Source organism: Alistipes sp. UBA1686, from assembly GCF_002320215.1.
Taxonomy (GTDB): Bacteria; Bacteroidota; Bacteroidia; order Bacteroidales; family Rikenellaceae; genus Alistipes; species Alistipes onderdonkii.
Map to the genome: position 1 here is coordinate 171,655 of NZ_DCKA01000021.1, position 230,686 is coordinate 402,340.

193 protein-coding genes, 3 tRNA genes and 2 pseudogenes (2 of these 198 running past the window's edge) are annotated in these 230,686 nt (G+C 59.7%); 101 read left to right on the forward strand and 97 right to left on the reverse strand.

The features are described 5' to 3' along the window. Window positions 1-1,591, reverse strand: partial view of a DNA polymerase III subunit alpha gene (gene dnaE / locus B3C38_RS10780; RefSeq protein ID WP_286727066.1) — the beginning only. It extends 2,066 nt beyond the left edge of the window; 1,591 of the gene's 3,657 nt are visible here — the first part of the coding sequence; it begins with the start codon at window positions 1,589-1,591; its stop codon lies beyond the left edge, outside the window. Window positions 1,592-1,716: 125 nt separating this feature from the next. On the opposite strand from dnaE, the gene B3C38_RS10785 reads away from it, so the two are divergent. Then, the gene (locus B3C38_RS10785; RefSeq protein ID WP_055201900.1) at window positions 1,717-1,926 is read left to right on the forward strand and encodes a DUF2007 domain-containing protein; all 210 of its coding nucleotides are present in this window, start codon (window positions 1,717-1,719) and stop codon (window positions 1,924-1,926) included. Window positions 1,927-2,100: 174 nt separating this feature from the next. On the opposite strand, the gene B3C38_RS10790 is transcribed toward B3C38_RS10785, so the two are convergent. From B3C38_RS10790 to B3C38_RS10845, 12 genes are all read right to left on the reverse strand, one after another. Beyond that, a complete protein-coding gene (locus tag B3C38_RS10790) occupies window positions 2,101-2,826 on the reverse strand; it encodes an energy transducer TonB (RefSeq protein WP_286727067.1) in 726 nt (241 codons plus the stop codon). 19 nt (window positions 2,827-2,845) lie between these two features. After that, window positions 2,846-3,583: a shikimate dehydrogenase family protein gene (locus tag B3C38_RS10795; protein ID WP_286727068.1), complete on the reverse strand. Its 738-nt coding sequence runs from the start codon at window positions 3,581-3,583 to the stop codon at window positions 2,846-2,848. Window positions 3,584-3,585: 2 nt separating this feature from the next. Continuing rightward, window positions 3,586-4,527 carry a DUF368 domain-containing protein gene (locus tag B3C38_RS10800; RefSeq protein WP_286727069.1) on the reverse strand — a complete coding sequence of 314 codons (942 nt, stop codon included), beginning with the start codon at window positions 4,525-4,527 and terminating at the stop codon, window positions 3,586-3,588. A gap of 123 nt (window positions 4,528-4,650) precedes the next feature. Further along, window positions 4,651-4,965: a DUF3276 family protein gene (locus B3C38_RS10805; protein WP_276655254.1), complete on the reverse strand. Its 315-nt coding sequence runs from the start codon at window positions 4,963-4,965 to the stop codon at window positions 4,651-4,653. 75 nt (window positions 4,966-5,040) lie between these two features. Beyond that, window positions 5,041-6,618: a S41 family peptidase gene (locus tag B3C38_RS10810; RefSeq protein ID WP_055201906.1), complete on the reverse strand. Its 1,578-nt coding sequence runs from the start codon at window positions 6,616-6,618 to the stop codon at window positions 5,041-5,043. Window positions 6,619-6,645: 27 nt separating this feature from the next. After that, window positions 6,646-7,992: a histidine--tRNA ligase gene (hisS, locus tag B3C38_RS10815; RefSeq protein ID WP_278498990.1), complete on the reverse strand. Its 1,347-nt coding sequence runs from the start codon at window positions 7,990-7,992 to the stop codon at window positions 6,646-6,648. A gap of 1 nt (window position 7,993) precedes the next feature. Further along, the gene (locus B3C38_RS10820; protein ID WP_276655248.1) at window positions 7,994-8,536 is read right to left on the reverse strand and encodes a hypothetical protein; all 543 of its coding nucleotides are present in this window, start codon (window positions 8,534-8,536) and stop codon (window positions 7,994-7,996) included. Further along, the gene (gene ettA / locus B3C38_RS10825; protein ID WP_055201912.1) at window positions 8,533-10,206 is read right to left on the reverse strand and encodes an energy-dependent translational throttle protein EttA; all 1,674 of its coding nucleotides are present in this window, start codon (window positions 10,204-10,206) and stop codon (window positions 8,533-8,535) included. The genes B3C38_RS10820 and ettA overlap by 4 nt, the downstream gene beginning before the upstream one ends. Window positions 10,207-10,364: 158 nt before the next feature. Next, window positions 10,365-10,943, reverse strand: a complete 579-nt coding sequence (gene rbr, locus B3C38_RS10830) for a rubrerythrin (protein WP_055201914.1) — start codon at window positions 10,941-10,943, stop codon at window positions 10,365-10,367. 107 nt (window positions 10,944-11,050) lie between these two features. Further along, window positions 11,051-12,109: a CapA family protein gene (locus B3C38_RS10835; protein WP_082430695.1), complete on the reverse strand. Its 1,059-nt coding sequence runs from the start codon at window positions 12,107-12,109 to the stop codon at window positions 11,051-11,053. Window positions 12,110-12,117: 8 nt separating this feature from the next. Beyond that, window positions 12,118-12,426 (reverse strand): DUF4491 family protein, encoded by a 309-nt coding sequence (locus B3C38_RS10840; protein WP_022333611.1) that lies wholly within the window; start codon window positions 12,424-12,426, stop codon window positions 12,118-12,120. A gap of 89 nt (window positions 12,427-12,515) precedes the next feature. Beyond that, window positions 12,516-13,871 carry a DcaP family trimeric outer membrane transporter gene (locus B3C38_RS10845; RefSeq protein ID WP_286727071.1) on the reverse strand — a complete coding sequence of 452 codons (1,356 nt, stop codon included), beginning with the start codon at window positions 13,869-13,871 and terminating at the stop codon, window positions 12,516-12,518. Window positions 13,872-14,260: 389 nt separating this feature from the next. Between B3C38_RS10845 and B3C38_RS10850 the strand changes: the two genes are divergently transcribed. The 7 genes from B3C38_RS10850 to B3C38_RS10880 all read left to right on the forward strand — a co-directional run bounded on the left by B3C38_RS10850 (window position 14,261) and on the right by B3C38_RS10880 (window position 21,909). After that, window positions 14,261-15,427 carry a metallophosphoesterase gene (locus tag B3C38_RS10850; RefSeq protein ID WP_022333613.1) on the forward strand — a complete coding sequence of 389 codons (1,167 nt, stop codon included), beginning with the start codon at window positions 14,261-14,263 and terminating at the stop codon, window positions 15,425-15,427. Further along, window positions 15,418-16,494: a dihydrofolate reductase family protein gene (locus B3C38_RS10855; protein ID WP_286727072.1), complete on the forward strand. Its 1,077-nt coding sequence runs from the start codon at window positions 15,418-15,420 to the stop codon at window positions 16,492-16,494. The genes B3C38_RS10850 and B3C38_RS10855 overlap by 10 nt, the downstream gene beginning before the upstream one ends. A gap of 110 nt (window positions 16,495-16,604) precedes the next feature. Then, window positions 16,605-18,059 (forward strand): TolC family protein, encoded by a 1,455-nt coding sequence (locus B3C38_RS10860; protein WP_286727073.1) that lies wholly within the window; start codon window positions 16,605-16,607, stop codon window positions 18,057-18,059. Between the two features lie 15 nt (window positions 18,060-18,074). After that, window positions 18,075-19,064 (forward strand): HlyD family secretion protein, encoded by a 990-nt coding sequence (locus tag B3C38_RS10865; protein ID WP_286727075.1) that lies wholly within the window; start codon window positions 18,075-18,077, stop codon window positions 19,062-19,064. A 9-nt stretch (window positions 19,065-19,073) separates the two neighbouring features. After that, complete coding sequence (locus B3C38_RS10870; RefSeq protein ID WP_278808838.1) at window positions 19,074-20,252, forward strand: ABC transporter permease; 1,179 nt, start codon at window positions 19,074-19,076, stop codon at window positions 20,250-20,252. A 1-nt stretch (window position 20,253) separates the two neighbouring features. Next, window positions 20,254-21,489: an ABC transporter permease gene (locus tag B3C38_RS10875; protein WP_286727076.1), complete on the forward strand. Its 1,236-nt coding sequence runs from the start codon at window positions 20,254-20,256 to the stop codon at window positions 21,487-21,489. Window positions 21,490-21,633: 144 nt separating this feature from the next. Next, a complete protein-coding gene (locus B3C38_RS10880; protein ID WP_022333619.1) occupies window positions 21,634-21,909 on the forward strand; it encodes a hypothetical protein in 276 nt (91 codons plus the stop codon). A gap of 1 nt (window position 21,910) precedes the next feature. Here the strand turns inward: B3C38_RS10880 and B3C38_RS10885 are convergent, their stop codons facing one another. From B3C38_RS10885 to mazG, 6 genes are all read right to left on the reverse strand, one after another. Next, a complete protein-coding gene (locus B3C38_RS10885; protein ID WP_286727078.1) occupies window positions 21,911-24,865 on the reverse strand; it encodes an outer membrane beta-barrel protein in 2,955 nt (984 codons plus the stop codon). Between the two features lie 152 nt (window positions 24,866-25,017). Then, window positions 25,018-25,446 carry a Spy/CpxP family protein refolding chaperone gene (locus tag B3C38_RS10890; RefSeq protein WP_022333621.1) on the reverse strand — a complete coding sequence of 143 codons (429 nt, stop codon included), beginning with the start codon at window positions 25,444-25,446 and terminating at the stop codon, window positions 25,018-25,020. Between the two features lie 128 nt (window positions 25,447-25,574). Continuing rightward, window positions 25,575-26,336, reverse strand: coding sequence for a LytR/AlgR family response regulator transcription factor (locus tag B3C38_RS10895; protein ID WP_022333622.1), 762 nt, complete (start codon window positions 26,334-26,336; stop codon window positions 25,575-25,577). Next, complete coding sequence (locus B3C38_RS10900) at window positions 26,333-27,640, reverse strand: histidine kinase (RefSeq protein WP_018695960.1); 1,308 nt, start codon at window positions 27,638-27,640, stop codon at window positions 26,333-26,335. The genes B3C38_RS10895 and B3C38_RS10900 overlap by 4 nt, the downstream gene beginning before the upstream one ends. A 25-nt stretch (window positions 27,641-27,665) precedes the next feature. Further along, window positions 27,666-28,199, reverse strand: a complete 534-nt coding sequence (locus B3C38_RS10905; protein WP_055210309.1) for a gamma carbonic anhydrase family protein — start codon at window positions 28,197-28,199, stop codon at window positions 27,666-27,668. 105 nt (window positions 28,200-28,304) lie between these two features. Continuing rightward, on the reverse strand, window positions 28,305-29,081 hold the full coding sequence (gene mazG, locus B3C38_RS10910) for a nucleoside triphosphate pyrophosphohydrolase (protein WP_286727080.1): 777 nt from the start codon (window positions 29,079-29,081) through the stop codon (window positions 28,305-28,307). Between the two features lie 166 nt (window positions 29,082-29,247). Between mazG and B3C38_RS10915 the strand changes: the two genes are divergently transcribed. Further along, entirely contained in the window at window positions 29,248-31,407 is a 2,160-nt protein-coding gene (locus B3C38_RS10915; protein ID WP_286727081.1) for a beta-N-acetylhexosaminidase, read from the forward strand. Window positions 31,408-31,535: 128 nt separating this feature from the next. On the opposite strand, the gene B3C38_RS10920 is transcribed toward B3C38_RS10915, so the two are convergent. Next, on the reverse strand, window positions 31,536-32,186 hold the full coding sequence (locus B3C38_RS10920) for a lysoplasmalogenase (RefSeq protein ID WP_286727082.1): 651 nt from the start codon (window positions 32,184-32,186) through the stop codon (window positions 31,536-31,538). Between the two features lie 83 nt (window positions 32,187-32,269). After that, window positions 32,270-34,735: a phenylalanine--tRNA ligase subunit beta gene (gene pheT, locus B3C38_RS10925; RefSeq protein ID WP_286727084.1), complete on the reverse strand. Its 2,466-nt coding sequence runs from the start codon at window positions 34,733-34,735 to the stop codon at window positions 32,270-32,272. Between the two features lie 571 nt (window positions 34,736-35,306). On the opposite strand from pheT, the gene B3C38_RS10930 reads away from it, so the two are divergent. Continuing rightward, window positions 35,307-36,668 carry a TrpB-like pyridoxal phosphate-dependent enzyme gene (locus B3C38_RS10930; RefSeq protein ID WP_022333630.1) on the forward strand — a complete coding sequence of 454 codons (1,362 nt, stop codon included), beginning with the start codon at window positions 35,307-35,309 and terminating at the stop codon, window positions 36,666-36,668. 148 nt (window positions 36,669-36,816) lie between these two features. On the opposite strand, the gene B3C38_RS10935 is transcribed toward B3C38_RS10930, so the two are convergent. The 3 genes from B3C38_RS10935 to B3C38_RS10945 all read right to left on the reverse strand — a co-directional run bounded on the left by B3C38_RS10935 (window position 36,817) and on the right by B3C38_RS10945 (window position 39,993). Beyond that, window positions 36,817-37,716: a DMT family transporter gene (locus B3C38_RS10935; protein ID WP_022333631.1), complete on the reverse strand. Its 900-nt coding sequence runs from the start codon at window positions 37,714-37,716 to the stop codon at window positions 36,817-36,819. A gap of 183 nt (window positions 37,717-37,899) precedes the next feature. Further along, entirely contained in the window at window positions 37,900-39,060 is a 1,161-nt protein-coding gene (gene lysA / locus B3C38_RS10940) for a diaminopimelate decarboxylase (RefSeq protein ID WP_022333632.1), read from the reverse strand. A gap of 48 nt (window positions 39,061-39,108) precedes the next feature. Continuing rightward, window positions 39,109-39,993 (reverse strand): UbiA-like polyprenyltransferase, encoded by an 885-nt coding sequence (locus B3C38_RS10945; protein WP_022333633.1) that lies wholly within the window; start codon window positions 39,991-39,993, stop codon window positions 39,109-39,111. Between the two features lie 130 nt (window positions 39,994-40,123). Here B3C38_RS10945 and lepA point away from each other — a divergent pair, with 130 nt between their 5' ends. From lepA to B3C38_RS10960, 3 genes are all read left to right on the forward strand, one after another. Next, window positions 40,124-41,914: a translation elongation factor 4 gene (lepA, locus tag B3C38_RS10950; protein ID WP_022333634.1), complete on the forward strand. Its 1,791-nt coding sequence runs from the start codon at window positions 40,124-40,126 to the stop codon at window positions 41,912-41,914. A 13-nt stretch (window positions 41,915-41,927) separates the two neighbouring features. After that, window positions 41,928-43,835, forward strand: a complete 1,908-nt coding sequence (locus B3C38_RS10955; RefSeq protein WP_237956855.1) for an AMP-dependent synthetase/ligase — start codon at window positions 41,928-41,930, stop codon at window positions 43,833-43,835. Window positions 43,836-43,900: 65 nt separating this feature from the next. Then, window positions 43,901-43,972 (forward strand) — tRNA-Gly (locus tag B3C38_RS10960). Between the two features lie 181 nt (window positions 43,973-44,153). Here B3C38_RS10960 and B3C38_RS10965 read toward each other — a convergent pair. Next, window positions 44,154-44,720: a DUF4251 domain-containing protein gene (locus tag B3C38_RS10965; RefSeq protein ID WP_055210324.1), complete on the reverse strand. Its 567-nt coding sequence runs from the start codon at window positions 44,718-44,720 to the stop codon at window positions 44,154-44,156. 332 nt (window positions 44,721-45,052) lie between these two features. On the opposite strand from B3C38_RS10965, the gene B3C38_RS10970 reads away from it, so the two are divergent. The 15 genes and pseudogenes from B3C38_RS10970 (at window position 45,053) to B3C38_RS11040 (ending at window position 63,946) form a co-directional block, all read left to right on the forward strand. Then, window positions 45,053-46,180: an acyltransferase family protein gene (locus tag B3C38_RS10970; RefSeq protein ID WP_286727088.1), complete on the forward strand. Its 1,128-nt coding sequence runs from the start codon at window positions 45,053-45,055 to the stop codon at window positions 46,178-46,180. Window positions 46,181-46,519: 339 nt separating this feature from the next. Further along, a complete protein-coding gene (gene glpK / locus B3C38_RS10975) occupies window positions 46,520-48,013 on the forward strand; it encodes a glycerol kinase GlpK (RefSeq protein WP_286727089.1) in 1,494 nt (497 codons plus the stop codon). Window positions 48,014-48,025: 12 nt separating this feature from the next. After that, window positions 48,026-48,769 (forward strand): MIP/aquaporin family protein, encoded by a 744-nt coding sequence (locus B3C38_RS10980; protein ID WP_022333639.1) that lies wholly within the window; start codon window positions 48,026-48,028, stop codon window positions 48,767-48,769. Window positions 48,770-49,224: 455 nt separating this feature from the next. Continuing rightward, complete coding sequence (locus B3C38_RS10985; RefSeq protein ID WP_153919236.1) at window positions 49,225-50,133, forward strand: tyrosine-type recombinase/integrase; 909 nt, start codon at window positions 49,225-49,227, stop codon at window positions 50,131-50,133. A 421-nt stretch (window positions 50,134-50,554) separates the two neighbouring features. Beyond that, window positions 50,555-51,046, forward strand: coding sequence for a hypothetical protein (locus B3C38_RS10990; RefSeq protein ID WP_153919233.1), 492 nt, complete (start codon window positions 50,555-50,557; stop codon window positions 51,044-51,046). 208 nt (window positions 51,047-51,254) lie between these two features. Then, window positions 51,255-52,423, forward strand: a pseudogene (locus B3C38_RS10995) (OmpA family protein). A gap of 43 nt (window positions 52,424-52,466) precedes the next feature. Beyond that, on the forward strand, window positions 52,467-52,748 hold the full coding sequence (locus B3C38_RS11000) for a hypothetical protein (protein ID WP_286727091.1): 282 nt from the start codon (window positions 52,467-52,469) through the stop codon (window positions 52,746-52,748). A 54-nt stretch (window positions 52,749-52,802) separates the two neighbouring features. Then, window positions 52,803-52,958 (forward strand): hypothetical protein, encoded by a 156-nt coding sequence (locus tag B3C38_RS11005; RefSeq protein ID WP_153919227.1) that lies wholly within the window; start codon window positions 52,803-52,805, stop codon window positions 52,956-52,958. Window positions 52,959-53,002: 44 nt separating this feature from the next. Continuing rightward, complete coding sequence (locus tag B3C38_RS11010) at window positions 53,003-54,355, forward strand: fimbrillin family protein (protein WP_286727092.1); 1,353 nt, start codon at window positions 53,003-53,005, stop codon at window positions 54,353-54,355. A 71-nt stretch (window positions 54,356-54,426) separates the two neighbouring features. Continuing rightward, the gene (locus B3C38_RS11015) at window positions 54,427-54,558 is read left to right on the forward strand and encodes a hypothetical protein (RefSeq protein WP_259295422.1); all 132 of its coding nucleotides are present in this window, start codon (window positions 54,427-54,429) and stop codon (window positions 54,556-54,558) included. 30 nt (window positions 54,559-54,588) lie between these two features. Then, the gene (locus B3C38_RS11020) at window positions 54,589-56,652 is read left to right on the forward strand and encodes a fimbrillin family protein (RefSeq protein WP_286727093.1); all 2,064 of its coding nucleotides are present in this window, start codon (window positions 54,589-54,591) and stop codon (window positions 56,650-56,652) included. Window positions 56,653-57,013: 361 nt separating this feature from the next. Then, window positions 57,014-58,774, forward strand: coding sequence for a transcription termination factor Rho (rho, locus tag B3C38_RS11025; RefSeq protein WP_286727094.1), 1,761 nt, complete (start codon window positions 57,014-57,016; stop codon window positions 58,772-58,774). A 24-nt stretch (window positions 58,775-58,798) separates the two neighbouring features. Next, window positions 58,799-59,569, forward strand: coding sequence for a S1/P1 nuclease (locus B3C38_RS11030; protein ID WP_286727095.1), 771 nt, complete (start codon window positions 58,799-58,801; stop codon window positions 59,567-59,569). Window positions 59,570-59,818: 249 nt separating this feature from the next. Then, window positions 59,819-61,510, forward strand: a complete 1,692-nt coding sequence (locus B3C38_RS11035; protein ID WP_286727096.1) for a hypothetical protein — start codon at window positions 59,819-59,821, stop codon at window positions 61,508-61,510. A 153-nt stretch (window positions 61,511-61,663) separates the two neighbouring features. Then, entirely contained in the window at window positions 61,664-63,946 is a 2,283-nt protein-coding gene (locus B3C38_RS11040) for an outer membrane beta-barrel family protein (RefSeq protein ID WP_286727097.1), read from the forward strand. 48 nt (window positions 63,947-63,994) lie between these two features. Here B3C38_RS11040 and B3C38_RS11045 read toward each other — a convergent pair. The 5 genes from B3C38_RS11045 to B3C38_RS11065 form a co-directional block, all read right to left on the reverse strand. Continuing rightward, window positions 63,995-64,080, reverse strand: a tRNA-Leu gene (locus B3C38_RS11045). Window positions 64,081-64,122: 42 nt separating this feature from the next. Next, window positions 64,123-65,034: a tRNA (adenosine(37)-N6)-dimethylallyltransferase MiaA gene (gene miaA / locus B3C38_RS11050; RefSeq protein WP_286727098.1), complete on the reverse strand. Its 912-nt coding sequence runs from the start codon at window positions 65,032-65,034 to the stop codon at window positions 64,123-64,125. Further along, on the reverse strand, window positions 65,018-65,530 hold the full coding sequence (locus tag B3C38_RS11055) for an IS1096 element passenger TnpR family protein (protein WP_026318377.1): 513 nt from the start codon (window positions 65,528-65,530) through the stop codon (window positions 65,018-65,020). Before B3C38_RS11055 ends, miaA begins: the two co-directional genes overlap by 17 nt. A gap of 70 nt (window positions 65,531-65,600) precedes the next feature. Then, complete coding sequence (locus B3C38_RS11060; protein WP_286727101.1) at window positions 65,601-66,725, reverse strand: glycoside hydrolase family 18 protein; 1,125 nt, start codon at window positions 66,723-66,725, stop codon at window positions 65,601-65,603. A 106-nt stretch (window positions 66,726-66,831) separates the two neighbouring features. Further along, on the reverse strand, window positions 66,832-67,818 hold the full coding sequence (locus tag B3C38_RS11065; RefSeq protein WP_286727102.1) for an acyl-CoA reductase: 987 nt from the start codon (window positions 67,816-67,818) through the stop codon (window positions 66,832-66,834). Window positions 67,819-67,909: 91 nt separating this feature from the next. On the opposite strand from B3C38_RS11065, the gene B3C38_RS11070 reads away from it, so the two are divergent. The 4 genes from B3C38_RS11070 to B3C38_RS11085 all read left to right on the forward strand — a co-directional run bounded on the left by B3C38_RS11070 (window position 67,910) and on the right by B3C38_RS11085 (window position 71,295). Next, the gene (locus tag B3C38_RS11070) at window positions 67,910-68,512 is read left to right on the forward strand and encodes a nitroreductase family protein (RefSeq protein ID WP_022333658.1); all 603 of its coding nucleotides are present in this window, start codon (window positions 67,910-67,912) and stop codon (window positions 68,510-68,512) included. A gap of 109 nt (window positions 68,513-68,621) precedes the next feature. Beyond that, window positions 68,622-68,694: transfer RNA gene (locus B3C38_RS11075), tRNA-Gly, on the forward strand. 570 nt (window positions 68,695-69,264) lie between these two features. Beyond that, window positions 69,265-70,530 carry a DNA cytosine methyltransferase gene (locus B3C38_RS11080; protein ID WP_286727104.1) on the forward strand — a complete coding sequence of 422 codons (1,266 nt, stop codon included), beginning with the start codon at window positions 69,265-69,267 and terminating at the stop codon, window positions 70,528-70,530. 24 nt (window positions 70,531-70,554) lie between these two features. Continuing rightward, complete coding sequence (locus B3C38_RS11085) at window positions 70,555-71,295, forward strand: SinI family restriction endonuclease (protein WP_022333660.1); 741 nt, start codon at window positions 70,555-70,557, stop codon at window positions 71,293-71,295. 83 nt (window positions 71,296-71,378) lie between these two features. Here B3C38_RS11085 and B3C38_RS11090 read toward each other — a convergent pair whose 3' ends face one another. Next, window positions 71,379-72,293 carry a helix-turn-helix domain-containing protein gene (locus tag B3C38_RS11090; protein ID WP_286727110.1) on the reverse strand — a complete coding sequence of 305 codons (915 nt, stop codon included), beginning with the start codon at window positions 72,291-72,293 and terminating at the stop codon, window positions 71,379-71,381. 152 nt (window positions 72,294-72,445) lie between these two features. On the opposite strand from B3C38_RS11090, the gene B3C38_RS11095 reads away from it, so the two are divergent. From B3C38_RS11095 to B3C38_RS11105, 3 genes are read left to right on the forward strand one after another with little or no spacing between them, the layout of a single operon-like run. Beyond that, complete coding sequence (locus B3C38_RS11095) at window positions 72,446-73,459, forward strand: efflux RND transporter periplasmic adaptor subunit (RefSeq protein WP_286727111.1); 1,014 nt, start codon at window positions 72,446-72,448, stop codon at window positions 73,457-73,459. Next, on the forward strand, window positions 73,456-76,497 hold the full coding sequence (locus B3C38_RS11100) for an efflux RND transporter permease subunit (protein WP_286727112.1): 3,042 nt from the start codon (window positions 73,456-73,458) through the stop codon (window positions 76,495-76,497). Before B3C38_RS11095 ends, B3C38_RS11100 begins: the two co-directional genes overlap by 4 nt. Next, a complete protein-coding gene (locus B3C38_RS11105; RefSeq protein ID WP_286727113.1) occupies window positions 76,497-77,774 on the forward strand; it encodes a TolC family protein in 1,278 nt (425 codons plus the stop codon). Before B3C38_RS11100 ends, B3C38_RS11105 begins: the two co-directional genes overlap by 1 nt. On the opposite strand, the gene B3C38_RS11110 is transcribed toward B3C38_RS11105, so the two are convergent. Beyond that, window positions 77,761-78,012 carry a hypothetical protein gene (locus B3C38_RS11110; protein ID WP_276655187.1) on the reverse strand — a complete coding sequence of 84 codons (252 nt, stop codon included), beginning with the start codon at window positions 78,010-78,012 and terminating at the stop codon, window positions 77,761-77,763. The two genes, B3C38_RS11105 and B3C38_RS11110, sit on opposite strands and share 14 nt — an antisense overlap. A gap of 206 nt (window positions 78,013-78,218) precedes the next feature. Between B3C38_RS11110 and B3C38_RS11115 the strand changes: the two genes are divergently transcribed. The 5 genes from B3C38_RS11115 (at window position 78,219) to B3C38_RS11135 (ending at window position 83,787) form a co-directional block, all read left to right on the forward strand. Beyond that, window positions 78,219-79,859 (forward strand): tetratricopeptide repeat protein, encoded by a 1,641-nt coding sequence (locus B3C38_RS11115; protein ID WP_286727114.1) that lies wholly within the window; start codon window positions 78,219-78,221, stop codon window positions 79,857-79,859. Between the two features lie 210 nt (window positions 79,860-80,069). Continuing rightward, window positions 80,070-80,522 (forward strand): hypothetical protein, encoded by a 453-nt coding sequence (locus B3C38_RS11120; RefSeq protein ID WP_055210364.1) that lies wholly within the window; start codon window positions 80,070-80,072, stop codon window positions 80,520-80,522. A 94-nt stretch (window positions 80,523-80,616) separates the two neighbouring features. Further along, complete coding sequence (locus B3C38_RS11125) at window positions 80,617-81,258, forward strand: hypothetical protein (RefSeq protein WP_055201977.1); 642 nt, start codon at window positions 80,617-80,619, stop codon at window positions 81,256-81,258. A 92-nt stretch (window positions 81,259-81,350) separates the two neighbouring features. Continuing rightward, a complete protein-coding gene (locus B3C38_RS11130; RefSeq protein WP_141405642.1) occupies window positions 81,351-82,679 on the forward strand; it encodes a T3SS (YopN, CesT) and YbjN peptide-binding chaperone 1 in 1,329 nt (442 codons plus the stop codon). Window positions 82,680-82,701: 22 nt separating this feature from the next. After that, window positions 82,702-83,787, forward strand: coding sequence for a serine protease (locus tag B3C38_RS11135; protein ID WP_286727116.1), 1,086 nt, complete (start codon window positions 82,702-82,704; stop codon window positions 83,785-83,787). Between the two features lie 266 nt (window positions 83,788-84,053). Here the strand turns inward: B3C38_RS11135 and B3C38_RS11140 are convergent, their stop codons facing one another. The 7 genes and pseudogenes from B3C38_RS11140 to B3C38_RS11170 form a co-directional block, all read right to left on the reverse strand. After that, complete coding sequence (locus B3C38_RS11140) at window positions 84,054-85,355, reverse strand: hypothetical protein (protein WP_286727117.1); 1,302 nt, start codon at window positions 85,353-85,355, stop codon at window positions 84,054-84,056. A 261-nt stretch (window positions 85,356-85,616) separates the two neighbouring features. Next, window positions 85,617-87,014 carry an aldo/keto reductase gene (locus B3C38_RS11145; protein WP_286727118.1) on the reverse strand — a complete coding sequence of 466 codons (1,398 nt, stop codon included), beginning with the start codon at window positions 87,012-87,014 and terminating at the stop codon, window positions 85,617-85,619. 12 nt (window positions 87,015-87,026) lie between these two features. Beyond that, the gene (locus B3C38_RS11150) at window positions 87,027-88,541 is read right to left on the reverse strand and encodes a 4Fe-4S binding protein (RefSeq protein ID WP_286727119.1); all 1,515 of its coding nucleotides are present in this window, start codon (window positions 88,539-88,541) and stop codon (window positions 87,027-87,029) included. Window positions 88,542-88,551: 10 nt separating this feature from the next. Continuing rightward, a complete protein-coding gene (locus B3C38_RS11155) occupies window positions 88,552-89,109 on the reverse strand; it encodes a flavodoxin (protein WP_286727120.1) in 558 nt (185 codons plus the stop codon). A 21-nt stretch (window positions 89,110-89,130) separates the two neighbouring features. Continuing rightward, window positions 89,131-89,670: a flavodoxin family protein gene (locus tag B3C38_RS11160; protein WP_026318371.1), complete on the reverse strand. Its 540-nt coding sequence runs from the start codon at window positions 89,668-89,670 to the stop codon at window positions 89,131-89,133. A 15-nt stretch (window positions 89,671-89,685) separates the two neighbouring features. Next, window positions 89,686-90,969, reverse strand: coding sequence for a cupin domain-containing carboxymuconolactone decarboxylase family protein (locus B3C38_RS11165; RefSeq protein WP_286727122.1), 1,284 nt, complete (start codon window positions 90,967-90,969; stop codon window positions 89,686-89,688). 134 nt (window positions 90,970-91,103) lie between these two features. Further along, window positions 91,104-91,295, reverse strand: a pseudogene (locus tag B3C38_RS11170) (aldo/keto reductase); the annotation flags it as partial. Window positions 91,296-91,461: 166 nt separating this feature from the next. Here B3C38_RS11170 and B3C38_RS11175 point away from each other — a divergent pair. Then, the gene (locus tag B3C38_RS11175) at window positions 91,462-92,358 is read left to right on the forward strand and encodes a helix-turn-helix domain-containing protein (protein ID WP_117506734.1); all 897 of its coding nucleotides are present in this window, start codon (window positions 91,462-91,464) and stop codon (window positions 92,356-92,358) included. 348 nt (window positions 92,359-92,706) lie between these two features. On the opposite strand, the gene gpmA is transcribed toward B3C38_RS11175, so the two are convergent. The 4 genes from gpmA to B3C38_RS11195 form a co-directional block, all read right to left on the reverse strand. Next, the gene (gene gpmA / locus B3C38_RS11180) at window positions 92,707-93,453 is read right to left on the reverse strand and encodes a 2,3-diphosphoglycerate-dependent phosphoglycerate mutase (protein ID WP_237956877.1); all 747 of its coding nucleotides are present in this window, start codon (window positions 93,451-93,453) and stop codon (window positions 92,707-92,709) included. Further along, the gene (locus tag B3C38_RS11185) at window positions 93,450-94,466 is read right to left on the reverse strand and encodes a 2-hydroxyacid dehydrogenase (RefSeq protein ID WP_286727124.1); all 1,017 of its coding nucleotides are present in this window, start codon (window positions 94,464-94,466) and stop codon (window positions 93,450-93,452) included. The genes gpmA and B3C38_RS11185 overlap by 4 nt, the downstream gene beginning before the upstream one ends. Window positions 94,467-94,522: 56 nt before the next feature. Next, window positions 94,523-95,572, reverse strand: a complete 1,050-nt coding sequence (locus B3C38_RS11190; protein ID WP_286727125.1) for a class I fructose-bisphosphate aldolase — start codon at window positions 95,570-95,572, stop codon at window positions 94,523-94,525. Window positions 95,573-95,671: 99 nt separating this feature from the next. Further along, window positions 95,672-96,526 carry a helix-turn-helix domain-containing protein gene (locus B3C38_RS11195; protein ID WP_055201993.1) on the reverse strand — a complete coding sequence of 285 codons (855 nt, stop codon included), beginning with the start codon at window positions 96,524-96,526 and terminating at the stop codon, window positions 95,672-95,674. Window positions 96,527-96,688: 162 nt separating this feature from the next. Here B3C38_RS11195 and B3C38_RS11200 point away from each other — a divergent pair, with 162 nt between their 5' ends. Genes B3C38_RS11200 through B3C38_RS11215 form a run of 4 tightly spaced genes read left to right on the forward strand, consistent with a single transcriptional unit; the run spans window position 96,689 to window position 102,997 of the window. Next, on the forward strand, window positions 96,689-97,852 hold the full coding sequence (locus B3C38_RS11200; RefSeq protein WP_286727126.1) for an efflux RND transporter periplasmic adaptor subunit: 1,164 nt from the start codon (window positions 96,689-96,691) through the stop codon (window positions 97,850-97,852). Window positions 97,853-97,855: 3 nt separating this feature from the next. Then, window positions 97,856-101,038, forward strand: a complete 3,183-nt coding sequence (locus B3C38_RS11205; RefSeq protein WP_286727127.1) for an efflux RND transporter permease subunit — start codon at window positions 97,856-97,858, stop codon at window positions 101,036-101,038. Window positions 101,039-101,042: 4 nt separating this feature from the next. Then, a complete protein-coding gene (locus B3C38_RS11210; protein WP_055201999.1) occupies window positions 101,043-102,416 on the forward strand; it encodes an efflux transporter outer membrane subunit in 1,374 nt (457 codons plus the stop codon). Continuing rightward, window positions 102,416-102,997, forward strand: coding sequence for a TetR/AcrR family transcriptional regulator (locus B3C38_RS11215; protein ID WP_022333685.1), 582 nt, complete (start codon window positions 102,416-102,418; stop codon window positions 102,995-102,997). The genes B3C38_RS11210 and B3C38_RS11215 overlap by 1 nt, the downstream gene beginning before the upstream one ends. A gap of 213 nt (window positions 102,998-103,210) precedes the next feature. Here the strand turns inward: B3C38_RS11215 and B3C38_RS11220 are convergent, their stop codons facing one another. After that, window positions 103,211-105,637 carry an LruC domain-containing protein gene (locus B3C38_RS11220; protein WP_286727128.1) on the reverse strand — a complete coding sequence of 809 codons (2,427 nt, stop codon included), beginning with the start codon at window positions 105,635-105,637 and terminating at the stop codon, window positions 103,211-103,213. Window positions 105,638-106,054: 417 nt separating this feature from the next. On the opposite strand from B3C38_RS11220, the gene B3C38_RS11225 reads away from it, so the two are divergent. The 3 genes from B3C38_RS11225 to B3C38_RS11235 are packed head-to-tail and all read left to right on the forward strand — an operon-like array spanning window position 106,055 to window position 109,580. Beyond that, the gene (locus tag B3C38_RS11225; protein WP_286727129.1) at window positions 106,055-107,341 is read left to right on the forward strand and encodes an O-acetylhomoserine aminocarboxypropyltransferase/cysteine synthase family protein; all 1,287 of its coding nucleotides are present in this window, start codon (window positions 106,055-106,057) and stop codon (window positions 107,339-107,341) included. Beyond that, window positions 107,341-108,357 (forward strand): homoserine O-acetyltransferase family protein, encoded by a 1,017-nt coding sequence (locus B3C38_RS11230; protein ID WP_286727130.1) that lies wholly within the window; start codon window positions 107,341-107,343, stop codon window positions 108,355-108,357. Before B3C38_RS11225 ends, B3C38_RS11230 begins: the two co-directional genes overlap by 1 nt. Before the next feature lie 11 nt (window positions 108,358-108,368). Continuing rightward, complete coding sequence (locus tag B3C38_RS11235) at window positions 108,369-109,580, forward strand: homoserine dehydrogenase (RefSeq protein ID WP_117506728.1); 1,212 nt, start codon at window positions 108,369-108,371, stop codon at window positions 109,578-109,580. 203 nt (window positions 109,581-109,783) lie between these two features. Here B3C38_RS11235 and B3C38_RS11240 read toward each other — a convergent pair whose 3' ends face one another. The 3 genes from B3C38_RS11240 to B3C38_RS11250 all read right to left on the reverse strand — a co-directional run bounded on the left by B3C38_RS11240 (window position 109,784) and on the right by B3C38_RS11250 (window position 113,995). Beyond that, window positions 109,784-111,157, reverse strand: coding sequence for a fimbrillin family protein (locus tag B3C38_RS11240; RefSeq protein ID WP_286727131.1), 1,374 nt, complete (start codon window positions 111,155-111,157; stop codon window positions 109,784-109,786). A gap of 88 nt (window positions 111,158-111,245) precedes the next feature. Further along, window positions 111,246-112,448, reverse strand: a complete 1,203-nt coding sequence (locus tag B3C38_RS11245; protein WP_286727132.1) for an MFS transporter — start codon at window positions 112,446-112,448, stop codon at window positions 111,246-111,248. Between the two features lie 92 nt (window positions 112,449-112,540). Continuing rightward, on the reverse strand, window positions 112,541-113,995 hold the full coding sequence (locus B3C38_RS11250; RefSeq protein WP_141405656.1) for a hypothetical protein: 1,455 nt from the start codon (window positions 113,993-113,995) through the stop codon (window positions 112,541-112,543). Window positions 113,996-114,140: 145 nt separating this feature from the next. Between B3C38_RS11250 and B3C38_RS11255 the strand changes: the two genes are divergently transcribed. Further along, window positions 114,141-114,908 carry a CDGSH iron-sulfur domain-containing protein gene (locus B3C38_RS11255; protein WP_286727134.1) on the forward strand — a complete coding sequence of 256 codons (768 nt, stop codon included), beginning with the start codon at window positions 114,141-114,143 and terminating at the stop codon, window positions 114,906-114,908. 148 nt (window positions 114,909-115,056) lie between these two features. Here the strand turns inward: B3C38_RS11255 and B3C38_RS11260 are convergent, their stop codons facing one another. The 10 genes from B3C38_RS11260 to B3C38_RS11305 form a co-directional block, all read right to left on the reverse strand. Continuing rightward, window positions 115,057-116,334, reverse strand: coding sequence for a M64 family metallopeptidase (locus tag B3C38_RS11260; RefSeq protein ID WP_286727135.1), 1,278 nt, complete (start codon window positions 116,332-116,334; stop codon window positions 115,057-115,059). Between the two features lie 141 nt (window positions 116,335-116,475). Further along, the gene (gene floA, locus B3C38_RS11265; protein WP_018695856.1) at window positions 116,476-117,447 is read right to left on the reverse strand and encodes a flotillin-like protein FloA; all 972 of its coding nucleotides are present in this window, start codon (window positions 117,445-117,447) and stop codon (window positions 116,476-116,478) included. A gap of 56 nt (window positions 117,448-117,503) precedes the next feature. Next, the gene (locus B3C38_RS11270) at window positions 117,504-119,483 is read right to left on the reverse strand and encodes an NPCBM/NEW2 domain-containing protein (protein WP_414630911.1); all 1,980 of its coding nucleotides are present in this window, start codon (window positions 119,481-119,483) and stop codon (window positions 117,504-117,506) included. 18 nt (window positions 119,484-119,501) lie between these two features. Further along, a complete protein-coding gene (locus tag B3C38_RS11275) occupies window positions 119,502-119,984 on the reverse strand; it encodes an NfeD family protein (protein ID WP_286727136.1) in 483 nt (160 codons plus the stop codon). 44 nt (window positions 119,985-120,028) lie between these two features. Beyond that, window positions 120,029-121,594: an SPOR domain-containing protein gene (locus B3C38_RS11280; protein ID WP_286727137.1), complete on the reverse strand. Its 1,566-nt coding sequence runs from the start codon at window positions 121,592-121,594 to the stop codon at window positions 120,029-120,031. Further along, the gene (locus B3C38_RS11285; protein ID WP_286727138.1) at window positions 121,582-123,027 is read right to left on the reverse strand and encodes a TrkH family potassium uptake protein; all 1,446 of its coding nucleotides are present in this window, start codon (window positions 123,025-123,027) and stop codon (window positions 121,582-121,584) included. The genes B3C38_RS11280 and B3C38_RS11285 overlap by 13 nt, the downstream gene beginning before the upstream one ends. A gap of 4 nt (window positions 123,028-123,031) precedes the next feature. Further along, window positions 123,032-123,817, reverse strand: coding sequence for a hypothetical protein (locus tag B3C38_RS11290; RefSeq protein WP_286727139.1), 786 nt, complete (start codon window positions 123,815-123,817; stop codon window positions 123,032-123,034). 36 nt (window positions 123,818-123,853) lie between these two features. Continuing rightward, window positions 123,854-125,152 carry a tRNA (N(6)-L-threonylcarbamoyladenosine(37)-C(2))-methylthiotransferase MtaB gene (mtaB, locus tag B3C38_RS11295; RefSeq protein ID WP_286727140.1) on the reverse strand — a complete coding sequence of 433 codons (1,299 nt, stop codon included), beginning with the start codon at window positions 125,150-125,152 and terminating at the stop codon, window positions 123,854-123,856. A 138-nt stretch (window positions 125,153-125,290) separates the two neighbouring features. Then, window positions 125,291-127,066, reverse strand: a complete 1,776-nt coding sequence (locus tag B3C38_RS11300; RefSeq protein ID WP_022333067.1) for a S41 family peptidase — start codon at window positions 127,064-127,066, stop codon at window positions 125,291-125,293. 22 nt (window positions 127,067-127,088) lie between these two features. Beyond that, window positions 127,089-129,257, reverse strand: coding sequence for a hypothetical protein (locus B3C38_RS11305; RefSeq protein WP_286727141.1), 2,169 nt, complete (start codon window positions 129,255-129,257; stop codon window positions 127,089-127,091). 172 nt (window positions 129,258-129,429) lie between these two features. On the opposite strand from B3C38_RS11305, the gene B3C38_RS11310 reads away from it, so the two are divergent. The 4 genes from B3C38_RS11310 (at window position 129,430) to fmt (ending at window position 133,996) form a co-directional block, all read left to right on the forward strand. Further along, window positions 129,430-130,263, forward strand: coding sequence for a metal ABC transporter permease (locus B3C38_RS11310; RefSeq protein WP_286727142.1), 834 nt, complete (start codon window positions 129,430-129,432; stop codon window positions 130,261-130,263). Further along, the gene (locus tag B3C38_RS11315; RefSeq protein WP_286727143.1) at window positions 130,260-131,762 is read left to right on the forward strand and encodes an LptF/LptG family permease; all 1,503 of its coding nucleotides are present in this window, start codon (window positions 130,260-130,262) and stop codon (window positions 131,760-131,762) included. The genes B3C38_RS11310 and B3C38_RS11315 overlap by 4 nt, the downstream gene beginning before the upstream one ends. Continuing rightward, window positions 131,737-132,960: a bifunctional 3,4-dihydroxy-2-butanone-4-phosphate synthase/GTP cyclohydrolase II gene (locus tag B3C38_RS11320; protein ID WP_018695847.1), complete on the forward strand. Its 1,224-nt coding sequence runs from the start codon at window positions 131,737-131,739 to the stop codon at window positions 132,958-132,960. The genes B3C38_RS11315 and B3C38_RS11320 overlap by 26 nt, the downstream gene beginning before the upstream one ends. A gap of 64 nt (window positions 132,961-133,024) precedes the next feature. Continuing rightward, window positions 133,025-133,996 (forward strand): methionyl-tRNA formyltransferase, encoded by a 972-nt coding sequence (fmt, locus tag B3C38_RS11325; protein WP_286727144.1) that lies wholly within the window; start codon window positions 133,025-133,027, stop codon window positions 133,994-133,996. Between the two features lie 306 nt (window positions 133,997-134,302). Here the strand turns inward: fmt and B3C38_RS11330 are convergent, their stop codons facing one another. Next, window positions 134,303-135,190, reverse strand: coding sequence for an endonuclease/exonuclease/phosphatase family protein (locus B3C38_RS11330; RefSeq protein ID WP_286727145.1), 888 nt, complete (start codon window positions 135,188-135,190; stop codon window positions 134,303-134,305). A 228-nt stretch (window positions 135,191-135,418) separates the two neighbouring features. On the opposite strand from B3C38_RS11330, the gene B3C38_RS11335 reads away from it, so the two are divergent. The 4 genes from B3C38_RS11335 (at window position 135,419) to B3C38_RS11350 (ending at window position 141,127) form a co-directional block, all read left to right on the forward strand. Next, window positions 135,419-137,077, forward strand: a complete 1,659-nt coding sequence (locus B3C38_RS11335; RefSeq protein ID WP_286727146.1) for a ribulokinase — start codon at window positions 135,419-135,421, stop codon at window positions 137,075-137,077. Window positions 137,078-137,110: 33 nt separating this feature from the next. Next, window positions 137,111-138,295: an MFS transporter gene (locus B3C38_RS11340; RefSeq protein WP_286727147.1), complete on the forward strand. Its 1,185-nt coding sequence runs from the start codon at window positions 137,111-137,113 to the stop codon at window positions 138,293-138,295. Between the two features lie 100 nt (window positions 138,296-138,395). Next, a complete protein-coding gene (locus B3C38_RS11345) occupies window positions 138,396-139,769 on the forward strand; it encodes an FAD-dependent oxidoreductase (RefSeq protein WP_286727148.1) in 1,374 nt (457 codons plus the stop codon). Then, window positions 139,766-141,127, forward strand: a complete 1,362-nt coding sequence (locus B3C38_RS11350; protein ID WP_286727149.1) for a histidine-type phosphatase — start codon at window positions 139,766-139,768, stop codon at window positions 141,125-141,127. Before B3C38_RS11345 ends, B3C38_RS11350 begins: the two co-directional genes overlap by 4 nt. 97 nt (window positions 141,128-141,224) lie before the next feature. On the opposite strand, the gene B3C38_RS11355 is transcribed toward B3C38_RS11350, so the two are convergent. From B3C38_RS11355 to serC, 9 genes are all read right to left on the reverse strand, one after another. Then, the gene (locus B3C38_RS11355) at window positions 141,225-141,875 is read right to left on the reverse strand and encodes a hypothetical protein (protein WP_286727150.1); all 651 of its coding nucleotides are present in this window, start codon (window positions 141,873-141,875) and stop codon (window positions 141,225-141,227) included. Between the two features lie 303 nt (window positions 141,876-142,178). After that, window positions 142,179-142,883 (reverse strand): peroxiredoxin, encoded by a 705-nt coding sequence (locus tag B3C38_RS11360; protein WP_286727151.1) that lies wholly within the window; start codon window positions 142,881-142,883, stop codon window positions 142,179-142,181. Between the two features lie 509 nt (window positions 142,884-143,392). Continuing rightward, window positions 143,393-143,938 carry a 2-oxoacid:acceptor oxidoreductase family protein gene (locus B3C38_RS11365; RefSeq protein ID WP_018695839.1) on the reverse strand — a complete coding sequence of 182 codons (546 nt, stop codon included), beginning with the start codon at window positions 143,936-143,938 and terminating at the stop codon, window positions 143,393-143,395. 8 nt (window positions 143,939-143,946) lie between these two features. After that, window positions 143,947-144,708, reverse strand: a complete 762-nt coding sequence (locus tag B3C38_RS11370; RefSeq protein ID WP_018695838.1) for a thiamine pyrophosphate-dependent enzyme — start codon at window positions 144,706-144,708, stop codon at window positions 143,947-143,949. Between the two features lie 5 nt (window positions 144,709-144,713). Then, the gene (locus B3C38_RS11375) at window positions 144,714-145,808 is read right to left on the reverse strand and encodes a 3-methyl-2-oxobutanoate dehydrogenase subunit VorB (protein WP_018695837.1); all 1,095 of its coding nucleotides are present in this window, start codon (window positions 145,806-145,808) and stop codon (window positions 144,714-144,716) included. 2 nt (window positions 145,809-145,810) lie between these two features. Further along, complete coding sequence (locus tag B3C38_RS11380; RefSeq protein WP_022333079.1) at window positions 145,811-146,038, reverse strand: 4Fe-4S binding protein; 228 nt, start codon at window positions 146,036-146,038, stop codon at window positions 145,811-145,813. Between the two features lie 250 nt (window positions 146,039-146,288). Then, complete coding sequence (locus B3C38_RS11385; protein ID WP_026318363.1) at window positions 146,289-147,533, reverse strand: DUF1015 domain-containing protein; 1,245 nt, start codon at window positions 147,531-147,533, stop codon at window positions 146,289-146,291. 70 nt (window positions 147,534-147,603) lie between these two features. Beyond that, on the reverse strand, window positions 147,604-148,527 hold the full coding sequence (locus B3C38_RS11390; RefSeq protein WP_032135858.1) for a 3-phosphoglycerate dehydrogenase: 924 nt from the start codon (window positions 148,525-148,527) through the stop codon (window positions 147,604-147,606). 90 nt (window positions 148,528-148,617) lie between these two features. Then, window positions 148,618-149,691, reverse strand: a complete 1,074-nt coding sequence (gene serC, locus B3C38_RS11395) for a 3-phosphoserine/phosphohydroxythreonine transaminase (protein ID WP_286727152.1) — start codon at window positions 149,689-149,691, stop codon at window positions 148,618-148,620. 201 nt (window positions 149,692-149,892) lie between these two features. On the opposite strand from serC, the gene B3C38_RS11400 reads away from it, so the two are divergent. Genes B3C38_RS11400 through B3C38_RS11425 form a run of 6 tightly spaced genes read left to right on the forward strand, consistent with a single transcriptional unit; the run spans window position 149,893 to window position 154,776 of the window. Next, the gene (locus B3C38_RS11400) at window positions 149,893-150,765 is read left to right on the forward strand and encodes a YicC/YloC family endoribonuclease (protein ID WP_276793044.1); all 873 of its coding nucleotides are present in this window, start codon (window positions 149,893-149,895) and stop codon (window positions 150,763-150,765) included. Next, window positions 150,765-151,334, forward strand: a complete 570-nt coding sequence (gene gmk, locus B3C38_RS11405) for a guanylate kinase (protein ID WP_018695831.1) — start codon at window positions 150,765-150,767, stop codon at window positions 151,332-151,334. Before B3C38_RS11400 ends, gmk begins: the two co-directional genes overlap by 1 nt. Continuing rightward, window positions 151,331-152,140: a nicotinate (nicotinamide) nucleotide adenylyltransferase gene (gene nadD / locus B3C38_RS11410; protein WP_276792577.1), complete on the forward strand. Its 810-nt coding sequence runs from the start codon at window positions 151,331-151,333 to the stop codon at window positions 152,138-152,140. Before gmk ends, nadD begins: the two co-directional genes overlap by 4 nt. Window positions 152,141-152,142: 2 nt before the next feature. Then, entirely contained in the window at window positions 152,143-153,129 is a 987-nt protein-coding gene (locus tag B3C38_RS11415) for a D-alanine--D-alanine ligase (RefSeq protein WP_022333085.1), read from the forward strand. Continuing rightward, window positions 153,126-153,698: a DUF3109 family protein gene (locus tag B3C38_RS11420; RefSeq protein ID WP_286727153.1), complete on the forward strand. Its 573-nt coding sequence runs from the start codon at window positions 153,126-153,128 to the stop codon at window positions 153,696-153,698. The genes B3C38_RS11415 and B3C38_RS11420 overlap by 4 nt, the downstream gene beginning before the upstream one ends. A gap of 31 nt (window positions 153,699-153,729) precedes the next feature. Next, window positions 153,730-154,776, forward strand: a complete 1,047-nt coding sequence (locus tag B3C38_RS11425) for a M23 family metallopeptidase (RefSeq protein ID WP_117506859.1) — start codon at window positions 153,730-153,732, stop codon at window positions 154,774-154,776. Between the two features lie 220 nt (window positions 154,777-154,996). Here B3C38_RS11425 and proC read toward each other — a convergent pair whose 3' ends face one another. The 3 genes from proC to B3C38_RS11440 form a co-directional block, all read right to left on the reverse strand. Continuing rightward, on the reverse strand, window positions 154,997-155,788 hold the full coding sequence (proC, locus tag B3C38_RS11430; protein WP_286727154.1) for a pyrroline-5-carboxylate reductase: 792 nt from the start codon (window positions 155,786-155,788) through the stop codon (window positions 154,997-154,999). A gap of 4 nt (window positions 155,789-155,792) precedes the next feature. Beyond that, window positions 155,793-156,461, reverse strand: a complete 669-nt coding sequence (locus B3C38_RS11435; protein ID WP_286727155.1) for a YggS family pyridoxal phosphate-dependent enzyme — start codon at window positions 156,459-156,461, stop codon at window positions 155,793-155,795. Between the two features lie 112 nt (window positions 156,462-156,573). Continuing rightward, window positions 156,574-157,827 (reverse strand): WD40-like domain containing protein, encoded by a 1,254-nt coding sequence (locus tag B3C38_RS11440; protein ID WP_055210432.1) that lies wholly within the window; start codon window positions 157,825-157,827, stop codon window positions 156,574-156,576. 191 nt (window positions 157,828-158,018) lie between these two features. On the opposite strand from B3C38_RS11440, the gene B3C38_RS11445 reads away from it, so the two are divergent. From B3C38_RS11445 to lpdA, 3 genes are all read left to right on the forward strand, one after another. Beyond that, on the forward strand, window positions 158,019-159,713 hold the full coding sequence (locus B3C38_RS11445) for a C69 family dipeptidase (protein ID WP_022333092.1): 1,695 nt from the start codon (window positions 158,019-158,021) through the stop codon (window positions 159,711-159,713). 15 nt (window positions 159,714-159,728) lie between these two features. After that, complete coding sequence (locus tag B3C38_RS11450) at window positions 159,729-160,583, forward strand: hypothetical protein (RefSeq protein ID WP_022333093.1); 855 nt, start codon at window positions 159,729-159,731, stop codon at window positions 160,581-160,583. A gap of 141 nt (window positions 160,584-160,724) precedes the next feature. Then, window positions 160,725-162,101 carry a dihydrolipoyl dehydrogenase gene (lpdA, locus tag B3C38_RS11455; RefSeq protein ID WP_286727156.1) on the forward strand — a complete coding sequence of 459 codons (1,377 nt, stop codon included), beginning with the start codon at window positions 160,725-160,727 and terminating at the stop codon, window positions 162,099-162,101. Between the two features lie 138 nt (window positions 162,102-162,239). Here lpdA and B3C38_RS11460 read toward each other — a convergent pair whose 3' ends face one another. The 4 genes from B3C38_RS11460 to B3C38_RS11475 form a co-directional block, all read right to left on the reverse strand. Continuing rightward, window positions 162,240-164,276: a sensor histidine kinase gene (locus tag B3C38_RS11460; protein ID WP_286727157.1), complete on the reverse strand. Its 2,037-nt coding sequence runs from the start codon at window positions 164,274-164,276 to the stop codon at window positions 162,240-162,242. A 103-nt stretch (window positions 164,277-164,379) separates the two neighbouring features. Further along, window positions 164,380-164,568, reverse strand: a complete 189-nt coding sequence (locus B3C38_RS11465; RefSeq protein WP_026318354.1) for a hypothetical protein — start codon at window positions 164,566-164,568, stop codon at window positions 164,380-164,382. A gap of 25 nt (window positions 164,569-164,593) precedes the next feature. After that, window positions 164,594-165,358: a tRNA pseudouridine(38-40) synthase TruA gene (gene truA / locus B3C38_RS11470; RefSeq protein WP_286727158.1), complete on the reverse strand. Its 765-nt coding sequence runs from the start codon at window positions 165,356-165,358 to the stop codon at window positions 164,594-164,596. A 40-nt stretch (window positions 165,359-165,398) separates the two neighbouring features. Then, complete coding sequence (locus tag B3C38_RS11475; RefSeq protein WP_055203399.1) at window positions 165,399-166,829, reverse strand: aspartate ammonia-lyase; 1,431 nt, start codon at window positions 166,827-166,829, stop codon at window positions 165,399-165,401. Window positions 166,830-167,194: 365 nt separating this feature from the next. Here B3C38_RS11475 and dapB point away from each other — a divergent pair, with 365 nt between their 5' ends. From dapB to B3C38_RS11515, 8 genes are read left to right on the forward strand one after another with little or no spacing between them, the layout of a single operon-like run. Next, a complete protein-coding gene (gene dapB / locus B3C38_RS11480; RefSeq protein WP_055210444.1) occupies window positions 167,195-167,950 on the forward strand; it encodes a 4-hydroxy-tetrahydrodipicolinate reductase in 756 nt (251 codons plus the stop codon). 14 nt (window positions 167,951-167,964) lie between these two features. Continuing rightward, a complete protein-coding gene (lepB, locus tag B3C38_RS11485) occupies window positions 167,965-169,317 on the forward strand; it encodes a signal peptidase I (protein WP_286727159.1) in 1,353 nt (450 codons plus the stop codon). Window positions 169,318-169,320: 3 nt separating this feature from the next. After that, a complete protein-coding gene (locus B3C38_RS11490) occupies window positions 169,321-169,926 on the forward strand; it encodes an IMPACT family protein (RefSeq protein WP_286727160.1) in 606 nt (201 codons plus the stop codon). Beyond that, on the forward strand, window positions 169,927-172,716 hold the full coding sequence (uvrA, locus tag B3C38_RS11495; protein ID WP_286727161.1) for an excinuclease ABC subunit UvrA: 2,790 nt from the start codon (window positions 169,927-169,929) through the stop codon (window positions 172,714-172,716). It abuts the gene before it with no gap. A gap of 47 nt (window positions 172,717-172,763) precedes the next feature. Beyond that, complete coding sequence (locus tag B3C38_RS11500; RefSeq protein ID WP_022333101.1) at window positions 172,764-173,978, forward strand: M16 family metallopeptidase; 1,215 nt, start codon at window positions 172,764-172,766, stop codon at window positions 173,976-173,978. A 7-nt stretch (window positions 173,979-173,985) separates the two neighbouring features. Then, window positions 173,986-174,582 (forward strand): DJ-1/PfpI family protein, encoded by a 597-nt coding sequence (locus B3C38_RS11505; RefSeq protein WP_022333102.1) that lies wholly within the window; start codon window positions 173,986-173,988, stop codon window positions 174,580-174,582. Then, entirely contained in the window at window positions 174,582-175,229 is a 648-nt protein-coding gene (locus B3C38_RS11510) for an O-methyltransferase (protein WP_117506687.1), read from the forward strand. Before B3C38_RS11505 ends, B3C38_RS11510 begins: the two co-directional genes overlap by 1 nt. Window positions 175,230-175,286: 57 nt before the next feature. Then, entirely contained in the window at window positions 175,287-175,607 is a 321-nt protein-coding gene (locus B3C38_RS11515) for a nucleotide pyrophosphohydrolase (RefSeq protein WP_022333104.1), read from the forward strand. Between the two features lie 267 nt (window positions 175,608-175,874). Here B3C38_RS11515 and B3C38_RS11520 read toward each other — a convergent pair whose 3' ends face one another. From B3C38_RS11520 to B3C38_RS11535, 4 genes are all read right to left on the reverse strand, one after another. After that, on the reverse strand, window positions 175,875-178,112 hold the full coding sequence (locus tag B3C38_RS11520) for a M56 family metallopeptidase (RefSeq protein ID WP_286727162.1): 2,238 nt from the start codon (window positions 178,110-178,112) through the stop codon (window positions 175,875-175,877). Further along, window positions 178,112-178,495: a BlaI/MecI/CopY family transcriptional regulator gene (locus B3C38_RS11525; protein WP_141418020.1), complete on the reverse strand. Its 384-nt coding sequence runs from the start codon at window positions 178,493-178,495 to the stop codon at window positions 178,112-178,114. The genes B3C38_RS11520 and B3C38_RS11525 overlap by 1 nt, the downstream gene beginning before the upstream one ends. Window positions 178,496-178,642: 147 nt before the next feature. After that, window positions 178,643-179,554, reverse strand: a complete 912-nt coding sequence (locus B3C38_RS11530) for a hypothetical protein (RefSeq protein ID WP_286727163.1) — start codon at window positions 179,552-179,554, stop codon at window positions 178,643-178,645. Window positions 179,555-179,712: 158 nt separating this feature from the next. Beyond that, window positions 179,713-181,455, reverse strand: coding sequence for a phospho-sugar mutase (locus tag B3C38_RS11535; protein WP_217729004.1), 1,743 nt, complete (start codon window positions 181,453-181,455; stop codon window positions 179,713-179,715). Window positions 181,456-181,682: 227 nt separating this feature from the next. On the opposite strand from B3C38_RS11535, the gene dnaA reads away from it, so the two are divergent. From dnaA to B3C38_RS11610, 15 genes are all read left to right on the forward strand, one after another. Beyond that, window positions 181,683-183,095 carry a chromosomal replication initiator protein DnaA gene (gene dnaA, locus B3C38_RS11540; RefSeq protein ID WP_055203390.1) on the forward strand — a complete coding sequence of 471 codons (1,413 nt, stop codon included), beginning with the start codon at window positions 181,683-181,685 and terminating at the stop codon, window positions 183,093-183,095. A gap of 255 nt (window positions 183,096-183,350) precedes the next feature. Continuing rightward, window positions 183,351-184,250: a helix-turn-helix transcriptional regulator gene (locus B3C38_RS11545; RefSeq protein ID WP_022333109.1), complete on the forward strand. Its 900-nt coding sequence runs from the start codon at window positions 183,351-183,353 to the stop codon at window positions 184,248-184,250. 43 nt (window positions 184,251-184,293) lie between these two features. Continuing rightward, window positions 184,294-184,821, forward strand: coding sequence for a cupin domain-containing protein (locus B3C38_RS11550; protein ID WP_022333110.1), 528 nt, complete (start codon window positions 184,294-184,296; stop codon window positions 184,819-184,821). Window positions 184,822-184,947: 126 nt separating this feature from the next. Further along, window positions 184,948-185,160, forward strand: coding sequence for a hypothetical protein (locus B3C38_RS11555; RefSeq protein WP_022333111.1), 213 nt, complete (start codon window positions 184,948-184,950; stop codon window positions 185,158-185,160). Between the two features lie 174 nt (window positions 185,161-185,334). Next, window positions 185,335-185,796, forward strand: a complete 462-nt coding sequence (gene bcp, locus B3C38_RS11560; RefSeq protein ID WP_022333112.1) for a thioredoxin-dependent thiol peroxidase — start codon at window positions 185,335-185,337, stop codon at window positions 185,794-185,796. A gap of 23 nt (window positions 185,797-185,819) precedes the next feature. After that, window positions 185,820-186,395, forward strand: a complete 576-nt coding sequence (locus B3C38_RS11565; protein WP_022333113.1) for a hypothetical protein — start codon at window positions 185,820-185,822, stop codon at window positions 186,393-186,395. Between the two features lie 32 nt (window positions 186,396-186,427). Next, a complete protein-coding gene (gene recA, locus B3C38_RS11570; protein ID WP_018697188.1) occupies window positions 186,428-187,441 on the forward strand; it encodes a recombinase RecA in 1,014 nt (337 codons plus the stop codon). A gap of 3 nt (window positions 187,442-187,444) precedes the next feature. Then, window positions 187,445-189,661 carry a RelA/SpoT family protein gene (locus B3C38_RS11575; RefSeq protein ID WP_276655086.1) on the forward strand — a complete coding sequence of 739 codons (2,217 nt, stop codon included), beginning with the start codon at window positions 187,445-187,447 and terminating at the stop codon, window positions 189,659-189,661. Between the two features lies 1 nt (window position 189,662). After that, window positions 189,663-190,133, forward strand: coding sequence for a hypothetical protein (locus tag B3C38_RS11580; protein ID WP_055210466.1), 471 nt, complete (start codon window positions 189,663-189,665; stop codon window positions 190,131-190,133). Between the two features lie 19 nt (window positions 190,134-190,152). Continuing rightward, window positions 190,153-190,401, forward strand: coding sequence for a hypothetical protein (locus tag B3C38_RS11585; RefSeq protein WP_286727164.1), 249 nt, complete (start codon window positions 190,153-190,155; stop codon window positions 190,399-190,401). A gap of 72 nt (window positions 190,402-190,473) precedes the next feature. Continuing rightward, window positions 190,474-190,860 carry an HIT family protein gene (locus B3C38_RS11590; RefSeq protein ID WP_055203383.1) on the forward strand — a complete coding sequence of 129 codons (387 nt, stop codon included), beginning with the start codon at window positions 190,474-190,476 and terminating at the stop codon, window positions 190,858-190,860. A 661-nt stretch (window positions 190,861-191,521) separates the two neighbouring features. Then, a complete protein-coding gene (locus B3C38_RS11595; protein WP_022333118.1) occupies window positions 191,522-191,998 on the forward strand; it encodes a helix-turn-helix domain-containing protein in 477 nt (158 codons plus the stop codon). Window positions 191,999-192,569: 571 nt separating this feature from the next. Continuing rightward, on the forward strand, window positions 192,570-193,367 hold the full coding sequence (locus tag B3C38_RS11600) for a CPBP family intramembrane glutamic endopeptidase (RefSeq protein ID WP_286727165.1): 798 nt from the start codon (window positions 192,570-192,572) through the stop codon (window positions 193,365-193,367). Next, window positions 193,360-194,211: a metal ABC transporter solute-binding protein, Zn/Mn family gene (locus B3C38_RS11605; protein ID WP_286727167.1), complete on the forward strand. Its 852-nt coding sequence runs from the start codon at window positions 193,360-193,362 to the stop codon at window positions 194,209-194,211. The genes B3C38_RS11600 and B3C38_RS11605 overlap by 8 nt, the downstream gene beginning before the upstream one ends. Further along, complete coding sequence (locus B3C38_RS11610; protein ID WP_286727168.1) at window positions 194,208-194,978, forward strand: metal ABC transporter ATP-binding protein; 771 nt, start codon at window positions 194,208-194,210, stop codon at window positions 194,976-194,978. Before B3C38_RS11605 ends, B3C38_RS11610 begins: the two co-directional genes overlap by 4 nt. A 100-nt stretch (window positions 194,979-195,078) precedes the next feature. Here the strand turns inward: B3C38_RS11610 and B3C38_RS11615 are convergent, their stop codons facing one another. The 3 genes from B3C38_RS11615 to B3C38_RS11625 form a co-directional block, all read right to left on the reverse strand. Then, window positions 195,079-196,311, reverse strand: a complete 1,233-nt coding sequence (locus tag B3C38_RS11615; protein WP_286727169.1) for an MFS transporter — start codon at window positions 196,309-196,311, stop codon at window positions 195,079-195,081. Between the two features lie 592 nt (window positions 196,312-196,903). Beyond that, the gene (locus tag B3C38_RS11620) at window positions 196,904-197,194 is read right to left on the reverse strand and encodes a hypothetical protein (protein WP_022333124.1); all 291 of its coding nucleotides are present in this window, start codon (window positions 197,192-197,194) and stop codon (window positions 196,904-196,906) included. 293 nt (window positions 197,195-197,487) lie between these two features. Beyond that, entirely contained in the window at window positions 197,488-198,498 is a 1,011-nt protein-coding gene (locus tag B3C38_RS11625) for a hypothetical protein (protein WP_232044639.1), read from the reverse strand. 133 nt (window positions 198,499-198,631) lie between these two features. On the opposite strand from B3C38_RS11625, the gene B3C38_RS11630 reads away from it, so the two are divergent. Next, a complete protein-coding gene (locus B3C38_RS11630) occupies window positions 198,632-199,501 on the forward strand; it encodes a prohibitin family protein (protein WP_022333126.1) in 870 nt (289 codons plus the stop codon). Between the two features lie 571 nt (window positions 199,502-200,072). Continuing rightward, window positions 200,073-202,919, forward strand: coding sequence for a hypothetical protein (locus B3C38_RS11635; protein ID WP_286727170.1), 2,847 nt, complete (start codon window positions 200,073-200,075; stop codon window positions 202,917-202,919). A gap of 130 nt (window positions 202,920-203,049) precedes the next feature. On the opposite strand, the gene argS is transcribed toward B3C38_RS11635, so the two are convergent. Then, window positions 203,050-204,831, reverse strand: a complete 1,782-nt coding sequence (gene argS / locus B3C38_RS11640; RefSeq protein ID WP_022331743.1) for an arginine--tRNA ligase — start codon at window positions 204,829-204,831, stop codon at window positions 203,050-203,052. 175 nt (window positions 204,832-205,006) lie between these two features. Between argS and B3C38_RS11645 the strand changes: the two genes are divergently transcribed. Next, a complete protein-coding gene (locus tag B3C38_RS11645; RefSeq protein ID WP_022331742.1) occupies window positions 205,007-206,284 on the forward strand; it encodes a hemolysin family protein in 1,278 nt (425 codons plus the stop codon). After that, entirely contained in the window at window positions 206,281-207,303 is a 1,023-nt protein-coding gene (gene dusB / locus B3C38_RS11650) for a tRNA dihydrouridine synthase DusB (protein WP_018697161.1), read from the forward strand. The genes B3C38_RS11645 and dusB overlap by 4 nt, the downstream gene beginning before the upstream one ends. 143 nt (window positions 207,304-207,446) lie before the next feature. On the opposite strand, the gene B3C38_RS11655 is transcribed toward dusB, so the two are convergent. From B3C38_RS11655 to B3C38_RS11670, 4 genes are all read right to left on the reverse strand, one after another. Continuing rightward, window positions 207,447-207,941: a methylglyoxal synthase gene (locus B3C38_RS11655; protein WP_055210489.1), complete on the reverse strand. Its 495-nt coding sequence runs from the start codon at window positions 207,939-207,941 to the stop codon at window positions 207,447-207,449. Window positions 207,942-208,060: 119 nt separating this feature from the next. Beyond that, a complete protein-coding gene (locus B3C38_RS11660; protein WP_286727171.1) occupies window positions 208,061-208,465 on the reverse strand; it encodes a DUF5606 domain-containing protein in 405 nt (134 codons plus the stop codon). Window positions 208,466-208,486: 21 nt separating this feature from the next. Further along, window positions 208,487-208,927, reverse strand: a complete 441-nt coding sequence (locus B3C38_RS11665; RefSeq protein ID WP_286727172.1) for a hypothetical protein — start codon at window positions 208,925-208,927, stop codon at window positions 208,487-208,489. Between the two features lie 12 nt (window positions 208,928-208,939). Continuing rightward, on the reverse strand, window positions 208,940-209,854 hold the full coding sequence (locus B3C38_RS11670) for a mechanosensitive ion channel family protein (protein WP_286727173.1): 915 nt from the start codon (window positions 209,852-209,854) through the stop codon (window positions 208,940-208,942). 103 nt (window positions 209,855-209,957) lie between these two features. On the opposite strand from B3C38_RS11670, the gene serB reads away from it, so the two are divergent. From serB to B3C38_RS11685, 3 genes are read left to right on the forward strand one after another with little or no spacing between them, the layout of a single operon-like run. Continuing rightward, complete coding sequence (gene serB / locus B3C38_RS11675; protein WP_055203356.1) at window positions 209,958-211,181, forward strand: phosphoserine phosphatase SerB; 1,224 nt, start codon at window positions 209,958-209,960, stop codon at window positions 211,179-211,181. Between the two features lie 4 nt (window positions 211,182-211,185). Next, entirely contained in the window at window positions 211,186-211,947 is a 762-nt protein-coding gene (locus B3C38_RS11680; RefSeq protein ID WP_286727175.1) for a DUF5689 domain-containing protein, read from the forward strand. Next, entirely contained in the window at window positions 211,925-212,806 is an 882-nt protein-coding gene (locus B3C38_RS11685; protein WP_276792501.1) for a DUF5689 domain-containing protein, read from the forward strand. Before B3C38_RS11680 ends, B3C38_RS11685 begins: the two co-directional genes overlap by 23 nt. On the opposite strand, the gene obgE is transcribed toward B3C38_RS11685, so the two are convergent. The 3 genes from obgE to B3C38_RS11700 all read right to left on the reverse strand — a co-directional run bounded on the left by obgE (window position 212,736) and on the right by B3C38_RS11700 (window position 216,265). Continuing rightward, entirely contained in the window at window positions 212,736-213,749 is a 1,014-nt protein-coding gene (gene obgE / locus B3C38_RS11690) for a GTPase ObgE (protein WP_276792499.1), read from the reverse strand. The two genes, B3C38_RS11685 and obgE, sit on opposite strands and share 71 nt — an antisense overlap. 198 nt (window positions 213,750-213,947) lie before the next feature. Next, on the reverse strand, window positions 213,948-214,928 hold the full coding sequence (locus B3C38_RS11695; RefSeq protein WP_117506667.1) for a fibronectin type III domain-containing protein: 981 nt from the start codon (window positions 214,926-214,928) through the stop codon (window positions 213,948-213,950). A 41-nt stretch (window positions 214,929-214,969) separates the two neighbouring features. Continuing rightward, entirely contained in the window at window positions 214,970-216,265 is a 1,296-nt protein-coding gene (locus tag B3C38_RS11700; protein ID WP_286727176.1) for a hypothetical protein, read from the reverse strand. A gap of 281 nt (window positions 216,266-216,546) precedes the next feature. Between B3C38_RS11700 and B3C38_RS11705 the strand changes: the two genes are divergently transcribed. Together B3C38_RS11705 and B3C38_RS11710 are read left to right on the forward strand one after the other, a co-directional pair. Then, window positions 216,547-217,569 (forward strand): sensor histidine kinase, encoded by a 1,023-nt coding sequence (locus tag B3C38_RS11705; protein ID WP_286727177.1) that lies wholly within the window; start codon window positions 216,547-216,549, stop codon window positions 217,567-217,569. Continuing rightward, complete coding sequence (locus B3C38_RS11710) at window positions 217,566-218,321, forward strand: LytR/AlgR family response regulator transcription factor (protein WP_117506664.1); 756 nt, start codon at window positions 217,566-217,568, stop codon at window positions 218,319-218,321. The genes B3C38_RS11705 and B3C38_RS11710 overlap by 4 nt, the downstream gene beginning before the upstream one ends. Before the next feature lie 21 nt (window positions 218,322-218,342). On the opposite strand, the gene B3C38_RS11715 is transcribed toward B3C38_RS11710, so the two are convergent. The 4 genes from B3C38_RS11715 to B3C38_RS11730 form a co-directional block, all read right to left on the reverse strand. Beyond that, entirely contained in the window at window positions 218,343-219,008 is a 666-nt protein-coding gene (locus B3C38_RS11715) for an ATP-binding cassette domain-containing protein (protein ID WP_022332692.1), read from the reverse strand. After that, window positions 218,995-219,315 carry a hypothetical protein gene (locus B3C38_RS11720; RefSeq protein ID WP_022332691.1) on the reverse strand — a complete coding sequence of 107 codons (321 nt, stop codon included), beginning with the start codon at window positions 219,313-219,315 and terminating at the stop codon, window positions 218,995-218,997. The genes B3C38_RS11715 and B3C38_RS11720 overlap by 14 nt, the downstream gene beginning before the upstream one ends. Window positions 219,316-219,434: 119 nt before the next feature. Further along, complete coding sequence (gene ald / locus B3C38_RS11725) at window positions 219,435-220,541, reverse strand: alanine dehydrogenase (protein ID WP_286727179.1); 1,107 nt, start codon at window positions 220,539-220,541, stop codon at window positions 219,435-219,437. 89 nt (window positions 220,542-220,630) lie between these two features. After that, window positions 220,631-223,057: a TonB-dependent receptor gene (locus tag B3C38_RS11730; protein WP_286727180.1), complete on the reverse strand. Its 2,427-nt coding sequence runs from the start codon at window positions 223,055-223,057 to the stop codon at window positions 220,631-220,633. A gap of 262 nt (window positions 223,058-223,319) precedes the next feature. On the opposite strand from B3C38_RS11730, the gene B3C38_RS11735 reads away from it, so the two are divergent. Both B3C38_RS11735 and B3C38_RS11740 read left to right on the forward strand, forming a co-directional pair. After that, window positions 223,320-225,791, forward strand: a complete 2,472-nt coding sequence (locus B3C38_RS11735) for an outer membrane beta-barrel protein (RefSeq protein WP_286727181.1) — start codon at window positions 223,320-223,322, stop codon at window positions 225,789-225,791. A 514-nt stretch (window positions 225,792-226,305) separates the two neighbouring features. Then, a complete protein-coding gene (locus tag B3C38_RS11740; RefSeq protein ID WP_286727182.1) occupies window positions 226,306-226,851 on the forward strand; it encodes a DUF4251 domain-containing protein in 546 nt (181 codons plus the stop codon). A gap of 111 nt (window positions 226,852-226,962) precedes the next feature. Here the strand turns inward: B3C38_RS11740 and B3C38_RS11745 are convergent, their stop codons facing one another. Beyond that, window positions 226,963-228,414: an aminoacyl-histidine dipeptidase gene (locus tag B3C38_RS11745; RefSeq protein ID WP_022332686.1), complete on the reverse strand. Its 1,452-nt coding sequence runs from the start codon at window positions 228,412-228,414 to the stop codon at window positions 226,963-226,965. Window positions 228,415-228,712: 298 nt separating this feature from the next. Between B3C38_RS11745 and ispF the strand changes: the two genes are divergently transcribed. Continuing rightward, window positions 228,713-229,225, forward strand: coding sequence for a 2-C-methyl-D-erythritol 2,4-cyclodiphosphate synthase (ispF, locus tag B3C38_RS11750; RefSeq protein WP_022332685.1), 513 nt, complete (start codon window positions 228,713-228,715; stop codon window positions 229,223-229,225). A gap of 46 nt (window positions 229,226-229,271) precedes the next feature. Here the strand turns inward: ispF and B3C38_RS11755 are convergent, their stop codons facing one another. From B3C38_RS11755 to uvrA (B3C38_RS11765), 3 genes are all read right to left on the reverse strand, one after another. Beyond that, window positions 229,272-229,877, reverse strand: coding sequence for a hypothetical protein (locus B3C38_RS11755; RefSeq protein WP_232045596.1), 606 nt, complete (start codon window positions 229,875-229,877; stop codon window positions 229,272-229,274). Between the two features lie 197 nt (window positions 229,878-230,074). Continuing rightward, entirely contained in the window at window positions 230,075-230,617 is a 543-nt protein-coding gene (locus B3C38_RS11760) for a DUF4251 domain-containing protein (protein ID WP_022332683.1), read from the reverse strand. A gap of 66 nt (window positions 230,618-230,683) precedes the next feature. Next, window positions 230,684-230,686: the 3' portion of an excinuclease ABC subunit UvrA gene (gene uvrA, locus B3C38_RS11765; protein ID WP_286727184.1), read on the reverse strand. It continues 2,820 nt past the right edge of the window; only the last 3 of its 2,823 coding nucleotides appear in the window; its start codon lies off the right edge, out of view — the gene reads right to left on this strand; the stop codon is at window positions 230,684-230,686.

The following is a 230,686-nucleotide window of genomic DNA, read 5'->3' on the forward strand; positions in this document are numbered from 1 at the left end:
ACGGCGTCTCGCCGTGTTTCTTGTCGGGCGTAACCTTGTCGGGCACCAGTTTCGACAGGCGGTCGCTCTCCGAGAGGGCGAGCTTCTGCACGCGGGCAACGTCCTTGATGGCCATCTTGGGCGCCATGGTGCCGAACGTCACGATCTGGGCGACGCGCTTCTGGCCGTATTTCTGCACGCAGTAGCGCAGCACGTCGGCGCGGCCGTCCTCATCGAAGTCGACGTCGACATCGGGCAGCGAGATACGCTCGGGGTTGAGGAAACGCTCGAACAGCAGGTCGTATTTCAGCGGGTCGATATTGGTGATTTTCAGACAGTAGGCAACCACCGAGCCGGCGGCCGAACCACGGCCGGGGCCCACCGAGACCCCCATTTCGCGGGCGGCGCGGATGTAGTCCCACACGATCAGGAAGTAGCCCGGGAAACCCATCCACTCGATCGTATCCAGCTCGTATTTGAGCCGTTGCTCGACCTTCTCGTCCAGCACCTCGCCGTAACGACGGTGCGCGCCCTTGTAGGTGAGGTCTACGAGGTAGCAATATTGCTTGGCGACCATCAGCCTGTCCGACAGCTCCTTGTCATGGGCGACGAGCCGCTCCAGCTCTTCGACCGACGCACAGGCGCCGATCCTGGCCAGCAACTCCGCGTCCTCGATCTTCTTGACGAAGGATTCGCGGAGCTCCGCGAGGTCGATCTTGAAATCCTCCGGCGGCGGGAAGTTCGGCATCAGAGGGGCGTGCGTGAGCTTGTAATCCTCGCATTTGGCAGCGATCTCGAGCGTCGTGGCCAGTGCCTCGGGGTGGTCGGGGAACAGCGCGGCCATCTCCTCGGGTGATTTGAGGTACTCCTGGAACGTGTAACGCATACGGTTCGGGTCGTCCAGGTCGCGCCCCGTATTGAGGCATATCAGGTGGTCGTGCGCCACGGCATCCTCCGCGAGGATGAAGTGCACGTCGTTGGAGCAGATGTACTTCACGCCGAACTTGGCGGCCAGCTCCAGCAGCGCCTTGTTCACCCGCAACTGGTTCTCGTAGACATCCGCATCCTTCTGCGGGTCGCCCGAGGGATGCAGCTGCAATTCGAGGTAATAGTCGTCGCCGAAGACCCCCTTGAACCACTGCACCACGCGCTCGGCCTCCTTCATGTCGTTGTGCATGATGGCCTGGGGCACCTCGCCGCCCAGACATGCCGAGCAGCAGATCAGCCCTTCGTGGTACTGTTCGAGCAGTTGCTTGTCGATGCGCGGTTTGTAATAGAACCCCTCGGTAAACGAGTAGGAGACCATCTTGCAGAGGTTGTGGTAGCCTTCGAGGTTCTTGGCCAGCAGGATCAGGTGGTCGCCGGCCTTCTCGTCCTTGTCCTTCTCGAAACGGTTTTTCACCACGTAGACCTCACAGCCGAGGATCGGCTTCACCCCGGCGTCCGTAGCGGTGTCGTGGAAATTCTTGACACCGTACATGTTGCCGTGATCGGTGATGGCGATGGCATTCATCCCCAATGCTTTGGCGCGTTTGATGAGCGGCTTGATGGCCGCGGCGCCGTCGAGGATCGAATATTGGGTATGTACGTGCAGATGGACGAATTCAGGCATGGTCGTAACTCTTCAAATTTATCGCACAACAAAGATAGGGATATTTCCGCAGAATTCGTGGCAGGGCTCTTGCATTTTATCAACAAAATTCCTAACTTTAGATATCCAACAAAAACCGAGAGATTATGCAAGACGAAACCATGGTTGTATTGGCGGAATACAACACCATCACAGAAGCCGAGATCGCTAAATCCATGCTCGACAGCGCAGGGATCTGGTCGATGATCCGCAACGAATATATGTCGGCCATTTACCCCATAGGCACCATGCCCGCACAGGTCGTCGTGCGTCCCGAGGACGTCGAGAAGGCCAGGGCGATGCTGCAACACAGATAAAAACGGCGCCGCCCGTCCTGCGCCAGGCAGGCTGCCGGCGGCAGCGGAGGGCTGTTCGGAACGGCGCGTACCGGCATCGCGTCCGGGAAGGCCATGCATCGAAAAGGGTGTACGTGCAGGTTGCACGTACACCCTTTTCGATTTTACGCGGCACGCAGTCCGGTGCCGCACGGGTCAGGTGAAGTTGATCCGGTATTCGTAGGCCGTCCGCTGCGGCACGCCGCGCACGCGGCGGGGCACCCAATGGCCTTTGCTGGCCCGGATGACGCGGATAACCTCCCTGGCGAGTTTCTCGTCGGGCGACGAGAGCACCTCGCCGATCGTGACCTTCCCGTCCGGTTCGATGTAGAAACGCACATGCACCAGCCCGGCCACGCCACGCGCGGCGAACCGCTCGTCGTAACGCAGCCGCACCCGCGCCCACGCATGGAAGGTCTCGTCGGGGTCGCCGCCCATGAACAGCAACGGGTCGGCCTCCTGCCGCTTGGCGATCTTCTCCACAGGAAGGCGCATCGTCAGCCGCCAGGTATAACTTACGGGCAGCCCGTCTTTCCGGGCCGGCGTCCACGCTTCGAGGTGCCCCAGCGCTTCGGTCACGAGCTGCTTCGTACGCTCCGTCGCGGGCTCGGCATCGCATTTGTCGCGCCCCTGGCAGGTGTTGTCCAGGAAACGCCATCCGGCCACCCGTCCCGCCGTGTCGACCGTAAAGGCGACCACGACCTGCGGCGAAAGCTCCGACGCCGGGATTTGCTTCTCTATCGCCAATTTCTCCGCTTCGCCCATCAGCCTTGCCATGAAGCGTTTGGCATCGGCGCCCTGGAAACGGGGCGGCTGGGTCTGCTGCGCCGCGGCACCGCACCACAGGGCCAGTGCCGCCAATAAGATCGCTGTACGTTTCATATGCCCTTCGTTTTAAGGTTTATTCGTTCCATATCCGCCACGAAGCCTCGGCCTGCCGGCGGAACATCACCTCGCCGTTGAGTATGCGCGCCCCGCGCTGGCGCCCCAGGTCGAGGAACCGGGTCAGGGGCGGGTTGTATACCAGGTCGAGCAGGTAGTGCCCGGGCGTAAGATAGCCGTAGGGGATTCGCGGCGCGGCATCGACGGCGGGGTAGGTTCCCACGGGCGATGCGTTGACTATGAGGCGGCTCTGCTCCACGGCCTCGCACGGCAGGTTGTCGTAGGTATAGTTGCCCTTTGCGGCGTCGCGCGACACGAGGTCGAACGGGATGCCCCGCTCGGCGAGCACATATTGCACAGCCTGCGATGCCCCGCCCGTACCCAGTACGAGGGCATGCGAGGGCTGTTCGCCCCCGAGCAGGCAGTCGAAGGCGGCCCGCAGGCCGATGACATCGGTATTGTGTCCCACGAGGCGTCCGCCCGCCGTACGGCGCACGCAGTTCACGGCGCCGACCAGCCGCGCATCGTGCGACAGGTCGTCGAGCAGCGCCATGACCTCGCGTTTGTAGGGGATCGTGACGTTGAAGCCGCACAGGTCGGGAGTCTCCGCCAGCAGACGCTCCAGCACCCCGATTTCGGGCAGTTCGTAGAGGGAATAGGTGCAGTCGGCAATCCCCTCGCGTTCGAATTTCGCCGCGAAATAGGCTGCCGAGGCGGAGTGCCCCAGCGGCCGGCCGATAAGTCCGAAACGCCGCATGGCTATTCCTCCCGTTTTTTTACGACGATGCGCGCCGCGAGTTCGATGCAGTAAATCGCCAGGAATCCCACGATGCAGAGTACGATGGCCTCCGCGAGCAGTGCATCCTGCTGCGTGAGGGCCTCGAAACGGCCGGGCGCGACGTTGCTTTCGACGAGCGGCATGATCTTGCCGTGGCTGTCGGTGTAGGTTTCGACGACCTCTTTCCACGGCCACACCTTGTTGAGCGAGCCGACCATGAAACCCATCAGCACCGCCACCGTCACGTCATGCCAGTGCTTGAGCAGCCACGACAGCAGGTGCGAAAAGCTGATGATGCCCGCCACGGCGCCCACGACGAAGATCACGATGACCGGGATATTCAGGTCGCCCACGGCCTGCATGATGAACTGGTACTTGCCCAGCAAGAGCAGGATGAAGGCGCCCGAAATGCCGGGCAGGATCATGGCGCAGATAGCGATGGCGCCCGACAGCATGATGAACCACCACGTGTCGGGGGTCTCGGTCGGCGTGGCGATGGTGATCCACCATGCGGCGGCCGCGCCGACCAGGCATGCGGCGACAGTCCGGACGTTCCAGTGCCCGATCTGCCTGGCCACGAGCAGCGCCGAGGCGACGATCAGCCCGAAGAAGAACGACCAGATGGCGATCGGATGGTGCGTGAGCAGGTAGGTCATCAGCCGCGCCAGCGAGAAGATGGCGATCCCGATCCCGATCAGCACGGGCAAAAGGAAACGGCCGTTGACGTGGCGCCAGAACTCCTTCAGACGCAATGTGCCGAGCAGCCGCACGGCGGTGCCGTTCACGCTCTTGATCGACTCGATCAGCTCCTCGTAGATACCCGAAATAAAGGCGATCGTTCCTCCCGAGACCCCGGGAACCACATCGGCCATGCCCATGGCGCAGCCCTTCGCTGCAAGCAGCAGGTATTGTGTAAATTTCATAGCATCGGTATTTAGCCCACAAATATAGCGAAATTGCGGGAATCTGCTAAACGAAGGTGCACGATTAGGGGAAATTCCATAATCGTGCACCTGTTTTCTGCCGGGGGATTCCGCCGTCGGCCGTCATCCTTCCGCGGGTTCGGGCTTGCGCTCGAAAAATTCGGGCTTGCTGCGGCGGATGAAATCGACGGCCTCGGACAGCCCTTCGGAGAATTTGGCGAAATCCTCCTTGTAGAGGAAGATCTTGTGCCGGTCGTACGAGAAACTCCCGTCGGGGTTCTGCATCTTGCGGCTCTCGGTGATCGTCAGGAAATAGTCGTTGCCGCGCGTGGCACGCACATCGAAGAAATAAGTGCGGCGGCCGGCTTTCACGGCTTTGGAAAGAATCTGGTCTCCATATTCTTCCGCATCCCGGCGGGATGGTTGGTGAGGGGTCATGGGGCAGTAGGTTTGGGTTATTTTCGGTTGAACGAATATAAGCAAAATAAACGTGCAATCCAAAAAAATCCCCTCCTAATCTTCCGGCGCCAGCAGGGATTCCCCCTTGTGCTCCCAATCGGCGAGTATCTCCACGGCGCGGCGGTAGGCCTCGTTCTGCGCCGGGTTCATCACCCGGTAGAATGCTGCCGTATCGAAAAGCCGCTGTGCCACGAGCGCCTTGAGCTGTATGCGCATCAGCGGCGCCGAGGCTGCGAAGCCCCCTTCGTCGAACGCCACGCCGCGCTGTCCGCCCAGCCCGGTAAGCCCTTCGAGCATCGCGTCGCCGGCCTCGAACCCCTTGTCGAACGCCTCGAACGCGGGGTAGGCCTTCTCCAGTGCGGCACGCTCCCGATCCATATAGGAAATGACGTATTCGTTGACCACGCCGCGGCGGATCAGGTTGGCATAGTAGGCCGAGAACCCGGCCGTATCGGCTCCGACCAGGACGTCGGGGCGGATGCCGCCCCCGCCGTAGACCGTGCGCCCCGTACGCAGGGTGCGGTACTCCGGCGCCCCGGCATCGAGCGAATCGCGCATCGGGTCGTCATAGCGGCGCAGGTGGTCGAGGTAGTATTCGCGGCGCTTGCCCTTCTCGTAGGGCCGCTGGATGACGCGCCCCGAAGGGGTGTGGTAACGGGCTACGGTGATGCGCACGGCCGAGCCGTCCCCCAGCCCGATCTGGCGCTGCACCAGCCCCTTGCCGAAACTCGGGCGGCCGACGACGATGCCCCGATCCCAATCCTGCACGGCACCGGCGACGATCTCGCTCGCCGAAGCCGAATTTTCGTCGATCAGCACCACCAGCCTTCCCTCGAGGTCGTCGCCGTTGACCGGCGCGCTGAACGACATGGGCGGCACGGCACGCCCCTCGGTCGAGACGATCAGGGCACCGCGCGGCAGGAAGAAACCGGCCATCTCGACCGCCTGGTCGAGCAGCCCGCCGCCGTTCCCGCGCAGGTCGAGGATCAGCGCCCCGGGTTTCCCGAGCTTGCGGTACGCCTCGCGGAACTCGGGCATCGTCGTGCGGCCGAAGCGGTTGACCTTGATGTATCCCACGCCGTCGGCAGCCATGTAGGCGGCATCCACGGTGTTGAGCGGAATCTTGTCCCGCACGATCACGAAGTGGAGCGGTTCCGGTTCACCCTGGCGCACGACGTCGATCTCGACCTTCGTGCCGGTCTTGCCGCGCAGGTACTTGGGGACGTCCGTCTGCTTGAAACCCACGGCATCCAGCGTGTCTATGCGCACGATACGGTCGTTGGGCTGCACCCCGACGCGCTCGGCCGGGCCCCCGACGATCGTATTGACCACGATGACCGTGTCGCGCAGGATGTTGAATTCGACGCCGATGCCGCTGAACTCCCCTTCGAAGCTCTCCTGCACGCCTTTCATCTCGTCGGCCCCGATATAGGCCGAATGGGGGTCGAGCTCTTCGAGCATCCCGCTAATGGCACTCTCGACCAGCGGCTGCATGTCCACCTCGTCGACGTACAACCCGTCCAGGTAACGGTAAACCTGCGTCAGCTTCTGCAACTGCCGCACAGCCCCGGCATCCTGCGCCGCAAGAGGCAGGACGAAGAGAGCCGATATAAATGCAAAAAGCTTTCGCATAGTTTGTTCTGTCGTTTATTTAAATCCTTATTTAAAATACGCCGTCAGCTCGCCGAACGGCACCTGCCGCTGCTCGCCCGAGCGCATGTCCTTCACCGTGGCGGCCTTCGCCTCCAGCTCCTGCGAGCCGACGATCACCACGTAGGGGATACCCCGGCGGTTGGCATACTCCATCTGCTTCTTCATCTTGCCGCAGTCGGGGTAAATCTCGGCGGCGACGCCCGCATCGCGCAGCTCACGGAGCAACCCGAGCGCCGCGGCCTGCTCCTCCTGCCCGAGGTTGGTGAAGAACACCCGCGTCGAGAAGTTGACCTCCTCGGGGAAGAGCCCCAGCCCCGCCATTACGTCGTAGATCCGGTCTGCGCCGAACGAAATGCCCACGCCCGACATGTCGGGCATGCCGAAGATGCCGGTCAGGTCGTCATAGCGTCCGCCGCCGCAGATCGAGCCGATGGCGAAGTCGAGCGCCTTGACCTCGAAGATCGCCCCCGTATAGTAGTTCAATCCGCGTGCCAGCGAGAGGTCGAGCTCCACGTCGAGCCCGATCCCCAGACGCTCCACATAGCCCAAGACGGTTTCCATCTCCTCGATGCCTTTCAGTCCGGTTTCGGAAACAGCCAGCACCTCACGCAATTTCATGAGTTTTTGCGCATTGTCGCCGCTCAGTTCGAGTATCGGTTGCAGTTTGTCGACCGCCTCCCGGCTCAATCCGCGCTCCAGCAGCTCGGCCTTCACGTTGTCCAGCCCGATCTTTTCGAGCTTGTCGATGGCGATGGTGATGTCCATCATCATGTCGGCATGGCCGATCGCCTCGGCGATGCCGAACAGGATTTTGCGGTTGTTCATCTTCAGCGCCACGCGGATGCCCAGCGCCCGGAACACGCGCTCGACGATTTCGACCAGTTCGACCTCGCACAGCAGCGAGCGGGTGCCGATCACGTCGACGTCGCACTGGTAGAATTCGCGGTAACGGCCTTTCTGCGGCCGGTCGGCGCGCCATACGGGCTGGATCTGGTAGCGCTTGAAGGGAAACGTCAGTTCGCCCTGGTGCTGTACGACATAGCGCGCGAACGGCACCGTGAGGTCGTAACGGAGCCCCTTCTCGCAGATTTTCGACGCCTGCCGCACCTCATCGCCGGACAGGCCGGCGGCGTAGTCGCCCGAATTGAGTATCTTGAAGAGGAGCTTGTCGCCCTCGTCGCCGTATTTGCCCAGCAGGGTCGAAAGGTTCTCCATCGAGGGGGTTTCGAGCGGCGCGAAGCCGTAGGTGCGGAACACGCCCCGGATCGTATCGAAAATATACTGGCGGCGCATCATCTCCGCCGGGGAGAAGTCGCGCGTACCCTTGGGTATGGACGGTTTTTGTTGAGCCATATTACATAAATTTTTGTTTTATTTCCAAGTATTTCTTCCACCCCGCGTTATCCCGCGCATCCATGTATTTCCGCTGTTTCCCGAGCAGACGGTTCAATGCGCCCTCGTCCCGGCGGAAGAAAAGGACAACCATCTCACGAAGCGCCTCCATTTGGTCGACCTCATACATATTCACATAGCGCGGGGCGCGCACTCCCTCCTCTCCGGGATAGATATATCCGATGAAATAGCCCAATTCGTCCTTTTCGTCCACAGCGGACGAAATAAAAAAAGAACGGTCGGTTTTCAAATCCGTCACGGAGAGCGTCGGAGAGTTTTTCTTGTATCTCAAAGCTTCACGCGCTTGCTCATGCCAGGGGAAACGGTCTATCTCGGACAGGAACCCGTCAAGATCGCACGTCCCGGCCGGTTCTACTTTGTCCGGGTCTTCGTGCGCCCGGAGTTCGTCCCAAATAAATACATCGACCGGACGGTTCGCCTGCATACCGCAGGAGAAAAGCCCCAGCAAGAGCGAAAAAAAGGTCACAACACGCATCTTTGTCAAGCCATCAGTTTTTTGTACCTCACGCGGTGGGGCTGGGTGTCGCCGCCCTGCGCCTTCTTCCACTCCTCGTATTCGCTGTACGAACCCTCGTAGAAGACTACCTTCGAGTCACCCTCGAACGAGAGGATGTGCGTGGCGATGCGGTCAAGGAACCAGCGGTCGTGCGAGATCACCACGGCACAGCCCGCGAAGTTCTCGAGGCCCTCCTCCAACGCACGCAGCGTATTGACGTCGATGTCGTTGGTCGGCTCGTCCAGCAGCAGCACGTTGCCCTCCTCCTTGAGCGCCAGCGCCAGGTGCAGACGGTTGCGTTCACCGCCCGAGAGCATGCCGCACTTCTTCTCCTGGTCGGCGCCCGAGAAGTTGAAGCGCGCCACGTAGGCCCGGGCGTTCACCTGCCGGTTGCCGAGCATGATGAGGTCGGCGCCGCCCGAGATCACCTCATAGACGGTCTTTTCGGGGTCGATCGACTTGTGCTGCTGATCCACATAGGCCAGCTTGACGGTCGGGCCCACGCGGAACGACCCGCCCGTAGGCTCTTCCAGCCCCATGATCATGCGGAAGAGGGTGGTCTTACCCGTGCCGTTGGGCCCGATGACGCCCACGATGCCGGCCGGCGGCAGCGAGAATTCGAGGTGCTCGTACAGCACGCGGTCACCATAAGCCTTCGACACGTCGTGCGCCTCGATCACCACGTCGCCCAGGCGCGGGCCGTTGGGGATGAATATTTCGAGCTTCTCCTCCTTCTGCTTCGTGTCCTCGTTCATCATCTTGTCGTAGGCCGACAGACGCGCCTTGGACTTGGCATGACGGCCCGAGGGGGACATGCGCACCCACTCCAGCTCGCGCTCGAGGGTCTTGCGGCGCTTCGACTCCTGTTTCTCCTCCATGGCCATGCGGGTGGTCTTCTGGTCGAGCCAGCCCGAGTAGTTGCCCTTCCAGGGGATGCCCTCGCCGCGATCCAGCTCCAGGATCCAGCCCGCCACGTTGTCGAGGAAATAGCGGTCGTGGGTGACGGCGATCACCGTGCCCTTGTACTGCTGCAGATGTTGTTCGAGCCAGTCGATCGACTCGGCGTCGAGGTGGTTCGTGGGCTCGTCGAGCAGCAGCACGTCGGGCTGCTGCAACAGCAGGCGGCACAGCGCCACGCGGCGGCGCTCACCGCCCGAGAGCACCTTCACCGACTGGTCGGGGTCGGGGCAGCGCAGGGCGTCCATGGCGCGTTCCAGCACGCTGTCCAGCTCCCAGCCGTTGACCTGGTCGATCTGTTCGTACAACTCGCCCTGGCGCTCGATTAACCGGGCCATCTGCTCGTCGTCCATCGGCTCGCATAGCTTCATGTTGATCTCTTCGTACTCCTTGAGCAGCGCCACGGTCGCGGCGCAGCCCTCTTCGACCACCTCGCGGACGGTCTTCGAGTCGTCGAGCCGGGGTTCCTGTTCGAGGTAACCCACCGTGTAACCGGGCGAGAAAACCACTTCGCCCTGGAAATTCTTGTCCAGCCCGGCGATGATCTTCATGAGCGTCGACTTACCCGAGCCGTTCAGGCCGATGATGCCGATCTTGGCGCCGTAGAAGAATGAGAGGTAGATGTTGTTGAGAACCTTTTTCTGGTTGGTAAACGTCTTCGAAACGCCCACCATCGAAAAGATGATTTTTTCGTCTGCCATATCGTATTCGTTATTCGGATTTTCCTATCCGGCAAAGATAGTAAAGATTCCGCAATCTACCGCCATACGCGAAGATTTTTGGGCAGGCGCCCGTAAATAAAAAAACGCAGGGACACGGCCTGAGCCGCGTCCCTGCGCCGTGTTTGTCCCGGCAGAAATTAATAGTTCTCCTTCTTGGGTTCGAAGTAAGCCTGCGGATGCTTGCAGGCGGGGCAGAGCTTGGGAGCCTCCTCGGCCTCGATGACGAAACCGCAGTTGCGGCACTGCCACCAGATCTTGCCGTCGCGCTTGAAGAAATTACCGTCCGTGAGGCGGCTCAGCAGCTTCAGGTAGCGGCGCTCGTGCTCGGCCTCGACGGTGGAGATCATCTTGAAGGCCGTGGCGATCTCGATGAAGCCCTCCTCCTCGGCGACTTTGGCGAATTCGCGGTAGAGGACGTCCCACTCCTCCTTCTCGCCCTTGGCTGCGGCCAGCAGGTTCTCGGCCGTGGTGCCGATCGGGCCGGTGGGGTAGCTGGCCGTGATCTCCACGTCACCGCCCTCGAGGAACTTGAAGAAACGCTCGGCGTGCTCCTTCTCCTGCTCGGCAGTCTCGGCGAAGACACCCGCGATCTGCTCGTAACCCTCCTTCTTCGCCTTGCTCGAGAAGAAGACGTAACGGCTGCGCGCCTGGCTCTCACCGGCAAACGCCTTCAGCAGATTCTGTTCAGTCCGTGTTCCTTTAATGCTCTTTTCCATAATCCTGTATGTTTAATGTGTGTGTTTATTTTCCGATAGCAAAGATAATAAAATCCCGGACATAAAGCCAAAAATCGGCATTGTTTGTTTTTATAGGGCTATTCGGATTACTTATAGGCCCCGCCGAGCACCTCCGCCACGTCTTCCCGGAACAGCGCATAGGCTTCCGGAAGCGCCATCGTGTCCCCGACTTCGGACGGGACGACGCGGTAGCCCGGCATCGCCACCCAGACGGGCACCGCCTCAAGCGAATAGGACATGCGCCCGTCGGGATGCCGCACGGCCTCGATTTCGGCCACCAACCCGCCGTCGCAGTAGCGCCGCCGCTGGTTGGACACGAAGTTCCCCAGCGAATAGAGCACCACGTGCGACGAATCGGCGTCGAAGGGCTGCACCACGTGCGGGTGGCTGCCCACGACAAGGTCGGCGCCGTGCCGGCGCAGGAATTGTGCCAGGTGCCGCTGCACGGCATTCTCCCTCCGCTCGTATTCGTTGCCCCAGTGGATGCAGACCGCCACGCAGTCGGGCGCCCCGCGCCGTGCCGCAGCCAGGTCGGCCGCCATGCGCGCCGTGTCGATCAGGTTGACCTCCACTCCGGCGGGAACCGGAATGCCGTTGGTGCCGTAGGTGTAGTTGAGCAGCGCGAACCGCACGCCGTAGCGCTCCACCCACAGCGGGTTGTTGGCCGCGCGGTCGAGGCTGTCGGTAAAGACGCCGGTATGCAGGATGCCGCAGCGCCCCAGTTCCGCGACGGTCGTATGCACCCCGGCGGTGCCGCCGTCGCAGCAGTGGTTGTTGGCCAGCACGGCCACGTCGACCCCCGCATCGCGCAGGGCGTCGGCCAGCGCCACGGGCGAGCGGAAACAGGGGTATCCCGTATAGCGATCCGTGCGGGTGAGCGTCGTTTCGAGGTTCACGACCACCAGGTCGGCGGCATGAAACCGGCGGCGCAGGTAAGCGAATACCCCGCGGTAATCGAACCCGTCCCCGCACCGCGCCGCCGTGACCTGCGGAAGGTGCTGCATGACATCGCCCGCGAACAGCAGCCGGACACGCACCGGGGCGGGTTCGGACACGGGGCGCTCCACGCCGGCGCGTTGGGCCGGGACGCAGCACGCCGCCGCCAGCACCAGCCACGGGAGGATATGTCTCAGGCCCGGCTTCATCGTGCGGGTTATTTCCCCTGCCGCTTGGGGTTGGCTGGGAACCAGCCTTTGGCCACGCGCTGACGCTGTTCGAACAGTTCGCCGATCGACCAGAGCGACGAGGCGCCCCACACGGCCAGCAGGGTGGACCACAGGATATGGCGCACGGCGACCGACGCGGCGATCGCCACGATCCCCATCACGAGGAAAACCCACCAGCAACGTACGCCCAGGTAGTATTCGCCCTTGACCACGAGCGGGTGGAACAGTCCGATGATAAGGAACGTCGCAATGCCGATCACCAGCCCCGTGAGGTTGTATTCCGTAAGAAATTCCATAGTTCACGATTTTAACAGTGAGGCAAATATACGAAAAATGGGCGGTTCCCGACACGGGCCGCCCATAATAAATACCGATACCGGGATCATCAGAAATTATACTGTACCATCACGTTCACGCGGTTGGCATGGTTCTTCATGCTGTTCATGTCCTTGCGCGAACCGTAAAGGTACTCGGCGGCCACCTTGCAGCGCGGGGTGAGCGAGTAGAAGATGTTGCCGAAGATATACTGCCCCTGTTTGTACTGGTCGGCCGTATAGTAGCCCTCGCTGCGCTGCACGCGCACCGTCGAGTAGCCGCCCGACACGAACAGGCGCGGCGTGAAGTTGATCTGCCCGGCGGCCTGCACGCCCCACATGGGCATCATGCGCACGAGCGTGGGATCCGCGGGGTTGGGCGTGAAGTCGAGTCCCGAACCGGTCAGATCCTGGATATAGGGGGTGATGCCCTTACCGTAGACGCCGTTCATGAACATGCGGAACCAGTCGCAGCACTTGATCGTGCCGCTCAACTGCACGCCCCACCCGAAGAGCGACGTGGTGGCATCCTTCGATACTTTATACATGTAAGGGTTGCGGAGCACGGCCGAAGCGCGGAGGTGGCTGCTGCGGTCGGCGCCCCAGGCATATTGCAGGTACATCGGGAAGTCGGGTACGCGCTGGTGGATCGGCTTGAAGTTCTCACCGTAGGTGGCGCTCACGCTCGGCAGCTCGGCGGCGACGCCGAAGGTCATGTGCCTACGGGCGAACGACACCTCGTAGCGGATCAGTGTCGCGAAGTTGAAATTATAGGCGTTCGGCCCCTGGAAGTCGATGGTCGTGGGGGCGGCGGACAGGTCGCAGAAGGTCGTCACGTCGCGTCCGAGGGTCAGCCCCTTGAACGACACGTAGGCCGAACGCAGGCGGGGCGTATAGCTTCCCTCGGCACCGCCGCGGAAGTCGGCGTCCATGTAGATCACCACGCGCCCCAGCGCCCGGGTGTTGGTAATGGCCTTCAGGAAGAGGCGCGAGGTCGAGGCGTCCATCATCAGCTTCTGCTTCGAATTGTAATTGCCCGGAACCGGGATGTCGTAGGGCACGAAGTCGATGTTGTCGACGATGCCGTCGAAATCATAGCCCGCGCGCAGGCTCACGAAGCCGCCTATCGAGAACGAGAAACGGTTGTTCTTCGAGGCGAACACGAACTGGGGCTTCTCGGTCTGCTGGAAGCCGGGGCGGTGCGTGTCGATGTAGTCCTGCGTGGCGTTGCCGACGGCCATGCGGTTGCGTGCCGCAGCCTGCTGTGCCGCACAGCCGCCGCAGTTGTAGATGGTATCCACCTCGTGTACGGAGATGAGGTAGACCGTCGGCGAATAGTCGCCGCCACGGCGTTCGCCCCGGTGGTGCTGGGCGGAAGCGGAAGTCGCAAGGAGCAGGGAGACAATCAGAAGTCGAAATGTTTTCATAAGCCGAATAAAATTTGGTTTTTTGGTTAAACTTGCTTGGTTCGGTATGTTTTGTTTTTGGGACACAGGCAGTTAATATTCACCCCGGGAATTAGCAAGATATATGCCAAAAAAACCTGCACGGAATTTGATTCCGCCCGCCAGCACCCGATTCCCGTGACCTCCGCGGAGGAGAAGGCGCATCCCTGAAAATCGGGGAAGGGCACGGTTTACGTACGAATCCCGCTATCTTTCCGGCAAATAGGATGCCCCCGGGAAGTTGAAAAATAAATTTTAGAATCCCCTCGGCTTTCACTATCTTTGCCCGAGCCGGATAAACGGCGCCCGGCAGGACACGGGGACGTGCACAACCTGCCCGCTCCCCATACATTACATAAAAAAAGAAGTATATGCTGCTCTGGATAATCTCCCTGCTGACGCTTGCGGCCGCGGCCGCCGACGTCATTCATTACCGCCGCATGCGGCGGCGTGCCCCGGGCGTACGCCACCGGGTATTCATCGTCGCGGCGGCCGCGACCGATGCCCTGCCGGCGGTGATCGCCGTCGCCGGGGTTGTTGCACACGACAACACCACGGCGTTCATGACATTCGCCATGTGGGCGTTCTGGGCCTGGATGGTGACCGTCCTGCCACGCATGGCCTGCTATTTTTTCCGCTGGATCGGCCTGCCGCGGGTCGGTATCGCAGCAGGGGCAGGTGTGGCGGCACTTTTCGTCTGGGGCGCTACGGCCGGGCGTACTACGATCCGCGTAAACCGCACGGAGGTTTGCTCCGAACGCCTCCCGGCCGGGCTGGACGGGTTCCGCATCGCCCAGATCACCGACACGCACCTGGGCACCGTCGTGCGTCCCGAAGCGGAGCTGCGGCGCCTGGTGGACAGCGTCAACAGCCTTCGCCCCGACCTGATCGTCTTCTGCGGCGACCTGGTGAACATCCGCAGTTCGGAGCTCGACGCCCGCGCCCGGCAACTGCTGGGAGGCCTGCGTGCCCCGTACGGCGTCGTTTCGGTCACGGGGAACCACGATGCCGGGCTCTATATCAAGGACACCGTTGCGCAAAGCCCGGCGGCGAGCCTTGCAGAAGTGATCGCCCGCCAGCGGGCAATGGGGTGGAACGTACTGGAGGACACCACGGTTTACCTGCGCCGGGGCGGCGACAGCATCTCGCTCACGGGGCTTTCGTTCGACCCCGCGCTGCGGCACATGCGCCACGACCCCGACCTGCCGCCCGCCGACCTGAGCGGGGCCTACCGCGGCGTCCCCGATTCGCTCTACAACATCACCGCGGTGCATATCCCGCAGCTTTGGGGGCAGATCGCCGACGCGGGCTACGGCGACCTGACGCTCGCCGGGCACGTACACAGCATGCAGATGAAACTGCGCCTCTTCGGCCGGGCATTTTCCCCGGCGCAACTGCTCTACACGCGCTGGAGCGGACGCTACGACGTAGGCGGGCGTACGCTCTATATCAACGACGGCACGGGATACGTGGTTTTCCCGATGCGCCTGGGAGCCTATCCCGAAATCACCCTGATAACCCTGCGAAGATGCGAGTAACCCTCTCCGCCGCGGTCACGGCCGACGGCTACATGGACGACGACAGCCCCCGGCGGCTGATTATCTCGACCCCGGGCGACTGGGAGGAGGTGTACCGCCTGCGGGCGGCCCACGATGCGATCCTCGCCGGCGCCGAGACCCTGCGGCGCGACGACCCGTCGCTGCTCGTCCGCGACCAGGTGGCACGCGCACGGCGCGTGCAGGCCGGGCTGAAGCCCGACATCGCCAAGGTCACACTCACCCGGTCGGGCGGCCTTTCACCCCGCCTGCGGTTCTTCACCGCTGGCGATGCCGACCGCTATGTGTTTTCGCCGGGAGAAATAACTGGTTTGCAAAATATTGCGACAGTCATCTCAACCAGCGAAGCAATTACCGCCAAATACATCGTCACCGAACTCGAAAAGCGCGGCATCGAACACCTGATGGTCGAGGGCGGGGCGGGGGTGTTGCGCATGTTCCTCGACGAAGGGATGGCCGACACACTGCGGCTGGCCGTCAACCCGCGGCTGCGGCTCGGTCGCCGGGGCGGGGCAAGGTTCGGCGCAGCGCCGCCCCAGAGCGTCCCGCACACCTGCGAGGAGGTCGACGGCATGGAGGTGACGACCTACACGCTGCATCCCGACACGACGGAAGAAGACCTGCGCCACCTGCGGATGGCGGTCGACGAAGGCCGCAAATGTACCCCCGGCCCGACGTCCTACTGCGTCGGTGCGGTCGTAGCCACGGCCGACGGCCGGATATTTGCAGGTTACACGCACGAGACTTCGGCAACACACCACGCCGAGCAGGAGGCCATCGCCAAGGCGCTGGCGGCAGGCGCCGAGCTCCGCGGCGCCGCGATGTACTCCTCGATGGAGCCGTGCTCGCGTCGGGCGAGCGAGCCCGAAAGCTGCACACAGCTCATTATCAGGCATGGTTTCGCCCGGGCGGCCTTCGCACTCTACGAGCCCGACTGTTTCGTCTGCTGCCGCGGAGCGCTGACCCTGCGCGAAGCGGGCCTCGACGTCAGGGCATACCCGGCGCTGGCCAACGGCGTATGGGAAGCCAACGCGCACCTGAAGCGATGAATCGGGCGTAAATTGTGTCCATAAGGGCCTAAAATTGGCCTCTTTTTCCGGAAAATCGCGCAACATATCGGGATAACTTATATATTTGCCTCATAAACGCATTGATTAATATGAAAATAGCAGTCAGAACCCTCCTTGCGGCGGCGGCACTTGCGACCATCGTCCGGCTGCCTGCGCAGGAGGCCAAGCGTACGCTCTCGCTCGACGAGGCGATCGCCGTGGCGCTCACGGAAAACCCCGCGATGAAAGCAGCCGAGTTCGAGGAGAAGGCCGCCACCCAGGAACGCCGTGCGGCCATCGGCCTGCGTATGCCCAAGATCAGCGTCATGGGCGCCTACGCCTACATGTCCAAGGATATAGGATTCGATTTCAACGAGATGAAAGGCCCGGCCAAAGAGCTCGCCGGGCAGATACTCGGCAGCGGGCTCATACCGCCCGAAATGATCCCCTCGATCAACGGGCTGCTCAATCCGCTGATGAACGCCGACTGGTTCCTCAAGGTGCAGGATCAGAGCCTGGGGTTCGTGGGCGGGCAGGTTTCGGTGCCCATCTGGCTGGGCGGCAAGATCAACGCCGCCAACCGCGCCGCCAGGATCAACGAACGCACGGCGGCGGAGCAGGGCAACCAGACCCGCAATGCGCTGATTTCGGAGCTCGTGGAGCGCTACTTCGGGCTGGCACTCGCCATGCAGGTCGTCGAGGTGCGCCGGCAGGTGGTCGACGGCGTACGCCGCCACCTCGAAGATGCCGTCGCGCTCGAAAAGAACGGCATGATCGCCCAGAGCGAACGCCTCTACGTCGAATTCAAGATGGCGGAGGCCGAGCGCGAGCTGGCCAATGCCGAACTGCAGGCCCAAACCATCGCCAGCGCCCTGAACAGCACGCTGGGGCAGGACAACGCGTGGCAACCCGTGACGTCGATGTTCATTGTCGACCGGGTCGAGGAGGTGGCCTATTACCAGGATCTGGCACAAGACCGCAACCCGCTGCTCAACCAGGTTTCGCTCAAGCGCCAGCTGGCCGAAGAGGGCGTGCGCGCCCAGCGCGCCGACTTCCTGCCGCAGGTGGCGGCCATCGGCGGCGGTTCGTTCTACAACTACCAGGTCGCAGGGCTCGTACCCCGCTGGGCGGTGGGCGTGGGGGTCAACATCAAGATCTTCGACGGCCTGAACCGCGAGTATAAATATTCGGCGGCCAAGCAGACCGTACGCCGGGTCGGCGCCTTGCAGAACAAGGCCGGCAAGGACATCTCGGTTCTGGTGGAGAAACTCTACAACCAGATGATGAACTACCGCAACCAGATGACCTCGATCGACGCCTCGCTCGCCTTCGCCGAGGAGTACCTCCGCATGAAGAACGCTGCCTTCCTCGAAGGCATGAGCTCGTCGACCGACCTGATCGATGCCGAACTGAACCTCGCGGGCGTGCGCACCGAACGCCTCCAGGCGGCTTACAATTTCGACCTGCTGCTGGCGCAACTGCTCGAAGCCGCGGGCATCAGCGACGAATTTTCGGCGTATGCCCGCCGCGCCGACGCCCGGCCGATCCTGTTCGATAAAAAGTAAAAAATATAGAATCCTATGAAGCGAAGCAACATTATCGGAATCATCGCGGCCGCAGTGGTCATCATCGTCTCGGTCGTACTGATCAGTTGGTACCTCCGGAAAACGACCCCGATGCTGATACAGGGCACGGTGGAGTGCACGACCTACAAAGCCTCGTCGAAAGTCCCGGGGCGCATCGACGACATGAAGGTCGAACAGGGCGACCGCGTGGAAAAGGGGCAGCTGCTCTACACGCTCTCGACCCCCGAGCTGGAGGCCAAACTCCAGCAGGCCGAGGCCGTGAAGAGCGCCGCCTCGGCACTCGACCAGGCAGCCTTGGCAGGCGCACGCATCCAGCAGATCGAAGCCGCCCTGAACATGTGGGAGAAGGCGCAGGCCGGGCTGGAACTGGCGCGCAAGACCTACGACCGCGTGAAGAACCTCTACGACCAGGGGGTAGTCCCCGAACAGAAGCTGGACGAGGCGTCGGCCAACTACAAGGCGATGGAAGCCACGGCACTGGCCGCCAAGGCGCAGTACGACCTGGCGTCGGACGGAGCCCGTAAGGAGGACAAGGAGGCCGCTGCGGCACGTGTCCGCCAGGCCGAAGGAGCCGTGAGCGAGGTCGAATCCTACATCGGCGACGCGATGGTCTATGCGCCCGTGACGGGCGAGGTTTCGACCATCATCGCCGAGCAGGGCGAACTGGTGGGCAGCGGCTATCCCGTGGTGGCCATCCTCGACCTGACCGACCTGTGGGTGACCTTCAACATCAAGGAGACCCTGCTCCCGGGGATCGGCATCGGCACTCGCATGAGCGGCTATGTCCCGGCGCTGGACTACGACGTCGAGTTCGAGGTGACCTACATCTCCGCACAGGCCGACTTCGCGACATGGGCGGCGACGCGTACGCAGGGCGGTTTCGACATCCGCACCTTCGCCGTCAAGGCCAGGCCTGTGTCGCATGTGGAGAATATGCGCCCGGGCATGAGCGTAATCGTGGACTGGGACGAAATCCGGAAATAGGAGGGGACGATGCCGGGATTCCTGCATAATACCTACGCCGTCCTGCGGCGCGAGCTTGTGCGGCTGACGCACCAGCCGATGTATTTCGTGCTGATGCTCGTGCTGCCCGTGGTGTCGTTCGCGTTCTTCGCGCTGCTGTTCAACAAGGGCGTGGCCCGCGACATCCCGATAGCCGTGCTGGACGAAGACCACACGTCGCTCTCGCGCAAGGTCACGCAGATGATCGACGCAACCCCGACGGCCCTGGTCGCCTACGAAATCCAGGACATGGACGAAGGCGAGCGGCTGATGCGCGAAGGGAAGGTCATGGCCATCGTGCAGATCCCGTCGTTCTTCGAGAAGAATATCCTGAGCAACAGCCAGACGCACATCGAGAATTACGTTTCGGGGACGAACATCACGGTCAACGGACTGCTGTCGAAAGACATCCAGACCGCCGTGACGACCTTCACGGCCGGCATCCAGCTGCAACTGCTCACCAAACAGGGGCTCAGCGAGAAGCAGGCCATGGCGCAGCTGATGCCCGTGCGGTTCAGCCGGCACGTATTGTTCAATCCCTATATCAATTACGGCTATTACCTCTCGCCGAGCTTCATGCCCATGATGCTGCTCATCTTCGTGGTCATGGTGACCGTCTTCACCATCGGCACCGAACTCAAGCACGCCACCGCGCGCGAGTGGCTCGGCACGGCCAACGGCTCGGTCGGCGCGGCGCTCACCGGCAAGATACTGCCCGTGACGGTCATCATGTTCCTCATGTCGCTGGTGATGTTCCTGATTATCTTCAAGGTCGTGGGCGTACCGCTCAACGGCAGCCTGACGGTCATCCTCGTGAGTACGCTGCTCTTTATTTTGAGCTACCAGGCCATCGCGGTGTTCATCGTGTCGCTGCTCTCGAACCTGCGCCTGTCGCTCTCGATCGGCGGCGGGTACTCGGTGCTGGCCTTCACCTTCTCGGGCCTCACGTTCCCGATCATGGCCATGTGGCCCGCCATGCGGTACCTGAGCAGGTTGTTCCCGTTCACCTACTACACCGACATCTTCGTCGACCAGATGCTGCGGGGCGCCCCGGTAGCCTGTTCGCTGCCCGACATGGGCTACATGTCGTTATTCATCGTCTTACCGCTCCTGTGCCTGCCGCGCCTGCGGACGATCTGCACGGAGGAAAAATACTGGGGGAGGTTATAACATGGGTAGGTTCACACATCAGATGGCATCCTACCGGCAGCAAATGCTGTCGGTCATGCGCAACGAATTCCGCTCGATATTCACCGATGCGGGCGTCGTCCTCATCCTGGTACTCGCGCTGATCATCTACGCCACGGTCTACTCGATGGCCTACGGCGCACAGGTACTGCGCAACGTGCCGATCGGCGTGGTGGACGAGTGCCGCACCCCGACCAGCCGCAGCCTCGCGGCAACGTTCAACGCCGGGCCGAATACGTACGTGGCCTACAACCCGACGAACATGGAGGAGGCCAAGGAGCTCTTCTTCAACCGCAAAATATACGGCGTGGTCTATATACCGTCGGACTACGAGGAAAAAATGCTCGGGGGCTCGCAGGCCAACGTGGCGATCTACGTCGACGCCAGCTACTTCCTGATGTACCGCCAGGCGTTCCAGGAACTGGTGACCTCGATCGGCAGCACGGGCGCGATGGTGGAGTTCCAGCGCCTGATCGCCAAGGGGGCGGACATCCCGCAGGCACAGGCCACGACGCAGCCCGTAATCTACCAGTCGCACAACCTGTTCAACCCCTACCTGGGATACGGTACCTTCGTCATGCCGGCAATCATCATGGTCATCATCCAGCAGACGCTGCTCATCGGCATCGGCATGATCGGCGGCACGTGGCGCGAATTCGGGCTTTACCGCAAACTCTGCCCGCCCGACCGCAAACGCATGTCCACGCTGCCCATCGTGCTGGGCAAGGCGACGGTCTACGGGCTGATCTACGGCGTGACGACCTTCTATATCCTGGGCTTGCACTACCGGCTGTTCCATTACCCGATGAACGGCGCCACGGGCACCGTCGTGGTCTTCATGCTGGCATACCTGGCCGCCTGCATCTTCCTCGGCATCGCCATCTCGACGCTGTTCCGCTACCGCGAGAATTCGCTGCTGCTGTTGTTGTGGACGTCGATCCCGCTGCTGATGCTCAGCGGCGTGTCGTACCCCCGCGAGGGTATTCCCGACTGGCTGTTCAACTTCGGGCAGCTGTTCCCCAGCAGCCACGGTGTCGACGGCTTCATCCGCATCCAGAGCATGGGCGCATCGCTCGGCGAGGTACTGCCCGAAATCCGGATGCTCTGCATCCTTACGCTCATCTACGGCGGGCTGGCCTGCATCGGCATTCACCAGGTGATCGGCCGCGAACAGCGCGAACGCCCCGCGCAGAGGATGAACGACAAAGAAGAGTACTGATTTTTCGCCGCAACCGAAAAGTCGGGACAGACATGAAAAACCGGGGTGAATACCCCGGTTTTTCATATTTTTTTATACCCGCCATTGCTTGCGAACGACGGAATTTATATTACCTTTGGACTGAAACCCCAAATATCTTGCAAAATGATTCCGAAGTGGCTTTATTATCTGCTCAACGTTACGGCCTATCCGTTAGCGATCTATCTTGCAATCTGGCTGTCCAACAACGTTCGTTACGACCCACAAGGCATGGCCGGCGGATACCAAATGTTGTATTATGCAATGGTGGCTGTCGTCATCTGTTTTATCGTCAGCCTATTCGCATCGTACAAACTGGTCGGCAGCTGCTGGCCTGCAGTGATCGTTCTCATCGGATTTATCGTCATGCTTTTTCTGTGGTACAGCATCATGACGAGCTGATTTACCGAGGGCCGTGGAACATTCCCGGAGGAGGGCCGCCCGGGCCGCCGGGCCCCATGCGGCGCGATCCCGAAGGTTGTGCCACGCCGTCGTAATCCTTGATGTTTTTCGACCCCTTCTTGCCGAACCGGCGCAGGTTATAGGTGAACTGCACCATATAGTAGCGGCCGATCACACTGTTGGTCGAATTCTGCGTCCACCCCGAGCCCGTCGAACGGGCGAAGGCCTTGTTCTGGTTGAAGATGTCGTTCACGCCGACCATGATCTCGCCGCGCTTGTTCTTGAAGACCTTTTTGCCGATCCAGGCGTTGCACAGCAGGTAGGAATCGTCGTAATCGTTCGTAAAACCGATGTACTGCGTATAGGCTACGCTGCCCGTGAAGGTAAAGCCCAGCGGGAAGACGAACTTCATGTTGCCCTGCGCCGTATGGTTGAAATAACGGTTCTTGGAGCCCGATTCGCCCAGCGAGTTGGTCGCCTCGTTATAGGTGCCGGCCCACGAAAGGGTAAAGTCCACGTTCTCCGAAATGTTGCTGCCCAGTACCGTGCGGAAGTCGTAGCCGATATTCTTGGTGTCGTTGCGCTCGCCGCCCGTGATGAACCCGTCGCTGTCGACTGTGCCGCCCAGCATGCTCGGGGTCTTGGTGAAATTGACGCCCGCCATCACGTTGAAGTTACTCTTCAGGAACCCGATGGGGAACCCGTAGCTCAGGTGCGTGCGCAGGTTCCAGTAACCGTCGAGGTTGACGGGAGTGGAGTAGTAGTTGGGGGTGTACTGCTCGCCGCCGAGGGTGATCGTACCGGGGTTCGACACCAGGTGGTTGGCGTTGTAATCCGACGTATTCTGCATCGAGAACATCCACATGAACGTCCGTCCCTTCTCCACGTTGGAGTTCGTATAGTGGAAATTGACCCGGTGGCTGTACGACGGGTTCAGGTTGGGGTTACCCTTGGTGATGTTCTGCGCGTCCGACACGTCGACCACGTTCTGGAGGTCGGTGATCGAGGGGTTGTCGGTATAGGACGAGACGAACAGGCGCAGCGAATTCTCGCGATTGATGTTCAGCTGCCCCATCATGAAATAGGTCACGTCGTTATACGAATGCTTGATCTTGTCGGCGGCATCGCGTACGATCTGCCCGTCGAGCGTGGCATGCTGGTAATAGACGTTCGCCACGAACGTGTTGCGCTCCTTCGAATAACGGAAGCCGGGACCGGCGCTCTGCGTCAGGTAACCGCTCTTGTAAGAGTTGGAAAGCGCCCCGTCGGGGAGAAGCCCTGCGACCGAATAGTCCGGCCCGGTTATGAACGACCTCTTGTCGCGCTCCTGATAATCGTAGCGGATGCGGTACTGCACGCTCACCTGGGCATATTTGGCCACAGGTTCCGTATAGGTGAACTGCCCGCGCAGGCCGTAGCTGTTCGAGGGGGCGAGGTTGCGCAGGTAACGCAGACGGGTATAGCCCGTCGTGTCCCAGCCCCACGGGTCGTCGGCCCCGTCGGGGCGGACGGACGAAATCGGCAGGACGTTCGAATAGGAATTCGAGTTGTTGGTGTTGTCCGAATAACTTACATTGCCGTCGAGGGTGATCGTACGGCCGTCCTTGCCGAGTTTGGCACGGTAGACGGCGCTCGTGCGCAGGTTGTAACCGTGGCGCAGGCCGTCGTTGAAATTCTCGGTACGGCTGTAACCGCTCTGACCGAACTGCCAGCCCTGCGTCGTGCTCAGGGGATCGTTGGACTGGTAGCTGAAACTGGGGCGCACCATCAGGTTCTGGTTGTCGGAGATCTTCCACTCCAGGCGGGCGTTGAAACGGTGGTTGTAGGCCTCCGTATTCGAATAGCCGCGCGTCGCGAGGGTGTCCACCGGCATGGGGGATTCATACCACTTGTCCACCGTGGACTGGTTCTTCGTATCGGTATTGTTGAAGAAATAGCTGCCCTGGAACGACACCTGGTCGCGTTTGCCCCATGTGTCGGAGTAGTTGACGCCGATGGCGTTCACCGACGCCACGCCGCTCTGCGGGCGCACCATGTACTGTCCGACACCGCCGCGGCGGCCGCCGCCGGAACCCGATACGCCGAGGATGTCCTCGAACGAGAAATTCTGCTGGTTGATATTATTGAACAGGCCGATGACCGACACGCGGCTGTCGCCGCTGAAGATATTGGCATTACCGCCTATGACATATTTGTTTTTGGCCTCGGTCTTGGTATCGGCATCGTAACCGTAACCGGCATACAGTTTACCGAACTGTCCCTGCCGCATGTTGGTATGGGTGACGATGTTGAGCGCCTTATAACCCTCGCCGTCGTCCATGCCCGAGAATTCGGCGGCATCGCTCAGTTTGTTGTAGACCTCGATGCGGTCGACGGCCTGTGCCGGCAGCGACTTGATGGCCGTCGTCACGTCCTCGCCGAAGAATTCCTTGCCGTCGACGAAGATCTTTTTGACCGACTCGCCCTGTGCCTCGACCGTACCGTCGCTCACGGTGATGCCCGGCATCTTCTTGAGCAGGCCTTCGACGTCGGCATCGTCGGTGACCTTGAACGCCCCGGCGTTATAGCTTACCGTATCGCCCTTCTGGGAGGTGCGGAGCGCCTTGGCCTCCTTGACGACGGTTTCGATCTGCACGCCCGGACGGAGTTCGATCTTGCCGATGTCCTGTTTGGCGGCCGAGACCTTGAAAATCGTTTCCGCGTTGTTGTAGCCCAGGAAAGAGACTACGAGTTTATATTCGCCGTATGCGAGCGAAGGGATCGACACGGCGCCCTTGAAGCCCGAAGTGGAGTACTGTTTCTTGTCGGGGGCAGCGGCCGGGGCGAATTCCAGCACGGCACCCGCGACCGTTTCGCCGGTCTCGGCGTCGACCACCGTACCCGTGACCGTCCCCTTCTGGGCAAAGGCGGCGACGGCGAAAAGCGTAAATAAGGTTGAGAGTAGCAGTCGTTTCATCTTCAGATTATATAGATACGTTTATTTTTTGCGCTTGCGAAGATAACTTTTTTATGGCAGACTTCCCCTCTGCCGCGGGTGAATCGACAAAAAAGGGGTGCCAGTCGACCAACCGACACCCCGGCTGTGACAAGCCGTTCGATGACCTAACCTCACTTCCTGCCCTTTGCGGGACGGGGCTTGTCACATTTCCTGCCTTCCTTGCAGGCGCATCCCTTTCCATCCTTCATCTGCGGGCCGGGCCTCATACCGGGCTTCGGGCCCTGCATCTGCTTCCACTGCTCGAACTGCTCGGGCGTAAGGATCTTTTGCATCTTCTCGGCCTGGGCCTTGCGGGCGGCGCGCATCCGCTCGTGCTGCGCCTGCATATCCTTTACCTCCTGCAGGTTGAGTTCGTAGAGCTGCTTCGACTGATCCTCGTTGAGGTTCAGCTTTTCGACCATGCGGTCGGTCTTGCGCTGGGCCATCTGCTCGGCCGTGGGGCGTTCCTTTGTCCTCGGAGCACGCCGATCCTGCGCAAAAGCGCTCGTTCCCGCCAACAGGCAAAGGGTCATTGCAACCGCAAAAATTCTCTTTTTCATAGCATTAAGATTTTTGTTATCCGTTCGCCGAAACACCTTCGGCTCGCAGTACTGATGCAAAGGTAAAGCCAAACCGGCACGGCGGTGCCGACCCGGGGGCCAAACGACTGAAAGGCAGGGTGAACCGACTATTCGGCGGGTTGAACGGAGGTGAGCCAGGCCTTGAATTCGGGGACGCGGGCCTTGGAAATGACAATGCGTTCGGGGGTCTCGACCGTCAGGTGGAGCGCCAGGCGGCTGCCGAACCACACGGCGATCTCCTTCACGGCGCGGCGCGCCACGATGAACTGGCGGTTGGCGCGGAAGAAATCCGCTTCGGGCAGGATGGCCTGCAGGGTTTCGAGCGTCTTGTCGAGGGGGTAGGAAACGCCCTCGTAGGTACAGGCGGTGACTTTCTCGTTGCTGGTATAGCAATAGGCGATCTGCTCGCGCCGGAGCGGGATGATCCGGTCGCGGACATGCACCAGGAAAGCCTGCTCGTGCCGTGCCGCAGCCATCGTCCGCACCCGGAAGCCGTAATCGCGGCGTTCGCCCTTGGACAGGCGTTCCAGCTTGCCCAGCGCACGCTGCACGTCGGCGCTGTTGATCGGCTTGAGCAGGTAGTCGATGCTGTTGACCCTGAAGGCTTCGAGCGCATACTGGTCATAGGCCGTCGTGAAGACCACGGGGGCGGTAACCTCCACGGCGTCGAAGATGCGGAACGAATCGCCATCGGCCAGGTGGATGTCCATGAACAACAGGTCGGGCTGGGGGTTCGCACGCAGCCATTCGACACTCTCCTCGACGCTTTCGAGCGTCCCGATGACCTCCACGCCGGGAGCCACCTGTTTCAGGATAGCCTCCAGGTTCAGCGCGGCGGCGGTTTCGTCCTCGATAATCAGGGCCTTCATCCGATGGCGGGTTTTTGCAGCGGCATGCGCACGACGAACTCCTTGTCGGTGTCGATGATCTCGATGTCGCGGCCCGTAATCAGGTGCCAGCGGTTGCGCAGGTTTTCCAGTCCGATGCCCGTCGACGGTTCGGGTTCGATCTTCGGCACCTTGGGATTGGCGACCACCAGCCACCCCTGCTCGGTGCGGATCGAGATATGGAACGGCTTGCTGCGGGTTATGGTATTGTGTTTGACGGCGTTGCCGATCAGCGGCTGCAACGACAGCGCCGGGAGCGTCCAGGAGCGGTACTTGTCGTCGACGTCGATGTCGAAGAACAGTTTGTCGGCATAGCGTATTTCGAAGAGGTAGCTGTACGCTTCGATGAATTTCAGTTCCTCGTCGAGCGTCATCAGCGTGCTCTGGCCGTTCTGGATGATGTAGCGGAACGTATACGACAGCTGGTCGATGTAGGTCAGCGCCTTGTCGTCGTGCTTCTCGCGCACGAGCATCGCCAGCGAATTGAGCGAATTGAAGAAGAAATGGGGGTTGATCTGCCCGACGAGCATGTTGTAGCGGGTCGTGAGGTTCTCGTTCTTGAGCCGTTCGTTCTCCATGACGACCGCCTGCTGCTTCGAGTTGAGCACGTAGACCCAGCCGTAGAGCATCGACACGGCCACGGCGAACGAACACTTGAGCAGCAGCATGTAGTCGAAGATATGCCCGCTCATGAAATTCAGGACGATCTGCCCCGAATGCCATTCGCGGACAGGGGCGAAGATATAAAGCGCCGCGGCCGCCACGAGGCACCCCATGCAGTGGAGGGCAAAACGCCCCGCCTTGTAATTGCGGCGTGCGGAGGTCAGGATCGAGAGCATGATGAACGATACGACCAGGTAGTAGATCAACTGCAACGTCAGCTCCGAAGTCCTCGACGGCCGGTTGTAGAGCGTGCTGTAATCGAACTCCTCGCCGTTGCGCATACGCAGTTCGTTCATCACCGGATGGGCGCCGTAACGGCGCGGGGCGACCACGTCGACCACCAGCCGGTCGCCGTCCGAAAGATCCATCCGGCGGATGCGCTGCATCGGCACGTAGACGCTGTCGCGGTTTCCGTAGACGATGTACCCGTGGCCGTCGGGGCTGACGTGCAGCACCCCTTCCTCGCTGCGTGTGACGACGCTCGCCCGCGCCGGACGCGGCTGTCCTTCGCCCTTTTGCTCGACGATCAGCAACAGCACATAGGAAAAGTTGACCACCAGGCTGATGGCCAGCGCAACCAGCAGGTTGAGCATCAGGTCGGAATATTTCGATTGCAGGTTCATCGCATTTCCTTACGCCCCGGCGGGGTCATTCATCCTCCTTGAACCACGAGGCATAGAGCATGTAATCGTGCGCCGTGCGGCGGATGATCTCCTCGCGCTGCTCGGGCGTCACCTCCTTGACCTTCTTGGCCGGGACGCCCGCATAGACCGAATTGGGCTCCAGCTTGGCGTTCGACAGCACCAGCGCATTGGCCGCGATGATGCAGCCCGAGGGGACGACGGCATTGTCCAGCAGGGTAGCGCCCATACCGATCAGGCAGTTGTCGCCGATGACGGCGCCGTGGACGATGGCGTTGTGGCCCACCGACACGTCGTTGCCGATGATGGTCTGCGACGGGTGTTTAGCCTTGTCGTAAATCGTATGCAGCACGACGCCGTCCTGGATGTTCGTACGGTCGCCGATGACGATTTTGTTCACGTCGCCGCGCAGCACGGCGTTGTACCAGACCGAGCAGTCGCGGCCGATGGTCACGTCGCCCAGGATGACGGCCGTCTCGGCCAGGAACGTATTTTCTCCGATCACGGGGGTGTGTCCCCGCACTTCTTTAATCAAAGCCATAATTCCGTAATAAAATTTCTTTGTTTCACATGTATATTTCCCTGCATGACCCGCCACCGTACGGTGGTGCCCCGGACATGGAAAGCGCTGCCGGAAGGCAATCTTTTATTCGCCTTTTTTGGCTTCCTGCCACAGGGCCTCCATCTGGCCGAGCGAAAGGTCGTGCAGCAAATTCCCTTGTGCGGCAGCCTGTTCCTCCATGTAATTGAAGCGGCGGATGAACTTCTTGTTCGTACGCTCCAACGCAGATTCGGGATCGACGCCGTAGAGCCGCGCAGCGTTGACCAGCGCAAAGAACAGGTCGCCGAACTCGGCTTCGAGGTTCGCCTTGTCGCCCGAGCGCATCTCGGCCTCGACCTCGGCGGTCTCCTCCTTCACCTTGTCCCACACATCCTCGCGCTTCTGCCAGTCGAAGCCCGTCGCCGCGGCCTTCTCGCCTACGCGGAATGCCTTGACCAGCGCCGGCAGCGAGCGGGGAACGCCGCCCAGCGTACCGCTCTTGCGATTCTTTTTGCGGAGCTTGAGCGCTTCCCAATTCTCCTTCACCTGGTCGGGCGTATTGGCATGGATGTCGCCGTAAACGTGCGGATGGCGGTATACCAGTTTGTCGCACAAGGCATTGGCCACATCCGCATAGTCGAACGCCCCGGCTTCCTCACCCAGCTTGGAGTAGAACACCACATGCAGCAGCAGGTCGCCCAGCTCCTCCTTGATCCCCTCCATATTGTGGTCGGTGATGGCATCGGCCAGTTCATACGTCTCCTCGATCGTATTGCTCCGCAACGAGTCGAACGTCTGCTCGCGATCCCACGGGCACTCGCGGCGCAGCGTGGTCATCACCTCGAGCAGGCGGGCCGTAGCCTCCAATCGTTTATCTTCCATTATCCGGTTTGTTTTTTCCGCCGTCATGCAGGGCGCAAACTGCCCGAGGCGCCGGGTCGCCCGGCCGCAGCAGCATGCAGCCTGCACGACCGCAATTTATCCCCTGCAAAGTTAGCACATTCGGCGGAAAATAGTAACTTTGCATCGAACAAAATTCCGCAACCTCATGAAACTACGCTACCTCGCGTCCATCCTGGGCGCCCTTTGTAGCCTCCTCCACGCCCATGCGCAGCCGCTTCCGGCGCGCCAGACGACCCTTCCCAGCACATACCGCATCTCGGCCGGCACGCAGCTCAGCTACGAGACGCCGCTCGCGCCGCTGGCCGGCTACCTGCGCGAATATATCAACGTCGGAAAGGCCAGCGACAGTATGTCGGCCGACGACGCGATCGTGCTCACGACAGACCCGACGCTCGGCAGCGAGGCCTACACGCTGGCCGTGAAGCCGCAGCGGATCGAGATCACGGGAGGCGACTACGGCGGCGTCTTCAACGGCATCCAGGCGCTGCTGCGGCTGTTGCCGCCCGAGGTCTACGCCAAGGCGTGCCCGCTGCCCGTCGAAGTCGCCTGCACGCGGATCGACGACACCCCGCGCTTCGCGTACCGGGGCATGATGCTGGACGTGGCCCGCACTTGGATCGGAGTGGATGGAGTAAAGCGTTACATAGACCTGCTTTCCTACCACGGGATCAACAAATTACACCTCCACCTGTCGGACGACGAAGGGTGGCGGATCGAGATCAGATCACACCCCGAGCTGACCGAAATCGGCGGCTTCCGCGGCGGCGACTCGCCCGTACGCCCCGTCTACGGGAAATGGGACGAGAAATACGGCGGCTTCTACACACAGGACGAAATGCGCGGGCTGATCCGCTATGCCGCCGTGCGCAACATCGAGATTATCCCCGAGATCGACCTGCCCGGGCACAGCCGCAACATCGCCTCGGTACACCCCGAAATCCGCTGCAATTACCCGCCCGACACGCTGTCGACCAACGGCTACGACTACCGTTCGGCATGGTGCGTGGCACGCGAGGAGAACTACGCGCTGCTCGCGGACATCCTGGGCGAGCTCTGCGCGCTGTTCCCCTCGGAATACATCCACGTGGGCGGCGACGAGGTCGACATGACCCAATGGAAGCGCTGCCCCGACTGCCAGGCGCTGATGCGGCAGCGGGGCATGGCAGACCCGCACCAACTGGAAGACCTCTTCATGCAACGCATGGCGGCGATCCTCAGCGCCAACGGCAAACGCCCCGCCGTGTGGAACGAGGCGGTGACGACGGGCGACCTGGCGCACGACAGCCGCGTCTACGGCTGGCAGAGCGTCAAGGCATGCCTCGACGCCACGGCCAAGGGATACGAGACCGTAGTGATGCCGGGCGAATATTTCTATTTCGACATGCGCCAGACCCCGCACGAGGACGGGCACGACTGGGCGGCGGTCTTCGACGCGAAAAAGGTCTTCGGGTTCGACTTCACGGACAAGGGGTTCAGCCCGGAGCAGATGCGCAACGTCGTCGGGTTGCAGGCGGCGTTCTTCAGCGAAGCCTACGTCTCGCACGAGCCCGAGAAGCCCGACTACCTCGACTACATGTGTTTCCCGCGTATCTGCGCACTCGCCCGCATCGCGTGGCGCGGCAACGGCGAAGGCTGGGACGCCTATTACAAAGGGCTCGTGGAGAAGCATTACGACCGCATGGCAGCCATGGGCATCCGTTTCCGGCTCTTCCCGCCGAAGGTGAGCTATAAGGATGGCGCATTCACCGTGACGGCCGACGACGGGTCGGAGATATACTACACGGAAGGCGACGCGCCCGAAGAACACCGTTATACCCGTCCCGTCAAGACCGGCAAACCGCACCTGTACCGCTTCTTCACCCGCTACAAAACGGGGCGCAGCCCCTATGTCGCCGACAAATCCTACTACCGCACGCTCACACCCGCCGTGGCCATCACCACCTCGATGGGCGAGAGCAGGCAGTTCCCCCTTGCCAATGCCGCGGGTTACAAGGGGCTTTCGCGGACGGCGCGCGCCTGCCGGCAGCAGGACTGGGTGCTCTACACCTTCGAGCAGCCGGTGAAATGCCGCGAAATGTACCTCCAGACCGGGAACCGCCAGCTGCCGAAGACCATCATAACCACAGGTTATGCCGAGGTGTCGTACGACGGTGCGACGTATGAGCGGGCGGGCGACCTCGAAAAGGGAAGCATCACCCTGAAGCCGGGGCGCACGGTGAAAGCCGTGCGGATCGTCTCGACCTGCGACGACAACGGCACGCCCTATGTGACGATCCAGCCGCCGCAGATCAAGCCGGTGCTGTAACGGCGGCCTGCTCCGGACAGCAACGGCCGGTCGCGCCGCGCGGCAAGGCGGCGGCACATGGATGAAAAGGTTGCGAGCAGGATGCCTTCGGGCCATCGGCGGACGGACGGCACGGGCGGAAGCAATCTTCACACGGATCGGCCCTCAGACGGGAGGGCGGGAAGCGATTTTACGGCAAAGCAGAAGAACAGGCACTGCGCCAGGTAGTAGGGAACCATCACGACGTAGGTGCGCCCGGGAACGGCCCCGATGAAACGGCTCCAGGCTATCACGCCGTCGGAAAAAACGAACAGCAGGGCCGCGAAGCGGAACCATGCGGCATACGCCCCGCGATACCGGAGCACGCTGTAAAGCATCCCGGCAATGACCGCACCGTAAACGGCGACTCCGATCCGTTCGGCCGGCTCCAAGACCCGGGGCACGACCCCGGCGAAAAGCAACGCGAGCAACGCCGCGGGAAGCAGCCATGCGGCAGGACGGGCAGGAAGTCCCCCGGCGCAGAGGAAATAGCGGATATAGGCGCCGTGGGCCAGCGCGAAAAACAGCATCTGCGGAATGAACAGTCCCTTCGCACCCGCCGCATCGCCCAGGGCAGACAAGAGGAGTGCAGCCCCGACCGGAAGCAACGCTTTCCGCCGGAGGCAGAAAACCGCCACGGCCAGCAAAAGCACCGGATAGGCCACCTTGTACGGAAGAGCCGCCGCCTTGGTGAAGAACAGGGCGGCGCCTGCGGCAAAAAGCAGGGCCGTGAGGGCCAATATGCGGGAAGTCCGATGCATCGTTTCAGGAAAAATCATTTCAGGAAAAAAGCCGCCCGTCAGAAAACTGGCAGGCGGCTTCAGTTCTTATCCGTCACGACGGGTCATGCACGGACATGGGCGCCGCACTGGCGCTCGAACTGCGCCGTGAGGTTCTGCATGACCCGTTCGATGGTCTTTTCGTCCAGCGTGCGGGTCTTGTCCTCGAGGATAAAGCTCAGGGCATAGGATTTCTTGCCTTCGGGCAGCTTGTCGCCCTCGTAGACGTCGAACAGCGAAACGCTCTTGAGCAACTTGCGCTCCGTAGCGAACGCCACGTCGCGCAGTGCCGAGAAGGTCACCTGCTTGTCCACGAGCAGCGCCAGGTCGCGCTTCACCTCGGGGAACTTCGACAGCTCCTCGGCCACTATCCGGTGCTTTTTGGTCGATTTGACAAGCGCCTCGAAGTTCATCTCCAGATAGAAGACATCCTGTTTGACGTCGAGTTTGCGGCGGATATTCCGGCTGACCGTACCGATCTGCAACAGCTCCCTGCCGTTGAGCGCCATCGTGAGCGCCTCGCCGAAGAGGTCGCTTTGCAGCGTTTCGGTCTTGAGCGCATAGATGTCGATGCCGAAGCGGCGCAGCAGTTTTTCGGCCACGGCGCGCAGCGTGAAAAACGATGCGGCCTGCGGCTGCGCGTTCCACGAAGCGGGCACGGCGATGCCCGTCACGGCGATGGCCAGGCGGTACTCTTCGGAGTAGGCTGCCAGGGGGTTTTCGTCCGCACGTTTGGCCTCGTCGTAGAAATAGCAGTTGCCGAACTCGTAGAGTTTCAGGTCGCCGTTGCGGCGGTTGGCGTTGAGCTGCACGGCTTCCAGCATGTTGAACAGCAGCGTCTGGCGCATGACGCTGAGGTCGGCGCTCAGCGGGTTGAGGATACGCACGCAGTTTTCCGCCCGGTAGCTCTCCAACCCTTCGTAATAGGCCGCCCTGGTCAGCGAGTTGGACATGATCTCCGTAAAGCCGTTGGCCGATAGGTAGTCGGCGGCGAGGTTCATCAGGCGGTTGCGGTCGGGTTTGGGCGCATAGGAAAGCGTCGAACGGACGCGCGAGGGTATTTCGACGTTGTTGTAGCCGTAAATGCGCAGGATGTCCTCGATGAGGTCGGCCTCGCGCTGCACGTCGACCCGGTAGGGCGGCACGGCCACGCTCAGCACGCCGTCCTTCTCGTCCAGCACCTTCACTTCGAGCGCCGCCAGGATCGCACGGACGGTCTCTTCGGGGATATGCTTGCCGATCAGCGCGTCGATGCGGGCGAACGAGACGTCGAAGCGGAAATCTTCGATCGGCGCGGGGTAGATGTCGGTGATGTCGCTCGAAATCTCGCCCCCGGCCAGCTCCTTCATCAGCAGGGCGGCACGCTTGGCGGCATAGACCTGCATATTGGGATCGACACCGCGCTCGAAACGGAACGACGAATCGGTGTTCAGGCCGAAGCGCTTGGCGGTTTTGCGCACCCACACGGGGTTGAAATAGGCGCTCTCGATGAACACGTCGGTCGTGGTGTCGCTGATGCCCGAATCCAGGCCGCCGAAGACGCCGGCGATGCACATCGGACGCTCGGCCGAGCAGATCATCAGGTCGTCCGCCGTGAGCTTGCGCTCCACGCCGTCCAAAGTCACGAAGGGCGTACCTTCGGCGCAGGTGCGCACGACGACCTCGCGGCCCTCGATCTTCGCCGCGTCGAACGCGTGCAGAGGTTGTCCCAGTTCGAAAAGCACGAAATTGGTGATGTCCACCAGGTTGTTCTTGGGGTTGATGCCCGCGGCACGCAGGCAGTTCTGCATCCACTCGGGCGAGGGGGCTATCTTGCAGTTTTTCACGGTCACGCCCGCATAGCGGGGCGCCGCCTCGTGGTTCTCGACGCGGATTTTCACGCCGAGGTCGTGGTTGTCCGGGGCGAAAGCCGACACGTCGGGCATCTTCACCGAAACATCTTCCCCCCGGCTGCGCAGATAGGCCGCCAGGTCGCGCGCCACGCCGATGTGCGACGCGGCATCCACACGGTTGGGCGTGAGCCCCACCTCGATCAGGTAGTCGTCCTCGATGCGGAGGTAGTCCCTGGCCGTCGTACCCGCCACGGCATCGGCGGGAAGCTCCATGATCCCGTCGTGCGAGGCTCCGATGCCCAGTTCGTCCTCGGCACAAAGCATGCCGAGCGATTCCACGCCGCGGATCTTGCTGCGCTTGATCTTGAATTCCTCGTCGCCGCCGCCGGGGTAGAGCACCGTGCCCACCGTCGCGCAAAGCACTTTCAGCCCCGCGCGGCAGTTGGGGGCGCCGCAGACGATCTGCAGCGGTTCGCCCGTGCCGACGTCGACCGTGGTGACATGCAGGTGGTCGGAATCGGGATGCTCCTCGCAGGTGAGCACCTCGCCCACCACCACGCCCGCAAGGCCGCCCTTGATGGTCTCGATCTTCTCGAAGCCCTCGACCTCGAGTCCGATGTCGGTCAGTATCCGGGCGACCTCTTCGGCCCCGAGATCGGTGTCGATGTAGCGTTTGAGCCAGTTATACGAAATATTCATATCGTTGAATTTGAGAATTAGCTAAAATCGAACAAAGATAGTGAAAAATTGTTAATTCCGACCGGATAAACGCATGAAACCCACAGCCGGTAAAAAATTATCCGCCGCCGAGGCCGGCACCATGCACTTCGCGGCATACGGCCCGGAGGACTGCATCCGGCGCTCGGCCGCGGGGCTTCCCTGAGCGTCGCCGGGCAAGGGCACGGGAGCCGCAGCGGCGGGGCAGGGCAGGGGACCGCAGGGAGGACTGCCCCGCCCCGGTTTCCCGCAGGACACGCCCGAATGCGGAATAACTCATATATTTAGGTGTCGAAAATTTATGGCGAAAAATTTGGTTTTACGGTTGCGACCCGTTATATTTGCCAAAACGAAACAGGAATTTATGATCCGGAACTTTAACATACAGGCATGGTGGTGGCGCTCGTTGACTCTCGTGGACAATGAGTGCGGCTCAGTGCGTGTATAGTTGAAAGCATAACGAACACACAAGCCCGTTGTTTACGAGAGAGTAAACAACGGGCTTTTTCTTTTGCATCACATTTTACCGAACACAGAAATAGACAAAAAAAACATGGAAACAAAGAAATTCTGCCTGACCGAGCGTCAGATGCCCACACAATGGTACAACATCGTGGCCGACATGCCCAACAAACCGCTGCCGCCGCTGCATCCCGCGACCAAGCAGCCCGTGACGAAGGAGCAGATGAGCGCCATCTTCGCCGAAGAACTGATCGACCAGGAGATGTCGACGGAGCGTTTCATCGACATCCCCGAAGAGGTGCAGGAGATCTACAAGATATGGCGGCCTTCGCCGCTGGTGCGCGCCACGGGACTGGAAAAAGCCCTCGGCACCCCGGCAAAGATCTATTTCAAGAACGAAAGCGTATCGCCCGCCGGATCGCACAAGCCCAACACCGCCGTGCCGCAGGCCTACTACAACTACAAGCAGGGCATACGCCACCTGACGACCGAAACGGGCGCCGGGCAGTGGGGCGCGGCCATCGCCTTCGCAGCCAAGCATTTCGGGCTCGACGTGCAGGTTTTCATGGTGAAGGTCAGCTACGAACAGAAACCCTACCGGCGGCTGATGATGAACACGTGGGGCGCCGAGTGCATCGCGTCGCCCAGCACAATCACCGCCTCGGGCCGCGCAGCGCTCGAACGCGACCCCGACTGCTCGGGAAGCCTCGGGCTGGCGATCTCGGAGGCCGTGGAGATGGCTCTGCAACACCCGGAGGACACCCGCTACTGCCTGGGCAGCGTGCTGAACCACGTGATCCTGCACCAGACCGTCATCGGGCAGGAGGCGGTCGCACAGATGGAGATGGCCGGCGCCGAGCCGGACGTGGTGATCGGCTGCTTCGGCGGCGGCAGCAATTTCGCAGGACTGGGCTTCCCGTTCCTGCGCAGGAACCTTGTCGAAGGCAGGAATATCCGCATCGTGGCCGTCGAGCCGTCGAGCTGCCCGAAACTCACGCGCGGCACGTTCCAGTACGATTTCGGGGATGTGGCCGGGTTCACGCCGCTGCTGCCGATGTATACGCTCGGGCATGATTTCCAACCGTCGGACATCCATGCGGGCGGCCTGCGCTACCACGGGGCGGGTTCGATCGTGAGCCAGCTGTTGAAGGACGGACTGGTCGAGGCCCGGTCGCTGCCGCAGACCGAGACCCTCGCGGCCGGCATCCTCTTCGCCAAGACCGAGGGGATCATCCCGGCGCCCGAGTCGACCCACGCCATCGCGGCGGCAATTCGCGAGGCGTTGCAGGCCAAGGAGGAGGGAACGCCGCGGACGATCCTGTTCAACCTCTCGGGCAACGGCGTGATCGACCTCTACGCCTACGAGCAGTACCTGGCCGGGGCGCTGCGGGACTACGTGCCGGGCGACGACGAGATCGCAAAGACGGTCAGCCAGTTAAGCAAGATCATCTGACGGGTGGAACCATCCGCGACCGAAAAGGATGCCGGCCTTCGGGCGGGCATCCTTTTTCATTTCCCGAGCCGTCCGTGCCGGGAAACAGTGTTGCCGACGGGGATCGGGAGCCGCTAAAAACGGCGCACATCCGCACCCGAAACGCAGGCTACCGCGACCCGAGCCACAAGAAGACCATGCCGACCAGGATGAGGATGAGATCGACGGCCTTGGCGCGCAGATTCCGTTCGCGGAAGAGCAGGGCGCCGCAGGCGAACGAAACCACGACCGAGCCGCGGCGCACCATCGACACGACGGAGATCATGGCGTCGGGATCGCGCAGGGCCATGAGGTAGGCGAAGTCGGCCAGCGACAAGAATACCGAGATCAGCGGGATGGCCCAGCTCCAGTGGAAAGGCGTGGAGGCGTGCCGCTTCGGCCACCATACCGCGGCGGTCAGGACGGCCATCATGAAGAACTGGTAAAGGTTGTACCAGCTTTGCACGAAGACCGGGTCGAGGCGCGCCATGATATATTTGTCGTACAGCCCGCTGACGGCACCCATGACGGCGGCCAGGGCGATGCAGAGTATCCAGACGTTGTGCGCGAAGTCGACCCCTTCGCGGCGGCTCGAACGGCTCAGCATGAAGAGCGACACGAGTGCCAGTAGGACGCCGGTCCACTGGCAGGCGTTCAGCCGCTCGCCGAAGACGAGCATGGCCCCGACGAGCACCATGACGGGGCGCGTGGCATTGATCGGCCCCACGATGGTGATGGGAAGGTGCTTCATGCCGAAATAGCCGAAGATCCAGGACGTAAGGACGATGACGGATTTGAGCACCACCAGCCCATGGGCATGGAGCGTACCGGGCGACGCCTCCAGCACCGTACCTTCGAACCACCCGAGTCCGCATTCGGCCGAGAGGAGCGCCGGAAGGAAGACGAGTGACGAAAAGAGGGTGTTGAGCAGGAGCACAGGCAGTACGGCATTGCCGGTGAGCGACTTTTTCTTGGCCACGTCGTAGAAACCCAGCAGCGCGGCGGATGTGAATGCAAGGGTCAGCCACATAATGTAAGTTCGGCGGAAATGAGGGTCATGGGATTAGGGGTCGGCAAGGTCGGCAACCCGCAGGGTTTGCATTACGGCGCCTGCGATGTTATCCGAACGGAGAATTCCCCTGAACCACCACCGTTTTCAAATGGCGATTCGGGGGAATGTCCTTCCAACGGTTCCGGTATCGGGAAAAACCGATTATTGAATCTCGTCGCTGTAAACGGCGCCGGGCAGGTCGTGGAGGTTGTAACGCGAAGCCATCGACATGCCGTAGGCTCCGGCCGACTTGATCGTAAGCAGGTCGCCGCGGCGGGTCTTGCGCAGGGTGACGTTCTCGTCGAACACGTCGGTCGATTCGCAGGCCGTGCCCACGATGGTATATTTGTCGCGCGCCTCGTCTTCGGAGGTGATGTTCTCGATGTTGTGGTACGAGCCGTAGAGCGCCGGACGGATCAGCTCGGTCATCGAGGCATCGACGATCACCAGCTTGCGGCCCGTGGCGGTGGTCTTGTTGAAGAGCACCTTCGTAATCAGCTCGCCGCATTCGGCGACGATCGAGCGGCCGAATTCGAAATGCACTTCGCGGTCGCCGACCGAGAGGTGGTTGTGCACGATCGAGAACAGCGAAGCGAAATTGGGGATCGGTTCGTTCTCGGGCACGTCGTAGTTGACGCCCAGGCCGCCGCCCACGTCGACGAAACGGAACGAACACCCCAGCTTTTCGAGGTTCTCGACGATGACGTTGACTTTGTTGCACATGTTCTCGAAGACGTGCAGCTCGCGGATCTGCGACCCGATATGCAGATGCAGGCCTATTATATTGATATACTTGAGCGCGCGGATCTCCTTGGCGTGCTCGAGTACCTCTTCATATGAAATGCCGAACTTACTGTCAGCCTGCCCCGTATCGATGCAGTGGTTGGTCTTGGGGTCAATGTCGGGGTTGATGCGCAGTGCCACGTCGGCCACGCGCCCGGCCTCCCCGGCCAGGGCATCGACCAGCTCCAGCTCCTCGATCGACTCGCAGTTGATGGCCAGGATATCCTGCTCGATGGCGTAGCGCAGCTCCTTGTCGCGCTTGCCCACACCCGCATAGACGATGCCCTTGGGGTCGAAGCCCGCCTCGATGGCCTTGCGGAGCTCGTTGCCGCTGGCACAGTCGATACCCAGCCCGTATTCGCGGATGATCGCCAACAGGTGGTCGTCGTAGTTGGCCTTGATGGCGTAGTGCACCTTGTAACCGTATTTTTTCGACTCGTAGACGACGCTTTCGAGGGTCTGGCGCAGCAACGCCGTATCATAAAGATAGAAGGGGGTTTCGTAGCCCCGGAGCTTTTGTGCAATTTGTCTGCTTAGCATTTTACCTAACTTTTAACCTGTTGAAGTTGCAAATATAAGCGATTTGGTTTATTTGAGCAAATCCACGATCACGCCCGCAGCGAGCGAGAGGCTCGCCAGGCCGTTGAGCGTCCCGAAGGCGATGCCGATATTGCGCTGCCGCACGGGCGTGACGAGCAGGTGTTCGAGCACCAGCAGCCCCGTGAAAACACCCGCCCCGAGCCAAAGCCACACCGAACCGGGGCAGTAGGTCATGAACCAGCCGAGGGCGGCAATGCTCACCGCATGCAGGCCGCAGCTGACGCCCAGCGCCGAACGCGCCGAAAAACACGCGGGGATGGAATGCAGGCCGTGCCGACGGTCGAATTCGGCGTCCTGCAACGCGTAGATGATGTCGAAACCCCCGCACCAGGTCGTCACCAGCAGGGCGAGGATGAACGGTTCGACGACCACGTGCCCGTCGAAGACGACGTGCCCGGCCGCGGCGATAAAAGCCCCGACGGGGGCGATGCCGAGCGAAAGCCCCAGCACGAGGTGCGCCAGCGGCGTGAAGCGCTTGCAATAGCTGTAAACGAGGATGACGGACAACGCCACGGGCGACAGGATGGCCGCAAGGCGGTTGATCGTCGCGGCGGTGGCCACGAACAGCAGGGCATTGACGGCCACGAACCACAGCGCATGCCGCGCCGGGATTTTGCCTGCGGGTATTTCGCGCCCGGCCGTACGCGGGTTCTCGGCGTCGATGCGGCGGTCGGCCCAGCGGTTGAAACCCATGGCGGCATTGCGGGCGAAGACCATGCACAGGATGACCTGCACGAGGACGATGTACGGCCAGCGGGGATTGTGCAGCGGGGCGTAACGGAGCCCGTAGACGAAGCCCACCATGGCAAAGGGCATGGCGAAGACCGTATGGGCGAACTTAACGAGCGAAGCGTATTTCAAAACGGCATTCATGTGCGGAAACGGTATTTGAGACCGCAAAGATAGGAAAAATTCCGCTCCGGCGCATTTGCGGCCCGAGGGCGACCGCACCTTCCGTAAATCCAAAATATTTCGTATATTTGCACACATTTTTATGCGATTTATGAAAAACATCCGCAACTTCTGCATCATAGCCCACATCGACCACGGCAAGAGCACGCTGGCAGACCGCCTGCTCGAAAAAACCAACACCCTGAATCAGCGCGAAATGCAGGCGCAGGTGCTCGACGACATGGATCTCGAACGCGAAAAGGGCATTACGATCAAGAGCCACGCGATACAGATGGAATACACCGCCCGCGACGGGCAGCAATATACGCTCAACCTGATCGACACCCCGGGACACGTTGACTTCTCGTACGAAGTGTCGCGCGCCATCGCCTCGTGCGAAGGCGCGTTGTTGGTCGTCGACGCCACGCAGGGCATTCAGGCGCAGACCATATCGAACCTCTACCTGGCCGTGGGGCACGACCTGGAAATCATCCCCGTGCTGAACAAGATCGATATGGATTCGGCCATGATCGACGAGGTGAAAGACCAGGTGATCGACCTGATCGGCTGCAAGGACGAGGATATCCTGCTGGCCTCGGGCAAGACGGGGCTCGGCGTGGAAGAGGTGCTGGAGGCCATCGTGGGGCGCATACCGGCGCCGCAGGGCGACGAGAACGCCCCGTTGCAGGCGCTGATCTTCGACTCGGTGTTCAACCCCTTCCGCGGCATCATCGCCTATTACCGCGTATTCAACGGCACGCTCCGCAAGGGCGACCACGTGAAGTTCTTCAATACGGGCAGCCAGTACGACGCCGACGAGGTGGGCGTGCTGAAACTCAAGATGCAGCCCCGCACGGAGATCAGGGCGGGCGACGTGGGGTATATCTGCTCGGGCATCAAGACCTCGTCGGACGTCAAGGTGGGCGACACGATCACCTCGGTGACCGCCCCGGCAAAGGAAGCCATCGCGGGCTTCGAGGACGTGAAGCCGATGGTCTTCGCGGGCGTCTACCCCGTGGAGGCCGACCAGTACGAAGATCTGCGCGCCTCGCTCGAAAAACTGCAGCTCAACGACGCCTCGCTGACGTTCGAGCCCGAAAGCTCGCTGGCGCTCGGCTTCGGGTTCCGCTGCGGGTTCCTCGGGCTGCTGCACATGGAGATCATCCAGGAGCGGCTCTACCGCGAGTTCGACATGGACGTGATCACCACCGTGCCCAACGTCTCGTACCGCATCACCACGACGCAGGGCGACGTGGTGGAGGTGCACAATCCCTCGGGGCTGCCCGAGGTGACGAAGATCGCCAAAATCGAGGAGCCCTATATCCTGGCGCAGATCATCACCAAGGCGGAATTCCTGGGCAACGTCATCAAGCTATGCATCGACAAGCGCGGCGTGATGAAGAACCAGACCTTCATCACGCAGGATCGCGTGGAGGTGAATTTCGACATGCCCCTCTCGGAGATCGTTTTCGACTTCTACGACAAGCTCAAAAGCATTTCGAAAGGCTATGCCTCGTTCGACTACCACCGCACGGGCTACCAGCCTTCGAAGCTCGTCAAGCTGGACATCCTGCTCAACGGCGAGCCGGTCGACGCGCTCTCGTCGCTGACCTATACCGACCATGCCTATGATTTCGGGCGCAAGATGTGCGAGAAACTCAAGGAGCTGATCCCGCGCCAGCAGTTCGACATCGCCATACAGGCCGCGATCGGCGCCAAGATCATAGCCCGCGAAACAGTGAAGGCCGTGCGCAAGGACGTGACGGCCAAATGCTACGGCGGCGACATATCGCGCAAGCGCAAGCTGCTCGAAAAACAGAAGAAAGGCAAGAAACGCATGCGTCAGATAGGCAACGTGGAGGTGCCGCAGTCGGCATTCCTCGCCGTTTTGAAAATGGATTAACCGGGAACAGACCATGAAGAAGACCATCATCGACCTTTTCGAGGACTCCGTCGTAAAGTACGGGGCAAAGACATTCCTGCTGGAGAAAAAACACCGGGCATTCGAACCCACGACCTATGCCGAGACCAGGGAGCAGGCGCTCGAGACCGGCGCGGGGCTGGCCGCGGCGGGCATACGCCCCGGGGACAAAGTGGCGATACTCTCGGAGGGGTGCAATGCATGGATCACTTCGGAACTGGGCGTCTTCTATGCCGGGGCGGTCAGCGTGCCGCTGTCGGTGAAACTCGAAGAGTCGAACGACCTGCTGTTCCGTATGCGCCATGCCGAAGTCAGGGCGCTGTTCGTATCGAAATACCAGCTCTCCAAGATCCGGCGCATACGCGCGGAGCTGCCGCAGGTGGAGCATATCATCGTCATCGGCCACACGCCGCTCGAAGCGGGCGAGACGGCGCTCGGGACGCTCCGGCGCATGGGCCGCGACTACCTGGCGGCAAACAGGGAGGAGTTCCTCGCAATCGGCCGTTCGATCCGCAACGACGACTACGCGACAATCACCTACACGTCGGGCACCACGGCCGACCCAAAAGGCGTCGTGCTGACGCACCGCAACTACACGGCCAACGTCGAACAGTCGCTCTCGCGCATCGACATCCCGCCATATTACCGGACGCTCATCATCCTGCCGCTGGATCACTGCTTCGCGCATGTCGTGGGGTTCTATATCATGATCGCATGCGGGGCGACGGTCGCAACCGTGCAGGTGGGCGCCACACCGATGGAGACGCTCAAGAACATCCCGCAGAACATCCGCGAGGTGCGGCCGCATTTCCTGCTGTCGGTGCCGGCGCTGGCCAAGAATTTCCGCAAGAACATCGAATCCTTGATCCGCGCCAAGGGGCGTTTCACGGAACGGCTCTTCAATTTCGCGCTCCGCACGGCCTATGTCTACAACAGGGACGGGTACAGCAAGGGACACGGCTGGCGCATAGTGCTCTGGCCGCTGGTAAAACTCTTCGACGCGGCGCTGTTCCGCAAGGTGCGGGAAGCGTTCGGCGGGAGCCTCAGGTTCTTCGTGGGCGGCGGCGCGCTGCTCGACGCGGAGCTGCAGCGGTTCTACTACGCCATCGGTATCCCGATGTTCCAGGGTTACGGCCTCTCGGAAGCGACACCCGTCATCTCGACCAACTCGCCCAAGTACCACTGGCACCGGTTCGGGTCGTCGGGCAAGATACTGATCCCGCTCGACCTGAAGATCGTCGACGAAACGGGACGGGAGCTTCCCCGCGGACAGAAAGGCGAGATCGTGATCCGCGGCGAGAACGTCATGGCCGGATACTGGAAAAACCCCGAGGCGACGGCCGACACCCTGCGCAACGGATGGCTGCACACGGGCGACATGGGGTATGTCTCGGAAGACGATTTCCTCTATGTGCTGGGGCGTTTCAAGAGCCTGCTGATCGCCAGCGACGGCGAGAAATACAGTCCCGAAGGCATGGAAGAGGCGATCGTGGACAAGTCGCCCTACATCGACCAGATCATCGTACACAACAACCAGAGCCCGTTTACGGGCGCCATCGTCGTGCCGAACCGCGAGGCCTTGCGGCGCGAACTGGACAGCCGCGGGGTAGCGGCCGAAAAACGGGCGGAGACCGCGGCGGCGATCCTCGGCGGCGAAATAGACCGTTACCGTGCGGGCGGCATCTTCGGCGGGGAGTTCCCCGAACGGTGGCTGCCGGCGGGGCTGGCGATCGTAGACGAGCCTTTCACCGAACAAAACGGATTGGTAAACAGCACGATGAAGGTCGTACGCAACAAGGTCGAAGAACACTTCCGCGACAGGCTGGAATACCTCTATACACCCGAGGGGCGCGACCTGAAAAATCCGAAAAACCTGGCATCGCTGAAAAAAATTGTCGATTGATGTGAATTTGATACCCGGAAAACTTGAAAAATAAAAAAAAGCGGAGTATATTTGTACTCCGAAATGCGGGAGTAGCTCAGTGGTAGAGCATCAGCTTCCCAAGCTGAGGGTCGCGGGTTCGACCCCCGTTTCCCGCTCAGAAGAGGCCTTTGAAAGGCCTCTTTTTTTGCGCACGGCGCCACGGCACAGCATGAGGCTGTCCCGCGAGTAGCCCAAAACAAAAATCACCCCCATCCGCAGCATGTTCGGACGGGGGTGAAGCTGTAAATCGGGGACTTGTTACGCAGTCCCGGTCAATGGCAAGGCAATGTCGGCCTGTCAGAAAGTGCGGCCCTGGAAAATATTACCCTCGGAGAGCGGCAGGAGTTCGCCCCGCAGCGTGATGCGCCGCGAGTTGAAATTAGGCGAGATGTCCACGCTGGCCTGGTTGCTCCCGTTGGGAAGGTTGATATAGACCTGTGCGGAAATCCCCGTACCGATCACATTCATCGACACCCGGATGTTCCCCTTCTTGTCCACGCTCTGCCTGTAATCCGAGGTGCTGCCCGAGACCGTTACGCCGCCAAGGCCGTTGGGGCCGCTCACGGGGATGTCGAAAGCCACCTGCACGACGGCCTTGTCGCCCTGCACGGCGACGAAATTGGTATTGGACGAAACCTGCGCCGTCGAACCCGACTTGAAGCTCACCTGGTCGGCTTCGAGTACGAACTCCTTGGCCTCGATAGCCTTCCTGGCCTCCTCGAAAGCGAGCCGGTCGCGTGCGTCCTGTTCGGCCTTCATCTGCTTGCGGGCCATTTTCCTGGAATTCGCGTCCTGCGACTGGGCATAGCCCGTACCGGCACCGGCAAGCAGGATTGCAACGGTTAAAATCATTAGCCTTTTCATATCCGTTCTGTTTTAATCTATTCTATCTCATATACAATAGCGTTGCCGGAGTCGGATTTATTATATAAAAAGTCGATTTTATTGCCGGGACAACGGGCGGGAGTGCCGCCGGGGGCTGAAACCACATGCAGCAAAACCTCGCTGCCACCCGTCCGATGGCGGCGGCAAGGACAACAGAGGCGGCAGCAGGGGCGGCAAGGGCAACAGAGGCGGCAAGGGCGGCAAGGGCGGCGACAGGGACAGTGGATTATGCCCGAAGCGATTATTTGATTATCTTTGCCCGGTCTGCCGGGGTTTCCGGCAGGCGCGAACTACTAAACACAAACAAACGGATGTCAACGATTTCGGCGGCGGCCTTTGCAGACACGAAGCCGCATTACGACATACTCGACGGATTGCGCGGAATTGCGGCGCTGACCGTCGTGTGGTTCCATATTTTCGAAGCCTTTGCGACCAGCCACCTGAATCAGAGGATCAACCACGGCTATCTGGCCGTCGATTTCTTCTTCATACTCTCGGGGTTCGTAATCGGGTACGCCTATGACGACCGCTGGAAAAAGATGACGGTCACGGAGTTCCTCAAGCGCAGGCTCATCCGCCTGCATCCCATGGTCGTGATCGGTGCCGTGATCGGTGCCGTCATGTTCTATTTCCAGGGCTGCTCCGTCTGGGACGTGACCAAAGTCACGGTGCCGATGCTGCTGGCGGCGACGCTGATGAACGCCTGCCTGATTCCGGCAAGCCCCGGCACGGAAATCCGGGGGCTGGGCGAGATGTACCCGCTCAACGGCCCGAGCTGGTCGCTGTTTTTCGAGTACGCCGGAAATATCCTGTACGCCTTCTTCATCCGCAAACTTTCGACCGGGGCACTTTCCGTCGTGGTTTTCCTGGCCGGGTGCGGGCTGGCGGCATTCGCCGTCTGGGGGCCGCTGGGCGACATCTGCGTCGGGTTCGCCATGACCGAAGAAAATATGATCGGCGGTTCGTTGCGCCTGATGTTCGCGTTCTCGGCCGGCCTGCTGCTCTCGCGCGTATTCAAACCCGTGCATATCCGGGGCGCCTTCTGGATATGCGGCCTGTGCGTCGTCGCCCTGCTGTCGGTTCCGCGCATCGGCGGCAGTGAGAATTTGTGGATGAACGGACTGTACGATACGTTCTGCGCCGTCGTCGCCTTCCCCCTGCTGGTTTTTCTCGGGGCGTCGGGCAAGACCACCGACAAAGTCACCGCCCGGGTGTGCCAATTCCTGGGGGACATATCCTATCCCCTCTACATGGTGCACTATCCCTTCATATACCTCTACTACGCCTGGGTCAAAAACGGCGACCTCACGTTCCGGGAGTCGCTGCCAGGTGCCCTGGCACTTTTCTTCGGTTCGGTAATCCTGGCATGGCTGTGCCTGAGGCTGTACGACGAACCGGTGCGCAAATTTCTGTCGAAGCATCTGCTGCGGAAGGGATAGCCCAGCAAGCGCCCCGGCCGGGAGCCCTCCCGCAACGCCACGGAATTCCCCGCAAAGCCACCGGGTTTTGCGGGGATTATATATGATATAGGTACACGGCGGACGGGAGAGGGCGGCAAGGCGACACGAGAAAGCGTACGGGAAAAGCGACAGAAGAAGGCGGATTGGAGAGGAGGATAGGGAACGCCCCACGGAAGGTTTCGAAAAAAAACTTGTCGCTTTCGTTTCGAATCCCGGATATTTTTTATAGATTTGTAAAGGCCGCCGCAGGGTAGTCCCAGGCACGGGAACGGAATGCGGACAAAAGCGGCAACGACGCATCTATAACAACTCGAATATATGGAACAGTACATTTTGTCATTGGATCAGGGGACGAGCAGTTCCCGTGCGATCGTATTCGACCGGAAAGGGCAGATATGCTCGATGGCACAGCGGGAATTCACGCAGATATTCCCCAAGCCGGGATGGGTGGAACACAACCCGCACGAGATATGGTCGTCGCAGGCTTCGGTGATCGCCGAGGCGATCGCGGCCATCGACATCAACGGCCTGAACATCGCGGGCATCGGCATCACCAACCAGCGGGAGACCACGATCGTGTGGGATTCGGAGACCGAAGAGCCGGTCTACAACGCCATTGTCTGGCAGGATCGCCGCACCTCGGAGTACTGTGACCGGCTGAAGGCCGAGGGGCAGACCGAATTCATCCGGGAAAGGACGGGGTTGATCGTCGACGCCTATTTCAGCGCCACGAAGATCAAATGGATCCTGGACAACGTGGCCGGGGCGAGGGAGCGTGCCGAGAAGGGCAAACTGATGTTCGGCACGGTCGACTCGTGGCTCATCTGGCGCCTCACGCGCGGCGAGGTGCACGTGACGGACGTGAGCAACGCCTCGCGCACGATGCTCTTCAACATCCATACGCTGCAATGGGACGAGGAGCTGCTGAGGCTGTTCGGCATCCCCGCTTCGATGATGCCCCAGGTGAAGTCGTCGAGCGAGGTATACGGCGCGACGAAGACCACGATCTTCGCCCACAAGGTACCCATCGCGGGCATCGCGGGCGACCAGCAGGCAGCGCTGTTCGGGCAAATGTGCGTCGAGCCCGGGTCGGTGAAAAACACCTACGGCACGGGGTGCTTCCTGCTGATGAACAGCGGGGAAAAGCCCATCACGTCGTCGAACAACCTACTGACGACCATCGCATGGAAGATCGGCGACAAGGTCGACTACGCGCTCGAAGGGAGCATCTTCGTCGGCGGGTCGGTCGTGCAGTGGCTGCGCGACGGGCTGGGGATCATCCGCTCGTCGTCCGAAGTCGAAGCCCTGGCCGCTTCGGTACCCGACACCAACGGCGTCTATTTCGTGCCGGCGCTCACGGGGCTGGCGGCCCCGTACTGGGATCAGTATGCCCGGGGAGCCATCAGTGGCATCAGCCGCGGCACGACGGCCGCGCATATCGCCCGCGCGGCGCTGGAGGGGATCGCCTACCAGACGCTGGACATCGTGGGCGCCATGCAGCGCGACTCGGGCATCACGCTCCGGGAGCTGAAGGTCGACGGCGGCGCGGCGCGCAACAACCTGCTGATGCAGTTCCAGTCCGACCTGCTGGACACGCGCGTCATACGCCCGGGCGTGACGGAAACCACGGCGCTGGGTGCGGCTTACCTGGCCGGACTGGCCGTAGGCTACTGGGGAAGCATCGACGAAATCCGGCAGCAATGGCAGGCGGAGCACGTATTCGAACCCACGGCCGACCGCTCGCAGATCGGGAAGGCCGTCGCAGGGTGGGAAAACGCCGTACGCAGGGTACTGCGCAACAGCAAAGACTAAAATACCGGGATTATGGAAATCACACTGTTTACCAAGTGCCTGTTCGAATTCATCGGGACACTGGTGCTCGTACTGCTGGGCGACGGGGTCGTCGCATCGACGGTACTGAAACAATCGAAAGGTTTTAACGGCGGATGGGCCGTAATCACAATCGCGTGGGGCCTGGCCGTGATGTGCGGCGTGCTGATCGCGGGCCCCTATTCGGGGGCACATCTCAACCCCGCGGTCTCGGTCGGGCTGGCCGTGGCGGGGTCGTTCCCGTGGGCGTTCGTGCCCGGGTACATCGCGGCACAGCTGCTGGGCGGCTTCTGCGGGGCCGTACTGGTCTATGTCTATTACAAAGACCACTTCGACGCCACGGACGACCCGGCGACCAAGCTCGGCGTATTCTGCACCATGCCCGCGATCATGGACAAGCCGCGCAACCTCTTCTGCGAATTCCTCGGCACGTTCCTGCTGGTGTTCGTGATCCTGGCCATCGGCAACGAACAGAACACCCCTGAAATCGGGATGGGAAGCCTCGGAAGCCTGCCCGTGACGATGCTCATCATGGCCATCGGCATGTCGCTGGGCGGCACGACGGGCTATGCCATCAACCCGGCGCGCGACCTGCCTCCGCGTGTGGCCCACAGCATCCTGCCCATCAGGGGGAAGGGCACGAGCGGGTGGGGTTACAGCTGGGTACCCGTAACGGGGCCCGTACTGGGCGCACTCGCCGCAGGGCTGATTTACGGATGCGTCTATATGTGCGGCTGACGGCAGCAGCCCCCATACCTCCTCCATGGCCGCTCCTGACAGGGGAGCGGCTTTTTCGTATCCGGCAGGAAGCGGGGAGGGGAGGCCGAAAGCGAATAATCATCATAAACCGTTACCGTGCCGGACATGACCGCGACGGAAACCGGTTTCCGGGGTGAATATTTCATTTAGTCCGCTAAATTTCAGATAAATAAAACAGGAGATGGATCCGGAGGCAAATCCGGGCATTAAATATTGCATTATCAGTATATTATATATAAATGACAGTCCCTGCAAATACGCTTCAAAGGCCACTAAAGCACACAATATCATCGACATAAATGCGGATAATTGGCTATAATTTTGTATCTTTGCACCCAGTGACCAACTCTTCTTATTAAATTTACTTGATTATGTATTCGCCAGATTCCGCCTTTACGGGGCGGCATCCGGTTGTCGGGCCATACCCGGCCAGGATGACACGCACCCGTAATTATGAATTCGACTTCATGTCGTGTTTCTCGAAACACATCTCCGACTACGAGAAAGCCGGGCGCAAAGGCTCGGCTGCGAACTACCGGTCGTCATACAGGCTGCTGCTGAGTTTCCTCGACGGCCAGCACCTGACGTCGCAACACCTCTCGGCCCGCTGGGCAGAGCGTTACGAACGCTGGCTCAGGGCACGGGGCGTGACAACCAACACGGTGACGTTCCACCTGCGCAACCTGAGGGCAGTCTACAACCGATCCGTAAAAAAACGGCTCATACCGGCCTCATTTCCCAATCCCTTCACCCATCTGACCGTCAGGCAGACCGTAACGCGCAAACGGGCGCTCTCACGCGAAACCATCAAACGGATATGCACGGCCGACCTCTCGGCGCTGCATCCCAAGTACTCCCTCGCACGCGACATCTTCATGTTCAGTTTCTTCACCCGCGGCATGTCGTTCGTAGATATGGTCTACCTGCGCAACAGCGACATCCATGACGGCGTATTGACCTATGCACGCCACAAAACGGGGCAGATGCTCTCGATGCGCATCGAGCCGCAGCTGCAGCACATCATCGACCGTTATAGCAATGCTTCGCCCTATATACTCCCCGTACTGGCAAAAGACGACAGCTATGACAATTACCGCCAGCAGCAGCGCGAGCTGAATAAATTTATCCGAAAAATCGGAGTCCTGCTCAATATCCCGGAACCGCTGACATTCTATGTCGCACGACACTCATGGGCAACTCTGGCCCGAGATTGCGGCACACCGCTCACGGTGATCAGCGCCGGGATGGGACACACGTCCGAAAGGACGACGCGCATCTATCTCGCACAACTCGACCACAACATCATCGACAAAGCCAATCGAAAAATCATCGACCTGCAGTAAAAGGCGGTTTCGTATAATATCCGGATTTTTCGGTTAGAAGGAATAGAAACAGGCAACAAAAAAATCAAGACCCATTATTACCAATAATGTATCTTGAAATCGTAATAAGTTGTATTATAGACGTTTCAATTCATCCGCAAAAATAGAATTAATTATATTCATAACCAAATTTTTCAGAAGGAAAAAACGCATACCTCAGCGTAATAAACTGAAAATAAGAATATTGTATCGTTTTATTTATCTTTTTCATCCGGACAGACCGAAAATGTCCTGAAAGCCCCCACCATGCCTTCGGGAAAGTGTCCAAACAGCGTATTTACCGACTGGTAACCAAGCACATACGCCAAAAGAGACCCATTATTGGTAATAATGGGTCACGAACAATGCACACAAGCCACTGGTTACTAACAATTTACATTCGATGTTTTCCGCAAGAATCCTGTGGGCGGTAAAGATACTGCTCGTACTGCACAAGGCGTCGGAAGCAGGGACTCCCCTGATGAAAGGACGCGAGTTGCAGGCTGCATGTGTAGGCCCCGATACGGACACCTATATGTACCGCCGTACTTTACGGGAACTTGCGGCCAAGACGGACTACCTGATTTGCGTATTCCAGTCGGGAAGAACCTTCTACCAATGGAACCCGAACCACCGCCCGACGCTGCACGACCTGATCCGCAGGCTGGACGGAGGCATGCATGAAGTCTCGCACACGTTCTGGACATACGAAAATACACGCACGATGCAGCCCCTCCAGAAAGTGTGCAAGGAGTACGATAACCTCATACAAACCTATTTATCAGAAATATACATAGAAGAATTGGAATCACCCGCCCTGTTCAGGCAAAGCCGGTTCCGGTTGCCGCAGGCAACGCCCCAGGTCACGGGGGACACAGGAACAGGCTCGCTTTAGCCCTCTCTCGTCAGCGAACAAAAACACATTCATGGAAAAACAAACAACCACCGACCATTTTCATCCTGTCGCTACCGGCAATCGCCGCCCCGGCATTGGCGGTAGCCGTAGCCTGCCACATGTACCGGACACGGCAGATAACACGAATAACGGACTCGCAACGAGACCATAGATACCGGGAAATTTCTAATCACTAAAACATTCAAACATGAAACGCCTCTATTTATTGCCCTCTTTATCATCGTCAGCCTTACAGCCACGGCACAGGAAAACGGCAATCGCGATGCGCAGAACCGCATCGTGCGCGGCCCCTATGAAACGAACCGCTTTTTCGACAACATCTTCGTCGGCGTCGCCGGCGGTGTAAATATCTATTTCGGCGAACACGATTCCTACGGCAAATTCGGCAAACGCATGGCCCCGGCACTGGACATCCATGTCGGAAAATGGTTCACCCCCTCGATCGGCGCCCGCGTCGGATACTCCGGCCTGCAGGCCAAAGGGTGGACGACCGCAGGCACCAAATACGCAAAGGGTGCCGACGGAAGCATGTTCAAGGAGAAATTCGGCGTATCGTACCTGCATGCCGATGCAATGTGGAACTTCTCGAACGCCGTGAGCGGCTACAAGGAGGCCCGCACCTGGAATTTCGTACCCTTCGTCGGAGTGGGTTGGGCGCGTTCCTACGGCAACGACACCCACGACAACGAAATCGGCTTCGACGCAGGTCTGCTGAATGTAGTGCGCCTCTGCGATCTGCTCGACCTGACGCTCGAAGCTCGCTGCCTGCTGGTCAACCAGCGTTTCGACGGCGTGGGCGGCGGCCGCATCGGCGAAGGTATGCTCTCGGTAACGGCAGGGCTGTCGTTCAACCTGAACCGCCGCGGCTTCAAGCGAGCCTCGCAGGCTCAGCCCGTGGACTACACGTCGTACCTGGATCGTATCAAGCGGCTCGAAAACACCAACAACGAACTCGCATCGCAGAATTCGGAACTGAGCGACGAGAACGAGAAGCTGCGCAACATGCCGCCCAAGGTGGTTGCCGAGCAGAAGGTATCCGCATCGCCCGTGGCGCTCTTCTTCAAGATCGGCAAGGCCACGCTCGACAAGAAAGAACTGACCAACCTCGAATTCTACGTGAAGAATGCCATGAAGGCCGACAAGGACAAGACCTTCACGCTGATCGGCTCGGCAGACAAGGATACCGGCACGAAAGAGATCAACCAGCGGCTGAGCGAACAGCGCATGGAGTATGTCTACAACCTCCTGAAGGACAAGTACGGCATCGACCCGTCCCGTCTGGTCAAGAAGGCCGAAGGCGACACCAACAACCGGTTCGCAGAGCCGGAACTGAACCGCGCCGTAATCGTGGAATAAGCAGGACAAACGGAGATTGACAACCCCTAACGGATTTTACCGCATGCTCCGGACAGAGACATCGACCGCAGCGGACACAACCGCCGGATCCGGCCGGGCGCCGCACTACCTGCTCGCATATCTGGAAGAAGGACGGGTTCGCGTATACGCCCCCGACAAATCCGACATATGGATCGGGGTGCAGCTTCCTGAAGCGGAAGAGACGCGCGTCGAAGCGGAACTGCGGCGGCTCCACCGAACCGGACAAAGGACAGGTATCGTCGAAATATGCCTGTCCGCGGCGGGGGTGCAGCGCGGCATGCGCGTGCTCTGCGTAAGGGCGTAGCGCCAACCCGAAACGGACATGGAATAAAAGCAACTACACATAATAAAAAAGACCATGAAAAAACAAACTATGACTTACGAAGCACCGGAGCTGTACCTGATCTCCGTATGCGTGGAAAAAGGATTCGCGGCAAGCAGCAGCATCGAACCGGGAACCGACGGCGGTGAGCTGGGCGGAACCAGGTCGCTCTCTTACGATGACTACGAATAGCGACGCATCCATTGGGAATTAACGACAAAAACAGAAAATGCACCATGAAAAAATTATTCGTTATAGCAATGCTCGCAACGGTCGGCATGGCCGCGTGCAGCAAGGACGATACGGCTCCGGCCGGCGGCCCGAAAAAGTATGTCCAGGTAACCATCCCCGAGGAGATGGTTTCCGGGGAGACCCGTACTTCCATCGACGGCACCACGACCAACTGGGTGGCCGGTGACAAAGTCGCCGTGCTCCTCTACGACGGAGCCGCGACGATGACATGCGAGTTCACGGCCGACAAGTCGGGCCCGACCACGACGTTCTCGGGCGACGTGCCCATCGGTTCCTACTCGCTGGCGGCGGCTTATTATCCGTACGACTGCAACGCCACGTTCGACGCCGTGAACAAGACCTTCAAGCACACCTGGGGATCGGAATACTGCACGGACAACCTGGCTGCCTATGACTTCATGTATACGAACATCTGGGAGGAGCCGTTCGAAATCAACGAGGCGACGACCCAACTGCCCGTACACTTCACGTTCAAACCGCTGATGGCCCGCATCAAGATCTCGCTCGGACTGGGTGCGAACGAAACGCCCAAGAAAGTCATCCTGGAGACCGACAGCAACGTATTGCCGACCTCCGGTACGATCGACGCCCTGGAGAACTTCACGGCATCGTCCGTAACCAATTCGATCGCAGTTCCCACGAACCGGAAAGAGTTCGTAGTGGGCCTGCTCCCCGTGGGCATCCACTCGACCATGACCGTGAAGGTAATGACTACCGACGGGCTGACCTACTCGGACAAGTCGTTCACGCTGGCCGGCCTGAAGCGCAACCACCACTACACGATGAGCGTACCCTGCAACAAGAAAACGGTGACGATCACCGTACCCGATGCCATCGACCAGAAGTACGGTACGCATACCTATCAGGACAACGGATTCTACACGGTCGATTCCCAATACGACCCGGAAGGAATTTTCAATGACTGGTATTTTTACCAGGCAGAGATCAAGAGCGACAAGAACGGCGACGACAAACTCAAAAAGAACCGCATCCAGCCGCAGGTTCCTGCGGGCTTCAACAACGCAAACAACGGCGCTTTCGTCACGGCTCCGATCCAGTGCGAGGGTTCGAAAACCGTGAAGGTATCCTTCGAGGTAGCGACCAACCGTATAAGCAATATTGAGTACAGGATCGGCGTAACGGGCAACGGCCCGATCACCGAATCGTGGCTCCGCGACAGGAACAACATCCTGAACGGCAACGACCAAAAGTGCAAATCCGGTACACAGACCCATACGTTTACGGTCACCAACGGACAGCGTCTCATGATCAAGATACTATCTACCGCAGGATCTTACCACGTAGAGTTCGCGGATTTCACCTATACGGTCGAATAATTTCGATAAAATAATTTTTCAGATCGGGACGGAGCAGGATACCGTCCCGATTTATCTATAAACCGAATCTGATGAAAGCAGCATACACAAAGCCGGAATTGGAGATACTCGTAATTGCGGCCGAAGCAGGATTCGCGATTTCACAGCCGCACGGCAGCGAACTCGGGCCGGGCCCGGTGGATTATGCGGACGACGAGTATTGAATTACAAACAGCCAATTCGAACCTGACGTTATGAAACACAAACCTATTTTCCGACTCGCGCTGCTCGCGCTCCTGCTGGCCGGTTGCGGAAAGGATACGACAGAACTGCCCGAAGGGCCCGAAACACCCGCGACAGGGGGCGATGCCATCGTCTGCCGGTTGTCGATCGGCAACGAAGCGCCCGACCCCACGGACGAAACCCGTACGGCTTACGGCCCGCTACAGGACGGTTATTACCCGATCTATTGGCGCAATGCCGACCGCGTGGGAATCATCTGTCCGCAGACGACCCCGCAATGGGCGGAGGTCGAAGTCAGCGTCTCCGGGGCGACCGAAAGCGAAGCCGACCTGAGCGACACGGGAATGCAGTGGGGGAGCAGTCCCAGCTACGATTTTTACGCCTTCTATCCGGCAGACGCCGTCCAGGCCAACAGCGGCTCGATCGTCGCGACGGCAATCCCGGCCGTACAGACCTACCACAACGGCGAATGCAACATGCAGTACGCCTATATGGCGGCATGCACCCAAGGGGTGGAACGCGGAGGGGAGGTGCCCTTCAGGTTCCGCCCGCTGATGACCACGGTTACGGTCCAGGTGGGATTCTCGGAGGCCGCGGAGGTACAGAAGCTCGTGCTGTCGAGCGAGAACGGCCCCATAGCGGGCGGCTTCACGTTCGACATCGAAACCGACCGGTGCACGGTCATCCCGGGCAAAGGATCGAACGTGCTGGCCCTGCACCTGGTGTCGGGGGACGTCCCCTACATTCAGCTCAGCGCAGGGTCGAAGGTCGCGGTCACGGCGTTCATGCTGCCGCAGGACATCGAGGGGCTCACGCTCTCCGCCGTCACCACGCAGGGCAGAACATACAGCTACACAACCCCGGCAACGCTCAGGGCCGGGCACCGTTATTCGTTCACGATCGGCGACATGCAGGCGCAGGCGCAACAGACCTCGGAAGATTATTCCGACTGGATGGCCTACCTGCCCGACAACACCTACCTGTCGCAGGTTTCCATCCCCGGATCGCACGACGCCTGCACGATCTACGGTTCGCACTACGAGTACAAAGGCGGGATGCCCGGCGAAAGATACCACTTCAAATGGTTGCAGAACGTCGTATTCGGCTATATGAACACGACCAAGATCATCAAGGCACAGGAGCTCTCCATCGAAGAGCAGCTTGCGGCCGGGGTTCGCATGTTCGACCTGCGCCCCTCCTCGTCGAGCTCCTCGGAGCGCGACCTCCCAATCCATCACGGCATAGCCCCGCTGGGCGACCCGACGCTGGGCGGCTACGCCCCGGGCAGCTCCGGTCGCCAGGAACTTTCGCCCTTCATGCTTTCGCACCTGCTCGACCGTTTCGTGCGATTCCTCGACGAACATCCGGGCGAGACGGTGCTCGTGCACATGAAATACGAGAACACCAGCACCAGCGCCAATAAGACGGGGTGGGACAAAAGCGTGGTCAGCCTGATCAACTCGCATTGCAGCGGGTATGTGGCCGACTTCCACCCCCTGATGACGCTGGCCGACGCCCGCGGCAAGATACTCTTCATGATCCGCGAGGATTACAAATCGTCGAACAACGGCCGGTATTTCGGCGCCTACCTGAACTGGACGGACGACAAGGTGGTCTTCGACACGACGCTCAGCGGCAACGGCGTGGGGCAGGCCCCGATCCGCGTGAACGACCTCTACAACATCAAGAACGGGGCATCGGACGGCAAGACCAAATATGCGGCCATCGACGAGTGCATCGCCTATACCTATAATACGGACGACCCGACGCGGTGGTGCATGAATTATGTGAGCTGCTACGACACGGCCCATTGCAGCGTGTCGGGGATCAGCCTGTTCGGCGCCGTGGGCGACTACGACTACTGCGCGAACAAATACAACAGGTATACGGCCGACAAGATCGACAGGTACGATTTCCGCGGGAACGTCGGCATCGTGCTGATGGACTTCGCGGCGGCATCGCACGCCACGATGACCTACGGGCAGACCTACTCGAACATGCAGGTCTACGGCGACGACCTGGTCAGGGCCGTGATCTGCAACAACAACAAGTGGAACCTGCGGCGCAACGAATAACCCCCGGAGGCTCCCGCCGCCGGCACGCGCCCCGGCAGGACGCCGGAACGACACCGAAGAAAAACCTCCCGGGCTTCCCGGGAGGTTTTTGCACACACAAACATTAACAATACAAACAACGCAATGGCTGAATAGATCTGTTGTTCCGGATACAAAGGTGGGGGTAATTTCCGGGTCGTACAATCGCCATAAATGAGTATTTTACGTCCGGGCACTCCCAATTTATGGTGAAAGCCCCGGCGGAAGGGCGTGATCTGCAATTTTTTATTTTGAATTTCGAAATAATGCACTATCTTTGCAAGCAAATTCCAATGTCCCGGCGCCCGCCGGGGTTCTGAAAATCACTTTGAAATAGAAATATATGCAGGATTTGAAAGCGCTCGAAGGGAAAAGCCTCGTCGAACTGCGTGAAATAGCAAAAGCTATCGGTATCGGGGACACCACATTGAAGAAGCGCGAACTGATCGAGAAAATCGCCGGGTTCTCCGCTTCCGAAGGCGCCCCCGCAGAAAATAAAGAGAAAAGAGGACGAGGCCGGAAAAAGGAGGTTCCCGCAACGGAAATGCAGCAGACGGCAGCCATAGCCGAACCTGCCGCCGCAAAGGCGGAAACCGCTCCCGAAACCGTTCCCCAGGCCCCGCGAGGCCGTCGGCCGCGCATCACCAATACGAAGACCGAAAACACCGCACCAGCACAGCGTCCGCCCGTCACGGTCGCCGACCCCCCTGCCGAGCCGGAGCTCCCGATGGAAAGCGCCCCGGCACCTGCACCAGCGGCAGCGGCAGCGGCAGAAACCGTACAGGCACCCCGCGAGGAGAAGGCCGAGCCCAAGCGCCGCGGCCGCAAGCCCAAGGCACAAGCACAAGCACAGGAAGAGGCAGCAGAACCCGCCGCCGCAACACCCCCGGCTGCCCAGGCTGCCCAGGCAGCCCAGGCAGCCCAGACTACCCAGGCAGCAGCCGATGCGCAATCCTTCGACGGCGAGGTGATCACCAAGGACGATTTCGCCGGGGAGATCGAGGGCGAAGGCGTGCTGGAGATCATGCCCGACGGATACGGGTTCCTGCGTTCGGCCGACTACAACTACCTGAACTCGCCCGACGACATTTACGTTTCGCCGTCGCAGATCAAACTCTTCGGGCTGAAGCCCGGCGACACGGTGAACGGCGCCATACGCCCGCCGAAGGAGGGGGAGAAATATTTTCCGCTGGTACGCGTGAACGAGATCAACGGCCTGGCGCCGGAGTTCATCCGCGACCGCGTACAGTTCGAATTCATGACGCCGCTCTTCCCGAGCGAGAAATTCTGCCTTACGGGCAACGGACACAACAACATGTCGACGCGCGTGGTCGACCTCTTTTCGCCCATCGGCAAGGGACAGCGCGCGCTGATCGTAGCACAGCCCAAGACGGGTAAGACGGTGCTCATGCAGTCGATCATCAACGCCATCGCCGACAACCATCCCGAAGTATACATCATCGTGCTGCTGATCGACGAGCGCCCGGAGGAGGTGACCGAGATGGCCCGCAACTCCAAGGCCGAGGTCGTGGCATCGACCTTCGACGAACAGGCGTCGCGCCATGTGAAAGTCGCGGAAATGGTACTCGACAAGGCCAAGCGCATGGTCGAATGCGGACACGACGTGGTGATCTTCCTCGACTCGATCACCCGCCTGGCACGTGCCTACAACTCCGTCCAGCCCGCATCGGGCAAGGTGCTCTCGGGCGGTGTGGATGCCAACGCGCTCCACAAACCCAAGCGTTTCTTCGGTGCAGCCCGCAACACGGAGGAGAAAGGGTCGCTGACGATCATCGCCACGGCGCTGATCGACACCGGTTCGAAGATGGACGAGGTGATTTTCGAAGAGTTCAAGGGCACGGGCAACATGGAGCTCCAGCTCGACCGCAAGCTCGCCAACAAACGTGTCTACCCGGCGGTCGACGTCATCGCATCGGGTACGCGCCGCGAAGACCTGCTCCTGCCGCGCGACGTGATGAACCGCACGTGGGTGCTGCGCAAATACCTTTCGGACATGACGCCCGTCGAGGCCATGGAGTTCCTCCAGAAGCAGATGGGAATGACCAACACCAACGAGGAGTTCCTCGCCACGATGAACCATTAAACAACCACAAAACCCACTGATAGAATGAAAAACCTGATTATCCTGCTGTCATGCCTGCTGTTCGCCGGCAGCGTATACGGATGGGGACAAAAGGGGCACGACGTCACGGCCTACATCGCAGAGTGCCACCTCACGCCCGAAGCCGCCCAAAAGATCGACAAGGTGCTCAACGGCCATTCGCCCGTGTACTACTGCAACTGGATGGACATTGCCAGCCACACCCCCGAATACAATTACACCAAGACGTGGCACTACCTGAACATCGACGAGGGCCAAACCCTCGAAACGATGCCCCGGAACCCCAAAGGCGACGTGCTGACGGCCGTCACGACGCTCGTCGCCGAGCTCAAGGCCGGCGGGCTGGCACCCGAGGCGGAGACCGAGAAGCTCAAGATGCTGATCCACCTGGTCGGCGACATGCACTGCCCGATGCACACGGGGCGCCTGTCGGATATCGGAGGCAATCAGCGCCCGGTGCTGATGTTCGGACGCAGAACGAACCTCCACTCGGCCTGGGACTCGGCGATCCTCGAAGCCGGGCACAAGTGGAGCTACACCGAGTGGCAGGAACAGATCGACCGCTTGACGGACGACGAGGCGGCACTGGTACAGGCCGGGGAGCCGCAAGACTGGCTGAAGGAGACCCATGCGATCTGCGTCGGCATCTACGAGGACAGCCCCGAAGGGACGAAAATATCCTACGATTACGTGGACAAATACACGCCCGTCTTCGAGCAACAGCTCGTCCGGGGCGGCTACCGGCTGGCACGCCTGCTGAACGAGATTTACCGCTGACCGTAGGTGCAAAATAAAAGGGAACGGGCTTGCAGTCGCTGCAAGCCCGTTTTCCGTCCTGCGGCAGTGCGGCAAAGATGTATTTCGGCCGTTTCGGCCGCACAAAAATCCGGGCTAAGCGCTAAGGGACAAGACCGGGGCATGCAGGGGAGCACTGCGTGCGGCGCAGGGCCCCGGCAACGGATCGGGGCGGATAATTTTATCCGGCAAAATACCCGCGGAAATAAAAGTTATATTAATTTTGCAGGCATGAGATACCTAACCGCCATACTCTTCGGCCTGCTTGCTGCCGGATGCGGCGACAAGGCCGCGGACAACCTGATGACCCAGGCTTCGGTGCTGATAGAGGAGCATCCCGACAGCGCCTTGCTGGCTCTCCGGCAGATAGACCCCTCGGCCATTTCACCGGCGGCCGACGCCCGGCGGCGCCTGCTGCTCGCGCAGACCTACTCCCGCACAGGTGCCGAGGCTGACAACGATTCGCTGACCGCCCCCGCACTGGATTATTACGAGCGCCACGGCTCCGGGGCCGAGCGTGCCTATGCCTGGTATTTCGACGCAAAGGTACACCACAATGCCGGCGACCTGGGACAGGCGATCAAAGGCTACACACAGGCGATGCTCTACGCCGAACGCAACCGCGACAAGGCGGGAACCACAAAACTGCTCATGGCTCTGTACCACACGCTGGGGCTGCTGTACCTCGAACAGGGATACGACACCGCGGCCGAAGAGGCATTCTCGAAAGCCGTCGCCGCGGCGCAGGAGACCGGCAGTGCGGAACTGGAGGGATACAGCCGCTACATGCTCTCGTCGGCACAGTATGCCAACGGCCGCTATGCCGCGGCCATCGAAACACTCTCCCCGCTGGTCGGGGCACGCGACACGATGGCATTCCGTTTCTTCGCCCAGCAGATCACCCTGCAAAACCTGATATACCACACCTTCGCCGAAGACTGGAGCACCGGGCAGTTGCTCGAGGAGCGGGCGCGCATCGACATGCACGAACTATGGACAGCCCCGCTGACGCACGGCCACGCATCGGCCGACGACGATGCCCGCACACTTTACGACATCGCTTCGGCCATCATTTTTTACCGGGCGGAGCAGCCCGATTCGGCACAATACTACATAGACCGCTCGCTGGCGCACATCAAACGCTTCAACCAGAACAACATAGGGCTCTACACGATCGCCTCGGCCATACACCACCGCCGCGGGGAGGACGGCAAAGCCTATGCCTGTGCCATGCAGTACATCGGCAAGCGCGATTCGCTCGACAAGGCACGGCAGGGGGTATCGGTGGCCGAGCTGGAAAAGAGATACCGTACGGCCAACGAAACGGCGCTCCGCGAGGCAGGGCTGCGTTACCGGGCCTGGATCGCCACGCTGGCATGCCTCTTGCTGGCCGCGGCCGTCACGGGGGCGGTGGTGGGCTATCGGCGCAAACTCCGGCACCGGGACGCGCAGCTGAGCGAATACCTCACGCTGCTGGAATCCTACCGGGAATCGCACGACAGCCTCACCTCGCGGCTCGATGCCTCGAACGAGCGCGAGGCCGCCGTCAAGGCTTCGCTCGAGGGGCGGTTCGCCCTGCTGCGCGACATCGCCGCAACCTACTACACCTATGGCGAAGGGGAACGGCTGGCGAGGAAGGTGAAGGAGCTGGCACTGAGCCCGGCGATGCTCGCGGACATCGTCCGCATGGCAGACCTCTACAACGACCGGGCGGTCACGCGCCTGCGCCGCCAACTGCCGGGGTGGACGCCGCGCAACTACGATTTCGCAGCGCTGGTCGTCGCCGGGTTCTCGGCGCAGGAGATTAGCGTGATGCTCGACATGACGCTGAACGGGGTCTACACGCTCAAATCGAAACTCAAACGCCGGATCGCCGAATCGGGGGCTGCGGACAGGGAGTTTTTCACCCGTTTTTTCGCATAGCAAGGGCGCCCGGCGCGCCGGCAAGAATCCGCGGGATCGCACCCTCTGTAAATCAACATTTTACACACAAACAAGCAAGAATTATTCCGTACCGGCAAGCCGCATCGGGGCTTAACTTTGCAGGGAAACCAAATGAAAAAACCAAGCAAAGTTATGAGACGGACATTTCTTTTACTCGTATGCGCCCTGGCGCTTTTTTCCGTGAAACAGACCTGCGGGCAAATTGTGCGGGGGAGGGTGGTCGACCAGGAGCGGCAACCCGTGGTCGGGGTCGCGGTAGTGATGCTCGACACCGACTCGACCTACCTCGCGGCCGCGGCATCGGATGCCGACGGGCGTTTCGCCATCGCATCGGAGGTACGCCCCTACCGGCTGCTGTTCCAGCACCTCGCCTATGAGATGCAAACGCTTACCTCGGAGCACGACGAAGCCGGCGAGGTCGTCCTGCATGAATATACGAATGCGCTCGACGCTGTGGTCGTAGAGGGCGAAAAACCCATCGTGCGGGTCGAAGAGGGGCGGCTGGCCTATGACCTGGAAGCCGTATCGAAAGGCAAGGCGGTGAACAATGCCTACGAAGCCCTCACCCAGCTGCCGGGCGTCAGCGAACAGGACGGCGGGCTGACGCTTGCCGGCGCCGGGGGTGTCACGGTGATCCTGAACGGGAAGCCCTCGACGATGAGCGCCGAGCAGTTGGCGTCGCTGCTGCGCTCGACACCCGTCGAACGGATCGAGAAGGCCGAAGTGATGTACAGCACGCCGCCGCAGTACCATGTGCGCGGCGCGGCGATCAACCTCGTCCTGCGGCGCAGCCACGACTACTCGTTTTCGGGGGAGGTACACGCCAACTATACCAACCGGTTTTACAGCAACTGGGATGCCGGGGGCAACTTCGCCTTCTCCTCGCCCGAGTGGTCGGCCGAGGTAACCTATTCGGCCGGGCAGGCCAAGACCAAACGGATCATCGACCTCTACTCGCGGCATACGCTCGCGGACGGGGAGCACGAGATCGCCCAGAGGCAGAACATCACCAGCAAAGGAACATGGCACCGGCTGAGGGCCGCCGCAGAATACGCCCCGCAGGGCAAAGGACGCCTGAGCATTGCCTATACGGGTGCATACACCCCGCATACGAGCGGCCTCGTACGTGCCGACGGCAACCTGGTCAACTCGGTCAGCTCGCCCGGGGGTGACAACACGATGCACAACGCTGCGCTGCGCTACACGTCGGCCTCCGGGCTCGACCTCTCGGCGGACTACACGCATTACAGCTCGTGGCAGCAGGCCGCCATGCGGAACAGGTACGCCGACGGCAACCGGACAGCGTTCGACGTGGTTTCGGGGCAGTCCGTCGACCGGGTAAATGTCAGCGCCGACCAGTCGCACGACCTGGGCAATGGCTGGGGCATGACCTACGGGGGCATCTTCAGCTGGGCGGGCGACCACGACTACCAGCGTTACAGGCTCCATGAGGGCGACATCGCCACCGTCGATACCGATTCGCACCTCGACGAATACACGGGCAACCTCTATGCCGGGGTGAGCAAAGAGTTCGCCAAGGGGAGTTTCTCGCTGTCGCTGGCCGGGGAATACTACCGCGCGGGGGACTACGACAACTGGTCGCTCTACCCGCAGGCGACCCTGCTCCTGACACCCGCAGAGAAACATCTCGTACAGATTTCGCTCTCGTCGGACAAGACCTATCCCTCGTACTGGGAGATGCAGCAGTCGACCTCCTACATCGACGGCTATTCGGAGATCCGGGGCACGCCCGGACTGCGGCCGTCGAAAAGCTACAACGGCCAGGCAATGTACATGTATAAGCAGAAGTATATCTTCATGCTGTTCTGGAACGAGATGCCCGACTACTTCGACCAAACCGCATGGCAGGCCCCTGATCGCCTGGCATTGGTCTACCAGACGCTCAACTGGAACACCAACCGCCAGTGGGGCGCCAACGTCATCGTACCGCTGCGCCCGGGCAAATGGCTCGATTCCCGGCTGACGCTGACCGGGATGCGGATGACCCAGCGCTGCGACGCCTTTCACGACCTGGCGTTCGACCGCTCCAAATGGCTGGGGGTGGTGCGCATGGACAACACGATCCGTCTGAGCCGCAAACCCGACCTGACGCTCGACCTCTCGGGCTACTATCAGAGCGCGGCCATCCAGGGGACATACGACGTCGACCCTTCGTGGAGCGTCAACGCGGGTGCCAAGTGGACGTTCGACAAGAGCCGGGCGAGCCTCTCGGTGCGCTGCAACGACATTTTCGAAAGTTCGTTGCCGTTCGCCAAAGTCCGTTACAAGGGACAGTACCTCGACATGGATTCCGGCACGTATACCCGTTCGGTGACGGTGCATTTCTCCTACCGTTTCGGCACATACAAGGAGAAGCGGCACAAGACGGTCGACACGTCGAGGTTCGGGCATTGACCGGATCCCGCAGGGCACGAAAAAGGGCCGTCGCAAAAGACGGCCCTGTACTCGGAGCGGGAATCGAACCCGCACGACCATTGCTGGTCACAGGATTTTAAGTCCGGCGTGTCTACCTATTCCACCATCCGAGCCACTGCCTTTCAGCGAAAGGCGTCGGCAAAAGTACGAAAATTTTACGATTCGCCAAAATCTATATAATTTATAATCGCCCCCGTCTGGTCGGGGCCGAACCAGCGGATTTCCGCGTCGCGGCGGAACCAGGTAAGCTGCCGTTTGGCATATCGGCGCGAATTGCGCTTGATAAGTTCCACGGCCCGGTCATAGGAGATGCGTCCGTCGAAATAGTCGAAGAACTCCCGGTAGCCGACCGTCTGCAGGGCATTCAGACCGCGGTAGGGATACACCGCACGCGCCTCGGCTTCGAGGCCGTCGGCAAGCATCTGCCCGACACGGCGGTCGATGCGTCCGTACAACTCCTCGCGCGGCATGTCAATGCCGACCTTCACGATGTCGAAATCGCGCTTGCGACGCCGCCCAGTCCGCAGGCGGGAGTAGGGCAGTCCGGTTTGCAGGCAGACCTCCAGTGCCCGAACGACGCGCGCCGGGTTGCTGCGGTCGACCACCGCATAATAATCCGGATCGAGCGTCCGCAACTGCCCGGCGAGGGCTTCGAGCCCCTCCGTGCGGAGTCGCGCCGCCAATTCGCGGCGCAGGTTTTCATCGGCCTGCGGCAGGTCGTCCATGCCTTCGCACAACGCCTTGACATAAAGCCCCGAGCCCCCGACGGCAACGACGCAGTCATGCCCGGCGAACAGTCTTTCGAGGCAGGCGAGGGCCTGCGTTTCGTACTCGCCGCAACTCAGGTTATCCGCGAGGTCGTGCGATGCTATAAAATGGTGTTCGACGGCTTGCAATTGGTCTGCCGTAGGCTGGGCCGTACCGATCGGCAAGCCGCGGTACATCTGGCGGGAGTCGGTGGAAAGGATGGGTGCACCGTAGTGCAGGGCGATGCGGATGCTCAGATCCGTCTTGCCCGAACCGGTCGGGCCGACAATGACGACGAGCCGCTTAGTACTCGTCGTCATAATTGTCGTCGCCCTCGAAATCGTTGAATTCCCCCATCACCTCGTCGAAAATCGAGCCTTCGCCCGCGGTGGCCGTCTTCGACGGGTCGTACTGGTCGGGGGCATCGGCCCGGGCGTATATCTCGCGCGGATAGGAGCCGTCTTTGGGCATCTCGTACGTCCCGGTCAGTTCGAGGAAGTAGGCCCGGTCGCCGAACATGTCGAAAAGGTAGATCAGCCGGTCGCGGTTGTTGTGGATGATCTGCCCCAGAGTCACGCTCTCCATCGCCGCAGGGGCCCCTTCCGAGCCGTCGTCCATATCCATGAGGGTGAACTCGCGCAGTTTTTCCCAGCGCTCGTCCGCCGTGAAGAACGACGCCATGCACTCCTCGTATTCGAGCGAGCGGAGGATGAAATTATGGAAATCGAGCAACGTCATGTCGTACGGCACTTCATAATCGCGCACGAAGTTGTCGTTCTCATCGCTCAGCATCCGGAATCGGAAAACCATTGACATAGCTTGTAATTTTTGCATTTCCTACTACAAAGATAGTACAAAAAGGGAAAATGCAAAACAACAGGCTGCGTCACTTCCGACCGAGGTACCGGGTAACAATGTCGATCAGGTAGTGGCTGCCCTGCGGGTTCTCCGCCCCGGGAGCTACGTAGTCGTGGTGGAATTCCCACCAGAAAGCCCCCAGGTAGCCGCCGGCCTTGATCCATTCGATCTTGCTGCGTATCGAAGAGGGGTTGTCGATGGTCACGAATTCCGTTCTGTCCGGCGAGAAATAGTAGGACACCTCGGCTGCCGGGTCGTACTCCTCCGTCCAGCCGTTTGCGAGCCGGGGCAGGAACTCCTTGTAGGTGATATACGAACCGTAGTCGCGCAGCGGCCCGTCGGCTTTCTGCCCGGGCTTCAACCCTTTGTAATAGAACCCGTAGTTGGCCAGCCCGAGGCAGAGCTTCCGCTTGTCGAAGACTTTCCAGTGTTCCAGCTTCGACCGCATACGCTCCATCGAGGTGTTGTGCGAAGGGGTGCTGCCCCATACGCCGTCGCACATGTCATAGGACATGATATTTATCCAGTCGACCGCCCCGGCCAGCCTGTCGGCCAGCGCCGGGTCGTACTCGTGGTCGATGCTGAGGGCCGTGGTCAGGTAGTAATAACGCCCGGTGCGTTCCGAGAGTTCGTCGAACCGTTCGCGCAGCAGGGCCATCATGCGGGCATGCAACTCCTTGTCCAGCGTGATCTCCCAGTCCATGTCGATGCCGTCGTAACCGTTCTTTTCGACCAGGCGCACCATATACCCGACAAACCTGGGGATCCGATCCGGATTCTCCAGCAGGGGAAGGAACTCCTGCTGCCCGCCGAAGCACAACAGGATCCTGGCCCCGGCGGCATGGGCCTTTTCGATCATGGAGGGCACGAGCGCCATCTTGCCTCCCTGCTTCAGGTAGTCGAACTGCGTGGCATAGGCGTCGACGGCATCCTGCGGCCGGTCGAAATCCAGCCCGGCCCACTCGGGCGTAGCCATCAGGTAGATGAACTGGAAGGCATCGTACCCCGGGTTCGTGAGTTCCGCCTCGCTCAGGAGGCTCTCCACCGAATAGGCGGCATGTATGAAGTCGGGGATTACGGGGGCCGGTTTGCGGGCATACGATGCAGAGCCGGCGACAAATAACGAAACGACTAATAAGGCGAACTTTTTCATGATAAACCATTTGTTTTATATTCAGCCTCAAATATAATATTATTTATTATAAACACAGCCAAATATAATATTATTTATCAATAAAAAGCACCCAGCATGACCTAATTTACAAACAAGATGTCGTAAGGAATTCGATGACATCCCTGTCGTCGGGGTAATCCGTCAGCCCAGGGGACTGTGCATGGCCGAAATCCACGCGGCGGCGGCAGGCAATGCACTCCGAAACGACGCATTGCAGTCCGGCATCGTGTGCTGCGAGCCAGGCCCCGACCTCGGCGGGTGATTTGTAAAACGAATAATTGATCCGGCTCAACGCCGCGGGAAAGGCCCGCTCTTCGACGGCCACGGCAGCTCCCAGGTCGCGGAACGGCTGTCCGCCCATCGTCAGGAGGGCTTTCTGCTGGCGGTAAGAGTTCCTGTATTTCACGTTCACCTCCGGCATCCGCAGCTGCAGGTCATAGCCCTCGGGCAGGAAAAGCAGCGACACGCTGCGGCAGCCCAGTCCGGAATAAGCCCAGATGTCGTCGGCCAATGCAGTGAGCTGCGCGGGGGTTTCCCGGCCGCCGAGTACGGCGACCGACTGGCGGTTACCGCGCAGCAGGGCGGGAATGCCCGCATACTGCGCCCGGAAATAGCGGTTGGCATTGTCGCTGCCCGTAGCGATCACGGCATCGGGCGATGTGCTGCCGTCGTAAAATTCCACCGGAACCTGCGGGTCGATTCCGCGCAGCAACCCGATGACATATTCCATCAGGACGGTATCTTTGGCCGATGGTTTTACGAGGCACCTGTGCCCTGCGGCGAGCACGCACAGCATATCGAAAAATCCGACCAGCGGGATATTCCCGGCCATGACGACCAGCACGCGCCGGGGTTCGGCGACAGGAACGGGGTAGGGCGCCAGCCACTCCGCGAGTGCGTCGCGCCGGAGCATCACGCCGGCGACGGCCGCAACGGCGCGGCGAATGTCCGCAGGCGTAAACCAGCCGTTTTCCCGGCAAGCACGCCCTATTATCTCCCGCGTGCGGGCGTCGTCGCCGAAACCGCGCAGGCGGCACCCAAGCCGGGAAAAGAGTCCGATGGCATTTTTCATGGTGCAAAGATAGCGTTTCGCAGCGGAATATGCACATTTTATCCGAAGTTGTGCTATATTTGCATAGACGGATCTTAAACCGGTAAAGACTATGGAAAGAACATTCAGAGAGGCACTCCGCCACCGCCGCAGCTACTACGCCTTAGCTCCGGAATCGCCCATCGACGACGCACGGATCGAGGAAATCGTGCGTTTTGCCATAAAACACGTACCCTCGGCCTTCAATTCGCAATCGACACGTGCCGTATTGCTGCTTCACGAGCATCACGACGAATTATGGAAAATCGTAAAGCGCACCCTGCGGGCAATCGTCCCCGAAGGGGCATTCGCACGCACCGAGGAGAAGATCGAGCACAGCTTCGCAGCCGGGTACGGCACCGTACTTTTCTTCGAAGACACGGATGTCGTCCGCGGCCTGCAACAGCAGTTTCCGGCCTATGCGGGGAATTTCCCGGTATGGTCGGAGCAGACATCGGCCATGCACCAGCTGGCAGTCTGGACGATGCTGGAAGACGCAGGGTTGGGGGCATCGCTCCAACATTACAACCCGCTCATCGATGACGAGGTGCGCAAGCGCTGGAGCCTGCCCGGGGAGTGGAAACTCGTCGCGCAAATGCCGTTCGGGACACCCGCAGGCGAACCGGGCGAAAAGACGTTCAAACCGCTGGACGAACGCATCAGGGTGTTCAGATAAAGGGGGCGGAGCCCGGCTTCAGGACAAAAATTCCGCAGAATAGCCCTGAAAAATTTGGAGATTCGGATTTTTTATATACCTTTGCACTCGCAATTGAGAAACATGCCATGCGGAAATAGCTCAGTTGGTAGAGCACAACCTTGCCAAGGTTGGGGTCGCGAGTTCGAGTCTCGTTTTCCGCTCAGGGAATCAGCAACTTACAGAAATGAAGTTGCTGATTTTTTGTTTACCTGCGGCGGGAAAGAGGCAAAAGCGCCTTTCCAGGGGCCTGGCTCCCATTGTCTCTCCATAAAACTCCCCATTAGAAACGTATTTTCCCTCCTGCGTCAAACGATGCAAAACAACGGCTTTAGAACAAATACCCCGGCAAGGACACGGTCAATAAGCCCCCGTTATGCCCCTTGCGTCCCCGGGACAAACGCAGGAAACCAGTAACAGTGAAATAACCTGTCCGTCTTACGGGCTCATGCGACTCCCCGTCCGGCACGGGTCGAACGTATCGGGATAAAAACTTCCGGTCCGAGGGAGTTTTTTTGGCCGTTTGCGGGGAAAAGGGTATATTTGCAGTGTTTCGCAAACGAAATAATCAAACCATGTTGCTGAGTGTGATTGAAACGGCGGAGACCTTGGGATGCTCCGCCCAATATGTGAGGAAACTTTTAAGGGAAGGCCGCCTCGCCGGCCAGAAAATAGGGGACTCCTGGATTTTAAACGACGATACATTGGAATCTTTCGACAGGAAGGATCTGCGGATGAAAAAAAATGACGTTCCGGATCGGAAATCCAAGAAAGCGCCAAAACAGGACGCGCTGAATTGCCTCTCCTTTTTCTCCGGGGCGATGGGGCTGGACATCGGACTGGAGCAGGAGGGCATCAACATATTGCTGGCCTGCGAAACGGATAACGCATGCCGCCGGACGATCGTCGCCAACGAACCCGGCATCGGCCTGATCGGAGATATAAGGGACTACACGGTCGGGGAGATCCTGGAATACGCCAACCTCCGGGAAAACGGGCAGGTCGACATCGTCGTCGGCGGGCCGCCCTGCCAGGCATTCAGCACGGCCGGGAAAAGGCTCGGCTTCCAGGACGAGCGGGGCAATGTCTTTCTGAAATACATAGAAGTCATCCGGGAGATACAACCGCAGTACGCCGTAATAGAAAACGTAAGAGGGTTGTTTTCGTCCGCACTTTCGATAGACATCGACGATGAAATTATCCGCAGCTACGACCTCGATTGGGCAAAGACACCGGGGTCGACACTCTTTTATATCAAAAAGAAGCTGGAAGCCGCAGGCTACAACGTAACTTTCAACCTTTACAATTCGGCCAATTTCGGCTCCCCGCAAATCAGGGAGAGGGTCGTCATAACATGCACCAAATCCCCGAACCCGGTTCCGTACCTCCGTCCCACCCATTCGAACGAAGAGGTATTCGGGCTTGAAAGGTGGAGGACTTTCAGGGATGCAGTAGCCGGATTGGATCCGGCCCGATGCGACCACATCGACTTTTCCGAGAAGCGGCTGAAGTACATTAAGATGCTGAAACCGGGGGAAAACTGGCGGAATCTGCCCAAAGAACTCCAGCCGGAAGCCATGGGAAACTCCTACCATCTGGGCGGTGGGAAAACGGGCTTTTACCGAAGGCTGGACTGGGATTCGCCGTCCCCCACGGTAGTCACCCATCCCGCCATGCCCGCAACGGAACTGGCGCACCCGACGGAAAACAGGCCCCTGTCCATACAAGAATACAAAAGGATTCAGGAATTTCCCGACGATTGGGTGATCGAAGGCAGTTTGCTGGACAAATACAAACAAATCGGCAATGCGGTTCCCGTCGGGCTGGGCAGGGCAATCGGCAGGACAATCGCCGCCCACCGCCAGGGAGTCGAAACGGCGGCACCGGAAGGCTTTCCCTATTCCCGCTACAAGGGCACATCGGATCATGAATTCGAAACCGGAATTTTATCGGGGAAACGAAAAAAAACATCGTCCCAGTTGACAATCGAATTCGATTAATCCGTAATTTTAAAACAAAAAACCATGACGGATGCATACAGATTCGACGAATCGAGTACGGAAAAGGCAATCGCCTATGCCAAAATATACGCCGGGACGAATTATTCCCCCGCCATGGAGACCGTCCTGAAAGTCGCCTTCAGCGAAAAACGCAATTTGCCGACTTTCCGCCTGAAAAGTTCGGACACCATAATTCTCTCCGGCTACATGCAGAAATGGGTGGGGGCATACCTGGCCGGATATAACAACAGGCCCTCGGCCAGAACCGGGAATTGTTCCGGGACACATCCGGATCCGATGGCAAAAACGATCCTCAGAGCCAGGATACCCGGGCTCGAGGATAATTTGGCCGATAAAATAGTGGCCGGGCATTCCCTGCTGATGACGATCGAAAACAATATCGGCGAGTTGCTCGAAGAGTACCTGGCGGTAAAATTATCCCCCTTGGGATGGTATTGCTGCTGGGGAAGTACGATTGATGCGGTGGACTTTTGCAAGGCGGACGGCTCGCTGCTGCAGATAAAGACAAGCGACAATTCCGAAAACAGTTCCAGCAGCAGGGTCAGGCAGGGCACTCCCATCGAAAAATGGTTCCGCAGGTTCTCGAGGCGTCCGGGAGTATATAACTGGGAGTCGCTCAACAGGATGCTGGGACGGCCGGGATATGTGTCCGAGTCAGACTTCCGGGCCTTCGCGGAAAAGACCATAGCGGCAAACCCGGCCTGCATATATATAGCCGCCAACCACCTGTTGAACAGACCCTGACACGTGCCGTCCCCCAGGTGGATGCACCCAAAAATTACCCGGAGCGCTCGCCCGGGTAATTTTCATTCCGGATCGCGGGCGGGCTATTTTCCCAGCCGGTAAGCGGTGGGGGTCATGCCCGTATGGTTCTTGAAGTATTTCCCGAAAAACGACTGGTTGGGGAAATTCAGGTAGTAGGAGATCTCCTGGATGCTCATCGTGGAGTATTTCAGCAGGTTCTTGGCTTCGAGCACCACATAGTCGTCGATCCACTGCACGGCCGTGCGCCCGCTGGTCTTGCGGATGATCGTCGTGAGGTATTTGGGCGTCAGGTTCAACTGTTCGGCATAGAAACCTACCGAACGCTGCTGCATGTAGTGCCTGGTCAGCACTCCCATAAACTGGTTGAAATATTCCTCGTTGCGGCTGCGCGAAGAGGCGTCCGACGCCCCCGTCTCGACATGCCGGGCGATGATCCGGCAGACCTTGTAGGCCAGTGTCCGGATCATCGAACGTATGATCTCGGCGGAGTAGGGGTCGTTGTGCTGCCGTGCCCCCTCGATGCGGATCCCGTCCAGCGAACGCATGACCCCGTCCCACTCCTCGTCGTCGAGCGGCAGGCTGGGGTGCTTCTCGACCTGCAGGAAAAGCTGTGTCAGCAGTTTGAGGTCGATATTGATCCGTTGGATGAACTCCTCCTCGCAGAGAATGGCATGCACGCTGGCGTCCTCCACCGACTCGACCTGCAGGATGCTGCCGGGCAGGTGGACGAAAAGCGTCCTCTCGCCGATCGTGTGGCGCGTCACGCCCGACGTGGAGACAATCGAACCTTTAGAACAAAAAATGATCGCAAAGGCATCGAGACGTGTCGGATACCGGAACAGGTCGATGTTGAATTCATCCTTCACATTGACACGCGAAGCGATCAGGCATCCATCGTAATAGAGGTCTTCCGGCCTGCGGCCGCAGATGTCGAGCAATGTGGCGAGCGAGAAGCTCTGAATCTCCTTTTTGTTCATTTTACCGATAATTATACGGACAAATATACGCAAATCCCGGGAGCTTTTCATTGAATAGTACAAAATCGAACCAATCGACGAATTCATCCGACACGATGGTCTTTTCTTACGACCGCTAAAACGGCAACTTTGCATCGAAAAATACGGAACAGATGAAACAAACGACTTTTTGCGCAATACTGCTGTTAGCGACAGGTTGCACTTCACCGAAAAAGCCCCATACGGCCGATCCGCTGCGTGTGGGCACCATCGTCGTCACCCCGTCGTCGGACATCGACGCCGCGCTCTACGTCGGCACGATCGAGGAGGAGACCTCGGCCGCCCTGAGTTTCCCCGTCGCCGGTACCCTCGCGCGCACCTACGCGGACGAAGGGCAGCGCGTGCAGCAGGGGCAGTTGCTGGCCGAACTCGATCCGACATCGGCCCGGCAGACCTTCGATGCCGCGCAGGCGGCACTCGACCAGGCGAAAGATGCCTGCGCGCGCCTCAAACAGCTTTACGACGCCGAGAGCCTGCCCCAGATCAAGTGGGTCGAGGCGCAGACCCGGCTGCGCCAGGCCGAGTCGGCATACGGCATCGCCCGCAAAAACCTCGACGACTGCAAGTTGTACGCACCGTTCACGGGCGTCATCGGCAAACGGCAGGCCGCAGCGGGGGAGACGGTTCTGCCGGGCGTTCCGGCCATGACCCTGCTGCGGATCGGGACGGTGAAAGTCCGCTTCCCGGTACCCGAGCAGGAGATCGCACGCCTGGGCACGGACAGCCGGCTGCGGATAACCGTCGCGGCACTCGGCGACCGTGCTTTCCCGGCCGGGAAGATCGAAAAGGGTGCCGTGGCAAATCCCGCTACACACACCTATGACGTACGCGCCACGCTGTCCAACGCCGACGGCGAGCTGCTCCCGGGCATGGTATGCCGTGTGGAGGCATCGCCGGCAGGGGCGGCCGAAGAGATCGCGCTGCCGGTACGCGCCGTGCAGCAGGCCGGCGACGGAAGCCGCTTCGTATGGAAAGTGAGCGGGGATTCGGTCGTCCGCACGGCTGTCGCCACGGGACGCCTGGTGAACAACGCCGTCACGATCACCGCAGGAATACAAGCGGGCGACCGCATCGTGACCGACGGGATGCAGAAAATCGGCCAGGGAAGTAAAGTCATAGCGGAATGAAAAGCAATATAATATCGTGGTCGATGCGCAATTTCCGCATCGCCTTCCTCATCGTGGGCTGCCTGTTCGCCTTCGGTATTTACGGGCTGGTGCATATTCCCAAGCAGGAGTTCCCGGAATACACGATCCGCCAGGGCGTGGTGGTGGGCGTCTATCCCGGCGCCACGAGCGAAGAGGTCGAGCAGCAGCTCGCCAAGCCGCTCGAACAGTTCCTGATGACTTACAAGGAGGTCAAACGGTCGAAGACCACCTCCACGTCGCAGAACGGCATGTGCTACGTGATGGTCGAACTCGAAGACCACGTGAACGACAAGGACGAAGTGTGGTCGAAGATCAAGCACGGCCTGGCGGCATTCAAGTCGCAGTTGCCGCCGGGCGTTGCGGCCGTGGTCACCAACGACGACTTCGGCGACACCTCGGCGCTGCTCATCACGCTCGAATCCGATACGCGGTCGTACCGCGAACTGAAAGGCTACATGGACGACCTGAGCGACCGCCTGCGCCGCATCGAGTCGGTCTCGAACCTGCGCCCGTACGGTGTGCAGCAGGAGCAAATCTCGATCTACGCCGACCATGAACGGCTGGCGGCCTACGGCATCGGCGAAAAAGTCCTCTCGGCCGCGCTCGCCTCGCAGGGGCTGACCCCGATGGGCGGGTCGGTCGGCAACGCCGAGACCGAAACGCCCATCCACATCGCGCCGGCGCTGGCCGGCGAGCGGGAGGTCGCCGAGCAGATCATCTGGAGCGACCCGCAGGGGCACGTGCTGCGCGTGAAGGACGTGGCGCGCGTCGTACGCGAATACGACGACCCGGACAGCTACATCCGCAACAACGGCCACCGCTGCGTCATGCTGTCGATGGAGATGAAGGCGGGCTTCAACATCGTGCAATACGGCCGTGACGTGGACGAAGTGCTGCACGAATTCATTGCGGCCGAGCTCCCCGCGGACGTCCAGGTGCAGCGCATCGCCGACCAGGCCAAGGTCGTGGGCGACTCGGTGCACTCGTTCCTGCGTGACCTGTTCGTCGCCATGGCCATCATCATCCTGGTGATGATGCTCCTCTTCCCGCTGCGGTCGGCCATCGTGGCGGCCATCACCATCCCGCTGTCGACCTTCATCTCGGTGGGAATCATGTACCTGTTCGGCATCCCGCTCAACACGGTGACCCTCGCGGCACTGGTCGTGGTGCTGGGTATGATCGTCGACAATTCGATCGTGGTGATCGACGGCTACCTCGACTACCTCGGGCGCGGCCACTCGCGCTGGTTCGCGGCGGTCGAGAGCGCCCGGGAGTTCTTCCCGTCGCTGCTGCTGGCCACGGTCTGCATCTGCATGATCTTCTATCCGATCCTCTTCACCATGACGGGCATGATGGGCGACTTCCTGACCTATTTCCCGTGGACGATCACGATCAACCTGATGGTCTCGCTGCTGCTGGCCGTGCTGGTGATCCCGTTCCTCGAAATCCTCATCATCCCCGCCGTACAGCCGAAAAAAGCGGGCAAGTCGGTCACAGACCGCGTACACGACCTCTACCGCCGCGTACTGGCGTGGACGTTCCGCCACGGCTGGCTGACGATCTCGATGGGCGTCGCTTCGGTCATCGTATCGCTGCTGATCGCCACGCAGCTCAAGCTGCGCATGGTTCCCTTCGCCGACCGCGACCAGTTCGCCGTGGAGATCTACCTGCGCCCCGACGTGCCGCTGGAGCGCACCGCCGCCGTAGCCGACTCGGTCTACCGGGTGCTGCACGACGATGCGCGCGTGAAATCGGTCACCTCGTTCGTCGGGTGCTCCTCGCCGCGCTTCCAGATGAGCTACGCCCCGCAGATGGCAGGCAAGAACTACGCACAGTTCATCGTCAACACCACCTCGGTCGACGACACCGAAGATATCCTCGACCAGTATGCCGACGCATGGGCCGACCGTTTCCCCGAGGCCTATGTCAAATTCAAGCAGCTCGACTACCAGAACGTCCCCTCGCTGGAGTTCCGGTTCTACGGCAGCGACATCGACTCGCTGCGCACCGCGACCGACGGCCTGATGGCCCGGATGCGCCGGATGCCCGAGCTGCAATGGGTACACTCCGACTACGAAGACCCCCGTTCGGTCATCGACGTGCGGCTGGATCCCGTCACGGCACCGCAGCTGGGCGTCACGCGGACGCTGGCCGCGGTCAACCTGGCGCTGGCTTCGGGCGACGTCCCGGTCGGATCGGTCTGGGAGGGCGATTACCGGCTGCCCATCGTACTCAAGAACGACACACGGCAGGGCGAACGCTCGCTCTCCGACATCGGGGACACCTACATCTCGTCGCCGGTGCCTTCGGTCAGCGTGCCCCTGCGCCAGATCGCCGACGTGGAGCCCGTCTGGAGCCAGAGCAAGATCGTACACCGCAACGGCATGCGCTGCATAACCGTCACGGCCGACCTCAAACGCGGTGCCAACGCCATGCGGATGACTTCGCGCATCAGCGACATCATCGACCGGGAGCTGGTGCTCCCGGCAGGCGTCACCACGGAACTGGGCGGCGCCCATGAATTCGACTGGGAGACCATCCCGCCCATCGCATCGGGGCTGTCGATCTCGCTGGTGATCATTTTCTTCTTCATCCTCGTCAACTTCCGCAAGTTCGGCATCACGCTGGTGGTCATGGCCTCGATGTCGCTGTGCCTGTTCGGCGCCGTCGTCGGGCTGCGGATCGCCGACTTCACCATCGGCCTCACGTCGGTGCTGGGTTTCATCACGCTGCTGGGCATGATCGTGCGCAACGTCATCCTGATGTACCAGCACGCCGAGGACAAACGCAAGGTCTGCCACTGGTCGGCACGCCTGGCGGCCTACGACGCCGGCAAGCGGCGCATGGTGCCGATCTTCCTCACGACCGCGACCACGGCCGTAGGCGTCGTGCCGATGATGTTCGGCGGCAGTACTTTCTGGGCGCCGGTCGGCGTAACGATCTTCGCCGGCGGCATCGGCTCGCTGATCCTCGTAGTCACGATCCTGCCCGTCCTCTATTCCAAAATTTACAAATGATGAAAAAGACCGTCCTATTCCTCCTGCTGTGCATGGCCGCCGCCCCGGGCCTGTCCCAGACGCTCACGCTCGACGAGTGCCGCGCCGCGGCCGAGGAGCATAACCGCACGCTCAAAAACAGCCGCCTCGGCCTCGATGCCGCCTTGCAGACGCGCCGCGAGGCATTCACCACCTATTTCCCGCAGGTCTCGGCCTCGGGCGGCGTATTCCAGGCCCAGCACGGGCTGGTGCAGGCCGATTTCGCGATCCCCCAGATGGGGTCGCTGCCCCTGTTGCTGGTAAAACGCGGCATCCTGGGTTCCGTCACGGCCGTGCAGCCCCTGTTCGCAGGGCTGAAGATCGTCAGCGGCAACAAACTCGCCCGGCTGGGCGAAGAGGTCGCGCAGCTACAACTGCAAAAGACCGCAGCCGAGGTGCGCGAACGCACCGACACCTACTTCTGGCAGGTGGTATCGCTCAGGGACAACCTTTCGACCATCGAAGCCGTGGAGCGGCAGCTGGCGGAGATACACCGCCAGGTCGCGCTCTCGGTCAAAGCGGGGCTCGTGACCACGAATGACCTGCTGCGCGTGGAACTGCGCAGGCAGGAGGTAGCCTCCGAGCGGCTGAAGGTCGAAAACGGGCTGAAGGTGTCGAAGATGCTGCTCGCACAGCATATCGGCGCCGACTGGCATACGTTCGACATCGCGGCCGCAGCCTTCGGCGAACCGGAGGCCCCGGCAGCCTATTACGTGCCGGTGGACGAGGCGCTCGACCGCCGCGCGGAATACCTGCTCTCGGAAAAGAACGTCGAGGCGCAGAAATACCGCAAGCGCATGGAACGCGGCAAACGGCTGCCGACCGTGGCCGTGGGCGCCGGGTACCTCTATTATAACGTGACCGACAAGGACGTGGACGACGGAATGGTCTTCGCACAGGTATCCATCCCCATTTCCGACTGGTGGGGCGGGGCTCATGCCCTGAAAAAGGCCCGCATCGACGAGATGCAGGCCGAGAACGACCGACTGGAAGCCCGCGAAATGCTCGCCGTGGAGATCGAACGGACATGGAGCGAGGTGCAGGAGGCCCACGCACAGATCCTGCTCATGCAGCGTTCAGTGGCATCGGCCACCGAAAACCTGCGGCAGAACCGCAATTTCTACGACGCAGGGACAGCTACCCTCACCGACCTGCTCGACGCCGAGACGCTCTACACCCAGAGCCGCAACAACCTCACCTCGGCCTATGCCGCCTACCACACCTCGCTCGCGAAATACATGCGCGTCACGGGGCGGTAAGGGTACGGCCGGCATTCGACAAGTATATTCGGCAGTCTGGCGGATCGGTCGTACTGCCTGATCCCGGGTGTTTTCCGAGGCGCCGCATGAGGGTCGCGATATTCTCGCGTTTGCACTGGGTGATGAAATCGGCCCTGTCCGCCGCGAGCTCCCCGATAAGCGGGCGGATAATGGGGTAGGTGACGAACGTGAAGATATCGAGCGAAAGGATATCCAGCATGGGGTGCCGTACGTCCACACGTTCGATTTCACCCCGGCCCGCCGCGATCTACGTGGTGCGGGCGCCTTCGAAACCTTTTTTCAGCAGCTCTCCCGGACAAGAAAAAAACAGGCACAGCGTACGCCCCACCGCAAAAAACACTATATTTGCGACCCGGAGCGGCACTGAGGCAGACCGGACAAAAGGTGCCGAAGTCGTTTACCCGCCCCAAATAACTTCTACCCATGTATTGCGTCCGTTTTACCGTCGTATTCCTCCTGTGCCTGCCGGCCATCGGCTGCCAAACCATTCCCGAAGCCATTCCACAAGCCGAGGCGATCGTCATGGAGCATCCCGACAGCGCCGTGCGGCTCCTGCGGGGAATCCCCGCCCCCGCGAAGAACCTGTCCCGCCGCAACTATGCCCGCTACGCACTGATCTTGACCCAGGCGCGGTGGCTCGCGGGCGAAAACTTGACCGGCGACACGCTTTCCGACGTCGCACTCGCCTATTACAGCACCCACACGAAGGATTTTGTCCGTGTGCACAAGGCTTATTACTATGCGGCCAAGATCGCCGATCGCCGCCACCAACCCGAAATCGCCATGTCACTGCTGCTGAACAGCCGGCAGGCGCTGCCCGCGGCGGGGGAGTGGCAAAGGCACTATGTGGTGGAAACGTGGCTGGGCGTCTTCTGCGGCAAGCAACGGCTCTACGAGGAGAAGGTCGGCCACGCCATGCGGGCCTATGCCTACGCCGACAGCCTCGACAGGGACGGCTGGCGTTGCATTTCGCTCGGCGACATCGCACATGCGTACATGGGGCTCGGCAAATACGACAGCATGGAATACTATGCGCTGAAGGCGCTCCGCCTGGCCGAGGAGAAGGGGATCACCGAAAATACCTCCCAGAAATGGGCCATGCTGATCGAAAACGCCCTCCGGCGCGGGGACTATGCCACTGCCGAGGAGTACTGGGAACGGGGATACGAATTCGCCCCCGAACGGGCCCGCTTTTCGTGGATCAAGACCAAGGCAGAAATATATAACAAGCAGGGGCGCTACGACGTGGCGCTGCGTCTAATCGACAGTTCGCGGATGATGTGCCCCGACACATCCGACCTCACCGCACGGGCGCTGTGGGCGTTCCACGCCTCGGAAGCCTACGAGGGACTGGGGCAGGCGAAGAAAAGCCTCGAAGCGCTGAAATATTATTGCAGCCTCAGGGATTCGCTCGAAGACAACATACACAGCGCCGATGTGCTCCACATCCGCGAATTGTGGCAGTACGAGCACCTCAAAGCCCGGAACACCGCCCTCGAGGGGCAGAAACAGTTCCGCGAACGCCTCGCATACCGGACGATGCTGGCCTGCGGCGCGATACTGCTGCTCGGGGCATGGCTGGGGATGCGCATATGGCACCGGACAAAACTGCGGGAAATCGCCCAGCAAAAACGCCTCATGAAGCAGGCGAACGAGCTCGACGAAATGCGCCGCAAGGAAGAACAGCTGCGCACGGCTTTCTTCCGCCAGCTCAACAGCCGCTTCATCGCGCAGGTAAAGCAGGCCGGGGAGTCGAAGAAATGCCGGATGTCGGATGAAGACTGGAAGACGATCTACACCCACGCCGACGCCGTGTTCGATAATTTCACGGTTCGGCTCCGCCACCAGTTCCCGTCCCTGAACGAGGATGACATCCGCTATTGCTGCATGGTACGCATGCATTTGTCGCAGGCCGAGATCGCCGGCGTCGTCTGCCTGGAGAAGGACTCGGTAAAAAAACGATTGAAGCGCATCCGCACCGAAAAACTGGCCTCGGCAAAGGGCGCAACACTGGAAGATGTCCTCTCCAAATTACAAAATGTACCCCTCTTGTCCCGCCTCTAGAACATGGAACAAAAAGATAACCAGTAGGTTGGAAAATAATCCCCCCCCCGCAATATACCCCTGTATACCCATTCGGAACAGGTGCCCCGCAATTAACTTTGCACCGAATACGACCGTCGTGCCGCGACTGCCGTAAAGGAACATCCCGCGCATAGTCCGCCGGATAACGCGAACGGGCATCATTCATCCAAATTTACAATAAAAATAAAAATGCAGAAATTCAGCTACACCCCGACCAACCCCTTCAGCGGGTCGCTCTCATCGCTGGCCATCGGCGCCGGCATGGTCATCGTACCCCTGGTATATCCTTTTGGCATCCGCATCGGCCGCATGCCCATCCTGGGCGCCACTGCCACGACGATCATCTTCGTGGTCGGCGGACTCGCCCTGCTGACGTTCACCGTGCGCGAGATCATGCAGGCACGCAAGCTCATCGCTCAGGGCGGGGAAATCACTGTCGACGGCGACCTGGTCACGATTCCCGTGGTGAAAAAGGGCACCGTAACCAACGAGTCGTTCAGGCTCCCGGACGTCGAGTACACCAAATTCGATGCGGAGGAAAACGAATTCACCATCTCGCTGCCGGCCGCCCACCATGTCATCCGCGGCGCATTCTTCGAAAGCTCCGATGCGTTCGACGCCTTCAAGTCCACCTTCAAATAACAGAATATACACCACGAACAAACAACGTTTTGCAATACACGACACGTCCGCTAAGCAAAACATTTTATCAATTAACGTTATAACCGAAAAGACAATGCGACACATTTTCAAACTGCTCGCCGCGAGCGTCGCTGCGGCAACGATCTGCTCCTGTTCCTCGCTCACAGGCTATCCGACGGATGCCGAGGCGAGTTATGCCAAAGCCATCGAAATCGCAAAAAAGAGCGTCGACACCGACAAGTTCAAGGTCTATTCGCTTTCGTTCATGGAGGGTGAACCCCTGTCGGACAACCTGTTCCTCATCTCGGTAAAACTGGTCAACAAGGACAACCAGGCATTTTCGCAGTCCTACTACATGACCGGGCTCGAACCGACCGCCCTGAGCGACGTACAGCGCACGTTCGAGGCCCCCGAATACGAAACCACCGTCGGCATCGACCTTACGAAGCTCGACGCCGCGCAAATCGCCGCACAGATCGCACAGGCCAAGACCATGCTCCCCGAAGGGCACTCGTTCAAGTCGGTAGGAAGCTACCAGATCGAGGAGGATGTCCCGGCAGGCAACTCGGTATTCAACCGCAACAAGACATTCGGGAAGCAGCACACGTCCTTCGTCGTCCGCTTCACCGAGGACGGTAAGGAGACCGAGAGCAGCGCGGGCAAAACGTCGTATATCTACTACGAGGCCGAGGTGACCGTGGAACCCGACGGCACGCTTTCGATCGAAGAAAATTAAGTTTTTCGCCCGGGAGCGCGGTTTTCTCCCGATTTTTCCTAAATTTACAGGACAGATGCCCCGACAACCGGGGATCGCCATAATAAAACTACATGAAAACTACTCACCCATTCGTCGCTCCTGTCCTCGGCTCGACCCAGAGCAAGGTCAACATGGAGGCCTACGAGCAGGCCATAGACCAATACAACGAGGGCAATTACCTCGGGGCGTTCTATCAGTTGCTCGACCACCTGAACCCGGAATTCCGCACCAAGTACGGCAATGCCAACGGCACGGAGTTCCATATCCCGCACGGATCTATCCTGGTGCACATCCGCATCGCGGACGACAGGCTGCACATCAGCGCCGATTTCCTGATACTCCCCGAAAAGGGACGCGTGGCCATGCTGCGCCAGGTCGCCGACCTGAACATCAACCGGCTGATGCTGCCGCGTTTCCGCAAGGAAGACGACAGGCTGATGATGGAATACGCCTGCCCGCTGTCACAAAGCCATCCGCACAAACTGTATTTCATACTGCGCAACATCTGCCACGTCGGCGACCGCTACGACGACGAGTTCTGCACGAAGTTCGGCGCCCAACGCAGCTACGAACCGCAGGTGACGCCCTACCCGGAAGAGGAGGTGACGCGCATCTACGAAGCCGTCCGGCAGACATGCCGCGAGACGCTCGACGCGGTGAAGGAATACGAGACGGAACGCAAGTACGGCTATTCGTGGAACGTGATCGACATCGCGCTCTACAAGATCGCCTATTTCGCGCACCCGCAGGGGCAGTTGCTCAACGACCTCGACAAGGCGGTCGACGACATGGACAAGGAGCTTCCCGTGGCCGAACTGGTGGCCAAGGGCAAGGCGTTCCTCGAACGGCTGCTCGCAATGCCGCGCGAGGAGATGGCGCGCGACCTTTACCTGGTCGACACGCTGGTTTCGACCAAGCGCCGCTCCTCGCTCAACAACGTGCAGGAGAACTTCAAGGAGGTGTACCAGGAGGCTACCGAAGCCATCGAATCGGAGAATTTCGAGCGTAGCACCGTGCGCATCCTCTACAAGTTCTACGAAATGTATTACTACAACGACGTGCAGGACGACCTGAACGCCGTCGTGGCGGGGGCGCTCGGCAAGTCGGCCGGGAAAACGATGGAGGAGGCTTCGGAGATCCTGTACGAAGCACTCGAAAAAGTCATGGAGGACGACCTCTCGGCGGACGACGGGGATTTCGACGCCGGGGAGCTGGGCATCGCCGGTGCGGCCGCCGCGGAGCAGGTGCAGCAGATGGCCGCCGCCATGCAGGGCCATGTCGCGCAGATGCAGGCCGCGATGCAGGAGGCACTGGCCAAAGGCGACATGGCCGAATACATGCGGCTGGCGCAGGAATTCCAGCAAAAAATGATGGAACAGGCCCTCGGGCAACAAAAATAACCGCTCTAAACCCGTATATCCTATGGAACAGAACAATATTTACAAGACGGTATTCAAAGTGACTCATTCGGGCGGCTCGGGCAGTTGCTTCTACCTCAAGGCCTATGACCTTTTCGTGACGAACTACCACGTGACCGAGGGCTTCCGCACCGTCGCCATCCACGACAACGAGCGCAACCCGTACCTGGCCAAGGTCGTGCTGGCAAACCCGGCGATGGACATCGCCCTGCTGGCGGCCGAAGGGGATTTCTCCTCGCTGCCGGACATTTCGCTCGCCGAGGACGACACGCTGACGATCGGCCGCAAGGTCTACGTCGCCGGGTATCCCTACGGCATGCCCTTCACGATCACCGAAGGTTCGGTGTCATCGCCCAAGCAGCTGATGGACGGCAAATACTACATCCAGACCGACGCCGCGGTGAACCCCGGCAACTCGGGCGGCCCGATCCTCGACGAAGACAACCGGGTGGTGGGCGTGACGGTGAGCAAGTTCACGCAGGCCGACAACATGGGCTTCGGCATCCGGGTCGAGACGCTGCACGCACTGCTGGATACGATCGGCGACCTCAACCGCACGGTATTCCAGGTGCAGTGCGGCAGCTGCGAGGAGCTGATCGCCCAAGAGGAGGAGTATTGCCCGTCGTGCGGCGACAAGCTGCCCGAAGGCGTCTTCGAAGAACGCGAACAATCGCCTCTGGGCGGGTTCGTCGAATCGGCCATCGAACAGATGGGGGTCAACCCTGTGCTGGCACGCGACGGCTACGACTCGTGGTTATTCCACAAGGGAAGTTCGGAGATTCGCATCTTCGTCTACGACAACAACTACCTGTTCTCCACCTCGCCGATCAACCTGCTGCCCAAAAAGGAGGTGGAACCGGTGCTGGACTACATGCTGAGCGAGGATTTCGGCCCCTATAAACTGGGGATCGAAGGCCGCCAGATTTACATCGCATACCGCATCCATCTCTCCGACATCACCGACGAATCGGAGGAGGAGATCCGGAAGAACATCGTCGACCTGGCTTTCCGGGCCGACGCCATGGACAACATGCTGGTGGAACGCTTCGGGTGCGAATTCTCGGAGTATTCGAAGGCGGACGCGCAGTAGGCGCCACCCGCCAAGACAAGGCGATGCCGGGCTTCCTGTGAAGCCCGGCATCGTTTATTCCGGCATTGCACAAACCGGCGCTACGGGTTCCGGAAGGGCACGGGATCAGTAAGCGGCATCACGACGGCCGGGAACGGGCACCGTGCGGGCAAAACCACGCGACCAGGGCGCCATCGGGCAGCATGCGGCCGATACCCCGCAGTACGACACTATACGGACAGGCCGCCGGCTATCGGGACGACACCCCGCCAAAGCTGGAGTGGCGGCTACCGGAAAAGCTCCTTCAGCTCCAGCCAGAAGTCCCTCGGGCGTTCGCCCCTGTCCGGGCAACAGGCGCCGATGGCCGTGGAAAGCCGCGCGTAATTCTTCAGGTAACACGAAGAGAGGCGCACCTCGCGGCGCCCGCCTTTCAGCAGGTAACGGTATTCGTACACTTCGCCCCGGCTGACAAGGACGGATGTGGTGACACCGTCGAAGTCGTGCATATCGTACCTGCGGGTCATGCCCAGCCCCATATAAGGTGTAACGCAGAGCGTCCCGGCATCGAGGCACAACCTCACGGCCGAGCGCCGCAACTCCCCGAACACCAGCCAGCAGGAGCCGAAAAGCATCACAGCGGCAGCCAGGTACAACGCGAATGGTTTTGCCCCCGGGGCGAACAGGAGGCACAGGAACACGGCGCTGAACCCGACGAAGAGCAGGGCAAGGGCGAGGAGCATATACCCGCGCCATGAAAACCGCGACACGACGGCATTCCTGCCGGCCGCGACCGTATGGTCGCGTACGAACACCGCGCCCCAGAGCGCCAGCAGCGCACCCACCGGCACATAAAGCCACCACCGCCCGAATGACACGGCGGCCGAAGCGGGTTTTACGGTGACGACATAAGGTTCCGCGGCGAACTCCCGGCCGCCGAACGACAACCGCGGGACACAGGAATACGTGCCGGGGCCGTCACCGGCGACCCGGTAGTGGTAAACAAACTCTTCGAGGCCGTTTTTCTCGGAATAACCGGACATCAGGGGCGCCACATCCTCACCGTTCACGGCCAGCAGCGGCTCCCTGCGGTCGGGCCGGCGGTCGCACGTAAGGCGCAGGATATGCCCGCCCATCCGCCGCGAGACGACCGAGTCGTATACGATCCGGCATTGCGGCTGCACGGACACCAGCGCGGGGAGTATCTTAACGCGCAAGCCCACGCAGCGGCACGTCTGCCCGCCGACAACCGCCGTCGTTCCGGGAATAACCAGCTCTCCGCCGACCGCAGAACGGACGAGGTAACGGTATGCATGGGTTTCGGAACGGGTCATGACGCCGTCGCGTACCGAAGTCTGCGTGCCGCTCGTCCGTCCGAGTTCTCTGACCAGGGTCAGGGAGCCCCAGCAGGGCATTTCTATCGACTCGATCTCCCCGCCGGCCGTATACCACACCTCGAATTCCTGGAGTGCCCTCGGTTGCGAAGGCACGGTTTCGATTCCGAGCTCCTGGGCATGTGCAGGGGCGGCGGCAAACAGGAGGGCCATGAGGAGGGGCAGTGCGAAGCCCGGGCGGCAAAGGTTTTTTTCCATGGGTCAGGCAAGTTTTACGGATCGGCTTCAAAGGTACGAAAAATCCCACGTCCGGCGCAATTCGGAGCCGGTTAATTCATCGCCGGAGGCTTTGCTGCGGGATTCCCGGCAGAAGCGGGCGCGCGGCATTCGGCAGGCAAACCGGATACACGACGCCCGCAAGCGGCATTCCGCATGGAACCTAGATACACGGCGCGCGCAGAAGGAGGGCAGCCAAAAAAAGAACCCCGCAGGCCGGAACGGGCTGCGGGGCCGGAAGGCCTATAAGCTATCCTGTTTGAGATGTTCGGCGAACCGGTCGATGCGGTGCAGTTCCTGCGGGATACGGATATTCTGCGGGCAATGCGGCACGCACTGGTTACAGCCGATACAGTGGTTGGCCTGGCGGAGTTTCGGGACGCTGCGGTCGTAGCCCACCAAAAACGCCCGGCGCGCCCGGCGGTAATTTTCGTCCTGCGACGAGGTGGCGACATTCCCTTCGTTGACACACTTGTTATAGTGCAGCAGGATGGCCGGGATGTCCAGCCCGTAGGGACACGGCATGCAATACTTGCAGTCGTTGCAGGGGATCGTGGGGTAGCGGAGCATCAGCTGCGCCGTCTGTTCCAGAAACTCTTTGTCGTCATCGGTCAGCTCGTCGAGCGGCGAGTAGGTGCGCAGGTTGTCCTGCAAATGCTCCATGTAGGTCATACCGCTCAGCACGGTCAGCACCCCGGGGAACGACCCCGCGAAACGGAACGCCCACGAAGCGACGCTCGACGACGGGCGCCGCTGTTTGAGGTGGGCGGCGATGTGGTCGTGGACATTCGAAAGGCGCCCGCCCAGCAGCGGCTCCATGATGACGGCCGGGATACCGCGCTTCTCCAGTTCGCCGTACAGGTACTCGGCATCGGTATTGCGCGTGTTGACCTCCTTGGCGTGTTTCCAGTCCACGTAATTGAGCTGTATCTGCACAAAGTCCCACTTATAGCGGTCGTGCTGCGCAAGCAGGTGGTCGAACACCGCGATGTCCCCGTGGTAGGAGAACCCGAGGTTGCGGATACGGCCGGCCTCACGCTCGGCAAGCAGGAAATCCAGCATCCCGTTGTCGATGTAGCGGGCTTCGAACTCCTCCATGCCGCTGCCCATGCCCACGCCGTGCAGCAGCAGGTAGTCGATATAATCGACCTGCAGCTCCTGGAACGAATTGCGGTACATGGCCATCGAGGCTTCGCGGCTCCAGGTCGAGGGCGCGAAATTGGACAGTTTGGTGGCAATGAAATACTTGTCGCGGGGATGGCGGCTCAGCGCCACGCCCGTGGCATGTTCGGAATGCCCCCGGCAATAGGCGGGCGAAGTGTCGAAATAGTTCACCCCGTGGGCAATGGCATGGTCGACCAGCGCGTTGACCATCTCCTGGTCGATCTCGTCGCCGCTGTCACGGGCGCTGCCGCTGCTGACGGTCGGCCAACGCATACAGCCGTATCCCAGCAGCGACACCCGGTCTCCCGTCTTGGGGTTGGTACGGTAAGTCATCTGCCCCTGCCGTGCGCCGTCTGCCTCAGAGGCGCTTCCCGCAGAGCGGGGCTTGCAGCCATACAACGCTGCCGTCGTTACGGCAGCACCGGTACCTGCGACTTTCAGGAACTCCCGGCGGCCTATCTTTTTCTTCTCTTTCATACGTTTGAAGCATTAAACGGTACGGTGATTCTGGTGCCCTTCGACATAAATGGCGCTGAACGGACGGCTCGGACAGAGGTTCTCGCAGGCGCCGCAGCCGATGCAGCGGGCCTCATTTACGACCGGAATACGCGGGGAGTCGGGCTTCCCGGGCTCCTTATGCACCATCTGAATAGCCCCGGCGGGGCAGTGGCGGGCGCAGTTGCCGCACTCCACGCCGTCGGTATTGACGACGCAGTTGGCGGCGATCCATACGGCGTGGCCGATCTGCACCGACGACTTGTCCTCCTTCGTGATCGGGCGTATGGCCCCCGTGGGACAGACCTCCGAACACTTCGTACATTCGGGGCGGCAGTAACCCCGTTCGTAGGACATCTCGGGTACCATCAGCGACATCAGCTTGCCCGACGGTCTCAGCACCTGGTTGGGACACACGGCCACGCACAGTTGGCATCCGGTGCAGTGCGCCTCCATATTACGCACGGAGAGCGATCCGGGCGGGGTAATGGGCGTCGTACGCCGGGGGATTTTCTTCTGCTCGATCACGGCCAGGCCGCCGTCGACCTTCTTCTCCTGTGCCCTGACCGTCGCACAGGCCATGACCCCGACCAGCGAAAGGAACTTGCGGCGCGAAGCATCGGCCGGTTCCCCCGCCGCAACGGCCGCCTTCACGGTCGCAGGTTCCACGGCAGCGGGTTTGCGGCCGGCAGCGGGTTTGCGCGAAAAGGAGATCGCTCCCTGGCGGCATTTCCCCAGACAGTCCATGCAGGCCACGCAGCGGCTGTAATCGATCCGGTGCGTCTTCGCGTCGATGCACGACGCCTTGCAGTTGCGGGCACAAAGGCCGCAACCGTTACATTTCGAGGCGTCGATACGCGGCTTGAAAACCGCGAAGCGCGACACGAGTCCCAAGATCGTGCCGACAGGACAGACCGTATTGCAGTAGGTTCGGCCGTTGCGCCATGCCAGCACGGCCAGCACGATGAACGTCACGGCCGCCACAGCCAGCGTCGCGGCGCCCTTGACCCAGACATCGACCGTGTAGAACGCATAGCTGCCGGCCCGCTCGGCCAGATAGGCCAGCAGGTTGTTGCCCCACAGGTAAAGGGGCGCAAAAAGGTTGGACACGATACGCCCGTAGGCGCTGTACGGCGCCAACAGGTTCGACACGGGCTTGAAATGGGCGACCATCGCCACGAGGAACAGCACCAGTACGCCGTAGCGCAGCCACGACAGCGCCCGCGAGTAGCGGAAGCGGTTCTTCCGCCGCCGGGCGGCCGCCCGCGACACGACATCCTGAAAGACGCCCAGCGGGCAGATGACCGAACAGTAGACCCGTCCGAAAAGCAGGGTCAGCAGCACAAGTGCTGCGACCACGCCCGCATTGACGGCCAGGACGGCGGGCAGCAGCTGCACCTTCGCCATCCAGCCGAACCACGCATGGAGCGTTCCCGTGAAATCGAGCAGCAACAGCGTGATCACCGTGAAGAAAACGGCAGCAGCCGTGATTCTGATTTTGCGTAACATCCGTTTTCGTTTATTTTGACAAATTCATTCCCCCGATCCATTTACCGACTGCATCCCGCGAGCCCTTCACGGCACTGCCGCGCACCGGCAGCCCGCCCAGCAGGGTAGCCCCGGGACAGAGCTTTTCGATGTCGTCCTCGCTGCGGCCCATGCGGCTGCCCCCGTGCGTCATGAACGGCGCAACGGTCTTTCCCGACCAGTCGTACGCGGCAAGGAACGTCGCCACGGGCGGCGCGACGGAGCCCCACCAACAGGGCGAGCCGACGAAAACCACGTCGTATGCGCCGATGTCGGGCAGGCGCCCCTTCAGCGCGGGCCGGTATCCCCGGCCGATCTCGCGCTTGGCCTGGGCCGTAACGGCATCGTATTGCGCAGGGTAGGCGCTCTGAGGGACGATCTCGAAAAGATCCCCGTTCGTAGCCTCGGCAATCTGCCGCGCCATTTCGCGCGTGTTGCCGCTATGTGAGAAATAGGCGACGAGCACCTTTTTGCCGGAGGCCGTCTGGGCCTGCATGTCCATGGCCGGGAATAAAACCGCGACGGCCGCTATTAAAACCGATAATCTCATAATCCGTAATTTTCAATCCGTTTATACGCCGCGCCCCATGGCATAGGCCTCATCCATCGCGGGCATCCCCTCGATGTCGCCGGCACGCCATGCCCCGACCCCGTAGACCACGCCTTTCTCGCGGGGGTCTTCGAGGCAGTCGAGCAGGCCGCGGAAACACTCCACCGTGCGTTCCATCATCGGGACGCTCTCTTCGGCGGCCGTCAGGATGAAATAAAACTCCTTACCCTTCATCTCCAGGTAGCGGGCGCAGCAGCGGTCGATCAGGGTCTTCATCTGTGCGCTGAGCGTATAGAAATAGACCGGCGTAGCCATCACGATCACGTCCGCTTCGACCATCTTGCCGATCACCCCGGCCGCATCGTCTTTCTGCGGGCAGGGCCCGGCACCGCCGTAGCAGGCACCGCAACCCGTACAATAGCCGATCCTGCGGTCTTTCAGGAAAATCTTTTCGACCTCGTGTCCGGCCTGCTGCGCCCCCGCCATGAAACGGTCGCAGAGCCGGTCGGAATTTCCCCCGCGCCGCGGGCTGGAGGAGAGTATCAATACTTTTTTCGCCATAATCTTCATCTTCGTTTATTCTCTCCCGGGCGCCGCTTCATTCAGGCAGGCGATCGCGTTGAGCGACCGCGGATAGCCCACGTAGGGCAGCAGTTGCGTGATGACGGTCAGCAGCGTCCGTTTGTCGTTGCCCAGGTTCAGGTTGCCGCGGATATGTCCCTTGAGCTGCGGTTCGCAGCCGCCCAGCGTAAGCAGCATCGAAAACGTCAGCAGCTCGCGCGTCCGGGCATCCAACCCGCCGCGGGTGACGTAATCACCGAAACAATTCATCGACAGGTAATCCTGTATGTGTTTCTGGCCTTCGGGGGCCGCTTCGCGCATGGCGTCGATATGTCCTTCGCCGAAAATGGCCTTCTGGACGGCCAGTCCCCTTTCGAACCGCGTCCCCGGCGAGGTCGTCGACTGTCCTTCGAGCGGAAGCGCCACGCCGCGCGTCACCAGCACATCGTTGGTGATATGTACGAAATCGAGCACCTTGGCCATCCCCACGTACGGCACCGCCTGGTAGAGGACTTCCTTCGCCTCGACGGGCGTCACGCCGGCGTTGAGCGCCCCTGCGAGCATCGTCCGGAACTCGGACTGCCCCTGCGCGGCGATACACGATGCGAGGATGCACATCATCCGCGTAGGGGTATCGAGGTCGCCGTAACCGGCGACTTCGCCGAATGCAAAGTTATCAAAAATTTCGATTAATTCGGGATCCGTCGCCCCCTGTCCCGAGGCATCGCCCGAGAAAAGTTCCGCACGGTTGCGGAGCGCCTCGGCGCCCAGCTGCGGAACGACGGCAGCCGCAGGGGCGGTCGCCGCGGCATACTGCGCGTCGTCGACCGGCTCCAGCCACGTATTGCGGTTCGTCTGCGGGTTGGTCTCGACGGCCAGGTGCGAAAACCAGCTGTCGGGGGCCGCGCCGTGCCAGTGCACCACGCCGGGGCCGATCTCGACCACGTCGCCCGGCAGCAATTCCCGCGCAGGTTCGCCCTTCGCCTGATAATACCCCCGGCCGCTCACGGCGACGAGCAGCTGCCCGCCCGTGTGGCTGTGCCAGTTGTTCCGGCAACCCGGCTCGAACGTGACGTTCGAAACGGGGCAGTTCAGGGCCTCGTCACGCGTCAGCCGCGCAAGATAGGCCTGCCCGGTAAAATACTTCGCAAACATTTCCGGCAGCTTCTCCCCCCGGGGAAAAACCGATCCGTATATTCTCTCCTTCGTTTCCATGTTACCCGTATCGTTGGTTTGTGCGTAAATTTCCGCCGTCAGCGCCAGCGCCGCGACAAACGCCGCAAGAATTCCTTTTTTCATCCGTCCGCTATTTATCGAGGTCATACTTCATAGTCCCGAGCCATTCGACCGTCTGCGGATCGTGGTGCGAGAGGAAACAGCTCTGCTTCATGTCGAGCGCGGCGATCCGTACCATATCCTCCGGCGCCCCGCGCAGGGATGCCGCTCCGGCGGACGGCCCGCGCCACGGCGCGTTCGTTCATATAGGCGGCTGCCGTGTCGATCGACCGGTAACCGGCCGCCAGGGCATCAGACACGCACCGTTCGCAAATCGCCCCGTCCACCTGGTAGACGCCGAACCCCAGCACCGGCATCTCCACACCATTGTTTAAAATCCTCGTTTCCATAGTTTTGACGCCTTAACAAATTATCATGTTGCAAAAGTAGGGTATTCCGCACTGTCCGTCATTACCCGGATTACAGTTCGTCATACCATTATTACCGATCCGCCGCAGCAGGTGCGGCAAGCGAAGAAAAAAACACTAACTTTGTGTCAAACAAACCGGAACAACTATGGAAGAGATCGCAAGGCTGGATCATGTGTACCAGTATAACGAACTGATGGGAATCGAAACCCTGCACCCGCTGGTCAGCGTCATCGACATGTCGAAATGCCCGCGCATGCGTCACTCGCGCCGCCTGTACGGGTTCTACTGCATCTTCCTGAAAGATGTCAAATGCGGCGACCTGCGCTACGGGCGCAACTACTACGACTACCAGGAAGGGACGCTCGTTTTCACGGCCCCGGGACAGGTGGTCGGCGTCGAGGATAACGGCGAGGTTTTCCAGCCCAAAGGCTGGGCGTTGCTGTTCCACCCCGACCTGATCCGCGGCACGTCGCTCGGGCGCAACATCGGCCGCTACACCTTCTTCTCCTACGAATCCTACGAAGCGCTGCACCTCTCGGAGCAGGAGCGGCACGTAGTGATCGACTGCCTGCAGAACATCGCGGGCGAATTGCAGCACGCCATCGACAAGCACAGCCGGACGCTGATCGTCTCGAACATCGAACTGCTGCTCAATTACAGCGTGCGCTTCTACGAGCGGCAGTTCACCACGCGCAGCGACGTCAACAAAGACGCCCTGTCGGGATTCGAACGGCTGCTCAACGACTATTTCCGGGATGACGCCCCGCAGCGCGACGGGGTGCCTTCGGTACGCTGGTGCGCTGAGCAGCTGCACCTTTCGGCCAACTATTTCGGCGACCTGGTCAAAAAGGAGACCGGGAAATCGGCGCAGGAATACATCCAGCTGAAAGTCATCGACATCGCCAAGGAACGCATGTTCGACACGACCAAGTCGATCAGCGAAATCGCCTACGAGCTCGGGTTCAGGTATCCGCAACACTTCACGCGCCTGTTCAAGAAGTGCGTGGGGCAGTCGCCCAACGAATACCGGACACAAAACTGACCCGGCGGCACGGCCGGCAAAAGGAGGCGGACGGGAAAAACGGAGAGAACCGGAGAGAACGGCGGACTAAACGGTAAAAACAGGCCGGCACAAACAGCTCGCCAGGTACGATCAGCCCGGATAAAACGCAGTTTCTGCCCCGGACAAAACGCAGGCTTCCGCATCGCGTACGAAAATCCCCGCACACTGGAAAAGTGTACGGGGATTTCAAATACGGGGTACTTCGCGGCATATCCGGCCAACCGGCTCCCTGCCCCGGCCAGTTCCGAACTACACCGGACGCCAGCCAGCCGGCAGCAATTTCCACAGCAGTACCCGTGCGGCATCGGGCGACGGGCGCGCTACGCCTCAGCCTTTCCTGCCCTGATCGGCAACGGCGGCCATCAGCCGGGCTATCTCATCGGGGTCGCCCAGGAAACGATCCCCCGCGTAGTTGAGGCCCTCGTCGAACTCGAAGACATAAGGCACGGCGGTCGGGAGGTTGAACTCCGAAATCGCCTCGTCCGAAATGCCTTTCAGGTGTTTGATGATGCCGCGCAGGCTGTTGCCGTGGGCGACGACCAGGATGGCGTCGTGGTGCGCCAGCGCAGGCAGGATCTCGCATTTCCAGTAGGGCATAATACGCGCGACGGTGTCGCTGAGCGATTCGGTGCGGGGCAGTTCCGCCTCGGGGACATCGCGGTAACGGGGGTCGAAGCGCGGGTTGCGCGGGTCTTCCTCGCCCAACGGCGCCGGGGCGACGTCGTAACTGCGGCGCCAGATGTGCACCTGTTCGTCGCCGTACTTTTCGGCGGTCTCCCGTTTGTTGAGCCCCTGCAACATCCCGTAATGCTTTTCATTGAGCCGCCAGCTCTTCGAGACCGGGATCCAGTCCTGATCCAGTTTGTCGAGCACCACGTCGAGCGTCTTGACGGCGCGTTTCAGGTAGGAGGTATAGGCACGCCCGAACAGGAAACCCTCCTTGCGGAGCAGCTCCCCGGCCCTGGCCGCTTCGGCAACGCCTTTCTCGCTCAGATCGACATCCGTCCATCCCGTAAAACGGTTTTCCCGGTTCCATGTGCTCTCGCCGTGGCGGAGCAAAACTACTTTTTTCATCCTATCGCTTTTTCAGGTTCGGCACGCACCTCGTTCACCAATTTGCGGTGCTTGTCGAAATCGTTAATATTCTGCAATGTAGTATGCGCTATATTATCCAACGCTTCACGTGTGAAAAAACCCTGGTGCGAGGTCATGATGACATTGTTGAACGACAGCAGGCGTGCCAGGATATCGTCGTCCATGATCCGGTCGGAGGTATCCTCGTAGAAATAGGCAGCCTCCTCCTCGTAAACGTCCAGCCCGGCCGCCCCGATCTTCTTCTCCTTCAGCCCCTCGATCAGCGCCTCGGTATGGATCAGCTGGCCGCGCCCCGTATTGATCAGGATCACGCCGGACTTCATCTTGCCGATGGCATCGCCGTTGATCATATAGCGCGTCTGGTCGGTCAGCGGGCAGTGCAGCGAAATGATGTCCGCACGGCGGTAAAGCTCGTCGAGCGTCACGTATTCGACCTGCGCCTCTGCGGCGTATTCCGCATCGGGGAAGATGTCGTAAGCCAGCACCTTCATACCGAACCCCTTGAGTATCCGGATCAGCTCGCGGGCGATCTTGCCGGTACCGACGATGCCCGCCGTCTTGCCGTACATGTCGAACCCCATCAGGCCGTGCAGCGAGAAATTCCCGTCGCGCGTGCGCCAGTAGGCACGGTGGACTTTGCGGTTGAGCGCCAGCATCAGCGCCACGGCATGTTCCGCGACGGCATGGGGCGAATAGGCCGGAACGCGCACGACGGGGATGCCGTATTCGGCCGCGGCCTTCAGGTCTACGTTGTTGAAGCCGGCGCAACGCAGTGCGATCAGCTTCACCCCCATCGCGGCCAGCTGACGTATCGTGCCGGCGTCGGCCGTGTCGTTGACGAAGATGCAGACCGCGTCGGCCCCCTGCGCCAGCAAGGCGTTGTTGCCGTTCAGGTGGCTGCGATGGTAATTGAACTCGAACCCGCAGGACGCATTGGCGCGGTCGAACGACTCGCGGTCGTAGGGTTGGGTTCCGAAGAATGTTATTTTCATAAATGCACTTTTTTCCTCTTTTATCGTACAAAAAAACGGTTTTGCACGGCCGGTTATTATGCGATCGTAACCTCGGGATCGAGACATACGTCCTGGATGGCGTTGAGCAACGCCACGCCCTCCTTCATCGGGCGCTGGAACGCCTTGCGGCCGCTGATAAGCCCCATGCCGCCGGCCCGCTTGTTGACGACGGCCGTCATCACGGCCTCCTGCAAATCGGATGCCCCGTGCGACTCGCCGCCCGAATTGATCAGCCCGACGCGTCCCATGTAACCGTTGGCCACCTGGTAGCGGCAAAGGTCGATCGGATGCTCGGTCGTCAGCTTCGTGTACACCTCGTCACGCGTCTTGCCGAAGCCGACGGCACGGAACCCGCCGTTGCTCTCGGGCAGCTTCTGCTTCACGATGTCGGCCTTGATCGTCACGCCCAAGTGGTTCGCCTGCCCCGTCAGGTCGGCCGAAGCATGGTAATCCACCCCGTCCTTCCTGAAACCTTCGTTGCGCAGGTAGCACCACAGAATCGTAGCCATGCCCAGCTCGTGCGCATAGTCGAACGCCTGGGCTATCTCCACGAGCTGGCGGCGGCTCTCCTCCGACCCGAAATAGATCGTAGCCCCCACGGCGGCGGCGCCCATGTTCCAGGCATCGCGCACGGTGCCGAACATCACCTGGTCATAGGTGTTGGGGTAGGTGAGCAGCTCGTTGTGGTTGAGCTTGACGATGAACGGTATCTTGTGTGCATATCTGCGTGCCACGGCGCCCAGCACGCCGAAGGTCGAAGCCACGGCGTTACAGCCGCCCTCGATGGCCAGCCTGACGATATTCTCCGGGTCGAAATAGGCCGGGTTCGGGGCGAACGACGCCCCGGCGGAGTGTTCGATGCCCTGATCTACGGGCAGGATCGAGACATAGCCCGTACCGGCCAGGCGCCCGTGGGCGAGGATCCATTGCAGGCTGCCGAGCGTCCGGATGTTACGGTCGGATTCGATCCAGACCTTGTCGACCGTATCGGGTGCGGGTAGGTAAAGCAGGCGCTTGTCGATCGTCCGGCAGACATGGGAAAGGTAGTATTCGGCCTTTCCCCCGAGAATTTCAATGGTTTTCATAATTTTGCGATATTAAGCGATTCGAAGCTCCTTACTGCAATTCGGGTTCCAAACACGCCGGCGCCCCGCGACAAAACGAAAGCCGCCCGGCGGGGCGGCTTATTTCTTGGAATTGCGGTACTCGGTGGGAGATTCACCCGTATGTTTCTTGAAATAACGCCCCAGGTAGGACTGGTCGGGGAAATGCAGGCGGTAGGCGATCTCCTGCACCGACAAGTCGGTCGATTGCAGGAGCATCTTGATCTCCAGCAAGACCGACCGGTCGATAAACTCCTTGGCGGTGCTGTGCGCGATCGTGCGCACGATGGTCGAGAGGTAACGGGTGGAAATGCAGAGTTTGTCGGCATAAAACGACACTTCGCGCTCCTGCGAACCGAACTCGTGCACGAAGGCCACGAACCTGTGGAACAGTTCGGTCTGCCGCGTGGTCGATTCGGGCACCTGGCGCTGCATGCCCACAAAACGCTGCAACTTGTCGTAAATCTCCATCAGCACATTCTGCAAACGGTTGCGGATGATCGTGTTGCGGAAAATATTATTCCGGTCGCGGTAGGTATAAGCCGCCATCTGAAACCAGATGGCAGCCCCCTCGACGATACGCGCCGGGGGATAGGCGATCGGATTCTCGCGCAGGGTGCGGAAAAAGGAGGGCTCGAGCCGGAGCCGAAACGCCGCCTCGGAAAAAATATCGTGCGAAAAGGCGCAGAACGTCATCCGGAAGTCATCGGTTCGCTCCGTGAGCATCAGCATCGAACCGGGCAGTACGAGCACCAGGGTATTCCGTTTCACAAGACCTCCGTATTGGTTTACAGTCACATGGGCGCTGCCTTTGCGGCAAAACAGAATGGCCCCTCCCTCACAGCGGTTCGCATAATTGTTGAAATAGGAAAAATCGGATTCCCCGACTACGAATTGCTCTTCGGCAGTAGTAATTATAGGATTTATGGCAGACATATGAATTCGTTTTTCGAACAAATTTAGCGCATTTTCCGATATTTTCCCAAATTTTGTTCCGAAAAATACCAACACTGTTCGCAATATAAAGGCACGATCACGCCCTTTTTAGGGTACTTTTGCAACGAAAAAAGTTTTTTTAGTTTAAAACAGGAGAAAAGTATGAAGCAAACATTTGTGAAAGCTGCTATCATGGCAAGCTTCATGGCAGCCGTTTCGTGCGGTCAGGCACCCACGGAGCAAGGCCCCGCGCAATACGGCGTGACGACCATTGCCACTACCGACCGCGAAATCCAGAGCAACTACTCGGCAACGATCCGCGGACGCCAGGACATCGACATCTATCCGCAGGTTTCGGGAACCATCTCCGAACTGCGTGTCACCGAGGGCCAGTCGGTTTCGAAAGGACAGACCCTTTTCATCATAGACCAGGTACCTTACAAGGCAGCGCTCCAGACAGCAGAAGCCAATGTCGCAGCGGCAAAGGCCAGCGTGGCAACGGCCCAGCTGACATATGACAGCAAGAAGGAACTCTTCGCAAAGAGCGTCGTGTCGCAGTACGACCTCTCGACAGCCGAAAACACGCTGCTGACGGCAAAGGCGCAGCTCGCACAGGCCGAGGCGCAGCGCGTAAATGCCGCCAATAACCTCTCCTACACGGTCGTGAAGGCCCCGGCCAACGGCATGGTAGGTACGCTGCCGTACCGTGTCGGCGCACTGGTGAGCGCGTCGATGCCGCAGCCGCTTACGACCGTTTCGGACAATTCGGAGATGTACGTCTATTTCTCGATGACCGAAAACCAGCTGCTCAATCTGACCCGTAAATACGGCTCGATCGCCAACACGCTCAAGAACATGCCCGACATACAGTTGCAGCTCAACGACGGTTCGATTTACGACCAGACAGGCCGCATCGAGTCGATCAGCGGTATTATCGACACCTCGACGGGCAGCGTGCAGCTGCGCGCGGCATTCCCCAACAAGGGAGGCCTGCTCCACAGCGGCGGCGCAGGAAGCATTATCCTGCCCGTCAATTACACGGATTGCATCGTGGTTCCCCAGGTAGCGACGTTCGAACTGCAGGACAAAGTATATGTATATAAAGTGGTAGACGGCAAGGCTACCTCGTCCATGATCGACGTGGAGAAAATCAACAACGGACGGGAATATATCGTCAAGTCGGGCCTCGTCCCGGGAGACGTCATCGTAGCCGAGGGCGTCGGCCTGCTGCGCGAGGGTACGCCCATCGTAGCCAAGACGCAGGGCGCCGCAGCGCAGGCCACACCGGCAGCCGCAGCCCAAACCCAAACCGAAAAGGAGGAATAACCTATGACACTGAAACATTTTATCGAACGACCCGTACTGGCGTCGGTCATATCCATCGTAATCGTAATCGGCGGTCTGATCGGTCTGGCGACACTGCCCGTGGAGCAGTATCCCGACATTGCGCCCCCGACGGTGATGGTGCGCGCCTCGTATCCGGGCGCCAGCGCCGAGACAATCCAGAAATCGGTCATCGTACCGCTCGAGCAGGCTGTCAACGGTGTGGAAGACATGACCTACATGACCTCCAGCGCCGCTGTCGGAAGTGCCTCGGTGACGATTTACTTCCGCCAGGGAATCAATGCCGACATGGCTGCCGTCAACGTGCAGAACCGCGTTTCGCGGGCCACCGGCCAGTTGCCTTCCGAAGTCACACAAATTGGCGTGACGACCATGAAACGGCAAACCTCGATGATCAAGATCTTTTCGCTGTACAGTCCCGACGACACCTACGATGAAACGTTCCTGTCGAACTACCTGAAGATCAACATCGAGCCCCGCATCCTCCGTATCGCAGGCGTCGGCGAGGCCTTCACGCTCGGTGCCGACTATTCGATGCGTATTTGGCTCAAGCCCGATGTAATGGCCCAGCACAAGCTCATCCCGTCGGACGTAACAGCGGCACTCGCCGAACAAAACATCGAATCGGCGACCGGTACGCTGGGTGAGAACTCGGACAATACATTCCAGTATACGATGAAATACCGCGGACGTCTGATGACCCCGGAAGAATTCGGGGAGATCGTGCTCGTGGCCAAGCCCGACGGCACGCTTCTACGCCTGAAGGATGTCGCGGACATCGAGCTGGGAAGCGAATCCTACGCTTACAAAGGCTACACCAACGGTCATCCTGGCGTCAGCACAATGGTCTTCCAGACCGCCGGTTCGAACGCCACGCAGGTCGTAAACGAAATCGACGCCCTACTGGCCGAAATCGAAGCCGAACTGCCTAAGGGCGTTTCCATCGCCCACCTGCAGAGTGTGAACGACTTTCTCTTCGCCTCGATCAACGAGGTAATCAAAACGCTGATTGAGGCCATTCTGCTTGTGATCCTCGTGGTGTACGTCTTCCTGCAGGATATCCGCTCAACGCTCATTCCCTCCGTTTCGATCATCGTATCGCTGGTCGGTACGTTCGCCTTCCTCTCGGTAGCGGGCTTCTCGATCAACCTGCTGACGCTCTTCGCGCTCGTCCTTGCGATCGGTACGGTCGTCGACGACGCCATTATCGTGGTGGAGGCTGTCCAGGCGCGTTTCGACGTGGGATATAAGTCCTCCTATATGGCTACCATCGACGCTATGTCGGGTATTACCTCGGCCATCATCACCTCAACGCTGGTCTTCATGGCCGTGTTCATCCCCGTATCGATGATGGGCGGCACGTCGGGTGTATTCTACACGCAATTCGGTATCACGATGGCCGTGGCCGTGGGTATCTCGGCGTTGAACGCCCTGACGCTCTCGCCCGCACTATGCGCCCTCATCCTGAAACCTTACCTCGACGAAAACGGAGAGATGCGCGACAACTTTGCGGCCCGCTTCCGCAAGGCATTCAACTCGGGATTCAGCACCCTGATCAATAAATACAAGCACGGCGTGCTGCTCTTCATCAAGCACAAATGGCTGATGTGGTCGACGCTCGGCCTGGCATTCGCCGCACTCGTCCTGCTGATGAACAACACCAAGACGGGTCTGGTGCCCGACGAAGACCAGGGTACGATCATGGTGAACGTCACCACGGCACCGGGTACTTCGCTCGCCGAAACGCATATGATCATGGAGCAGGTTGCGGATCGGATCCAGGCAATCCCCCAAATCAGAGACTTCATGCAGGTGGCGGGCTACGGCATGATCGCCGGCCAGGGTTCCTCCTACGGTATGTGTATCATCAAGCTCAAGGACTGGGAAGAGCGACCGGACAAGGCGGATGCGGTGAACGCCGTAATCGGCCAGATATACGGACGCACATCCGACATCAAGGATGCACAGATTTTCGCCGTGGCACCGCCGATGATCTCGGGTTACGGTACCTCGACCGGTTTCTCCATGCACCTGCAGGACAAGACGGACGGCAGCCTGACGGACTTCTACAACATCTACCTGCAGTTCATCGGGGCGCTGAACCAGCGCCCGGAGATCGAACGCGCCTACTCGACCTTCAACATCAACTTCCCGCAGTACATCGTGAGCATCGACGCGGCAAAGGCCAAACGGGCCGGCATCTCGCCCAACGCGATCCTTTCGACGCTTTCGGGTTACTACGGCGGGCAGTACGTCTCGAACGTCAACCGGTTCTCGAAGATGTACTACGTGACGATCCAGTCCGACCCGAAATACCGTCTCGACACCGAATCGCTCAACAACGTCTTCGTACGCTCCAACAACGGCGAGATGGCTCCCCTGGGACAGTTTGTGAATCTGGAAAGGGTTTACAGCTCCGAGGTGCTGAACCGCTTCAACATGTACAGTTCGATCGCCGTGAACGGCACGGCGGCCGCCGGGTATTCGTCGGGTGACGCCATCAAGGCCATCCAGGAAACGGCCGCCCAGGTACTGCCGAAGGGCTACGGCTACGATTTCGACGGTATCACCCGCGAGGAAGCGCAGACGGGCAGCAACACGACGATCATCTTCGGGATCTGTATCCTGCTGATTTACCTCATCCTGAGTGCCCTGTACGAAAGCTTCCTGCTTCCGTTCGCTGTCATCCTCTCCGTACCGTGCGGCCTGCTGGGTTCGTTCCTCTTCGCCAAGATGTTGGGGCTGGAGAACAACATCTACCTGCAAACGGGTATCATCATGCTGATCGGCCTGCTCTCGAAGACCGCCATTCTGATCACGGAGTACGCCTCCGACCGGCGCCGTGCGGGAATGTCCCTGACACAGGCCGCCGTATCGGCTGCCAAAGTCCGTCTGCGCCCGATCCTGATGACCGTCCTCACCTGCGTATTCGGTATGATCCCGCTGGTGCTCTCGCACGGTGTGGGCGCCAACGGTAACATGACCCTCGGTTCGGGCGTCGTGGGCGGTATGATCGTCGGGACACTGGCCCTGCTGTTCCTCGTACCGACGCTGTTCATCGCCTTCCAGACCCTGCAGGAGAAAGTCAAGCCCATAGAGTTCGACCCCGATCCGCAGTGGGCCGTACAGGCGGAACTGGAGGAGTGTAAAAACGAGAAAGAGGAGTAACAAGATGAAAAAGCTTATTATCATACTGGCCGCAGCGGCCATGACCGGCTGCGGCATCTACAAGCCCTACACCCGTCCCGAGGTGAAAACCGACGGGTTGTACGGCACGGCCGAGACCGCCGACACGACGACGATCGGCAACATGGGCTGGGAAGAGATGTTCACCGACCCCTACCTGCGGACGCTCATCCGCCAGGGGCTGGAGAACAATACCGACCTGCAATCGGCGCAATGGAGGATCAAGGAAGCCGAGGCGACGCTTAAGTCGGCGCGCCTGGCTTACCTGCCGTCGTTCAACTTCGCACCTCAGGGCAGCATGAGCAGCTTCGACTGGGCCACGCCGGGCAAAACGTACAGTATCCCGGTCACGGCAAGCTGGCAGATCGACATCTTCAACGGCCTGACCAACGCCAAACGCAAGTCCAAGGCGCTCTACCTCCAGAGCAAGGAGTACGAACAGGCAGTGAAAACGCAGTTGATCTCGGGCATCGCAAATCTCTATTACACGTTGCTGATGCTCGACGGGCAATACGAGGTTACCGAGCAAACCGCCGGGAAATGGCGCGAGAGCGTCCGCACGATGCGCGCGCTGAAAGAGGCCGGCATGGCCAACGAGGCTGCCGTAGCGCAGTACGAAGGCAACTGCCTCGCCATCGAGGCTTCGCTGCACGACTTGGAATACCAGATCCGCCAGGCCGAGAACAGCCTTTGCTCGATGCTGGCCGAAGGCCCGCACCCCATCGAGCGCGGCCGCCTCGAAAGCCAGCAGTTGCCCGACGACCTGACTGTCGGCATACCGGTGCAGATGCTTTCGAACCGCCCCGACATCCGCAGCGCCGAATACTCGCTGATGCAGTCCTATTATGCCACCAGCGAGGCACGCTCGGCCCTCTATCCTTCGATCACGCTGAGCGGGACTCTGGGATGGACGAACAACAGCGGGGCCCGGATCGTCGACCCCGGAAAATTCCTCTGGTCGGCCGCCGCTTCGCTGCTGCAACCCATCTTCAATGCCAACGCCAACCGCGCCCGCGTGAAAATCGCCAAGGCACAGCAGGAAGAAACCAAGCTGGCATTCCAGCAGGCCCTGCTCAACGCGGGCGCCGAGGTCAACAACGCCCTCACGCAGTGCCAGTCGGCCCGCGCGAAAACCGGCCTGCGGACACAACAGATCGAGGCGTTGGAACGCGCCGTGGAGAGCACGGAACTGCTCATGCAACACGGCAGCACGACCTACCTCGAAGTACTGACCGCCCAGCAGTCGCTGCTTTCTGCTCAGCTGAACCAGATTGCGGATCGTTTTGACGAAATCCAGGGTATCGTGAACCTCTACCAGGCTCTGGGTGGCGGACGCGACATCGCAGCGGAGGCGAAATAATGAAAAGGGGAGCGACCAAAGAGGAGATCATCCGCATCACGCAGGAGCTCATTACCCGGAACGGCATCCGTGCCGTCCGGGTGGATGAGATCGCGCAGACGCTGGGAATCTCGAAGCGCACCCTCTATGAAATGTTCGCTGACAAGGAAGACCTGGTGAGCGCCTGCCTCGATTTCATGTGCCACCAACAGCAGGAGCGCATCACGGCTTACAGGAAACGCCGCAGCAGGAGTTCGCTGCAACGGGCTTTCAAACTGGTATACGAATACATCGAACACCTGTATACGGTCGAAAGCAGCTTTCTGTCCGACCTGCGCCACAAGGTGGCCTATGCCGAACATTTCGACGAACACCGGGAATTCTGGCGCAGCGAACTGACCGTACACCTGAACGGGAGCCGCGAAGAAAAGCTCCTGTTGCCCGAAATCGATGCGTCGAGCTTTGCCGACCGGATTCTGGAAACGATCTTCGAAATGCGGATAAACAATGCGACGCGCGAGGAGTCCTACCTCTTTTGCAGGACGATCCTGCGCGGTGCGGCAACCCGCGAAGGGGTCGAGCGGATCGATAGCCACCGATAATTATTCTGGAACACACCGAAAATTCCCGCAGGAATCCTGCGGGAATTTTTTCTGTCATAATGGCGGGCGGCAGGCAAAACCCAGGACAAGAATACGATTTGAATACGGGAAAGGCAAGAGGGGAGGGACGCAAATCCCGCCGTCGGGCATCCGCACAAAAAGGGCCGCACTTGCGAAGTACGGCCCTTTTCAACCATCATATTTAACCTCTGACTAATAGAGCAGGGTTTCGTCGGCTTCGTCCCGATACCATTCCACATGTTCCCGGCCGCCCGATGCCGCCCATGCGTTGAAATAGGTATAGACGTCCCGGATATCGCTGCGTTCGAGCGGATAGCGGAACTCACCCGGGATACACAGCGCCCACATCATGTAGTTGTCCTTCACACCGTCGCCCTTGGTGACGAAATAGCGGTAGGGATCCGACTCCAGGAAGGTATTGCCCGATACGACCGCGAATTGCGTCGGCTTGCGCCCCGGCATGTGGATCTCCGTCTCGCGGGTGAACGTGCCCGAACTCTTCTGGTTCACGACGATGAACGCATTGAGCGCCGACTCGCGGACGGCTGCGGGGTCGACCGGCTGCGCAAAGGTCACCGTCGTCGTGTGTTTCACGGTCGGTATGGCCACGCCCTTGGTCGTATTGATGTAAGTCCCTTCGCCCAAGATCTCCTGCGAGGTGTTGAAAAGCGGGATCACGGCCAGTTCGCTGCCCGATTCCGGGCCGGAGCCCGCAAACGCACCGCGGCCGAAGGTCGTATTGGTGGTCTCCACGCCGGCGACCTCCGAGGTACGAACCTTGTCCAACTGGATGGCAAAGGCATTCAGGTGCGCGGCACCTGCGGCCTTCAGTTCCCAGTTGATGCGGATCAGGCCGACCTTCCCGGTCTCCTTGTCGCTGCGGCGGTCGACGCTTACGACCACCACGACATCGTTCATGTCGTAGTCGCCGATCCACGGCCAGCCGTCCTCAAAGCAGTAGGTATAGGGTAAACCGTTGACCTCGACAAACTCGGGTTCCGGTTCCGGATCGGGCGTTATGGGCTGCCGGCCACCGTTGCATTTGGCTTCGGGGAGCACGACCGTCTGCCTGGCACGCATCACGGCGCCGCCGGTGAGGCTACGCTCGTCGATAACGTATTTCGAATCGGCTGCATTGTCGTACACGACTTCCATCAGCCCGTCGAACTTCGTCCCGTAATAGCGTGAGCTCACGCCTTTCTCGCGGATCACGACCACGGCCATGAGCTGGTCGGCGGCAGCCTGGCTCACGATACGGACATTGCCGCCCGACTTACCGGCATTATACTCGTCCATGGCGAAGATCGAGCCGGCAGCGGCGTACAACTCCGTATTGCTGTTGAAATAGACCTCCTCGGCATCGAGCCCCGCGCCGGATGCAATATAGAATCGGGCACCTTCGGCGGCAATTTCCTCGGCTACGGTATGGCAATTCACATAGAGTGTCCCCCCGCCGCGGGCTTCGAGTTTCTCCATCGAGGCCAAACCTTTCTGGTAAACGACCGAGTTGTTGGTCAAATAGAAAGTCCCGTCGACATCAACGACACCATTCTCGCAGTTAGACAGTTCGGCGTAGGAGTTGAGCTCCAAATCATCGCTCTCTATCTTGCCGTCGTTATAAAGTTTCGCCCGGTTGGTGATTTCCATGTCATCGGCCTCCAATTCTGCGGCGGCACCGTTGTAGAACGCACAGGAATTATTGATGTCGAACGTCCCGTCGACGATGAATTTCCCTTCGTTGACCACGGCCTTGCAGGAAAAGTTCGTTTTCCCGGCCGTGAACTTACCGCCTTCGAAAACGAAAATCGCGGGGTTGGGTGCGTTCTGCTGCATGTTCGCACTTGCTTCACGGATGTACACCTCGCCGCCCGGAAGCACTGCGAGCGTCGCCTGACCGATCGTAACGGAGGAATCGAGCGTCAGTTTGCCCGCCACGTAGAGGATCGGCGAGGGGTTGGGGCTAAAGGTTCCGTTCAGGCCGATATTGCCCGTAACCTCGGCTCCTGCCGGGATATAATACTCCGCAGCTGCAAACGGGGCCCAGCTCGCACCCAGGTCGATCTTGCCGGCAGGCGTACTCCGGATGATGGCCCCCTCGGCGAAATCACCCTCGGCCTTCGCCGCGAGCCGCGGGTAGTCGGGCATCGAACTGTCGGCCGCGGCGCGCGCCATCCCGGCCATCCGGAGTGCCGGCGTCCCGGCTGCGGCCTTCATCCGCGCACCGGCGACGTTCACCGACGCTGCGACCGGTTCCATGGAGACGGCCACCGTACCGTCGGGCCGGGTAGTCTGGACATAAATGTTCCCGATCCCGGCCGGGATCGTCACCGCGGTTCCGAACACGGGGCGGGATGGCGTCACCACACCCATCGCCACGATATTGCCGTCCGAGAGGATCGGGGAGCAATACACGCGGATAACGGCATATTGGGGCGTATTGCCCGTAACACTCGGCATACCGACCGAAATATCCAGGTCGCGGGTCGTTTCCCATTTGAAGTCGGCGGGAACTGCAGACGAGGGCTCCTGCGGTTCGCCGCTGCCGGTGCCCATGTTTTTCTGGCACGAAAAGGCCAAAAACGTCGTTGCAATAGCTGCAACAGCGTAAAGTCGTTTCATAAATTGATATTTTTAATCTATCCCTTGTGCATAGTGCACATTCTTCGACACAAATATAAACATTAATTTTTCAAACCAAAACTTTTCAGCCCTTTTGTTCAACAAAAAAGGTCGAGGTAGCAACTATGGCATGCAAAACCCCGGCCGCTAAACAGTTTTTTGCAAAAAAATCGGGCCGACCGCAAGCATGAGCCGAAAAATTCCTATATTTGCACACAGGAAAACATCCGAAAGCAGAAAATGATTGCCACGACGACATACCACGACACATACGGCGGCTCGCTCCGCAGTATGACCATGGATATGATGTACATGCGCAACCGATTCCGCCGGGTGTAGATTTTCCGTGTATACGAACGACACAATCCGGCTTCAGAGAGGTCGGATTTTTTTTGTAACGACTAAAAAACAGATAGCATGGCTGAGAAAAAATTACGTTTCGAGACATTGCAGATCCACGGAGGGCTGCAACCCGACGATCCCACGGGTGCCCGCGGTGTGGCGATATATCCCACGGCAGCATACCGTTTCAAGAGCTGCGAACACGCGGCCAACCTCTTCGACCTGAGCGAAGGGGGCAACATCTACACCCGGCTGCAGAACCCGACCACGACCGTATACGAGCAACGCATCGCCGCCCTGTACGGTGCCGTGGGGGCGCTGGCTGTCTCGTCGGGCATGTCGGCCATACTCATCGCCGTGCTCTCGCTGGCGGCCGAGGGCGACAACATCGTCGCCTCGCCGTTCCTCTACGGCGGCACCTTCACCCAGTTCCGCATTTCGCTGCGCAGGCTCGGCATCGACTGCCGCATCGCCCGAAGCGAACGCCCCGAGGACTTCGAGGCGCTGATCGACGGGCGCACGAAAGCGATCTACGCCGAGAGCATGGGCAATCCCACTTGTACGGTGCCCGATCTCGAAGCACTGGGACAACTGGCCAAACGCTACGACGTGCCCTTCGTCGCGGACAATACGTTCGGTGCCGCGGGCTACCTGTGCAACCCCTTCGAATGGGGTGCGAACATCGTCGTCGACTCGGCGACCAAATGGATCAACGGCCACGGCACGGCCATGGGCGGGGTGATCGTCGACAGGGGCAATTACAACTGGGCCAACGGCAAGTTCCCGCAGATCGACGGCCCGTCGGAAGGGTATCACGGACTGAATTTCCACGAGGCATTCGGCGCGGCGGCCTTCATCGTGAAATGCCGCGTGGACGGTGTCCGCGACCTGGGCTGCTGCCCCTCGCCGTTCGACTCCTACCTGATGACGCTCGGGCTGGAAACGCTTTCGCTGCGCGTGCGGCACGAAGTCGAGTCGGCACGCAGGCTGGCCGAATACTGCCGCAACCATCCCAAAGTGGAGCGCGTGAGCTTCGTAGGCTTCGAGTCGCACCCGAGCTACGCGAACGCGAAGAAGTATTTCCGGTTCGGTTCGTCGGCCGTCTTCACCATCGAACTCAAAGGCACGCTCGACAGCACCGTGCGTTTCGTCGAATCGCTCAACCTGGCGGCACACATGGTCATGATCGGCGACTCGGTCACGGTCGTTACGCACCCGGCATCGACCACGCACAAACAGCTCAGCGACGCAGACCTCGCCGCAGCAGGCGTCACGCCGACCATGCTGCGCATCTCCGTCGGGCTGGAGAATACCGACGACCTTATCGACGACTTCGAACAGGCTTTCGCACACATCGGATAATGGAACCCAGCATTTACAAAGCACCCGGGCCGTTCGTGCTCGAAACGGGGCATACGCTGCCCGAGCTGAGGATCGCTTACCACACCTACGGCAAGCCCAATGCGGCGTACGACAACGTCGTGTGGGTATGCCATGCCCTGACGGCCAACTCGGACGTGGCGGACTGGTGGCCGCACACGGTCGAGGCGGGGCGTTTCCTCGACCCGGCACGCCACTTCGTGGTCTGCGCCAACATCCTCGGGTCGCACTACGGCACCACGGGGCCGCTGCACGTGAACCCGGAAACGGGAAGCCCCTATTACAAGGATTTCCCGCCGTTCACGATCCGCGACATCGTCCGTGCACACCGCCTGTTGGCCGGCGCGCTCGGCATCGGCCGCATCGACACGCTCGTAGGAAGTTCGGTCGGGGGATTCCAGGCCATCGAATGGGCGGTCTTGGAGCCGGAGCGCATCGGCAAACTGATCCTGATCGCCACGGCGGCCAAGGCCTCGCCCTGGACGATTGCCATCGACCAGACCCAGCGCATGGCCATCGAGGCCGACACGACGTTCGGCGAGCCGCGAGACGACGCCGGGATGGCCGGACTGGCTGCCGCACGCGCCCTGGGGCTGCTCACGTACCGGGGTTCGCTGGGATACAACCTCACGCAGCAGGACAGGGAGGAACTCCCCGCAGTACACCGCGCATCGACCTACCAGCAATATCAGGGCGAGAAACTCTGCCGGCGCTACAACGCCTACTCGTACTATGCCATACTCAACGCCTTCGACACCCACGACACGGGGCGCGGGCGCGGCGGGGTAGCAGCCGCCCTCGCACGCATCGAAGCCCGCACGGCAGTGGTCGGCATCACGACCGACATCATTTTCACCCCGGCAGAGATGCGCGAACTGCACGGCATGATCGCCGGAAGCACGTACCACGAAATAGATTCGCCGTTCGGGCACGACGGGTTCCTCGTCGAGCACGGGCAGTTGAACGACATCCTCTATCCGTTCATGAACAATCAATAAACAAGCAGCATATGAGCAAAATCAAAATCGGCCTGTTCGGGTTCGGCGTCGTCGGACAGGGAATCTACCAGGTAGTGCAGAAATCGAAGAACGCCCACGCGGAGATCGTGAAGATCTGCGTCCGCGACCCGGAAAAGCCGCGTAAGGTCGAAGTCGACAAATCCCTCTTCACGACGTCGGCCGACGAGATACTCGACAACAGGGACATCAACCTGATCGTGGAGGTGATCGACCAGGCCGATGCTGCATACAGCATCGTCAAGCGGGCCCTGCTGCGCGGCATCCCGGTCGTCTCGGGCAACAAGACCATGCTGGCGCACCACCTTCCGGAACTGATCGAGATCCAGAAGACGCACAACGTGGCGCTGCTGTACGACGCCTCGTCGTGCGGTTCGATCCCCGTCATCCGCAACCTCGAGGAATACTATGACAACGACCTGTTGTTAGAGGTGAAAGGCATCCTGAACGGCTCGTCGAACTACATCCTCTCGCGCGTCTTCGACCACGCCGAGAGTTACGACAGCGCCCTGGCGCAGGCGCAGGCGCTCGGCTTCGCCGAAAGCGACCCGTCGTTCGACATCGAAGGCTACGATTCGCTCTTCAAGCTGGTGATCATCACCGTACATGCGCTGGGCACCTACGTCGCCCCGGAAAAGATTTTCACCTACGGTATCTCGACCATCCACGATTCGGACATCCGGTATGCCCGCGAGAAGAACGTCAAAATCAAACTCGTGGCGCAGGTCGTCAAGGTGAGCGACGAACACTTCACGATGTTCGTCATGCCGGAGTTCGTGACGCCCTCGAAATATATTTACAGCGTGGACGACGAGTACAACGGCGTAGTGATCCGCGGCGAGTGCTACGACCGGCAGTTCATGTTCGGCAAGGGCGCCGGGAGCCTGCCCACGGCATCGTCGATCCTGAGCGACATCATGGCCCGCCTGAACAACTACCGCTACGAGTACAAGAAGCAGAACTACATGCAGAAGCCCGACTACACGACGGACATCACGCTGAAGGTCTACGTGCGGTACAAGGAGACCGACGTGCACGGCATCCTGAATTTTACGAAGGTGCACGAACAGTACACCAGCGAAGACAGCAACTACGTCATCGGCGACATCCAGCTGAGCGAACTGCTCGCCAAACGCGACCGGCTCCGGGGAAAGGACGTGTTCCTGGCCAACATCCCGATTTTCTTCCTGAACCGCGACAACTGACACGACGCGGGCACTGGGCTCCTGCGGGGTGGGACACGCATTCGCTGCGCCACCAAAAGGTCATCACGCAATGGCCTGTGCTCACCGCAGCCCCGAGGAAAACCGCACGGCGGCCTGCCGCAGCGGGCAAACCCACCGTAAAAAGACGATCCCCGGCTCATCCGAGACCGGGGATCGTTCCGTTGCCGCATCCTCGGCTACGGCTATATATCCTTCACGCAGCGCAGCGAGACACCGTTTCCGGCCGGAAACGGAGCAAGCCCGGCTACGATACCGTCAGACGAATAAAGCAAGGCCTTATACATTGCGCCGTTATCTTCCGAGGTACAGCTCATCAGGTACCCCTTCTTTTCCGCAACATACAGACCTGCATCCGAATTCCACATCCCGGCGCTACGGAGCAGGGACGCATCGTATTCGGGGCTGGCGATCATCTGCTCGATCTCGGCGCCCGTGGGGACATGCCAGCCCGGCGGACAAATCCCCTGCACCGGGGTGCCGGATGCAGCCGTCGCACCGCCCAGGGCCGTTGTGAAGCTGTAAAGCAACCCCCGTTCCGCGACATATTCGGCGTCGTTCGATCCCGCCGTACCGCGGCAAGGGTACCAGATACCGGTTCCGATCTGGGCACCGTCAGGCAGGTAACGCAGGTTCCGGGTCATCCAAACCCGTCCGCCGAACGTCGCGGTGGGGTAGTCCACACCCCCGTAGGAAAGCGTCCCGGGATCACCACCCTCGCCGCCGCCTTCGCCACCGCCGCCATCGCCGCCGCCATCGAGCGAACCGCCGTCGCCCCAGTCGACGACTTCGCCGCTCAGTTCCACGTCGATGTCGATATTGGTCACAACGACCGACATGTCGTAGCGTTTCCCGCTTTCGAGCTGTGCCGAAGAGAGGGTTTTACTGCGGCTCTTTCCGTCACCGGTCGCTACCGTAACCGTCAGGGTGGCCTGCTGCGGCACGAGGATAGCACGGTAGGCGGCATCGGCCGTCACTTCGAACGCCTCGACGTCGGCAGCAGCAGCCCCGCTCTTGGCCGCGGCGGAGGGCACCGTGAAATCGACCACGGCCGTCGGGACAAGCCCGCCGACCGTAACCCCCGTAACCGGGGCGTCGGAATTGTTGGTAAGGACGATCGTCAGCTGCGACATCACATGGTAAAAGGGCATCCCGACAGGTGCCGAAGATGGGGTAACCTCTTTTTTCACCGCGACCAGCAGGTCGGACGATGCACCTCCCGACGTCTGGTCTGTAGCAACGGAAAACTCCGCGGGCATTCCCTGTTCGGAGTAAGGATGGTAGGCCGTGAGCGTCGATTTTTCATTCGAATCGTTATACCACAGCAAATCCGCGGCCGTAAAGGCCGTACCGTCGTAGGTCATCGGAACGTTCTGCGCATAGGTTTCCGAACCTTTGGCAATGCTCAGCCCGATGCGGTCGCCGGTATCGAAATGCAATCCCGTAACACGGGTCTGGATCGTCGGCGCGATTTTCACACAAGGCGTACCTGTGTCGGACTTTGAGCAGCCTGCCGCAAGGGCAGCGGCGGCCAAAGCCGTCAGAAGTGTTGTTTTCATCTCGCGATAATCGTAATAAGGTGTGACTTTTCAGCACAAATTTAAACCTTTTTACGTCATTAACAACACTTTCGAACAGTTTTTACAATCAATTCCGGTAATAGGATTCGTCGAGTCCGAGCGTAAAGCTACCCCGGCGCAGGAGTGTGCCGACAGCAACGGCCAGCACCAGTGCCGCATTGAAAAAGAAGGGGAAGCGGTCGCTGTGCGTCCCGAAAACGTGACGGAAGAGGTCTACGATAAAAGGGCAGACCATCACGGCCAGGTAATTCACCGACATGACGAACGAAAGGGCCAGCGTAGCGGAACGCGGCGGGGCGATGGTCGCCGCCTTGTCGTAAATGACAGGCTGCATGATCCCATACCCAAGCCCGGTGCAAAGCGCCCCGAAGGCCAGCATCGCCTTGCCGTGGAAAACCCCGACACACAGCAGCCCCACACAGACCAGCACGAGCGCCACGAGGTTGACGTTCCGCTTCAAAGAACGGATAATCTTGTCGATGAACAGCCCCGGCAGCATGATCGCAAGGAAAAACAGCGAGATCAGCACCCCGGAAAACGAGCTGTCGATCTTGTAGTCGTCGACCAGGAACGAGGCATAGAACGTCACGACCAGCACGGCGTAGGTGACGAAGAAATAGAACGCCATCAGCCCGGCGAGCTTACGGCGGTCGATCATCTTGTGCCGCAGCTGGATGCTCTGTTCCGGCTCGGGAAAGGAGCGCTGCCGCTTGAGCAGGAACGACAGCGCAAGCGAAATACCCGGCAGGGTATAGACCAGGAAGGGCAGGTGCCAGTCGACGTTGGCCAGGTATCCCGTCACGACGGTCGCCAGCACGAGCGTCAGGTTGTTGATCGACGAGCTGTACCCCAGCTGCCGGACACGGTAATCGCCCGTAAAGTAGTCGACCACGAGCCCCGTGGAGAAGGGGATTACCATACCGGCGCCGATACCGAGGATACAGCTGATGACGATGAGCAACATCATGCTCCGGGCGAAGAGGCATGCCACGCCGCTCAGGAAGAAGACCGACAGTCCGACGGCGAGGATCTTGAGCTTGTCCTTGCCGACGGAGAGCTTGCCGGCAAGCAGGACGAAGGGGATGATCAGCAGCGAGGGCAGCGACGTGAGCATCTGTATTTCAAGGTCGGTGGCCTTCGGGAAGATTTTATTCAGGTCGCCGAGGATCGGCGAGATCGCCAGCCCCGGCAGAGAGGCGATTGCCGACACCGACCATATCGCCAGCAGCACCCCGAGCGTAATCGTACCTTTGCCTGTCTTGATTTTCATTGCCAGTGGATTTACACGCCCACACAGCAAGTGTTATACCAAAGCAGGGCGGGCCGGCATGTTGCCGGCCCGCCCTGTCGTATCGGATGTACCTACCTGCCCTGCTGCTTCACACAACGCACCTGAAGGCCGTTGGCGCGGGCATAGGGCACCGAATTTTCGATGCCGGCCGAGGTGTCGAGTTTCTCGAACCAGAAATGGAGTGCCGCAGCCTGCGTGCGGGACACGGCGGTCGTCCAGTAAAGGCCTTCCCAGGGTTGCGCCTCCATGGCGTCGGAACGCACCTTGGGCAGCGGATTGTAGATATTCAGGATCTTGCCGTTGTCGTAGCGGCGGCGTCCGGCACCGATGAAAAACGATTCGGCGTTTCCGTCGGTCAGCGTCCAGCCGTATTTCGCCTCGTCGCCCACGGCCGGGGTTCCGACGATCGCCAGGTTGTCGAACGCGCCCGAGGGAGCCACGCGCCAGCCGTAGGGGCAGGGGTCGTTAACGCTCTTGTCGGCCACATTGTCGTCCGCCGACCACAACTGGTCGGAACGGCCGCTCCAAAGCCAGTCGTTGTCCGTGTCTGCCACACCCGTAATAAAGACGAGCGGGTTCCGGATGGCATATTCCATCGTTCCGGTCTCGGCGCTCGACTCGGACATTTTCAGGTAGACGCGACTGCCGCTGCCGCTGTACATCGAGGCACCGGAGCCCTCAGAGCCCTGGTAGGTATTCGGCCCGATGAACGGGTCTTTGCGGCCCCACTGGTAATATAACCCGTAGGAAGCGAGTATCTTGTCCGTCGTCGAATTGTCGTTCGCCAGGGCTCCGAGGTTGCGGTTCATCAGCGTATAGCCGTTGAAATCGACCGTACCGCCCTCCGCATCGGGGTCGTAATCAGTCGCCCAGATATGCCAGCTCCAGATAAGTTCGCCGTCAGCATCATAAGCCCCGATCACGGCGTTGCCCTGCTTGATCTTGGTGGCGTCGTCGCTGTCGGCACCGATGTAGAACGACGCCTTGCCGTCCTCGAAGTCGGCATACTGCACGAATCCCGATGCGGTCTGCCATACGACGTTCACATAAGAAGTAGCCAGCTGGGAACCGTCGCCCTTGCGCGTGGCGTCGATCAGGTAGTTCGTTTCGGGTTCCGTGACGATGTAACTGTTGGCCACCTCGGCGCTGATGTCCTTCGTCGTCACGATACCGGCGAAGAGCGTCGCCGAAACGAGCGTCCCGCCGGGGGTATAACCCGTAAAGGAGAACGAGCCGGTCTTGACGGCATCCCCGCTCTCGATGTCCTCGGCCGAAGGAGCCTTGACGGAGATCGTCGCGCCTGCCAGGTCAACGACCGCCTCGTCCCAACCGGTGGGTTTGCTCGTCGCGGACAGTGTCTTGATGTTCTGTGCCGTGAAACCGACCGTAGCCGACCCTCCGGCCTGCGCAAAGAACACCGCCGGGGAATCGAGCGTGATCTTGCCCGAATCCTTATCCTTGCTGCATGCCACGACGAAAACCGCCGCAGTCACGACCACAGCCATCAGCCTTACGAATCCTCTCATATTACTCAAATTTACCGAAATTCAGTTAAAAAAATCTTTGCAAAGATACCAAAAAGCGGGATAAATCCTACAAGGACATCCCAAATTATTCATTTGGGAATAATTATTGCCGCCTACTCCCTAACGAATTATAAATGCAAATAGTATGTCCAAATTGAAAATTGAAACGGGAAGTTCGCCCGCCGGGGAGCGTTTCAGCATCACGGTGACCGAAGAGAGCCCTTACCTGGTCTACGGAAGGCCGCCGCTGGCCGAACAGTTCATCATGCCCAACGAGTCCAACGAAAGCTGGTATTTCCAGCAGGGCAGGCTTTTTTCGACCGAGGCGGAACCCACGGCGATCTGCCGCTGCGGCGCATCACACCGCAAGCCCTATTGCGACGGTTCGCACGAGAAGGCTGACTGGGATCCCCGCCTCACGGCACGTCCGGACGCCCTGCTCGACGGGGCCGAGGTGATCGACGGGGGCACGCTCCAGATGACGGACAACGAGAAATACTGCGTCTTCGCACGTTTCTGCCACCCGCACGGCGATGCGTGGACACTGACCGAGACATCCGACGATCCCGAAGCCCGCAAGCTGGCCATCCGCGAGGCCTCGATGTGCCCCAGCGGCCGTCTGATGGCGTGGGACAAGGAGACGATGAAACCCTTCGAGTTCCATTTCGAACCGAGCCTGGGGCTGATTGAGGACATCACGATCGGCGCCAGCGGAGGGCTGTGGATACGGGGCGGAATACCCATGCGGCGCGAGGGCGGGCAGACCTACGAGATCCGGAACCGCGTCGTGGCATGCCGCTGCGGGCAGTCGGCCAACAAACCCTATTGCGACGGCACCCACGCCTCGATCAAGTGGAAGGACGGCCTGGCAGGCGAACCCGTCGGCGAAACCCTGCCCGAAGAGGTATACTGAGAGATCGCCGCACCACACTGCGACAGGCAGGCACGGCACCGCGCAACCGGAACGACGGCAGGGCTGTGTCGGCAGGGGTAACGGGCCTGCTGCACACGGGAAGAGGGGCGCACACGCGTCCCTCTTGTATTACAACACATTGCAAAGTTTACCTACACAAAAACTCGATGTAATCGCAGATGGCTTTCGTACAAACGGGACAAAACTCGTCCGTCCGGTGCAGGTTGTTCATCAGGCAGTTCCGCCACGGGCGGTAGACCCCCTTCGCAGCATAACCGCCGCCCTCGAAAACCCCTACGACCCCCTCGTACCCGGGGGTGTCGGGCGTCGGAACGGGCGTCCCGACCGGCACCATCGCTTTCCAGAACTTGTCCTCGAACCCGACGAGCGTTGTCAGGTTCGCCTCCCACGGCTCGATGTCCCGGGCATACATGTCGTCGTAGGAGGTCGTGCCGACATACTCGTCGCCCAGCCCCAGCATCAGGTGCCCGAATTCGTGGACGTAGATCTTCCCGGTACGCGTAGGGTGGTGTGCGGCGCTGATGCCATAGAAGTTGAAGATACCGCCACCCCCGTATTTCTGGGTGTTGGACAACACATAGATATAGTCATAAGGGACATGCGCCGCGATGTCGCGCAGGCGCTGGAAGTCGTCGACCATCTGGTAGCGCTCCGAGCCGAACGTATAGAAAGAGGCCCCGCAGGCCGTGTTGCGCCACACGCGTTCGCCGGGGATCGTCACGCCCGAATCGGCGGACGGCGCCCACACGGCGCGGATATTGAACCGCGAAGCGTACTCCCTGAAAGGCGAATAACTGAAAAATTCGCGTGCGAATTCACGGCAGGCCGCTTCGAATTTCGCCCGCTCCCTGGCGCTATACCCCTCGGGCAGCAGCACGATGTCGACACGATGTGCGGGGTTGCCGTTATATGCCACCTCGAAAGCCTCGTAGCGGGGTGAGAACTGCGCGACGAAGCAGGATGCGGGGTCGATATTCTGGCTGAACCGCTTTTCGAAGCGCCCCCCGGCATTGCGGCCGAAGATCTCGATGCGGCACGGGCGCCTGGGATAGGGGAATACGACCGACTCGGGATAGGAACGGCGCACGCTGTCGGCCTCGGCCGTGCTCTGCCACTCGTTGAAGAGCGTACAGAAGCCGCGCGAATAGATCTCCCGTTCGGAAGCACGGTCGACGATGCGGAAAAACTGGTTCCCGTAGCCCGTAGTATCGAGGAGCGACACGTGCGAGCCCGCCCAGTAGGGTTCGGCCTTCAGGGCGTCGAAGAAATACTCTTCCGAGCGGCTGTCGCCGCTGTGGTAATAGTCGAAGCGCATCGTCTCTTCGAGGAAATAGTCCGAGAAGCGCACCTGCGCCGACACAGCCGGGCACGCACCGAGAAACAGCAAGAGGAAAAATCTCTTCATGGCAATCTGCTTTTCAATCCACACCCCGGGGAACGGGCCTCCGGTTCCGGGATGTTGCAATGATACAACTCTATTCGGCATCTAATATACGAAAAAAGGGGTACGGTTTCGACCGTACCCCCGGAAAATCCCCCGAACTGGTTATTTTTTCTCCGGCCGGGCGATCGTCTCGCGCATCGACGTGTCGGCCATGATGTTCTTCATCTTATAGTAGTCCATGATCCCCAGGTTGCCGTTGCGGAACGCTTCGGCCATAGCCAGCGGCACCTCGGCCTCGGCCAGGATCACCTTTGCGCGGGCATCCTGTGCTTTGGCCTTGTTCTCCTGCTCGAGTGCGACGGCCATGGCTCGGCGCTCCTCGGCCTTGGCCTGGGCGATGTTCTTGTCGGCCTGCGCCTGATCCATCTGCAACTGGGCGCCGATATTCTTGCCCACGTCGATGTCCGCGATGTCGATCGAGAGGATTTCGAACGCCGTACCGGCATCGAGGCCCTTTTCGAGCACGACGCGCGAAATGGAATCGGGGTTTTCGAGCACGATCTTGTGCGATGCGGCCGAACCGATCGACGAGACGATGCCCTCGCCGACACGCGCCAGCACGGTCTCCTCACCGGCACCGCCGACCAGCTGCTTGATATTGGCACGCACCGTGACGCGCGCCTTGGCGATCAGCTGGATGCCGTCCTTGGCCACGGCCGCTACGGGAGGCGTGTTGATGACCTTGGGGTTCACCGACATCTGCACGGCCTCGAACACGTCGCGGCCCGCCAGGTCGATGGCCGTAGCCATCTTGAAATCGAGCATGATATTGGCCTTCTGTGCCGATACCAGGGCATGCACCACGCTGGTGACATTGCCGCCCGCAAGGTAATGCGCCTCGAGTTCGTTGGGGTTGAGTTCCAGCCCGGCCTTCGTGCTCTCGATCATCGACGAAACGATCGTCGAGGGCGGCACCTTGCGCCAGCGCATCAGAATGAGTTGCAGCAGGCTGATCCTTACGCCCGACACCAATGCCGAGAACCACAGCCCCACCGGGATGAAATAGAAGATGAGCCAGATCGCAAAAAGGCTCACGAATACGATCAATACGATCAATCCTGCTTGAAAATCCATAATCGAATGCTATTAAGTTAGAAAATTATCCTTGAATTACACCTTTCGGCCCGAGCTCACTCCACGGGCGTTATCCTGACCAGCGAAACCCCATGGTAGGGCACCAGCGCCCGGAGCGTGCCCGTGCATGTACCCAAGTCCCGTTGCCGCCACAAGTCCCGGACTTCGGCTTTTCCGCCGATCCCGAGCTCCCGCAGGTCGAATTCGAATTCGTAGTTCTGCTCCTGGATGGCTTCCGCCTCGTCCTGATCCCACAGCACGAAATAGGGATCCAACTGGAAAAATCCCAGCGCATACGAACCGTCGCAGAGTTTTTTGTACCACACCTGCCCGTTGGGGACGACCCGTTTGACGGCGGGGGCGACCAGCGGATCCTGGTTCACGGCGATCACTTCGGAATTGGTCAGCAGCCCGAGCGTGAAGTCGTCTATCGCCCGCATGTCGCAACCGATCAGCAGCGGGGCGGAGAGGATGGCCCACAGCGAAATATGGGCATATTGTTCGTCGGGGGTCAGCTCGGATTCGTGGGCATCGGCACCCCAGCCGTGTCCCAGCCGGCCGACCACCAGCATATCGGGGTCGTTGTACCTGCCCGGGGCCGTGGCCTGCGCGCAAACGTCCTGGAAACAGCCGATCGCCGTCACCACGTTCCATTCATCGGTGATGTCGCGGGTCGTACGCCACAGGTTGCCGCCGGCTTCGGCGCCCCAGTTCCACACGTTGGGAGCCCCGTAGCCCACGCAGTAGACGATATCCCGGTCGACCTGATCCAGCGCCTTGCGCATGACCACGTAGGGTTCCTGGATCGTCTTTTCCTCGGAGTCCCTTTCGATTTGCAGGTAGCCGCAATAGTCGTGTTTGAGGTAATCCACACCCCATTCGGCCCAAGTCCGGGCGTCGGTGAGTTCATGCCGGTAGCTCCCCGGATAATTTCCGCAGGTCGTGGGCCCGGGCGAGGAGTAGATGCCGAATTTGAGCCCAAGGGAGTGGACGTAGTCGCTGAGGCCTTTGAAATCCGGGAATTTTTCGTTCGGGAGGAGCCTGCCGTCGGCCGAACGCGTATCCGCCGGCCATCCGTCGTCGATATTGACATACGTCCATCCGTAGGCCAGGAGTTTTTCGTGCATGGCGCGGGCGGCATCGCGCACCTTCGCGTCGTCGACCGAGAACCCCCAGCAATTCCAGCTGTTCCAGCCCATGGGCGGAGTCAGGGCGATTTGCGGCCCTATTTTCAGCAATATCTCCCGTTCGGCTTTCCCGAGGGCATTCTCCGCTGTCAGCAGCACCCTGAAATCCCCTTCGGCGGGCACACGGCCCGTTATCAGGCCCGTACGGGGATCGAGCTCCAGCCCTTCGGGAAGCCCCTGCGCCCCGTACGCCATCGGGCGTTTGCCGCTGGCCATGACAGGCATCAGAAAGGGATTGCCCGGGCGGGCGCCGTATACGAGCGGATTGTTGATCTGCGGCGTTTCGGGGCTCGCGGGGGTCAGGATATATTTACCCTTGGAGATCGGCCTGGCCCAGACGGGCAGGGGTTTCACCTCCCCGCGCGTGGAGATCCTCACCTCCAGCCAGTCGGCATGGTCGTACATGATCCCGTCGCCGGCCTCCTCGACCAGCAGCAGGACTTTGTCCAGGCCGGACAGGTCGACGTCGAACGCACGGGCAACATCGCCCTTGCGCATCACACCGCTGTCCCACAGCACCTTCCGGTCGCCGAGGATTTTGAACCGGTGTTTCCCGGCGAACAGGTTTTTATCGTCCGCGCCCACCGCCCCGGCGATGGAGACGGCATCGCCGCCGAGCCCGAACAGCATACGGCTGATCGAATGGGTTCCCACGCCGCGGCCGTAAACGACGCCGCCCACCGTGAGGGGAGTATCCAGCACCGAGCGGTCGGCCTGCGGCAAGCCCCAGTCCTGAATGCAGCACGAGAGATCCAGCTCGTCCAGCCAGACCTCCTTCGTTCCCTGCGCCCGGGAATCGCAAGCCATCCCCACGACGGCCAGCAATGCAAAGAATCTGAGATATCCCATCCCCGTCCGATTATCCGGCTAAGCGTGCCGATCCTTCACGGTCTTTACGATGATGCTGAAATTCTCGAAGCCCACGACTTCGACCTCCCGGCGCGGGTCGACATAGGCCGTCAGCGACTTGGCCTCGTAGACCTTGCCGCCGACCTCGACCGTACCCATCGGGGAAAGGCGCGAAAGGGTCATGCCGCGGTCGCCCACCTGCAATTCCTGGTCGGGGGTCGCGGGCATACTCGACGAATCGACCCTCTGTTTGAGCGAAAAGCGCTGCCAGGTCTTGGCGCGCAGGGAAATAATCGTGGCGACGAGCGAAAGCAGGAGGATAGCCAGGATGACTACGACCCCGGCTACGGTGCCGTAATCGCGGAAAGCGAGGTAGATGGAACTGCCGTAGCAAACCAGCGCCAGGATGGCACCGATCGACACGCCGGGCAGCAGCACCAATTCCGCCACCAGGAAAAGCAGTCCCAATACGATCAGGAGTATGATATAGAACATCGTCATAAGGAGTTGTTGAACATTGCACTAAAGATAGGCAATAAATTCAATTATTCCGCAATTTCGGCGACTTTTATTTCCAAAGACGGGTCTGCCTGTATTATTGCGGCGGCCACGCGGTCGGCCACGGCCTTGTCGTCGAACATCCCCACCACGAACAACTGCTGTCCCACGCGCGAGAGTTCGCACCCCTCGGCCGCCTCGGTGATAACGGTCTTGACAACGTCGGGCAGTGCCTCCGTACCGGTGATTTCGACCCGGTAGGCAATCTGCTGCGCCTCGGGGTCACGCGAAAGGTTGCGGTAGGCGCCGTCCGTCCACACCACGATTTCGGGGCGGACGAAGCCTTTGGATTTCAAGAGTTTTTGCGCGGCCTCGGCCTCCTCCCGGGTTGCGAAGCCCCCGGCATAGTAGCACCATTTCTTATCCTCGCCGACCAGATAGGAGAGCGGATACGCCCCCCGGAACGTGGAGACGGCACGCTTGGTATTGAACGTGCCCAGCAGGATACGGTAGATCGTCCCGTGCTCGTAGACCCTGCACTCGGGGATCGGGTGCTGGTAGCTGTATTTTGGCGTTGCGGAGAACGCGATGCTGTCGTAGTCGAGGAAATAGCGCTGCGCCACGTCGATACGGGGCAGGCGGAAGTCGATGCCATCCAATTGCGCAGCCACGCCGCGCAGCGAGTCGCGGGCGGAAGTAAGCCCCAGCAGGCCGGCCACGGCCGTTTCGTAGCCCACGAGGACTTTCTTGCGCAGGAAATAATCGGCCACGGCATCCGAAGCGACCTCGCCGCGCAGTGCCGAGAGTTCGCGGGCAGCCTCGGAAAGCCGCTCCTCCTCACGCGCCAGGATGGCATCCTGCCCCAGTTTGTCCATCAGATAGCCATAGGCATACCCTTTGTTGTCGGCGATATAATTCCACGCCTCGGCGAGCGAATCGGCCAGCACGCGGTTGAAACCCTGCAAGGTATTGTAGCGGTCGTAAATCTCGCCCGCATCCGCCTCGGTCTGCGCCGCGGCATAGGCCTCGGCCAGTTCGCGGATCGTCCCGTAGTTGGCGAAATAGCGGTTCACATAGTCCACGGCGTCCAGCTCCATCCCCTGCGCCCTGCGCAGGGCCGCATAATCGGCCTCGGGCAGCTGCTCGCGGAAATAGGGGTTGAAAACCAGGTTGCGCACCTTGAGCGAGTCAGGGATCGCCCCTGCGGGACTTTCCGCGACAGGCTCCGCTGGCTGCTGCGCCGCCCCGTTCAGGTTGGCGAGCACCCACTCCTGCTCGATGGTGTTGATCTTGTCGATCAGGCGCCCCTTGGCATTGCGCACCTCGAATATCCGGCTTTCGAGCTGCAGGATCTCCTGCGAATAGCGCTGCCTGTTCGCGGGGTCTTCGCGCAACTGTTGCCGGGCGCGTTCCACGGCATTGACGATCGAGTCCTCGCGGATCTGCAACTGCGCATCCTGTTCCAGAAGCGACATGTACTCCCGGTTGCCCTCGAGCCCCGCGATACGGGGTTCCACGCGAACCTGCTGCGCACAGAGGTCTCCCGCCGCCAGCAGCGCCGCACATAACACTATATAAACCTTACGAAATACCATCTCGGTTACCTCCACCATTTAATGAAAAAGAGTTGTATGAATCCGAATATTTCCAGACGCCCCAACAGCATCAGCAGCGAATTGGAGAGCTTGAACACCCCGGGAAGCGCCGAAAAATTGTCCATCGAGCCGACCTCGCCGAAGCCCGGGCCGACGTTGCCGATCGACGCCACGGCCCCCGAGAAACTGGTCATCAGGTCGACGCCGAATATCGTCCCGAAAACCGTGCCGGCGAGTATCAGCATCAGGTACGCCACGATGAATATCATGACCGAATGAAGCGCCTCCGTTTCCTGGATAACGCCGTCGAGGCGGAGGCGGATGATCGCATTGGGATGCTGCTGCTGCCGCAGGCGGGCGCGCATCATCTTCATGGCCAGCACCAGCCGGTTGGTCTTGATACCGCCCGCGGTAGACCCGGCGCAGGCACACACGATCGAACCGAAAATCAGCAGGATGACCGCGAACGAAGTCCACTGGTTGGAATCGGCCGTCGCAAACCCGGTCGTCGTCACCACCGACACGAACTGGAAAAGCCCGTGGCGGAAAGCCGACGTGAAAGCAGGGTAGATATCCGCGACACGGAGGCTGACGGCGATCAGCAGCCCGCCCGCGAACAGCATGCCGAGGTACCAGCGCGTCACTTCCGAACGAAAAATATTGCTGCGCTTGCCCGTCACCGTGGCATAGATCAACCCGAAATGAATACCCGCCGTGGCCATCGTGAAAATCAGGATCGTGTCGATCATCGGACTGTTGAAATAGGCGACGCTGGCGTTCTTGGTCGAAAATCCGCTCGTGGCGCAGGCCGACATGGCGTGGCAGAGCGCATCGAACCAGTTCATGCCCGACATCTTGAGCAGCACGGTCGAAAGCACCGTAAGCCCCACATAGACCACCAGTAGTATCTGGACGATGATCTGCGTGCGGTAGCGGTAATTGTCCTTGGCGAGCGTCGACAGCTCCACATTGGAGAGCGTCAACTTATTGCGGCCCAGCGAGGGCAGGATCAGCAGCGCGAACATCACCACGCCCATACCGCCGACCCAGGTCGTCGAGAAACGCCAGAACTGCAACCCGCGGGGCAGCGCCTCGACATCGTTCAGGATCGTCGACCCGGTGGTCGTAAAGCCCGAAACGCTTTCGAACCAGGCGTTTACCAGGCTGAACTCCCCGCCCCAGATCAGGTAGGGGAATGTCCCGACCACACAGGCCACCAGCCACGAGCCGACCACCACGCAGAAGCCCTCTTTGTTGGTGATCTGCTCCGTACGTTCCACGAAAATCAGCGGGAAAGCCCCCAGCAGGGCCGTGAGCAACGACGACAGGAGCAGCGGGTAGAACGCCGAGTCCATGCCGCTGACGTAGGAGATACCCGCCGACAGGAGCATGAACAGCGCGATGAATATCATCACGACCCCGACATATCGCAATACCACGTCTACTCGCATCGCATCAGGCTTTCGGTTGCTTGGAAATGGTGATCAGCGTCTCGATCTTCTCTTTGAGCTCCAGCATTTCGTCCTTGCAGTCGGCCTTGACGACGAACGGCACGCGGAACGAAAGGTAATCGCCCAGCCCCTTGTTCATGCGCAGGATGGGATTGACACAGTAGACGGACATGAAATAATAGAGCATCAGCACGATGGCGATCATCACCGCCAGTGAGATCAGCACGGGCGTCACGGCCCGGTAGGCGTTCTTCTTCATCTGCTCGGCACGCGGCGCCAGCGAACTCTGCGTCGAAGTCATATAGTTCTTGATGGCCGACGTGAGGCGCCCGTAGAGCGCCACGTACTCGTCGTTATACCATTTGACCCCCACGGAATCGGGGGAAACGGGCCCCGGCACCTCCGGCGCAGCAGTTCCGAAGGCCAGGTAGTTGTCGGTCAGCAGGCGCAGCTCGGTCGTCGCGAAAGCGAGCGAGTCGAGGAACGACTTTTCGAGCGCCTCGTCCTGTGCCACGAGCAGCGTATTCTCCAGCCGTTCGAGGCTCCGGCGGCAAAGGCTGTCGCACGAGCGGTCGCCGAATACCGAAAGGCGGATCAGCGCCACGTTCTGTTCGTGCGCGGCGTCGAGCATCTCCTTGGCCAGCTCGATATTACGCATGTTGGCCTTGAGGATCTCGCCCGTGTCACGGCTCAGATGGCTCAGCTCCACGAACGAGACCATGCCCGAAAAAAACAGCAGGCATACGATGCTCAGGAAGCCCACCGTCACCCTTTTGCGCAAACCCGTCATACTCTTTATGAATTTTGTAGTGGCAAATATAATGATTTAATCCCGAATTTCACCCATCAGGTCGTGAGATTCGTCCATAGCCCCCAGCCTGACGCGGCAAACGGTGTTGACGCGGGCCTTGTCGTAGGGAGCCTTCACCCGGCGATAGTTGCCCGTAAAGCCGAACATCATGCCCCCGCGCCGCGTGCTTTCGAACAACACGGAATCCTCGCTCCCCACGGCACGGGCGCAGAATGCCCCGTGCAGCTTCGCGCACAGCGTCTCCAGCTCGGCCGCGCGGCGCGTCGCCACCGAAGCCTGCACCTTGCCGGGCATCTCCACGGCCGGCGTGCCGGGACGTTCCGAGAAGGGGAAAATATGCAGAAAGGCCGGTTCCAGCCCGGCAAGGAAGTCGTAGGTCGTGCGGAAATCCTCCTCCGTCTCACCGGGGAAACCGACGATCACGTCGATGCCGATGAAGGCGTCGGGCATCAGCGCGCGTACGGCGGCGATCCGGTCGGCGAAGCGCGCCGTGGTATAACGGCGGCGCATCAGCCCCAGGATCTTGTCCGAACCGCTCTGCAGGGGGATGTGGAAATGATGCTGGAATTTCGGCGAAGCGGCGCAGAAGGCGATGATCTCGTCCGTCAAAAGGTTCGGTTCGATGGAGGAGATGCGGTAACGCTCGATCCCGTCCACGCCGTCCAGCGCCCGCAGCAGGTCGATGAACTTCTCGCCCGTCGTCCGGCCGAAATCCCCCGTGTTGACACCCGTCAGGACGATCTCCTTCTGTCCGGCCGCCGCGATCCGGCGCGCCTCGGCGACCAGATCGGCGACCGGCATATTCCGGCTGCCGCCGCGGGCGTAGTGGATCGTACAGTATGCACACTTGTAGTCGCAGCCGTCCTGCACCTTGAGGAAGGCCCGCGTGCGGTCGCCGCTCGAAAAGGCCGCGAAGAACGATGTGAGCGAATCGGCATCGCAACTGTAAACCTGCGCACGGCCTTTGCCCGGAAGTTCGAGCACACGTTTATATAAATCGCCCTTATCGTTGTTACCCACGACAATATCCACACCTTCGATTGCCGCGATCTCCTGTGGTTTGAGTTGTGCGTAACACCCCGTGACGGCGATGATGGCACCGGGGTTGCGGCGGTGCAGCTTGCGGATCAGGTTACGGCATTTCTTGTCGGCATGTTCGGTCACCGAACAACTGTTGACGACGCATATATCGGCTTCAGCATCGGGTGCCACGCGGACGAAACCGCCCTCTTCGAACTCCCGGGCAAGGGTGGAGCTCTCCGAAAAATTGAGTTTGCAACCCAGGGTATGGAAATTGACTCGGCGTTGTTGCATAAAATATGTGTTTTGCTGGGCGAAATTACGAAAACCGTACGAAAAGGGGCGTCTTTTCAACAAAAAAATTACAGACCGAGATAAATAGAGCAAAGGCGCCCTGTACGGACGCCTCTGCAGCATAAGAAAAACGGAACACTACTCGTCCGTCCGGGGACGCATGACGGCACCGCCCATCGGTCGTATGGGACGGATATCCCACAAGTCGCCGAAAGGCTTCATCGGACTGCCCCCGCCGCGTGTCAACGACGAAGCCTGGAGTTCCGGCTTCTTGCCGCTCTTGATCCACACCAGCGCAATATAGCCGAGCTGATCTTCCATTGTACCGAACTCCCCCGGGTAGATCGCCGAATCGTCAATCTCGACATCGGGGACAAAACCCGTCGAATAATCCCGGAACCCCTTGGCGTTCTCAACGTAAAAGGTAACAGGGTAGAGCAGGAACTCATGATTGTAGAATGACCGCATCACTCCTTCCATACCTACGTTCTTGCCGTTGGTGGTCTGCCCGATGAGGTTGACCTCGATGTCCAGACCACGCAGGCCATTGATCACCATTTCACTGGCCGAAGCGGTCGTCTGGCTCACCAGCACATATATCTTCTTCAACCCCACAGCATGCTGAAGCGCCGTTTCGAGCGGTTCGTATATGCGCTCAACTGTTTCCTTGACGCCGATCTTGTAGTCACCGCCTTCACCGGCTTCCGTGCGGTCTTCATTGAACGTGGTATGTGCATAAACCTGTCCCTTGTAGTCGTTGCCCGCAACCAGCGTACCGAGCACGGCGCTCGAAAGCACATCGCCGCCGTTGTTGTAGCGCAAATCAAGAATCAGGTCGGTGACGTTCTGCTGGCGGAAACGTTCGAATGCCGCCATCAACTCATCGTCATAGTCGATATTAAAGCCCATATAGAGCAGGTATCCCACTTTTTTCTCGGTGCCATCGATGCCGACCACCTTGTCCATGTAGATGGCCGGATCGGTAAAGGAAGCGGCCCCGAGCTGGATGTTGCCTTTCGAGCTGAGCACAGGAGTGCTTCCGTTATCTTCCCAGGTCACCTGGCTAACCGCAATCTCGACAGACCCGTCGTATACATACTGGCCCAGCGTCTTGTAGTTGGCATCGGTCACCTCCACGCCGTTGACCGACGTGATGAAATCGCCGCGCACGAGTCCCGCGTCGTCAGCCGGCGTCCCAGGAACGACCGCCATAACCGCAAACCCGATATAGTCTGTACCGAGGCGGGTGGCTTGCAACAGATAAATACCCGACCCGGACTGCGTTTGTCCCGGAGCTCGCGACACGGGAGCATCGCTTTGCAAATTAGAGTAATAGTACATGCGTTTCTGCCCCTGCCAGAAGCCGTCGTCGTGGTTCACGTCATCCTGGGCAGCTACGCCGTCGAGGATCGAGGTGAAAAAGCGGTCGTAGCTAAGGCTGTAATCGAGGAAGAGGTTTTCGATCGGACGATTCCACAAGTAGAAGTTCTTCATATAGTCCGCTACCCATTCGTTCACGGAGCGGTATTTACCATCCCCCTGCTCGGTTGTACCTTCGGCCTGCTTCACCACGAAAGAGGCCGATGCGGCGTATCCTTTCACATGGACGGTGATCGTGGCCGTACGCGCCTCGGCAAGGTTGTTCTTGGCGACCTTCAACCTCAGCAGCGATTCGCCTGCCACACCCGAGGGAGTCTTCACCTCGCACCAGTCAGCCGAGCTCACAGCCGTCCACCGGCCTTCGGCGGTAAATTCGAAATCGAGCGTCTCGCCTTCGATCACGGCCTGGTTCTCAGCCTTCCATGCGGGAGAGGCAATCCCCGCACCTTCATTCAAATCATCGTCGTCGCTACACGACACACCGACCGTCAAGGCCAGCAGTGCCGCCAGCATCCATCCAAACAAATTCTTCATGTCTAAAGTATTTTATTAAGGATTAACGCATCATTCGTTCTGCCGCAATACGACGGCTGTCGGCCACAGGAGCGGCATCGAGGTTCACGGTCACCCGTTCGGGCAGGCTAACCTGCCGCACGTTCTTCACGGCTGCCGGCTCGGCGCCCTGGTCGGCATCGCGCGTCAGGACGATCTCGTCCGATGCCGCAAAAGCCATATCGCCATACCATTGGCTGGTACCCGACATCACACCGGGATAATAGATAAAGGTGCCGAATTCGGACTCATCGACCACTTTCTTAACCGTCAGTGTCAAATCGTCCGCCACTTCGATAGGGAAACTTATCGCCGTGTCCGTGTAGCGATCGCTGGTAGGGCGCTTGGCATAACCGCGGAAATAGAGTTCCTTACCGTTGAACTTCGCCATCGTGTAATCCAGCATCCCGTCGCTCGGGGCGCTCGTCGAAATCGTGTTGTCACTGTTGAATTCGATGAACCACTTCGGGCCGTAACCGGCATCGGCTTCCTCTTTGTTCGCAACCCAGCCGTTCGCAAGCAACTTCTCAGGATCCGCATACTCAACACCGCACGGAGCAAAACCCAATACGACCAGGCGGTTCATATCGTGGTAAGCCTTTTCGGTCGCCTCGTTCACACCCGTGGCAATAGTAACGGAGAAGGTCACCGTTTTGCCTTCGAGATCCTTGGTCGTCGCGGTGTATTTGCCGGGGAGTTTCGCACGCACGCCATTCCCATCGAACTGCGGCAACGAAACTGTCGCGAAATCCTTCACTACGGAAACGCCCACGCTTTCCTCATTCGTCGCATAAACACCGAACTCGTACTCGGTATTCGGCGTGAGCACGTCGCTCTCGATGACAAGCCCCTCTTCACTCATAGCAGCAGCAACCTGCTCCGGGGTTAACGAAGTGCCGTTGGCAGCGATGACATCGCCGGCCGTAAGCGCCTCGTTACCGGGACGGCTGAGAACGTCTTCGATGGATCCCCTCGGGAAAACTCCGGCCACCATCGAGACCGTATAGGTCGTCTTGATCTTGAAGGCTGCTTTGTTCCACGGCGTTTCGACGGTTACGGGCTCGGCAGTCAGCTCGGGCAGGGGCCCGGTAGGTTCGCCCGTCGTAAAGTCGTAGAGCAGGAACTTCTCGCGCATGTCCTTATCGAACCCTACGATCCCGACCTGGTACTCGGTATTGGGCTTAAGGCCCTTTGCATTGACAGTGATAGCCCCCGAACTTTCGTTCGAAACATCGTCCCAATGGCCGATAATCATACGGCGAACGGAAGCCTCGCCCTCAAAAGCGGTATAATCGAACTCCGCCTTCGTGTTCACATGATAACGGAAGCGCTCGATTCCTTCCTCGGGCTTAATGGTTATATCGGCCGTCATCGAGGCGATATTGCTCACAGAGACATCGATACCATATGGGGCGGTACCGGCTTTTTTGGTCTTGAAAACGAGCGTCTTCGCTGCATCCTTGGCCACTTGCCCTTCGCCGTCGATTTCACCGGCTATGATGATAAACTCCATATCGGAGTAAATATCCTGACGATAGCCGCTCGTGTCGAAAAAGGTGGTCTCGAAAACGTAAGTTTCGTCCTCGGTCGCTTCCGTACCGAAAGCACTTGCATAAGAATCCGGGGTAGCACCGACAAGGTTTGCAATGAAATCGTAGTCGGACTTGGAAAGGCAGACGTGCTTGTACTTGGCCACGCCTTCGGGCTTCATGATATGATAGGCGAAAGAAGTAGTCTTGACACTTTCGAGCGTAATCATGTCGGTGTAGGCGACATGCGTGTCAATCGACTCGGATACGAGTTCGCTGTAAAGGAAAGGGTTGAGGTTGCGTGCGGCGGCATAGAGCTTGTACTCGGTGTCGCCAGAAAGGTCTTCGATTTTGACCTCGGCCTTTTTGGCACCTTCGAACATGGCTACGGTACCGTTTTCGAAGAGAGCCTCTGCATCGGCAATCGTTTCCGATGCCGGCAATACGGCGTAAGCATAGTCGGCTGCGCCGTTCGTAGTAATTGTAAATGATGCGGTTGTACGGGTTACATCACCCACCTCAACATTAATCGTGGGGGGGGGGATTTTGCCGCCATTGCCACCATCGTCATCACTGCACCCCTGCAAACCAAACGTCGTCAGGAATGCGAATCCGGTCATGCCGAGAAATAAAGATGTACGCATAAATGTAAAAATGTAAAAAATTTGAAAATAAATGGGGTTAATCGTGCGGATACCGAAAAAACAAGCAGGCATCCAACCGCAAATATAAAAAAAATCGAATGCTTTTCTATATCCAAGAACTAAATTATCCAAGTAAAAAACGTAAATTTGCGCGCAAATAAAGAGAACGAGGATGGAATTTTTCAGCGATCTGATCCATTACGGCTACCTGTCGAATGCGCTGGCGGCATGTGTCCTCTCGGGCATAACGTGCGGCGTCGTAGGCACCTACGTCGTATGCCGGAGGATGGTTTTCCTCGCGGGCGGCATCACGCACGCCTCGTTCGGCGGGCTGGGCATAGCTTTCTACGCGGGAGCCAACCCCATAGCCGGGGCGATGGTCTTCGCCGTGCTTTCGGCGCTGGGCATCGAGTGGGCCGGGAGCCGGGGGCGCATCCGCGAGGATTCGGCCATCGGCATCATCTGGTCGGTGGGCATGGCCGTCGGGGCGCTCTTCATGAGCCTCAGGCCGGGTTACACCTCCGGCGACCTCTCGGCCTACCTGTTCGGCAGCATCGTCACCGTGACGCACGGCGACGTCGTGGCGCTCGCCATCCTGACCGCGGCCATCATGGCCGGGGCTCTGCTGTGGCTGCGCCCCGTGATGTACGTGGCTTTCGACCGCGACTTCGCCCGCAGCCGCGGCATCCCTACGCGCGTGATCTCCTACGCCATGGCGGCGCTGGTCGCCGTCACGATCGTCCTCTCGATCCGCATCATGGGCATCGTGCTGCTCATCTCGCTGCTCACCATGCCCGTCGCCATCGTCAACGCCCTCTCCAAATCCTACCGCACCATCGCGCTCTGCGCGCCGCTGGTCGCCGTGGCGGGCAATGTGGCCGGGCTGGTGGCAAGCTACAATTTCGAAGTTCCGCCCGGGGCGGCCATAATATTTACCCTCACCCTTACGCTTATTATGGTAAAACTATTACCTTTGCGTCAGAAAAAAGCCGGAGCCGCCGCATGAAAACCATCCACAAACTCGTACTGAAAGCCTACCTCGGGCCGATGGTGCTCACGTTCTTCATCGTGATGTTCGTCCTGATGATGAACATCGTGTGGCGCTACATCGACGAACTGGTGGGGAAGGGATTGAGCGCCGGCATCATCATCGAGCTGATGACCTACTTCATGGCCAACATGATCCCGCTGGGGCTGCCGCTGGCCATGCTGCTGGCCGCGATCATGACCATGGGCAACCTGGGCGAGAACTACGAGCTGCTGGCGATGAAATCGGCCGGCATGTCGCTCGTCCGCATCACCAAGCCGCTCATCATCCTGGTGAGCGTGATCGCCGTGGGCAGTTTCTTCATCGGCAACAACCTCGTGCCGTATGCCAACAAGAAGGTGTACAGCATCATCTACGACATCCGCCAGCAGAAACAGAGCCTCGAATTCCAGGACGGCCTGTTCTTCAACGGCATCGACAACATGTCGATCCGCGTGAGCCGGCAGGAACCCGAAACGCACCTGCTGCGCGACGTGCTGATCTACGACAACCGCCTTGCCGACGGCAACATGAACACCATCGTGGCCGACTCGGGCTACATCCGCCTGTCGGACGACAAGCGGTTCCTGCTCGTTACGCTTTTCAACGGCGAAATGTACGAGCAGACCCGCAACAGCCAGTGGTTCACCCAGAGCAGGCTGCGCCACCACATCTTCGACAAGCAGGATCAGACGATCCCCATGGAAGGCTTCGCCATGCAGCGCAGCGACGCCAACCAATTCTCGAACAGCCAGACCAAGAACATCAACGAGCTGCAGCAGGACATCGACTCGCTGGAAATCCTGGTGAACAACGCCACGACCCGTTCGTACGAACCACTGCTCAAGGAACAGATATTCTCGCGCGACAACTCCGTGCTGCCGCAGCCCGACAGCCTGCGCAAAGACAAGAGCAACTTCGGCACTCTCGTGGCGATGGACTCCCTCTCGGCACTCAAACTCCGCGACAAGGAACGGATCTGGGACCAGGCGCGGACGCTGGCCAAAAGCTCGCGCAACATGTTCTCGTTCGACGAGTCGGCCGCCAAGGAGGCGCTCAACCAGCTGTACCGCAGCAAGGTCGAGTGGCACAAGAAAATATCGCTCCCCGTGTCGATCATGATCTTCTTCCTGATCGGGGCTCCGCTGGGCGCCATCATCCGCAAGGGCGGCCTGGGACTTCCGGTCGTGGTGTCGATCATCTTCTTCGTGATCTACTACATCATCAGCCTCTCGGGCGAAAAACTGGCCAAGGAAGGTAGCTGGGAAGCCGTGTACGGCATCTGGCTCTCGACGTTCATCCTCACGCCGATCGCCGTATACCTGACCTACAAGGCCACCAACGACTCGGCATTGCTCGACACGGACTGGTATGCCGGAAGACTCAAGGCATTGAACGAGCGCATGCGACCTGCGATCAACAAATTGAAAAACGCGATAAAACTCAAACGAAATGGCAAAAAGCACGATTCTGAATAGTGTAGAAGAGGTTATTGAAGATTTCCGCAACGGCAGGATAGTGATCGTCGTCGACGACGAAGACCGCGAGAACGAAGGCGACTTCATCGTCGCGGCGGAGAAAATCACGCCCGAAATCGTGAACTTCATGCTCAAGGAGGGACGCGGCGTGCTCTGCGCCCCGCTGTCGGAGGAGCGGTGCGCCGAACTGGGGCTCAACATGATGGAAGAGAACAACACCTCGCTGCTGGGCACGCCCTTCACCGTGACGGTCGATCTGCTCGGCAACGGCTGCACCACGGGCGTCTCGATCCACGACCGCGCCGCCACCATACGCGCCCTGGCCGACCCCGCGACCCGGGCCACCGACCTCGGCCGCCCGGGGCACATCAACCCGCTGCGTGCCCGCCAGAAAGGCGTGCTGCGCCGTCCGGGGCATACCGAGGCCGCGATAGACCTCGCCCGGCTGGCCGGCCTGCAGCCCGCAGGCGCACTGATCGAGATCATGAACGAGGACGGCACGATGGCGCGCCTGCCGCAACTGACGGAGATCGCCCGGAAGTTCGGCCTCAAGATCATTTCGATCGCATCGCTCATCGAATACCGGCTGCGCGAAGAATCCATCGTCGAGAAGGGCGAGACCGTCGACCTGCCGACCGCATGGGGCGACTTCCGCATCACGCCGTTCCGGCAGAAGAGCAACGGGCTGGAGCACGTGGCGCTCACCAAAGGCGAGTGGACGGAAGACGAACCGGTGCTGACACGCGTGCATTCGTCGTGCGCCACGGGCGACATCTTCGGCTCGTGCCGCTGCGACTGCGGCGACCAGCTGCACGAGGCGATGCGCATGATCGAACGGGAGGGCAAGGGTGCCATCATCTACCTCCAGCAGGAGGGACGCGGCATCGGCCTTTGCAATAAAATCAAAGCTTACAAGCTCCAGGATGAAGGGCTCGACACGGTCGACGCCAACGTCCGGCTGGGCTTCGGCGTCGACGAACGCGACTACGGCGTCGGGGCGAGCATCATCCGCGAAATGGGCATCAAGCACATGCGGCTGATGACCAACAACCCGCTCAAGCGCGCAGGGCTGGAGGGCTACGGGCTGAAGATCGACCAGATCGTGCCTATCGTCATCGCCCCCAATGAGCACAACCTGCGCTACCTGAAGACCAAGGAGCAGCGTATGCACCACACGCTGGGGCTGGACAAGCAATAAACCCGTGCGATGAAACAGGCCGCGCCCGGCGACGGGATGCAGGCCGGAAAAACGTCAGACAACGATGAACCCGAAAGAACTGCGTATCGTATTCATGGGCACGCCCGAATTCGCCGTGCCGTCGCTCCGGGCGCTGGTCGCCGGGGGCTATAACGTCGTGGGCGTGGTGACCACACCCGACAAACCCGCCGGCCGCGGGCAGAAACTCCACCGGAGCGACGTGAAACTGGCCGCACTCGAACTGGGGCTGCCGGTATTGCAGCCCGAGAAACTCAAGGCCCCGGAATTCGTCGCGGCGATGCAGGCACTGCGGCCCGACCTGGGGATCGTCATCGCATTCCGGATGCTGCCCGAGGTAATCTGGGCCATGCCGCGCCTGGGGACGTTCAACCTCCACGCCTCGCTGCTGCCGCAATACCGCGGTGCGGCGCCCATCAACTGGGCGGTCATCAACGGGGAGACGGAAACGGGCGTCACGACCTTCCTGCTGAACCAAGAGATCGACAAAGGCGCCATCATCGGACAGGTTCGGGTGCCGATCCTGCCCGAAGACAACGTGGGTTCGCTCTACGACAAACTGATGCACAGGGGCACGTCGCTGGTGACCGAAACCGTCGACAGGATCGCCGCAGGCGACATCAGCCCCATCGAACAGCAGCACGTCGACGAATCGGCACTGCACCCGGCGCCCAAGATATTCAAGGAGGACTGCCTCATCGACTGGTCGTGGGACGGACGCAGGATCGTGAATTTCGTACGCGGGCTGTCGCCCTATCCGGCAGCCTGGACGGAACTATACAGGGAAGGCTCACAGATGCCGCAGGCGGCCAAGATATATTCGGCCGCTTTCGAACCCGCCGCCCACGGCGAAAAACCCGGCAGCATCGAAAGCGACGGCCGCACGCTGCTCCGCGTAGCCTGCGCCGACGGCTGGATCACCCTCGGGGAAATCCAGATAGCCGGGAAGAAACGCCTCGTCGTACGCGAACTGCTGCTCGGCCTGCGCGACCTAGGGCGGTACAGGTTCCGGGAATAAAGGGCGAGGGCAGGGACGCCCGCCAGCCTGCAATGCCCGGCTGCAGACGCCCCGCTCCGACAAAGACATTACGAAACTCCCCGGCTCGATTCACGAGCCGGGGATATTCATTCCGGGACAACGGCCGCCATGCGCCCGAACAATCCCGGGACAACAACTGCCGGAGTCTGACCGTATGCCGGGGAGTTTCATTCCGGGACAACGATGTCATGCGCCCGAGCCATCCCGGGACAACAGCTGCCGGAGTCCAATGCACGAGCCGGGGATTCGCAACCGAAGCATACGCAATGCGCCCCTTCGCGACGGCTATTCGATCACGATATCCGCCGTAAGGAAATAGTGGTCGCTGGGATACTTGCCGCCGACACAGTCTTTTACCAATGCGGAGGAGACGACCCGGATACCCGTGCCTTTCAGGAAAATGTAGTCGATACGCCCGGGCGTCCCCTTCTTCGGCTTATAGGCATCGCCCTCGAACCGGTGGAACGACATATGCTCCGCATCTTCGCCATTGGCCTCGACGAACGCATCGACCCAGCCGGCACCGACAAGCACCCCGGCAACGGGGTTCGAAGGCCTGGAATTGAAATCCCCGGCCAGCACCTGCGGCACACCGGCAAGATACTGCGACGTTTCCTCCTCCACGGCCCGCACCTGCGCAAGCCGCGCCTCGTGCGAAATATGGTCGAGGTGCAGGGACAACACCCGGAACTCGCGCCCCGAACGGCGATCCCTGAGCCGTACCCAATTGACATGGCGCGGGCGGGCCGTGCCCCACGACGAGGAGCCGCCCACGAGCGGGGTGTCCGACAGCCAGTAAACCCCGGCGCCCGTCATCTCGTAGCGCCTCTTCGAAAACATCACGAGGTTCTTAGCGATACCGTGGTACTCCCGGTCGGGCAGGGCATCCGTCTCGGGGCCCGGGTAGCCGAAGACGAAATACCCCGGGAACATCCGGCACATATCATCGTACTGGCCGACGGTCACCTCCTGCAGGCAATAGATATCCGCCTTGCAGCGCTTCATCACCCGCTCGCAAACATATTTACGCGCAGACCAGCCGTTTCCGCCCTCCTCATCCTGCGGCAGGGCCACCCGGATATTGCACGACGCCACGCGGTGTACGCCGCGCCCCCGGGCGGCGGCCACACCGCACAGCAACAGCGCGGCACACACGATCAGAATCCGTTTCATACCGATCCTCCTTAAATTGCAACGCCTCCAACGGGTATTTAGAAATGCACATGGAAGCATAATAAAAACAAATAAAAACTATAAAACACACAATAATACAAAAAAAAGAAACAATAAAGCATAAAATAAACATAAAAAGAATAAAATAATTTTACCTTTGCATTACCGGCCCGCCGGAATGGAGCCGGAACCAACCGCAAAAAAAACACGATCCACACCTAACAAACCATGAAGGAAACATACGTCATAGGCATCGACTACGGCACGGATTCCGTGCGCGCCCTTCTGGCGGATGCCGCGACAGGCGAAACAATCGCCGACTCGGTATTCAGCTATCCGCGCTGGGGCAGGCAGGAATACTGCTCCCCGGCGGAGGCACGCTTCCGCCAGCATCCGCAAGATTACCTCGACGGCCTGCGCCACGTGATAGGCGAAGTGGTGGCCGCACGGCCCGACGCGGCGCCGCATATCAGGGCGGTTTCGGTCGACACGACGGCCAGCACGCCGTGCCTGGTAGACCGCACGTGCACGCCGCTGGCGCTGCGCCCCGAATACGCCGACGATCCGGACGCGATGTTCGTCCTGTGGAAAGACCACACGGCGCAGCGGGAATCGGAAGAAATCACCGCCCTGTGCGCCCGCAGCGAGATCAATTATGCCCGCCATTCGGGCAACCACTACTCGGCCGAATGCTTCTGGGCCAAATGCCTGCACCTGCTGCGCGGCAGCCGGCGGCTCCGCCGCGACGCATATGCCATGGTCGAGCTCTGCGACTGGATACCCGCCGTGCTCACCGGAGCGGACGATCCCTCCGCGATACGCGCAAGCCATTGCGCCGCAGGGTCGAAACAGATGTGGGCCGAGGCCTGGGGAGGATTCCCCCCGGAGGCGTTTTTCGAAGCACTCGACCCCGCATTGCGACCCATCGTGCGCAACATCAGCAAGACGAACCGCACGTGCGACCACGCTGCGGGGACGATCACGCCCGCGTGGGCGCAGGCGCTCGGACTTCCCGAGGGGGTCGTAGTAGGGGTGGGCAACATCGACGCCCATGCGGGAGCCGTAGGTGCCGGAATCCGCTGCGGCACGGTCATACTCAACCTCGGCACCTCGGCCTGCCACATGGCGCTGATGCCTTCGGATGAGATGGGCAGACGCCTCGTCGAAGGGATATTCGGACAGGTGGACAGCTCGATCGTACCCGGCATGGTCGGGTTCGAAGCCGGGTTATCCGCCTTCGGGGATGTCTATGCGTGGTTCAGGAACCTGCTGTGCTGGCCCCTGAAAGAGTTGCTCGTGCAGCCTGGGGCGCCCGACGCGCAGACCCGGCAGCGGCTGGCCGAAGAGTGCCGCGACAAAATCATGGGCAGGCTCGCAGAAGAGGCCGAGCGGCTGGAGCTCCGGGCGGACATGCCGCTGGCGACGGACTGGCTCAACGGCCGCCGCAACCCGTACCCCGCACCGGAGCTGACCGGGACGCTCACGGGGCTGCGGCTCTCGACAACGGCGCCCGAAATATACTACGCATTGGCCGAAGCGACGGCGTTCGCCACGAAGGCGATCCTCGACCACCTCGCAGCGAACGGCGTGGCGATCGAGCGCCTCACGGGGATCGGCGGCATATCGCAGAAATCGCCCTTCGTCATGCAGCTGCTGGCCGACGTAACCGGCCGGGAAATCTCGGTCATCGACTGCAAACAGGCCTGCGCCATGGGTTCGGTGGTCTACGCCACGGTCATCGCGGGCTGCTACGGCTCGGTGGAGGAGGCGCAGCGGGCGCTCTGCAACTTCCCTGCACGGCGCTATGCGCCCCGTGAAGGGCGGCACCCGCTGCTCATGCAGCGATACGAACGCTACAAAGCCCAGGGAGGGCTCCCGCAACGCTAACCGGCACGCAAACACATACAACCGACGACACGCATGAACCTGCTGAACAACCCGGAAAAACGGAAATGGATGATCGTGGTGACGATCTTCATCGCCATCATCTGCAATTACCTCGACCGCCAGCTGCTTTCGATCCTCAAGCCGACGATCAAAGCGGCCTTCGACATGAACGACGACGGCTATGCCTTCATCGTCAACATCTTCCTGATATGCTACGCCGTCATGTATCCCATATCGGGCATCCTGGTCGACCGGTTCGGCCCGAAAAAGGTGATGTTTCTGGGCATCCTGGCATGGTCGGCGGCCTGCATCGGAGGCGGCCTTTCGACCAATATGGAACAGTTCGCATTTTTCCGCGGGCTGCTGGGGCTGGCCGAGCCCACGATCTTCGCCGGGCAGATCGTCGCCGTGACCGTCTGGTTCGAAAAACGCCAGCGCGCCACGGCCAACAGCCTCTGTACGGCGGGCGGGTCGATCGGCACGGTCGTGGCCCCGATCGTCATCGCATGGCTCTCGACGATCTTTCCGTGGAACGACGTCTTCGTCCTGGCCGGGGCCATCGGCATCCTGATCGCCATCGTTTGGATGGCCGTCTACGCCGACCCGCCCAAAGAGATACTCGACGTCACGCTCAGCGAAAGCGCCGCCAACCGGCACCACGGCAAAGCCTTCACGTGGGGCGGGCTCTGGAAGACGCGCACGCTGTGGGGCGTGCTGCTCATCCGTTTCGTCAGCGACCCGGTCTGGTATTTCTGTCTCTTCTGGCTGCCCGGTTACCTGCAGGAGGATTCGGGACTGACGCTCATACAGGTGGGGTGGGTCGGCTGGATCCCGTTCCTGTTCGGCGCCGTGGGCGGCGTATTGACCTCGGCATGGTCGGACAAAATGGTACGCAAGGGCATGGATCCTCTGCGCGCGCGCAAGCGCATGATGACGCTGGTGGCCGTCGCGGCGCCCCTGTGCATCTTCACGCCCTATTTCAACGCCCTGCCGCCGTACTGGAATGTCGCGGCCATCATCGCCTCGTTCAGCCTGATCGCCATCATGTGCCTGAGCTGGCTTTACACGATCTGCGTGGTGATCGCCGAGGCATTCCCCGTACGCAACGTAGCCAGCGTAGTCGGCATCACGGCAGGCTTCGGGGCCGTGGGCGGGGCGATCTTCAACTACTACGTCGGGCAGCTGCTGAGCACCATGGGGCCGTCGCTTTCCTCGTAATGGGCGTCCTGCACTGGATCGCTGTCGTGATACTCTGGAAAATGACACGCCCCGAAATCCCGCAAGAAAAACAAGCTGTACAAAAATAAAAACCGAAACCATGGAAAAGAAAATTACGACCGTCCGCGAACCCGCCCGCGACATCCCCGTACGCGCATCGGCGGACATACTCATCGTCGGCGGGGGCCCGGCGGGGCTCATGGCCGCACAGGCCGCAGCGGGCGAGGGACTGAAGGTAATGCTGGTCGAAAGCCGCGGCTACCTGGGCGGGAACCTCACGATCGGGCTCCCGATCCTGGGATTCCTGGGGCAGAAGGGCAACCAGATCATCGAAGGGCTCCCGCAGCGGTTTATCGACCGGCTGCAGGTGCGGGGCGCCGCGAGCGGACACCGACCCTGCAAACTCCACGTAAGCCTGACGATCATCGACCCGGAGGAGAGCAAGACCCTCGCACAGCAGTTGATGGAGGAGGCCGGCGTCGAGGTACTGATGTATGTTTTCTGCACCGACGTCATCAGGGAGGGCAACGAAGTAAAGGGGGTGGTCATCGAAAGCAAGGCAGGGCGCGAGACGATCCTCGCCCGCACCGTGATCGACTGTACGGGCGACGCCGACGTGGCCTTCCGTGCCGGCGTCGAGTGCCGCAAAGGCGATGCCGAGGGCGGCATGCAGCCCCCGACGCTGATGTTCTCGATGCGCGGTGTCTCCACGCAACGCCTGCGCGACGCGATCGCGGAGCACCCGGACATCTACGACATGGACATCATGCCTGCGGAGTCGTTCCGCAACGAGAAGTTCATCACCGTGGGGCTTCGCAACCAGATCGCCAAGGCACGCGAGGCGGGGATCGACCTCCCGGTGGCCCGCACGATCCTTATCACGGGCATGTCCGAGGACGAAATATGGGTCAACATGTCGCGTGTGAACGGCGTAGACCCGACCGATCCCGGGAGTTACACCCGTGGGGAGATCGAAGCCAGGAAGCAGGTTTACCAAATCCGGAAATACCTGCGGCAGTTCGTCCCGGGTTTCGAAAACGCGTGGATGGATCGGGTGGCACCGTTCATGGGTATCCGCGAGAGCCGCGTCACGGTCGGGAAATACATCCTCACGGCCGAGGATATCCTGGCCTGCCGACACTTCGACGACGCCGTTGCCGTAGCCAGCTATCCCGTCGACCTGCACCATCCCAAAGGCGGGGACTGCACGCTGGAATACTGCGGCGACTGCTACGACATCCCGTACCGGGTGCTTGTGCCCGAAAAGGTCGAAAACCTGCTCGTCGCAGGCCGCTGCGCCTCGTTCACCCACGAAGCGATGGCCTCGACACGCGTGATGTCGACCTGCATGGCCCTCGGCGAAGCCGCCGGACGCGCCGCACGCATCGCCCTGCGGGACGGAGTGAAACCGTCGCAGGCCGACGTGGCGAAGCTGCGCAGCGAATTGAAACGAACCGGAGCCTACCTCCGATGACGGTGCGGATCATGCGGTTTACGAAACTGCTGCTCGGCCTCGTTCTGGCGACCTGTGCAGGGCCCCTGTCCGGACAGAACGCCCGCCAGGAGATTTATACCAACCCCGACAAAGCCGGCGGGGTATACTATGCCTACACGTACGACAATCCGGCCCGGACTCCCGCGCCCGAAGGTTACGAACCTTTCTACATCAGCCACTACGGTCGCCACGGCTCACGCTGGCTGCTCAGGGCGTCGGAATATACGGAGGTGTTGGAAACTTTCGGCAAGGCCGCCCGCGAGGGCGCCTTGTCGGAGTTCGGGCAGGATGTCTTACGCCGCGTGGAACGGGCCTGTTCGGACGGCGAGGGCAGGGCGGGCGACCTCACGCCGCTGGGTGCCGAACAGCATTACGGGATCGCGGAACGGATGTTCAAATCCTACCCGGAGGTCTTCCGGGGCAACGCGCGTGTCGACGCACAATCGACCGTCGTGGTACGCTGCGTGCTGAGCATGGCGGCATTCTGCGACCAGCTGCGGAGGATGAACCCGGAACTGGAAATCACGCGGACGGCCAACAACCGCACGACCCGCTACCTGAACTTTTTCAGCACGGCGGCAAACCCCGGGCCCGCCCCGGAGTACCTGAACCTGCTGAAAAGCGAGAGCTGGATAGAGGCCGAAGAGGGATTCCGGGAAAGCCGGATGCATCCGGAGCGCCTGATGGCCAGGTTATTCGCAGGCGGAAAAGTTCCGGCGGACATCGACCAGCGGGAGCTGATGCAACAGCTCTGGGCCCTGGCCGTAAACGAACAGGACACCCGCAGCGGAATCACATTCCGCGACCTGTTCACCCCCGATGAACTGTATGCCGTCTGGGAGTGCGTCAACTACCGTTTCTACCATCAGCGCGGCCCCGGGGCGCTCAACCGGGGATATGCCCTGCGCTATGCGACAGCGCTGCTCGAAGAGATCATCGCCCGCGCCGACAGTGCGCTCGTGCGGGGCGTGCCCGCCGCCGACCTGCGCTTCGGGCACGACGGCAACCTCATGCCGCTGACCTGCCTGATGGCGTTCGACGGCTGCACGGCCGAGGTTTCCGACCCGGGTCTGATCGCGGACGCATGGCGCGATTACCGTATTTCACCGATGGCGGCCAACATCCAGATGATCTTTTACCGGAAAGAGGGGACGGCGGACATCCTGGTCAGGATACTCCACAACGAACATGAAATGTATCTTCCGCTCGCCTCCGCAAGGCCGCCGTACTACAAATGGGATGACCTGCGGGCCTTCTACCACCGAAGGATCGCCGAAGCGAAAGGCACGGCCGCGGAACCGCCGTCAGCAGGTGCGCTCCAGGCTCCCGGAGCATAACCGGCAGCAGGGCTTCCGATCCGGGAGGCCCGACGTATCCAACGAAGGGGAGGGGGCTTTATAAAGCCTCCCTTTCCCGTAGCGCGTTGCATTATTCTTACTCTCCGATTTTCAGATCAGCCCTTAAAACCCGTCCGCTCAGGGTCGATAAAGAAATCGTAATTACCTGGGCTTCGGACAACCGGGAGTTTTCGTCTGAAAAATCGAGTCGTAAAAACCCGTCCTGCAACAATTCCATATCTGCGGCAGTCAGTTCATCGGCATGTTTACGGATATGGGTCAATCCACCCTTTGCATGATCTTTCAATGTCGGCGCAAAAGAGTAAGCCGTGAAATAGCACAAGTCATTCAACGTACTTCCGGCGGAATGCCCCTCGCCCCATGAAATACTGCTCCTGATTTCGATCCCGGTAAAATTTTCCGCATAGCTTACGTAGTTTCCTACGGTATATCCGAAATCTACCGTGATATAATCGCTGAAATCATCGTTGTGCTTAACAGCCAGCTCCTTGAACTTAGCGACCTCCGAAGCATTTTCCGACGTTATACCATATTTCTTACCGGAGAAATACAACTCCAGGGTCGTTGCATTCAGTTGCCGGACATACATCTTTTCGACCTCCAAATAAGCGTCGACCAGATACTCCTTATAAATCCGGTATGTTCCGGTGTCGTTATTATTTTCAGAGGAGTCGCACCCGGAAAACAAAGGGAGCATCAGGATGTTACAATATAATAACCATTTCATATGAATCATCTTTGGTATTGAATAAGTTTTTTTATCTTTCCACAAACTATTCCGGATTATTGTGCGACTAACTCCGTAATAGCCGTTCCATTACAACCTCCCGGGCCATAATGAAAATCAGATTTAAATGCCAGCCATAATATTTAATATTTTAATATATACACCCAAATATAACAAAAACAAAAAAACACTCCTCCCGAGAAATATATAGATTCTGCAGGGTAACAGACAAAACGACCGCGGAATCAATATAAAAGGGGGCTTTGCAAAGCCCCCCCCTTTACATTGCCGGCCGGAACCGGACTATCCCTTGATAGCTATGCCTTTGCCGAGTTTTTTCTCGATCTCCTCCTTCGGGAGAGGACGGGTGCAGAAGAACCAGTCGTAGCATTTTACCCCTTCGGGCTGGTCGTCCATATCCTCGCCCTGCATCGGGACGATCACCTCGTCGCCCGGACGCCAGTCGGCCGGCATGGCGACCCCGAATGCGTCGATGGACTGCAAACCTACCAGGACACGCTTTATCTCCTCGAAATTGCGTCCCAGAGCCAGCGGATAGTAGATCATCGCGCGCAGTTTGCCCTCGGGATCGACGAAGAATACGGCACGCACGGCTGCCGTCTGGCTTTCACCGGGCTGGATCATGCCGTAAAGGTTCGCCACCTTCATCGACACGTCGTCGATGATCGGGAATTCGACCTTGATATCCTTCATGCCCCGGTATTCGATCTTCTCACGGATCGTACGCAGCCATGCGATATGGCTGTTGCGGCTGTCGACCGACAATCCGATCAGTTCGCAGTTCAAAGCCCTGAATTCGGCCGTACGGGCACCGAACGTGAGCACCTCGGAGGTGCAGATCGGCGTAAAGTCGGCGGGGTGGCTGAACAGGATCACCCATTTGCCCTTGTAGTCGGCGGGAAAGCTGATCTTTCCCCGTGTTGTCTTCGCTTCGAATGCCGGGACGGGTTCCCCCAGGCGCGGCAGTTGCTGTTCGTTCTTTTCCATAATCCGAAATATTAGTTTTATGCCGGGGCCCGCAAAGTCGGTGCCGATGGATGCGAACCGGGGATCTTTCTACTAAATTACGGTTTTTACAGGAATAGTCCTAATCCGGAACCCTCTGGTTTGCGCGGAAATACGGAAGCGTATACACAAACGGCGCTTTTGGGTAGGGCACGGCTTCCCCGGACGATCGCGGCGTCCGGAAAGGACATCGCACCGATGGGGGGGGGGAACCGGAATACGGGGGCAGGCTCAGCCAACGGGGGTGGAAAGCGAGTGACGGGAAAAACACGGCGGACAGGCAGAAGGGACGGGCAGAAGGAACCAGGAACAGGAAACAGGAAACAGGAAACAGAAAACAAGATTAAAAAACGAACAAAGGAAATACCACAAGACGAACGGAAGGAACAGAGGCGGAAAAACGGGTGGTTCCTTCCCTGCCAAATAGAAAAAAGCGGCGACCTTCCGGCCTGCCGCTCTTTTCTTCGGGAACCCATCGGAACCCGGATCCGTCAGCGTACCTTGCGGATGATCTCGCCGCCGTGGCGGATCGCCTCCTCGTTGGCGGGAAGCATCTTCCAGGCACGTTCGGGCAGCGACTTCTTGAGGCCGACCATCACGTTCTCCATCTCGACGACGGGGCGCACCTTGAGGTACCCGCCCAGAATCATCGTATTGAACAGCTTGGCCTGTCCCATCCGGGCGCATTCGGCCGTGGCGTCGATCGCATAGACCTCGATGTCCTCGCGCACGGGATGGCGCGTGATACCGTTCGTATCGTAGATCAGGATGCCGCCGGGCCTGACCATCGGCTCGAATTTCTCCATCGACTGCTGGTTCAGGATGATGGCCGTATCGAACTCGTGGGCGATCGGCGAAGAAATCTTCCTGTCCGAAAGGATTACCGTCACATTGGCCGTACCGCCGCGCATCTCGGGGCCGTACGAGGGCATCCACGTGACTTCGAAGTCCTGCATTACGCCCGAGTAGGCCAGTATCTTCCCCATCGAGAGGACGCCCTGGCCCCCGAACCCTGCGATAATTAAAGTCTCTTTCATAGCATCCCTTATTTTACGTCCTTGATATCGCCCAGCGGATAGTAGGGCAGCATGTTCTGTTCGAGCCACTCGTTCGAGGCCACGGGCGAGAGTTTCCAGCCGCTGTTGCAGGTCGAAACGACCTCCACGAGCGAAAAGCCCTTGCCGGCCATCGAATTTTCGAACGCCTTGCGGATCGCACGCTTGCACTTGCGCACGTTGGCGGGCGTATGCACGCTCTGGCGCGTGATGAAGGTGGCACCGTCGAGGTGCGCCATCATCTCGGCGATCTTGTAGGGATAGCCGTTCAGGCGCGGGTCACGGCCGTAGGGCGTCGTCGCGGTCTTCATACCCAGCAGGGTAGTCGGGGCCATCTGGCCGCCCGTCATGCCGTAAATGGCGTTGTTGATATAGATCGCCACGACGTTCTCGCCGCGTGCGGCCGCGTGGATCGACTCCGCCGTGCCGATGGCCGACAGGTCGCCGTCGCCCTGGTAGGTGAAGACCAGGTTGCCGGGATAGAGCCTCTTCACGGCCGTAGCTACGGCCAGGGCGCGTCCGTGGGCGGCCTCGATCCAGTCGATGTCGATATAATTGTATGCGAATACGGAGCAGCCCACGGGCGAAACGCCTACGGTCTTTTCCGCGAAGCCCATCTCCTCGATGACCTCGGCGATCAGTTTATGTACCGTACCATGACTGCAGCCGGGGCAGTAGTGCATGACGTTGTCGGTAATGAGCTTCGGTTTCGCGTAAACCAGGTTTTCGTTTTTGATTTCAACCTCTGCCATAGCCTTTACTTTTTAATCAGTTTTTCCTTGAGCGCCGCGAGCACTTCGTCGGGCGCGAACATCATACCGCCCTGACGGCCGAAATGCTCGACGGGAGCTACGCCGTTCACGGCCAGCCGCACGTCCTCGACCATCTGGCCGGCATTGAGCTCGGCGGAAAGGAAGCCTTTGACACCGCGCGCGGCCAGTTCGGCCAGCGGCTTCTTGGGGAAAGGATAGAGCGTGATCGGACGCAGCAGGCCGACCTTCAGCCCTTCGGCGCGCGCCATCTCGACCGTGGCCGAGCAGATACGGGCCGACGAACCGAACGCCACGATCACGTAATCCGCATCGTCGCAGCCGATCTCCTCATAACGCACCTCGTTCTCTTCGAGCGCCTTGTATTTCTCCTGCAGGCGCTTGTTGATGATCTCCATCTTCTCGGACTGCAACTCCAGCGACGTCACGATATTGCGCTTGCGGTCGGCAGGCTTGCCGTAGGTAGCCCACGAGCGGCACTCGGCAGCGATCTCTTCGTCGGTCTTGCGGGGACGCTGCGGCGCGAGCACCACCTTCTCCATCATCTGCCCGATCGCCCCGTCGGCGAGGATCATCGCCGGGTTGCGGTATTTGAACGCGAGGTCGAACGCCTCGGCCACATGGTCGTGCATCTCCTGCACCGAATTGGGCGCCAGTACGATCATGTGGAAATCGCCGTGGCCGCCGCCTTTGCAGGCCTGGAAATAGTCGCCCTGCGAAGGCTGGATCGTACCCAGCCCCGGGCCGCCGCGCTGGCAGTTGATCACCAGGCAGGGCAGTTCCGCCCCCGCCAGGTAGCTCAGCCCCTCCGACATCAGGCTGATGCCGGGGCTCGACGACGAGGTCATCACCCGTTTTCCGGTCGATGCGCCGCCGTAGACCATGTTGATCGACGAGATCTCCGATTCGGCCTGCAGCACGACCATGCCCGTGGTCTCCCACGGCTTGAGTTCCATCAGTGTCTCCATCACTTCCGACTGGGGAGTGATCGGGTACCCGAAATATCCGTCGCAACCGTAGCGAATCGCCGCATGGGCTATCACCTCGTTGCCTTTCATCAGTTTTACCTCTTTCTCTGCCATAGCTACTCGAATTTTTGACGATAAACCGTGATGACGCTATCGGGGCAAATCACCGCACACGAAGCACACCCCGTGCAGGCATCGGGATTCACCATCCGGGATATGGGATAGCCCTTGCTGTTCACCTCTGCCGACAATTCCAGCACGTCGCACGGACACGAAGCCACACAGACCCCGCACCCTTTGCACCGTTCCTTGTCGACAACGATTGTTCCTTTTATTTTAGCCATAAGCCGTAGTATTGTTAAGTTCCTTACAAATATAAGAAAAAATCCCGGAAATTCTAAACGAATGCAACAAATCTTATCATGAAAAACGGATAAATGAAAGCAGTGCGCCCGGAATAACCCGCCCGAACGCACTGCGTACAAAATATTTCCGCCATTTTATTCCGCCTTCGGACAGGGGTCGAAAACGCGCCGGACAGGCGGTTCCCCGAGGGTTGAATGACTTACCGGCCCCCGACCGTCGCGGGGGCGGTTACTCTTCGAACGAGTGGATCACCACGCCCGAGCGGAGTTTCGGCTCGAACCACGTCGTCTTCGGGGGCATGATGTTGCCCGTGTCGGCGATGTTGATGAGCTGTTGCATCGAAACGGGGTAGAGGGCGAACGCCGCCTTCATCTCGCCGCTGTCGACACGGCGTTTGAGCTCACCCAGACCGCGGATTCCGCCCACGAAGTCGATCCGCTTCGACGTGCGCAGGTCTTTGATGTCCAGTATTTTGTCCAGCACGAGGTTCGACAGCACCGTCACGTCCAGCACACCGATCGGGTCGTTGTCGTCGTATGTCCCGGGCTTGGCCGTCAGGCTGTACCAGTGCCCGCCGAGATACATCGAGAAATTATGCAGCCCCGTCGGACGGTACTCCTCCGTGCCCTTGTCCTCGACCGTGAAACTTTCGGCGAGCTTTTCGAGCAACTGCTCCGGCGTCAGGCCGTTCAGGTCTTTCACGACGCGGTTGTAGTCGATGATCCGAAGCTGCCCCGCGGGGAAAGTCACGGCGAGGAAATAGCAATACTCCTCGTTGCCCGTATGGCCGGGGTTCTTTGCCTGGCACTCCTGTCCCACGCGCGCCGCAGCGGCCGTGCGGTGATGCCCGTCGGCGACATAAAGCGCCGGGATGCCCGCGAAAATCTCCGTGATACGGTCGTTAGTCTTCTTGTCGCGGATAACCCACAGCTTATGGCCGAAGCCGTCGGCAGCCGTGAAATCGTATTCCGGGTCGTTGTTCTTCACCACGTCGGCCACGATGGCGTCGATCTCGGCGTTGTCGGGATAGGCGAAGAACACCGGTTCGATATTGGCCTGCTGGTTGCGGACGTGGATCATGCGGTCTTCCTCCTTGTCGGGACGCGTCAGTTCGTGTTTCTTGATCGCCCCCGAGAGGTAGTCCTCGTAATGGCAGCACATGGTCAGTCCGTATTGCGTGCGGCCGTCCATCGTCTGCGCATAGATGTAATAATACTCCCCGGGATCCTGTTCGAGCCAGCCCTTCTCACGCCATGCACGGAAATTCTCGACCGCCTTGTCGTAAACCTCCTGCGAATGTTCGTCGGCAATAGGCTCGAAATCTATTTCGGGCTTGATGATGTGCAGCAACGAGCGTTCGGTGGCCTCGGCCTTGGCCTCGGCGGAATTCAACACGTCATAGGGGCGCGACGCCACTTCGGACGCATACTGTTTCGGGGGACGTATCCCGCAAAAAGGTTTGATTTTCACCATATAAATTAATGTATTAAAGCGAAAAAGGCGGGCGCAGCCTTCGCTCCCGCCTTTCACGCGCCGTTATCCGCTATTTGTTCACCTGGAACCGCGTATTGCCGTTCCTGAAAAAATCGACGATTTGGGTGGCTGCGGCCAGACCCGCGTTGATATTGGCCTCGGCGGTCTCGGCCCCCATCTTTTTGGCGGTGGCAAACACCCGCTTGCCGAATTTCTCGTCCAGCTCGGCCTGGTTCCCGGCAGCGATGTCGGTAATGTATTTCAGGTCTTCGCGTTCGGTCAGCGCACGCACGACACCCTGTTCGTCGATCACCTCCTTGCGGGCGGTGTTGACCAGCGTGGCACCCTTGGGCATCGACATCAGCAGTTCGTAGCCGATCGAGCCGCGGGTTTGCTCCGTAGCCGGGATGTGCAGCGACAGGAAGTCGGCCTGCCTGTACAAATCTTCGAGGGAATCCACCTTCTTCACACCGTCGGCTTCGAACACCGCCGCATCCGTGATGAAGGGGTCGTAGGCGATGACGTTCATGCCCAGCGCCTTACCCTTGCGCCCCACGAGTTTGCCCACATTGCCGTAGGCGTGGATGCCGAGGGTCTTGCCCTGTATCTCCGAACCCGTACCGGGCGTAAAGCGGTTGCGCGACATGAAGACCATCATGGCGAGCGCCAGCTCGGCCACGGCGTTGGAGTTCTGCCCCGGGGTATTCATCACCACGATACCGCGCGCCGTGGCAGCCGCGAGATCCACGTTGTCGTAACCCGCACCGGCACGAACCACGATTTTGAGGTTCTTCGCCGCCCCGATGACTTCGGCCGTCACCTTGTCGCTGCGGACAATGAGCGCATCGACATCGGCCACGGCGGCCAGCAATTGGGCCTTGTCGGTATATTTTTCAAGCAGGGCCAGTTCATAGCCCGCGTCCTCGACGATCCTGCGGATGCCGTCGACAGCCTCCTTGGCAAAAGGCTTTTCGGTCGCAACTAATATTTTCATACCTGTACTTTCTATCAGATGAATAAAATCGATGTCCGTGGCCGCCTTTTTCTTCGGAGTGAACGTAAAGAAATGCGCCATGGCCGTCCGTTATTTCGCGTGTTTGGCGGCGAACTCCTGCATGCACTCTACGAGCACCTCGACGCTTTCCTTCGGAAGTGCGTTGTAGCACGATGCGCGGAAGCCGCCCACCAGGCGGTGGCCCTTGATGCCCACGATACCACGTTCCTTGGTGAATTCCATGAACTCGGGAGCCAGTTCCTCGTAGCCGTCGGCCATCACGAAGCAGATGTTCATCAGCGAGCGATCCTGCTTGTCGACCGTACCGCAGAACAGCGGGTTGCGGTCGATCTCGTCGTACAGCAGGGCGGCCTTCTCCTTGTTGCGGCGGTAGATTTCGGGTACGCCGCCGATCGACTTGAGCCAGCGGAGGGTCTCCATGAGCACGTAGATCGGGAATACGGGAGGCGTGTTGAACATCGAGCCGTTCTCGACATGGGTGCGGAACGAAACCATCGTCGGCAGGTCGCGCACGACACGGTCGAGCATGTCCTCGCGGATGATGGCGAACGCCACGCCGGCCGGGGCGAGGTTCTTCTGCGCACCGCCGTAGATCATGGCGTATTTCGTAACGTCGACCGGACGCGAAAGGATGTCCGACGACATGTCGGCGATCAGGGGCACGGGCGAGGCGAGGTCTTCGTGGTACTCGGTGCCGTAGATCGTATTGTTGGAGGTGATATGCACATAGTCCAGGTCGGCTGGGATCGCGAAACCCTTGGGGATGTAGGTGAAATTGCGGTCTTCGGACGAAGCGAGCAACTCGACCTCGCCGTAACGCTTGGCTTCCTTGATGGCCTTCTTGGCCCAGACACCGGTATTCACATAACCGGCCTTCCTGCCCAGGAAGTTGGCGGGCACTTCGTAGAAGAACGTGCTGGCACCGCCGCCGATATAGAAGATCTTGTAGTTGTCGGGGATGCCGAGCAACTCACGGAAGAGCGCGTCGGCCTCGGCCATCACGTTCTCGAAATCCTTCGTCCGGTGCGAAATCGAAAGCAGGGAAAGGCCCGAACCGTTGAAATCTACGATAGCTTTTGCTGCGTTCTGGATGACTTCGTCTGCGAGGATCGAGGGTCCCGCGTTGAAATTGTGCTTTTTCATAATATTCGGATGTGAATTTAGTGTTTCGGACTCCAGCCTGTTAGTTTACTAACACAAATATAAATAAAATATTCCGGAGAATACAACAGTTGTGCAAAACTTGTTCAAAGAAATTTCACTCGGCGTCCCGAACGCTCGGCATTTTGAATTGTTTTTATTACTTTTGCCCAAACTTAACATCCTCCGCAAATGGTAAAATCCATGACGGGCTTCGGCAAGGGCGAAGCCACGCTGCAAAATAAGAAGATCACGGTCGAAATCCGTTCGCTCAACTCCAAACAGCTCGACCTCGGGCTGCGGCTTCCGGCCGTATACCGCCAGTCGGAATACGAAATCCGCAATATCATCACCCGCACGGTACAGCGCGGCAAGGTCGATGTCTTCGTGACCGTCGAATCGCAGACCGTGGAGACCCCGGCGCGTATTAATAAAGAGGTATTCGCCGCCTATGCCGGGCAACTGCGCGACGCGGCGCAAAACGCCCGGCTCAACTATGCGGGGATCGGGTGGGACAGCGCTGCCCTGCAGGCCATCATGCGCCTGCCGGATGTCGTATCGACCGAAACGGAGAGCATCTCCGACGAGGAACACGCGGCGCTGGTCGCCGCCACCGAATCCGCCGTGGCGCAGCTCGACGCGTTCCGCCTGCAGGAAGGCGCGATCCTGATCGCCGACCTGCTGGGCCGCGTGGACAAGATCGAAGGCTACAAACAGGAGGTCGTGCCTTTCGAAAAGGCCCGCACGGAGACGGTCAGGGCCCGCCTGCTGGAAAACCTCGAAAAACTGAGGGTCGACGTCGACCGCAACCGGCTGGAGCAGGAGATGATCTTCTACCTCGAAAAACTCGATATCACCGAAGAGAAGGTACGCCTGGCCAACCACTGCAGGTATTTCCGCGAGGTGGCCTCCCAAGAGGAGGGCGCAGGCCGCAAACTGGGCTTCATCGCACAGGAGATGGGCCGCGAAATCAACACGATGGGCTCGAAGGCCAACGAATCGAACATCCAGATACTCGTAGTTAAGATGAAGGACGAGCTGGAGAAGATCAAAGAACAGGTACTGAACATATTATAATGGGCAAGGTTATCATATTCTCCGCCCCGAGCGGTTCCGGGAAGACGACCATCGTACGCGAATTGCTGAAACGGTTCCCGCAGTTCGAATTTTCGGTATCGGCGACCAGCCGCGCACCCCGCGGCTGCGAGCGCCACGGTTGCGACTACCACTTCATGACGCACGAAGAGTTCATGCGCGCCGTCGCGGAAAACCGTTTCGTGGAGTGGGAAGAGGTCTACCAGGGCACTTGCTACGGCACGCTGCGCTCGGAGGTGGAACGCATCTGGGCCAAGGGCAACATCATCGTCTTCGACGTGGACGTCATCGGGGGGATCAACCTCAAACGCATCTTCGGCGACGACGCCTGCTCGATATTCGTCATGCCGCCCTCGATCGGGGAGCTGCGCCGCAGGCTCGTATGCCGCGGCACGGACGCCCCGGAAGTGATAGACCGCCGTGTGGCGAAGGCCGAATTCGAACTGACGAAAGCCCCCGAATTCGACCACATCGTCGTAAACGACTCGCTCGACGAGGCGATCCGCGAAACGACTGCGATCATCGACCAATTCATCGCACGGCAGCCATGAAACGCGTCATGCTCTATTTCGGGTCGTTCAACCCCATCCATAAAGGGCACATCGCCCTGGCGGAATACGCCGTGGAAAAAGGACTGTGCGACGAGCTGGTGCTCGTCGTTTCGCCCCAGAGCCCCTACAAACAGGCCGAAGAGCTGGCCCCCGAGATGGATCGGTTCGAAATGGCCGAGACGGCCTGCGCGGCGTCGCGCTATCCCGACCGGATAAAACCCTCGGTCGTCGAATTCCTGCTGCCCAAGCCGTCGTATACGATCGACACGCTGCGCTACCTGGCCGAGAACCACGGCGCGGATATGGAGTTCTCGATCCTCATGGGCGCCGACCAGATAGAACGGCTCGACGGCTGGAAAGAGTACGACCGCATCCTCGAATACCCGGTATACGTCTATCCCCGCCGCGGCGAAAGGGTGGACAGGTTCCCCGGCCGCATCATGGTGCTGGAAGACGCGCCGCTGCAGGATTTTTCCGCGACACAAATCCGCGAACGCATCGGGCGGGGCGAGGATGTCTCGCAGATGCTCGACAAGGGCGTCGCCGACCACATCCGCCGCAAGGGGCTGTGGAACCCGACGGCCCGCAAATCGGCCCTGACGGCACAGATCGCCGCCGATCCGGAAAACACGGCGCTCTACATGGAACGGGGCAAGCTCCACTACCGCCTCAACGAGTGGGGTGCAGCCCTCAACGACTTCAACCGCGTACTGCAAACAGACGACAGCCACGCCGAGGCGCGGCAGTATGCACAAATGGTACAGGAAATACTGGAATTCAGATATAAAGACATATACAACCCCTGACAATGACACGCCTGAAGATTGCCCTCATGGCGGGCGGAGATTCGCCCGAACGGGGGATCGCGCTCCAGAGCGCCGCACAGATCGAAGCGGCGCTCGACCATACGAAATACGACATCACGGTCATCGACCTCCACCACCGCGACTGGCACTACACGGCCCCCGACGGACGCGAGTGGCAGGTCGACAAGAACGATTTTTCGCTCACGGTGGAAGGCGAGCGCAAAGCATTCGACTACGCCCTGATCATCATCCACGGCACGCCCGGCGAGGACGGCAAGCTGCAAGGCTACCTCGACATGATGGGCGTCCCTTATTCGTCGTGCTCGATGACCTCGTCGGTCATCACCTTCGACAAGATCACCACCAAGCGCACCGTAGCGGGACGGGGCATCAACCTCGCCCGCGAGATTTTCCTCTGCAAGGGCGAAACGGCCGACCCGGACAGGGTGGTCGCGGAGTTCGGACTGCCGCTCTTCATCAAGCCCAACGCCAGCGGCAGCTCGTTCGGCGTGACGAAAGTCCATACGCGCGACGAGGTGCTGCCCGCCATCGAGGCGGCCTTCGCCCAAAGCGACGAGGTGCTGATCGAAGAGTGCATCGCGGGCCGTGAAATGGGCTGCGGCATGATGGTGGCCGGAGGCAGGGAATACCTGTTCCCGATCACGGAGATCGTATCGAAAAAGGATTTCTTCGACTACCAGGCCAAATACACCGAAGGCTATTCGGACGAGATAACCCCCGCCGACATCGCCCCGGAAATTGCGGAGGAACTGCACCGCATGACCCGCATCGCTTACAGGGCATGCCGCTGCTCGGGTGTCGTACGCGTCGATTTCATCGTCACGCCCGAGGGCAAACCCTACCTGATCGAAATCAACTCCATCCCCGGCATGAGCGCCGGGAGCATCGTCCCCAAGCAGGCACGGGCCATGGGCATGTCGCTGGGAGAGATGTTCGACCTGATAATCGCCGACACCTGCCGCAAATGATCGAAATCGATGACAAAATCGTGAGCGCAGACCTGCTGCGCGAATGTTTCGCCTGCGACATCGCGAAGTGCAAGGGTATCTGCTGCGTCGAGGGGAATGCCGGGGCGCCGCTCGAAGCGGAGGAGGTCGGCATACTCGAACGCGAATATGCGGCCTACAAGCCCTATATGACGCCCGAGGGCATCGAGGCCGTCGAGCGGCAGGGCTTCATGGTCTTCGACGAAGACGGCGACCTGACCACGCCGCTGGTCGGCGACGCGGAGTGCGCCTATACCTACCAGGAGAACGGCATCACGCTCTGCGCCATCGAAAAGGCGTGGCTGGAAGGCAAGACCGCCTTCCGCAAACCGATCTCATGCCACCTCTATCCGATCCGCGTCGTGCGGTTTTCGAACGGCACGGCAGGGCTCAACTACCACCGCTGGTCGGTCTGCGCCCCGGCGCGCGAATGCGGCCGCAGGCTGGGAATCCCGGTCTACAAGGCGTTGCGCGAACCGATCGTGCGCCGTTTCGGCGAGGAATTTTACAAGGCGCTGGAAGCTGCCGAAGAATTTATCCGACAACAATAAAATACAGATGAAAAAATACTGCCTCACCTATATGGCCGCCGTTGCGGCACTCTCGGCATCGGCCGCAGCGCCGCAGGCCGAACGCAAAACCGATTCGCTGCACATCGCATCCCTCTCGCCCAGGGAGGCTGCGACCATAGACTCCATCGTCGCAATGCGCCTGCGGCTCCAGCCCAAGCAGATCGAGTCGATTTTCGACACCAACGACGTGGTGGCCATCGACACGCTCGATTCGGGCAACGACGCCATACAGGTGGTGCTTTACAGCAACAACACGTGGAAATACGTCCGCAACCGCGAGATAGCCAAGGACAGCACCATCTTCGAGAAATACTGGGATACGACAACGCTCTTCCCCTACAAGGAGGTGGACATGTCGTCGATGCCCAAATCGGTGGTCATCGACCTGGTGGACTCGGTCACGAGCTACCACTGCCCCTACCAGGGTTCGGTGCACCCGCGCGGCAAATACGGCCCGCGGCGGCGGCGCCAGCATCAGGGCGTCGACCTGCCGCTCAAGGCGGGCGACCCGGTCTACGCCACGTTCTGCGGCCGCGTGCGTATTTCGGAATATAACAAGGGCGGCTACGGCAACCTGGTCATCATCCGCCACGACAACGGGCTGGAAACCTACTACGGGCACCTTTCGGAGCGCATGGTCGAGCCCAACCAGTGGGTCGAGGCCGGGCAGATCATCGGTCTGGGCGGCTCGACGGGGCGCAGCACGGGGCCGCACCTGCATTTCGAGACCCGCTATTACGGGCAGTCGTTCGACCCCGAGCGGCTGATCGACTTCAAGAACGGACTGCTGTGCCGCGAGACCTTCCTGCTGAAAAAATCGTTCTTCAGCATCTACTCGAACGCCGGGCAGGACTTCGACGACGAAATCGCAAACGAAGAGCAGGACAAGAAGGAGGCGGCCGAAAAGGCAGCCATGAAGTACCACCGCATCAAGTCGGGCGACACGCTGGGCGCCATCGCCCGCAAGTACGGTACGACCGTGACAAACATCTGCCGACTGAACGGCATCAAGTCGACCACGACGCTGCGCATCGGACGTTCGCTGCGGGTGCGGTAGACGGCGAAGTGCCGATGGGATACGGCACGGCTGCTCCCACACATAGACGAAAAAGGCCGGGGCTTTGGGGCCTCGGCCTTTTTTTACTCGTCCCTGAGGAGAGCAATGCGGAATTACGGTAAAACGGTTTGGTGCCCGTTTATGCGACAGGAAGCCTCCGGAAAACGGCATGTTCTCGGGCGACAAGCAACTACTGGTAACAAGCAGCGCCCGGGCGAACCTATTTCTTGTCCTGGATAGCGTCGATGGCGTCGATGGCGTCGATCACGGCTCCCCGGAAACGCTTGCGCTCCAGCTCCGCCACACCGACGATGGTCGTACCGCCGGGCGAACAGACGGCATCCTTCATCACGGCGGGATGCTGCCCCGTGGCGAGTTGCAGCTTTCCCGTACCGACGACCATCTGGCTGGCCATGCGGTAGGCATCTGCACGCACGATGCTGTGCTTGACGGCAGCGTCGGCCAGCGCCTCGATGAACATCGCCACGAAGGCCGGGCCGCAACCGCAGACCGTCCCCGCAATGCCAAGACAGGCGGTATCCACCGTCACCACAAGCCCCACGTGCGACAGCAACGCCTGCACCGACTGCCACTCGGCTTCGGACAGCGAATGGCGGCGTTCGCAGACGACGATACCCTCGCAAACGGCCACGGGCGTATTGGGAATCGTGCTGAGGTGATGCGTCCCGGGCGCGAGGATCTCCTCGTAGCGGTCAAACGTCATCCCGGCGGCTACCGAAACGACGACCTTGCCCGCCAGCATCCCTTTGACGGGGGCCAGCACGGCTTCGACCTGGTACGGTTTCACCGCCACGACCACCACGTCGGCAAACCCCGCGACTCCCGCGGCATCGTCGAAAGCGAGGAACCCGTGGGGTTCCGTATTACGGTGCAGCTTCGCCCGGTCGCGGGCGCATGCGCCGATCTGCCCGGGCTGCAAAGCCCCCGATGCGGCAAGCCCTGCGGCCAGGGCCTGCGCCATGTTTCCGAATCCGATAAATCCTACCTTCATATCATCATTGTTTGGAATAATCCCTCTCCCCGAATATCAGCGACCCGACGCGCACCATCGTCGAGCCGCACTCGACGGCGATGGGGTAGTCGTGCGACATGCCCATCGACAGGATGTTGAACCGCGCCCCGAAATTGGGCTGCAACAGGTCGAAACAGCGCTTCAGCTCCCTGAAGTCGCGGCGTATCACCTCCCCGTCGTCGGTATTGGTCGCAATGCCCATCACGCCGCGTACGCAGATGTTCGGCATCTGCGCGAAAGGCGCCGTGCGGAGGTACTGCATCAGGTCATCCAGCTCCCAGCCCGATTTGCTCTCCTCGTCGGCGACGCGGATTTCGAGCAGTATCTCGATCGTGCGGCCGCATTTGGCGGCTTCGCGCTGGATGGTTTCGGCCAGCCGCACACTGTCGACCGAATGGATCAGCGACACGAACGGGGCGATATACTTCACCTTGTTGGTCTGCAGGTGGCCGATCATGTGCCACTCGATATCCTTGGGCAGCACGTCGTATTTTTCACGCAGCTCCTGCGGACGGCTCTCGCCGAAAATGCGGTGCCCGGCATCGTAGGCCTCGCGGATCGCCCCGGCGGGGTGGGTCTTCGACACGGCGACCAGCGTGACATCCTCGGGCAGGGTGCCGCGCACGAAGGACAATTGGTATGCTATCGACATAATCTGTTCGGTTTTGGTGTGTAAAAATACGCAAAATTCGTACAAGACGAAACAAGCCCGGAAAAATTCCGGGCCTGCATACCGTTTTTATCCGTCCGGAATCCCGGACATGCTATCGAGCCAGTACGATTTCGGAGCAGGGGACGGCTCCGTCCAAGACCCGCTCCGAGCCGGACTCCATGTCGTAGACCCGGATCCTGTTGCCGCCATCCCCGGTGTCGCAGAGCATGAACAGCTCCCGGGTCTTCCCGCCGCCATGACGGACAGCTATCGAGCGGACGGTGCCCTGCACCGTCGCCAGCGTCCTGTCGAACTCCATCGACACGGGGTTATACAGACGCAGTTCGGTCACACCGCCCTTCGCTACGGCATAGCCGCCGACGGCGTAACAGGTCTCGCCGTCCTGCCCTTTGTCCAGCACTCCGAACGGCACCATCGCGTCGGCCTGTTCGGCATCGCCCGTTTTTACGGCGTATCCCTCGCCGCTGCGGCCGGTAAGCACCAGCGGCGTATAACTATCCGGGGCAGTGTGTGCCGCGAGCAGAAGGTAACCGCCGTAGACGGTCACGAAAGGATTTTCGCCCAGCATCTCGGGCGCAATGTCCGAAGGCAGCGTCCACGACGGGGGCACAGGAGCGACGTTGGTACGGGTCATATTCAATTCCATGAGGACGAGCCGGCCGGCCTCATGGCGCAGGAAGGCGGCGAAATCGGAGAGGGTGCCCGCGACGACGACATTGTCGTAGCCCGAATCCCGGAAGTAACGCATCGTGAGGTCGTAGAACGCCGCAGCACCGATATTTCCGCCGGGCGCGAGGCCGTAGATACGGTTCGAACCAGGGGGATTCACCACGCACCGCATCCCCTCGGGGACACCCAGGGTTTCGATGCGCGTCAGCCCGCCGGTCGCCATGTCGATGCGGTCGATCGCCGTTTCGCCCGTAAGGCATTGTGCGACGCCGTAGAGCGACGGCTCCTCGGGCGGGCGGCCGTCGGATACGGATATTTTACCCAGCGTCATGGCCTTGCCGCGGCGGAAGAGCTTCACCTCGGTCGTAGAGGCGGGGTAGCCTCCGGGGGCCAGGAACGTGATGTCCGATTCGGTACGTTCCGTCACGACGGCCCAGACACCGTCGGCATATCCTTCCGGGAGAGCCGCCTGCGACAGGGGCCACGCGATCCGCAGCATGATGTCGTCGTCGGCCTCGAAGCCGCGCGCCGCAACGGTCACCTCGTCGCCGGGCGCGAATAGCTGCGATGACGGGGGCATCACCACGTCGGTGACGAACGGCACACCATCGCCCTCGTCCGTGGTACATGCCAACAGGAAAAGACCGAAAAAGGATAAAAACAATAGTTTTTTCATATAACCTGCTATATAACAATTACATACCTCCGCACCGGGGGGGGGTATCCGCCGGAATGCAATGCGCTTGCATACGTCGTAAAGATACGACATAAAGCCCTAATATCCAAATAAAATGCGACATATCGTACCCGCTGCGTTTTGCCGTTTAGGATTTGTTTCGTACATTTGGGATCAAAACCGGAAAACCTATGAGAAAACTCCAGTATTGCCTCGCGGCGGCAGCCCTCTTCGCCTATGGCGCAGCCGCGGCCTGTACCAATTTCATCGTAACCAAAGGGGCATCGACCGACGGCTCGGCCATGGTCTCCTATGCCGCCGATTCGCACGCGCTCTACGGCGCCCTGTACCACACCCCCGGCGGGAAATTCAGGGCCGGGGCCATGCTGCCCGTCTACGAGTGGGACACGGGACGCTACCTGACGGACATCCCGCAGGCGGGCGAAACCTATTCGACCGTCGGCAACATGAACGAGCATTCGCTCATCATCGGCGAAACGACCTACGGAGGCCGCCCGGAACTGGAGGACTCGACAGGGCTGATCGACTACGGGTCGCTGATCTACATCACGCTCCAGCGCGCCAAGACCGCCCGCGAGGCGATCCTCACGATCGCCGAGCTGGCGAACACCTACGGATATGCCTCGAGCGGCGAGTCGTTCTCGATCGTCGACCCCGAAGAGGCGTGGATCATGGAGCTGATCGGCAAGGGCTACAAGGACGACGGCAAGGGCGGCAACGCCCGCAAGGGCATCGTATGGGTGGCCCGCCGCATCCCCGACGGCTATGTCTCGGCGCACGCCAACCAGGCACGTATCACGACCTTCCCGAAGGACGACCCCGAGAACTGCCTCTATTCGCCCGACGTGGTGGCGTTCGCCCGCGAGATGGGTTACTACGACGGCACGGACGAGGATTTCAGTTTCTGCGAAGCCTATGCCCCGGCCGATTTCGGCGCGCTGCGAGGCTGCGAGGCCCGCGTGTGGGCATTCTTCCGCACGGTGGCCGACGGAATGGACAAATACGTGGACTATGCGATGGGGCACAATGCCGAAAACCGCATGCCCCTGTGGGTGAAACCCCGCACGAAGGTGTCGCCCAAGGTGGTCTTCGACTGCATGCGCGACCACTACGAAGGCACGCCGATGGACATGACCACCGACATAGGCGCCGGGGGCAGCGCCTGCCCCTACCGCTGGCGGCCGATGTATTTCGAGGTCGACGGCGTGGAATACTGCAACGAACGTGCGACGGCCACGCAGCAGACCGGCTTCTGGTTCGTGGCACAGGCACGCCCCGACGTGCCCGACAACATGGGCATCCTCTGGTTCGGCGTGGACGATGCGGCCACGTCGTGCCTGACGCCCATCTACTGCTGCACGCAGGGCGTCCCCGAGTGCCTGAGCGAAGGCAACGGTTCGATGCTCGAATATTCGCCGACGTCGGCGTTCTGGCTCTTCAACCGCGTTTCGAACTTCGCCTACATGCGTTACGACATGATCGCGGGCGACATCCGCAAGGTCGTGGACAAATGGGAAAACGAGGCGCTCCGCCTGGTGCGCGACGTCGATGCCGAGGCCATGACGCTCTCGCCCAAGGCCCGCGGCAAATTCCTCTCGGAGTTCAGCATCGCCACGGCGCAGCAGTTGTTCGACCGCTGGTCGAAGCTCGACAAGTACCTGCTGGTGAAATACATGGACGGCAACGTGAAAAGCGAACATGCGGGCGTGCTGGAATACCTCGACGGCAAGGGCGGCCCGGCGCATTTCGTGGACAACGGCAACGGCAAACAGATCCCCGACAAGATCCAGTTCCCGGGTTACAACGAGAAATGGAAGCGTGCCGTGGCGGCCGATAACGGTGAAGTACTGAAAGTCATCGACTAAAACTCCACAGAGAAAATGAAGGAGAAAATAAACAGGAGAACCACGATCCTCGTCGCTCTGTTTTTAATAACAACCGTTTTCATCGCTGCATCTTTATACGCCGTCTCAAATCGGCCTGCAGAAAACGCTAACCGGATAAGCGCATGCGACGATCCTACGCCGGACTCACTGCATGCAGATTCGGTATTCGAACAGGACTACACCCGGTTACCCGTCGATGAAGAGACGGAAATCGACATTTTGCTGCCGGCGGGATACAGGGGTTCGCAAGCCTCGGATTTCGACCATATGTATTCGGAATCTTGGTATGACTTTTATGAGGACGGCGCTGGTTATTTCGACCTGAAAAAAGCGGATTTAGAGATCGGAAACTCCTATGACGACTGCATTGGGGATTCGGTCGCGTATGTCGGTTCCGCCAGAGACGGTTTGCTGCTGATAAAGGGGATAAAACCTGCAGCAAGCGGTGTGGAAACCATGAAAGCGGAACAGGACAATGTTCCGGCAGGCGAGCAAATGGAATTTGAATTTCACGGCCGGAAGTATCGGCTGCGTGCAAGCGGAGTCAATACGGGCGACCAACCAGAGGGAGATGAAAGTTCGTGGGATACGGTAAAAAACTACAAACTCTATCTGTCGGAAGCAGGGTCGGGAAACGAGCAATTATTGATCGCCATGCCGGGATTCTGGGACACCAAAGCGCTCATTCTCTGGATCGGAGATTTGGATGCCGACGCAAAGCCGGACTTCGTCTTCGATGTTTCGGACGACTACGAATCCAAATGCGTAGTCTTGTTCTTATCGTCGAAAGCCGACGAATCTCAAATCGTAAAATGCGTAGGCCGGTCATATTATGCATTCGACTGTTAATACCGGGCCTCACAACCCGATAAAAGATCCGGGAGAGGGAAACGGTGCATGGCAGGAGTGGGAACGCCATATACTTTAAAACCGCACGGATTTCCATGAAACGAGTATGAAGATATCACTTAATAAAACCTCACAGACTCCATGAAATACGACATCATCATCGTGGGCAGCGGCCCGGGCGGTTATGTAGCGGCGATACGCGCTGCGCAGTTAGGTAAAAAGGTGGCGCTCGTGGAGCGTTCGGAACCGGGAGGCGTCTGCCTCAACTGGGGCTGCATCCCGACCAAGGCGCTGCTGAAAAGCGCACAGGTCTACACTTATTGCAAATCGGCCGAACATTACGGGATCTCACTCACGGGCGAGGTGCATCCCAATCTGGAAAAAATCGTGGCGCGCTCGCGCGGCGTGGCCGAAACCATGTCCAAGGGCGTGGCCTTCCTGCTGAAGAAAAACAACATAGACCTCATACAGGGCTTCGGGCGCCTGACGGCGGCAGGCAGGCTCGACGTCGGCGGCACGCACTACGAAGCCGACCATATCATCCTCGCCACGGGGGCGCGCCCGCGCGAAATGGCGTTCATGCCCGTCGACGGCGAGCACGTGATCTCGTCGCGCCAGGCGCTGACGCTCACCCGGCTGCCCGAAACAATGGTCGTCGTGGGTTCGGGCGCCATCGGCAGCGAGTTCGCGTGGTTCTACGCCGCGCTGGGCGTGAAGGTCACCGTGGTGGAGTACATGCCCCGCATGATGCCGCTCGAGGACGAGGAGGTATCGAAGGCGATGGAGCGCGCATTCCGCAAACTGCGGGCGGCGGTGATGACCTCGACGACCGTGAAATCGGTCAGGGTCAACGCCGAAGGGCGTTGCGAGGTCGAGATCGAGGGCAAAAAGGGCCCCGAAACCCTGACGGCGGACATCGTGCTCTCGGCCGTGGGGATCAAGTCCAACATTGAGGGGATCGGCCTCGAAGAGCTGGGTATCGCCGTGGAGCGCGACAAAGTGCTCGTCGACCAATTCTACCGCACCAATGTCCCGGGCGTGTACGCCATCGGCGACATCGCGGGCGGCCCGGCGCTGGCACACGTGGCCTCGGCCGAGGGCATCTGCTGCGTAGAGGCCATCTGCGGCCTCGATCCCGCCCCGGTGGATTATTCGGCCATCCCGTCGTGCGTATTCACCTCGCCCGAGGTGGCTTCGGTCGGCATGACCGAGCAGCAGGCGCAGGAGCGGGGTGTCGCCTATAAGGTAGGGCGTTTCCCGTTCACGGCTTCGGGCAAGGCGACCGCCGCGGGCGACCGCGACGGCTTCGTGAAACTCCTCTTCGGCGAGGACGACACCCTGCTGGGGGCGCACATGGTCGGACAGAACGTCACCGAGATGATCGCCGAGCCGACGCTGGCTCGGATGCTGGGTGCCACGGCACACCGGATCGCCCGCACGATACATGCACACCCCACGATGAACGAAGGGGTCATGGAGGCGGCCGAGGCGGCATTGGGGGAGGCGATACACCTCTAACCCGCATGGCAGACAAAACGCCCCTCCGGTAACGAGGGGCGTTTTGTTATAACGGTATTTCCACAGGGCGACACACCGATCCGGCTGCAGGTTCACAAACGCCGTACGACGTCAGAAACCCGTTCCGGGAACCGCAGGTCAGGCATCCCGGAGCGTCACCACGAACCGTGCACCCCCGGTATAGGAGGTGTCGAGGACAATCGTACCGCCCAGTTTCTCCACGATCAGCCGGCAGAGGCTCAAGCCCAGTCCCAGCCCCTGCGCAAAGGGATCGCCCTTGTAGAAGCGATCGAAAATCTTTTCCGCCAGCCCGGGTTCCACGCCGCAGCCCGTGTCGGTGACCGACAAGGTCAGCGTATCCGGCCCCGTCAGGCCGCATTCGACCGTCACGGATCCCTGTTCGGTGAATTTGACAGCATTCTTCAGCAACTCGCGTACGAGCAGCGACACATAACTCCGGTGCAACGGGAATACGATCTCCGGGGCCGCGAGCTTCAGCCGGTATTCCACGCCCTCCTTTACGGGCAGGTGTTCCATTTCGGCACGGATGATCTTGCTGATGTCGAGCAGCTTCCGGGGCAGTTCGGCACTCGTATTATCCAGCTGCGACACTTCGAGCATATCGTTGATGAGCGAAGTGAAGTGCTGCGTATTGTCGCGGATGATCTGTGCGAACTCCCGGCGCTCTTCCTCCGTGAGGTCCTCCCCGGCAATCAGCTCGGCAAAGCCGCTTATGGCATTGAGCGGCGTGCGTATTTCGTGGCTCATCGAACCCATGAAATCCCGCTTGAGCCGCTCGCTCTCCTGCGCGCGCTGCGATTCGACCGACAGGTTGTGCTGCAGGTGCTTGATGTGCAGCAGGTTCCGCCACAGGTAGACAACGGCGATGACGGCCAGCAGCAGGATAGTCAGGGCGAAGTAGAGCGAGTTCTGCCGTTTTTGCGCCAACAGCAATGCTTTATCACGCTCCGCCTTGTCCAGTCCGTACTGCACTTCCAGTTCGCCCACCTTCTCGGCATACCTGTGCGACGAGAGCGAGTCGCGCAGGCCGACCACTTCGTTATAAACCCCGCACGCCTCCTTGTAGCGTCCCATGCGTTCGAGGATCTTGGCCTTGTTAGCGGATATCGCCACCAACTGCGACGTGACACCGCCCGGACGCAACTGCACCGTCAGCGAATCGAGGTAAGCCAGCGCCCTGGGGTAATCGCCCCGGCGGTTGTAATACTCTGCGCTGATCGTATAGAATCCCTGCCTGTTGGTCAGCAGGTTGCCCGCATCCGCCGCCGCGGAGTCCGCGAAACGGCGGTAACGCTCGTAATACGCCTGCAGGTTGCGCTCGTCGAGCAGCGGCGAGGTGCACATCGAATAGTAACAGACCAAGTAGGACATCTCCTTGGAAATATAGGGTCTGCGCCGTACGATCTCCGGATCGCGGTAATACTCGTCGAGCATCGCAAGGTAACCGTCGGCCGCATGTACCAGCCCGCTTTGGTCTTCCAAACTGCTGTAAGCCGCGATCAGGCAGGTGATCAGGTTGGCATGGAAATTCCGGCGTGCCGTGGGACGCATCCGCCCCAGCAGGGCGAGTTCGTCGTTCCAGAAAGGCAGGCCGCGCTCCATCTGCAGGTTTCCTTCGGCCGAGACCAGCCTGAAGGCGGCTATGCCTTTCAGGAAGAGCCGCGACGCCTCTTCGTATACATCGCCCGGGGGCAATGTCCGTACCGAGTCGATGTATTCACGGCACAGCCGCGCGGACTCCTCCGCCCCGGCAACCTGTATCCTGCGTGCCAGCTCCACCATGCGGTAATAAGCCCCGAGCCCCTCCATGCCGCTGCCCTGCATCAGCGGCTCCGCCTGCGCCAGCACCCGGGCGAGCGAATCCCCGGCACCGGGCGAGGAGATGTAGTGCGCAGCGAGCGAACCCAGCGACGCCCCGACGGCAAATCCGTCACCGACGGCGGCGGCCTCGTCGAACAGTTTGCGGCTGTAATACAATTCGTCTTCCGACGAGTCGTTCAGGTCTTTCAGGTTCAGCAGGATATCGACCCGTTTGCGGGCATCCGGCTCCGATTGGCAAGCAGATTTCAGCGAATCTACGAGATGCGCCGGAGGTGTCGCGGAAGAAGTGACTATCCATCCGACAGCCAACAGCGTCCACAGGGATTTTTTCATACAAGTTGGAATTGGCGATTAAATATAGGCATTTAAATCCAATATCAAAACAAAAAGGGAGATTCGCAATGAAATCTCCCTCAGTTCAAACCCATTCCGCCTTTCACTTGAACCACTCCTGCAGGTGGTCTTTGGCGTAGAAATAATACACCGCAAAACCCAGCCAGCTGGTGAGCAGCACCACGATCGAAGCGATCACCTTGCCCGCGGTCGAAATGTTTTTCTTGAAGATATCCATCACGCACCATATTGCGCAGAAGACACCGATAAGCCAAATAACAGTCCCAATCATAGTCGATAATATTTATTTATTAAAATCAGTAAAATACCTTACGTTCAAACACGTCCGCCGGATAGACCACGTCGCTCAGGAAAAGCCCCTGCGCAGGGGCGCCGCCGCTCGAGCGCGACAAGTCGCGGCTTTCAACGATCTCGCGGAACTGCTGCGGGCTATAACGCCCGCGCCCCACGTCGACCAGCGTCCCGACCAGCGCCCGCACCATGTTGCGCAGGAAGCGGTCGGCACGGATCGTAAAGCAGAGCACGCCCTGCCCGTCGGCCGTCCATGACGCGTGCATGACGCGGCAGATGTTGGTCTTGTTGTTCGAATTGAGCTTGGCGAACGACGTAAAATCGTCGTAGCGCAGCAGCCAGGCCGCCGCCTCGTTCATCCGCCCGACATCCAGCGGCACGTAATACTGCCACGTCGTGCCCCGCGTAAAAGGGTTCTTGCGCGGCTCGATGTAGTAGCGGTATTCGCGCTCGCGCGCCGCGAAACGGGCGTGCGCACCGTCGTCCACGGGCGTCATGCTTCCCACAGCAATGTCCCCCGGCAGCAGGAAATTCAGCTTGTAGACCGTATGCGCCGGGTCGGGCACGGGCGCCGCACAATCGAAATGCGCCACATAATAGGAGGCGTTGACACCCGTATCGGTACGCCCCGCCCCCGTCACCTCGATTTTCTCGCGCAACAGGGTAGCGAGCGCCCGCTCGAGCGTCTGCTGCACCGACGGCATGTCGGGCTGCCGCTGCCAGCCGCAATAGGCGGCCCCGTTGTACCTGAGTTCCAGAAAATAGCGCATCGCGATCGGAGTGGTTTGCGCAAAAATACAAAAAAATCGGTTAGCGCCGCGGTTTTATGTCCAGTTTTACGGGATGGATCATATTCTCGGGGCGGAGCACCTCGTCCAGTTCGTCACGGTTCAGGATGCCGTGTTCGAGCACCAGCTCGTAGACGCCGCGCCCGGTTTCCAGCGCCTCCTTGGCGATCTTCGTGGAGTTCTTGTAGCCGATGATCGGGTTGAGCGCCGTCACCACGCCGATGCTGTTACGGACATATTGCAGGCACTTCTCCTCGTTGGCCGTGATGCCGTCAACGCAGCGGATGCGCAGCGTGTCGAAGCCGTTGATCAGCAGTTCGGCCGACTCGAAACAGCACTGCGCCATCACCGGCTCCATGGCGTTGAGCTCCATCTGCGCCGCCTCGTCGGCCATCGTCACGCACAACTCGTTGCCGATGACCTTGAAGGCGATCTGGTTCATCACCTCGGGAATCACGGGGTTGACCTTGCCGGGCATGATCGACGAACCGGGCTGGCGTGCCGGGAGGTTGAACTCGCCCAGTCCGCAGCGGGGCCCCGACGACAGCAGCCGCAGGTCGTTGCAGATCTTGTTCATCTTCGACGCGATGCGCTTCATCGCCGAGGAGTAGCCGACCATGCAGACCGTGTCGGACGTCGCTCCGACGAGGTCTTCGGCCAGCGTCACGTCCCAGCCGGTGATCTCCCGGATAGCCGCCGTACAGCGCTCGGCATAGCCCGGCTCGGCGCAGATGCCCGTGCCGATGGCCGTGGCGCCCATGTTGATCGACAGGAACTCCTGCGCCGCGTGGTCGAGGTTGTCGACCTCGCCCCGCAAGACGCTCGCAAAACCGTGGAACGTCTGCCCGAGGGTCATGGGTACGGCGTCCTGCAACTGCGTGCGCCCCATCTTGAGCACGCGGGCGAACTCGTCGCCCTTGCGGGCAAAGGCTGCGATCAGCGCTTCGAGGTGCCGACGCAGTTCGAGGTGCGTGGCGTAGAGCCCGAGGTGGATGGCCGAAGGGTAGGCGTCGTTGGTCGACTGCGAACAGTTGACGTGGTCGTTGGGCGAGCAGTACTGATATTCGCCGCGCGCGTGCCCCATGATCTCCAGCGCACGGTTGGCGATGACCTCGTTGGCGTTCATGTTGGTCGTGGTGCCCGCGCCGCCCTGGATCATGTCCACGGGGAAAAACTCGTGAAACCTGCCCGCCATGATTTCGCGGCAGGCCTGCGATATGGCTCCGAAAAGTTCGTCGGAGAGAAGCCCCATCGCGTGGTTGGCGATGGCGGCACCCAGTTTGACGATGGCCAGCCCCTCGATGAAACGCGGGTATTCGCACAGGCGGAATTTGCTGATGGCGAAATTCTCCAGTCCGCGCATGGTCTGCACGCCGTACAATACGTTGTCCGGCACTTCTACACAACCGAGCAGGTCGCATTCGGTGCGTGTTTTCTTTGATTCGTTTTTCATATCCCTTACAATATAAAAATATTTCGACTTGTTTCTATTTCACATTAAAAGCTGAAAGCAGCAGAAAGTTAACAATTATTTCTCAAATAAAGAAGTATTTCGCATTTTCGTGCCAAAATCGACGAGAAGGACGGAGGAGAAGCAGGGCGGAGGTATGCCGTGCGGGCGCCGATTCCCCCGAAAAATAAACCGCACGGCCACAACCGCCAAATAAATTTGGCAGTCGGCGCAGCTTGTATTATCTTTGCGAACAATAAATTCCCGCTTAGGCAGGCGGCCCCGGCAGCGTGCAGGCAAAGTCTGCACCTGCGCCCGGCTCCGCAGCCCCCGTACGGGATTTGCACGACTTTATAATCCGGAAAAATATGAAAGCAGCTATCATAGGTTACGGCAAGATGGGGCGCGAGATCGAGAAGATACTCCTCGAACGCGGCCACAGCGTAGCGCTCGTGATCGACACGGACAACGCGTCCGACCTGAACGCCGCCAACCTCGCACAGGCGGACGTGGCGCTGGAATTCACCATGCCCACGACCGCCTACGGCAATATCCGCACCTGCATCGAGAACGCCACCCCCGTGGTGAGCGGCACGACGGGCTGGACGGATCGTCTGCCGGAGCTCCAGGAACTGTGCCGCGAGAAGGGCGGGGCGCTGTTCTACGCCTCGAACTACTGCCTGGGGGTAAACCTGATGTTCCGCCTCAACCGCCAACTGGCGGAGATGATCGGCCGCGTGGGCGGCTACGGCGTACGCATCGGGGAGGTACACCACACCCAGAAGAAGGATGCGCCGAGCGGTACGGCCATCACGCTGGCCGAGGGCGTCATCGCCGGCCTGCCCGCCAAGACGGAGTGGGTGAACTACGCCCCGGGGATCGAACACGCCGCGAACCGCATCGGAAGCCCCGCGGAAGCGACGCCGGAACAAGTCGTGATCGGCTCCGTACGCGAGGGCATGGTACCGGGCATACACACCGTGACCTACGAGTCGGAGGACGATATTCTCGAGCTGAAACATACGATTAAGAACCGCCGCACGTTAGCAATGGGGGCCGTAATAGCCGCCGAGTTCCTTTGCGGCAAACAGGGCGTCTACTCGATGGACGACCTGCTGAAATAAGATAAGATTAGGACATGGGAAAGATCAAGGCATTCTTCCGTAACAAATGGGTCGGCTTCACGCTCGCCTCGCTGCTCTACACGCTGTGGTTCGTCGTATGGACGGGCAACCTATGGATGCTGCTGGGGCTGGTGGTGATCTTCGACCTCTACATTTCGAAGTTCTTCTACCGCTACGTGTGGTGCCACAACGTGCGCCTCTGCCAGCGGAGCAAGACCTACAAGACCGTCTACGAATGGGTCAACGCCATCATCTTCGCCACGGTGGTGGCGTCGCTGGTGCACATCTTCATCTTCCAGATGTACGTCATCCCCACCTCGTCGATGGAAAAGTCGCTGCTAATCGGCGACTACCTCTACGTGAGCAAGGTGACCTACGGTCCGCAGATGCCCAACACGCCGCTGTCGTTCCCGTTCGTACACCACACGATGCCCTTTTCGAAGACGAAAAAATCGTTCTCCGAGGCGGTCAAGTGGCCGTACCACCGGCTCAAGGGGCTGCGCAGGATCAAACGCAACGACGTGGTAGTCTTCAATTTCCCGGCGGGTGACACCGTACTGCTCGAGAACCAGGCCGTGACCTACTACGACGTGCTGCGCGGCTATGAAGAGTCGTTCGGCAAGGAGGAGGGGCGCAAGCGCCTCGCGGAGAAGTACACCATCGTCAGCCGCCCGGTGGACAAGCGCGAGAACTACATCAAGCGCTGCGTTGCCATCCCGGGCGATTCGCTCGAAGTGCGCGACGGGCAAGTGTGGGTCAACGGATCGCCGCAGGAGCCGTTCCCCGGCATCCAGTACCAGTATGTCGTACAGGTCACGTCGCCCCTGACGCAATATGCCCTCGACAACCTCGGCATCACGGAATATACCGGCAACGGTTCGATGTACTACATGTTCCTCACGGACGAAGCGGCCGAAAAGGTCAAGGCACTCGGCAACGTGCTCTCCGTGCGCCGTTATATCTACACGCCCAACACGGAGGTTTTCCCGCAGTGGGCGGAGCCGCGCTGGAGCCAGGACAACTACGGGCCGATCTGGATTCCGCAGAAGGGCGCCACGGTGCAGCTCACGGCCGAAAACCTGCCCCTGTACCGCCGCATCATCGAAACCTACGAAGGGCATGAGCTCGAAGAACGCGACGGACGCATCTACATCGACGGCGCCGAGGCCGGCAGCTACACGTTCGGCATGGATTACTACTGGATGATGGGCGACAACCGCCACAACTCGGCCGACTCGCGCTTCTGGGGCTTCGTGCCCGAAGACCACATCGTCGGCAAGGCTTCGTTCGTATGGCTGTCGCTCGACGCGAACAAGTCGTTCCCGTCGAATATCCGCTGGGAGCGCCTCTTCAAGAAAGTACGCTAAAGGGTGGAAGCAGGGGACAGCTATCTGACGATCGCGGCGCCCGCCGAGGCGGCATCGAGGGAGCGGAGCAGCAAATTCCTCGCCTATGCCTATCCCGTGCAGGACGAGGAGCAGATACGCGAAATACTCGACGCCCTGCGCAAGAGATACTACGACGCCACACACCATTGCTATGCGTGGAGGCTCGGGCCCGGGGGCGGGAATTTCCGCGCCAATGACGACGGGGAGCCTTCGGGGACGGCCGGGCGGCCGATCCTCGGACAGTTGCTCGCGAACTCGCTGACGGACTGCCTGGTGGTAGTCGTCCGCTATTTCGGCGGCACGAAACTGGGCGTCCCGGGGCTGATCGCAGCCTACCGGGAGTCGGCGGCCGCGGCGATCGGGGCAGCCCGGATCGTGGAGCGCACCGTCGACCGCACCGTCCGCGTGGATTTTCCCTACATCGTCCTGAACAACATCATGCGCGTCGTGAAGGAGCAGCAGCCGAAAATCGTATCGCAGGAGTTCGACAACCTGTGCACGATGGTCTTCGCCATCCGCGAAAGCCGTGCGGCGGAACTGATTGAAAAACTGAAAAAAGCCGGGGGTTCCGTCCCTGAAGAGCAATAAATGGCACACGAAAAATCCATCTATATCAAAGGTGCGCGGGTGCACAACCTCAAGAATATCGAGGTGGAGATCCCGCACGAAAAGCTGGTCGTCGTCACGGGCCTGTCGGGCTCGGGAAAATCGACGCTGGCCTTCGACACGATCTTCGCCGAAGGGCAGCGCCGCTATGTCGAGAGCCTCTCGGCCTATGCGCGCCAGTTCCTCGGGAAGATCAGCAAGCCCGACGTGGACATCATCACGGGCATCGCGCCGGCCATCGCCATCGAACAGAAGGTCAACACGCGCAATCCCCGTTCGACGGTGGGTACCACGACCGAAATATACGACTACCTGAAGCTGCTCTACGCCCGCATCGGGCACACTTTTTCGCCCGTGTCGGGGAAGGAGGTGCGCTGTTACAGCGTGGACGACGTGGCGGCCTACATCCAGCAGCAGGGCGAGGGCGGGCGCGTCGTGATCGCGGCGCCGCTCACGCTGGGCAGGGGGCAGGGGATCATCGAGAAACTCACGCTGCTGCTCTCCGACGGCCTGATGCGCGTCTGGACGAAGGGCGAAACGCGGCTCATCGAGGATATCCTGCCCCAGGTCGACGAAAAGACCCGGGCGGAGGAGATCCTCGTGGTCATAGACCGGGCACGCATCGCCGCAGACGACGATACGCAGACCCGCATGCGGGACTCCGTAGCCCGGGCGTTCTCCTACGGCGAGGGGATCTGCACGGTCATCACCGACAAGGGCGCCACGGAGTTCTCGTCGCGCTTCGAGGCCGACGGCATCCAGTTCGAGCACCCCTCGGAACACCTTTTCAGCTTCAACAACCCGCTGGGGGCATGTCCCCGGTGCGAGGGGTACGGCAAGGTGATCGGCATCGACGAAGACCTGGTGATCCCCGACAAGAGCAAGACCATCTACGAGGACGCCGTGGCCTGCTGGCGCGGCGAGACGATGCGCAAGTGGAAGGAGCAGCTGGTGGAGAACGCCTACAAGTTCGATTTCCCGATCCACACGCCGTTCCATGAACTGACGCAGGAGCAGAAACGCATGTTGTGGCGCGGCAACGAATATTTCCACGGGCTGGACGACTTTTTCGCCTACATCGACTCGGAACGCCGCAAGATCCAGTTCCGCGTGATGAAGGCCCGTTATACGGGCAAGACCACCTGCCCCGAATGCGGCGGCAGCCGCCTGCGCAGGGAGGCGCTCTACGTGAAGGTGGGCGGCAAGACCGTCGCCGACCTGGTGGTGATGCCGGTCGACGAACTGATCGCGTTCTTCGCCGGGCTGGAACTGGACGGGCACGACACGAAGACCGCGGCGCGAATCCTCGTGGAAATCCGCAACCGCCTGCAATACCTGGCCGACGTGGGGCTGGGCTACCTGACGCTCGACCGCCTTTCGTCGACCCTATCGGGCGGCGAAAGCCAGCGCATCAACCTCTCGACGTCGCTGGGCAGCAACCTCACGGGGTCGCTCTACATCCTCGACGAGCCTTCGATCGGCCTGCACCCGCGCGACACGAACCGCCTGATCAAGGTCTTGCAGCAATTGCGCGACCTGGGCAACACGGTGATCGTCGTGGAGCACGAGGAGGAGGTGATCCGCGCCGCCGACTACATCGTCGACATCGGCCCCAAGGCGGGCTACAACGGCGGCGAGGTGGTCTTCAGCGGCACGCTGCCCCAACTGCTCAAAAGCAGGAAGAGCCTCACGGCCGACTACCTGACCGGGCGCCGCGCGATAGCGCCCCCCGCCACCGAACGCGGCTGGAGCAACTCGATCCTCATCCAGGGGGCGCGTGAGAACAACCTGCGCAACATCGACGTGCGGATTCCGCTGGGCGTCATGACCTGCATCACGGGCGTGAGCGGCAGCGGCAAGTCGTCGCTGGCCAAGGGCATCCTTTACCCGGCGCTGCGGCGCCTGCTCTTCGACACGGGCGTCAAGCCTGGCGACTTCGACGGCATCGGCGGCGACGTGCAGCTGCTCAGGTCGGTCGAGATGATCGACCAGAACCCGATCGGCAAGTCATCGCGGTCGAACCCCGTGACCTATATCAAGGCCTATGACGAGATCCGCAAGCTGTTCGCCGACCAGCCCTACGCCCAGCATACGGGACTGGGGGCGTCGTCCTTCTCGTTCAACATCGCGGGAGGCCGCTGCGAAGAGTGCCAGGGCGAGGGGGTCATCAAGGTCTCGATGCAGTTCATGGCCGACGTCGAACTGGTATGCGAGGCCTGCGGCGGCAAGCGTTTCCGCGACGAGATACTCGAAGTGAAATACCGCGGCAAGTCGATCTACGACGTGCTGGAAATGACCGTCGACGACGCCATCGCGTTTTTCGGCGAGGACAAAAAAGACCCGACCTGCAAACGCATCGTCGAACGGCTCAAACCATTGCAGGACGTGGGGCTGGGTTACATCAAGCTCGGGCAGTCGTCGTCGACCCTTTCGGGCGGCGAGAGCCAGCGCGTGAAGCTGGCGTCGTTCCTGACCAAGGACAGCGCCCAGGGCGGCGTGATGTTCATCTTCGACGAGCCGACGACGGGGCTGCATTTCCACGACATCAACAAGCTGCTGGCGGCATTCAACGCCCTGATCGAACGGGGGCACACGATCGTCATCGTGGAGCACAACATGGACGTCATCAAATGCGCCGACTGGGTCGTCGACCTCGGGCCCGAGGCCGGCACGGGCGGCGGCAGGGTCGTATTCGAGGGCACGCCCCGCAACCTGGAGCAATGCCCGGCGAGTTACACGGGAAAATACCTCCGCCTGCGTACGAAATTATAACGAACACCGCCCCTGTAAAGGCGGAAATTCCCCGACAAGCAACAACAATGGAATTCTTCACATACCGACTCCCCAACGGCATCAGGGGCATCCACCGCCAGGTGAAAAGCAACGTGGCGCACTGTGCGCTGGTCATCAACGCCGGCAGCCGCGACGAGCATCCCGACCAGTACGGGCTGGCGCATCTGACCGAACATGCGTTTTTCAAAGGCACGCAGCGCCGCCGTGCCTGGCAGGTCAACTGCCGGCTGGAAAACCTCGGCGGGGAACTCAACGCCTTCACCACCAAGGAGGACACGACCATACACGCCACGACGCTGCGCGGCGACTTCCCCAGGGCGGCCGAACTGATCGCCGACGTAGCCTTCCGCTCGACCTTCCCCGAGCGGGAACTGGAACGCGAAAAGGAGGTGATCGCGGACGAGATAAACACCTACAAGGATTCGCCTGCCGACCTGATTTACGATACGTTCGAGGACATGCTCTTCGCAGGGTCGGAGCTGGGGCACAACATCCTGGGGCGCAAGAATGCGCTCGCACGCTACGACGGGGAAGCGATACGCGCCTTCACGGGCCGCACGCACACCACCGACCAGATGGTATTCTCGTCGATCGGGAACTTCTCGGCCAAAACCGCCGAAGCCGTCGCGGCACGTTATTTCGCCGGGCAGGCGGCTTCGGCACGCGGCTTCGGCAGGGTAGCCCCGGCACCCTGCGCGGCCTTCGAAAAGACAGTCGTGAAGCACACGCACCAGACGCACTGCATCATCGGCAACCGCGCCTACGGCATCGGCGAGGAAAAGCGGATGCCGCTGGCACTGCTGATTAACATCCTCGGCGGGCCGTGCGCCAACTCACTGCTCAACGTCGTGGTACGCGAGAAGAACGGGCTGTCGTACAACATCGAAGCCAGCTACACGCCGTACAGCGACTCGGGCATCGTGGCGATCTACTTCAGCTCCGAAAACGGCAATACGGCGCAGTGCATCGACCTGATCGAAGGAGAACTGCACAGGCTGCGCACGACGCCGCTCACCGCACGCCAGCTGTCGATGGCGAAAAAACAGTTCATCGCACAGCTGGCCATATCGAGCGAGAGCAACGAAGGGTACATGCTGGGGGCCGGAAAAAGTTTCCTGACGCACGACGACGTGGATACCATGGAACAGGTCTACGCCAAGGTGCGCGCACTGACCGCCGCACAGCTCACCGAGGTCGCCGAAGAAGTTTTCTCCGGCATGTCGAGACTCATCTATAAATAATAGGGATATGGAAAAGGAGATCGTATTCGTCCTGCTCGACGATTTCGCAGACTGGGAGGCGGCATTCCTCGCCCCGGCGCTGCGGGCGGGCACGATGCCGGGACGCCCGGCATCCTACGGCGTGAAATACATGACACCCGACGGCCGGCCCGTCCGGTCGATCGGCGGGTTGCAGGCCGCGGCCGACTGCGACGCCTCGGCGCTGCCCGAAGCGTGCGCAGGGCTGATCCTCGTCGGGGGTATGCAGTGGCAGTCGGAGGCGGCGCAACGGATCGTGCCGCTCGTGGGCGAGGCGCTGGCACGCGGGATCGTCGTCGGCGCCATCTGCAATGCCGTGTCGTTCATGGCCGCACACGGCTTCCTGAACGGTATCCGGCACACGGGCAACACCCTCGGAATGCTGCAAAAGTGGGGCGGGGCAAACTATACGGGCGAAGCGCTCTACGAGGAGCGGCAGGCCGTGCGCGACGGCAACGTCGTAACGGCCAACGGCACCGGACAACTGGAATTCACCTGCGAATGCCTGCTCGCCCTCGCGGCCGACACCCCTGAGGCCATCGAAGCGTCGTACAAGTTCAACAAGGAAGGGTTCTGCAAGCAGTAATGGACGCGCTCGAACAATACATCCACGACCACACCTCGCCCGAAGAGGAGTTGCTGCACGAGCTCGACCGTGAGACCAACCTGCGGGTCGTACAGCCCCGCATGTTGTCGGGCCATATACAGGGGCGCCTGCTGGAGATGCTCGTGCGGATGCTCCGGCCACGGCGCATCCTCGAGATCGGCACCTTCACGGGGTATTCGGCGCTCTCGATGGCCGCAGGGCTCGAAGAGGGCGGGGAACTGCACACCATCGAGGTGGAGGACGAGCTGGAAGAGCTGGCGCAATCCTTTTTCGACCGCAGCCCGCACGGCGCGAAGATCCGGCTGCACATCGGCTCGGCACTCGACATCGCCCCGGCGCTGGGCATGGAATTCGACCTGGTATTCATCGACGGGGATAAACGCGAGTATCCGGACTACTACCGGATGCTGATGGGGGACGGCGGCACCGCCCCCCTGGTTCACAGCGGCTCGGTGCTGATCGCGGACAACATCCTCTGGTCGGGCAAGGTCGTGCAGCCCATAGCCCGCAGCGACCGCCACACGCAGGCCGTGGTGGAGTTCAACCGCATGGTCTCCGAAGATCCGCGGGTCGAAAACGTGATCATCCCCCTGCGCGACGGGCTGAACCTGATACGGGTAAAATAAGCCGGGAAATAGCAGGGAGCGGGATTTTTTCGTACCTTTCGGGAAAAATCAGCAACGATGGAACTGAGTGAATTGCAGCAACGGGTAGACGCATGGATCAGGCAGTACGGCGTGCGCTACTTCAGCGAGTTGACGAACATGACCGTGCTCACCGAAGAGGTGGGGGAGCTGGCACGCATCATGGCACGCAAATACGGCGACCAGTCGTTCAAGGAGGGGGAGAAATGCAACCTCGCCGATGAAATGGCCGATGTGTTATGGGTACTGGTATGCCTTGCGAACCAGACGGGTGTAGACCTCACGGCGGCAGTGGAGGCGAATTTCGCCAAGAAAACCTCGCGCGACAAAGAGCGGCACCTGCACAATCCGAAGCTCTGACCCCGAAAAACCGCCTGTCCCAGGAGTCATTCCGAAACCACGGCCGCACCGCGGCACAAAACACCCCGCGCAAGGCCAAGGGCTCCGTACGGGGTGTCCGCTTATGGTAAATCGGTAAACCGGCCGTTGTCAGCCGTGCGTTGGCTGGCGTCGGTCTGGGGTGGCGATCCGGAATAACGGAGGACGGAAAGCGGTCTGAGGCGGCGATCCGGGGTGCCGGATACCGGACACCGGCCAACTGCCAACGGGCGGCGGCAGGGTGTTCGACTATCGGGAAACGTGGGGTTCGGCTTCGGAAATCTTCAGCGGAACGGCCCGCATGACCACCTGGTGCTGGGCATCGGAAAGCTCCCCGTAAGGCTTCCCGAACTGCCGCTGCGCCAAGTGGGTACGGATATCGTCGAATGCCTGCGCAATGCGGTTCTGAACATCGAGATAACTGTCGAACGGGGTGTCGCTCGCCGTCTGCAACGATACGATCCCCTGACTCACGGGGTATTCCATCTTCCCGCCGCCCGGTAGGTCGAATTCCGTCACCACCTTCTCGGCCAGCCCGGGGTCGTCGGACACATTGCGTACAAACGCCCCGACGCGCGCCGTGAGCTCACGGGGGTCGATGATCTCCAATGCGTCAGCCGTCCCGACCATCATCTTCCCGTTCCCGTTTAGCAGCACCAGAAAAACATTGCGCTCCCTGACCCGGATCTCAGACCGTACCGTAGAGCTATCTTCCGCCGCGGCACTGCCAGGCACGACCGCCAGCACGTCGGCAACCACATTTACGCCCGGGGAAGAGGCGGAGCGGGGCGGCAGCATACGCATAACCATGCGCTCATCGGTTCCGTTATACATGACCCGCAGGATATTGGCAGCACGCAAAGCTTGTTTTATGTCGGTCACAACGCCCATTTTCGCCTCTTTCCCTGCTATAATCCAGGCACCGACATCGGCGGGCGAACGCTCGCCGCGCCAAGCCACGAGTTTCGGCTCCAGCTCGGCAACGGATACGAGGCCTCCGTTCAGCAGGATATTGCCGTCGGGCAATACCTGTATCAGGGCGGTATTCAGCGATGTTTCCACAACATTTTCCATCTCGCGGCTCCAGCCGAGGCCGGAATCGCCGGCCAGGAAACGATACCATTTACCGAAGGAAAGCATGGACGCATTGCTGAAACCGGCATCGAAGCACTCGAAGTTCCGGCCGGCAGGGTTCACGACCAGGCTGTCGCAGCGTATTTCCGTAAGCACCTCCTTCAAGGCCGGGTCGGGCGTTCCATCCCGGAAGCGGGCTTGTACGTTACCGGCGAATATCATTGTCCGGACATCCGACGGATAGGCCCTGTCAGAGCGGAGCACCTCCAGTTGCCCCGCGGCACCGAAGGTCACGGTCTTGCCGACGGCAGCAGCAGGGCTGCCGGATGCGTCGGACGTCAGGAGCACCTGCATGTCCGCACGGTCGAACTCGGAAAGTTTGGCGCGTTCGGCCGCGACATAGCCCGCCAGTCGGTCGATGGATACGGGACGCCCGTTGAACGTCACCGTCCTGTCGGCGGAGATATGGATACGGGAGGCAGTGCCCGGCTCGGAAGATCCGGAGGTTTTGGTCGTAAAGCTGCAAAGCATCATCATCCCGGCCACCACGGGGATGGCCGCACCGAAGCGCACGAATGCGAACCGGCGCTTTGTGAATTGTGTCATCATGGCAAATCGGTTTTTTGTGAGTGAACGATTCAACCCGCAGACTATATCCGGATTATAACCGAAGAGTTGACGGAAAATGATCGTCCTGTATTCCGTGAGGCCGTACCCCGCATCGAGCACGTCGCGGTCGGCCTCCCACTCCTGCACCTCCGAAAGCCAGCGCCCGGCGATCCAGACAAAGGGATTGAACCAGAAGAGGCTGCGCACCAGTTCGAGCGCGATGCGTTCGGCGGAGTGGCGGTGGCGCACATGGCTCGCCTCGTGGCAGACCACGATCTCGCGGCGGCGGCCTTCGTAACCCTCGCCCAGAAATACCGTCCGCAGAAACGAAAAGGGCGTCCCGACGCGAGGATTTTCCGCCACGGCATATGCGCCGCAATCGGTGATCCGCGAACGGCGGCGCAGACGTCTGATCCCGAGGATGCGCACGGCAAGGATCGCAAGCGACACCGCGGCGGTCAGCAGGTACAATGCGGCCGCGGCGATGCGTGCCACGCGTCCCCAGTCCGTGGCAAGGGCCGTTGTGCGCACAACGGCGGCCGGCTGACCCGCCTCCGCGACGAAAGGTTCTTCGGCAGGCGGGACGGCCTGTGAGGCAACCAGCGGCAGCGGATCGGCTTCCGTACGGGCGGGGTAGAGGGGGATATCGAGCGCGGGGATCGCCACCGAAAGCAGCATTGCCGCCACAAGATAACGGCGACAGGCCGCGAAAGAGACTTTGCGGACGAGCAGCAGCCGGTAGAATGCCAGCAGCATACCGCTGCAAAAGAACACTTCGAGCAGGTACAGGGCGGGGGATTTCATCACTTGCGGTTTTTGAGCATGTCCAGAATGGCATCGGTCTCCTCCAGCGAAATGGCCTTGTGTTCGGAGAAGAACGAAACCAGCCGGCTGACGGAACCGCCGAAAAAGTTATTCAGCACGGTATCCATGTAGCGGCGCGCATAGTCGTCCTTCGAGACGAGGGGGTAGTATTCATGGGTCTTGCCATAGGCCTTGTGTGCGACGAAGCCTTTTTTTTCGAGAATGCGGACGATGGTCGAAACGGTATTGTAGGCGGGTTTGGGTTCGTCCATCTCGTCGAGGATGCCGTGTACGACGGCGGCGCCCCTGTTCCACAATACCTGCATGATCTCCAGTTCGGCACGGGTCAGTTCCTGTGGTCGGTTCTTTACTATTCCTGTCATAACTACACTTTTAGTTGATTTGCCTGCAACGAAGATATAACTAATATTTTAGTTATACAACTATTTTTTTAATTATTTTGCCGGAAAACAAAAAAACTGCCCGCAATGCAATGCGGACAGGGTATCGGGCGAAAGGCAGCCCCGGGGCTATTCAGCCAACTCGACGCAGATCGCACCGTATTTACCCGCCAGCCCGTAGATTTGCACGGCCTCGACGGGCAGCATGTAGAAATAACGCATGGGCACTGCGGCATCTACCGAAAAAGCATCGGTATGGCAGATTTTCAGCCACGATTCGATCGTCGAGGGCTGGCCGCCGAAGACCACCAGGGGTATCCGGTCGGGGTATACATCCCCGAGGACAACCCCCTGGTCGGTATCGTAACGTGCCATTGTCCCGGGGTCGGTGTGGACTTCGAGCGTACGCAGGAACAGCCCGTCGATAAACTGGAAGACGCTGCCCGGGACACGTACCCCGTCGAGCACATAGACGGCTTTAGGAGACAACCGTCGCCACAGCTCCTCGGGCACCTGGAACATGGACACATCACCGCCGGCTCGGCGTACCGAATCATACTCGTCGCGCAGGGTATAGGTCGCAATGTGCTTGGGCACCGTGCGCCGTGTTCGCGCGGTTTCGTCATAGATACGGTTAGACCAGGTATACCCCGCAACATTGCCCAGCAGGTGGGGGCGGGCGCCCTTTTTCCGGTCGCGCTCGGTAAAAAATTTCAGCAGCCGCACCTTTTCGCGCCGGGTGGAGTCGGAAAGTTTCATGCGGCGATCCCGGATCTTGACCTTGCGGACGTTCCACAAGGTCACGGCGTCGTAAGCCACGGCCTCCGAAGTGCGTTTGCGGTTGAGTTTATAGGCAAAGGGGCGGCCTGCGGCGGCAAAACCGGCCGTAACGGCGGGGGAGGGCTCATCGGCAAGCTCCTCGCGCTGCGCCTGGTCGAAGCGCAGCTCCGCCTCGTGCTTCTGCGGCTCCTGCGCCGACACGCCATGTACGGCCATCGCAGCGCCCAACAGGGCGACCAGCCGGATAAACAGGTTTTTCATGCTACTGTCTCTTTATGCTACTAAAATTTTAGTAAAAATAAAACTAAAAATTTAGAAATACAAATTTTCGGGGCAAATAACGGCCTGAGATTAGTTGGAAACGGCCATGAAAAAGCCCCGGCAAAATTGCCGGGGCCTTATGCAGCAGGGTAGCGCGGCTACTCCAGCTTGAGGTCTTTCTTGATGCCCTCGATCTTGGCGTCGAGCTCGGCCTGCACCCGGTCGAAATCGGCAACCGACGCCAGGGGAGCCTTCACGCCGAAATAGAACTTGATCTTAGGCTCCGTGCCCGACGGACGCACCGACACGGCCGTGCCGTCCTCGGTGAACCACTGGAGCACGTTGCTGCGATCCTGCACGATCGGGGTCATGGCGCCGCTCTTCACGTCGGTCGTTTCGAGCGTAAGGAAATCGTTGATCTTCACGACGGGCGATCCCAGGATCGTCTTGGGCGGGTTCGCGCGGAATTCGACCATCATCTTCTGGATCAGTTCGGCCCCCTCCTTGCCCTTGCGGACGACCGACACAAGCCCTTCGCGGTAGAAACCGTATTTCACGTAAAGCTCCTGCAGCCACTCGTAGAGCGTCAGACCCATCGTATCCATGGCCCATGCGGCGGCTTCGGCAGCCAGCGAGCAGGCCGATACGGCATCCTTGTCACGCACGTAATCCCCGGCAAGGTAGCCGAACGACTCTTCGCCGCCGCCGATATACTTGGCCTTGCCTTCGTTCTCGCGGATGATCTTGGCGATATACTTGAACCCCGTGAGGCAGTCGTAGCATTTCACCTTGAAATGGTCGGCCACGGCATTGGCCATCTGCGAGGTGACGATGGTCTTCACGACGTACTGGTTCCCGTCCAGCTCGCCGCGCTCGGCCCAGCGGGTCAGCTGGTAGCTCATCAGCAGCACCAACGTCTGGTTGCCGTTCAGCAGCACGTATTCGCCCTTCTTGTTGCGCAGCGCGACGCCGATACGGTCGGAGTCGGGGTCGGTAGCCAGGACGAGGTCGGCCCCCTCCCTGGCCGCGAGGTCGATAGCCATCGACATGGTCTTGCGCTCCTCGGGGTTGGGCGACTCGACGGTGGGGAAGTTCCCGTCGATGACGGCCTGCTCCTTCACCATGATGATGTTCGTGAAGCCGAATTTCCGCAGCGACGCGGGCACCAGGCGGACGCCTGCGCCGTGCATCGGGGAGTAGACGATCTTCATGTCGCGGTGCTTCTTCACGCTTTCGGGCGAGAGCGACAATTCGTGCACCTTATTTAAATAGATCTCGTCGAATTTCTCGTCGAGGATCGTGATGTTTTCGGGATTCTTACCCGTGAGTATCATGTCCACGTCGGTGATCTTCTCCACCTCGGCGATGATGTTCTTGTCGTGCGGCTCGGTAACCTGCGCGCCGTCCGTCCAGTAGGCCTTGTAACCGTTGTATTCCTTGGGGTTGTGCGAGGCGGTCACGACCACGCCCGAATGGCATTTCAGCTCGCGGATGGCGAAGCTCAGCTCGGGCGTCGGGCGCAGCGTATCGAACAGGAAAACGGTGAATCCGTTCGAGGCGAAAATGTCGGCCACATGCTCGGCGAACATGCGCGAATTGTTGCGGCTGTCGTGGCCGATCGCAACCCGGATCTGCTCGCCCGCGAAGTTCTTCTTGAGATAGTTCGAAAGCCCCTGTGTAGCAGCCCCCACCGTGTAGACGTTCATGCGGTTGGTGCCCACTCCCATGATGCCGCGCAGGCCGCCCGTACCGAATTCGAGGTCTTTGTAGAAACTCTCGGTGAGTTCTTTCATATCGTTATCGATCAGGTATTTAACCTGCTTTTTGGTAGCTTCGTCATAGTGGCCGTCAAGCCATGCCTGCGCTTTTTTCAGCACCAATTGTTCCAGTTCGTTAGCCATAAGTTTTATTGGTTTTATTTATAACTTGATTATAGGACTGCCTAAAAAATTGATATGCAAATATACGAAATTTATTTCTATTATTCACTATCAGGGAGTTAAAATTGAATGTCCGGAAACCGTTGTTTTTCTATATATAAAAAAAGTGAAAATACAACACCTTTTTGGAAATCTTTTTGCAAAATTATTCACAACTTTGTCACATCAAAAACAGTGCAACCCTTATCATGTTAAACAACACGCAGACATATAGCGATATGTGGCAGAACTGCCTTGACCGGATCAAGGCACAGACCTCCGAAGAGGAGTTCGTGAAGTGGTTCCAGCCGATCGTACCGCTCGAGTTCGACGGCACCAACCTGCGCCTGCGTGTTCCCAACGAGAGCTACGTACACCAGATCGAAAAGAACTACATCCCGTTCCTGCGTCCGATCATCTCGCAGCTCTACGGACAGCAGACCCGGCTGCACTATGCCGTGCCGCGTTCGACACCCCCGGCCGTACCCGTTACCGCCGATGCCGACACCACGGCCATTTCGCGTTTCAACACGCAGACCAACACCGCAAATATAAAGAATCCCTTCGTAATTCCGGGGCTCAAGAAGATAATCATCGACCCGCAGCTGAATCCGGGGCTCACGTTCGCGACCTTCATCGAGGGCGAATGCAACCGCCTGGCACGTTCGGCGGGCATGTCCGTGGCCGTAAACCCGGGCAACAACCCCTTCAACCCCCTATATATATATGGGGACTCGGGACTGGGCAAGACGCACATCGTACAGGCCATCGGCCACGAGGTACGCCAGCGCCATCCCGAGTTGCAGGTGCTGTATGTCTCGATGAACAAATTCCAGGCGCAGTTCCAGACCGCGTACAAGAACGGCGAAATCCCCGATTTCATCCATTTCTACCAGATGATCGACGTACTGATCATCGACGACATCCAGGAACTGACCGGGAAGACGGGCACGCAGAATGCGTTCTTCAACATCTTCAACCACCTGCAGCTGGCGGGCAAACAGCTGATTCTCACCTCGGACAAGCCGCCCGTGGAGCTGAAAGACATCGAACAGCGCCTGCTGACGCGCTTCAAGTGGGGATTGTCGGCACAGCTCAACACGCCCGACTACGACACGAAGCTCAAGATCATCCGCGTAAAGGCGCAGAAGTTCGGGGCGCAGATTTCGGACGACGTGGTGGCCTACCTGGCGGACAACATCTCGGCCAACGTGCGTGAGATCGAGGGAGCGCTCTCGTCGCTGGTGGCCAACGCCTCGTTCCTCGGGCGCAAGATCACCACGTCGCTGGCCAAGGAGATCCTGAAGGTCTACGTGCAGCTCTACCAGAAGGAGATCACGCTCGACCACATCATCGAAGTGGTGTGCGAATACTTGAACCTCGATTTCGCTCGCTTCAACTCCACGGAGCGGACGCGCGAGATCGCCCAGGCACGGCAGATCGCCATGTACCTCGCCAAACAGCACACCAAGGCACCGCTCACGACCATCGGGGCCGCCATCGGAGGCCGCAACCACGCCACGGTGCTCCACTCGTGCAAGGCCGTATCGAACCTGATCGAGACCGACAAGGCGTTCCGCCGACAGGTCGAGGAGATCGAAAAGAAAGTGCTTGCGCAATAACCGGTTACAGGGAGGGGCTTCCGCCGGGAGGGGGTGCCCCCGCCACGAAGGCGCATCGCACAAAGCAGCCCCGGGCCGGAACAATTGCGGACACATACCGTAAAATCCAAACAGGGAGCCGTGACAGGTTTTGTCACGGCTTTTTTTTTATATATTTGCGGCCTGGGCAGGCGGGCAAACCCGCCGCCCGCAAAACATCCTGAAAACTCCGGAAGCCCGCCACGGGCGCAACCGGAAAAAACAAGCGACCACCGCATGGATCAACCCAAACTCGAACGCCTGCTGCGGCTGATGAAGCTACTCACGGCAAACACCACCTACAACGTCGACCAGCTGGCCGAACGGCTCCAGATGTCGCGCCGCACCATCTATCGCTACATAGACACCTTCCGCGAGGCGGGTTTCGTCATCAAAAAAGCGGGCGACTGCATTCGCCTCGACAAGGAGTCCCCGCACTTCCGCGACATCTCGCAGCTCGTGCATTTCACCGAAGAAGAGGCCGTGATCCTCAAGAGCGCCATCGAGAACATCGACGACACGAACCTGCTGAAACAGAACCTCAAACGCAAGCTCTACTCGGTCTACGACAACAAGACGCTGGCCGACACGGTCGTGCGCGGCAAGAACGCCCCGAACATCCGGACGCTGATCGAGGCCATCGACCGGCAACGGCAGGCCATACTGCACAGCTACCAGTCGCCGCACGGCGGGGAAGTCCGCGACCGCCGCGTGGAGCCCTTCGCCTTCACGACCAACTACGTGCAGGTGTGGTGCTACGATCCGGAGGCCGGGGCATGCAAGCTCTTCAAAACCTCGCGCATCGGGTCAGTGGAGCTTACCGCAGAGGCCTGGGAACACGGGGCGGAGCACCGCGAAGGGTTCATCGACGTCTTCCGCATGCACGGTGGCGCACGCCACCGGGTGCGGCTGGAGCTGGGGCTGCTGGCCTACAACCTGTTATGCGAGGAGTACCCGCTGGCCGAACGCGACGTCCGGCCGCTGGGGCGGGGAAGATGGCTGCTCGACACCCAGGTCGCCGGGTTTGCCGGCGTGGGACGCTTCGCCGTCGGGCTGCTGGACGACATCCGCATCGTCGACTCGCCGGAGCTGACCGCCTATATCCGCGATTATATCGCGGCAAACAAGTTGCTATAAGATTTTTTCGTATATTTGTAATACACATAAAACATCCGACATCATGAAAATAAACACGATCGCAACGCTGGGTGTGCTTTGCACGGCATTAGCAGCCGGTTCCTGCTGCCGGCAAACACCCCGAACGACTGAAACGCTGCCGGCAGCAGCGGCCGTCGTACTGCAGGATTACGGGACGGAACCGACCGTCCTGAACATCGAAAGCTACACGCTCGGGAACGAGAATTTCAGGACGGTGCTCTGGACGGGCAACAACCTGCAGGTCACGCTGATGACGATTCCCGTAGGCGGGGATGTAGGGTTGGAGCAGCACATGGGCATCGACCAGTTCCTGCGCATCGAAGAGGGTATGGCACAGGTGATGATGGGCGACAGCCAGGATAAGCTCGACTTCGTACGCGACGTGGAAGACGACTATGCGATCTTCGTCCCGGCCGGGAAGTGGCACAACATCGTCAACAAAGGCGACAAGCCGCTGAAACTCTATTCGATCTACGCCCCGGCGGAGCATCCCCACGGCACGGTACACAAGACCCAGCAGGAAGCCATGGAGGCCGAACACGCCCACTGACCACAGGGTAGGGTTCCGGCAAAAAAAACGCATGTTTCGCAAAAAAACATGCGTTTTTTAATTCCGTGTCACAAGTTGTCACTACGGCGCTGTTACTTTGTACCGTGAACCTAAAAGAAAACGATTATGGGAACAGCTTACAAAATCAGGTGCAGGCACTGCGGGGCGCAGTTCGAGCACCACATGCAACCGGGCTACGGCGTACTGCCGGTGTGCGTGGGATGCGGCGAATATGTCGAAACCGAAACGGCGATCCGCTGCCCGGCTTGCCGCAAGAAACTCAACACCACGCAGGAAGAGTTCAACGAACAGATCGAGGTGACCTACATGTGGGACTGAGCGGCGCGTGGCACACGCGGCAGGGCAACAAAAAAGTAGGCACAGAAGGGTGAAAATCCGCGGAAAATTCCTATCTTTACCCAAAATAGGCAGCGCTCGGGCCTTGCCCCGGAAACGGGGTACAGCGCAGGGTCTGCACTATTTTTGCGAAAACGAACCTTTTTTCGGAAACGTATGACACAGTTACAGGCGGGGGATATGGCCCCGGATTTCAAGTCCACGACCCAGGACGGTGCGGCGCTGACGCTGGCCGACCTGAAGGGACAACGCACGATACTCTATTTCTACCCCAAGGACAACACCTCGGGGTGCACGCTCGAAGCCAAGAGCCTGCGCGACGGCAGGGAAGAACTCGCCCGCATGGGATTCCGGATCATCGGCGTAAGCCCCGACAGCGAAAAATCGCACCGGAACTTCTGTGCCAAGCACGACCTGAATTTCACGCTGCTCGCCGACACCGACCACAGCGTCTGCGAAGCTTACGGGGTCTGGGCCGAAAAGTCGATGTACGGCCGCAAATACATGGGCGTACTGCGCACGACGTTCGTCATCGACGCCGAGGGGCGGATCGAAAAGGTATTCACCAAGGTCGACACCGCAAACCACTACCGGCAAATCCTGGACGCTTACAAATAGGACGGCACCAACCGACGACAGGCATGAAATTCTTTGCGGGCATACTACTTGCGGCAGGCAGCCTCTTGGGCACCTTGCAGCTTCCGGCACAAGGGCGGCCGGCAGCACTCGGGCATGAGCTTGCGCAAAGCCCCGCACGGGAATCCGCGGCGGAGCCGGGGCGGAAACAGCCGGCGGAATTCGCAGCAGGGTCTCCGGGCGTGCCCGCGACAGAACTTCCGGCCGAGTTCTCGGCCAAGGCGCATGCCGCCGCAAGTTCGCTGCGGATGCTTCCCCCCGAGGAGTTCGGGCTCCGGTGGCTGCAGGAAGAGGTAAACCCCTACCTGCGCGCACGCCGCAAACTCCACCGCACCATGCAGGAGCGGGCTGCGCAACAGGAGGAGTCCCTGATCCGATCCCGGCAGAAATACCCGCACGACCTGAACAGGCGAACCGGGCTCTGGGGAATAGGCAACACATCGGTCAACAACTGGAGCCCCTTCCAGGACCGGATGCTGGATGCCCGGACAATCAGCTTCCCAATGCCGCGCGGCACGAAAGCCGACAAGCGCACCGACCAGATGAAAGCCCTGGACAGGATGCGGCAACAAAAACGATAAAAAAAATTTCAAATAACGAGGAACTACACAAAATGGCAGAAAAAGTACAGGTAAATGCGGATAAGCTCAAAGTGCTTAACGCAGTGATGGAAAAAATAGAAAAGGACTTCGGCAAGGGCTCGATCATGCGCATGAACTCGCAGGAGGTGAACGACGTACCGGTCATCCCGACGGGTTCGATCACGCTCGACATGGCGCTGGGTGTGGGCGGCTATCCCAAAGGCCGCGTCGTGGAGATCTACGGCCCCGAGTCGTCGGGTAAGACGACCCTGGCGATCCACGCCATCGCCGAGGCGCAGAAAGCCGGAGGCATCGCGGCGTTCATCGACGCCGAGCACGCTTTCGACAGCTTCTACGCACAGAAACTGGGCGTGGACGTCGACAACCTGCTCATATCGCAGCCCGACAACGGCGAGCAGGCGCTCGAAATCGCCGATTCGCTGATCCGGTCGAGCGCGATCGACATCATCGTCATCGACTCGGTGGCGGCGCTGACCCCCAAGGCCGAGATCGAAGGCGAGATGGGCGACTCGAAGATGGGCCTCCAGGCCCGCCTGATGTCGCAGGCGCTGCGCAAGCTGACGTCGAGCATCTCGAAGACCAAGACGGTCTGCATCTTCATCAACCAGCTGCGCGACAAGATTGGTGTCGTCTACGGTAATCCCGAGACCACGACGGGCGGCAATGCCCTGAAATTCTACGCCAGCGTGCGCATCGACATCCGCCGCATGTCGGTCATCAAGGACGGCGAGGAACAGTTGGGAACACGCACCAAGGTGAAGGTCGTGAAGAACAAGGTGGCGCCTCCGTTCAAACGTGCGGAATTCGACATCATGTTCGGCGAGGGTATCTCGAAGATCGGCGAGATCGTCGACCTGGGCGTCGACTACGGCGTGGTCAAGAAAGCCGGCTCGTGGTTCTCGTACGGCGACCGCAAGATCGGCCAGGGACGCGACGCCGTGAAGGAGCTGCTGAAAAACGACGACGGGCTCCGCAACGAAATCGAGGCCAAGGTACGCGAGGCCATGAAGGCACCTAAACAATAAGGTATGGATTATACTGCCGAGGATGAAGTTATAATCAAGGAAAAGTGGGACGACCTGCTCCTCTCGTGCACCAAGATATGTAAGAACGACGAGGACTGGAATTTCATAAAAAGGGCATTTTTCCTGGCCAAGGAGGCACATCAGGGGGTAAGGCGCCGCTCCGGCGAGCCATACCTCCTGCATCCTATTGCAGTAGCCAAGATCGTCATCGAGGAGATCGGACTGGGCGTGAAATCGGTCGTGGCGGCATTGCTGCACGACGTCGTGGAAGACACGGAATACACCGTGGAAGACATGGAACGCATCTTCGGGCCGAAAATCGCCTCGATGGTCGACGGGCTGACCAAGATGTCTGGCGTGTTCAACGCCGAAACCTCGGAACAGGCCGAATATTTCCGCAAGGTGTTGCTGACCCTCTCGGACGACGTGCGGGTCATCCTCATCAAAATCGCCGACCGCCTGCACAACATGCGCACACTGGGGGCGATGCCGATGAACAAACAGATCAAGATCACGGGCGAAACGATCTACCTCTTCGCACCGCTGGCCTACCGGCTGGGGCTTTATTCGATCAAAAGCGAACTGGAAGACCTCTGCATGAAGTACCGGTTCCCGCAGCAATACGCCGAGATCACACAGAAGCTCAATGAAACCGAGGCGTCGCGCCAGGAGTTCATCAGCAAGTTCAACGCCCCGATCATCGCGGGGCTCAACCGCGACAACATCAACTACGAAATCTCGGGGCGGGTGAAGAGCGTCTACTCGATATGGAGCAAGATGCAGCGCAAACAGATCCCCTTCGAGGAGATATACGACCTGTTTGCCATCCGCATCGTGTTCAAGCCGCTGCCGTTCCCCTCGGAAAAGACCCAATGCTGGCAGGTATACTCCACCATCACGGACATCTACACCCCGAAACCCGACCGGCTGCGCGACTGGATCTCGATGCCCAAGGCCAACGGCTACGAGGCGCTGCATTCGACCGTGATGGGGCCCGACGGCGTATGGGTCGAGGTACAGATCCGCACCCAGCGCATGGAGGACATCGCCGAAAGGGGATTCGCCGCGCACTGGAAATACAAGCATGCGACCATCTCGCAGGACGAGGACGAATTCGACAAGTGGCTCAAACAGATCCGCTCGGCGCTGAACAGCCCCACGGAGAACGCGGTAGACTTCCTGGACAACTTCAAGTTATCGCTGTATACCTCGGAAATAGTGGTGTTTACACCCAAGGGAGAGGCCCGAAAAATGCCGTTCGGAGCCACGGCGCTCGATTTCGCATACGACATCCACTCGAAGATCGGAAACAGCGCCATCAGCGCCAAGATCAACCACAAGCTTGAACCGATCACTACGCAGATCAACAGTGGCGACCAGATCGAGATCATCACGGCCGACAATGCGCGTCCCAAGCCCGAATGGCTGGAGATCGTGACTACGGCCAAAGCCAAGCAGTCGATCAAGAGCTTCCTCAAACGCGAGCGGCAGAACAACATCGAGCGGGGTATGCACATGCTCGACGAGAAAATGAAGTCGCTCAATATCAAGCTCAGCGGCCGTGTCCTGCGCAAAATAGTCCCCATCTATGAGAGTAACAACAAGGAGGAACTGTACAGCAAGATCGGGGCGGGGATCGTCAACCTCGACAACCTCGAAAAAGTCCTGAAGGTCAACTCCAAAAGCAAAATCCTCAAATTCTGGACGCTGTTCATCAATAAAAAGGAGGAGGAAGACGGCGACGACGCCACCGCCCCGGGCGAAACCGCCCCGGAAAAGGAACCGGCGGCAGAGCCTCAGTTCGAAATCGCCGAATGCTGCAAGCCGATCCCCGGAGACAAGGTCGTGGGGTACCGCGACCCGGCGACGGGCAACATCATCGTACACAAAGCCAACTGCGACGAGCTGGACAGGCTCGCAGCGCAATTCGGCAAGAACATCGTCAAGGACGAAATCAAGTGGTCGCAGCACAAGGCCATGTCGTACCTGGTCACCATCGAACTGCGGGGCATCGACCGCATGGGCATCCTGCTCGACCTGGCGAAGGTCGTGAGCGGCGATTTCAGCATCAACATCCGCGAGGTCGGCATCCACAGCCACGACGGCATCTTCGAGGGCAGCATAAGCCTCTATGTGAAGGATGCAGAGGGCCTGCACGACGTGATGGACAAACTGCGCAAGATAAAAGGTATTGAAAGTGTCAAACGAACCCTGAGCTGATATGGAAAACTTCTCGACCGTCCTATGGATCGTAGTGATCGCAGCGGCCATGATATTCAACGTGGTATCGCAGAGCCGCAAACAGGCGAAGAAACAGGCCCGGCAGGCCGGCGACAGGCACGCCGGCAGCGAGGCATGGCCGTCATGGGATCCGGCTGCGGGATCGCAACCGGATTCAAGGGAGGACACTCCCGTCCGGCAGGAGGTGCAGCCGGCCGTGGCGCCGGGGGCAACCCCGACGATGGCGCCGTCTGCCGGATTCGAAGATGCGGCCCCGGCGGCCGGTTCCGGGCACACTGCACCCCTCAGCGGGCGCAGCGACGTGCAAAAAGGCCGCATGACAGCCACGGAGCATCCCCACGCCGCGTATGACGACGCGCAGGAGGCTGCTACAGCCGAAATAACCGGGGATTTCGACCTGCGCAGGGCTGTCATCTATTCGGAGATACTCAAGCCAAAATTCGACGAATAACGGGAAGGAGGATTTACCTATGACACCCGAGGAGACTAAATGGCGGGCAAGCGTTTACGCCCCCGAAAAAATAAGGCGGAAGCTGAAGCTGCAATACTGGCTGCTCGGCGCCTGGAGCGTCCTGACCGGAGCATGGGTCGTAGTGTTATGCACGGGGAGGGACACATTCGGCTGGATGACCGCCGTGGTGCTGCTCGCCGGTTATGCCAACATACTGCTCGGCATCGTCAACCACAGGCGGCTCCTGGCCGGGAAAAAGCCGTTTTAGAGTGGGTGGGGACAACAAACGCAAACGGCAGAAAGAACGCAAAAAAATACGGAAATCACAAAAAACGAAGCTATGTCATCCATCTTTACACGCATCATTGCCGGCGAGATCCCTTCGTATAAGGTCGCCGAAGACGAAAACTATTACGCATTCCTCGACATCAACCCGCTGACCAAAGGGCACACGCTGGTGGTACCCAAAATGGAAGTGGACTACATTTTCGACCTCGACGACAAGACACTGGCCGGCATGATGCTCTTCGCCAAAAAGGTCGCGGCCAAAATCAAGCAGGAAATAGCCTGCAAGAGGGTCGCAGTGGTCGCCTTAGGGCTCGAAGTACCGCATGCACACATCCATCTGATTCCCATACAGAGCGAAAACGACGTGGATTTCCACCGCGAAAAGCTCAAATTGACGCCGGAAGAGTTCCGGGAAATTGCAGCAAAACTCTTCGGATAAGGGGCTGTTTACAAAAATATAATTACTTATATCATAAGCGGATAGTGGGTTATTAACACTATCCGCATTCTTTTTATTTAACATAATATTTGCAAAGAGCAGGAGTTTGCCGAAAAAGCACTTGCTGTTTACCGGGAATACCGGGGAAAATCGAATTTTTTATCAAAAAAGGGTAGTGTATTTACAAATGTAAATATCAAAGAGGAGGGCACTTTCCAATTATAATTACAAATGTTAATCAACAACAAGCGTAATCCCTGTTGATTTATATTTTTGTAAAAACAGTAGGGGAGTGCAGACAAAGCCTGTCCGCAATGCAAAGTACATGAGTTAAATTGTTAAACAATCACACATATACACACTAAATACCAGTAAGTTACACTATTTATATACAAATTAAGTTAAACAATATCGGAATGGGTACAGAGTGGTTGTGCAAAACAGATCCCCAAGAGTAATTTTAGCATATAATTATGCTAATTATCAGCAATATACATATATTTATATCAACCAACAATGGATAACAATCTGCCCGGATGAATTTAACGATATTATTTCTTTTACAGATGTAAACATTATCAACAATTATTAACATTTTACAAATGCAGATCTTACTTGTTTTACAAAAGAAAAAACTTTATATTTGTAAAAAATTACGCTGATGAGGGAAAAATTGCTCGATTTGATGAAAAACGAAGGATTGAAGCCGAGCCAGCTTGCAGAGCAGCTCGAGATCAATCCCGCCGGAATATCCCACATTCTCGCAGGACGCAACAAACCGGGCTTCGATTTGCTGCAAAAGATCCTCAGGAGGTTTCCCCGGATCAATCCGGATTGGCTGCTGCTCGATTCCGACAAAATGTATCGGGATGAATATCCGGCAGCCTCGTCGGGCCAGCAGGCCTCCCGTACAACGGCGGCACAAAGGTCGTCCCCCGAATTGGGCAACGACCTTTTCACGCCGACACTGCCGGGCGGACTTCGGGCGGATGAAAAACAAACGCAGGACGCCGACGGGCATGACGGATCTGCGACGCAGTTTCCGCCGGCGTTGTTCGGCAAAGCGAATATCAAACGCGTCGTCGTGCTCTATGATGACCAGACCTTCGAAAGTTTTACGCCATCGACAAAGCGTTGAAATAATCCATGCGGGCAGATGCCCGGAATATTCGATTCTCGGAAAGATAAAATTCGGACAACCCGGTTTCCGCTTCGAAACGGACGGTACGTGGTCTATTCCCGAAACACTTGGCAATTACTTATTAATAGGTAAGGAGAAATTCCTGGCAACGGTACAATTGCCTGTCTTCATAATCCGCTTTATTTAACATAATGTTAATATTAATTCAATAAAAAACCCCACAACGGTACAATCGCCTAAATGCGAACCCTCCCGAAACGGCGATAAAATTACGCCCCAAACCCTGAGCGCCTCTATGAGACTGGAAACGTGCGCCTAACGGGTTACTGTTCCGCAACGTAATAGCGATCCGGCGTTTCAAATATCGCCTGCGCAGGAATCAAGCTACGCTTCGGTCGTGCTCCAAATCCCTTGCAGGATATGCGCGCGCAAGCACGCCGGAGACACAAAAGCACAAATTTTATCCGCCTACATACCAACACCTTAACAAAATACCAATACGGCACATGGCGATCGTATGTCATTTCCGTGTTTTTTTGCTATTTTTGTAACGGTTAAATCAAAACAAATGGCTGGAAATGACTGCTGTATAAAACGCTCGGCAATTATCCTCGGGGCTTTCATGCTTTTTTTCGTGCTGTGGTATTTCAATATAGCCGTGAGGCCGTTCGAAGGCTGCATCGGCAGTTCGCAGACGCTCCATTATACACTGAATTACCTGTTGGCGGGGCTTATTCCGTCCGGGGCATTGTTCCTGCTGCACGCACGCCGGGACATCGCCTCGTCGATGGGCCTGTCGCACGGTTTCGGCACAGGACTGCTCTTCGCCGTAACGGCGACGCTGCCGATGATCGCCGGGTATGCCGTCATCGGCGAGTTCGACCGGGAACTGACTGCCGACGCAGCATTTACCTGGATATTCATTGCCGGGATATTCGAGGAGCTGGTATACAGGGGATTCGTCTTCGGGCAGCTCTTCCGATACGCCCGTTGGGGGTTTCTGCCTGCAGCACTATTGACGGCACTGGCGTTCGGGTCGTTGCATCTCTACCAAGGGCACGACTTGGCATCGGCATTGACGGCCTTCGGGGTTACGGCACTGGGCAGCATCTTTTTCAGCTGGCTCTATGTCGAATGGAACCACAACCTCTGGAGCGTAATCTGGCTGCATACACTGATGAACCTGCCCTGGATAGTATTCTGCATAAGTATGAGCGGCGCCGTCGGCGACACAGGGGCCAACGCTTTGCGGCTCTGCACCATAATCCTGGCAATCGGCCTGACTGTTGCATACAAGCGGAAACGGAGACTACCCTACCGGATACAGATCAATACATTAATTACCAACAAGATACAAAATGCGTAAAATCTACATTTCCCTACTCATAGCCATCCTGTGCGGCGGCTGCACATCTCGCCGCCCGGCGGACGGCGAGCCGCTGTACGTCTCGATCCTGCCGCTCCGGAGCCTCGTACAGGGAATCGTCGGCGACGATTTCGACATCGAAGTACTCGTACCACCGGGAGCGAGCCCCGAAACCTTCGAGCCGACACCCCGGCAGTTCGTCGGCCTGAACAAAGCCCGCATGGTCTTCAATGTCGGGCTTATCGACTTCGAAACCACGCTGTTGGCAAAGGTCGAAGACCAGGCGAAGGTCGTCAACCTCAGCCGCGGCATCGAACTGATCGCCGGCACCTGCTCGCACGGCAGCCACGGCCATACGCATACGCACGGCATCGACCCGCATGTCTGGACATCGCCCCGGGCACTGCAGAAGATGGCGGAAAACGCCTATGAAGCGATCCGGAAAGCCTATCCCGACTCGGTAAAGTATGAAACGAATTACAGGCTGCTGCAACAGGAACTGAAGGCACTGGACGAACGGACGGCGACACGGATTGCCGCAAGCGACGTGGAATATTTCATCATCTACCACCCCGCCCTCACCTACTACGCCCGGGACTACGGGTTACGGCAGATTGCCATCGAAGCCGACGGGAAGGAACCGTCGGCAAAACAACTGACACAGCTTATCCGGCAGGCGCGCGAAGACGGCGTGCGGCGCATCCTCTACCAAAGCCAGTTTCCGGCATCGGCCGTGGAGGTCATTGCCCGCGACATCGACGCCGAGTATGCGGAGGTAGACCCGCTGCGTGAGGACGTGATCGCAAACATCGAGGAGATAACCGGCATAATCACACGGAGATGAACCTGGTGACATTACACCACGTCGGCGTAGCGTACGACGGGTACGAGGCGCTGAAAAATGTCGACCTCACGATCGCACAGGATGATTTCCTGGGAATAATAGGCCCCAACGGAGGCGGGAAAACGACACTCGTGAAGGCGATCCTCGGGACGGTACCCCACACCGGCGAGGTCGTGCTCTCCCCGGAGTTGTTCCGCGGCAAGGAGCGGCTGATCGGATATATGCCCCAGATCAGCAATTTCGACCGGACATTCCCGATCTCGGTGCTGGAGGTGGTATTGTCGGGGCTGCAAGGGCACCGGGGCTTCGTTTCCCGGTACACGAAGGCAGACCGGGCGAAAGCCCTCCGGCTGCTCGAAACATCGGGAATCGGGGAGACGGCACGCAGCCCCATCGGCGAGGTTTCGGGCGGGCAGATGCAGCGGGCGCTGCTGTGCAGGGCGGTGATTTCAGACCCGAAGCTGCTGATACTGGACGAGCCGGCGAATTTCGTGGACAACAAATTCGAAAACGAGCTTTACCGGACGCTGCGCGAACTGAACGGCCGGATGGCGATCGTCATGGTATCGCACGACATCGGCACGATCACCAGCGTGGTGAAGGAGATCGTCTGCGTGAACCGCCGCGTGCACCGCCACCATTCGAACGTCATCACCGAGGAGCAGCTGCGCAATTACGACTGCCCTATTCAGATCGTATCCCACGGGCATATCCCGCACACCGTGCTGGAGCACCATCCGGGCGACTGCTGCTGCGATCACGACTGATCCGGGGCGGGACAGCGCTCACGCCTGCCTGCGGCTGGGGCGCGATGCCGGCAAGGCCGGCTCCGCCAGCCGCCGCCCAAATATACCCGCCGCAGACCGGTTACACGGTCTTCGCATTCCCGGGCAGGGTTATAAACTTCGTCAGGAAAGCCCCGAAAAGGTAAAGTCCGGCCAGAATCCACACGACGCCCTCGCCGCCGACCAGCCGGTAGAACACCCCGACGATGGCGGGGCCGACGAAAACCGGAAGCCCCGCACCGAGGTTCAGCACGGAAACGGCTGCCCCTTTATCCTTTTTGACAAGCGAGGGCATTAGGGCCGACAACGGGACATATCCGGCAAGCAGGGCGCCCCAGAGCACGCCGGCAGCCATCACCACCCAGAAATTGCCCGCCGAAAACTGCGGCGAATAATAGAACAGCAGCGTGGTGATGCCGCAGCCCACGCCGCCGAACCAGATAATGGTGTTGCGCCACCCCACTTTGTCGCCGACGAAGCCGAAAATGAGGTTGAAGACGATGTTGGCCGTGAAAATAGTGCCCCAGATCCGGAGCCACTCGGTCGTCGTGAACCCGTAGTCGGCCATATACATCGGAAGGAAAACGGGAAAAGCGAATTGCGCCGTGGTGTTGATTACACGGACGATGCCGCCCAGGAGCACCTTCGGTTCCTGCTTCATGATGGTGATACCCTTCAGCAACTCCCTCATCTTCTCACGGGTACCGCCCGCAACGGCAAGCCGTTTCTGCGACTTGTTCATCACCAAGGCGAAAAACGCCCCCAGCAAAGCCCAGAATACGGATGTCCACAGCGTATTGATATTGCCGATGCGCTCGATGGCCCAACTGGAATAGTAGGCCCCGAGGACGTTGAGTCCTCCGGTAAATACGAACCAGAACCAGCCGACGGCCTTTCCGAGGCCGTCCTTGGGCGCGGCATAGGCGATCCAGACCAAAAAAGAATAGGCGAACAGCGGATAACCGAACCCGCGCAGGGCATAGGTCGCGAGCATCAGCGGGTAATGCAGCCCGGGCAGCGACAGACCGACGAAGCCGCAGGTACCCAGCAGGTAGAGCACGAGCCCGGCGAACATCGTCCGTTTGACGCCGTACGCCTCGGCCAGGACGCCCGAGAACCACGCAGAAATGGCGATGGTCACGCCGTACATGGTGAAAAGCCCGGCGGATTGCTCCAGGGACAAACCCCGGCCGATGAGGTACGGGCTCAGCCATCCCTGCTCGATGCCGTCGCCCATCATGAAAATAAGAATTCCCAAATACGCCCAGGCAAGGGGTTTGGGCAAGCCGATTTTGTCGAAAATTGTCCGGTTCATAGTAAGTATGGGTTTACGCTGGTCTGGGGTTTCGTCGATATTCCGGCGTCATCGCCGTTGCGCCCTACCCTTTCCGGAAAATTCCGGATAAAAATAGCCGCGATGCTCCGGGTAGACAAAGGAACAACAAACGAAATATTAATTTTCTTTTTACAACCCAACAAATATACTTATTTTTCATAAAAAAGCAAAAATAAGAAAACAAAACACAATAATAAAAAGCAATCCATAAACCGGGGTGTTTGATTTCAGTATAGAACCGGCATGAAAAGCGCACGCGAGGATGCGAGGGAGGACAGACGGGAACAGGGGCGAAAAGGGAGCGCGCGAGGACGCGGGGGGGGGCAGGGAAAGGATAAGGGAGGAACAGACGCGGTACAGGAAAATACAACGGGGAGAATCGCGGAGAGAAGTGGCGGGAAGGATGAGAGATGAAGCGAGTAACAGGCAGGGAAGAGTGCCGGGAGCACAGCCCAGGAAACAAATGGGAAAGGCTATCGGGAAAGGCTTTCAGGAGAGCTGCCAATGCCGGATGAAGGCAAAAAAAGCGGTTCCGCCATGCAGAACCGCCCCTAATCGGAATGAACCAGCTTTACTTTTTCGCCTCGTTGATCTTGCTAAGCTTCTCGAAGAGTTTTTCGAACTCACCCACCATCTCGACACGCAGCGCAGCATAGTGCTTGCGGACAAGCGAGGGGTTATGCGGCTCGGCGGGATTGTTCGCCTTGGTGAAAAGGTCGTTGCGGACAGCCACGGCCTCCTGCATCACCTCGAAAATCTCCGTCTCTTTCGAAGGCTGAAAACAAATTGCCATATCGCAGTCGAAAACCACCTCTTCCAGACGATAGTCGATCTCCTTTTTCAGGTACCTTAAATTTGCCATATTATCGTGTATTTAAAAATTTCCTGGACAAAGGTACGAAAAAGCTTTGGATTACCAAAGGTTTATCGGGCGGGGACGATTATTAAAAACTTTTATTATCATTTGCAGCGGTTCGGAAAAAGGCCAACCGGGGCTCCCGAGATCGGATCATCAGAAAGCGGAGGAAACCACTGCGGCTGGCAGCGGAGCCGCATCGGCATCGGCATCGGCATAGATTGCACCCGCCGCCGATGCGCACCTACGAAAAAAGGATTCCCTAAAGAAGGGAATCCTTTTTATCGGCGGATACCGGGCTACATCCTTTCGAGTTCCCGATAGGTCTTTTTGCCGGCTTTGGCGGCGGCCTTGGCGGCCTGTGCCTCCTCCCTGGCGATCTTGCGCGCGGCACGTTCCTGTTCGCGGGCGATGCGTCGGGCTTCACGGAGTTCCTTCTTCGAATAGTGCCCGGCCTCCTTCAACGCTTCACCTGCCTCGCGCCGGGCTTCGCGAAGGTCTTTCCGGTAATCGGTATCCCCGGGCATCTCGACGATGATACCCGTTATCGACTCGTCGACAACCTCGCATCCGCACGGCTCGCAACCCTGCCCGGCAGGCTGGGGTGCGATTTTGGGCTTGGGGATCATCGTGCGCTGCTCGACAATGCTGCCCGCACCGTAATTGATCGTCAGTTCGACGCGGCGAAGCGGCGGCAGGATATGCTTTATCATATACTCCCAAGCCGCAGGTATCTTTTTCAGCGCCAACTCCTTGGCATCGGACGACTGTTTCCCGTCGAGGATTCCGAGCACGGCCTGTTTGTCGGGTACGGGCGACCGGGCGACCAGCGCACGGCACATCTCCCAATCCTCGGCGACGGAATTGAGCGTGACGTCGTACTTCTTCGAAAAACCATACTTCTTGTCAACGTAACTCTTGAAATCCCGGGCACGGTTCCGAGCGAGGGTCTCGTTGAACGCCCGGGGCCCGTCGGGCGAAGAATAGCCCGTGATTTCGACCGATTTGACATGCATCAGCGTATCGCGCATGAGGTTGTCCACAAAGGCGTTCAGCCCGTCGAGTTCGCGCGAATTGCCGTCGAGCGCCGCGGAAAGGCTGGCCAGGTTGATCTGGTAACGGATCGAATAATCCGTGTCGCCCTGACGCTTCACAAGGAACCTGCGGACGATGTAATCGCCGTCGGTGGCCTCCGACAGCATCACGGTGTCGGCCGCAGGCGCCGGCACCGCGCTCCCGGCCCGGGCCGTCGCTCCGGCAGCGGCACACAACGCAAGGAATAGAGCGAATGTTGTAAAGATTGTTTTCACGCAATAATGGTGTTGGTTAATTCTTGCCACGCTATTCGCAAGATTCGTACCACGTTAAATGCCCGGATACGGAGCCGGATAAGGATTTTTCGTTATATTTGTAAAACCTTATTTACCATAAATCTATCCCGACATGCAAATGGATCTCCTCGACAATCCCAAAATCAAGCAGATAAAATCCCGCTATCTGCTGCTCGCACTCATCCCCGCAGTGCTGTTGTTAATCGCATTCATAAGCTGCACGACGATCGACAGCGGGTCGGTCGGCATCCGCTTCAAGAAATGGTCGTCGGACGCCAGCCAGTACGGAGGCGTGCTCGGCACGTGCAAAGGCTGGGTGTGGTACAACCCCATCACGCAAAAGATCTTCGAATACCCGATCTACGTCCAGCGCAAAACCTACGAACCGTTCCGCGTCAACGCCAAGGACGCCTCGGAATTCACGATGGATCCGACGATCGCCTACCGGCTCGACCCAGACAAGGCCACGGCCGTATTCACCAAATACCGCAAGACCCTCGGGGAGATCGAAGACGGTTACATCCGCACCTGCATCTACGAGGCATACCGTACGTGTGCCAACCAGTATACGTCGGACTACCTGATGTCGCACCGCGGGGAATTCGAATCGGAGGTGCGCAAACGCCTGGAGGTGAGCCTCTCGTCGGAAGGATTCCTGGTGGAGGAATTCACGTCGCAGATCACCCCTCCGCAATCGCTCGCGGAAGCCATCAACGCCAAGAACGAGGCCGTACAGAATGCGCTGAAGGCGGAAAACAAGGTCAAGGAGGCCGAGGCGAACGCCAAAATCGAAATCGCCAAGGCACAGGGCGAGGCACAGGCACTGCGCATCAAAGGCGACGGCGAAGCCTATTACAACCGCGTCGTGGCACAATCGCTGAGCCCGCTGCTCGTGCAGCAGGATGCCATCGACAAATGGGACGGCAAACTCCCGACATACAGCGGCGGCGGCGCATTACCGTTCATCAACATCGGGAAATGACCCGGAATTGCCTGCCGGGAAATAATCCCCGCTGGCGGTACATGAGGGGAGGGCGTATATCCTCCCCTTTTTATATATAAAGGTATGGATCGCATTCGCACGGGGGGGGGAATTGCCTCTACGCAAACATTTACGTCTTTTAAGCACACATTTAAGGCCTGAATCATATCCCTCTACGCCAAAATTGCTACTTTTGTTAAATAATGGGAGATTGCCGGACATATCAGAGACATACTTCTGCGGAACATTCGCTCCGTAAGGCCGGTCATTTTACCCCCCCCCACGGGACTGGGCTCATAGTAAACTAACAACCAACGTATTACACCCATATTTAGGGATGTTCTCAAAAGAGCATCCCTTTCTTGCGTTTACCTGTCACTTCCCTTTAATTTATAATACAATCCTACAAAATGAAAAGAAAAAACTATGAGATGCCCTCCGTGGAGGAGGTGCTCGTGCTCGTCGAACAAGGTTTCGCCGCGAGCCAGGTGGAAAAACCGGATGACGACACGAATGAATACTGATGTGTCCGTTCGGGAAACTTATGTGTATGACTAAAAAAAATAAAACGATGAAAATTAAACAGTTATCGTATTTATTGCTCGGAGCAGCCCTGTGCGGCTGTACGACGGAAGAGGCGGGGACGAAGAAAACCGATGCGGACTTCATCGTACGCGCCACCGTCGGGGACGACGGGCAGACCAGGGCCGATATGACGGAGGACGGGCTGAGGTTCTCGTTCAGCGCCGAGGATGCCGACCGGATCGGCCTGTACCTGAACTATCCGGCCAACGACTGGACAGATCAGAACCTCTGTTTCGAAGCCGTGAACTCGCAGACAAAAGGCTGGGTGGATTTCAAGCAGGTGTCTTCCTCGACATTTGCCATCCAGGAAGGGCTGAATGTTTACGCCTACTACCCGTACGAAGAAAACGAAGCCCAGGTATCGGGGACGACGGACGGCACGGCCGATTCGCGCGCGGCCGTGTCGAGCAACTGGGCGGGTACGCGCAACCTCGAAGTCCCGGCCGAACAGCAGCAGGTTGCCGGCGACGACTTTTCGAACCTGGCAAAATACTATGCACTGGCGGCCGTGCCCACCACGGTGGTCAACGATACGGACAATACTCCCACGGTAAAACTGAGTTTCTCAGGGATATTCGCGCTGCTCCGCATCCGACTGGTAAACGATACGGACAACGACGTAACGATCGGCCGGGTCGATTTCGAGGCAGCCCGGAACCAGCCCCTGACGGGGCTCTATACGGCAGACCTGACGGCGAACCCCCAATTCGGGAATACGGACTACAAGACCACGGCCGTAGCGGGCAGAACGGACAACAAGGTATCGGTGACGCTCGCCGCCCCGGCGACCATCGCGGCCGGAGGAGACACCTATATTTACGCCGTAGTACATCCGCTGGTGGTCAGCTACTGCGTGATTACGGCATGGACGACCGACGGCTACAAGTTCGTGGAGCGCAAAACCTTCAACGACAATACCACGGTATCTTTGCAGCGCGACATCCGCAGGACGTTCAGATGCACGATGTCGGACAGCAACAAGCTCCCGGTGGACGCCCCGTCCCAGGATGCAGAGGGGTATTACGAAATCGACTCCTACGAGGACATGCTGTGGGTTTCGGAGAATGCCACCGACGCTGCGAAGAAATATAAAATGACGCAGGATATCGACATGACGGGCAAAATCTACACCCCGATCGGATTCGGCACCAATTACACCGAAGGCGCCAAGGCACAGGAGTTCGCAGGCGAATTCGACGGCGGAGGCCATACGATCAGCAACATCACGGTCAATCCGTCGTACCACACCTGCGTGGGAATTTTCGGGGCTACGAAATCGGGCGCCGTGATCAAAAACCTGAAGGTCGCCAACCTCACCTACGAGAGCGACCTGCCGTCGGAGAAGGCAGGCCAGCGGAAATGGATCGGCGGACTGATCGGGTATGCCCTTCCCGGAACGACGGTTTCGGACGTGGCACTCACGAACATCAGCCTGACGGCGAACGGAAGCAAGGAAAGTGCCTCCACCTCCTACCGCATTGGCGGCGTGATAGGCCTGATGGAGCTGGGATCGGCGGAGGTTTCACTCTACAAGAACATCACGGCCGACGGCGTGACGCTGACGGGCGGCTACGCACTGGGCGGTTTCGCGGGAACGATGCAGCAAAATGCCCGTATCGAGGAGTGCTCGGTGAAGAACGTCACCATCCGGCATAAGAACCAGATACTGTACGGGGAGACGAGCTATCCGGCTACCGGAGGGTATGTTTATGCCTCTTCGTATTTCGCGGGCGACGTGAACCAGGGAACGATCGACATCACCTGCTCCGGGGAGCTGGTCAGCGGGACGAATTCGCGCGAAGACCTCGACGGGCTCGGGTCGATGTACGAGTCGACGTGGGACATACAGCCCTATGTCGGCGAATTGTGCATCAGTACGCTGACCCTGAACGGCGAGGCGCTGAGCCGCAAGGTGGAGGTCGCAACACCGGAGGAACTGGCCGCAACGCTGGCATCGCGCGGCGGCGAGATCGCCGTGACCGCCGACCTCGACCTGACGGCCGCGCAAGCAGTGCAGGTCAACTACCCCACCGTGCTTACGCTCGGCCAAGGGACGAAGATAACGGTCTCGTCCAACAAGCTGAACAACTACTCGGATCTCACGGTTTCGGGCCCCGGCTCCATTACGGGCGATTACGGCCTGATCCGGAATTACGCGGGGGCATACCTGACCATCGACGGGGGCGCGACACTCGAAACGACCAATAACCAGCAGGGATCGGGTATCCTGAACAACGGCGGCAAGGTCGTACTCGAGGACTGCACCGTCAACGCGGCTTTTTACGCCGTTGCCAACCAGGGCGGCGGCTCGCTGACTGTCAATAACGGGAAGTTCTCCTCGACGGCGCACAACGGAAACGGCCAGTGGGCATATTGCATCCGCACGTTGGGCGAAGGCACGCAAACCGTCATCAACTACGCCGAGGTATCGGGCGTACAGGGAGCCGTGGCGGTCGACTCGGGCGGCAAGGTGACGATCAACGACGGTATCTTCTCGACCTACGATCTGTCAGGCACGGGCAACAATTTCCACGGACTGGCCGTCCTAGCCGACGGACATGCGGTCGTGAACGGCGGTAAATTTTACAGCGAAGGGCACGACTACTGCGTACGCCTGGGCGACGACGGTGCGGCAGCGGCTTCCGACCCGAGCACGGTCGAGCTGAAAGGCGGCTATTTCGGCGACATGGGGCTCGACAAGATCAAGGGCGGCACGACGATTACCCCGGCAGCAGGTTACAAATTCGAACAACTGGCCGAACCGATTGTCGAGCAGTCCACGACCGTCCCCGGAAAAACCAACACCTACAAATACCGGATCGTGGCCCAATAACGGGCACGGCCACCACAAAACGCCTGCGGCGGCCGGGAAACCCGGACGGCAGACGATACAGGAAGGGCAGCTCCCGCGGGGAGCTGCCCTTTTCAAAATCATATCTCAGCTTTCGCAGCCCGGCAAGGGGTTACATCCGCTCCGGGACGTCGATGCCGAGCAGGTTCATGCCGCGGCGGATGACACGCGCCACCTGCCCGGCCAGCCGGAGACGCATCGTGCGGGTCGCTGCATCCTCTTCCCGGAGGATCGAATGGTCATGGTAGTATCCGTTGAACTGCTTGGCCAGCTCGTAGACATAGGCGCCGATAACCGAGGGGGCGAAATTTTCGCCCGCGGCGGCCACGACCGACGGATATTCCGTGAGCGTCTTCACCAGGTCGATCTCCTCGGGCAGGTAATCGGCCTGCACGGCGGCGGAAAAGTCGATCCCGGCTTCGGTAGCCTTGCGCAGGATCGAGCAGATACGCGCATGGGTATATTGGATGAACGGCCCCGTATTGCCGTTGAAGTCGATGGATTCGCGCGGGTCGAAAAGCATGGTCTTCCTGGGGTCGACCTTGAGGATGAAATACTTGAGCGCCCCCAGCCCGACCATCGTCGACACGGCATTGGCTTCTTCTTCGGAGCAGCCGTCCAGCTTGCCCAGCTCGGCCGACATCTCGCGTGCGGTAGCGACCATGCCGGCGATCAGGTCGTCGGCGTCGACCACCGTGCCCTCGCGCGACTTCATCTTGCCCTCGGGCAATTCCACCATGCCGTAGGAGAGGTGCGTGATATGGTCGCTCCAGTCGGCATACCCCAGTTTCTTGAGCACCAGCTTGAGCACCTGGAAGTGGTAGTTCTGTTCGTTACCCACGACATAGATCATGTCGTCGAGCTTGTTATCCTCGAAGCGGCGGTAGGCCGTACCCAGATCCTGCGTCATGTAGACCGAAGTCCCGTCGCCGCGCAGCAGCAGTTTCTCGTCCAGCCCGTCGGCCGTGAGGTCGATCCAGACCGAATTGTCGGGACGGCGGTAGAAAACACCCTTGCGGAGCCCCTCCTCGACGAGGCTCTTGCCCAGCAGGTAGGTCTGCGATTCGTAGTAAACCTTGTCGAAATCGACGCCCAGCGCCTTGTAGGTCACGTCGAAGCCCTCATACACCCAGCCGTTCATGGTTTCCCAAAGCGAGTAGACCTCAGGATCGCGGGCCTCCCACTTGCGCAGCATCTCCTGCGCCTCGAGCATCACGGGAGCGTTCTTTTTCGCCTCCTCTTCACTCTGCCCCTGCGCCATCAACTCCTTGATTTGCGCTTTGTAGTGCTTGTCGAATTCGACGTAGTATTTGCCTACGAGGTGGTCGCCCTTCATGCCCGACGTGGCGGGCGTTTCACCGTTGCCGTAGAGTTTCCACGCCAGCATCGACTTGCAGATATGGATGCCGCGGTCGTTCACCAGGTTGGCCTTGATGACGCTATGTCCGTTGGCCTTGAGTATCTGCGCCACGGAGTAGCCCAGCAGGTTGTTGCGGATATGCCCCAGGTGCAGGGGTTTGTTGGTATTGGGCGACGAATATTCGATCATGACCGTGCGCCCGGTGGCCGGGGCCTGCCCGAAATCGGCATCGGCAGCGACCTCGTCAAAACGCGCCGCCCAGAAAGCGCCGTCGAGCACGAGGTTCAGAAAACCCTTGATGACATTGAAAGACTTGATTTCGGGGACGTTGGCCGTCATATAACCGCCGATCTCGGTCGCAGTGGCTTCGGGCGACTTGCGGCTTCGTCGCAGCAGCGGGAAGGTCACGAGCGTATAATCGCCCTCGAATTCCTTGCGGGTCTTCTGAATCTGCAACTGTTCGCCGTCGAGCGTACCGTAAAGCGCCTCCACCGAGCGGCGGACGGCATCCGAAATAAAGTTCTCAATATTCATATCGTGAAAGAATTTGTCCGCAAATTTAGTATTTTTTCAGGGAATATTCAATCCCCGGCCCCATATTATTCGGACAGGGTGCAATACCCTGCCCCGGCACCGGTGGGCGCACAAATAAATTTGGCATTACACACGCCATGCATTATCTTTGCAGACAAACAAACCGGACACCCCAATGGAGTTCCTCATCATTCTATTATTAATCATCCTGAACGGCTTCTTCGCCATGTCGGAGATCGCCATGATCTCCGCGCGCCGCTCCAATCTGGAGATGCAGGCGCGGCAGGGCAACGCCGGGGCGCGGCAGGCGCAGAAGCTTATCGAAGACCCGGACAAATTCCTTTCGACCATCCAGATCGGCATCACGCTGATAGGCATCCTCACGGGTATCTACTCGGGCGATGCGCTGGCCTCGAAATTCGGCCGGGAGCTCGCCGCACTCGGCATTTCCCTGCGTACGGCCACGGTCGTGGCGCAGATCACGATCGTCATCGTCGTAACCTACCTGACCCTCATATTCGGGGAGCTCGTGCCCAAACGCATCGGCATGAACTCGGCGGAGAAGATCGCCAAACTGGTGGCCCGGCCCATGCGCCTGCTCTCGCAGCTGGCCTCGCCGTTCGTATGGCTCCTGTCGCGCAGCACCGCAGGCGTGACCCGCCTGCTGGGGCTCCGCAAATCGGATTCGAAGGTCACCGAGGAGGAAATACGCTCCATCATCCAGGAAGGCGCGGAGGACGGCGAAGTGCAGGAGGTCGAGCAGAAGATCATGGGCCGCGTATTTTCGCTGGGCGACAGGACGGTCGAGTCGATCATGACCTTCCGCAGCGAACTGGTATGGATCGACACCGCGATGACGCCGGAACAGATCCGCGAACAGGTCAACCGGGAGCCCCACAACCGCTATCCCGTCGGCGAAGGGAGCCTCGACAAGCTCGCAGGCGTCGTCTACCTGAAAGACCTGTTCCGACATATCGACGACCCCGGATTCGACATCCGCAACCACCTTTCGCCCGCCAAGTTCTTCCACGAGGGGGCCGAGGTATACAGCGCGCTGGAGCAATTGCGCAGCGAACAGCTCGGCTACGGCATCGTGTGCGACGAATTCGGCGTAACGCGCGGCATCGTCACCCTGAAGGACATCTTCGAGGCGCTGGTCGGCGAGATCCCCGACAGCTACGAGGAACCCGACATCGTACGGCGCGAGGACGGCAGCGTGCTCATCGACGGGCAGTGTCCGTTTTACGATTTCCTGGCCTTCTTCGGCGCGGAGAACGCCGTTCCCCGCAATGCCTACAATACGATCAGCGGACTGGTTCTCGACCAGCTGAAACACATTCCCGCCACGGGGGAGAAGCTCCGCTGGAACAGTTTCGACCTCGAGATCGTCGACATGGACGGCGTCCGCATCGACAAAATACTCGTAACACACGACCAAGTGAGCGAATCATGAAAATTGCCGACATAGAACTCGGGGAGAAACCCCTGCTGCTGGCGCCGATGGAGGACGTGACCGACCCGTCGTTCCGCTACATGTGCAAGCGGTTCGGCGCCGACGTGGTTTACACGGAATTCATCTCGTCCGACGGGCTGATACGCGATGCGGCCAAGTCGCTCAAAAAACTCGAAATCGACGACGCGGAGCGTCCGGTGGGCATCCAGCTCTACGGCCATCTGGTCGAACCGATGGTCGAGGCGGCACGCATGGCCGAAGCGGCCGGCCCGGACATCATCGACATCAACTTCGGCTGCCCCGTAAAGAAGATCGCGGGGCGAGGCGCCGGGTCGGGCATGATGCGCGACGTGCCGCTAATGGTCGAAATGACGCGGCGGATCGTGGAGGCGGTCGGAAAACCCGTGACCGTGAAAACCCGCCTGGGCTGGGACGACGAGTCGAAGAACATCGAGGAGATAGCCCTGCGCCTGCAGGACGTCGGCATCGCGGCGCTCACGATACACGGCCGCACACGGGCCCAGATGTACCGCGGCGAAGCCGACTGGACGCTGATCGGCAAGGTGAAGAACAATCCGCAGATACAAATCCCGATCATCGGCAACGGCGATGTGGATTCGGGGCCGAAAGCGGCCGAAATGTTCGACCGCTACGGCGTGGACGGCGTGATGATCGGCCGCGCGACCTACGGGCGCCCGTGGATATTCCGCGAGGTGAAACACTACCTTGCCACGGGCGAAGTGCTGCCCCAGCCATCGGTCTGCGAGCGGGTGGAGATCGCCAAGGAGCACCTGCGAAAATCGCTGGAAATCAAAGGCGAATACGTGGGCATCCTCGAAATGCGCCGCCACCTGTCCAACTATTTCAAGGGGCTGCCCGATTTCAAGCCCACACGCCTGAAGCTGGTCACGCTGCTCGACATCCCCGAGCTGTTCGCCACGCTCGACTCGATCGCCGAGCGCTGGGGCGATTTCGACGTGAGCGGCACAGTGCCCGCACCGCTGTCGCACGACCTGTAATCGATCGGGTTCACACGAAGGCCTGATTCCGGTCGGTGGCCGAGACGGAGATGGAACGGGGTTTTGCCCGCTCTGCGCGAAACAGCAAAAAATACGCCTGATCCCCCTGTGGAATCAGGCGTTTATACGCTCAGATACAACGGCTACTTCAGCACACGCTCGACATAGGCTTTGTAATCCTTTACGACGGGCTCGTACTCCTCGTCCTCGAAGAGCGGCGACGAGATCAGGAAATCGGCCGACGAACGGTTGATCGCCGTCGGGACATTGTAGAGCGTCGCCAGGCGCAACAACGCCTTGACGTCGACGTCGTGCGGCTGCGCCGACATGGGATCCCAGAAGAAGATCAGGGCGTTGATCTTGCCGTCGGCAATCAGCGACCCCAACTGCTGGTCACCGCCCAGCGGGCCGGATTTGAGCAGCGTGATTTTCAGGTCGGACAATTCCCGGATCCCATCCGCGGATTCGTCTTCCTCGCGGTGATCCCGCAGTGTCTTTTCGACCATCTTACCGGTCGTACCCGTACAAACGAGATGATGGCGGCTCAGGTTCCTGCTGTTCCAGTCGACCCATTCGGCCAGGTCGCGTTTCATATTGTCGTGGGCAACCAGTGCCAGCACTTTTGTCATTTTAGCCATAGCGATATTTTTATCCGTTGAACAAAGATAATACAAACACGGGGATTACGGATAAAAACAAACGAATTTAATCGGGATACGACACAACAAAAAAGCCCCGCTCGGGCGGGGCTCAGGAGTTATTCGGTTTCGGCCGGAAGCTTGAACTCGGTAAACCCGGCTTTGACGAGGATGTTATACCACGCAAAGCACTTCTTGATGTCGGAAACGTGTACCCGGTCACGGTCATAGTCGGGAAGCACCTCGGCGAAACAAGCTTTCAGTTTTTCGGGGGCCTCCTTGGAGCTGACGGCCTCGCGGCCGCCCGTATGGGCATAGATCTTGGTGAACACATCGGCCAGGGGAATGTCGTCTCCCTCTGTGAACATCGAGATCTCGGTCAGCGAACTTACTTTCGACGTCGCCGAAGCGTTCATCCGCCTGCCGTCGAGCAACGATTCGACGATCACACCGTGCGTGGACTGCGCTACATACTTATAAAGTCCGGACTGGCCCGAAATGGCCAGAATTTCTTTCAATTCCATATTAAATTATAGTGTGGTAAATTAATTCGCTTCGGGGTTGGGCATCGGCTCCGGGTCGGTCTCTTCCTGCACGGTATACTCGTACACCTCGGAGAACGTATACACGCTGTACGCAGAGACGGCAAGTATCTGGAAGGTCACTTTCGTGCCGGCCTTCTCCTTGCCGATCGTACCTGAATAGCGTTTTTCCGTATCCGTCTTGTTGGTACTCAGCCATGCACCCTCTTCCTTCACCTTCGTCTCGTCGTCGTTGAGGGCACGCAGGATGCTGATGCCGGTAAATCCGTATTCACTCGTGACGGTCGCCGTTACGCGGACGTCATCGCCGGCATGGACATCATCAAGGCCGGGGCTGCAAGAGACATTCGAAATTACGGGCGCAACCTTATACTCGGGGCCGAGTTCCTTGTTGCAAGCCGCCAGGCAGCATGCCGCCACGGCTATGATAAGCAATTTTTTCATTTTATAGGCAGATTAATTGTTTTTCACATGCACATCCATCTGCGGGAAGGGGAAGTTGATCCCCTTTTCGGGCAGTTGTTTGTAGAATTTTTCGTTGTTTTCGAAGAACACGTTCCAGTAATCGCCGTTCTTCACCCAGGCGTGTGCCGAAAGGTTGACCGAGCTGTCGGCGAGGGCTGCTACCCACACCACGGGCGCAGGATCGCCCAGCACGCGGCTGTCGGCGGCAAGGATGGCGAGGATCGCCGCACGCGCCGTATCCACGTCGTCGCCATAGGAAATACCGATCGTCCAGTCCACGCGGCGGGTATCGGACGTGGAATAATTGTCGATGATGGCCGTGGCGATCGAGTTGTTCGGAATGTAAATTGTCTGGTTATCGACCGTAGTGATGACCGTCGAGAAGAGTTTGATCTCGCGCACGGTGCCCGACTGTCCCTGTGCCGAGATGTAGTCGCCGACACGGTAAGGCTTCATCAGCAGGATCATCACGCCGCCCGCGAAGTTCTGCGCCGTACCGCTCAGGGCCATACCGATGGCCAGCGTGGCGGCGGAGAAGACGGCGATGAGCGATGTGACGTTGACGCCCAGCGTCGAGACGACGATCAGCACCAGCAGCAGCGTGAAGATCACGCGCACGGTGTTGCGCATGAACGACCGCAGCGAAATATCGACACGGCGGTGTTCCAGCGCCAAGTCGAGCAGCCTGACGATGCGCCGCAATATCCAGCGGCTGATGAAATAGATCGCCAGCGCGAGGGTTATTTTCAGCAGTATCCAGACCGACTCGGACAGGAGGTTTTGCAATACGGTCTCGAAATCGAGGTTCGCAATTTTATGGACGGTTTCCGCAAAATTGGCTTTCTGCACACTGTCGGGCAGCATCAGCGGCGCGGGCGTATCGGTTCCTAAAAAAAGAGGCCACATATACCAGAAATAAAGTTTGTCTGCAAAAATAACCAAAAAAAAGAGAAGTTTACTAACTTTGTCTACGAATTTACGGAAAAGAAAACAGGAAAAACGCTACAAGATGCAAAACAACGTCGAAATCATCCAGATAAATATATCCGGCGAAGACAAGCCGGGCATGACCTCTTCGCTCACCGAAATACTCGCGCGCTACGACGCCTTCATCCTCGACATCGGCCAGGCCAACATCCACCAGTCGCTGACGCTGGGCATCCTGTTCCGGACTACATCGGACAAATCGGGCAACATCATGAAGGAGCTGTTGTTCAAGGCATCGGAGCTGGGAGTGATGATCCGTTTCACTCCCATTTCGGAACAGAACTACGACAACTGGGTCGGCCGGCAGGGCAAAAACCGCTACATCATCACCCTCCTGGGACGTACGGTCACGGCACGCCATATCGCCGAAGTGACACGCGTGGTGGCACAGCACGGGCTGAATATCGACGCCATAAAGCGCCTGACGGGCCGCATCCCGCTCAGCGAGGACGACCGTGCGGCCAAATCGTGCATCGAACTTTCGGTGCGCGGGTCGCTCACCGACGAGGAGCGCAGTACGATGCAGGAGGGGTTCATGAATCTGTCGGAAATCGGCCTCGACGTCTCGTTCCAGAAAGATGACATCTACCGCCGCAGCCGCCGCCTGATCTGCTTCGACATGGATTCGACGCTGATCGAGACCGAGGTGATCGACGAACTGGCCGAGCGCGCCGGCGTGGGCGATGCGGTGCGCGAGATCACGGCACGCGCCATGCGGGGCGAGATCGACTTCCGCGAAAGCTTCACCGAGCGCGTGGCCCTGCTCAAGGGGCTCGACGTCTCGGTCATGGAGGAAATAGCCCGTAACCTGCCCATCACCGAAGGGCTGGAGCGCATGATGACGATCCTCAAGCGTGTGGGCTATAAAACGGCGATCCTCTCGGGCGGGTTCACCTATTTCGGCAACTACCTGCGCCAGAAATACGGATTCGACTACGTATATGCCAACGAGCTGGAGATCGAACAGGGCAAGCTCACGGGGCGCTATGTCGGCGAGGTGGTCGACGGGCGCCGCAAGGCCGAACTGCTGCGCCTGCTGTGCCAGTTCGAGGAGATCAACATCGCCCAGTCGGTGGCAGTCGGCGACGGCGCCAACGACCTGCCGATGCTCAACCTCGCGGGCCTGGGCATCGCATTCCATGCCAAACCCAAGGTGAAGGCCACGGCACGGCAGTCCATCTCGACCATCGGCTTGGACGGCATCCTCTATTTCCTCGGTCTGAAGGATTCACGCATCGAACAATAACCCTATGCGACTGTTGCCGCTGCTCTGCGTGGCCCTGCTCGCGGCGGGGTGTTACGACTCCCGGTTCGGGGAACGCGGCGACGACGCCACGCCCGAGCCCGTCACGGCGACCATCCGGCAGCTGCGTGAGAAATTCGCCGGGACGACCTTCCCCGTCACGGGGGACATCGTGGTGTCGGGGCGCGTAACCACCAGCGATTACGACGAGAATTTCTACCGCACGTTCTGCATCGAAGAGGACGGAGCGGGGATAGAGGTCATGGCGGGCATAGACCACCTGCACAACGATTTCCCGGAGGGCTGCCAGGTCACGCTCAGGCTCAGGGGCCTGGCGCTGGGCGAAAGCCACGGGGTATTGCAGGCCGGGCGGATGCCCGCCGCAGGAAGCGGTTTCGCGACCGATTACATAGGGTCGAAAGCGGCGCTGGACGCAGCGGTGACCCGCAACGGGGAGGCGCTGGAACCCATTGCCCCTACCCTGCTGTCGTCCGGCGAACTGACGCCGGAGCGATGCGGCACGCTGGTGCGGATCGGGGCGCTAAGCTACACCCCGGAAGACCTTACGCCCGGGACATGGGCCGGATACAAGCGTTTCACGGACGACGTAGGCGCGGCGGTCTACACCTATGTACGCAGCTACGCCCGGTTTGCGGACGACGAGGTACCCGTCGGCCGCTGTACGCTCACGGGAATCCTGCAATACGACGCCACCGGGGAAGGGCGTTACATTCTCAAACTGCGCGATGAAAACGATTGTACCCGTTAACCGGCTCCCGGCGATATCCCGCACGGCACTCCGCACGGCCGTGTCCGTCGTGCTGGCGCTGACGGCCCTCGCCGGGTGCGACAAGGCGTCGGGGCTGGAATTCGACGACGACACGCCGCAGGGGATGGTCACGATCGCTGCGCTCAAATCGCGTTGCACGGGAGCACAGGCCGCCGTCACGGAGGACATCACGGTCGAAGGCGTGGTGACGGGCAACGACCTCTACGGAGAATTCTACAAAACGCTGGTCGTCGAAGACACGAGCGGCGGGATTTCGATAGCCGTGGACGCCACGGAACTCTACGTCGACTACCCGGTCGGCACGGCGGTCACGATCCATTGCAACGGGCTGTTCCTGTGCGACTACGGCGGCAAGGTAATGCTCGGCACGCGCCCCACGGACGAATATGCCGGGCCGGGGAGGATACCCCAGGCGGAGGCGGTGCTGTACCTGCGGCGGAAGCAGGCGGAAACCAGCCCCCTACGGCCTCGGACGCTCACGTTCGGGGAGGTAGACATGCGACATACCGACACCTACGTGCATTTCGAAGGGGTACGGTTCGTGCAGCAGGGCAACTGGTGCGACCCCGATCCCGAGACCGGACGCCCCGCGACGACCGAACGGTGGATCGCGGATCACACGGGACGGGAATTCATCGTCCGCACGGCAGGTACGTGCACCTATGCCACGGAGCCCGTACCGCAGGGCACAGGCTCCGTATATGGGATAATCGACTATTTCAACGGGAAATACACGCTCCGCATCGCCAACCGCGAGGTGGATTTCGCTACTGTTGCAGCACGTCCCACAGCATGTCCTTCAAGCGGGGGATATTCAGCCCCGAAACCGACGAGATAAACACCGACGGGACGCCTTCGGGCAGGTGGGATTTCATCTCTTCGATCAGTCCGTCGTCCAGCATGTCGCATTTGGTGATGGCCAGCAGCCGCTGCTTGTCGAGCAATTCGGGGTTGTACTGCGTAAGCTCGCCCAGCAAAACCGCATAATCGCGTTTGAGGTCGTCGCTGTCGGCCGGGATCATAAACAGCAGCACCGAGTTGCGCTCGATATGGCGCAGGAAGCGTGTGCCCAGGCCGCGGCCCTCGTGCGCCCCCTCGATGATACCCGGAATGTCGGCCATGACGAACGACTTGTGGTCACGTACCTCGACAATGCCGAGGTTGGGTTCGAGCGTGGTGAAAGCATAGTTGGCGATCTTGGGTTTGGCAGCCGAGACCACCGAGAGCAAGGTGCTCTTGCCCGCATTGGGGAACCCGACCAGCCCGACGTCGGCCAAGACCTTCAGTTCGAGGATGAAGGTGCCTTCGTCGCCCTCCTCGCCCGGCTGCGCATAGCGCGGCGTCTGGTTCGTGGCGCTCTTGAAATGCCAGTTGCCGAGGCCGCCCCGGCCGCCTTTGAGCAGTACGAGCTGTTCGCCGTCGGCCGTCACCTCGCCGACATCTTCGGTGAGCGTGGTGCCGTCCTCCTGTTCAACCACACGCCGGGCGACCGTGCCCAGCGGCACGGGGATGACGATGTCCCGGGCGTCCCGGCCCGACGAGCGGGCTCCCGAGCCGCACTGCCCGTCCTCGGCGAACTGGTGGCGCTGGTATTTGAGGTGGATAAGCGTCCAGTACTGGCTGTCGCCCTGCAGGACGATGCTGCCGCCCTTGCCGCCGTCGCCGCCGTCGGGGCCGCCGAAAGCCACGAATTTTTCACGGCGGAAATGCGCCGAGCCGGCCCCTCCGTGTCCCGAACGGGCAAATATCTTCACGTAATCTACAAAGTTCGAACCTGCCATACCTTGATTATTTAGGTTGCAAAGATAGTGCAAGCCGAGGGCAAAAGCAAGTTTACTTGCATTTTGCCGAGGCGCCGCCTGTCTAAAACAAGGTTAAAGATAATGCAAGCCGGGGCGATGCCGGATTTATTTGGAAATGCCCGGGCATCAAAAAAGCCCGTGTCGGGGACACGGGCCTTGAAGCAGCCGGATGAAGGCTTATTTCTTGCGGGTCAGCACGATGTCGGACACACCGAGGCAGTAGCGCGCATAAGCGCCCTGCTTGGGATGCCACTGGAACAGCGACGGTGTCCAGGTTTTCTCGGCGATCACGGTCGACCCCACACGCAGTTCGTCGCCGGCGACCGTGACGGGAAGTTCGCATTCGCAATCGGAGAAAGCCTTGTCATCGGCACCGCCGAGCAGGTAGACCGGGCCGAGCTCATCGGTGGTGAACCAGCTCAGGACATTGAACTTGGTAGTAGCTTCGACGACGATCGATCCGTCCTCCAGGAGTTTGAGAAACCACTTGGGGCCGAAGCCTTCGAGAGCCCGGGCTACGGTAAAGCCCTCTTCGATCAGCTGTTCGTAGGTTCGGGCACTGCCCTCTTTCTCGAAGTCCCCGAGGCCAAGGCAGATGAGATAGTTCTCCTTGCGGTATTTCCGCGAGCCGACCTGTGCCATGATATCGACATCGAACGTCCACTCCTCGGTCTGGTAGAAGAAACCGCCCGCAGGGTCGATGCCCGTGGCGTATTTCACGGTCTGCTTGCCGGCCCATGAACCGACGAGTGCGTCGAACTCGGCCGACTGGATCATTCCGGAAGTATCCTCTGCGAGCGTGGTCACCTTGATCTGGGCTGCGTCGGATGCGGTATACTTCGAGTCGGTGGAGAGCGCCTTGACGGTGACCGTATACTCCGTTCCCGGATTCAGGCCGCTCAAACGGGCGGAAGTTTCGGATGTGGTCGCTTCAGCGCCGCCATCGAGCGAATAGGCATATACATTTGCATGCTCGACGGCCTGCCACGTCACTGTGAAAGCGGTCTCCTCGACCGAACTTTGGGCGAGGACGGGTGCGGCGAGCTGCGTCCCGTTGTTATTCCCGTTATCCCCGTCGTCACCGGAATCGGAATCGCTGCAAGCGGTAAAACCCAGCAACAGGGAAGCACACATTAAAATTCTGCTGATCTTTTTCATTGTCGTTCGTATTTATCGGTTTTGAAATTCTTACGTGATTTTTATTCGGCCTTTTCGGTCTTCTGTGTCTTCTCGATCCAGAAATCGGAGCCGCTCTTGCTGATCCCCAGCACGCAGACCGAATAGGAGGTTCCGGCGGCCAGTCCGGTCTTACGGATGGTCTGCGGCCCGGTATACTCGCCCTTGGTGGGCATCACCTCCTTCTTGAATGCCTCCAGTCCCCCGGCCATCAATACCTCCATAGCCAACGAAGAGGTCTTTGTGACATGGACGTAATATTTCTCGATGGCGGCATCGGGCGTACAGACGACATCAAACCCGTCGGGCGCGACATTCTCGAACGTTACCGTCACTTCGCCCGACGCATCGGGAAGGGTCGTGGCAGGAGCCGATACGAGGACGGTCGTGAGCAGGTCGCCCGGGGCGTACCACCCTACTGCGTAGACGACATAGTCGGTTTCGGGTTTCAGCCCGGTAAATTCGAAGGGGTGGTCACCCTGTACGAGTTGTGCGGCAAGATACTCCTCGAAGCTGACGCCCGCAATCAGGGCCGAAGCGCTGAGCTTGCGGCGCACCGACCCGATAAATTCCTCCGTCGAAGCGTATTTGTCGAAGTCGGACTTCAGGGCATAACCGCAATAGTAGGTTCGCGTCTTGCTTTTGGGAGATACGGATACGGAAATGCTGTTCATCCCGGTCTCGACAGCCGAAAGCGTAAAGGGATTCTGTTCCATGGCGGCGGCGACCGTCAGCTCGGCGAATTCGGAGTCGAGGAACTGCACCTGTCCGGAAACGGCTTTCACACGCACGGTAGCCGGCATACCGGATTCCAGCCCGGTCACGACTGCAGACAACCCCGTAACGGTCAGCTCCTCACCGCCATCGACCGTATATACATAGGATGCCGCATCGGGAACGGCTTCCCACACGACTGTCGCGGAATTCTCCGTGGCGTCGCCCGCCGAGAGGACAGGGGCCGCCAGCTGTGTGGCCGGCAGGGTCGTCAGGGTGATTCGTGCGCACTCCGAATCCAGGTACTGCTCCTGCCCCGCGACGGCCTTTACTTCGACGGTATAACTGCGACCGGGCTCCAGTCCGTCGAAGCGCACCGACGGTTGCGTCACGATCGTCCCTGCGGCGCCGTCGAGCGTACAGGCGTAGGACACTGCGTTCTCCACAGCGCCCCAGGTCACGGCGACCGAAACCTGCGTTACGGCGTCTTCCGCCAGGACGGGTGCGGCCAAAGCAACGGGATCCACGGGTTTTTCGTCATCCGAGCAACCCGCCATAACAGCCCCGAGCACAAAAAAAGCTGAGAAAAGTAGTTTTTTCTTCATAGCTGAAAATGTTTAGAAAAATTTGCTGCAAAAGTTCATTAACCTACTGATTCAAAGTCCATACAGCCCGAAAAAGATTGCCAGAAAAGGCTGTATGAACGAACGAATCGGTTTTTGTAAATATCGCTACGAATCGTCCATAAAGTTCTCATACCACGCCAAAAAGGCGAACAAGGCCGATAATCGGGAAAAACAAGGCGATAAAAGGGAATGACAGAATGTGACATTTTTTTACTATTTTTGCCTGCAACGTCACCCCTTCTTCATACATACGAAAACACATGGGCTATCTCGAACAGGCTGTGCGTTCACGGTGGGCCGTCCCGATGACGGCTTTCCTGATCCAACTGAGCCAATACTGGAATACGCTGGTAACGGTCACCTGGTGGTCGAAACGGGCGACCGTATCGGTCGTCTGGTTCTGCGTTCTGTGGCTGGCGACCATCCTGCTGCTGGAAATATTCCTGAACAGGCGGTTCCCATTCCCGGTACGTTGCCTGCTGGGCACGCTCGTCATCGCGGGAGTTATCCTCACGGCCATGCTGGTCATCTCGCTGCAGTCCGAAAAACCGTGGCTCACACTGGGATACGACGAAGTCGGGTATCTGATCATCACGTATACGATATGCCTGCTGATCGGCAGCATCGTACTGATGATCAACAAGGAACGCCGGCATGAAAAAGAGATCGAGATGCTCCGGATAGAGAACCTCAGCAGCCAGTACAACGCCATTGCCAACCAGGTAAGTCCCCACTTCTTTTTCAACGCACTGAGCAACCTCTCGTCGCTCGTACGCGGCGACAAGAAACAGGAAAGCCTTGAATACATCGGCAACCTGTCGGGCATATTCCGGTACATCATCCGCTTCAAGGAGTCGTCGCTGACGACCCTGGGCGAGGAACTGAATTTCATAAATTCGTACAAGCAACTGATGGACGTACGCTTCGCCGAAAGCTACACCTGCGAGGTCGACATTCCGCAGCAGGCGCTGAACATGCGCATGCCCAGCCTTTCGCTGCTGCCGCTGTTCGAAAATATCGTCAAACACAACGTCATCGACAGCGAGCACCACATGCGGATCACGATCTCGTTCAACGACAACAACGAACTGGTGATCGCCAATCCGGTCTATCCGAAGCTCACGCCGCCCGAATCGAACGGCATCGGGTTGACCAACCTGAGCAACAGGTACAGGCTGCTGCTGGGTAAGGAAATACGCATCGAGAAAACCGAGGGGGGGGGTGACGGGATGTTCCGGGTGTTCCTGCCGATGGTCAAGATGAACATAAAGCATACGCGATGAGGGTACTGATCATAGAAGACGAAATGGGGGCCCTCGACGACCTGAGGAGCATCCTCGCGGAATCGGCCCCGGACATCCGGATAGCAGGCACGACGGAGAGTGTCATGCAAAGCGTCGCATGGCTGGAAAAGAACCCCGTTCCGGATCTGATTTTCATGGACATCCATCTGTCCGACGGTTCGGCTTTCGAGATATTCAAGCGGACGGCCGTCGAGGCGCCCGTGATCTTCACGACCGCCTACGACGAATACGCCATCCATGCCTTCAGGGTCAACGCCGTGGACTATCTGCTCAAACCGCTCGCCATCGACGAGGTGAAACGCGCACTGGAAAAATACCGGCGGCTCAGCCGGCCGCAGGTACTCCCGGATATCGAGAAATTGTATGAAATGATTTCCTGCCAGCGGACGAATTCCCGCAGGAACATTCTGGTGGCCTACAAGGACAAACTGCTGCCGATCCCGACGGAGAAAATCGCCTTTTTCTATTCGACCAAGGAGACGTCGAGGGTATACCTCGCCGATGGCAGCAACTATGCCTACAACAGGACGCTGGAGAGCATCTGCGACGACATGGATCCCCGGGCATTCTGCCGGGTCAACAAACAATACGTCGTCGCCAGGGAGCACATCACGAGCATCGTCGTATGGTCGAACAGCCGCCTGCTGGTTTCGATGGATACCGAGACGCCCGAGCCCGTATTCCTGAGCAAAAACCGGGCTGCGGAGTTCAAAAAATGGATCACGGGATAAGTCCCGTCCCGGAAAAAACATTTACAAGCGTGCGAGGTATCCGTAGCGTACCAAATCCTCTTCGCCGCGGGTGAGGTGGGTCTGGCCGTCGGCCAGCACGTAGAGGCGGTCGGTGATATCCGTCACATGGCGGTGCATATGGTCGGTCAGGAGAATGCCTTTCGAGGATTTTTCCTGCCGGATCAGCGCCTTGAGCGTCGACACGTGCAGCGGAGCGACCTGCGAAAAAGGTTCGTCGAGCATGACGAATTGCGTCGGACTGCACAGGATCAGGTAGGATTCCAGAATACGCCGCTCGCCGCCCGACAGGGCACGGATCTTCGTACCGCGCAGTTTGCCGAACAACGGGAACCATGCCAGCAGGTCGTCCCACGGCAACCCGAAGTCGCGCAGTGCCCGGTCGACGGTCAGCCAGCCCGGGATAAATCCCTGCTGCGCGAGGTAGCGCACCTCGTCGGCCCGAAAACGGTCATGCCACACCCCGTCGATGCGCATCGACCGGAAATCCGCCCGCAGCGAACCGCACAGTATCTTCATCAGACAGCTCTTGCCGCACCCGTTGCGGCCGAGCACCGCCGTAACGCCGCCCGTTTCAACGGCGAGGTACACTCCCGAAAGGATGCGCCGGTCGCCGAACGACAACTCCACGGAGTCGATCTCGAGGATATGTTTCTCAGAGGGGTTCATAAAGGAAGGCGGCCGTCAGTTTCAATAACACATAACACAGGATAAAGTCCACCCCGCAACTCACGCCCAGCAGTTCGCGGCGCCGCACGCCGAGGTTGCGGTAGTAGAAAAACTCGTCGCCGTAGCGCCGGACGATCCAGACATAGAGATAAAGCGGATAGACCGCCGCCTTGCCCAACAGGCACCACGGGACGATTGTCGGGCCGTGGTTCGAGACCACCCATGCCAACCCGATACTCACGGCCATGCAAAAAAAGAACATGGCCGAATAATAAAAGCGGAGTATGAGCAGCAATTTCCGGATCATCGTCCAAATATACGAAAAAAGCGGGTGGAATACAGACCACCCGCTTTTTATTCGGCGTAAACGCCAAGTCGGCATCTCCGCAAGAGAACCCGCTGCGGGCAGGAAAGCCGGCGACGGCGTTACAGCGCCAGCGGCTCGCAGGGAAGCCCCCAGGCCTCGGCGACGGGCCGGTAGACCACTTTGCCCTGCACGATGTTGAGCCCCAGTTCCAGTTCGCGGCTCTCCTTGCAGGCACGGCGCCAGCCCTTGTCGGCGAGCTGGACGACGTAGGGAAGCGTGGCGTTGGTGAGCGCAAGCGTCGAGGAATAGGGCACGGCGCCGGGAATGTTGGCCACGCAGTAGTGCAGGATGCCGTCGACATAGTAGACGGGGTCTTCGTGCGTCGTGGGACGCGAGGTCTCGAAGCAGCCGCCCTGGTCGATGGCCACGTCGACCATCACCGAGCCGGGCTCCATCTCCCGGAGCATGTCGCGCGTAACGAGCTTCGGGGCCTTGGCGCCGGGGATCAGCACCGAGCCGATCACCAGGTCGGCATGTTTGAGCTCTTCGCGGATATTGTATTCCGAAGACATCAGGGTCTTGACGTTCTTGGGCATCACGTCGGCCAGGTAGGTGAGGCGTTGCAGCGAAATGTCGCAGATCGTCACGTCGGCCCCCGTCCCGGCAGCCGTACGCGCCGCGGCCGTGCCGACCACGCCGGCACCGATGACGAAGACCTTGGCGGGTTTCACCCCCGGTACGCCGCCCAGCAGCTTGCCTTTGCCGCCGCGGGGTTTTTCGAGGAAATAACGCCCTTCCTGCGTGGACATACGGCCTGCGACCTCGGACATCGGGATCAGCAGCGGCAGCGAGCGGTCGGCACGTTCGACGGTCTCGTAGGCGCAGCATACCGCCCCGCTGTCGATCATGGCGCGGGTAAGGGGTTCGCTGCTGGCGAAATGGAAAAACGTGAAGACCAGCTGGTCTTTGCGGATCAGCTTGTACTCGGGGGCGATGGGCTCCTTGACCTTGACGATCATTTCGGCACGGGCATAGACATCCCCGATCGTGGGAAGGATCTCCGCCCCTACCGCCGTATAGGCCTCGTCGGCAAAACCGCTGTTCACACCGGCCGTAGCCTGCACATAAACCGTGTGGCCCCGTTTGACGAGCTCCTGGGCGCCTGCGGGGGTAAGGGCAACGCGATTCTCGTTGTTCTTGATCTCTTTGGGAATACCGATAATCATAAGGCTTGAAGTTTTTAGGTTTTTTTGCCTTTTAATTTACGGATTTTATCCGGAACAGCAAAATATTCCGGCGATTTTTCACTTGCGGATCAAAATTTATAAGAGACTGTAAGGTAGAACGAACGCGGATAGGCATAGGTATAGCGCGTGGCGTGGGGTGCGAAATAGAGGGCGTCACCCGAACGGATACGCCGGACGCGCAGCGACTCGTAACCGCTGTAAACCGTATCGGCATCGCCCAGCAGGTTGCGCAGCATGAGCGAAGCGGTCAGCCGCGAACGGCCAAAATAGAAGGATTTGAAAAGCGAGGCGTCGAGCGTGGAGGCATCTCCGAGACGCTCCTGGTGCGTAAAGGCATCGAACGCCTCCTGTGTAATGCCGCCCTGCCGCGCGATGCGCGCCGTACGGCGCAGGGGCGCAGGCTCGACGTAACGCAGCCCCGCATATCCCGCCGAGGCGCGGAAACCCCATCCCCGGGGGCCGAAATAAGAGAGTTCGGCGCAAGCCGTAACTTGAGGTGCGGCGCCGAGCGTACAACCGCCCATGTGGCTTTCGGCACGGGTGTCGACGGCCGAATTGTCGACGTCGGAGATGACCGTGACGCGCGGGTTGCGGATATATTTGTACCGCCCGCCCGAAGCGGCGAGCGAAAGGCTCCAGCGGTATGCGAGGCGGAGGTCGGCGGCGGCCTCTGCGCCGCAGGCCATGCGTCCGATGCCCGTAACGGCCATGTCGCTGTATACGCCTGCCATGTCGTCGTAATAACGGCGGGACTGGATGCCGTCGAGCATGGCGACGGCGAAGGCCGTAATGCGGAGCGAAAGCCGTTCGCCGGTACGGGTGAAATTGAGCTCGGCGGCGTAGAAACGCCCGGCAGCGGGGTCGTCGACCGTACGGTTGTTATACAACGGCTGGTAGAACAGGTCGGCGGCATCGGGCACCGCAGCCCCGGCTGCGGCCGATGCTTCGAGGTAGCTGCGGGGCGAGAAAGCCCACCCCACCAGTGCCTTGACCGTATAGGGCGTAAACCCCATCCGCCGCGAGCGCCCGAGGGACTGTGTCCCGGGGAAGAGCTCTTTCTCATAATACCCGCGGCGCAGCACGGCGGCATCGCCCAGCGCGAGGGCGACGTCGGCACGAAGGCGGTCGGAACGGTACTCGGCCGACAGGCGGACGGTGGCCTCGCGCGTCGAGAGCGCATAGTCGTAGCCGAAACGGTCGCCCTCGCGGACGGTGCGGCCGGGATGGCGCAGGTCGTTTTGCAGGAGGTTGCCGTAGGTGTCGTCGTCCACGAGGTACTGGTCGATGTCGGTGATATGATCCGCCCCCAGCAGGTCGCGCATCTGTTTGTAGCTGCGCGTGCGGGCATGGCGGTAGGAAAAGCCGTAGCGGAGCGTCAGCCGCTCGTCCGGCGCGGTCGTAAGGAGGGCGTCGAAACCGAGGTTGCGGATACGTTCGGCGCGGTCTTCGAGCGTATAGACGGCATGTCCGCCCGCCATGCGGTTGCGGGCGATCAGCTCGTCCCAGCAAACCTGCGTATAGCGCGCGTCGTTCGACCGCCATGCCAGTTCGGTTTCCCGGTCGCCCGTATAGCCGGGCAGGTAACGGTAATTGTCGGGCATGGGCGTACGGGCGTCGTACCACCCCAGGGCGCTGTATTTCCGCACCCCGTATTCGGCCCCGGCGGCCATGTCGAGCCAGGTCGCGGGCGACAGCCGCACGCAGTACGTAGCGGCGGCCAGCGGCACGAGCTCGCGCCGCACGCGCGAATTGCGGACTTTGCCGTCCTGGAAACCCCAGGCCGGATTGTAGAGGTTGTCGCCCGTAAGGCGGAAAGCCTCTTCGACCGAAGAAAGGCGTGTGCCCCGTACCGACGGCGGGACAATGAGGAGGAAAGCCAGCGTATGGCCCTCGCCGAAATGCCTGGCGGCACGGAATCCCGCCGTCAGAGCATTCGTGAAGACGCCTTCGACGTGCATGTCGCGCCCCGTGCGGGCCTCGACGGCGGCAGCGACATCCCAGCCGTGGCCCGCAGGCCGCGCAAAGGCAAGTTTCGCCCCGGCCAGGTAGTTGCGGTCGGTGAAACTGACGGAGGCATGGCAGGAGGGTTCGGCCAGCGCCCCGGGGAACCGGAAGGTACGCACGCCGCCGGCACCGCCGATGGCCTCGGGCAATGCCGCGATCCCGGCACGGCGCTCTTCCCGAGCCCCGAGCAGCCGCAGCGAACCGAAATAGCGGGACGAAATCCCCAACCCGGAAAAGGAGGCCGCCTCCGAGGAGTAATGCTGCCCGCGGCGGCCGAGCGCGATGTAGGGCAGATTGAAGGCCGAAATGCTGCCGTAGAGGTCGGGCATGGTCTGGATTGCCCGGTAGAAAAGCGAGGAGTCGGTAAGCACGATGGGCGTACGCTGCTCATAACCCGTGCCATAGGGATAGTATTCGTCGTCGGGGAGCTGGGCCGCAGCTCCGCACACGACGAACAGGAAAACCACGGTAAGAGCGTATTTGCGGAGCATGCACAGGGACTTTTCAGAATACAAATATAACTATTTTAAACATGTTTTAAATAGCAACAATAAAAACCGCTGAATTTCGTCCTTTATGGCAGTTGTGCCGGCAGAAAATATTTTTTGATTTTTCAGAATCAAATAATAATATGATATACAAACTATTACGCGCACATAAGCACGGGGGGGGGCTAACACCGTCCGCAAATTTGGAAAATCGGAAAACAAACCTCATATTTGTGAACTCTCAACAATCTCAAAGCGTCCTGACATGCAAAAAGCCCTCGCTCTCCTGCTGTCGGCAGCCATGCTGCTGTGTCTGCATCCGGCTGCCGCGCAACAACCCAACACCCTGACCGGGACGGTCACCGATTCGGCTTCCGGCAAAGCCGTCGGCTATGCCACCGTCTCGCTCCAGCGCGACTCGGTCACGGTCGTGAACGCCGTAGCCGCCGATTCGGACGGCCGCTTCTCGCTCAAAGCTCCCGAAGCGGGCGACTACCAGCTCTGCATCACGATGGTAGGCTACACGCCCTACAAACAGGCCGTGAAAGTGCCCGCATCGGGCAAGGCGCTCGGCAAGATCGCCATCACGCAGGGTGTCGAGGTCGGCGACGTGGTGATCGAAGTCCAGAAACCGCTCGTAATGGCCGACGCCGAGAAGACCACCTACTCGGTCGAGGACGACCCGCAGGCTTCGACGAGCACACTCGACGAAATCATCCGCAAGGTTCCGCAGCTCTCGCTCGACGGCGACGGCAACGTCCTGCTCAACGGACAGAGCAATTACAAGATATTGCTCAACGGGCGCAATTCGGCAACGATGAGCAACAACTTCAAGGACGTGATCCAGAGCATGCCCGCCTCGCAGATCAGCCGCATAGAGGTCATCACCAACCCCTCGACCAAGTACGAAGCCGAAGGCGTGGGCGGCATCATCAACCTCATCACCCAACGCAAGAAGCAGTTCCACGGATACAACGGCAGCGTCGGCGCGAGCGTCACGGTGTTGGAGAACCCGGCCTACAACGGCAACGCCAGCCTCTCGATCCAGGCCGGGAAGTTCGCGGCGAGCATCATGGGCTATGCAGGCTACTACGACGGGGGCCGTACCCCCTCGGAATCGGAGTCGTGGCAGGAAAATTACGACTCGGAGAACCGCTACAACCGCAGTTACTCCGAAAACAAGGGCAGTTCGCGTTACGGCAACGTCGGACTGGACATGAGCTACCAGCCCGACACGCTCAACCTGATCACGCTCAACGGATGGCTGTGGCTCGGCCGCAGCCGCTACAAATCGCTGGGTACGAACGCGATCCTCGACCCCGAAATGAACCCGCTGCTGGAATACGGCAGCCGCAGCATCCAGAAATGGAACTACATGGGCGGCAGCGTCTCGCTCAATTACGAACACACCTTCGGCAAGGAGGGGCATACGCTGACCATATCGGATGAAGTCGAGATCGACCCGGACAAAGGCCATACAGACCGGATATACAACGACGGATACAATTACAGAGCGTTGCAGGATGCGGACAACCGCATGACGGGCAACACCGTGCAGGTAGACTACGCCAACCCGCTGTCGGAACACCACAAGATCGAGGCGGGGCTGAAACACATCTACCGCAACAGCACCTCCGACACCGACAACAAGCAGAGCGACGAATACGGCACATTCCCGACTGAAAAAATAAAATTCACGGGCATGGATTACCGCCAGCACGTGCTGGGCATCTACACCGGATACGGATTCACCTACACCAAATGGTCTGGACGCCTCGGTGCGCGCATGGAACGGACATGGAACGACGCCGACGTGGAGGAGACCGCCAAAGGCACCTACTCGTTTTCGAACCGCCAGTTTAACGTGGTGCCCTACCTGAGCCTGACATTCATCCCCAAGGTGAGCCACAACATTTCGCTCTCCTACACGCAGCGGCTCCAGCGCCCGGGCATCTACATGCTTTCGCCGGCCGAGGACGACACCGACCCCACGCGGCTGTCGTACGGCAACCCGGGACTGGAAGCGGCCGTATACCACACGATCAACCTCCAGTACGGCCACTATGCCGCAAAATGGAGCATGACCTTCGCACTCAACACCTTCCTGTCGAACAACAACATGTCGTCGTACTCCTTCTCGGACGGGGACGGCATCACGAACACCACCTACAGCAACGACGTCCGTTCGCGCAGCTACGGATTCAACGGTTCGTTCTCGTACCGCCCGTCGGAGAAGGTCAACCTCTCGCTGAGCTACAACGGCAGGTATTCGCAGAACGATTTCGACGCCATGGACATCCACACCGACCAGTTCACGTTAAGCCAGAACCTCAACCTCGACTTCGCGCTCTGGAAGGAGGCGCGGCTTATGCTGGGTGAGAATTATTCGACGGGGTATGCGTGGCTCGGCGGCAAATCGGAAAGCTACTACTACTATTACATGGGCATCAAACAGCAGTTCCTCAAGAAGAAGCTCGACCTGAGCATCATGTGCAACAACCCCTTCGAGAAATACCGCAGGAACAGGAACACCTCGGACACGCCGACCTTCGGCGGCTGGAGCGAATACAGGTATGCGTGCCGCAGCCTCTATTTCCGCGTCAGCTACCGCTTCGGCAAACAGAACGTCGGGGTGAAACGCACTGCCAAGTCGATCCGCAACGACGACATGAGCAGCGGCGCACAGGGCGGTGGCGGCGGAAGCACCGGCGGCGCTCAGGGCGGAGGAGGGATGTAATCCCCCGCCGGCGATCCTGCCCGATACGCCGGGCGCCGGCATCACCGCGTGGGCCATCATCGCAGGAGTCATCGCGGAAATCATTCCAGGAATCATCGCGGAAACCATCGCGGCATTTACGCGGCCTTCTTTCCCCTGCTGCAAGGGACGACGCATACGGCTTCCGGGCGCGGCATCCATATCGACGAAAAGGGACTGCCGCACAAGCAGCCGGAAACAGAAACCACCCCTGCCGGAGTTTGTTCCGGCGGGGGTGAAATCGTAAAATCGGACTTGCCGGACAGCCCCTCTGTTATTTGCAGCCTGCCGTGCAGCGCCCTGCCGGGAACACCCGGAGCGGTCAACGGTCGCCCGATCCATGCGGATGGGGGCCCGGATCATCGACCGCACGGATTTCATAGCATGGCAAAAATATTGAATAAAATGATTGTTTTATTCCTATTTTTTCATTATATTGTGAACAATATAAAACACATGCTTCACAATCCTTCATTAATCCTTTAAATTTACCGCCATGAAAAAACTTTTTTTACTCCGGAAAAGCCTGTTCATAGCTTTTGCGGCAGCGACCTGCGGACTCTTTTCTATAATAGGATGTGCAGCGCAAAAACCGGCAGCCGGACGGCAAGGCGAAGCGACCGGAGGGGGGATCCGCCACGCACAAGCGTCGAAGGCACTGGAAGAGGGGCGGTTCGTGATCGAGGCGAATGAATTTTACCTCCCGGAGGACAAATCCCCGGTCAAGTCATCCACCGGCAACTACATTTCCATGGAAGGCAAACGGGGCGTTATCAGTTTCACCCCCGACCTCTTCCCGAAAACACCGCTGGGCAACCTGACCATAACGGACGACTCGGCGGAAATAACGCTGGAAAAGCGGAAAAAGAACGGAGACATACAGTTCTGCATGAGAATGACCGGGCCGGCGAATTCCCAGGACAGGAAGGTAATAATAACGCTGTACAAGGACACGGACAAATGCCATGTACAGGTTTCGAACGAACTTCTGGCATATCCCGTGGTCAAGTTCACGGGAGTGGTAAGGCCAGCGGGAGAATAACCGCGTCACCACCCGCAACGGCAACGGCCCCGTCTTTGCGGGGCCGTTATCGTGAACCGTGCATCCGGGAACCGTGCATCCGTGGCGGGATTTGCCGCGTTCGCAGGCGGGTCAGACGGTTTTGAGCACTTCGAGCAGCAAATCCCAGAACTTGGGCACCGTGGCGATTTCGAGCCTCTCGTCGGGCGAATGCACGCCGCGCAACGTCGGGCCGAAGGAAACCATCTCCAGTTCGGGGTATTTCTCGAGGAACAGGCCGCACTCCAATCCGGCATGGATCGCACGCACCTTGGGCTCCGCACCGAACAGGCGTTCGTAGGCGCCGACGGTCTTTTCGAGCAGTACGGACTGCGGGTTGGGCGCCCAGCCCGGATAACCGTCGGAATGGGCGACGTCGGCACCGGCCAGGGCGAATACCGATTCGACCATCTGCATGACATAGGTCTTGGCGCTCTCGACCGACGACCGCTGCGACGAGGTGACGACGATGCGGTCGTCGCCCTCGAATTTCACCGAAGCGAGGTTGGTCGAGGTCTCGACCAGCCCCGGCATGGCGAACGACATGGCGATCACGCCGTTGGGAACGCCCACCAGCGAGTAGACCAGCCCGAACTGCGTCCGGGCATCGAGCACCTGGTCGACCTCGGGCATCTCGTTGAGCGTAATCTTGAAATTGGGCTCGCGGAAACGGAATTCGGCTTTCAGGTCGGCGGCAAAGAGGTCGTAGCGTTTGACGAACTCGGACTTGAACCGTGTCGGGACGCCGAAGATGGCGTACGCCTCGCGCGGGATCGCATTGCGCAGGTTGCCGCCGTTGAAATAGCTCAGCTTCAGTTCGAACGACTGCATGCCGTCCCACAAGAGGCGTGCGACGGTCTTGTTGGAATTGACGCGTCCCTTGTCGATGTCGTCGCCCGAGTGCCCGCCCTGCAGGTCGGAGACGTCGACGCGGAAGAAGGAGTAGTTCTTCGGCGCCTCCTCCATCGCATACCGGAACGTGGCGATGGTGTCGATGCCGCCGGCACAGCCGATGAAGATCTCGCCCTCGTCCTCCGAGTCGAGGTTGATGAGGTATTTGCCCGTGAGCATCTCCTCGCCCAGTTCGAAAGCCCCCGTAAGGCCGGTCTCCTCGTCGACCGTAAAGAGCGCCTCGACGGGCCCGTGCTGCACCGCGGGGTCGATCATGACGGCCAGTGCGGCAGCCATGCCGATGCCGCAGTCGGCACCCAGCGTCGTACCTTCGGCCCTGACCCACCCGCCGTCAATGTGCGTGCGGATCGGGTCGTTGTCGAAATCGAACTCCACGTCGGAGTTCTTCTCGCAGACCATGTCCATGTGGGACTGGAGGATAACCGCCGGGCGATCCTCGAAGCCCGGCGTGGCGGGTTTGCGCATCACCACGTTGCCGATGGCATCCTTCTTATACTCGATGTTGTGCTTCCGGGCGAAATCGACCAGGAATTCGATGATCTTGCCCTCCTTCTTCGAGGGGCGCGGAACCCGTGTGATGGCATCGAACTGCTCCCACACGATCCGGGGTTCAAGGTTTACTATTTCAGACATAATCTCCTAATATAATTTACAGGCACATCGCCGGGTTGCCGCCGGCCGTAACGCCGGGCGTACGTCCCTCGATTTCCGCCCATTCCATGACAATATTTACAACGGCAGAAAGACGCTCCGAGGATGGGGTATCTACAAGAATTCTTCCGGCCGAAGATTTTCAAATACAAATATACGAAAAACAGCGTAATTCACGGTATCCCGCGTCCGGTTTTTTGCATTTCCGGCTGGCTGCGACGGCCGAAAATTTGCTTTTGCCCCCCGCTTCCACTATCTTTACGGGAAAATACGGAACTCTATGACGGATTTCAGGATAGGACACGGATACGACGTACACGCGCTGGCCGACGGGCTGCCCCTGGTGCTGGGCGGGATCGAAATTCCGCACACGAAAGGATTCGTGGCGCATTCGGACGGCGACGTGGCGATACACGCCGTATGCGACGCACTGCTGGGCGCCGCAGCGCTGGGCGACATCGGGATGCACTTCCCCGACACGTCGGATGACTTCAAGGGCATCGACTCGAAAATACTGCTCCGAAGGGTTGCGGCGCTGCTGCGCGAAAAAGGATATGAGATCGGGAATGTCGATTGTACGATCCGGATGCAACGGCCCAAATTGCGGCCGCATATCGACGCCATGCGCACCGCGATGGCCGGTGCAATGGGCGTAGGCGATGACCGGGTATCGGTCAAAGCTACGACCACAGAGCATCTCGGTTTCGAGGGGCGCGAAGAGGGGGTTTCCGTCTCCGCCGTGGCACTGATATACAAAATGCAGGCCAAACCGGGCGAGGAAACCGTCGGATAAGGGCTTCCCGGTTCGCGGGCTGCCCGACATCAGTGAAAGCCGCCGCTCAGTCCAGCCGCCGGAACTTGGGATCGCCGATCCGTTTGTCCCAGAGCCACCCGACATAGCGCATGACAAGGTCGGGAGCCGTCAGCGTCAGCACCGTCTCGCCGGTGGCGGTCGAAACCTCGAAACCGGCATGGTAGGCCATATCGCCGTCGGCAAAACCGAAGGAGATGCGCCAGCCCCACGCCAAGCGCTCGGCCCGGTAATCGGACAGGGACGGCGAGTCGAAATTGAGCACGTAGAGATACTGCGTGATGCCGCGCTCGGTCGGCAGGTGCACCCCGATGTGGTCGATGAACATCCCGAAGAAGTAATAATCGGTATAGATGCTGCGGATCATGCCGCCCGGTACCTCCTGCATACTGTTCGGGAAAAACATGTAGTCGCGCGACTGTACCAGCGAGTCGATCTTCTGCGCATAGAGCTTCGCCCGGTAAGCGCGGCGTTCGGGCCGTGTCATGCCGCGCGTGGACTCCTCGTAGACGGTCGTATGCTCGACGACCTGCACAGGGGGCTGCTGGACAGGAACCACGGTCGTCTGGGGCACGCTGTCGACGGTGGAAGTGCCCAGCGTGAACTGCGGGACGGTCTGCGCGGACTGCGCCACAGCACCCGAGGCCCCGAAAACAAGGGCGCAAAGGCACAATATCCGGACTACCGCCCGCCCCGCAGGAGCAAAAGCCCCCGCCGGGGCGGGGGCTCGCAATCCGGGAAGGATTATCGTTGCAGCGGCATTCCGCCGCAACGGGGAGGACGGAAAGGGGGCGCCGCATCCCGTCCGGCGATACATCCCGGAACTCATGGTCAATAGAGCTGTGAAATAGTGCCCGAGTACTCCACGGGGTTATACCACGGGTTGGTGATGGTCAGGTTGGCACCGCCCGTACGGGAGAAGATCTCGAAGGTGAAGGTATAGGTCGACGCCGAGAAAAGCGAGGTGGAGAAGGTTACCATCCAGCCTTCGTGGGTCTGCTCGGTGGTATAGCCCTGCACGTTGGGCACGGTGTAGTTGATGATGGTCGTGTAATAAGGCGGCACATAGCCCTTGACATAAGGCAGGCAGATGTCTACCGTGCCGTCCCAGACACCCACGTTGAAGGCCGGGTTGATGATCTGGCGCATGGGGCCGGCCGGCTGCCGCTGCATGGTCTGGGGGTTGAACTGGAAGTTACGCGAAAGGATGACCGAATCCATCGTTTTCTCAAAATCTGCGATACGTTCCGCACGTCTCTTTTCACGCACCTCGCGGCGTTCTTCCTTGGGCGACAGAATCTTTTTCTGTCCGATCACGGTGGCGCAGACTGCGCACAGCAGCACGCTCACGACGATAATGACTGTTTTTTTCATAGCACATAAAAGGTTTATACGGCCATGAAAAATGCAAATACGGTGCCTAACTGCCTAAAGTCGTGACTA

Coding starts and splice junctions, on each gene's coding strand:
- B3C38_RS11280 (WP_286727137.1), bottom strand. CDS start 121,594: ATGGTGGAGGTAACCGAGATGGTATTTCGTAAGGTTTATATAGTGTTA.
- B3C38_RS11055 (WP_026318377.1), bottom strand. CDS start 65,530: ATGTCAATGGTTTTCCGATTCCGGATGCTGAGCGATGAGAACGACAAC.
- B3C38_RS10970 (WP_286727088.1), top strand. CDS start 45,053: ATGTCAACGATTTCGGCGGCGGCCTTTGCAGACACGAAGCCGCATTAC.
- B3C38_RS11120 (WP_055210364.1), top strand. CDS start 80,070: ATGCAGAAATTCAGCTACACCCCGACCAACCCCTTCAGCGGGTCGCTC.
- B3C38_RS11095 (WP_286727111.1), top strand. CDS start 72,446: ATGAAACAAACGACTTTTTGCGCAATACTGCTGTTAGCGACAGGTTGC.
- B3C38_RS11000 (WP_286727091.1), top strand. CDS start 52,467: ATGCTCCGGACAGAGACATCGACCGCAGCGGACACAACCGCCGGATCC.
- floA (WP_018695856.1), bottom strand. CDS start 117,447: ATGGATTTTCAAGCAGGATTGATCGTATTGATCGTATTCGTGAGCCTT.
- B3C38_RS11160 (WP_026318371.1), bottom strand. CDS start 89,670: ATGGCGAAAAAAGTATTGATACTCTCCTCCAGCCCGCGGCGCGGGGGA.
- B3C38_RS11760 (WP_022332683.1), bottom strand. CDS start 230,617: ATGAAAAAAACAGTCATTATCGTCGTGAGCGTGCTGCTGTGCGCAGTC.
- B3C38_RS11140 (WP_286727117.1), bottom strand. CDS start 85,355: ATGGAAAAAAACCTTTGCCGCCCGGGCTTCGCACTGCCCCTCCTCATG.
- B3C38_RS10930 (WP_022333630.1), top strand. CDS start 35,307: ATGGAAACAAAGAAATTCTGCCTGACCGAGCGTCAGATGCCCACACAA.
- dusB (WP_018697161.1), top strand. CDS start 206,281: ATGAAAATTGCCGACATAGAACTCGGGGAGAAACCCCTGCTGCTGGCG.
- lepB (WP_286727159.1), top strand. CDS start 167,965: ATGGGAAAGATCAAGGCATTCTTCCGTAACAAATGGGTCGGCTTCACG.
- B3C38_RS11555 (WP_022333111.1), top strand. CDS start 184,948: ATGGGAACAGCTTACAAAATCAGGTGCAGGCACTGCGGGGCGCAGTTC.
- B3C38_RS11330 (WP_286727145.1), bottom strand. CDS start 135,190: ATGAAACGGATTCTGATCGTGTGTGCCGCGCTGTTGCTGTGCGGTGTG.
- pheT (WP_286727084.1), bottom strand. CDS start 34,735: ATGAATATTTCGTATAACTGGCTCAAACGCTACATCGACACCGATCTC.
- B3C38_RS10890 (WP_022333621.1), bottom strand. CDS start 25,446: ATGAAAAAGAGAATTTTTGCGGTTGCAATGACCCTTTGCCTGTTGGCG.
- B3C38_RS11310 (WP_286727142.1), top strand. CDS start 129,430: ATGGAATTTTTCAGCGATCTGATCCATTACGGCTACCTGTCGAATGCG.
- B3C38_RS11370 (WP_018695838.1), bottom strand. CDS start 144,708: ATGGCAGAGGTTGAAATCAAAAACGAAAACCTGGTTTACGCGAAACCG.
- B3C38_RS11245 (WP_286727132.1), bottom strand. CDS start 112,448: ATGAAAATCAAGACAGGCAAAGGTACGATTACGCTCGGGGTGCTGCTG.
- B3C38_RS11320 (WP_018695847.1), top strand. CDS start 131,737: ATGGCAAAAAGCACGATTCTGAATAGTGTAGAAGAGGTTATTGAAGAT.
- B3C38_RS11710 (WP_117506664.1), top strand. CDS start 217,566: ATGAGGGTACTGATCATAGAAGACGAAATGGGGGCCCTCGACGACCTG.
- lepA (WP_022333634.1), top strand. CDS start 40,124: ATGAAAAACATCCGCAACTTCTGCATCATAGCCCACATCGACCACGGC.
- B3C38_RS10870 (WP_278808838.1), top strand. CDS start 19,074: ATGCCGGGATTCCTGCATAATACCTACGCCGTCCTGCGGCGCGAGCTT.
- serC (WP_286727152.1), bottom strand. CDS start 149,691: ATGAAAAAGCACAATTTCAACGCGGGACCCTCGATCCTCGCAGACGAA.
- B3C38_RS10955 (WP_237956855.1), top strand. CDS start 41,928: ATGAAGAAGACCATCATCGACCTTTTCGAGGACTCCGTCGTAAAGTAC.
- B3C38_RS11290 (WP_286727139.1), bottom strand. CDS start 123,817: ATGACGGGTTTGCGCAAAAGGGTGACGGTGGGCTTCCTGAGCATCGTA.
- B3C38_RS11695 (WP_117506667.1), bottom strand. CDS start 214,928: ATGAAAAAGATCAGCAGAATTTTAATGTGTGCTTCCCTGTTGCTGGGT.
- B3C38_RS11415 (WP_022333085.1), top strand. CDS start 152,143: ATGACACGCCTGAAGATTGCCCTCATGGCGGGCGGAGATTCGCCCGAA.
- bcp (WP_022333112.1), top strand. CDS start 185,335: ATGACACAGTTACAGGCGGGGGATATGGCCCCGGATTTCAAGTCCACG.
- B3C38_RS11150 (WP_286727119.1), bottom strand. CDS start 88,541: ATGTTACGCAAAATCAGAATCACGGCTGCTGCCGTTTTCTTCACGGTG.
- hisS (WP_278498990.1), bottom strand. CDS start 7,992: ATGGCTCAACAAAAACCGTCCATACCCAAGGGTACGCGCGACTTCTCC.
- B3C38_RS11175 (WP_117506734.1), top strand. CDS start 91,462: ATGGAAGAGATCGCAAGGCTGGATCATGTGTACCAGTATAACGAACTG.
- B3C38_RS11020 (WP_286727093.1), top strand. CDS start 54,589: ATGAAACACAAACCTATTTTCCGACTCGCGCTGCTCGCGCTCCTGCTG.
- B3C38_RS11230 (WP_286727130.1), top strand. CDS start 107,341: ATGGAACCCAGCATTTACAAAGCACCCGGGCCGTTCGTGCTCGAAACG.
- nadD (WP_276792577.1), top strand. CDS start 151,331: ATGAAACGCGTCATGCTCTATTTCGGGTCGTTCAACCCCATCCATAAA.
- lysA (WP_022333632.1), bottom strand. CDS start 39,060: ATGCTAAGCAGACAAATTGCACAAAAGCTCCGGGGCTACGAAACCCCC.
- uvrA (WP_286727161.1), top strand. CDS start 169,927: ATGGCACACGAAAAATCCATCTATATCAAAGGTGCGCGGGTGCACAAC.
- B3C38_RS11670 (WP_286727173.1), bottom strand. CDS start 209,854: ATGTGGCCTCTTTTTTTAGGAACCGATACGCCCGCGCCGCTGATGCTG.
- B3C38_RS11155 (WP_286727120.1), bottom strand. CDS start 89,109: ATGAGATTATCGGTTTTAATAGCGGCCGTCGCGGTTTTATTCCCGGCC.
- B3C38_RS11065 (WP_286727102.1), bottom strand. CDS start 67,818: ATGAAAAATGCCATCGGACTCTTTTCCCGGCTTGGGTGCCGCCTGCGC.
- B3C38_RS10990 (WP_153919233.1), top strand. CDS start 50,555: ATGTTTTCCGCAAGAATCCTGTGGGCGGTAAAGATACTGCTCGTACTG.
- B3C38_RS11705 (WP_286727177.1), top strand. CDS start 216,547: ATGGGCTATCTCGAACAGGCTGTGCGTTCACGGTGGGCCGTCCCGATG.
- recA (WP_018697188.1), top strand. CDS start 186,428: ATGGCAGAAAAAGTACAGGTAAATGCGGATAAGCTCAAAGTGCTTAAC.
- B3C38_RS10980 (WP_022333639.1), top strand. CDS start 48,026: ATGGAAATCACACTGTTTACCAAGTGCCTGTTCGAATTCATCGGGACA.
- B3C38_RS11340 (WP_286727147.1), top strand. CDS start 137,111: ATGAACCTGCTGAACAACCCGGAAAAACGGAAATGGATGATCGTGGTG.
- B3C38_RS10895 (WP_022333622.1), bottom strand. CDS start 26,336: ATGAAGGCCCTGATTATCGAGGACGAAACCGCCGCCGCGCTGAACCTG.
- B3C38_RS11685 (WP_276792501.1), top strand. CDS start 211,925: ATGAAAACGATTGTACCCGTTAACCGGCTCCCGGCGATATCCCGCACG.
- B3C38_RS11305 (WP_286727141.1), bottom strand. CDS start 129,257: ATGCGTACATCTTTATTTCTCGGCATGACCGGATTCGCATTCCTGACG.
- B3C38_RS11535 (WP_217729004.1), bottom strand. CDS start 181,455: ATGGCTAACGAACTGGAACAATTGGTGCTGAAAAAAGCGCAGGCATGG.
- B3C38_RS11035 (WP_286727096.1), top strand. CDS start 59,819: ATGAGATACCTAACCGCCATACTCTTCGGCCTGCTTGCTGCCGGATGC.
- rho (WP_286727094.1), top strand. CDS start 57,014: ATGCAGGATTTGAAAGCGCTCGAAGGGAAAAGCCTCGTCGAACTGCGT.
- B3C38_RS11125 (WP_055201977.1), top strand. CDS start 80,617: ATGCGACACATTTTCAAACTGCTCGCCGCGAGCGTCGCTGCGGCAACG.
- B3C38_RS11010 (WP_286727092.1), top strand. CDS start 53,003: ATGAAAAAATTATTCGTTATAGCAATGCTCGCAACGGTCGGCATGGCC.
- B3C38_RS11300 (WP_022333067.1), bottom strand. CDS start 127,066: ATGAAGAATTTGTTTGGATGGATGCTGGCGGCACTGCTGGCCTTGACG.
- B3C38_RS11100 (WP_286727112.1), top strand. CDS start 73,456: ATGAAAAGCAATATAATATCGTGGTCGATGCGCAATTTCCGCATCGCC.
- obgE (WP_276792499.1), bottom strand. CDS start 213,749: ATGGCAGGTTCGAACTTTGTAGATTACGTGAAGATATTTGCCCGTTCG.
- B3C38_RS11145 (WP_286727118.1), bottom strand. CDS start 87,014: ATGAAAGAGAAGAAAAAGATAGGCCGCCGGGAGTTCCTGAAAGTCGCA.
- gmk (WP_018695831.1), top strand. CDS start 150,765: ATGGGCAAGGTTATCATATTCTCCGCCCCGAGCGGTTCCGGGAAGACG.
- B3C38_RS11590 (WP_055203383.1), top strand. CDS start 190,474: ATGTCATCCATCTTTACACGCATCATTGCCGGCGAGATCCCTTCGTAT.
- B3C38_RS11285 (WP_286727138.1), bottom strand. CDS start 123,027: ATGCGAGTAGACGTGGTATTGCGATATGTCGGGGTCGTGATGATATTC.
- B3C38_RS10790 (WP_286727067.1), bottom strand. CDS start 2,826: ATGAAACGTACAGCGATCTTATTGGCGGCACTGGCCCTGTGGTGCGGT.
- B3C38_RS11520 (WP_286727162.1), bottom strand. CDS start 178,112: ATGAAATCCCCCGCCCTGTACCTGCTCGAAGTGTTCTTTTGCAGCGGT.
- B3C38_RS11190 (WP_286727125.1), bottom strand. CDS start 95,572: ATGAAAACCATTGAAATTCTCGGGGGAAAGGCCGAATACTACCTTTCC.
- B3C38_RS11660 (WP_286727171.1), bottom strand. CDS start 208,465: ATGGAATTGAAAGAAATTCTGGCCATTTCGGGCCAGTCCGGACTTTAT.
- glpK (WP_286727089.1), top strand. CDS start 46,520: ATGGAACAGTACATTTTGTCATTGGATCAGGGGACGAGCAGTTCCCGT.
- B3C38_RS11375 (WP_018695837.1), bottom strand. CDS start 145,808: ATGGCAGAGAAAGAGGTAAAACTGATGAAAGGCAACGAGGTGATAGCC.
- B3C38_RS11270 (WP_414630911.1), bottom strand. CDS start 119,483: ATGGGATATCTCAGATTCTTTGCATTGCTGGCCGTCGTGGGGATGGCT.
- B3C38_RS11615 (WP_286727169.1), bottom strand. CDS start 196,311: ATGAACCGGACAATTTTCGACAAAATCGGCTTGCCCAAACCCCTTGCC.
- B3C38_RS11745 (WP_022332686.1), bottom strand. CDS start 228,414: ATGTCTGAAATAGTAAACCTTGAACCCCGGATCGTGTGGGAGCAGTTC.
- B3C38_RS11435 (WP_286727155.1), bottom strand. CDS start 156,461: ATGTCGATAGCATACCAATTGTCCTTCGTGCGCGGCACCCTGCCCGAG.
- B3C38_RS10880 (WP_022333619.1), top strand. CDS start 21,634: ATGATTCCGAAGTGGCTTTATTATCTGCTCAACGTTACGGCCTATCCG.
- B3C38_RS10855 (WP_286727072.1), top strand. CDS start 15,418: ATGCGAGTAACCCTCTCCGCCGCGGTCACGGCCGACGGCTACATGGAC.
- B3C38_RS11550 (WP_022333110.1), top strand. CDS start 184,294: ATGAAAATAAACACGATCGCAACGCTGGGTGTGCTTTGCACGGCATTA.
- B3C38_RS11565 (WP_022333113.1), top strand. CDS start 185,820: ATGAAATTCTTTGCGGGCATACTACTTGCGGCAGGCAGCCTCTTGGGC.
- ispF (WP_022332685.1), top strand. CDS start 228,713: ATGACGGATTTCAGGATAGGACACGGATACGACGTACACGCGCTGGCC.
- B3C38_RS10835 (WP_082430695.1), bottom strand. CDS start 12,109: ATGAAGCCGGGCCTGAGACATATCCTCCCGTGGCTGGTGCTGGCGGCG.
- B3C38_RS11610 (WP_286727168.1), top strand. CDS start 194,208: ATGAACCTGGTGACATTACACCACGTCGGCGTAGCGTACGACGGGTAC.
- B3C38_RS11445 (WP_022333092.1), top strand. CDS start 158,019: ATGAGAAAACTCCAGTATTGCCTCGCGGCGGCAGCCCTCTTCGCCTAT.
- B3C38_RS11220 (WP_286727128.1), bottom strand. CDS start 105,637: ATGAAACGACTTTACGCTGTTGCAGCTATTGCAACGACGTTTTTGGCC.
- B3C38_RS11195 (WP_055201993.1), bottom strand. CDS start 96,526: ATGTCTGCCATAAATCCTATAATTACTACTGCCGAAGAGCAATTCGTA.
- B3C38_RS11575 (WP_276655086.1), top strand. CDS start 187,445: ATGGATTATACTGCCGAGGATGAAGTTATAATCAAGGAAAAGTGGGAC.
- B3C38_RS11605 (WP_286727167.1), top strand. CDS start 193,360: ATGCGTAAAATCTACATTTCCCTACTCATAGCCATCCTGTGCGGCGGC.
- B3C38_RS11165 (WP_286727122.1), bottom strand. CDS start 90,969: ATGAAAAAAGGAATTCTTGCGGCGTTTGTCGCGGCGCTGGCGCTGACG.
- B3C38_RS11240 (WP_286727131.1), bottom strand. CDS start 111,157: ATGAAAACAACACTTCTGACGGCTTTGGCCGCCGCTGCCCTTGCGGCA.
- B3C38_RS11210 (WP_055201999.1), top strand. CDS start 101,043: ATGAAAAAGCTTATTATCATACTGGCCGCAGCGGCCATGACCGGCTGC.
- B3C38_RS10945 (WP_022333633.1), bottom strand. CDS start 39,993: ATGAATGCCGTTTTGAAATACGCTTCGCTCGTTAAGTTCGCCCATACG.
- proC (WP_286727154.1), bottom strand. CDS start 155,788: ATGAAGGTAGGATTTATCGGATTCGGAAACATGGCGCAGGCCCTGGCC.
- B3C38_RS10845 (WP_286727071.1), bottom strand. CDS start 13,871: ATGAAAACATTTCGACTTCTGATTGTCTCCCTGCTCCTTGCGACTTCC.
- B3C38_RS11425 (WP_117506859.1), top strand. CDS start 153,730: ATGGCCGCCGTTGCGGCACTCTCGGCATCGGCCGCAGCGCCGCAGGCC.
- rbr (WP_055201914.1), bottom strand. CDS start 10,943: ATGGAAAAGAGCATTAAAGGAACACGGACTGAACAGAATCTGCTGAAG.
- B3C38_RS11530 (WP_286727163.1), bottom strand. CDS start 179,554: ATGAAAAACCTGTTTATCCGGCTGGTCGCCCTGTTGGGCGCTGCGATG.
- B3C38_RS11465 (WP_026318354.1), bottom strand. CDS start 164,568: ATGATTGGGACTGTTATTTGGCTTATCGGTGTCTTCTGCGCAATATGG.
- B3C38_RS10985 (WP_153919236.1), top strand. CDS start 49,225: ATGACACGCACCCGTAATTATGAATTCGACTTCATGTCGTGTTTCTCG.
- B3C38_RS11005 (WP_153919227.1), top strand. CDS start 52,803: ATGAAAAAACAAACTATGACTTACGAAGCACCGGAGCTGTACCTGATC.
- B3C38_RS10785 (WP_055201900.1), top strand. CDS start 1,717: ATGCAAGACGAAACCATGGTTGTATTGGCGGAATACAACACCATCACA.
- B3C38_RS11115 (WP_286727114.1), top strand. CDS start 78,219: ATGTATTGCGTCCGTTTTACCGTCGTATTCCTCCTGTGCCTGCCGGCC.
- B3C38_RS11080 (WP_286727104.1), top strand. CDS start 69,265: ATGAAAAAAAATGACGTTCCGGATCGGAAATCCAAGAAAGCGCCAAAA.
- B3C38_RS10920 (WP_286727082.1), bottom strand. CDS start 32,186: ATGCATCGGACTTCCCGCATATTGGCCCTCACGGCCCTGCTTTTTGCC.
- B3C38_RS10875 (WP_286727076.1), top strand. CDS start 20,254: ATGGGTAGGTTCACACATCAGATGGCATCCTACCGGCAGCAAATGCTG.
- serB (WP_055203356.1), top strand. CDS start 209,958: ATGCAAAACAACGTCGAAATCATCCAGATAAATATATCCGGCGAAGAC.
- dnaA (WP_055203390.1), top strand. CDS start 181,683: ATGTTAAACAACACGCAGACATATAGCGATATGTGGCAGAACTGCCTT.
- B3C38_RS11585 (WP_286727164.1), top strand. CDS start 190,153: ATGACACCCGAGGAGACTAAATGGCGGGCAAGCGTTTACGCCCCCGAA.
- B3C38_RS11085 (WP_022333660.1), top strand. CDS start 70,555: ATGACGGATGCATACAGATTCGACGAATCGAGTACGGAAAAGGCAATC.
- B3C38_RS11135 (WP_286727116.1), top strand. CDS start 82,702: ATGGAACAGAACAATATTTACAAGACGGTATTCAAAGTGACTCATTCG.
- B3C38_RS11715 (WP_022332692.1), bottom strand. CDS start 219,008: ATGAACCCCTCTGAGAAACATATCCTCGAGATCGACTCCGTGGAGTTG.
- B3C38_RS11030 (WP_286727095.1), top strand. CDS start 58,799: ATGAAAAACCTGATTATCCTGCTGTCATGCCTGCTGTTCGCCGGCAGC.
- B3C38_RS11350 (WP_286727149.1), top strand. CDS start 139,766: ATGACGGTGCGGATCATGCGGTTTACGAAACTGCTGCTCGGCCTCGTT.
- B3C38_RS10905 (WP_055210309.1), bottom strand. CDS start 28,199: ATGGCTTTGATTAAAGAAGTGCGGGGACACACCCCCGTGATCGGAGAA.
- B3C38_RS11130 (WP_141405642.1), top strand. CDS start 81,351: ATGAAAACTACTCACCCATTCGTCGCTCCTGTCCTCGGCTCGACCCAG.
- B3C38_RS11235 (WP_117506728.1), top strand. CDS start 108,369: ATGAGCAAAATCAAAATCGGCCTGTTCGGGTTCGGCGTCGTCGGACAG.
- B3C38_RS11185 (WP_286727124.1), bottom strand. CDS start 94,466: ATGAAAATAACATTCTTCGGAACCCAACCCTACGACCGCGAGTCGTTC.
- gpmA (WP_237956877.1), bottom strand. CDS start 93,453: ATGAAAAAAGTAGTTTTGCTCCGCCACGGCGAGAGCACATGGAACCGG.
- dapB (WP_055210444.1), top strand. CDS start 167,195: ATGAAAGCAGCTATCATAGGTTACGGCAAGATGGGGCGCGAGATCGAG.
- B3C38_RS11475 (WP_055203399.1), bottom strand. CDS start 166,829: ATGAAAAACGAATCAAAGAAAACACGCACCGAATGCGACCTGCTCGGT.
- mtaB (WP_286727140.1), bottom strand. CDS start 125,152: ATGCAACAACGCCGAGTCAATTTCCATACCCTGGGTTGCAAACTCAAT.
- B3C38_RS11460 (WP_286727157.1), bottom strand. CDS start 164,276: ATGAAAAAATCCCTGTGGACGCTGTTGGCTGTCGGATGGATAGTCACT.
- B3C38_RS10850 (WP_022333613.1), top strand. CDS start 14,261: ATGCTGCTCTGGATAATCTCCCTGCTGACGCTTGCGGCCGCGGCCGCC.
- B3C38_RS10900 (WP_018695960.1), bottom strand. CDS start 27,640: ATGAACCTGCAATCGAAATATTCCGACCTGATGCTCAACCTGCTGGTT.
- B3C38_RS11440 (WP_055210432.1), bottom strand. CDS start 157,827: ATGAAAAAACTATTGTTTTTATCCTTTTTCGGTCTTTTCCTGTTGGCA.
- B3C38_RS11400 (WP_276793044.1), top strand. CDS start 149,893: ATGACGGGCTTCGGCAAGGGCGAAGCCACGCTGCAAAATAAGAAGATC.
- B3C38_RS11105 (WP_286727113.1), top strand. CDS start 76,497: ATGAAAAAGACCGTCCTATTCCTCCTGCTGTGCATGGCCGCCGCCCCG.
- B3C38_RS10800 (WP_286727069.1), bottom strand. CDS start 4,527: ATGAAATTTACACAATACCTGCTGCTTGCAGCGAAGGGCTGCGCCATG.
- B3C38_RS11040 (WP_286727097.1), top strand. CDS start 61,664: ATGAGACGGACATTTCTTTTACTCGTATGCGCCCTGGCGCTTTTTTCC.
- B3C38_RS11200 (WP_286727126.1), top strand. CDS start 96,689: ATGAAGCAAACATTTGTGAAAGCTGCTATCATGGCAAGCTTCATGGCA.
- B3C38_RS11360 (WP_286727151.1), bottom strand. CDS start 142,883: ATGGAAAAGAACGAACAGCAACTGCCGCGCCTGGGGGAACCCGTCCCG.
- B3C38_RS11355 (WP_286727150.1), bottom strand. CDS start 141,875: ATGAAATGGTTATTATATTGTAACATCCTGATGCTCCCTTTGTTTTCC.
- fmt (WP_286727144.1), top strand. CDS start 133,025: ATGAACCCGAAAGAACTGCGTATCGTATTCATGGGCACGCCCGAATTC.
- B3C38_RS11655 (WP_055210489.1), bottom strand. CDS start 207,941: ATGGCTAAAATGACAAAAGTGCTGGCACTGGTTGCCCACGACAATATG.
- B3C38_RS11345 (WP_286727148.1), top strand. CDS start 138,396: ATGGAAAAGAAAATTACGACCGTCCGCGAACCCGCCCGCGACATCCCC.
- miaA (WP_286727098.1), bottom strand. CDS start 65,034: ATGACGACGAGTACTAAGCGGCTCGTCGTCATTGTCGGCCCGACCGGT.
- ald (WP_286727179.1), bottom strand. CDS start 220,541: ATGATTATCGGTATTCCCAAAGAGATCAAGAACAACGAGAATCGCGTT.
- B3C38_RS10885 (WP_286727078.1), bottom strand. CDS start 24,865: ATGAAACGACTGCTACTCTCAACCTTATTTACGCTTTTCGCCGTCGCC.
- B3C38_RS11720 (WP_022332691.1), bottom strand. CDS start 219,315: ATGATCCGGAAATTGCTGCTCATACTCCGCTTTTATTATTCGGCCATG.
- B3C38_RS11630 (WP_022333126.1), top strand. CDS start 198,632: ATGCAAATGGATCTCCTCGACAATCCCAAAATCAAGCAGATAAAATCC.
- B3C38_RS11215 (WP_022333685.1), top strand. CDS start 102,416: ATGAAAAGGGGAGCGACCAAAGAGGAGATCATCCGCATCACGCAGGAG.
- B3C38_RS11665 (WP_286727172.1), bottom strand. CDS start 208,927: ATGAAAAAATTGCTTATCATAGCCGTGGCGGCATGCTGCCTGGCGGCT.
- B3C38_RS11070 (WP_022333658.1), top strand. CDS start 67,910: ATGGAAAGAACATTCAGAGAGGCACTCCGCCACCGCCGCAGCTACTAC.
- B3C38_RS11580 (WP_055210466.1), top strand. CDS start 189,663: ATGGAAAACTTCTCGACCGTCCTATGGATCGTAGTGATCGCAGCGGCC.
- B3C38_RS10865 (WP_286727075.1), top strand. CDS start 18,075: ATGAAGCGAAGCAACATTATCGGAATCATCGCGGCCGCAGTGGTCATC.
- B3C38_RS10805 (WP_276655254.1), bottom strand. CDS start 4,965: ATGACCCCTCACCAACCATCCCGCCGGGATGCGGAAGAATATGGAGAC.
- B3C38_RS11275 (WP_286727136.1), bottom strand. CDS start 119,984: ATGACGATGTTCTATATCATACTCCTGATCGTATTGGGACTGCTTTTC.
- B3C38_RS11515 (WP_022333104.1), top strand. CDS start 175,287: ATGGAACTGAGTGAATTGCAGCAACGGGTAGACGCATGGATCAGGCAG.
- ettA (WP_055201912.1), bottom strand. CDS start 10,206: ATGGCAGACGAAAAAATCATCTTTTCGATGGTGGGCGTTTCGAAGACG.
- B3C38_RS11315 (WP_286727143.1), top strand. CDS start 130,260: ATGAAAACCATCCACAAACTCGTACTGAAAGCCTACCTCGGGCCGATG.
- B3C38_RS10810 (WP_055201906.1), bottom strand. CDS start 6,618: ATGCGAAAGCTTTTTGCATTTATATCGGCTCTCTTCGTCCTGCCTCTT.
- B3C38_RS11060 (WP_286727101.1), bottom strand. CDS start 66,725: ATGAAAAAGTTCGCCTTATTAGTCGTTTCGTTATTTGTCGCCGGCTCT.
- B3C38_RS11740 (WP_286727182.1), top strand. CDS start 226,306: ATGAAAAAACTTTTTTTACTCCGGAAAAGCCTGTTCATAGCTTTTGCG.
- B3C38_RS11385 (WP_026318363.1), bottom strand. CDS start 147,533: ATGGTGAAAATCAAACCTTTTTGCGGGATACGTCCCCCGAAACAGTAT.
- B3C38_RS11390 (WP_032135858.1), bottom strand. CDS start 148,527: ATGAAAATATTAGTTGCGACCGAAAAGCCTTTTGCCAAGGAGGCTGTC.
- B3C38_RS11500 (WP_022333101.1), top strand. CDS start 172,764: ATGGAATTCTTCACATACCGACTCCCCAACGGCATCAGGGGCATCCAC.
- B3C38_RS11680 (WP_286727175.1), top strand. CDS start 211,186: ATGCGACTGTTGCCGCTGCTCTGCGTGGCCCTGCTCGCGGCGGGGTGT.
- B3C38_RS11090 (WP_286727110.1), bottom strand. CDS start 72,293: ATGAACAAAAAGGAGATTCAGAGCTTCTCGCTCGCCACATTGCTCGAC.
- argS (WP_022331743.1), bottom strand. CDS start 204,831: ATGAATATTGAGAACTTTATTTCGGATGCCGTCCGCCGCTCGGTGGAG.
- B3C38_RS10965 (WP_055210324.1), bottom strand. CDS start 44,720: ATGAAAAGGCTAATGATTTTAACCGTTGCAATCCTGCTTGCCGGTGCC.
- B3C38_RS11730 (WP_286727180.1), bottom strand. CDS start 223,057: ATGCTCCGCAAATACGCTCTTACCGTGGTTTTCCTGTTCGTCGTGTGC.
- B3C38_RS11205 (WP_286727127.1), top strand. CDS start 97,856: ATGACACTGAAACATTTTATCGAACGACCCGTACTGGCGTCGGTCATA.
- B3C38_RS11380 (WP_022333079.1), bottom strand. CDS start 146,038: ATGGCTAAAATAAAAGGAACAATCGTTGTCGACAAGGAACGGTGCAAA.
- B3C38_RS11420 (WP_286727153.1), top strand. CDS start 153,126: ATGATCGAAATCGATGACAAAATCGTGAGCGCAGACCTGCTGCGCGAA.
- B3C38_RS11015 (WP_259295422.1), top strand. CDS start 54,427: ATGAAAGCAGCATACACAAAGCCGGAATTGGAGATACTCGTAATTGCG.
- B3C38_RS11595 (WP_022333118.1), top strand. CDS start 191,522: ATGAGGGAAAAATTGCTCGATTTGATGAAAAACGAAGGATTGAAGCCG.
- B3C38_RS10935 (WP_022333631.1), bottom strand. CDS start 37,716: ATGTGGCTGACCCTTGCATTCACATCCGCCGCGCTGCTGGGTTTCTAC.
- B3C38_RS11250 (WP_141405656.1), bottom strand. CDS start 113,995: ATGAGAGGATTCGTAAGGCTGATGGCTGTGGTCGTGACTGCGGCGGTT.
- B3C38_RS11545 (WP_022333109.1), top strand. CDS start 183,351: ATGGATCAACCCAAACTCGAACGCCTGCTGCGGCTGATGAAGCTACTC.
- truA (WP_286727158.1), bottom strand. CDS start 165,358: ATGCGCTATTTTCTGGAACTCAGGTACAACGGGGCCGCCTATTGCGGC.
- B3C38_RS11365 (WP_018695839.1), bottom strand. CDS start 143,938: ATGAAAGAGACTTTAATTATCGCAGGGTTCGGGGGCCAGGGCGTCCTC.
- B3C38_RS11700 (WP_286727176.1), bottom strand. CDS start 216,265: ATGAAGAAAAAACTACTTTTCTCAGCTTTTTTTGTGCTCGGGGCTGTT.
- B3C38_RS10795 (WP_286727068.1), bottom strand. CDS start 3,583: ATGCGGCGTTTCGGACTTATCGGCCGGCCGCTGGGGCACTCCGCCTCG.
- lpdA (WP_286727156.1), top strand. CDS start 160,725: ATGAAATACGACATCATCATCGTGGGCAGCGGCCCGGGCGGTTATGTA.
- B3C38_RS11225 (WP_286727129.1), top strand. CDS start 106,055: ATGGCTGAGAAAAAATTACGTTTCGAGACATTGCAGATCCACGGAGGG.
- B3C38_RS11255 (WP_286727134.1), top strand. CDS start 114,141: ATGTCCAAATTGAAAATTGAAACGGGAAGTTCGCCCGCCGGGGAGCGT.
- B3C38_RS11505 (WP_022333102.1), top strand. CDS start 173,986: ATGGAAAAGGAGATCGTATTCGTCCTGCTCGACGATTTCGCAGACTGG.
- B3C38_RS11510 (WP_117506687.1), top strand. CDS start 174,582: ATGGACGCGCTCGAACAATACATCCACGACCACACCTCGCCCGAAGAG.
- B3C38_RS10915 (WP_286727081.1), top strand. CDS start 29,248: ATGAAACTACGCTACCTCGCGTCCATCCTGGGCGCCCTTTGTAGCCTC.
- B3C38_RS11450 (WP_022333093.1), top strand. CDS start 159,729: ATGAAGGAGAAAATAAACAGGAGAACCACGATCCTCGTCGCTCTGTTT.
- B3C38_RS11635 (WP_286727170.1), top strand. CDS start 200,073: ATGAAAATTAAACAGTTATCGTATTTATTGCTCGGAGCAGCCCTGTGC.
- B3C38_RS11260 (WP_286727135.1), bottom strand. CDS start 116,334: ATGAAGAGATTTTTCCTCTTGCTGTTTCTCGGTGCGTGCCCGGCTGTG.
- B3C38_RS11620 (WP_022333124.1), bottom strand. CDS start 197,194: ATGGCAAATTTAAGGTACCTGAAAAAGGAGATCGACTATCGTCTGGAA.
- B3C38_RS10860 (WP_286727073.1), top strand. CDS start 16,605: ATGAAAATAGCAGTCAGAACCCTCCTTGCGGCGGCGGCACTTGCGACC.
- mazG (WP_286727080.1), bottom strand. CDS start 29,081: ATGGAAGATAAACGATTGGAGGCTACGGCCCGCCTGCTCGAGGTGATG.
- B3C38_RS10840 (WP_022333611.1), bottom strand. CDS start 12,426: ATGGAATTTCTTACGGAATACAACCTCACGGGGCTGGTGATCGGCATT.
- B3C38_RS11525 (WP_141418020.1), bottom strand. CDS start 178,495: ATGACAGGAATAGTAAAGAACCGACCACAGGAACTGACCCGTGCCGAA.
- B3C38_RS11735 (WP_286727181.1), top strand. CDS start 223,320: ATGCAAAAAGCCCTCGCTCTCCTGCTGTCGGCAGCCATGCTGCTGTGT.
- B3C38_RS11645 (WP_022331742.1), top strand. CDS start 205,007: ATGGAGTTCCTCATCATTCTATTATTAATCATCCTGAACGGCTTCTTC.
- B3C38_RS11335 (WP_286727146.1), top strand. CDS start 135,419: ATGAAGGAAACATACGTCATAGGCATCGACTACGGCACGGATTCCGTG.
- B3C38_RS11600 (WP_286727165.1), top strand. CDS start 192,570: ATGGCTGGAAATGACTGCTGTATAAAACGCTCGGCAATTATCCTCGGG.